At 31.1% G+C, this 185,024-nt stretch carries 169 protein-coding genes, 1 rRNA gene and 1 riboswitch; of the genes, 102 read left to right on the top strand and 68 right to left on the bottom strand.

Annotated elements, in window-relative coordinates:
* From BMY33_RS24035 to BMY33_RS20970, 3 genes are all read left to right on the top strand, one after another.
* A partial coding sequence (locus BMY33_RS24035; protein WP_139195714.1) for a RagB/SusD family nutrient uptake outer membrane protein occupies nucleotides 1–92 on the top strand: 92 nt, incomplete at its 5' end.
* A gap of 382 nt (nucleotides 93–474) precedes the next feature.
* Nucleotides 475–1,593 (top strand): GTP cyclohydrolase, encoded by a 1,119-nt coding sequence (locus tag BMY33_RS20980; RefSeq protein WP_091412157.1) that lies wholly within the window; start codon nucleotides 475–477, stop codon nucleotides 1,591–1,593.
* Nucleotides 1,594–1,931: 338 nt separating this feature from the next.
* Nucleotides 1,932–2,123 (top strand): hypothetical protein, encoded by a 192-nt coding sequence (locus tag BMY33_RS20970; protein WP_091412153.1) that lies wholly within the window; start codon nucleotides 1,932–1,934, stop codon nucleotides 2,121–2,123.
* Nucleotides 2,124–2,187: 64 nt separating this feature from the next.
* Here the strand turns inward: BMY33_RS20970 and capB are convergent, their stop codons facing one another.
* The 3 genes from capB to BMY33_RS20955 all read right to left on the bottom strand — a co-directional run bounded on the left by capB (nucleotide 2,188) and on the right by BMY33_RS20955 (nucleotide 6,793).
* Complete coding sequence (gene capB / locus BMY33_RS20965; protein WP_091412152.1) at nucleotides 2,188–3,447, bottom strand: cysteate-C-fatty acyltransferase; 1,260 nt, start codon at nucleotides 3,445–3,447, stop codon at nucleotides 2,188–2,190.
* Nucleotides 3,448–3,599: 152 nt separating this feature from the next.
* Nucleotides 3,600–4,640, bottom strand: coding sequence for a cysteate synthase (capA, locus tag BMY33_RS20960; RefSeq protein ID WP_091412150.1), 1,041 nt, complete (start codon nucleotides 4,638–4,640; stop codon nucleotides 3,600–3,602).
* Nucleotides 4,641–4,732: 92 nt separating this feature from the next.
* Nucleotides 4,733–6,793 (bottom strand): S9 family peptidase, encoded by a 2,061-nt coding sequence (locus BMY33_RS20955; RefSeq protein ID WP_091412148.1) that lies wholly within the window; start codon nucleotides 6,791–6,793, stop codon nucleotides 4,733–4,735.
* Between the two features lie 145 nt (nucleotides 6,794–6,938).
* Between BMY33_RS20955 and BMY33_RS20950 the strand changes: the two genes are divergently transcribed.
* A complete protein-coding gene (locus BMY33_RS20950; protein WP_091412146.1) occupies nucleotides 6,939–7,262 on the top strand; it encodes a YbaB/EbfC family nucleoid-associated protein in 324 nt (107 codons plus the stop codon).
* 69 nt (nucleotides 7,263–7,331) lie between these two features.
* On the opposite strand, the gene BMY33_RS20945 is transcribed toward BMY33_RS20950, so the two are convergent.
* Nucleotides 7,332–8,435 carry an OmpA family protein gene (locus BMY33_RS20945; protein WP_091412144.1) on the bottom strand — a complete coding sequence of 368 codons (1,104 nt, stop codon included), beginning with the start codon at nucleotides 8,433–8,435 and terminating at the stop codon, nucleotides 7,332–7,334.
* A gap of 234 nt (nucleotides 8,436–8,669) precedes the next feature.
* On the opposite strand from BMY33_RS20945, the gene BMY33_RS20940 reads away from it, so the two are divergent.
* The gene (locus BMY33_RS20940) at nucleotides 8,670–8,990 is read left to right on the top strand and encodes a YegP family protein (protein ID WP_091412142.1); all 321 of its coding nucleotides are present in this window, start codon (nucleotides 8,670–8,672) and stop codon (nucleotides 8,988–8,990) included.
* Nucleotides 8,991–9,044: 54 nt separating this feature from the next.
* Here BMY33_RS20940 and BMY33_RS20935 read toward each other — a convergent pair whose 3' ends face one another.
* Nucleotides 9,045–10,058 carry a threonine aldolase family protein gene (locus BMY33_RS20935; protein WP_091412140.1) on the bottom strand — a complete coding sequence of 338 codons (1,014 nt, stop codon included), beginning with the start codon at nucleotides 10,056–10,058 and terminating at the stop codon, nucleotides 9,045–9,047.
* Nucleotides 10,059–10,110: 52 nt separating this feature from the next.
* Nucleotides 10,111–12,522 carry a zinc-dependent metalloprotease gene (locus BMY33_RS20930; protein ID WP_091412138.1) on the bottom strand — a complete coding sequence of 804 codons (2,412 nt, stop codon included), beginning with the start codon at nucleotides 12,520–12,522 and terminating at the stop codon, nucleotides 10,111–10,113.
* 107 nt (nucleotides 12,523–12,629) lie between these two features.
* Between BMY33_RS20930 and prfB the strand changes: the two genes are divergently transcribed.
* Nucleotides 12,630–13,728, top strand: a protein-coding gene (prfB, locus tag BMY33_RS20925) for a peptide chain release factor 2 (RefSeq protein WP_139195713.1) whose coding sequence is annotated in 2 segments (ribosomal slippage) — nucleotides 12,630–12,692 and nucleotides 12,694–13,728 — 1,098 coding nt in all. Because the reading frame shifts where the segments join, the coding sequence is not laid out codon by codon here.
* Between the two features lie 15 nt (nucleotides 13,729–13,743).
* Nucleotides 13,744–14,085: an arsenate reductase (glutaredoxin) gene (gene arsC / locus BMY33_RS20920; RefSeq protein WP_091412134.1), complete on the top strand. Its 342-nt coding sequence runs from the start codon at nucleotides 13,744–13,746 to the stop codon at nucleotides 14,083–14,085.
* A gap of 58 nt (nucleotides 14,086–14,143) precedes the next feature.
* Here the strand turns inward: arsC and BMY33_RS20915 are convergent, their stop codons facing one another.
* Both BMY33_RS20915 and BMY33_RS20910 read right to left on the bottom strand, forming a co-directional pair.
* Nucleotides 14,144–16,774, bottom strand: a complete 2,631-nt coding sequence (locus BMY33_RS20915) for a DUF5011 domain-containing protein (protein ID WP_091412132.1) — start codon at nucleotides 16,772–16,774, stop codon at nucleotides 14,144–14,146.
* 52 nt (nucleotides 16,775–16,826) lie between these two features.
* Nucleotides 16,827–17,384 (bottom strand): conjugal transfer protein TraO, encoded by a 558-nt coding sequence (locus BMY33_RS20910; protein ID WP_170837146.1) that lies wholly within the window; start codon nucleotides 17,382–17,384, stop codon nucleotides 16,827–16,829.
* Between the two features lie 293 nt (nucleotides 17,385–17,677).
* Between BMY33_RS20910 and BMY33_RS20905 the strand changes: the two genes are divergently transcribed.
* Nucleotides 17,678–20,122 (top strand): TonB-dependent receptor, encoded by a 2,445-nt coding sequence (locus tag BMY33_RS20905; protein WP_091412128.1) that lies wholly within the window; start codon nucleotides 17,678–17,680, stop codon nucleotides 20,120–20,122.
* Between the two features lie 104 nt (nucleotides 20,123–20,226).
* Here the strand turns inward: BMY33_RS20905 and BMY33_RS23625 are convergent, their stop codons facing one another.
* Nucleotides 20,227–20,403 carry a hypothetical protein gene (locus BMY33_RS23625; protein WP_091412127.1) on the bottom strand — a complete coding sequence of 59 codons (177 nt, stop codon included), beginning with the start codon at nucleotides 20,401–20,403 and terminating at the stop codon, nucleotides 20,227–20,229.
* 184 nt (nucleotides 20,404–20,587) lie between these two features.
* On the opposite strand from BMY33_RS23625, the gene fumC reads away from it, so the two are divergent.
* The gene (fumC, locus tag BMY33_RS20895; RefSeq protein ID WP_091412125.1) at nucleotides 20,588–21,985 is read left to right on the top strand and encodes a class II fumarate hydratase; all 1,398 of its coding nucleotides are present in this window, start codon (nucleotides 20,588–20,590) and stop codon (nucleotides 21,983–21,985) included.
* Nucleotides 21,986–22,147: 162 nt separating this feature from the next.
* A complete protein-coding gene (locus BMY33_RS20890; protein WP_091412123.1) occupies nucleotides 22,148–23,323 on the top strand; it encodes an extracellular catalytic domain type 1 short-chain-length polyhydroxyalkanoate depolymerase in 1,176 nt (391 codons plus the stop codon).
* A gap of 24 nt (nucleotides 23,324–23,347) precedes the next feature.
* On the opposite strand, the gene BMY33_RS20885 is transcribed toward BMY33_RS20890, so the two are convergent.
* On the bottom strand, nucleotides 23,348–25,009 hold the full coding sequence (locus tag BMY33_RS20885; protein WP_244543069.1) for a tetratricopeptide repeat protein: 1,662 nt from the start codon (nucleotides 25,007–25,009) through the stop codon (nucleotides 23,348–23,350).
* 577 nt (nucleotides 25,010–25,586) lie between these two features.
* Between BMY33_RS20885 and BMY33_RS20875 the strand changes: the two genes are divergently transcribed.
* The 4 genes from BMY33_RS20875 (at nucleotide 25,587) to BMY33_RS20865 (ending at nucleotide 33,691) form a co-directional block, all read left to right on the top strand.
* Complete coding sequence (locus BMY33_RS20875) at nucleotides 25,587–28,592, top strand: T9SS type A sorting domain-containing protein (protein ID WP_091412118.1); 3,006 nt, start codon at nucleotides 25,587–25,589, stop codon at nucleotides 28,590–28,592.
* 480 nt (nucleotides 28,593–29,072) lie between these two features.
* Nucleotides 29,073–29,210 carry a hypothetical protein gene (locus tag BMY33_RS23620; RefSeq protein WP_170837145.1) on the top strand — a complete coding sequence of 46 codons (138 nt, stop codon included), beginning with the start codon at nucleotides 29,073–29,075 and terminating at the stop codon, nucleotides 29,208–29,210.
* A gap of 72 nt (nucleotides 29,211–29,282) precedes the next feature.
* Nucleotides 29,283–31,724 (top strand): Ig-like domain-containing protein, encoded by a 2,442-nt coding sequence (locus BMY33_RS20870; RefSeq protein ID WP_091412116.1) that lies wholly within the window; start codon nucleotides 29,283–29,285, stop codon nucleotides 31,722–31,724.
* Nucleotides 31,725–32,464: 740 nt separating this feature from the next.
* Entirely contained in the window at nucleotides 32,465–33,691 is a 1,227-nt protein-coding gene (locus BMY33_RS20865) for a glycosyl hydrolase family 18 protein (protein WP_091412115.1), read from the top strand.
* A 61-nt stretch (nucleotides 33,692–33,752) separates the two neighbouring features.
* On the opposite strand, the gene BMY33_RS20860 is transcribed toward BMY33_RS20865, so the two are convergent.
* The gene (locus tag BMY33_RS20860; RefSeq protein ID WP_091412113.1) at nucleotides 33,753–35,036 is read right to left on the bottom strand and encodes a cystathionine gamma-synthase family protein; all 1,284 of its coding nucleotides are present in this window, start codon (nucleotides 35,034–35,036) and stop codon (nucleotides 33,753–33,755) included.
* Between the two features lie 202 nt (nucleotides 35,037–35,238).
* On the opposite strand from BMY33_RS20860, the gene BMY33_RS20855 reads away from it, so the two are divergent.
* The gene (locus tag BMY33_RS20855; RefSeq protein ID WP_091412111.1) at nucleotides 35,239–35,694 is read left to right on the top strand and encodes an Lrp/AsnC family transcriptional regulator; all 456 of its coding nucleotides are present in this window, start codon (nucleotides 35,239–35,241) and stop codon (nucleotides 35,692–35,694) included.
* A 20-nt stretch (nucleotides 35,695–35,714) separates the two neighbouring features.
* On the opposite strand, the gene BMY33_RS20850 is transcribed toward BMY33_RS20855, so the two are convergent.
* The gene (locus BMY33_RS20850; RefSeq protein WP_091412109.1) at nucleotides 35,715–37,070 is read right to left on the bottom strand and encodes an MFS transporter; all 1,356 of its coding nucleotides are present in this window, start codon (nucleotides 37,068–37,070) and stop codon (nucleotides 35,715–35,717) included.
* Nucleotides 37,071–37,268: 198 nt separating this feature from the next.
* Between BMY33_RS20850 and BMY33_RS20845 the strand changes: the two genes are divergently transcribed.
* Nucleotides 37,269–38,249 (top strand): lipid A-modifier LpxR family protein, encoded by a 981-nt coding sequence (locus tag BMY33_RS20845; protein ID WP_091412107.1) that lies wholly within the window; start codon nucleotides 37,269–37,271, stop codon nucleotides 38,247–38,249.
* Between the two features lie 18 nt (nucleotides 38,250–38,267).
* On the opposite strand, the gene holA is transcribed toward BMY33_RS20845, so the two are convergent.
* Nucleotides 38,268–39,272, bottom strand: coding sequence for a DNA polymerase III subunit delta (holA, locus tag BMY33_RS20840; protein WP_091412105.1), 1,005 nt, complete (start codon nucleotides 39,270–39,272; stop codon nucleotides 38,268–38,270).
* 26 nt (nucleotides 39,273–39,298) lie between these two features.
* Here holA and BMY33_RS20835 point away from each other — a divergent pair, with 26 nt between their 5' ends.
* The 5 genes from BMY33_RS20835 (at nucleotide 39,299) to BMY33_RS20815 (ending at nucleotide 43,011) form a co-directional block, all read left to right on the top strand.
* Complete coding sequence (locus tag BMY33_RS20835; protein ID WP_091412104.1) at nucleotides 39,299–39,742, top strand: type I restriction enzyme HsdR N-terminal domain-containing protein; 444 nt, start codon at nucleotides 39,299–39,301, stop codon at nucleotides 39,740–39,742.
* A 33-nt stretch (nucleotides 39,743–39,775) separates the two neighbouring features.
* A complete protein-coding gene (locus BMY33_RS20830) occupies nucleotides 39,776–40,768 on the top strand; it encodes a glycosyltransferase family 2 protein (protein ID WP_091412102.1) in 993 nt (330 codons plus the stop codon).
* 100 nt (nucleotides 40,769–40,868) lie between these two features.
* Nucleotides 40,869–41,735 (top strand): OmpA/MotB family protein, encoded by an 867-nt coding sequence (locus tag BMY33_RS20825; protein ID WP_091412100.1) that lies wholly within the window; start codon nucleotides 40,869–40,871, stop codon nucleotides 41,733–41,735.
* Between the two features lie 134 nt (nucleotides 41,736–41,869).
* On the top strand, nucleotides 41,870–42,637 hold the full coding sequence (locus tag BMY33_RS20820) for a DUF3108 domain-containing protein (protein ID WP_091412098.1): 768 nt from the start codon (nucleotides 41,870–41,872) through the stop codon (nucleotides 42,635–42,637).
* A 5-nt stretch (nucleotides 42,638–42,642) separates the two neighbouring features.
* Nucleotides 42,643–43,011 (top strand): hypothetical protein, encoded by a 369-nt coding sequence (locus BMY33_RS20815; RefSeq protein WP_091412097.1) that lies wholly within the window; start codon nucleotides 42,643–42,645, stop codon nucleotides 43,009–43,011.
* A gap of 36 nt (nucleotides 43,012–43,047) precedes the next feature.
* On the opposite strand, the gene BMY33_RS20810 is transcribed toward BMY33_RS20815, so the two are convergent.
* Entirely contained in the window at nucleotides 43,048–44,898 is a 1,851-nt protein-coding gene (locus tag BMY33_RS20810; RefSeq protein WP_170837144.1) for an alpha-amylase family glycosyl hydrolase, read from the bottom strand.
* 242 nt (nucleotides 44,899–45,140) lie between these two features.
* Here BMY33_RS20810 and BMY33_RS20805 point away from each other — a divergent pair, with 242 nt between their 5' ends.
* Complete coding sequence (locus BMY33_RS20805) at nucleotides 45,141–46,205, top strand: sensor histidine kinase (protein ID WP_091412094.1); 1,065 nt, start codon at nucleotides 45,141–45,143, stop codon at nucleotides 46,203–46,205.
* Nucleotides 46,198–46,926: a LytR/AlgR family response regulator transcription factor gene (locus BMY33_RS20800; RefSeq protein ID WP_091412092.1), complete on the top strand. Its 729-nt coding sequence runs from the start codon at nucleotides 46,198–46,200 to the stop codon at nucleotides 46,924–46,926. Before BMY33_RS20805 ends, BMY33_RS20800 begins: the two co-directional genes overlap by 8 nt.
* Before the next feature lie 18 nt (nucleotides 46,927–46,944).
* Here BMY33_RS20800 and BMY33_RS23940 read toward each other — a convergent pair whose 3' ends face one another.
* Both BMY33_RS23940 and BMY33_RS20795 read right to left on the bottom strand, forming a co-directional pair.
* Nucleotides 46,945–47,076: a hypothetical protein gene (locus BMY33_RS23940; protein WP_280139547.1), complete on the bottom strand. Its 132-nt coding sequence runs from the start codon at nucleotides 47,074–47,076 to the stop codon at nucleotides 46,945–46,947.
* Nucleotides 47,077–47,251: 175 nt separating this feature from the next.
* Nucleotides 47,252–47,836: a hypothetical protein gene (locus BMY33_RS20795; RefSeq protein WP_091412090.1), complete on the bottom strand. Its 585-nt coding sequence runs from the start codon at nucleotides 47,834–47,836 to the stop codon at nucleotides 47,252–47,254.
* 228 nt (nucleotides 47,837–48,064) lie between these two features.
* Here BMY33_RS20795 and BMY33_RS20790 point away from each other — a divergent pair, with 228 nt between their 5' ends.
* Nucleotides 48,065–48,940 carry an AraC family transcriptional regulator gene (locus BMY33_RS20790; RefSeq protein ID WP_091412088.1) on the top strand — a complete coding sequence of 292 codons (876 nt, stop codon included), beginning with the start codon at nucleotides 48,065–48,067 and terminating at the stop codon, nucleotides 48,938–48,940.
* Here BMY33_RS20790 and BMY33_RS20785 read toward each other — a convergent pair.
* The gene (locus tag BMY33_RS20785) at nucleotides 48,937–49,557 is read right to left on the bottom strand and encodes an L-threonylcarbamoyladenylate synthase (RefSeq protein WP_091412086.1); all 621 of its coding nucleotides are present in this window, start codon (nucleotides 49,555–49,557) and stop codon (nucleotides 48,937–48,939) included. The two genes, BMY33_RS20790 and BMY33_RS20785, sit on opposite strands and share 4 nt — an antisense overlap.
* A 204-nt stretch (nucleotides 49,558–49,761) precedes the next feature.
* Between BMY33_RS20785 and BMY33_RS20780 the strand changes: the two genes are divergently transcribed.
* The 7 genes from BMY33_RS20780 (at nucleotide 49,762) to BMY33_RS20750 (ending at nucleotide 56,651) form a co-directional block, all read left to right on the top strand.
* Nucleotides 49,762–51,120, top strand: coding sequence for a DEAD/DEAH box helicase (locus BMY33_RS20780; protein WP_091412084.1), 1,359 nt, complete (start codon nucleotides 49,762–49,764; stop codon nucleotides 51,118–51,120).
* Nucleotides 51,121–51,144: 24 nt separating this feature from the next.
* A complete protein-coding gene (locus BMY33_RS20775; RefSeq protein WP_091412082.1) occupies nucleotides 51,145–51,747 on the top strand; it encodes a hypothetical protein in 603 nt (200 codons plus the stop codon).
* An 8-nt stretch (nucleotides 51,748–51,755) separates the two neighbouring features.
* Nucleotides 51,756–52,295 (top strand): metal-dependent hydrolase, encoded by a 540-nt coding sequence (locus BMY33_RS20770; RefSeq protein ID WP_091412081.1) that lies wholly within the window; start codon nucleotides 51,756–51,758, stop codon nucleotides 52,293–52,295.
* 4 nt (nucleotides 52,296–52,299) lie between these two features.
* Nucleotides 52,300–53,049, top strand: a complete 750-nt coding sequence (bla, locus tag BMY33_RS20765; protein ID WP_091412077.1) for a subclass B1 metallo-beta-lactamase — start codon at nucleotides 52,300–52,302, stop codon at nucleotides 53,047–53,049.
* 3 nt (nucleotides 53,050–53,052) lie between these two features.
* A complete protein-coding gene (locus tag BMY33_RS20760; protein WP_091412075.1) occupies nucleotides 53,053–54,828 on the top strand; it encodes an ABC transporter ATP-binding protein in 1,776 nt (591 codons plus the stop codon).
* A 162-nt stretch (nucleotides 54,829–54,990) separates the two neighbouring features.
* Entirely contained in the window at nucleotides 54,991–55,737 is a 747-nt protein-coding gene (locus BMY33_RS20755) for a beta-galactosidase (RefSeq protein ID WP_091412073.1), read from the top strand.
* 8 nt (nucleotides 55,738–55,745) lie between these two features.
* Complete coding sequence (locus BMY33_RS20750; RefSeq protein WP_091412071.1) at nucleotides 55,746–56,651, top strand: DUF4832 domain-containing protein; 906 nt, start codon at nucleotides 55,746–55,748, stop codon at nucleotides 56,649–56,651.
* Between the two features lie 83 nt (nucleotides 56,652–56,734).
* On the opposite strand, the gene metE is transcribed toward BMY33_RS20750, so the two are convergent.
* Nucleotides 56,735–59,053 (bottom strand): 5-methyltetrahydropteroyltriglutamate--homocysteine S-methyltransferase, encoded by a 2,319-nt coding sequence (gene metE / locus BMY33_RS20745; RefSeq protein ID WP_091412069.1) that lies wholly within the window; start codon nucleotides 59,051–59,053, stop codon nucleotides 56,735–56,737.
* Between the two features lie 170 nt (nucleotides 59,054–59,223).
* Nucleotides 59,224–59,416: riboswitch (cobalamin riboswitch) on the bottom strand.
* Nucleotides 59,417–59,571: 155 nt separating this feature from the next.
* Between metE and BMY33_RS20740 the strand changes: the two genes are divergently transcribed.
* A complete protein-coding gene (locus BMY33_RS20740; protein WP_091412067.1) occupies nucleotides 59,572–59,811 on the top strand; it encodes a CDGSH iron-sulfur domain-containing protein in 240 nt (79 codons plus the stop codon).
* Nucleotides 59,812–59,868: 57 nt separating this feature from the next.
* On the opposite strand, the gene BMY33_RS20735 is transcribed toward BMY33_RS20740, so the two are convergent.
* From BMY33_RS20735 to BMY33_RS20725, 3 genes are all read right to left on the bottom strand, one after another.
* Nucleotides 59,869–61,191 carry a serine hydrolase domain-containing protein gene (locus BMY33_RS20735; protein ID WP_091412065.1) on the bottom strand — a complete coding sequence of 441 codons (1,323 nt, stop codon included), beginning with the start codon at nucleotides 61,189–61,191 and terminating at the stop codon, nucleotides 59,869–59,871.
* 132 nt (nucleotides 61,192–61,323) lie between these two features.
* Nucleotides 61,324–62,226, bottom strand: coding sequence for a TlpA family protein disulfide reductase (locus tag BMY33_RS20730; protein WP_091412064.1), 903 nt, complete (start codon nucleotides 62,224–62,226; stop codon nucleotides 61,324–61,326).
* Between the two features lie 3 nt (nucleotides 62,227–62,229).
* A complete protein-coding gene (locus BMY33_RS20725) occupies nucleotides 62,230–62,649 on the bottom strand; it encodes a MotA/TolQ/ExbB proton channel family protein (protein WP_091412062.1) in 420 nt (139 codons plus the stop codon).
* A 202-nt stretch (nucleotides 62,650–62,851) separates the two neighbouring features.
* Between BMY33_RS20725 and BMY33_RS20720 the strand changes: the two genes are divergently transcribed.
* The 3 genes from BMY33_RS20720 to BMY33_RS20710 all read left to right on the top strand — a co-directional run bounded on the left by BMY33_RS20720 (nucleotide 62,852) and on the right by BMY33_RS20710 (nucleotide 65,238).
* Entirely contained in the window at nucleotides 62,852–63,940 is a 1,089-nt protein-coding gene (locus BMY33_RS20720; protein WP_244543066.1) for a sensor histidine kinase, read from the top strand.
* On the top strand, nucleotides 63,930–64,640 hold the full coding sequence (locus BMY33_RS20715) for a LytR/AlgR family response regulator transcription factor (protein WP_091412058.1): 711 nt from the start codon (nucleotides 63,930–63,932) through the stop codon (nucleotides 64,638–64,640). Before BMY33_RS20720 ends, BMY33_RS20715 begins: the two co-directional genes overlap by 11 nt.
* A gap of 121 nt (nucleotides 64,641–64,761) precedes the next feature.
* Nucleotides 64,762–65,238: a hypothetical protein gene (locus BMY33_RS20710; RefSeq protein ID WP_091412056.1), complete on the top strand. Its 477-nt coding sequence runs from the start codon at nucleotides 64,762–64,764 to the stop codon at nucleotides 65,236–65,238.
* A 70-nt stretch (nucleotides 65,239–65,308) separates the two neighbouring features.
* Here the strand turns inward: BMY33_RS20710 and lpdA are convergent, their stop codons facing one another.
* The gene (gene lpdA, locus BMY33_RS20705; protein WP_091412054.1) at nucleotides 65,309–66,715 is read right to left on the bottom strand and encodes a dihydrolipoyl dehydrogenase; all 1,407 of its coding nucleotides are present in this window, start codon (nucleotides 66,713–66,715) and stop codon (nucleotides 65,309–65,311) included.
* A gap of 216 nt (nucleotides 66,716–66,931) precedes the next feature.
* Here lpdA and BMY33_RS20700 point away from each other — a divergent pair, with 216 nt between their 5' ends.
* Nucleotides 66,932–68,497 carry a hypothetical protein gene (locus BMY33_RS20700; RefSeq protein WP_091412052.1) on the top strand — a complete coding sequence of 522 codons (1,566 nt, stop codon included), beginning with the start codon at nucleotides 66,932–66,934 and terminating at the stop codon, nucleotides 68,495–68,497.
* Nucleotides 68,498–68,528: 31 nt separating this feature from the next.
* Here the strand turns inward: BMY33_RS20700 and BMY33_RS20695 are convergent, their stop codons facing one another.
* Nucleotides 68,529–69,446, bottom strand: coding sequence for a leucine-rich repeat domain-containing protein (locus BMY33_RS20695; RefSeq protein WP_091412050.1), 918 nt, complete (start codon nucleotides 69,444–69,446; stop codon nucleotides 68,529–68,531).
* A 127-nt stretch (nucleotides 69,447–69,573) separates the two neighbouring features.
* Between BMY33_RS20695 and BMY33_RS20690 the strand changes: the two genes are divergently transcribed.
* Genes BMY33_RS20690 through BMY33_RS20670 form a run of 5 tightly spaced genes read left to right on the top strand, consistent with a single transcriptional unit; the run spans nucleotide 69,574 to nucleotide 72,998 of the window.
* Nucleotides 69,574–70,110: a GNAT family N-acetyltransferase gene (locus BMY33_RS20690; RefSeq protein ID WP_091412049.1), complete on the top strand. Its 537-nt coding sequence runs from the start codon at nucleotides 69,574–69,576 to the stop codon at nucleotides 70,108–70,110.
* A gap of 10 nt (nucleotides 70,111–70,120) precedes the next feature.
* A complete protein-coding gene (locus tag BMY33_RS20685) occupies nucleotides 70,121–71,278 on the top strand; it encodes a serine hydrolase domain-containing protein (RefSeq protein WP_091412047.1) in 1,158 nt (385 codons plus the stop codon).
* A gap of 11 nt (nucleotides 71,279–71,289) precedes the next feature.
* Nucleotides 71,290–71,826, top strand: a complete 537-nt coding sequence (locus BMY33_RS20680; protein WP_091412045.1) for a DUF4440 domain-containing protein — start codon at nucleotides 71,290–71,292, stop codon at nucleotides 71,824–71,826.
* Between the two features lie 46 nt (nucleotides 71,827–71,872).
* A complete protein-coding gene (gene lspA, locus BMY33_RS20675; RefSeq protein WP_170837143.1) occupies nucleotides 71,873–72,391 on the top strand; it encodes a signal peptidase II in 519 nt (172 codons plus the stop codon).
* Nucleotide 72,392: 1 nt separating this feature from the next.
* Nucleotides 72,393–72,998, top strand: coding sequence for a carboxymuconolactone decarboxylase family protein (locus tag BMY33_RS20670; RefSeq protein WP_091412043.1), 606 nt, complete (start codon nucleotides 72,393–72,395; stop codon nucleotides 72,996–72,998).
* Nucleotides 72,999–73,084: 86 nt separating this feature from the next.
* On the opposite strand, the gene BMY33_RS20665 is transcribed toward BMY33_RS20670, so the two are convergent.
* The 5 genes from BMY33_RS20665 to glyA all read right to left on the bottom strand — a co-directional run bounded on the left by BMY33_RS20665 (nucleotide 73,085) and on the right by glyA (nucleotide 80,919).
* The gene (locus tag BMY33_RS20665; protein ID WP_091412041.1) at nucleotides 73,085–74,017 is read right to left on the bottom strand and encodes a hypothetical protein; all 933 of its coding nucleotides are present in this window, start codon (nucleotides 74,015–74,017) and stop codon (nucleotides 73,085–73,087) included.
* A gap of 195 nt (nucleotides 74,018–74,212) precedes the next feature.
* Nucleotides 74,213–74,869 (bottom strand): hypothetical protein, encoded by a 657-nt coding sequence (locus BMY33_RS20660; RefSeq protein WP_139195712.1) that lies wholly within the window; start codon nucleotides 74,867–74,869, stop codon nucleotides 74,213–74,215.
* A 194-nt stretch (nucleotides 74,870–75,063) separates the two neighbouring features.
* A complete protein-coding gene (locus BMY33_RS20655) occupies nucleotides 75,064–75,897 on the bottom strand; it encodes a LytR/AlgR family response regulator transcription factor (RefSeq protein WP_091412037.1) in 834 nt (277 codons plus the stop codon).
* Nucleotides 75,898–76,159: 262 nt separating this feature from the next.
* Nucleotides 76,160–79,408 (bottom strand): WD40/YVTN/BNR-like repeat-containing protein, encoded by a 3,249-nt coding sequence (locus BMY33_RS20650; protein ID WP_244543065.1) that lies wholly within the window; start codon nucleotides 79,406–79,408, stop codon nucleotides 76,160–76,162.
* Between the two features lie 236 nt (nucleotides 79,409–79,644).
* Entirely contained in the window at nucleotides 79,645–80,919 is a 1,275-nt protein-coding gene (gene glyA / locus BMY33_RS20645) for a serine hydroxymethyltransferase (protein WP_091412035.1), read from the bottom strand.
* 204 nt (nucleotides 80,920–81,123) lie between these two features.
* On the opposite strand from glyA, the gene fahA reads away from it, so the two are divergent.
* The 5 genes from fahA (at nucleotide 81,124) to BMY33_RS20620 (ending at nucleotide 85,146) form a co-directional block, all read left to right on the top strand.
* Entirely contained in the window at nucleotides 81,124–82,404 is a 1,281-nt protein-coding gene (fahA, locus tag BMY33_RS20640) for a fumarylacetoacetase (RefSeq protein WP_091412034.1), read from the top strand.
* Between the two features lie 102 nt (nucleotides 82,405–82,506).
* Nucleotides 82,507–83,694, top strand: a complete 1,188-nt coding sequence (locus tag BMY33_RS20635; protein ID WP_091412032.1) for a hypothetical protein — start codon at nucleotides 82,507–82,509, stop codon at nucleotides 83,692–83,694.
* Nucleotides 83,695–83,723: 29 nt separating this feature from the next.
* Entirely contained in the window at nucleotides 83,724–84,323 is a 600-nt protein-coding gene (locus BMY33_RS20630; RefSeq protein ID WP_091412030.1) for a Crp/Fnr family transcriptional regulator, read from the top strand.
* 80 nt (nucleotides 84,324–84,403) lie between these two features.
* The gene (locus BMY33_RS20625; RefSeq protein WP_091412028.1) at nucleotides 84,404–84,688 is read left to right on the top strand and encodes a hypothetical protein; all 285 of its coding nucleotides are present in this window, start codon (nucleotides 84,404–84,406) and stop codon (nucleotides 84,686–84,688) included.
* An 11-nt stretch (nucleotides 84,689–84,699) separates the two neighbouring features.
* The gene (locus BMY33_RS20620; RefSeq protein WP_091412026.1) at nucleotides 84,700–85,146 is read left to right on the top strand and encodes a group III truncated hemoglobin; all 447 of its coding nucleotides are present in this window, start codon (nucleotides 84,700–84,702) and stop codon (nucleotides 85,144–85,146) included.
* Here the strand turns inward: BMY33_RS20620 and ytxJ are convergent.
* A complete protein-coding gene (ytxJ, locus tag BMY33_RS20615; protein WP_091412025.1) occupies nucleotides 85,143–85,538 on the bottom strand; it encodes a bacillithiol system redox-active protein YtxJ in 396 nt (131 codons plus the stop codon). The genes BMY33_RS20620 and ytxJ overlap by 4 nt on opposite strands.
* Nucleotides 85,539–85,843: 305 nt before the next feature.
* On the opposite strand from ytxJ, the gene clpB reads away from it, so the two are divergent.
* Both clpB and BMY33_RS20605 read left to right on the top strand, forming a co-directional pair.
* The gene (clpB, locus tag BMY33_RS20610; RefSeq protein ID WP_091412023.1) at nucleotides 85,844–88,444 is read left to right on the top strand and encodes an ATP-dependent chaperone ClpB; all 2,601 of its coding nucleotides are present in this window, start codon (nucleotides 85,844–85,846) and stop codon (nucleotides 88,442–88,444) included.
* Between the two features lie 210 nt (nucleotides 88,445–88,654).
* Nucleotides 88,655–89,305, top strand: coding sequence for a hypothetical protein (locus BMY33_RS20605; RefSeq protein ID WP_091412022.1), 651 nt, complete (start codon nucleotides 88,655–88,657; stop codon nucleotides 89,303–89,305).
* 6 nt (nucleotides 89,306–89,311) lie between these two features.
* Here BMY33_RS20605 and BMY33_RS20600 read toward each other — a convergent pair whose 3' ends face one another.
* On the bottom strand, nucleotides 89,312–91,279 hold the full coding sequence (locus BMY33_RS20600) for an endonuclease (protein WP_091412181.1): 1,968 nt from the start codon (nucleotides 91,277–91,279) through the stop codon (nucleotides 89,312–89,314).
* 169 nt (nucleotides 91,280–91,448) lie between these two features.
* Between BMY33_RS20600 and BMY33_RS20595 the strand changes: the two genes are divergently transcribed.
* The 6 genes from BMY33_RS20595 (at nucleotide 91,449) to BMY33_RS20575 (ending at nucleotide 96,032) form a co-directional block, all read left to right on the top strand.
* Nucleotides 91,449–92,045 (top strand): TetR/AcrR family transcriptional regulator, encoded by a 597-nt coding sequence (locus BMY33_RS20595; protein ID WP_091412020.1) that lies wholly within the window; start codon nucleotides 91,449–91,451, stop codon nucleotides 92,043–92,045.
* 49 nt (nucleotides 92,046–92,094) lie between these two features.
* A complete protein-coding gene (locus tag BMY33_RS20590; RefSeq protein ID WP_091412019.1) occupies nucleotides 92,095–92,580 on the top strand; it encodes an acyl-CoA thioesterase in 486 nt (161 codons plus the stop codon).
* A gap of 55 nt (nucleotides 92,581–92,635) precedes the next feature.
* Complete coding sequence (locus BMY33_RS23935; protein ID WP_280139546.1) at nucleotides 92,636–92,761, top strand: hypothetical protein; 126 nt, start codon at nucleotides 92,636–92,638, stop codon at nucleotides 92,759–92,761.
* Nucleotides 92,762–93,047: 286 nt separating this feature from the next.
* The gene (locus tag BMY33_RS20585) at nucleotides 93,048–94,313 is read left to right on the top strand and encodes a cellulase family glycosylhydrolase (RefSeq protein ID WP_091412017.1); all 1,266 of its coding nucleotides are present in this window, start codon (nucleotides 93,048–93,050) and stop codon (nucleotides 94,311–94,313) included.
* Nucleotides 94,314–94,383: 70 nt separating this feature from the next.
* Nucleotides 94,384–95,511 carry an esterase-like activity of phytase family protein gene (locus tag BMY33_RS20580; protein WP_091412016.1) on the top strand — a complete coding sequence of 376 codons (1,128 nt, stop codon included), beginning with the start codon at nucleotides 94,384–94,386 and terminating at the stop codon, nucleotides 95,509–95,511.
* Between the two features lie 2 nt (nucleotides 95,512–95,513).
* A complete protein-coding gene (locus BMY33_RS20575) occupies nucleotides 95,514–96,032 on the top strand; it encodes a SixA phosphatase family protein (protein ID WP_091412014.1) in 519 nt (172 codons plus the stop codon).
* Here the strand turns inward: BMY33_RS20575 and BMY33_RS20570 are convergent.
* The gene (locus tag BMY33_RS20570) at nucleotides 96,029–96,781 is read right to left on the bottom strand and encodes a DUF6503 family protein (RefSeq protein WP_091412013.1); all 753 of its coding nucleotides are present in this window, start codon (nucleotides 96,779–96,781) and stop codon (nucleotides 96,029–96,031) included. The two genes, BMY33_RS20575 and BMY33_RS20570, sit on opposite strands and share 4 nt — an antisense overlap.
* A 230-nt stretch (nucleotides 96,782–97,011) precedes the next feature.
* On the opposite strand from BMY33_RS20570, the gene BMY33_RS20565 reads away from it, so the two are divergent.
* Together BMY33_RS20565 and smpB are read left to right on the top strand one after the other, a co-directional pair.
* On the top strand, nucleotides 97,012–97,368 hold the full coding sequence (locus tag BMY33_RS20565) for a DUF3887 domain-containing protein (RefSeq protein ID WP_091412012.1): 357 nt from the start codon (nucleotides 97,012–97,014) through the stop codon (nucleotides 97,366–97,368).
* 92 nt (nucleotides 97,369–97,460) lie between these two features.
* A complete protein-coding gene (gene smpB / locus BMY33_RS20560; RefSeq protein ID WP_091412010.1) occupies nucleotides 97,461–97,922 on the top strand; it encodes an SsrA-binding protein SmpB in 462 nt (153 codons plus the stop codon).
* A gap of 17 nt (nucleotides 97,923–97,939) precedes the next feature.
* Here smpB and BMY33_RS20555 read toward each other — a convergent pair whose 3' ends face one another.
* Nucleotides 97,940–98,527, bottom strand: coding sequence for a hypothetical protein (locus BMY33_RS20555; protein WP_091412009.1), 588 nt, complete (start codon nucleotides 98,525–98,527; stop codon nucleotides 97,940–97,942).
* 10 nt (nucleotides 98,528–98,537) lie between these two features.
* Entirely contained in the window at nucleotides 98,538–99,185 is a 648-nt protein-coding gene (locus BMY33_RS20550) for a protein-L-isoaspartate(D-aspartate) O-methyltransferase (protein ID WP_091412008.1), read from the bottom strand.
* A 144-nt stretch (nucleotides 99,186–99,329) separates the two neighbouring features.
* Between BMY33_RS20550 and BMY33_RS20545 the strand changes: the two genes are divergently transcribed.
* The 8 genes from BMY33_RS20545 (at nucleotide 99,330) to miaA (ending at nucleotide 107,181) form a co-directional block, all read left to right on the top strand.
* Nucleotides 99,330–100,295 (top strand): Gfo/Idh/MocA family oxidoreductase, encoded by a 966-nt coding sequence (locus BMY33_RS20545; protein ID WP_091412006.1) that lies wholly within the window; start codon nucleotides 99,330–99,332, stop codon nucleotides 100,293–100,295.
* Nucleotides 100,296–100,357: 62 nt separating this feature from the next.
* Complete coding sequence (locus BMY33_RS20540) at nucleotides 100,358–101,245, top strand: 3-hydroxybutyryl-CoA dehydrogenase (RefSeq protein ID WP_091412004.1); 888 nt, start codon at nucleotides 100,358–100,360, stop codon at nucleotides 101,243–101,245.
* Nucleotides 101,246–101,282: 37 nt separating this feature from the next.
* Nucleotides 101,283–101,909, top strand: coding sequence for a M23 family metallopeptidase (locus BMY33_RS20535; RefSeq protein WP_091412002.1), 627 nt, complete (start codon nucleotides 101,283–101,285; stop codon nucleotides 101,907–101,909).
* The gene (locus tag BMY33_RS20530; RefSeq protein WP_091412001.1) at nucleotides 101,909–103,147 is read left to right on the top strand and encodes a DUF1015 domain-containing protein; all 1,239 of its coding nucleotides are present in this window, start codon (nucleotides 101,909–101,911) and stop codon (nucleotides 103,145–103,147) included. Before BMY33_RS20535 ends, BMY33_RS20530 begins: the two co-directional genes overlap by 1 nt.
* A 75-nt stretch (nucleotides 103,148–103,222) precedes the next feature.
* Nucleotides 103,223–103,888: a YggS family pyridoxal phosphate-dependent enzyme gene (locus BMY33_RS20525; RefSeq protein ID WP_091411999.1), complete on the top strand. Its 666-nt coding sequence runs from the start codon at nucleotides 103,223–103,225 to the stop codon at nucleotides 103,886–103,888.
* 60 nt (nucleotides 103,889–103,948) lie between these two features.
* Nucleotides 103,949–105,337, top strand: a complete 1,389-nt coding sequence (locus BMY33_RS20520) for an exonuclease domain-containing protein (RefSeq protein WP_091412179.1) — start codon at nucleotides 103,949–103,951, stop codon at nucleotides 105,335–105,337.
* A 169-nt stretch (nucleotides 105,338–105,506) separates the two neighbouring features.
* Complete coding sequence (locus BMY33_RS20515) at nucleotides 105,507–106,271, top strand: ion transporter (protein WP_091412176.1); 765 nt, start codon at nucleotides 105,507–105,509, stop codon at nucleotides 106,269–106,271.
* Nucleotides 106,264–107,181 carry a tRNA (adenosine(37)-N6)-dimethylallyltransferase MiaA gene (gene miaA / locus BMY33_RS20510; RefSeq protein ID WP_091411997.1) on the top strand — a complete coding sequence of 306 codons (918 nt, stop codon included), beginning with the start codon at nucleotides 106,264–106,266 and terminating at the stop codon, nucleotides 107,179–107,181. Before BMY33_RS20515 ends, miaA begins: the two co-directional genes overlap by 8 nt.
* A gap of 28 nt (nucleotides 107,182–107,209) precedes the next feature.
* Here miaA and BMY33_RS20505 read toward each other — a convergent pair whose 3' ends face one another.
* The 21 genes from BMY33_RS20505 to BMY33_RS20400 all read right to left on the bottom strand — a co-directional run bounded on the left by BMY33_RS20505 (nucleotide 107,210) and on the right by BMY33_RS20400 (nucleotide 127,730).
* Nucleotides 107,210–107,923, bottom strand: a complete 714-nt coding sequence (locus BMY33_RS20505) for a response regulator transcription factor (RefSeq protein ID WP_027393600.1) — start codon at nucleotides 107,921–107,923, stop codon at nucleotides 107,210–107,212.
* A gap of 3 nt (nucleotides 107,924–107,926) precedes the next feature.
* Complete coding sequence (locus BMY33_RS20500; protein WP_091411995.1) at nucleotides 107,927–109,495, bottom strand: sensor histidine kinase; 1,569 nt, start codon at nucleotides 109,493–109,495, stop codon at nucleotides 107,927–107,929.
* 84 nt (nucleotides 109,496–109,579) lie between these two features.
* Nucleotides 109,580–110,158: a dephospho-CoA kinase gene (gene coaE / locus BMY33_RS20495; protein WP_091411994.1), complete on the bottom strand. Its 579-nt coding sequence runs from the start codon at nucleotides 110,156–110,158 to the stop codon at nucleotides 109,580–109,582.
* Between the two features lie 3 nt (nucleotides 110,159–110,161).
* On the bottom strand, nucleotides 110,162–111,124 hold the full coding sequence (locus BMY33_RS20490; protein WP_091411992.1) for a CdaR family protein: 963 nt from the start codon (nucleotides 111,122–111,124) through the stop codon (nucleotides 110,162–110,164).
* Nucleotides 111,125–111,130: 6 nt separating this feature from the next.
* The gene (locus tag BMY33_RS20485) at nucleotides 111,131–112,135 is read right to left on the bottom strand and encodes a glycosyltransferase family 2 protein (RefSeq protein WP_091411990.1); all 1,005 of its coding nucleotides are present in this window, start codon (nucleotides 112,133–112,135) and stop codon (nucleotides 111,131–111,133) included.
* Between the two features lie 137 nt (nucleotides 112,136–112,272).
* The gene (locus tag BMY33_RS20480; RefSeq protein ID WP_091411989.1) at nucleotides 112,273–113,091 is read right to left on the bottom strand and encodes an enoyl-ACP reductase FabI; all 819 of its coding nucleotides are present in this window, start codon (nucleotides 113,089–113,091) and stop codon (nucleotides 112,273–112,275) included.
* A gap of 83 nt (nucleotides 113,092–113,174) precedes the next feature.
* Entirely contained in the window at nucleotides 113,175–114,830 is a 1,656-nt protein-coding gene (gene recN, locus BMY33_RS20475) for a DNA repair protein RecN (RefSeq protein WP_091411987.1), read from the bottom strand.
* Nucleotides 114,831–114,912: 82 nt separating this feature from the next.
* Nucleotides 114,913–115,800 carry a type IX secretion system protein PorD gene (gene porD, locus BMY33_RS20470; RefSeq protein WP_091412174.1) on the bottom strand — a complete coding sequence of 296 codons (888 nt, stop codon included), beginning with the start codon at nucleotides 115,798–115,800 and terminating at the stop codon, nucleotides 114,913–114,915.
* The gene (gene coaBC, locus BMY33_RS20465; RefSeq protein WP_091411985.1) at nucleotides 115,793–117,007 is read right to left on the bottom strand and encodes a bifunctional phosphopantothenoylcysteine decarboxylase/phosphopantothenate--cysteine ligase CoaBC; all 1,215 of its coding nucleotides are present in this window, start codon (nucleotides 117,005–117,007) and stop codon (nucleotides 115,793–115,795) included. Before coaBC ends, porD begins: the two co-directional genes overlap by 8 nt.
* 2 nt (nucleotides 117,008–117,009) lie before the next feature.
* The gene (locus BMY33_RS20460) at nucleotides 117,010–117,342 is read right to left on the bottom strand and encodes a DNA-directed RNA polymerase subunit omega (protein ID WP_091411983.1); all 333 of its coding nucleotides are present in this window, start codon (nucleotides 117,340–117,342) and stop codon (nucleotides 117,010–117,012) included.
* 15 nt (nucleotides 117,343–117,357) lie between these two features.
* Nucleotides 117,358–118,149 (bottom strand): outer membrane protein assembly factor BamD, encoded by a 792-nt coding sequence (locus BMY33_RS20455; protein WP_091411982.1) that lies wholly within the window; start codon nucleotides 118,147–118,149, stop codon nucleotides 117,358–117,360.
* Nucleotides 118,150–118,284: 135 nt separating this feature from the next.
* Nucleotides 118,285–119,202, bottom strand: coding sequence for an ion channel (locus BMY33_RS20450; RefSeq protein ID WP_091411980.1), 918 nt, complete (start codon nucleotides 119,200–119,202; stop codon nucleotides 118,285–118,287).
* Between the two features lie 6 nt (nucleotides 119,203–119,208).
* Nucleotides 119,209–120,087 (bottom strand): 4-hydroxy-tetrahydrodipicolinate synthase, encoded by an 879-nt coding sequence (gene dapA / locus BMY33_RS20445; protein WP_091411978.1) that lies wholly within the window; start codon nucleotides 120,085–120,087, stop codon nucleotides 119,209–119,211.
* 1 nt (nucleotide 120,088) lies between these two features.
* Nucleotides 120,089–120,613 (bottom strand): DUF6913 domain-containing protein, encoded by a 525-nt coding sequence (locus BMY33_RS20440; protein ID WP_244543064.1) that lies wholly within the window; start codon nucleotides 120,611–120,613, stop codon nucleotides 120,089–120,091.
* Between the two features lie 933 nt (nucleotides 120,614–121,546).
* Nucleotides 121,547–122,242 (bottom strand): hypothetical protein, encoded by a 696-nt coding sequence (locus tag BMY33_RS20430; RefSeq protein ID WP_091411975.1) that lies wholly within the window; start codon nucleotides 122,240–122,242, stop codon nucleotides 121,547–121,549.
* 19 nt (nucleotides 122,243–122,261) lie between these two features.
* Nucleotides 122,262–122,957 (bottom strand): hypothetical protein, encoded by a 696-nt coding sequence (locus BMY33_RS20425; RefSeq protein ID WP_091411974.1) that lies wholly within the window; start codon nucleotides 122,955–122,957, stop codon nucleotides 122,262–122,264.
* A gap of 101 nt (nucleotides 122,958–123,058) precedes the next feature.
* Entirely contained in the window at nucleotides 123,059–123,754 is a 696-nt protein-coding gene (locus BMY33_RS20420) for a lysoplasmalogenase family protein (protein WP_091411972.1), read from the bottom strand.
* Nucleotides 123,754–125,748, bottom strand: coding sequence for an NAD-dependent DNA ligase LigA (ligA, locus tag BMY33_RS20415; RefSeq protein WP_091411971.1), 1,995 nt, complete (start codon nucleotides 125,746–125,748; stop codon nucleotides 123,754–123,756). The genes BMY33_RS20420 and ligA overlap by 1 nt, the downstream gene beginning before the upstream one ends.
* A gap of 28 nt (nucleotides 125,749–125,776) precedes the next feature.
* Nucleotides 125,777–126,367 carry an LOG family protein gene (locus BMY33_RS20410; RefSeq protein WP_091411969.1) on the bottom strand — a complete coding sequence of 197 codons (591 nt, stop codon included), beginning with the start codon at nucleotides 126,365–126,367 and terminating at the stop codon, nucleotides 125,777–125,779.
* A complete protein-coding gene (prmC, locus tag BMY33_RS20405; RefSeq protein ID WP_091412170.1) occupies nucleotides 126,364–127,242 on the bottom strand; it encodes a peptide chain release factor N(5)-glutamine methyltransferase in 879 nt (292 codons plus the stop codon). The genes BMY33_RS20410 and prmC overlap by 4 nt, the downstream gene beginning before the upstream one ends.
* 2 nt (nucleotides 127,243–127,244) lie before the next feature.
* Nucleotides 127,245–127,730, bottom strand: a complete 486-nt coding sequence (locus tag BMY33_RS20400; protein ID WP_091411968.1) for a GNAT family N-acetyltransferase — start codon at nucleotides 127,728–127,730, stop codon at nucleotides 127,245–127,247.
* A gap of 94 nt (nucleotides 127,731–127,824) precedes the next feature.
* Between BMY33_RS20400 and BMY33_RS20395 the strand changes: the two genes are divergently transcribed.
* From BMY33_RS20395 to BMY33_RS20375, 5 genes are read left to right on the top strand one after another with little or no spacing between them, the layout of a single operon-like run.
* Nucleotides 127,825–128,286 carry a hypothetical protein gene (locus tag BMY33_RS20395; RefSeq protein ID WP_139195711.1) on the top strand — a complete coding sequence of 154 codons (462 nt, stop codon included), beginning with the start codon at nucleotides 127,825–127,827 and terminating at the stop codon, nucleotides 128,284–128,286.
* Nucleotides 128,287–128,290: 4 nt separating this feature from the next.
* Entirely contained in the window at nucleotides 128,291–129,340 is a 1,050-nt protein-coding gene (gene ribD / locus BMY33_RS20390; RefSeq protein ID WP_244543063.1) for a bifunctional diaminohydroxyphosphoribosylaminopyrimidine deaminase/5-amino-6-(5-phosphoribosylamino)uracil reductase RibD, read from the top strand.
* Nucleotides 129,333–129,941 (top strand): HAD-IA family hydrolase, encoded by a 609-nt coding sequence (locus tag BMY33_RS20385; protein ID WP_091411964.1) that lies wholly within the window; start codon nucleotides 129,333–129,335, stop codon nucleotides 129,939–129,941. The genes ribD and BMY33_RS20385 overlap by 8 nt, the downstream gene beginning before the upstream one ends.
* A complete protein-coding gene (locus BMY33_RS20380) occupies nucleotides 129,938–130,807 on the top strand; it encodes a GRP family sugar transporter (protein WP_091411962.1) in 870 nt (289 codons plus the stop codon). Before BMY33_RS20385 ends, BMY33_RS20380 begins: the two co-directional genes overlap by 4 nt.
* Nucleotides 130,808–130,817: 10 nt before the next feature.
* A complete protein-coding gene (locus BMY33_RS20375; RefSeq protein ID WP_091411961.1) occupies nucleotides 130,818–131,432 on the top strand; it encodes an IMPACT family protein in 615 nt (204 codons plus the stop codon).
* On the opposite strand, the gene BMY33_RS20370 is transcribed toward BMY33_RS20375, so the two are convergent.
* The gene (locus tag BMY33_RS20370) at nucleotides 131,413–131,835 is read right to left on the bottom strand and encodes an acyl-CoA thioesterase (RefSeq protein ID WP_091411959.1); all 423 of its coding nucleotides are present in this window, start codon (nucleotides 131,833–131,835) and stop codon (nucleotides 131,413–131,415) included. The two genes, BMY33_RS20375 and BMY33_RS20370, sit on opposite strands and share 20 nt — an antisense overlap.
* Before the next feature lie 191 nt (nucleotides 131,836–132,026).
* On the opposite strand from BMY33_RS20370, the gene dnaA reads away from it, so the two are divergent.
* From dnaA to BMY33_RS20355, 3 genes are all read left to right on the top strand, one after another.
* Complete coding sequence (dnaA, locus tag BMY33_RS20365) at nucleotides 132,027–133,454, top strand: chromosomal replication initiator protein DnaA (protein WP_091411957.1); 1,428 nt, start codon at nucleotides 132,027–132,029, stop codon at nucleotides 133,452–133,454.
* Nucleotides 133,455–133,465: 11 nt separating this feature from the next.
* The gene (locus tag BMY33_RS20360) at nucleotides 133,466–133,918 is read left to right on the top strand and encodes a low molecular weight protein-tyrosine-phosphatase (RefSeq protein WP_091411955.1); all 453 of its coding nucleotides are present in this window, start codon (nucleotides 133,466–133,468) and stop codon (nucleotides 133,916–133,918) included.
* Between the two features lie 208 nt (nucleotides 133,919–134,126).
* Nucleotides 134,127–134,858 carry an SAM-dependent methyltransferase gene (locus BMY33_RS20355; RefSeq protein WP_091411954.1) on the top strand — a complete coding sequence of 244 codons (732 nt, stop codon included), beginning with the start codon at nucleotides 134,127–134,129 and terminating at the stop codon, nucleotides 134,856–134,858.
* A gap of 32 nt (nucleotides 134,859–134,890) precedes the next feature.
* On the opposite strand, the gene BMY33_RS20350 is transcribed toward BMY33_RS20355, so the two are convergent.
* The 4 genes from BMY33_RS20350 to dapF all read right to left on the bottom strand — a co-directional run bounded on the left by BMY33_RS20350 (nucleotide 134,891) and on the right by dapF (nucleotide 138,250).
* The gene (locus BMY33_RS20350; RefSeq protein WP_091412166.1) at nucleotides 134,891–135,556 is read right to left on the bottom strand and encodes a peptidoglycan-binding protein LysM; all 666 of its coding nucleotides are present in this window, start codon (nucleotides 135,554–135,556) and stop codon (nucleotides 134,891–134,893) included.
* A gap of 354 nt (nucleotides 135,557–135,910) precedes the next feature.
* Nucleotides 135,911–136,954, bottom strand: coding sequence for an endolytic transglycosylase MltG (mltG, locus tag BMY33_RS20345; protein ID WP_091412164.1), 1,044 nt, complete (start codon nucleotides 136,952–136,954; stop codon nucleotides 135,911–135,913).
* A complete protein-coding gene (locus BMY33_RS20340) occupies nucleotides 136,944–137,471 on the bottom strand; it encodes a GNAT family N-acetyltransferase (protein WP_091411952.1) in 528 nt (175 codons plus the stop codon). The genes mltG and BMY33_RS20340 overlap by 11 nt, the downstream gene beginning before the upstream one ends.
* A complete protein-coding gene (gene dapF / locus BMY33_RS20335) occupies nucleotides 137,465–138,250 on the bottom strand; it encodes a diaminopimelate epimerase (RefSeq protein WP_091411950.1) in 786 nt (261 codons plus the stop codon). Before dapF ends, BMY33_RS20340 begins: the two co-directional genes overlap by 7 nt.
* A gap of 164 nt (nucleotides 138,251–138,414) precedes the next feature.
* Here dapF and BMY33_RS20330 point away from each other — a divergent pair, with 164 nt between their 5' ends.
* From BMY33_RS20330 to BMY33_RS20260, 14 genes are all read left to right on the top strand, one after another.
* Nucleotides 138,415–139,833 carry a trypsin-like peptidase domain-containing protein gene (locus tag BMY33_RS20330; protein WP_091411948.1) on the top strand — a complete coding sequence of 473 codons (1,419 nt, stop codon included), beginning with the start codon at nucleotides 138,415–138,417 and terminating at the stop codon, nucleotides 139,831–139,833.
* 135 nt (nucleotides 139,834–139,968) lie between these two features.
* Complete coding sequence (locus tag BMY33_RS20325) at nucleotides 139,969–141,417, top strand: glyceraldehyde-3-phosphate dehydrogenase (RefSeq protein ID WP_091411947.1); 1,449 nt, start codon at nucleotides 139,969–139,971, stop codon at nucleotides 141,415–141,417.
* Between the two features lie 333 nt (nucleotides 141,418–141,750).
* Nucleotides 141,751–142,368: a hypothetical protein gene (locus tag BMY33_RS20320; protein ID WP_091411945.1), complete on the top strand. Its 618-nt coding sequence runs from the start codon at nucleotides 141,751–141,753 to the stop codon at nucleotides 142,366–142,368.
* A gap of 59 nt (nucleotides 142,369–142,427) precedes the next feature.
* A complete protein-coding gene (gene trmD, locus BMY33_RS20315) occupies nucleotides 142,428–143,105 on the top strand; it encodes a tRNA (guanosine(37)-N1)-methyltransferase TrmD (protein WP_091411944.1) in 678 nt (225 codons plus the stop codon).
* A 224-nt stretch (nucleotides 143,106–143,329) separates the two neighbouring features.
* Entirely contained in the window at nucleotides 143,330–143,680 is a 351-nt protein-coding gene (gene rplS / locus BMY33_RS20310) for a 50S ribosomal protein L19 (RefSeq protein WP_091411942.1), read from the top strand.
* Nucleotides 143,681–144,646: 966 nt separating this feature from the next.
* Nucleotides 144,647–146,872, top strand: coding sequence for an NADP-dependent isocitrate dehydrogenase (locus tag BMY33_RS20305; RefSeq protein ID WP_091411941.1), 2,226 nt, complete (start codon nucleotides 144,647–144,649; stop codon nucleotides 146,870–146,872).
* Between the two features lie 176 nt (nucleotides 146,873–147,048).
* Nucleotides 147,049–147,591 (top strand): RNA polymerase sigma factor, encoded by a 543-nt coding sequence (locus BMY33_RS20300; RefSeq protein ID WP_244543062.1) that lies wholly within the window; start codon nucleotides 147,049–147,051, stop codon nucleotides 147,589–147,591.
* Nucleotide 147,592: 1 nt separating this feature from the next.
* On the top strand, nucleotides 147,593–148,150 hold the full coding sequence (locus tag BMY33_RS20295) for a hypothetical protein (RefSeq protein WP_091411939.1): 558 nt from the start codon (nucleotides 147,593–147,595) through the stop codon (nucleotides 148,148–148,150).
* Nucleotides 148,131–149,222: a DUF4097 domain-containing protein gene (locus BMY33_RS20290; RefSeq protein ID WP_139195710.1), complete on the top strand. Its 1,092-nt coding sequence runs from the start codon at nucleotides 148,131–148,133 to the stop codon at nucleotides 149,220–149,222. Before BMY33_RS20295 ends, BMY33_RS20290 begins: the two co-directional genes overlap by 20 nt.
* A gap of 44 nt (nucleotides 149,223–149,266) precedes the next feature.
* Nucleotides 149,267–149,938, top strand: a complete 672-nt coding sequence (locus BMY33_RS20285) for a hypothetical protein (RefSeq protein WP_091411935.1) — start codon at nucleotides 149,267–149,269, stop codon at nucleotides 149,936–149,938.
* Between the two features lie 423 nt (nucleotides 149,939–150,361).
* Nucleotides 150,362–152,731 (top strand): TonB-dependent receptor, encoded by a 2,370-nt coding sequence (locus BMY33_RS20275; protein WP_244543067.1) that lies wholly within the window; start codon nucleotides 150,362–150,364, stop codon nucleotides 152,729–152,731.
* A gap of 4 nt (nucleotides 152,732–152,735) precedes the next feature.
* Nucleotides 152,736–153,557 (top strand): DUF4249 family protein, encoded by an 822-nt coding sequence (locus BMY33_RS20270; RefSeq protein ID WP_091412160.1) that lies wholly within the window; start codon nucleotides 152,736–152,738, stop codon nucleotides 153,555–153,557.
* Between the two features lie 25 nt (nucleotides 153,558–153,582).
* Nucleotides 153,583–154,395, top strand: a complete 813-nt coding sequence (gene murQ, locus BMY33_RS20265) for an N-acetylmuramic acid 6-phosphate etherase (RefSeq protein ID WP_091411931.1) — start codon at nucleotides 153,583–153,585, stop codon at nucleotides 154,393–154,395.
* Complete coding sequence (locus tag BMY33_RS20260; RefSeq protein ID WP_091411930.1) at nucleotides 154,385–154,618, top strand: DUF6095 family protein; 234 nt, start codon at nucleotides 154,385–154,387, stop codon at nucleotides 154,616–154,618. Before murQ ends, BMY33_RS20260 begins: the two co-directional genes overlap by 11 nt.
* Before the next feature lie 65 nt (nucleotides 154,619–154,683).
* Here BMY33_RS20260 and BMY33_RS20255 read toward each other — a convergent pair whose 3' ends face one another.
* Together BMY33_RS20255 and BMY33_RS20250 are read right to left on the bottom strand one after the other, a co-directional pair.
* The gene (locus BMY33_RS20255) at nucleotides 154,684–155,730 is read right to left on the bottom strand and encodes a DUF6340 family protein (RefSeq protein ID WP_139195709.1); all 1,047 of its coding nucleotides are present in this window, start codon (nucleotides 155,728–155,730) and stop codon (nucleotides 154,684–154,686) included.
* A gap of 109 nt (nucleotides 155,731–155,839) precedes the next feature.
* Nucleotides 155,840–156,259 (bottom strand): hypothetical protein, encoded by a 420-nt coding sequence (locus BMY33_RS20250; RefSeq protein ID WP_139195708.1) that lies wholly within the window; start codon nucleotides 156,257–156,259, stop codon nucleotides 155,840–155,842.
* Between the two features lie 344 nt (nucleotides 156,260–156,603).
* Here BMY33_RS20250 and BMY33_RS20245 point away from each other — a divergent pair, with 344 nt between their 5' ends.
* The 7 genes from BMY33_RS20245 to BMY33_RS23615 all read left to right on the top strand — a co-directional run bounded on the left by BMY33_RS20245 (nucleotide 156,604) and on the right by BMY33_RS23615 (nucleotide 166,144).
* Complete coding sequence (locus tag BMY33_RS20245) at nucleotides 156,604–158,466, top strand: type VI secretion system Vgr family protein (RefSeq protein ID WP_091411926.1); 1,863 nt, start codon at nucleotides 156,604–156,606, stop codon at nucleotides 158,464–158,466.
* Between the two features lie 18 nt (nucleotides 158,467–158,484).
* Nucleotides 158,485–159,342, top strand: coding sequence for a hypothetical protein (locus tag BMY33_RS20240; RefSeq protein ID WP_091411924.1), 858 nt, complete (start codon nucleotides 158,485–158,487; stop codon nucleotides 159,340–159,342).
* 9 nt (nucleotides 159,343–159,351) lie between these two features.
* A complete protein-coding gene (locus BMY33_RS20235; protein WP_091411921.1) occupies nucleotides 159,352–164,061 on the top strand; it encodes a DUF6531 domain-containing protein in 4,710 nt (1,569 codons plus the stop codon).
* A 1-nt stretch (nucleotide 164,062) separates the two neighbouring features.
* Entirely contained in the window at nucleotides 164,063–164,599 is a 537-nt protein-coding gene (locus tag BMY33_RS20230) for an SMI1/KNR4 family protein (RefSeq protein WP_091411919.1), read from the top strand.
* 52 nt (nucleotides 164,600–164,651) lie between these two features.
* Nucleotides 164,652–165,521, top strand: coding sequence for a hypothetical protein (locus BMY33_RS20225; RefSeq protein WP_091411917.1), 870 nt, complete (start codon nucleotides 164,652–164,654; stop codon nucleotides 165,519–165,521).
* A 263-nt stretch (nucleotides 165,522–165,784) separates the two neighbouring features.
* Entirely contained in the window at nucleotides 165,785–165,964 is a 180-nt protein-coding gene (locus tag BMY33_RS20220) for a hypothetical protein (protein ID WP_091411915.1), read from the top strand.
* A gap of 36 nt (nucleotides 165,965–166,000) precedes the next feature.
* Nucleotides 166,001–166,144, top strand: coding sequence for a hypothetical protein (locus BMY33_RS23615; protein WP_170837142.1), 144 nt, complete (start codon nucleotides 166,001–166,003; stop codon nucleotides 166,142–166,144).
* Between the two features lie 97 nt (nucleotides 166,145–166,241).
* Here BMY33_RS23615 and BMY33_RS20215 read toward each other — a convergent pair whose 3' ends face one another.
* The gene (locus BMY33_RS20215; RefSeq protein ID WP_091411914.1) at nucleotides 166,242–167,777 is read right to left on the bottom strand and encodes a leucine-rich repeat domain-containing protein; all 1,536 of its coding nucleotides are present in this window, start codon (nucleotides 167,775–167,777) and stop codon (nucleotides 166,242–166,244) included.
* 295 nt (nucleotides 167,778–168,072) lie between these two features.
* Here BMY33_RS20215 and BMY33_RS20210 point away from each other — a divergent pair, with 295 nt between their 5' ends.
* Nucleotides 168,073–168,645: a conjugal transfer protein TraO gene (locus BMY33_RS20210; protein ID WP_170837141.1), complete on the top strand. Its 573-nt coding sequence runs from the start codon at nucleotides 168,073–168,075 to the stop codon at nucleotides 168,643–168,645.
* Nucleotides 168,646–168,711: 66 nt separating this feature from the next.
* Complete coding sequence (locus BMY33_RS20205; protein ID WP_091411911.1) at nucleotides 168,712–169,692, top strand: hypothetical protein; 981 nt, start codon at nucleotides 168,712–168,714, stop codon at nucleotides 169,690–169,692.
* Nucleotides 169,693–169,769: 77 nt separating this feature from the next.
* Here BMY33_RS20205 and BMY33_RS20200 read toward each other — a convergent pair whose 3' ends face one another.
* A complete protein-coding gene (locus BMY33_RS20200) occupies nucleotides 169,770–170,375 on the bottom strand; it encodes a LytR/AlgR family response regulator transcription factor (protein ID WP_091411910.1) in 606 nt (201 codons plus the stop codon).
* Between the two features lie 217 nt (nucleotides 170,376–170,592).
* On the opposite strand from BMY33_RS20200, the gene BMY33_RS20195 reads away from it, so the two are divergent.
* From BMY33_RS20195 to BMY33_RS20180, 4 genes are all read left to right on the top strand, one after another.
* Nucleotides 170,593–172,257 (top strand): helix-turn-helix domain-containing protein, encoded by a 1,665-nt coding sequence (locus BMY33_RS20195; protein ID WP_091411908.1) that lies wholly within the window; start codon nucleotides 170,593–170,595, stop codon nucleotides 172,255–172,257.
* A gap of 112 nt (nucleotides 172,258–172,369) precedes the next feature.
* On the top strand, nucleotides 172,370–172,591 hold the full coding sequence (locus BMY33_RS20190; RefSeq protein WP_091411906.1) for a hypothetical protein: 222 nt from the start codon (nucleotides 172,370–172,372) through the stop codon (nucleotides 172,589–172,591).
* A gap of 32 nt (nucleotides 172,592–172,623) precedes the next feature.
* Nucleotides 172,624–172,836: a hypothetical protein gene (locus BMY33_RS20185; protein WP_091411904.1), complete on the top strand. Its 213-nt coding sequence runs from the start codon at nucleotides 172,624–172,626 to the stop codon at nucleotides 172,834–172,836.
* A 60-nt stretch (nucleotides 172,837–172,896) separates the two neighbouring features.
* A complete protein-coding gene (locus BMY33_RS20180) occupies nucleotides 172,897–173,118 on the top strand; it encodes a hypothetical protein (protein ID WP_091411903.1) in 222 nt (73 codons plus the stop codon).
* Between the two features lie 22 nt (nucleotides 173,119–173,140).
* On the opposite strand, the gene BMY33_RS20175 is transcribed toward BMY33_RS20180, so the two are convergent.
* The 4 genes from BMY33_RS20175 to BMY33_RS20160 form a co-directional block, all read right to left on the bottom strand.
* Nucleotides 173,141–173,854 (bottom strand): LytR/AlgR family response regulator transcription factor, encoded by a 714-nt coding sequence (locus BMY33_RS20175; RefSeq protein WP_091411901.1) that lies wholly within the window; start codon nucleotides 173,852–173,854, stop codon nucleotides 173,141–173,143.
* Between the two features lie 16 nt (nucleotides 173,855–173,870).
* On the bottom strand, nucleotides 173,871–176,099 hold the full coding sequence (locus BMY33_RS20170; protein ID WP_091411899.1) for an ATP-binding protein: 2,229 nt from the start codon (nucleotides 176,097–176,099) through the stop codon (nucleotides 173,871–173,873).
* Nucleotides 176,100–176,133: 34 nt separating this feature from the next.
* Nucleotides 176,134–178,341: an ATP-binding protein gene (locus BMY33_RS20165; protein ID WP_091411897.1), complete on the bottom strand. Its 2,208-nt coding sequence runs from the start codon at nucleotides 178,339–178,341 to the stop codon at nucleotides 176,134–176,136.
* Between the two features lie 321 nt (nucleotides 178,342–178,662).
* Nucleotides 178,663–179,172: a DinB family protein gene (locus BMY33_RS20160; RefSeq protein ID WP_091411895.1), complete on the bottom strand. Its 510-nt coding sequence runs from the start codon at nucleotides 179,170–179,172 to the stop codon at nucleotides 178,663–178,665.
* 289 nt (nucleotides 179,173–179,461) lie between these two features.
* On the opposite strand from BMY33_RS20160, the gene BMY33_RS20155 reads away from it, so the two are divergent.
* The 3 genes from BMY33_RS20155 (at nucleotide 179,462) to BMY33_RS20145 (ending at nucleotide 184,618) form a co-directional block, all read left to right on the top strand.
* The gene (locus BMY33_RS20155; protein ID WP_091411892.1) at nucleotides 179,462–180,280 is read left to right on the top strand and encodes a hypothetical protein; all 819 of its coding nucleotides are present in this window, start codon (nucleotides 179,462–179,464) and stop codon (nucleotides 180,278–180,280) included.
* 160 nt (nucleotides 180,281–180,440) lie between these two features.
* Nucleotides 180,441–181,658 carry a DNA polymerase IV gene (gene dinB, locus BMY33_RS20150; RefSeq protein ID WP_091412158.1) on the top strand — a complete coding sequence of 406 codons (1,218 nt, stop codon included), beginning with the start codon at nucleotides 180,441–180,443 and terminating at the stop codon, nucleotides 181,656–181,658.
* Between the two features lie 2 nt (nucleotides 181,659–181,660).
* Nucleotides 181,661–184,618, top strand: coding sequence for a DNA polymerase III subunit alpha (locus tag BMY33_RS20145; RefSeq protein WP_091411889.1), 2,958 nt, complete (start codon nucleotides 181,661–181,663; stop codon nucleotides 184,616–184,618).
* A 99-nt stretch (nucleotides 184,619–184,717) separates the two neighbouring features.
* On the opposite strand, the gene rrf is transcribed toward BMY33_RS20145, so the two are convergent.
* Nucleotides 184,718–184,825 (bottom strand): 5S ribosomal RNA (gene rrf / locus BMY33_RS20140).
* Nucleotides 184,826–185,024: the final 199 nt, after the last annotated feature.

Genomic DNA, 185,024 nt, shown 5'->3' with positions numbered 1-185,024 from the left:
CTAACTTTGATCCAACTCGTGATTATCTATTACCTATTCCAAATGAAGAAGTACTAAGAAATCCTAACTTATCTCAAAATGACGGGTATTAATTGGTTACCTCATTTTAAATATATAATCGCTATGAGAAACATAAGAAAACCGAAAGATGAGTTGAATTAGCCTTTTTAAAATCATCAACGGTTTAGTATAATTAAACTTCAATTAGCGAAGTAAATGCAACTAATTAAAAATTAATAAAAATCCTGGATACTAAAGTTGTGTGTGTGTATAAATGATAAGTAAAATTATTGTTTGTTATGTATCCTTTACTCCATTGGTCATTAGTTTGATCAGTGGAGTATTTTTTTTTACAAAAACATTACAGTCAACTATCATAATGCTCAAGTTATCGATTGATTTATTAAAATGACCCGTTTACGTTAAGATGTTTGACAAAAGGGTTATATATTTGTTACGAACTAGTGAAGATGTATGATTACGATTAAAGAAATTACCTCTAAAGCAGATTTGACTACATTTGTTAAGTTTCCTTTTAAATTATATAAAGACTCTCCCTATTACGTTCCTTCTATTATTAAAGAAGAGTTAGATGTAATGAACCCAGCTAAAAATCCTGTTTTTAAAAATGCTGTGGCTAAATATTTTTTAGCATATAAAAACGAAAAGATTGTAGGAAGAATAGCGGCAATTATTAATTGGATTGAAGTAAAAGAACAAAAAAAACCAAAAATCCGTTTCGGATGGTTTGATGTTATAGATGATATTGAAGTTACAAAAGCTCTTCTCGCAAAAGTTGTTGATTTTGGCAAACAACATTCTTTAGAATACATGGAAGGGCCTGTTGGTTTTTCTAATATGGATAAAGCTGGAATTTTAATAAAAGGGTTTGAAGAACTTAATACCATGATTACTTGGTATAATTACCCATATTATCAGCAACATATGGAGAAATTAGGGTTTGAAGATGCTGCCACTTGGGTAGAATATAAAATCAAAGTCCCTAAAGAAACCAAAGACAAAGTAATCAAGTTCGCAAAAATTATAAAAGAACGCTATCAACTTCAATTACTTAAATTCAAAAAAAGTAAAGAACTTTTGCAGTATGCTGATGACATGTTTGATTTACTTAACAAAACATATAGTAGCTTACAAACATTTGTTCCTATACAGCAATATCAAATCGAAATGTATAAGAAAAAATACTTACCGTATTTGAATCCTGAATACATTACGTGTATTGCTGATAAAAGCGGAAAATTAATTGCCTTTTCAATTGTGATGCCTTCATTTTCTAAAGCTTTGAAAAAAATGAATGGTAAAATTTATCCATTAAAATTCTTACATATTCTTAAAGCGCAACGAAGAAATGATACTGCTGCTTTTTATCTTATTGGAGTAGATCCTGAATACCAAAATAAAGGAGTTACGGCCCTTATATTTAAAGAAATGAATGAAACGTTTATACGCAACGGTATAGAAATGGTGGAAACTAATCCTGAATTAGAAGAAAACAAAGCCATACAAGCGTTATGGAATGATTATGATCATGAACAACATAAAATTCGAAGAACTTACCGAAAAAGCCTATAGATAAGATAAATCTAATATTATTTTAAATCTTTTTTAGCAAATATTTAATACAAGAAAAACTATTATTTCCCCGTTATACTGTTATTTTTAGATAAATATTTTATACTCTTAAAACAATAACATTATGATTAAAAAGATTTTAAAGATTGATCAGGTACGACACTTACAAAAACAAGAACTAAAGAAAATAAAGGGAGGGGACGGTGAAGTTGTATGTAATGGCACTTTATGCCCCAGAAGATATATTTGTTGCGGACAAGCAGGGTGCACAGATCCAAATTTTGCAGTATTAAGCTGCGCTTAACCAATAACCAAAATAACATCTTAAAACCGATATCATGTTAAAAACCATTCTAAACTTACAGGGAGTTAGCGAACTTAAAAAACAACAAAAACTATCTATTAATGGAGGCAGTAGTCCTTTTTGCAATTTTGGGCCGTTGACATTAGATTGTTCTACAAATATTGATGGACGATGTACTTGCGTAAACGGCAGGTGTGTAAAAGGTCCAGAATTTCATTGTAGATAAGCAATAAAAAATCCGCTATTTTAAGGAAAGTAGCGGATTTCTTTATTCTATTTATAAGTGTCCTTTATTCTCCCATCGCTTCAGCAAGAGCAGCAGACATCTTTTTATAAGTACCGTTTTCTAATGTTTCTCTTATTGCAGAAAAAGCATTTAATGTATCTTCAATATCCTGCATAGTATGCGATGCGGTTGGAATCAATCTTAAAAGAATCATTCCTTTAGGAATTACTGGATACACTACTATTGAACAGAAAATTCCGTGATTTTCTCTTAGATCCTTAACCAAGGCCATTGCTTCTGGAATACTTCCTTTTAAATATACCGGAGTAACACAACTTTGAGTAGTTCCTAAATCAAAACCTCTATTGCGTAAACCATTTTGTAAAGCATTTACATTTTTCCAAAGCTTAGCTTTCAATTCCGGCATCGTACGCAACATATCTAAACGTTTAAGTGCGCCTACTACTAATTGCATTTGTAATGATTTTGCAAACATCTGAGAACGCAAATTGTATTTAAGATAATCGATAATCTCTTGATCAGCGGCTATAAAAGCACCTGTACTAGCCATAGATTTAGCAAATGTAGCAAAGTATACATCGATATCATCTTGTACTCCTTGCTCCTCTCCTGTTCCAGCGCCTGTAGTTCCAAGAGTACCAAAACCGTGAGCGTCATCTACAAATAATCTAAAATTGTATTTTTCTTTAAGCGCAACAATTTCTTTCAATCTTCCTTGTTCACCTCGCATTCCAAAAACACCTTCAGAAATTAATAAAATTCCTCCTCCAGTTTTTTGAGCCATTCTCGTAGCTCTCATTAAGTTTTTTTCTATGCTTTCTATATCATTATGACGATATGTATATCGCTGTCCTTGATGCAATCTAACTCCATCAATAATACATGCATGTGCATCTACATCATATACAATAATATCATCTTTACTTACTAAAGCATCTATAGTAGATACCATTCCTTGATATCCAAAATTTAATAAATATGAAGCTTCTTTATCTACAAATTCAGCTAGTTCATTCTGCAATTGCTCATGTAAGTCGGTATGACCACTCATCATTCTTGCTCCCATAGGATATGCCGAACCATATGCAGCAGCTGCTTCTGCATCTACCTTGCGAACTTCTTCCATATTAGCAAGCCCCAAATAATCATTGATACTCCAGGTAACTACTTCTCTACCCTGAAACTTCATTCTATTTGATATTGGTCCTTCTAACTTAGGAAAAACAAAATATCCTTCCGCCTGATCTGCCCATTTCCCTAAAGGTCCTTTGTCCTCGTATATTTTATCAAATAAATCTCTCATCTACCGCTAATTTGATTTCTTTTTAAGTCTGCGAAAATACAGAAAATTGATGTGATTGCATAATTATATTCTAAATCACTAACTCAAACTATTTTTTCACAAAAAAAGCACCTGTAAAATGTCAGATGCTCATATTTTTACATTAAATAACTTTACTTAATAAACTGGACTTTCGTAGCATCTTTTTCATGTATGCTATCAAAAAATCCTTGTTCTGTCATCCACTCATCACTAAATACCTTACTCATATAACGAGAACCATGATCCGGTAAAATAATTACCACATTACTATTTTCGTCAAACTCACCATCTTCTGCTAATTGTTTAACTCCTTGGATAGCTGCTCCACTTGTATATCCAAGAAACATACCTTCTGCCTTAACTAATTCTCTTGCTGTATGTGCACTATCTTCATCACTTACTTTTTCAAATTTATCAATAACATCAAAATCTGTTGCTGTAGGTATTAAATTCTTACCCAAACCTTCAATTCGATAAGGGTAAATTTCTTCTTCATCAAATTCTCTAGTCTCGTGATATTTTTTTAAAACAGAACCGTAAGCATCAATTCCGAGTACTCGGATTTTACTATTCTTTTCTTTTAAATATTTTGCTGTTCCAGAAATTGTTCCTCCTGTACCACAACAAGCAACAAAATGGGTAACATTACCATTTGTTTGGTTCCATACTTCAGGACCAGTTGTATTATAATGTGCATCAATATTTAATTCATTAAAATATTGATTTATATAAACTGAACCTTGTGTTTCTTCATGAAGTCTTTTTGCCACCTGATAATAGGACCTAGGATCATCTGCACTCACATGCGCTGGACATACATAAACTTTTGCACCCATGTTTTTAAGCATGGCTATCTTATCCTTAGATGATTTAGAACTAACCGCTAATATACATTCGTATCCTTTAATAACACTTACCATAGCCAAACTAAAACCAGTATTACCACTGGTAGTTTCTATAATAGTACTACCAGGTTTTAGAATACCTTTTCTTTCAGCTTCTTCTATAATATAAAGTGCAATTCTATCTTTAGTGGAATGTCCAGGATTAAATGATTCTATTTTTGCATAGAAATTTCCTGGAAAGCCTTTCATAATTCTGTTTAATTTTACAAGTGGTGTATCACCTATAAGCTCCAAAACATTATTATAAGCCTGTATATCTTCTCTCATAAGGTTGTGTTTTAAACAAATCTATAGAACTGAAAAAGGGGAGTCTATAAACCGCTACAAAAAACGCTACGAAGTTACGTTAATTTTTTTAATTAATTCTTTATCCCTTCTAAATCTAACAAAAAAGCATATTCCTCTGCAACTTCCTTCAAAGCAGCAAACCTTCCTGAAGCTCCACCGTGACCAGCATCCATATTAGTATGTAATAATAATAGATTCTTATCGGTCTTTAATTCTCTTAATTTAGCAACCCACTTTGCAGGTTCCCAATACTGAACTTGAGAATCATGTAATCCAGTTGTGATTAGCATATTTGGATAGTTCTGAGCTACAACATTATCATAAGGAGAATATGATTTCATATAATCATAATATTCCTTTTCATTTGGGTTACCCCATTCGTCATACTCACCAGTCGTTAATGGAATACTATCATCTAACATTGTTGTCACTACATCGACAAACGGAACCGCCGCAACGACTCCATTATATAATTCTGGTGCTATATTTACAATAACTCCCATTAACAAACCTCCTGCAGAACCTCCCATGGCATACAAATGATTTGTACTAGTATATCCTTCGTTGACTAAAAACCTAGAACAATCTACAAAATCAGTAAATGTATTTTTCTTTTTAAAAAGTTTACCCTCTTCATACCAAGAACGTCCAAGATATTCGCCACCTCTTACATGAGAAATTGCATAAATAAATCCTCGATCTAACAAACTTAATCGAACACTAGAAAAATATGGATCAATAGTAGATCCATAAGATCCATAAGCATATTGCAATAAAGGATTGGTGCCATCCTTTTCAATTCCTTTTTTATAAACTAGAGATATTGGTATTTTAGTACCATCAACTGCAGTTGCCCATACACGTTCTGATATATAGTTACTTTTATCAAACTTACCTCCCAATACCTCTTGTTCTTTTTTGACTTCTTTTTTCTTAGTTTCCATATCGAAATCAATAACAGAATTCGGAGTTGTTAAAGAATTATAAGCATACCTAAGCGTTTTAGTGTCAAAATCTACGTTTGTACTTACATAGGAAGTATATGTTTCATTATCAAAAGGCAGATAGTAATCCTCTGTACCATCCCATTTTTTAATATTTATTTTATTTAAACCATCACTCCTTTCACTTATAACTAGATACTCTTTAAAAATATCTACATCTTCTAATAAAACATCTTTACGATGTGGAATAACATCTGTCCAATTTTCCTTTAAAGTATTTTCTTCTGAAACCTTCATTAGTTTAAAATTCTTGGCTTCATCTGCATTGGTCAATACATAAAAATCTCCACTGTAATGTGCAATACCATACTCTAAACCTCTAATTCTTGGCTGAAAAATTACAAAATCTCCAGTTGGATTATTAGCCTTTAAAATATGGTATTCAGATGTTAGTGTACTACTAGACCCAATCACTATATATTCTTTGGACTTTGTTTTATAAACAAATGTATTAAATGTGTCATCCTTTTCCTCATATACCTCTATATCCTGTGATGCATTTGTTCCAAGATTATGTCTAAAAATCTTATGCGACCTTAAAGTTGCTTCATCTTTTTTAGTATAAAACAAAGTTTTACTATCTCCTGCCCAAGTACTCCCTCCTGTAGTGGTTTCAATTACTTCTGGATATACCTCTCCAGTCACTAAATTTTTTATACGAATTGTATATTTTCTTCTACTTAAAGTATCGACACCAAAAGCAATTAATGTATTATCAGGACTTATGTTTAATCCAACCATCTTAAAATAAGCCTGTCCTTTTGCTTCCTCATTACAGTCAAATAAAATTTCTTCTTTTGCTTCTAACGTATCTTTTTTCCTAGAATAAATAGGGTAATCCTTTCCTTTTTCATATCTAGTTATGTACCAATATCCATTTAACTTATATGGTACTGAAGCATCATCCTCTTTAATACGACCTTTCATTTCTTCAAAAAGACTTTTTTGAAAGTCTTTAGTATGCCCCATCACGCTATCATTATAACTGTTTTCACGTTCTAAATAATTAATTACTTCTGGATTATCTTTATCATTAAGCCAAAAGTAATCATCGATACGAATATCTCCATGCTTTTCGAGATGTGTAGCTTTCCTATCTGCAGTTGGGTTTTGAACTTCTATCTCCAATGTTCTTAGTTTATTATAGTTAAGCAAAGTTGCAAAAATAAGAGTTCATAACGATATAATTCATAGCGTTTTCACAATAATCTCTTAGTTTATTAACAGTTAAAGCACTAATTTTGTTCTTAATAAATCATTAAAAAAAATATCAATGTTTGGAGATATGATGGGAATGATGGGTAAATTGAAAGAAACCCAGAAAAAAGTAGAAGAAACAAAAAAAAGACTGGACACTGTTTTAGTAGATGAAAATAGTGCAGATAATCTTCTTAAAGTTACAATAACAACTAATAGAGAAATTAAAAGTATTTCTATTGCTGATGAATTATTAAACGATAAGGAGCAGTTAGAAGATTATTTAATTCTAACACTAAACAAGGCTATTGCTAAAGCAACAGCAGTAAACGAAGCCGAATTAGCAGCAGTAGCTAAAGAAGGAATGCCAGATATACCTGGTTTAGATATGTTTAAATAACAAATATATTGTATACAAAAAAAGGAAGCAATTTGCTTCCTTTTTTTGTATACATTAATCAACAACTAATTAGTTATTAATTAATCTAAATTCTGTTCTACGGTTAGCAGCGTGCTGACGTTCTGTGCAAGAAACTCCATCCGCACATCTATTTTTTAGTCTGTTCTCTCCGTAACCATTAGCTACTAAACGACTTCCATTAACTCCTTTAGAAAGCAAATAAGTAACTACAGATTGTGCTCTTCTTTCAGAAAGGCTTTTATTACTAGATTTAGAACCTCTTGCATCTGTATGAGAGGCAATTTCCATTTTAGCTCCAGGGTTACTAGCTAAAACTGGCATTAATCTAGTATCGATAATACTTTTAGCTTGTGATGTAAGTGTAGAACTACCTGTATTCCAATTAATCGGTAATGCAGAATACTCAACCAAAGAACACTCTACTTCTTTCCAAGTAGTTAATCCTCCTTTTTGTGTTAATACTTCTTTACTTACTGTCTTAAAAGTAGCAGGCACTACAACCTCTTCTGAGTACGCATCTTTAACCATAACAGTTTTAGTTATCGTAGCATATTCCGCTGGAATAACTGCTTCAACTGTTCTAGCTGGTTCAGAAACTACTCTTTTTGTATATGTACTAGATTTTTCTGCTAAAGCATTACTAGTAGTAGAAGCATCACTGCTTAATGTTTTGATTGGTACTGTAGTAAATTCCGCTGGATATCCTTTATAACACCAATAACGACAGTCATCAGGATTACTTGATGCACAATCAGGCGCTGGAGAACCAAGTTCCCATTGCGCATATGCTGGCTTAATCTCTACTGTTTCTGCTCCTGTACCAAATTTAGCAGGAATTACTTTTAAAGCAGAAGCTTTTTGCTTTTTAATAAAAGTTACTGTTTCAGTTTTATACTTTGCAGGTATAACTGTTAACTTTTTAGATTCTTCTTTAACTAATACTTTTTCTGTTACTGTTTCGAAAGTAGCAGGATAAGTTTTCAATTTTCTATACTCAGGTGTAATTTGCACTTGAACAGTCTGATTTTCATAAACATCAGGTGTCGTACAACGTACGTAGCACTTCCCTGGTTCAGGATTAGCAGGCAGGTCTTGAGCCTGGGCAGAAATTCCTGCAATTGCAAGAAGTACTAATAAAAAACGATTTTTCATGTTTTGATGATTTTTGTGGTTATTATTATGTTACACTTAAAGTTACGAAATTATATATATCAAAAGGAAATGTTAAAACTAACTTTTAGAAAAACTATCGAATTTTCGACGTACTGTTTTTTTATTCGATAAAAGGCTCAAAAAAACATATTTGCATTTTATTCAATTTTTCTTTCTGCGTATTATTCTATATTTTTATCAAAATCATTCTAAAATTCTTTAAAACTCGACAATATGTTTGAACTCAAAAATAAAGAGGGATCTAGTTACCATTTTACTTTAAAAGCAAAAAATGGACAAGTAATTTTAAGTAGTGAGGTGTATAATAGTAAAGCCGCCGCTGTAAATGGAGTAGCATCTGTACAAAAAAACTCTGCTGAAGATGGTAGATATGAAAGAAAAACCGCGAAAGATGGTAGATTCTTTTTTAACCTCAAAGCTACCAATGGTCAAGTTATAGGAAGTAGTCAGATGTATTCTTCTGAGTCTGGAATGGAAAACGGCATCAATTCGGTAAAAGAAAATGCACCAAGTGCAGATACAAAAGAAGTCTAAAATTAATAAAGTATTATATTAAAAAAGCCGTTCATAATTAATGAACGGCTTTTTTTAAATAGCTTCTAACAGTTCTAGAAAATACTCATGCATTTCCTGAGTATAATCTAAATGAGTAACAAACCTTAATTTACCTTGGCCCATTCCATAAAAATGAATGTTTTTATTAGCCATTTTTGCTATAAAGCCTTCCTCATCACCATCAATAGTAAATATGATAATATTTGTATCTATTGGTTCTACATTTGTTACAAAAGACAATTTCTCTAATACCTCACCTATCTCCTTTGCTTTTTTATGATCATCCTTTAAACGATCTAAATGATTATTCACCGCATACAATCCTGCTCCTGCCATATATCCTAATTGACGCATACCACCACCCAATACTTTTCTAACTCGAATTGCTTTTTCCATAATTTCCGAATTACCAATCAATACAGAACCCATTGGAGACCCAAGCCCTTTACTTAAGCATACTGAAATAGTATCAAATACTTGTCCATAATCTTTAGGAGTTTCATTTTTAGCAACCAAAGCATTCCATAATCTTGCACCATCTAAATGGTATCCCAAGTTATGATCATCACAAACTTTCTTGATTTTTACAATCTCATCAAAATCATAACAAGCTCCACCTCCTTTGTTTGTAGTATTCTCTATACAAACTAGACTTGTTAAAGGGCTATGATAAAAATCTGGTGGATTAATTGATTCCATCACCTGATTAGAAGTTATCATTCCTCTATATCCATCAATCAGTTTACAAGAAACTCCACTATTAAAAGATACTCCGCCTCCTTCGTAATTATATACGTGTGCGTATTTATCTGCAATTAATTGTTCTCCTGGTTGTGTGTGCAATTTAATTGCCGCTTGGTTAGCCATGCTTCCACTCGGAAAAAACAACGCATTATCCTTACCAAACATAGTTGCTATTCTTTCCTCTAAAGCATTAACTGTTGGATCTTCTTTATACACATCATCTCCAACCTCGGCTGTTATCATTTCATTAAGCATTTCTCGTGTTGGTTTAGTGACGGTATCACTTCTAAGATCTATTATCATGTATTATTTTCTGTTATATAATTTATTAATATTTAAAAAAAAATGTTCTTTTTCAAAAGCTACATTGAAAACTTCCAATCGGCGAACCATCTGGAATTTTTGGGGAAGGTAACACCTTAAATTCTTCAGGTCTTGATATAAAATCATCAATTTGCTTTATATAATAATCATTATATGTTTGATTTACTCCTTTTTGTTTTTCAGTATTAAGTATAGATCTTACTTTCTTTAAAGCCCCAAAAGCCAAAGCTTTCGCCTGAGGGTATGTATTATTATTATTCGTAAGATTCATTAAATGTTTTAGTACATTACTTTTAACAATTTGCTGAATTTCATTATGGTAATCATTTTTAGATTTAGTTAGAAAAACTGTATTAACTACTCTATTCAACATTTCTTCTCCCCCAATCTGTTTCGAGTTCAAACTACTTTGCTGCACCAATCTTGAAACTCTTTCCGGATGAAGTAAAAGTGATAAACTCATATCACTTGCTGTAGAAGCTGCGCTTAATGCATCAAACCCAACTCCTGTTTTACCTCTGAAAGATTCTCTACTACGATTATAACCAAAAGCTCTGGGAGGAAATAACTTGAGTTTATCTTCTGGAATAGCTAATACCTCTGGTGATAAAGTTTTCAATATTTGCTCTAAAGCTTCTTTCTGTTCTTTTGCAGAAATTGTTTCAACAATTATTTGTTGATCTCCTTTTGTGGCATAATTATAATTAAGACCTCCTATTAATTTTACCGTCGCTTCCGTTTGATATCTATGAAAAAAATATAAAGGAACGAATACATCTTCTAAAACTGAATATGGTTGACCCGCTTTAATGTTATCTTTAGAAAAATTATCTATCGCCTTAGTTCTTATCGCTAATACATTTTTTAATTCTGTAGAAGCATTCTCTCCATTGTCCCATAAATGTGCTAAACCATGCGCTCCTCCTTGGGGTCTAGCATCACTATCGGATATAAAACGTAATCCCTTAGTATAGGCATCACTTAAAATTTTATTTAATGCTGTTTTTTCATCTAAACTTGTATCAAATTCAGAATAACTATAGGCAACTGTGACCTTATCCCAGGAACCTATTTTAGTATCATAAGCATCCGAGAAATCTATCTTTTCATCTTTCAATCTTATTAAAGGGTGTGGGTAATCCATTACAGAAGCTCTATCATTTGTACTCGCAGCAAAATTATGAGCAAATCCTATCGTATGCCCTACTTCATGTGCAGACAACTGTCTAATTCTGGCTAAAGCCATCTCTAACATTGGTTGGTAACTGTTATTTCCATTCGCATAAGGTTTATCTGATAAAGCCTGAGCAATTAGGAAATCTTGACGAATTCTCAAACTACCTAAACTCACATGACCTTTGAGTATTTCTCCCGTCCTAGGGTCTACAACACTTGCTCCATAACTCCATCCTCTAGTAGACCTATGCACCCACTGAATCACATTATACCTTAAATCCATTGGATCCGCATGTTCTGGGAGCATTTTTACCTGAAAAGCATCTTTAAACCCAATTGCTTCATACGCTTGATTCCACCATTTAGCACCATCTAATAAAGCAGATCTCACAGGTTCTGGTGTTCCAGGATCCAAGTAATATACAATAGGCTCTTTTGCTTCACTTATAGTTAGTTGCGGGTTCTTCTTTTCTAACCTATGCCTTGTAATATACCTTTTAACAATAGGCTCTTGTATAGGAGTTGCATAATCCAAATATGTAATTGATAAAGCCCCACTTCTAGGATCAAATTCTCGTTTTTTATAATTATCGTCAGGCAACTGTACAAAAGAATGGTGTTGAGTTACCGTAAGAAGTTTTGAATCGGGTGCTACCGACCAAATGTTGCCGCGCTTTGGAGAACCTTTATACGTTATTAATGCCTCAAATTCTACATTTTTTGGAAATGCCTTAGTTCTTTCTAAACTTAGAGCGCTCTTTGATTTATCTATACTATAAGAACCTTCGTTTTGGTTTTTTAATCGATTTATAACTCCATGGGTATCTTGCAACAAAAAAGGAGTTAAATTAATAATATAACTATCTCCTATTTTTTCTTTTATTGGAAAACCAAATAAAACAGATTTAGCAAATGCTTGTTCGACACTTTTTTTCTCTAATTTATTCTCAGTAATAGCTCTATATCTTTGATTTGGTTGTACCAATAACAATTTATTTCCAGCTTTCTTAAACCTGACTATAACACCATCACCAATTTGCCCTCTATCCAAGCCAATATCGTTAGAGCCTATACCAGTTGCTAATGAATGAACATATAAAAAATCGGAATCCAGTTTTTTAACCTCTAAATATATCTCATCCTTACTTTGAGTATAATAAAAATTAAAATAACCTTTATAGGATTCTAAATCTTTTTGTTTTTCTAAAAACTGTCCGGAAAGAAAGTGAGAAACGATAAAAAACAAGCAGGTGATATATATTTTCATTGAAAAATGGTTTATTAGATTTACTAAGGCACTAAAACTATAAAATAATAGCAAAATTATTTCCTACTGAACCGTTAAATCCTATTTTTGTCAAAAATAATTAAAATATGATTAATACTGAGACTTTACAGGATCTTAGGGAGCGCCTGGTTGCGTTAAGGAGGTATCTTTGACATTGATGCCAAACTAATTGAAATAGCTAACGAGGAAGAAAAAACATATGCTCCTGATTTTTGGGACAATGCACAAGAAGCTGAAAAATTAATGCGAGCGTTAAATGCCGAAAAAAAATGGGTTTCGGAATATGAAAAAAGCGTTACATTAGTAGATGATCTTGAAATTCTTTATGAATTTTATAAAGAGGGAGATGCTACTGAGGATGAAGTGAATGAACGCCAAACGCTAGCTTTAGAACTTATAGAGAGTCTAGAGTTTAAAAACATGTTAAGTGAAGAAGGAGATAGCATGAGTGCTGTTCTTCAGATCACAGCAGGTGCAGGTGGAACTGAAAGCTGTGATTGGGCAAATATGCTAATGAGAATGTATCTAATGTGGGCAGAAAAACAAGGATACAAGATTAGAGAACTCAATTATCAAGGTGGAGATGTTGCTGGAATCAAAACGGTAACATTAGAAATTGATGGTGAATATGCTTTTGGATGGTTGAAAGGTGAAAATGGTGTGCATAGATTGGTTCGTATTTCTCCTTTTGATAGTAACGCAAAAAGGCATACCTCATTTGCTTCTATATACGTATATCCTTTAGCGGACGATAGTATTGAAATTGACATCAATCCTTCAGATTATGAAATTATAACATCTAGATCAAGTGGTGCTGGAGGACAAAATGTAAACAAAGTAGAAACAAAAGTGCAACTTACACACTTTCCCACGGGAATTCAAATTTCCTGCTCGGACACTAGATCACAACAAGAAAATAGACTAAAAGCATTACAGATGCTTAAATCACAGCTTTTCGAACTTGAACTAAAGAAGCAACAAGCACAACGTGATGAAATTGAAGCTTCTAAAATGAAAATAGAATGGGGATCTCAAATTCGTAATTATGTAATGCACCCCTATAAGCTAGTGAAAGATGTTAGGACAGCTGAAGAAACAGGTAATGTTGATGCCGTTATGGATGGAAATATTGATGTTTTCTTAAAAGCATTCCTTATGATGATGGGGCAAAAAAATGAAGAATAATAACTACTGAAAAACATGACAACAATTTATCATAACCCAAGATGCAGTAAGTCTAGACAATGCCTTACTATACTTGAAGAAAGAAAAGAAGATTTAGAAATCATCAAATATTTAGAAACCCCATTAAGCGAAGAAAAACTTACAGAAATCATAAATCTTTTAGCAATAAAGCCAATTGATTTAGTAAGAAAAAATGAAACTATTTGGAAACAAGAATTTAAAAACAAAGATATTACAGATTCAGCATTGATTAAAATCATGTGTGAGTATCCTAAACTAATAGAAAGACCAATTGTAATAAAAAATAACAAAGCTATTATTGGAAGGCCCCCTGAAAAAGTAATTGATATTTTATAACAATAAAAAAAGCTGAAACGATTGTTTCAGCTTTTTTTATTGTTATGTCTTAAATATTTTACTGTGGTATCCCATCTCCAGGTCCCATATTTCCATTAAACGTTTCTCCAGATACTTGAATACTAAAACTTGTACCACTATTAATACTCGTTCCATCGGGAGTATGCGATCCTGTAAAATTAGCTATACCATCTGCTGGCATTGAAAATGTGAAGCCACTTGTTTCATCAACCCCATCTCCATCAGAATCCAAACATTGTACTCCTCCAGTAAGCCCCCAACAAGTAATTCCAATACCTAAATTAGTATTAGCTTGACTACGGGCATCTATTACAGCGTTACCACTTCCTGTTCCTCCAGAATTCATTGAAACTACCACAGTAGCATTAGCCGGCGCTGTAAGTACTCCTGTAGCTCTATTAAAATTGATATTAGATTCTACTATTATGGTTCGCACCACTTCTGTTGCGCTATTTCCTGCCGCATCTTGTACATTATACCTAATTGTATATGTCCCTGGAATATTTAAATTCACATTACTGGTTGTAGCTATTTGAGAAGTAAGGTTTCCATCAATATTATCTGATGCAGTAGCGCCAGGGTCTGTAAAACTTCCTCCTTGTGGAATTGTAATACTAGATGATCCAATTAACGTAATTACTGGAGCAACATTATCAATTACTCTCACTGTTCTTGTTATTGTTGCTGTATTTCCTGAGGAATCCTCAACAGTATAAGTTAATATATAATCTCCTGGAGTATTTACATCTACAGTACCAGAAGTATTAATTTCTGATGTCAAATTACCATCCACATTATCACTTGCATTTGCTCCCGGATCATTAAACACATTACCTACATTTACTAGAAAAGGATTAGTCCCTTCTAATGTAATAACAGGACTAGTATTATCTACTACATTGACCGTTCTGGTTACTTCTGTTGTATTACCAGAAGAATCACTTACGCTATATGTTATTATGTATTCCCCTAATGTATTCACATCAACAGTTCCTGAAGCTTGTATTTGACTAGAAATATCACCATCGATATCATCTGAAGCAGTAGCTCCAGGATCAGCAAAAACTTCTCCGAAATCTAATTGAAAAGGATTATCTCCTAATATCGTAATTACTGGTGGATTATCACTAATAACATTTACTGTTCTAGTTTCTGAAGCTCCATTACCAGCTGCATCGCTTACAGTATAAGTTAACACATAATCCCCTACAACATTTACATTAACAGAACCTGTTACTTCTATTTGCGAACTTATATTTCCATCAACATTATCTGTTGCAGTAGCACCAGGATCAGTAAAAGCACTGCCTAACTGCACTATTAAAGGATTATCACCCGTAATTATAATTACAGGAGGAATATTATCTACTACATTTACTATACGTTCAATTGATGATGTATTTCCCGAAGAATCTTCTATACTATATACTAAGGTATAAACACCAGGAACATTAGTATCGACAGTACCAGAAACTGTGATGCTAGTAGAGATATCTCCATCAATATCATCACTTGCAGTAGCACCTGGATCAGTAAAAGAATCACCGACATTAATTGTAATTTCACTATCTCCTATTAGTTCTATAACTGGAGGAGTGCCATCAGGATCCCTGAAATTTAATACCAAAGATGCTTCTCTTGATACTGTAACAGTATTTGAATTGTCTACTCTAAAATCTAAATTATGAGTACCTTCTGCAGTTCCAACGTAAGTCCCGATACTAGTACCAGCTTGGATCGGAATATTATCTCCTGCTTGATAAGTTTCTCCATTATAGACTACATTACCAGTATTAGAGGTTCTATAATTCATTACATAAGTAGACGCTCCAACAGTTTCTGTTATATCAAAATTTATAACCGCTCCGGAATTCGTTGTAAATATAGAATCACTGTCTAATGTTGCTGTAAACGTAAAATCCGGAGTATCCCCAACCTCTATTTGGAGAGTTTTGGTTTTAGAAACGCCTAAACTACTAGTAGCAATAAATTCTATTTCCACCATTCCAATTGTTACACCCTCAAATTGCCAAGTGGTATCACCTACTGGAATTTCAACCAAAGTTTCAGGGTCTAGTAATGTCCCATCAATATTTACAGTACCTGTTCCTTGAGTACTTATATCTACCGGAGCTTTAAAAATATATTGCACATCATAAGTAGCTTCACTAATTTCTGTAATACTTAAATCTAAATCAATCTCTCCATTTACATACGTTCCTATAGAAGAAGGAACTACATCAAATGTAAAATCAGTATCATTTACATTATACGTTAAAATAAATTCTTCCTCTCTATTTAATTCATCTTTGATTGTGATAGTAACCGTATTTGCACCAATTTCTGTGGCAACATATTCAATCGTATATTGAGGTCCTTCAGGTAAATCTACAAACTCATTTTCGGTAACTTCAGTATCATTTAAAAAATACGAACCAGCACCTTCAGTTACATTATATTTTATTTGATAATCTCCAGCAGCTATATCGCCCGCCCCTAGAATGGTAAAACTTGATTCTTCTTTGTTATCAACAAATGCATCAATAGTGGTTTCACTAAATTCTACTTTGAAAAAAACCACTAAATCTTCAGTAATCTCTTTTGTACAGGCAATTACTAAAAATATAAAGGTTAGACCAGCTACTATATATTGAAAAGATTTTTTCATCTATTTATATTATAATTTTAAACAACTCTATTAAAATGATTCTCGGATAAGGTTATTTTAATATTAATTTCACTCCAGCTCCGAAATAAGGAGTAAGCTCACCTATTTCACTATTAAAATGATATGTTTCCTGAATTTTTATATTTATTGCTATTGTAGGAATTAAAAATATATCGGCATCTAAACCTGCGTATGCTCCAAAGACAATAGTACTTGGCTCAAAATTTAATTGTTCTCCTGTTTCCAAGTCTTCATCACCATTATTAATAACCTCACTTCCTACTGTACCTCCTGCTCCTAAAGAAAGTGCAAAAGTTCTTTTATTATTCCTTAGAACATCGAAAAAGAAACCAGCATTAAAAGCATATAGATTTACCGGTATCTCTATTTCTTTAAAATCTAAATTTGTAAAATTGGTTTGAATTCCAAATTGTAAATAATCGAATTCATTTACCTTATAATCCAAATTTACCAAACCTCCAAAACCTCCATCAACATAACCTCCGGTTAATGACAATGCCATTTTATGACTTTGTGCAAACATTGATACTGAAGAACAAAGAATAAATGCTACTACTAACAAAGACTTATTCGCTAAAAGTTTTTTCATAAACCCCATTTTATTAATTTGTGTTACTATTTTAATTAAGCTTTTTTCCGCAAAATTCGGTTACAAAACTAAAAAACGCTAACGTATTTCACACTATATTTATTGTCTCATTCTTGTAACTAAATTCTTTCAAATCATAATAAACAATAGTAATAATCATAAATTTGTTAAAATATCCTAATAATTCTAACTCATAATGCTATGATTATAAATACAATACATTATTTAACACCCCTTTAACCGTCATACTTATAGCCTAATTATATTTTTGAGCACCCAATACAAAAAAGAGTATGAAGAAAAATATTTTAGTGTTATTAGTCGTATTTATAGGATTTTCATCTTTTGCTCAACAAAGCGACGTAAGAATAACTGGAAAAGTTATTGATAAAGAAACTAATGAACCTTTAGAATATGCTACAATTACTTTTTCTAGTATTAAAGAAAATAAAATTGTAACAGGAGGTATTACTCAAGCTAATGGAGATTTTAATATACCAGTACCGGCCGGTATATATAATATTTCTATAGAATTTATTTCTTTCAAAACGGAAAACTTATCAAAACAAAAGCTATTTAAAAACACTAATCTTGGGACTATTGGTCTAGGGCTTGATACAGAAGCATTGGATGATGTAGTCATTATTGCAGAAAAAACTACAGTAGAAATAAAATTAGATAAAAAAATATATAATGTTGGTAAAGACCTTACTGTTAGTGGCGGAACTGTAAGCGATGTATTAGATAATGTTCCTTCTGTTTCCGTAGACGTAGAAGGAAATGTTGCTCTTAGAGGGAACGACAATGTAAGAATATTGATCAATGGAAAACCTTCTGGTTTGGTTGGATTGAATAGTACCGATGCTTTACGTCAATTACCGGCAGAGTCTATTGAACGTGTAGAAGTTATTACATCTCCCTCTGCACGATATGATGCAGAAGGAACAGCAGGTATTTTAAATATTATCTTAAGACGTAGTAAATTGCAAGGATTAAATGGTGCCTTGACATTCAATACTGGATATCCGTTACAGGTCGGAGTTTCTGGAAACATAAATTATAGAACAGGTGATTTAAATTTTTTCACTACTTCTGGATATAACTATCGTGAAGTTCCTGGAAATTCATTATCAGAAACACAATTCTTCAATTTTGATACAGATACTCAAATTGATGAACCAGATACTTTTCTAAATGAAAAAAGAGATTTCGATAGAATACGAAAAGGGCTTAACACCAATGTAGGTTTAGAATGGTATATAAATGATAGTTCCTCGATTACAGGATCTTTTTTATATCGTTCTAGTGATAATGAAAGTAATACTTCGAATTTAATAACAGAGCCTGACGTTAATGGAAATATTTTAAGTAGTAATTTACGTTTTGACCCTGAAGTAGAAGATGATATTACCAAACAATATGCTATTAATTATAATAAAAACTTTGATGATAGTGGCCACAAGCTAACATTTGATTTTCAAATAGAAAACAGTGAAGAAGATGAGAGCTCTAGAATTACTCAAGAAAATGTTTCTACAATAGAATTAGTAAATACTTTAGAAAAACAAGATCGTATTCTTATACAGTCTGATTATGTATTACCTATAGGAAAGAAAAGTCAATTTGAATTAGGGTATAGAGGAAACTTCAATGAACTAGATACTGAGTTTTTGGTTCAATTTGACGATAGTGGTGTTGTGACTACTGATACAAATCTATCTAACAATTTAATTTTCAAAGAGCAAGTAAATGCAGCTTACTCTCAGTTTGGAAGTAAAGCTGGTAAATTTTCTTATTTATTAGGTCTTCGATTAGAAAGCACAAGAATAACTATCGATCAACAAACAAGTGGTGACTTTAATAAAAAAATATATACCGATATATTCCCTACTATAAATTTAGGATATAAATTATCAGAAAAACAAAGTTTAACACTTGGTTACAACCGTAGAATAAGAAGACCTCGTTCTAGATTTATCAATCCTTTCCCATCTAGATCCAGTGCTACCAATATATTTCAAGGAAATTCTGATCTAAATCCAAGTTATTCTAATGTATTTGACCTCGGGTATCTGAATAGAATGGGTAAATTAACCTTAAACTCTTCTATATATTATAATCGTTCTACACAAATATTTACATTTATAGCGGAGAACACTGGTGATACAGCAATTATAGGTGATGGAACTATAGTCCCTATCATCAGAAGAACACCAATAAACTTATCCAGTTCTGATCGTTACGGTTTTGAATTTACACTTACCTATAGTCCTACTAAAAAATGGCGTATTAATGGTAATTTTAATGCTTTCCAAAATAGTATTAAAGGAGATTTTAATGGTGAAAATTTTGATGCAGATAATTTTAGTTGGTTTGCGAGATTAAACAATAAAATTACTTTACCGGCAAAAATAGATTGGCAGACTACGGCTTTTTATGCCGGCCCAAATGAAAATGCACAAACTAAAAGTGAAGGATTATTAAGTGTAAATTTAGCCTTTAGCAAAGACCTTTTTAAGGAAAAAGCTTCTTTAACTTTTAACGTAAGTGATCTATTTAATAGTAGAAAACGTCAAAGTGTATCTACCACAGAAACATTTATTACAGATAGCGAATTTCAATGGAGAGAACGAAGCTTTACATTGTCATTTACATATAGATTTAACCAGAAAAAGAAAAGACAACGTTCTAGAAATAACTTTAATGGCGGTGGTGAAGAATTTGAAGGAAAACCATAAACATTAAAAACGATTATCAAATTATAAATATTAGATTTGAAGATATTAAAAAAGGGAAATGATTTAATCATTTCCCTTTTTTAATATATAACTAAGACTATTATTTACGCTTCTCCTCTTGCCTTGCGTTTAGCTTCTTGCTTTAACTTAAAGTTTTCAATAGTAGCACCAAAAATCCAATAAGGAACAACAAAAGTTAACAAAAATATCATTAACCAGAATCCAATAGTAAGGATTGTTAAAAATGCTAAGAAACCAAGGTATTGATCAAATTCAAACATAATAGTAATCTAATTTCAATTTTTGCCAAAGATAATAACTCTTCTTTTGATCTCATAGCATAAATATGAATAATTTTTAAAACTAAATTTTTAATTAGTTTGCCATTTAAAAAGTACATTCTTTATTCAGAAAAAGCTCTACAAATTCTTAAATTTGCCGTTCGAAAAACAAATCATCAGAGCTATGGAATATAGAATAGAAAAAGATACAATGGGCGAAGTAAAAGTGCCTGCTGATAAACTTTGGGGAGCACAGACGGAACGTTCCAGAAATAATTTTAAAATCGGGGCACCTTCATCAATGCCGTTAGAAATTGTATATGGTTTTGCATATCTAAAAAAAGCCGCTGCCTTTACTAATTGTGAACTAGGTGTTCTTCCTATTGAAAAAAGAGATCTTATTGCACAAGTATGTGATGAAATTCTAGAGGGAAAACATGATGATCAATTTCCATTAGTTATTTGGCAAACTGGTTCTGGTACGCAAAGTAATATGAATGTAAATGAAGTTATTGCAAATCGAGCTCATCAAATTACTGGAAAAACAATTGGAGAAGGTGAAAAAACTATTCAACCTAATGATGATGTAAACAAATCTCAATCTTCTAATGACACGTTTCCTACTGGTATGCATATTGCTGCCTACAAAAAAATTCTAGAAGTTACTATACCTGGTATCACTCAATTAAGAGATACACTTAAAAAGAAATCAGAAATTTATAAAAATGTTGTGAAAATTGGGCGTACTCATTTTATGGATGCTACTCCACTTACAATAGGACAAGAATTATCTGGTTATGTCTCTCAGTTAGATCACGGACTTAAAGCACTGGAAAACACATTACCACATTTAGCAGAAATCGCTTTAGGTGGAACTGCTGTTGGTACCGGTTTAAACACTCCTAAGGGTTATGCTAAAAGAGTATCTGAGTTTATTGCTCAGTTTACAGGATTACCATTCATAACTGCAGAGAATAAATTCGAAGCACTAGCCGCTCATGATGCATTTGTAGAAACACATGGGGCATTAAAACAAATAGCTGTTTCTTTAAATAAAATAGGAAATGATATTCGTATGTTAGCTTCTGGACCAAGAAGTGGAATTGGTGAACTTATCATTCCTGCTAATGAACCCGGAAGCTCTATTATGCCTGGAAAGGTAAATCCTACTCAATGTGAAGCATTAACTATGGTTTGTGCGCAGGTTATGGGTAATGATGTAGCTATCAATGTTGGTGGAATGCAAGGGCATTTTGAACTAAATGTTTTTAAACCCGTTATGGCTGCAAACTTATTACAGAGTGCCCAGTTAATAGGTGATTCTTGTGTTTCTTTTGATGTTCATTGTGCGCAAGGAATAGAACCAAATCAAGCAAGGATTACAGAGTTATTGAATAATTCATTAATGTTAGTTACTGCTCTTAACACAAAAATAGGATATTACAAAGCTGCAGAAATTGCTAATACTGCTCACCAAAATGGAACTACTTTAAAACAAGAAGCTGTTGCATTAGGTTATGTTACGGAAGAAGAGTTTGATCAATGGGTTAAACCAGAAGATATGGTTGGTGCACTGAAATAATAAATTTCACATCATAAAATAAAGCCAGATTATCAATAAAATCTGGCTTTTTTGTTTTTTCTAATTAAAAAAAAAAACATCATACTAACTATCGTAAAATATTCGTTATTCTAGAAATCAACTAACTTGTAAATCTAAGTTCACACAAAATCAAAAAATAATATGTTCTCTTTTAAAACCAAAAAAAATAATCTAATTCAAAAAAAAACTACCAATTTCCTTTTCATATTTGGTTTTTTTATTGGTGGAATTGCTCAACAAACTATAAACAGTACTTTAGAACATGACGGAATAACAAGAGAATACATTTTATATGTTCCCGCATCATATAGTAATGGATCTTCAGCTCCTTTAGTCTTTAATTTTCATGGATACACATCTAACGCTAATGATCAGATGTTTTATGGAGATTTTAGACCTATTGCAGATACAGAAGGTTTCTTAATTGTTCATCCCATGGGTACTGTCGATAACTCCGGAAATACTCATTTTAATGTAGGTTGGGGTACTAGTACTATTGATGATGTTGGTTTTACGGAAGCATTAATTGATGAAATATCTTCAAATTACACTATCGATGCTAGTAGAATTTATAGTACCGGAATGTCTAATGGAGGTTTTATGAGTTATAAATTAGCTTGCGAGCTTAGTGAGCGTATTGCAGCTATAGCTTCGGTTACGGGGACAATGAATAAAAACCAACCAAATACTTGTAATCCATCACATCAGATTCCAGTAATGGAAATCCATGGAACATCTGATACAACTGTACCTTATGAAGGAGCAAATTGGATAGAATCTACTCCGGATGTAATGAGTTTCTGGGCAAATTTTAATAATTGCGAAACTTCAGCAGAAATTACTAACCTTCCTGATAGTGCTCCTAATGATGGTTCTACTGTAGAATATCAAGTATTTAAAAATGGAGATAATGGAGCACGTGTTGAACATTATAAAATAAACAATGGCGGACACAAATGGCCCGGTTCTAATTTCAACTCATCCGGAACTAATTACGACATTGATGCTTCTGCTTTAATTTGGGATTTCTTTTCGAAATATGATATTAATGGTCAAATTACAACATTGAGCATTGATGAAGTTAATGGTGATAATAGAACATTACGTATTCATCCTAATCCCGTAGGCTCTATAATTACAGTAGATTTTAAAGTACAGGAACCTTTAGATTATTCTATTTTTACAATTGAAGGAAAATTAACTTCTAAAGGAACTATATCAATTACAAATAACACCATTGATGTTTCGCATCTTGTATCATCGACGATTTACTTTTTAAATATTGGAGATACTAGTATAAAGATTCAGAAAAAATAAATATCATTTTTTTTAATCGGCTTACTAAGTACTGGTTAACTGATCTAAATATTCTTTCAGGCTTAAAGATTCTGACACGTTCATTTTCTTCTTAATCCTGCTTCGAGAAGTCTTTACTGTATCAGCAGATACGCCAAGAATACTTGCTGTTTCTTTGGTGGTTAAATTAAGTTTTGTGAATATGCAATATTTAATCTCTGTATTTGAAAGCTGAGGATGAACACTTTTAAGACGAGTAACCATACCTGGATATCTCGATTCTATTCTATCACTAATAGCAGATAAGTTATCTCCAGACACCATTAAGTCCTTTACTTTCTTTTTTAAAATTTTTGTATTTGGGTCAAATTTATCAAACTTATCAATTTCTTTTTTGATCTCTGCAAACATCTTTTGACGGTTAGCTATTGCGACTAAAGTCATATGCAACTCATTTTCTCTTAATTCAATCTTATCTTCTAAAAGTTGTTTCTCGTTCTTTTTTGCCTCCTTCAATTCTCTATTAACTTTAATATTTTTGAGTAATAAGAAAAAACATAAAACTCCTATTAATGATATAATTGCTACTCCTATAATTATATTACTCTGCCTTTTATTTTTTGAAATTAAAAGCTTATTCTCTATATCCAGTTGTTTGTTTAACAATTCCTCTTCAATAAGTTTAAAACCGATCTCATTATTCTTAATAACAGTTTTATTATTTAATGAAGTTAAACTATCCTTAATAGCATAATATCTATCTTTGTTTTCTTTAGCTTTTTTCCACAAATTTTCTTTAGAATAAACTTCTGAAAGCTTTAGATAGCTCTCCATGCTTTTCCGGTCATCTTTTTCTCTTTCTATACTCTTTAAAAATAGTATCTCCGATTCTTTCAATCTATTCATACCTAAGTAAATCATACCTAAATAGAAATCTTTGTCCCAATTAAAATCATTATCAACTAAATAATAAACTCTTTCTGCCTCTTCACTTTTATTCATAAGTAAATAAACATCACAAAGGCTAATTAAAATATTATTCTTAATTAGATGATGCTGATACGTTTCTGAAATCACTAAACCTTTATTTAACCAGATTAAAGCTTCTTCATATTTTTTTTGTCTCTTTAAATTCAAAGCTATATTTTGATGTAATTGACAATAATGAATAGAACTTTTTTCAAAATCTGGATCCATAAGATTTTGCATATAATAATTGTTAGCTAGCTCATAATCTCCTAACAAACTATAAGTAGAGGCAATATTTATTTGTAATGCACGTAGTATGACATTATGTTTATCATTACCCTGTTTCTTATAATAATTATATGATTTAAGATAAAACTCTAATGATTTTTTATAATTTTTAATTCTACCATATATACTTCCCAATGATAAATAGGAATTGTACAGTTGTTTATCTAAGTTATTTTTTTTGCTGATTCTTATAGAATTATTGATATGGTAAAAAGCACTATCAATTTTATTCAACTTTCTATAATAAAAACTTAGTATTAGATGCATTTTACTAATTCCCCTAGGGTAATCTATTTTAGTACTAGCATCAAGAATATTGTATAACTTTTTTGGTTCATTATAATTTTTATCTAGTACAGATATCAAACTATCAATTTCATTAGTTTTAATGATATTATTTCCTGTTTGTGCAAACGAAAAAGTGGCATAAAAAAACAGAAAGAAAATCACTCTCAATCTTCCACTATCTTCTGTTTTTTTATTTAAATGATATTTCTTTTTGATAGTATGTTAGTTTTCGAATTATCTTTTTATGAAGATATTCCTTGTTCTATATTAATAAAGCAAAAAAGTCATTTTTATTTTCAAAAAAATACCAAAACAAAACCAACAATTAACAACACGCTAACAAACAGTATTTTACATGCCAAAAAACAATCTTTTGTTTACCTTTTATCAACTCCAATGAATCATTCTGATTACACAAAATCAACCTTTTAATAATTGATTTTCTTTTAAATACAAATAGTTTTACAATTCAAGTAATTATCTATTATTAAAACCAGAATTAATTTTAGTTAATTTCTTCTACATCATTTAACTATAAAATAATGCCTATGTAAAAAAATTTTAAAGCTTACAAATACAATCTTTTCTCCCTCTAGTATTAAAAAGTATTGAACAATCTGAATATAGTTAAACTTAAATAATTGCTATGTTTTTATTCATTTAATATGATTGTTCTTTTCAAAATTCATTAGTCCTTTTCTATAAGGATCTTAACATTAATACTAACGTTTACAAAATCATGAAAAAAACTAATCTCAATAGATATTTATATCTATTACTTTCCCTAATTTACTTCTCACCTTCGGGATATGCACAAATGATCAATATGTCGGATATCATTCCTGACAATACTGCAACTCATACTTCTATGAAAACTGGCAACTGGAATGACCCAGACACCTGGAATACAGGATCTATACCTGGTTTATCAGCCATTGTAGTAATCAAAAAGGAACACACCATAACATACAATGTAAATAGTAATGCCCACATATTTGCTATAAGAAATGAAGGTAAAATGATATTTAGAGCACCTTCTAATACTCCAAGAAAACTAATTGTAGATACATTTTTCTGTGGTATGATGTCTGAGTTAGATATAAAAGCTAACCTACCAAATGCCGGTACAATTGATATTCATTTCAAACCTTTTGATATAGAAAGTAAAAAACGAGGAGATATTACAGGTACACGCTGGAACAATCAAGCAAGAAGTCATTATTCGGATGGAAAACTTATGAATGATCATTTTAATAATCGACTGTTTAGTGATGGTCCTGGTGTTTTAGGAAGATACGAATGGGATCCCGAACAAGCTAGTTTAGGTTTAATGACCATGGGAAAAGTAACAATTTTAGGGCAAGAAAAAACTGGTTTTTTAAGAACTACAGAGGCAACTCTTCGAAGAAAAAACAACGTAACATTAGAGTCCATACCAGAAAACTGGGAAGTAGGCGATCAAGTTGTTTTATCTGGGACTCAATCGATTTTCAGGAACTCTACAGCTAATCCTACTAGAACCCAAGATGAGGAATTTATAATCACATCTATCGATGGTGCTAATATTACTTTTGATGACCAAACTATTTATGCACATACTGGTATTGTCGAAGAAAACCTTTTTTGTCATTTATCAAATTTAACAAGAAATATTACCTTTAAATCTATAAATTTCACAGACGGAAATAACAATAAAAATGATGATGTTACGCGTCGCGGTCACACCATGTTTATGAGAACAACGGATGTAAAAATACACAACGCATCATTTAAAGACCTAGGAAGATCAAATAAATCGAATATTCTTGATGATTTTAAATTTGACTTAAGAAGAAGAGGAACTGACGGAAATGACTATAATAAACCTATTGTTGAAATAGAAAATTTTATAGAAGAAAAAGCACTACCCCAAAACATCGAGAATCAAAGAGGAAGATATGCAATGCATTTTCATAGAATGAAAGATTCTCAAACCAGAATGGCAGAAGCACATGGATTAGCCGTTTGGGGTTCTCCGGGATGGGGTATGGTACACCACGATAGTCACGCATCATTTAAAGATAATGTGGTTTATTTTATTAATGGAGCGGGTATGGTAGCAGAAAGTGGTTCTGAAACAGGTATTTGGGAAGATAACCTCGTTACGACAGCTAGGGCCGATCATCCCAATTATTATTTTGCAGAATTACATAGAGATGAACCCAGCACTATTAATGCAGCAGTAGAAAGGATTTTAGATGATGATTTCAGAGGTGGTGAGGCTTATGCACTTGTTGGGAGAGCCGTAAGAATGATTAATAATATAGCCGCTTCCTCTAGAGAAGCATATGCATACGATGCTGCTGGTACCGTTGTAGGGTTAAGAGATAAAGTAAGAACTAATGTCTATCCAGTAGATATGTTTCCTTTGCAAGAATATGTAGATCGAGCTGCAGTTCCATTATTAGAGTTTAGGGATAATGAAGCATATGGTTGTAGTAGTGGATTTAGATCCAAATTTAGAGCTGAACAGGCATATCATCATAATTTATCAATAATAGATAATCATAGAGTCTGGAACACAAATAGAGCTTTATATATTACAACTAATTTTGGATATATGATTCGAAATGGAAAATTTTGGGGTGGTAATGCAGCTGGTCTTCTAGGCGGTTCTACAGATAATTTATGCGTAGTAAATACAACCTACTATGATTGGGGAAATGATGGTTTTACTGATGGTTCTGGAACTCAATCGACTCCAGATCATCAATTAAATTTTGTTAATGTAAAAATCCCAGGGTTTACAAGAAATAAAATATACAGGAAATTAGATAACACTAATGAAGCAATATATAGCTCAGATGTGTTCGACACCGACACGAGTATAGACTTAGAACCTAATGCACAAATGGATACTCAAATTAATGTGAATAGAGGAGATTTTGTAGCGGCAGTCAGCGGAACTATAACGGATCGCTTAGGAGCATACCCGTTTGGTCATAGCTATTTTCGTCGTTTTCCTACCATTAGAAAAAGAACATATGATTTTGAAGATCTAGAAACTTTAGAAGAGCATATCAGAAGATACGGTATAGAAGAAGATGCTAGCGGTACTTACACTACAATAACAGAATTTATATCGGATAGAGCAACCGGGGAAACTTTTGGTATCGATATTAGAATTTACATTATAGGACTTAATGCCGAAGACTATCAAACAGGTGATGAACCAGAATTAACCGTCCTGCAACCTACGGAAACAATGGCCCTATTCGCTGGAGATGATCTAATAGTTAGAGCTGATGCCAATGATCCTGATGGTATAAGGGAAGTTAGATTATATCTAAATCAAGAATTAATTAGAATAGATACTGAAGCTCCATATGGTTGGGGAGGAAACCCTCTGTTACAAAATGTTGCAGAAGGCCGTTATAGAATTAAGGTAGTTGCCATAGATAATACAGGTCAAAGAAGCAAAAAAATTATAACATTAACAGCTTTGCCATCTACCCTGCGAAATGCTGGTTTTGATAAAGAAAATACTAGTGCAATTATGGTAACTCCCAATCCTGTTAAAAAAGGATCAAATATTACTGTATATCAAAAAGGAAATCTTTATCTAAAATTATACGATATAACTGGAAAAGAGGTCATGAAATTAGATGTTAATTCTAATGAATTAAACATAAATGCATCTGAACTCTCTAGTGGACTCTATATCCTTAAATCGGATACCGCTAGCAGTAAATTTATTATTCAATAATAGTAGTATTCCATACACATGAAATTTGGTAATGCGTATAACTATACGCGATACGCATTACCAATAATTTAGTTACCAAAAAAAACTGAAACTGAAACTAAAAAAAACTTGTTAGGTTTACCTTTCATCTACATTTACAAGATATTATGCTTACATAAAATCAATTTCCACATACTTAATATTTGTATAAATACAGATAATATTGAACCAAAGAAGATCATTTATTATCAAATCCAGAATTAGTTTTAACTGAAAATTTTTTCCAGATCATATTAACCTTAAAACAAAACTTATGTAAAAAAACTTTTCAAAACAGCTTACAAATACAATCTTTCACTTCCCAAGTATTAAAATAGCTCAGAATAATCCTATTGCTAAATCTAAGCAATCACCTTTCTTTTTTAAGGTGAATGATTATTCCTTTTATAATAATTCTGTCATTCTCAATGACTCTATTATTAATACTATAACACAAACTTTATGAAAAATTTTATCTCAAGTAGATACTTATATCTATTGGTAACGCTTATGCAGGTAACACTTTCTGGATACTCTAATAGGACATTAACAGAAATAAAACGCAAGAATACTGCACTTAGCAAATTTAATATTGTATAACAAAAATCATACAAATAGAAAAAGTTTACAGCTAATAAACAAAAAAAAATCTCAAATTAATTATACAAACTAATGAACACAAAAACAAATTATAATGTAAAATCAAATTTTGCATTAATATGTCTTATAACGATCTTTTTTACAATACGAGGATGGTCTCAAAACACAATTGAAGTATCCTTAAATTATAGCAATAATACCACTTTACAAAAAAAAGTATATGGTTATAATGATGAACATATGAATAAACCTTATTATTCAACGAATAGTACTTTTAAAAAAGTGTACAATGATCTAGGTAAACCAACCGTAAGATACCCTGCTGGCACAGGATCTAATTATCTAAATCTAAAAACAGGATTCGCTAATGATTATGTTACCGGAACGATGACACCAGCAGATTTCCAAAGACATGTTACGGATAGTAATGAAGGACTACGAAGAAATGGAAAAGGTGAAAATGGACAAGATTGGCGAGAATTTGCAAAATTTATAGCTAGCGAAAAACCAGAAGTTACGTATATCATTAACCTATCTACGATGACTTTGGAAGAAAATAGAGAAGTGTTAGAGGGAATCAAAGATATGGGAGCCAAAATTAATCATTTCGAAATAGGTAATGAGGTTTTCTTTTCCGCATATAAGACTCCATTCCCTAATAGTCAGTTTTATCTTAGAAAAGCAAAAGAAGCTTCAGAGATGATTAAAACCATATTCCCTAATGCAAAAGTTGCTGTAGTACTACCTGCTAAATTCTATACGGAAGAATCGTTCTTAGATGGCCCTGCTCCTTCTGGCAATAGATTAGAGAATTGGTATCAAGATGTTATGAAAGAAGGTTGGTATGATGCTTTGGCTGTTCATTTATATGCAGAAAATGGAATGAATAGTAACATTTCTATAAATAATTTCTTCCCATACGAAAAATCATATACTTATGGCATTTCCCATAACGACAACAGATTACAAAGTACTTTCGACAGGTTAAAAAGCGATTTTCCTACAAAAAAAATATGGCTAACAGAATATCATACAGGTGGTTTTAGAGGAAATTTAAGAAAGTACAAACTTCGCCTTTCTTATTTAGGTGGATTATTTAATGCTAATTTTATGATGAAACTCTTTAGTAATCCTCAAATCGAATTAAGTAGCTGGCATTCTTTTCAGCAATGGTTAGATTTTAGATCAAGGGGCTATGAGTTAGTACCTAATGATTTTGAATACCAGGAATTAATCAACTACTCTTTCTTCAAAATGTTCAAAGACCCCGTAAAAAAATCAACTAAATTTATAAAAACCAACATCAATAATTCTAAAAAGTATGATGGTCTCGGGGAGTTCGAAGGCAAATACAACGAAGTAGACGCAGGTACTTTTTACAACCCTGAAACCAAAGAAGGATACACATTTATTTTCAATAAAAAAGGAAATAATTATAAACTAAACAAAACTTCTTTCGAAAATAATATTGATGGAGAAATTATAGAATTCAAAGAAATCACACCTGATAAAAGTCAAAATCTCATAACAGCTATTAATGATACTTCTGAAAACGCTCGATTGAAAAAAGATATTTCAAATATCAATCCACAAGGAGAAATATACAGTTTAAGACCTTATTCGATGTATGTAGTACATTATAAACGAAAAGAAACTATAACAAATACTCCTCCTTCATTAAGCTTTTTAACTCCTGTAAACAATATCACGCTCAATACAAGAAGTACAGTTAGCGTACATACAGAAGCTTCTGATGATGATGGTATTGCTAATGTTACTCTTTATGTTAACGATGTTTTCTTGAGAAAAGATGTTGCTGCTCCATACATTTGGGGAGGTCCTAATGGTAATGAAATTTTAAAAAATTTGGAAACTGGTACTTATGTTCTTAAAGCCATTGCTGAAGATAACCTAGGTGCAACTACAACTAAATCTGTTACGATATATGTAAAAGATGAGACTATAGATAACAACCTTCCTCCAGAATTAATCGTATTACACCCTACTGAAACTAGTGTTTTCTCCGAAGGAAACACAATTTCTGTAAGAGCAGAAGCAAATGATCCTGATGGCTCTATTAAAGAAGTTCGCCTATACTTAAATAATGAACTTATCCGTATAGATACAGAATCTCCATATGTATGGGGTGGCAACGCTAAACTACAAAATATAAGTGTTGGCACCTATCGATTAAGAATTGTAGCCATCGATAATGAAGGTGCCAGAACAAGAAAAGTTATTGTATTAAAAGTAAAACCATCTGAATTTAGAGGCTCTAGATTAGAAAACAATGAAGACCAAAGGATTATTGTTTCACCCAATCCTACCAACGGATCTATTATCAGTATATCGCAAAGAGGAAATCAGTACTTAACACTATATAATCTTCTAGGTAAAAAAGTAATGGACCTAAATGTAAAGTCTGCAAATTACACAATAGATATTTCAGGGCTTTCTAGTGGACTATACATCCTTAAATCAGATAAGGCTATTAGTAAATTTATTGTTCGATAATGTAAGTGATAAAAATAGTATCTTTTTAAACTTTACAAAGGGAACAATAAAAAACCGGATGTATAAACATCCGGTTTTTTGTCCCCATTATTATAACTAAGTATTAGAATTTCCCCCAAAATTCTAATATGTTGTTTCTTCCAATTTACAATTACATCCTATCTGTGTATCGCATGGCTACAAGCCTTCGGAAGTTCTTTTAAAAATTTTTTCAAAAATTTGAAATTAATACGAAATGGTTTCATAATATCTTGTGTAAAGTTGTTTTATATAATCTGAATTTTTATTTACAATAAATTTAAGTGATCTCTATTAATTATATAAAATCATGAAAGTATCCAAAATTTTATACTTTAGTTTTGTCGTCTATTATCTATGAATAGCGTGACTACTTGCTTTAGGTAATTCTTGTAAAAAATCTAAAATAAAACGAAAGTTAATGCCCAGTAAGTTCATAATGCTGTATGTGTAAAAATGATTAATATATCTTTTATTTATAATTCTGGTACAAATATACTTCAGGAATACACACAACGCAATGGGGGAAAACACCCGAAATGCATAGTGGGATACCCCCTAAAAACAATTAATCGTCTAAAAAACAGTCTTTTATATTTTTTTTGTGTGTTAGAAAAATATTCTAAATGACATATCTTTTATAAAATCTATTATGATTTCGGATAATTAAATGGAAAACATAAAGCTATCTTTACTTATTATGTAAGTAATTCTAAAATATTATGAAGAAACTCCTATTTACTTTTAGCCTACTTGTTCTTATAATCAACTGTAATACCTATAATGAACCTGAGCAAAAGAATAGAAATCTAATAGAATCTAATAATAGTAGTTACACCAGCGATCGTCAATTACAAAATCAAAAATTCGAAAATTATAACTTTAAAAGAGAATCACAATGGGATAGTTTTCATAAAAGAGTACACAAAAAAATAAAACACAAAAAAGGAAAGGTACATCCAGGTATAAAAACATTTGGTTGGCATATATACGCTAACGGTTCCTCCTATAAAAATTATAATTTTTCCATGTTATGGGGACTCTCCTATTTTTCTTATGAGATACAACCAGAAACGGGCTGCTACAAAAGTATTCATCAATGGAAAACTACACCGCTAATTGATAGTGCTAAAACAAAAGGCTGTAAAGTGTTCTTATCAGTTTCTAATTTTGGTGGTAAAAACAACAGTACATTTTTAAAAAATCTAAAAGCTCAAAAAACACTAATAGATAGTATATCAAGTTTACTCGCTTTTAGATCTGCGGATGGTATAAATATTGATTTTGAAGGAGTATCAAAAGAAGATAAAGAAAACTATACTAATTTTATTATCGAAATTTCTAAAAGCCTAAAACAAGATAATCCTAATTATATGATATCTCTATGTCTTTATGCAATTGACTGGAATGATGTTTTTGACATACAAGCTATTGATCCATATATAGATTTTTATACATTAATGGGATATGATTATTACGGTAGTTTTAGTAAAACGACAGGACCTGTAACTCCTTTTAAAACAAGTCAACTATTTGGAAATGGCTTAGAAACATCTGTTGATTATTATAACAAGAAGGGGATACTCCTTAGTAAACTAATTATTGGATTGCCTTACTACGGAGCTGAGTGGTATACTAATAGTTCTGAAATAGGTGCAATAGTTAATAAATTTAAATCCCATCCAAGATATCATACGATAAAGGATATATATATGGACTCACTAAAAATACCAGTTCAGTTTGATAAAAAAAGTTCTTCAAGTTACCTGGTTATTGAAGATAGCAGCAAAAAATACAGACAATTATTTTTCGAAGACACTACATCGCTATCGATTAAATATGATTGGATAAAAAGCAATAAAATAGGAGGAGTCGGAATTTGGGCACTAGGATATGATGATGGTTATACGGAATTATGGGATTTATTAAATGAGAAATTTTCAGAATAACAATAAAATATAAAAACCCAAATACTTTGTACCTGGGCTTTTTAACTTTGGATAACTATTTTTAAACAGTTTCTACTTCTAAAGCATTGGCTATATCAACCTTTTCTAATGCTTGTTCTAGATCCCAAATCAAGTCCTTTGCACTTTCAACTCCAATAGATAATCTCACCAATTGATCTGTAATATTCATTTGTTGTCTTTGTGCTTCATCTACTCCTGCATGCGTCATTGTTTTTGGATGTTCTGACAAGCTTTCTGTACCTCCTAAACTTACTGCGAGTTTCATAAGTTTTAAGTTGTTAAGAAACATAAATGCCTCTTTTTCTCCTCCAACAATATCAAAAGAAACCATCGCTCCCGGAGCTGAACATTGTTTCTTATATATCTCATAAGATTCTGTTCCTTCTTCAAGCAATCCTAGATAATGTACTTTCTCAATTTTAGGATGCTTCTCTAAGTAATCAGCGACCAACTGTGCATTTTGAGTTTGCTGATCCATACGTACCTTTAATGTTTCTAAACTTCTTAATAATAACCAAGCTGTATGAGGGCTTACCATATTACCCAGAAAAGTACGTAAAGTTTTAACTCGGATCATTAACTCTGCATTACCTAATACTGCACCAGCAATAAGATCACTATGTCCTCCTATATATTTAGTAGCAGAATATAAAACAAGATCAGCACCGCATTGTAATGGATGTTGCCATAAAGGTCCCATATATGTGTTATCTACAGCTACCAAAGTTTTTCGTTCTTCAGAACTATACTTTACTGCAATCTGACTAAACTTCTCGATATCTACAATATCATTAGTAGGGTTTGCAGGAGTTTCTAAATAAATCATTGCTAATTTATCTGATTTACCAGAAGCCTCTATCATCTCTTCTACCTCTTCGATAGTTTGATTAGGCATCACTCCTATCGTATCTACTCCTATTTTGTCCAAAAAATGATGAATAAAATGATCAGTTCCTCCATATACTGGATTACTATATACTAATAAGTCACCTGGTTTCAAGAATTCTAATAATACAGTACTAATTGCAGACATCCCACTCTCGAATACAGCACAATCATCAGCTTTATCCCAAAGACATAATCTGTTTTCCAAAATTTCGAGATTAGGATTATTAATCCTACTATAGATTAATCCTAATTCTTCTTTTTCTGACTTTTCCCTTAAGCCATATGCTAATTCGAAAAATGCTTTACCTTCTTCAGCTGTTTTAAAAACAAACGTAGAAGTTTGAAATATTGGACATTTTATCGCTCCTTCAGATAACTCAGGCTTATAACCATAGGTCATCATTAAACTCTCTGGATTAAAATTGTGATCTTTCATTTCTTTGGTTTACTGTATTTATTAATTATTCTAATCACTTTCTATAGAGGAAATAATTAGTATTTATAACTATATAAAATTAAGTATTAAGAAATAAAAACTGTTTTACAATCTAAAATTAGAATTAAAACATAAAATTATAATTTAAAAAGAATTTTATTCTATTTTTGATTAGACAGTATAATCAAAAAAGAAAAATATTATGGATAAAATTGATCGATCTATTCTAAATTTATTACAAAAAAATGGTAAAATAACTATCAAGGAGATTGCAGAACGATTGAATCTTACTACTACTCCTATTTTTGAAAGAGTAAAGAAATTGGAGCGTGAAGGCTATATAAAATCCTATAAAGCTATTCTAGACAGAAAAAAAGCAGGATTACAACTGATGGTATTTTGTAATGTAACCTTAAATCTTCACCAAACTGATTATTTAAAAAAGTTCGAAAAAGACATTCAACAGTTTCCAGAAGTTGTAGAATGCTATCACGTAGCCGGAATGTTTGATTATCTAATTAAAATATATGCGGAAGATATGGAGAGTTATCAGCATTTTCTTTCTAATAAATTAGCTTCATTAGAAAATATTTCTAAAGTACAAAGTTCATTCGTTATGACTGAAGTAAAAGACTTTTCATTTTTACCTATTCCTTAGTTAATAACATTACTATAAAACTAAACTATTTCTACAGTTTGGTCTGTTTTCGTTTCCGTATTCTTCATTCGGATATAATTTATGAATAAAAGAATAAGAATAACTAAAAATATTCCAGATCCAATTATAAAAATTTTCACTCCCATACTTTCAAACATAATTCCTCCAAGAACAAGTCCAAATATACTTGCTAAACTTCCCATACTATTCCCATATCCTTGAATTGTTCCTTGTATAGATCGATTTCCTGCTCTCGATAAAAGTGACAAAAAACTTGGCCACATTAATCCATTACCTAGTGATAGTATTGTATTCGCTATATAGAGTACAATAAGGTCATTAAAAGAAAGTAAGAAAAAACTTAATGACAACAATAATACACCTAATGTAATTAACATAATATTGGAAACCTTACCCGATAAAAAGGATAATAATGGTCCTTGTACAAGAATCATTATAAAACTAGAATATGCTAGAAAAATCCCCAAATCAACAGCGGTCCATTCTAACATAGTAGAAGCATATATCGGTAAACCAGCATAAAACAGGCTAAAAGCTAAAAAAGTCAAAAAATAAATTGAGAATAATAACGAAACTCCTTTTTGTTTCAATACACCTCTAAAAGTATTTATGTTTTTTGAAGCATCATTAACAACAGTCTCGTCAGAAAAGCAATCTTTATGTTCTACTTGAAAAAACCTTCTAAAAGATTTAAGATTTAAACTCCCTGTATCTACCATACAAGGGTTGCTCTCTGGTAATCTAACAACAATCACTAAAATTGCTATTAATGAAATGATTGCGGCCAGAAGAATTGGTAATATTTCTCCTAAAATTGTTGAAGCTAATATTCCTGCAACAGCAGGTCCCAAAACAAAACCTAAACTTGTAGAAGCACCCATCATCCCAAAATTCTTATCCCTATCTTCATCGGTAGAAATATCAGATAAATAAGCATTCGCCACGGAAACATTTCCTCCTGTAAAACCATCAAAAATTCTAGCTAGAAAGAGTAATATCAAAGGAAGTGTCATAATATAATTACCCGTAAATTCTGAATTAGATGACCACAACTTAGTCTCAGGTAGTATTAATGCGATTAAAAATAGACACCAAGCAATAAAAGTTCCTGTTTGACTAATAACCAAGACTTTTTTTCTTCCAATTCGATCTGAAAGTCTTCCTAAAATTGGAGCTCCAATAAATTGAAAAAACGGATACATAGCTCCCAAAATACCATAGATAAATCCATTACCTCCTAGATCAGTAACTATAAATATAAGAATTGGAATAACGATACTATACCCTAAAATTCCAATAAAATTAACCAAGAGTATTGGGAAAATCTTTTTAGAAAAGAACTTGAATATTTTCATTCTTTAAATTTAATAGATTCTATTTCTAATTTAGTTAAAATACCATTAATTCATCTTCTCAAAACTCTTTATAATGCACTAGAAAACAACACCCTAAGAAACAAAAAGTCATTTGAGATAATTTTAAAAGTTAAAAAGCACATATTCGAAAAGGTCGATTTTTTATTTTTGTAACCTAAAACATAAAAGTCGGTGTAAATGAATTCAAAAATTACTTTTACCTTATTTTTAATTTCTTTACTAGCTATTCCTAGCGTGCTATGTCAGACTCAGGAAGAAACTTTTAATTCAGAATTAAAGGTGATTACGGATAATGATATTTTTGCAGTTTTTCGTGATTCTGATCGATACTATTCTTATGGCATGGGAATAGAATATAGTTTTAAAACCTCTAAACTATTAGGACTACAAAAACTGTTTAAAAATAAAAAAGAAGTATTTTATTCACTTGGTGCAAAAATTGAAGGATACACTCCATCTTTAGTAAGAGTATTTGCTACCACTCCAGAAATAGAAGATAGAGATGACTTTGACCGTCCATTTGCCGGACTGTTATATGTATCATTAGGAACAACGTATGCATTTGAAAGATCTTTCTTAAAATCTGAAATTTTGACGGGTATCATTGGGCCATCATCACAAGCTGGGGAAATACAAACTTGGTTTCATGAAAATATAACTGGTGATCCCGTTTATGATGGTTGGCAGTTTCAATTAGAAGATCAATTCATAATTAATTTTAAAAGCTCTTTTACCTATGACTTGCATCCTAAATATAAATGGTTTAGCACTTACATAGGTGGCAACGTTCATCTAGGAAACCTGTATATTAGAGCTGCACCTAAAGCTGGTTTTAGAATTGGAAAATTTGAAAGTATTACTAAATCTAGTGGTTTTGAAAACTCACTATTATTACCAAAAAAACATTCTGAATTTTTCTTCAAATTTAACGCAGAAACACGTTTTATTACATACAATGCAACTATACAAGGTAACTTATTCGATGAAAAAGCTTATGGCATAGATGACCTAAATAATATTTCTTGGCATCTAAGTAGTGGGTTGTATTATTCGATAAATAGATTATCAATTAATTTTATTTACCTATGGTCTACAGGAGTATTAAATAGTACCGAAAATCACGGTTATGGAACGTTTAATGTAGCGTACCGTTTCTAGTTAATCACTCTGAAAAATTTAATTCATTATTTTTACGAGCAGTTCTTTTAGAATATCTCCAGGAGGAAGACCTGCAGCCCCTACTCCTTTACTTTTTACATCTGCGTCTCTCAATAAAGCAATAATTTGACTTACCTTTTTCATAGGGTAATTACGGCCTGCATCAGAATAATCACTTACAAAATATGGATTGATTCTTAAGGCGCTGGCTACATTGCGTTGAGATTTATCTGATAATCCATGATATTGCAAAACTTGAGAGAAAAAACTATAAAGCAAAGAGATTGTAACAACTAACGGGTTGTCTTTAGGATTCTGAGCAAAGTAATTGATAATTCTAAATGCTTTTACGATATCTCTTGTACCAATTGCTTTTCTTAGTTCAAAATTATTAAACTCTTTACTTATTCCAATATTCTCCTCTATTTTATCTGCCGTAATTGGTTGGCCCTTGGGTATAATCAATTTAAGTTTATTTAACTCATTATTAATCTTATTTAAATCTGTTCCCAAAAATTCTACCAGCATCTGACAAGCTTTTGGCTCAATCGTATATTTTGATCCTGCTAAAACTCTCCTTATCCAATCGGCTACTTGATTTTCATATAACTTTTTACTTTCATAGATAATACCATTCTTAGCAACTATTTTATATAGTTTCTTTCGTTTATCAATCTTTTTATATTTATAGCAAACTACTAAAACTGTTGTTGGTTGAGGGTTTTCTGCATAATCTGCTAGTTTTTCAATAGTTCTAGAGAGATCTTGCGCTTCTTTTACAATCACTACCTGACGTTCGGCCATCATTGGATACCGTTTTGCATTAGAAACTATGTCTTCAACACTTACATCACGACCATATAAAACCATCTGATTAAATCCCTTCTCCTCTTCAGCTAACACATTTTTATCAATATATTCCGAAATTCTATCAATATAATACGGTTCTTCACCCATTAAAAAATAAATAGGCTTAATATTACCATTCTTAATATCGCTTACTATTTGTTTTACTTCATCCATTCAGAAAAAATCATCAAATTTGTGCTATGCAAAACCTTAACTTCCCAGCATATCAGTTCAGGTTCAAAAATAGCGAAAATAAAGTTTCTATTTTTGACAGAATCCGCAAAAAATTCATCATTCTTACTCCTGAAGAATGGGTAAGGCAACATACAGTTCACTACTTAATAGAGGAGAAAAAATATCCCGAAAGCCTTATTAATGTAGAAAAACTCATCAAAGTAAATGATCTAAACAAACGTTATGACATTATTATTTTTAATCCAGATGGCAGTATATACCTAATCATAGAGTGCAAATCACATTCTGTAAAAATCACTCAAGAAGTATTTGATCAGATCGCTAGATATAACCTAGCTTTAAACTCGGAATACCTAATGATCACAAATGGTCTAGATCATTATTATTGTCAGATGAATTATCAAGAAAAGCAATATACTTTTCTAAAAGATATTCCCGATTATAAGTAGTTATTTATTATTATTTACTTTTTATTTGCAATAGTGAATATAGCTATCGTCATATTAAATTGGAATGGGCGTTCATTATTAGAACAATTCTTGCCTTCTGTTGTGAAGTATTCTGAACAGGCTATGGTATATGTTGCTGATAATGCCTCTACCGACGACTCTATTGATTATATCAAGACATCATTCCCTAAAGTACAAATTGTTGAAAATGAAATAAACGGAGGTTATTCTAAAGGATACAATGATGCTTTAAGTAAAATTGACGCTGATATTTATTGTTTACTAAATAGCGATGTAGAAGTAACTGAAAATTGGCTTGAGCCTATTATAAAAGCTTTTAAAAATTCAGAAAAACTTGGAGTAATTCAACCTAAGATTCTTGATTACAAAAACAAAAAGTATTTTGAATATGCTGGAGCTGCTGGAGGTTTTATTGATAAGCTAGGATATCCATATTGTCGAGGCAGAATTTTTGACACATTAGAAGAAGATAAAGGCCAGTATGATGATACTTTAGATATTTTTTGGGCAAGTGGTGCTTGTTTATTTATCAGGAAATCAGTTTTTGAAGAAGTTGACAAACTAGATGAAGATTTCTTTGCGCATCAAGAAGAAATCGATCTTTGTTGGCGTATACAAAATAGCGGTTATGATATCAAATATATAGGAACATCAAAAGTATACCACCTCGGAGGTGCTACTCTAAATGCTATGAATCCGAAAAAAACATTTCTTAATTTCAGAAATAGCTTACTTATGATAGTAAAGAACACTTCTGGAGTTTTTACTTGGTATATAATATTAATTAGATTACTATTAGATGGAATTGCTGGTATTAAATTTATATTAGAAGGAAAACCTTCTCATTGTTTAGCAATTCTTAAAGCTCATTTCAGCTTTTACAAAAATTTGCCAACTTTTGTTAAAAAACGTAAAAAATCAAGGGATACAAGGAAATATTATTCCGTTTCTTCCGTTGTATGGCAGTATTATATTTTGAACAAAAAACTATTTAACCATTTGTAGGGTTATATTCATTAAATTATTGTTAATGGCTCGATAATGCGTCACAATTTTAATAATTTTGAGTTATATAACCAGAATAAGACTAAAAACAGATTTTCTAATGAAAAAAGTAATGATTATCGGAGCTTCTATGGCTGTACTATTATCTTCTTGTGTATCACAGAAGAAATTTACAGATCTTGAAGCCAAGCAAAAAGAGACCCAAGATTTATTAAATACGGCAACAGTTAAATTAAATACTTGTTTAGAAGAAAAAGCGAGTGAAAGCTCTGAATTAAAGGTTTTAAGAGATCAAGTAAGTAATCTTAAAAATCAAAATTCTGCCCTTTTAAATAACGTCGGTAATTTAGCTACGTTATCTACTAAAGAAGCAGAAAACCTAGAGAGATCTTTGGAAAGTATTAAAGAAAAAGATCTACAAATAAAAACTATGAATGATGCACTGAACAAAAAAGATTCTGTGACATTAGCATTAGTGACTAGTTTAAAAGGAGCTTTAGGAAACCTTGCTGATGAAGATATTGAGGTTAATGTAGAGAAAGGTGTTGTTTATGTATCCATTTCTGATAAGTTATTATTTAAGAGTGGTAGTTACAATGTATCTACAAGAGCTAAAGAAGTTTTAGGTAAAGTGGCAAAAGTAGTTAACGATAAGCCGGATATCGAATTCTTAGTAGAAGGACATACAGACAATGTACCAATTAAAAATAAAGTTTTACTTGACAACTGGGATTTAAGTGTAAAAAGAGCTACTTCTGTTGTAAGAGTTTTACAAAAAGATTTTGGAGTAGATCCAAAGCGTATGACGGCTGCTGGAAGAAGTTATTATGTGCCAATAGCTGATAATAATAGTGCAGCTAATAAAGCTAAAAACAGACGTACCAGAATCGTTGTACTTCCTAAATTAGATCAATTCTACAATATGATCGAAGATGGAATGAAAAAAGCAACCGAAGGCGGTAATTAAAAAAATATAAAGTATTTTTGAAAAAGGGTTAATAGTACTATTAACCCTTTTTTTATTCTTTGTTTTAGGATATGGTATAAAAATTGGCTTTCAATGAACAAAAAACTTAGGCTTTATTAATATTTACAAAAATAATGAGAAAATTATTTATAGTTACGCTTCTTCTTTCTTTTTCATCTATAATAGCTCAGAAGACTGCAAACACTTCTATTGGCGAAAACGAAAAACTGGTATACACTGTTTCTTATAACATGTCTGGTTTGTTAACAAATCTTGCACAAGTTACAATGCAAACTACTCGTGTTAATACCGGAAAAAGCAACTATCTTAGATTAAAATGTAATGCAGCTACTTATTCTAAATGGGATTCTTTTTTTAAAATTAGAGATGTATATGAGGCATATGTAAATCCATCAAATCTTACACCTTATTTATACAAAAGAGATATTAATGAAGGTGGATATATTAAGAAAGAAAAATATGTGTATAGTTATAAAAAAAAGACGATAAAGGCTACTATGCAAAAGAAAAAAGAACCTAACACTAAGGTTCTAAAAATGAACAATAACACGTATGATGTGGTCTCTACTTTATATCATATTCGTAATATGGATATCCAAAAAGCACCAGTTGGCACGAATCAAAAAATAACCATTTTATTTGATAGAAAACCACAAACTGTATATCTAAAACTACTAGGCAAAGAAACCATTAGCACCAAAGCAATGGGGAATAAAGAATGTTATAAAATAGCAGTCAATAATAATTCTCTAAAAGGAACTAATAAAAACATTGTTTACCTTACTGCAGATGGTAATAAAGTACCTGTATTAATTAAATTTAGTATTCCTGCTGGTACTGGACAACTAAGTTTAACTCAAGCGTCTGGGCTAAAAAATTAAATTATATGAGAATTGTATTAATATCTATAGCTGCATTAGCATCACTTTTAGGAATTATAATGGCTATACTCCCTTTTGGGACTATTGGTGTGTTGCCTGGTATTGTTGCTTTATTGGCTGGCTTTGGAGCATTTTATATATCTAAGAAAAAACAAAAGCCACAAAAATTATCACTTATGTTTCTAACCATAGGAGTTTTAATAATTGTAGCCAGTGGATCTAAATCTTTATGGGTAAAAGATGAAATTGCAGTTGACACAGAATTTCAACAAAAAGAAGAACAAAGTAAAGAAGAAGCTATAGAAGAACTTAAGGAGATAGAAAGCGAACTTGAAGAGATCGAAGGAGATCTCGAAGAAATCGAATCTGAATAATCTATCTATAAAGATCTTCTACAACTAAATTCTATATTATTTAACTAAGTCTATAATCATAGCGGTATTCTTAGCTAAATTCACCTTTTTTAAGTTTTGTAATTCTTTTCCTGACACAATATCTTTTCCTTTACTATATCCTTCTAATGATTTCTTAAATCGATTTAATTCAAAATTTATATAGTCCTTATCACTATTATTAATAATGATCATTGTGTTTTCCTTATTCGTATATCTAAAATATACATATACGTTGTTGATAGGTTGATAATGTACTAGCTTTCCATTATGAATAGCTAATGCTTTTTTTCTCCAATTAAGAATTGTTTTCACATATTCAAATAGATCATTTTCTTCTTTTGTTCTTCCTTCTTTAGTAAACGCATTTCTATTATCATTTTTCCATCCACCTGGAAAATCTTGTCTTACTCTACCATCTGGTCTTCTATTCTTCATAAGAATCTCATCCCCATAATATATCTGAGGAATTCCTCTCGTAGTAAGCGTAAACACCATACTTAATTTTAGTTTATTTACATCATCATCTAATAAAGCTAATAAACGATCTACATCATGATTCCCATTAAAAACCTTATTGTTTTCTGGATTTCCATACACAAAATCCTCTGCTAGTGTTTTATATAATTCCGAGATATCTCCGTTTTTTCCAAAAGCTCTTACCATGGAATAGTACAACGCATAATCACTAATACTTTTAATATTAGAAATATATCCATCTCTACTAGCCTTACTATTATTCCAATAAGATAAATAAGAAGCTCTTTCTGCCCAAGTTTCTGCAACCACATAAAAATCTGGATATTCTGTTGTAAGTGCTTTCATCCAATTAGACATTGCATGCTTATTTGGGTATGGATACGTGTCTAAACGAATACCATCTATTTCAGAATATCCAACCCACCAAATGGAATTTTGAATCATATAAGTAGTAAGAAAATCATTTTCTAGATTTAAATCTGGCATATTAATATCAAACCATCCTTTTGTAAGCAAGTCAAAATCATGGTTGGAAACATATGGATCAGAAGCTGCAATATTTGTAAAATTACTTTTAGTATAAGTGTCCCACTGGTTTATCCAATCTTTTGACGGCAGGTCTTTCATCCACCAATGTCCAGAACCACAATGATTAAAAACTAGATCCATAATCACTTTCATTCCCGTTTTATGAGCCTTATCAACCAACATTTTGTAATCTTTATTAGTTCCAAAGCGAGTATCTGTTTTATAAAAATCAGAAATGGCATATCCGTGATATGAATATGCTCGTTGATCATTTTCCAAAAATGGATTTAACCATAAGGTAGTAATACCAAGTTCCTCGAAATAATTAAAATTATTTAGTATACCTTTTAGATCACCTCCATGCCTTCCATCTTCATTTTCTCTATTTACTTTTTCTACAGTATCTTTTGTAGAATCATTCGAAGTATCTCCATTAGCAAAACGATCTGGAGTAATTAAATAAATTACATCAGAAGATGTAATCGCCTGCCCTACATCTCTACTTTTATTTTTACTTTTTAATTGATAATTGTAGTTAAAAAACTGATCTTTATTTTTAAATTCTATGGATATGGTTCCTGGTTCTGTATTTTTAGCAATACTAAGGTCTATAAACAAGTAATTTTCATTTTCTACTTTGTTAATTTTTTTTAGTTGAACTCCAGGGTATTCTATTTTAATGGTATAGGAACTAATGTTTTTCCCATGTAATAATAACTGTAAATCTGGGTTTTCCATTCCTACCCACCAAAACGGTGGTTCCACATGAGTTAATAATTCTGATTTTTGCGCTTGTCCTAAAAAAGAAACTAAACACATAATGAATAAAAGCAAAAACACTTTTCTCGAGTACGTTATCATAAATATCATTTTTAATTATTTGACAGCTAATTACTAAGTCCAAAAAAAATTGACAACATCATTATACAGAAAACATTATTTCACATATAAACAGTTGAAAAATAAGTAGATTACTAAAATTTCGAATTTTCGAGTATTTAAAAAATAATTTATGCCGTACGTAATACATTGGAAGTAGTTCGTCCTTAACTTTGTTATTTCATTGAAATTTTTAAGACTTTTAGTTTCTATTAAATAACTTAATGACAAACACACCTTTTAAAAATATATTTTCTAATAGACTTACTAAGCACATTCTTTATTGGATAGGTTTAATTATATTTTTTGGAATTACATGGGGTACCTACGACAATGATTATGTCCGTTCATTTACCATTCAAACTTTTGGCTTACCAGCGAGAATGATCCTTGTTTACATATCCATATATGTTCTATTACCAGGGTTTCTATTAAAAAAAAGATTTATTTCTTTTATAATTTCTTATATCGTTTTATTAATAATTACAAGCGTCTGTATCCAAAGACCTATAATTTATTTTTATGTAGAGCCTATTTATTTTCCGGACTGGAAAAGCGAAGGTTATTTTACAATAACAGAATTGATGAATACAATTCTAGATGTAAATATTGCTGCTATTATACCATTAAGTTTTAGCTTTTTTAAATTCTATTATAATGCTCAACAAAGAACTTTAACTCTAGAAAAAGAAAAAATTGAAACTGAACTTATACAATTACGTAATCAAGTACATCCTCATTTTTTATTTAATACGCTTAATACTTTATACGGCTTGATCATAAAAAAATCTAATACAGCTGAAACTGCTGTATTAAAGTTATCCAAGCTAATGCGATATATGTTATATGAAGCCAACACACCCAAAGTATCTTTGAAAAAAGAAATAGAATATCTAAAAAATTATGTGGACCTAGAAAAACTAAGGTTTGATAATTCAATAGATATTAGTTTTAATTCCGAATCCGATAAAGATTATAAAATATCTCCTTTTTTATTAATTCCATTTGTAGAAAATGCATTTAAACACGGTACATCTTCTTCTAATAAATCATGGATTGTCATTAATATATTTACTAAGAAAAAAGAACTTATCCTAAGAGTAGAAAATTCTAAATTTAGCAGCACGAATACACAGCATGACTCAATTGGAGGCATCGGTTTTAATAATGTAAAAAAAAGATTGCAGTTGTTATACCCTAATAAACATTCATTAAAAATAGAAGATAACGAATTGTCTTATGAAGTTATTTTAAAATTAAATCTTGCTAAAACAAATCAGGATGAATAACAGAATAAAATGCCTTATTGTTGATGATGAACCATTAGCTAGAGAAATCATTGAAAATTATATTTCTAGAATTAATCATCTAGAACTTATTGATTCTTGTGCTAATGCATTGGAAGCTTTTAATATAATAACTAATAAAAATATAGATTTAATTTTTCTAGATATCCAAATGCCAGAATTAAATGGAATAGATTTTTTAAAAGACCTATCCCCTTCTACACAAGTCATTTTTACAACAGCATATAGCGATTATGCGGTAGATGCTTTTAATCTAGAAGCCATTGATTACTTACTTAAACCTATAGAATTTTCACGATTCCTAAAATCAATTAATAAAGTTTTAAAACTTTTAGATACAACTAATAGTATTCCACCCGTAACTACCAATACTGAAGAAATAGATTATCAAGACGTTTTTATATACCTTAAGGTTGAGAAGAAAATGCAAAAAATTTTTTTAAAAGATATTTTTTTTATCGAAAGTCTAAAGAACTACATTAAAATTAAAACCTCCGATCGAGAAATTATTGCTTACAAAGGCATTAGTAGCATAGAAAGTACACTTCCTAGCAAAAAATTTCTGAGAGTACATAGATCTTTTATCGTTGCAATTGATAATATCCAAGCTTTTTCTACTACAGAAATTGAAATCAAAGGAATCAAAATTCCCGTAGGAAGAAACTACAGAGAATCTGTTAAAGAAACTCTTGGGTACTTTTAAAAAAAAGGAAACTAAATGTTATCCATTTAAAAACTCATCCGTTTCTATCGAAAAATCTTCTATTTTAACTGAAAAATCATTAACCGCATTAGAAAAAGAAACTATAAAAATTGCTACCACGACCAAATAAACTTCTACTACTTTATTCATAATTATTCATTTTTATTGATTCATTTATATATACTAAAGGTATTCCTAAAACTGCCAGATAAAAACATCTAAATTGATTAATATCTGTTCTATTTTAACCAAAAAATATCTATAAAATAAAAAAAGCAGCGTGGTTAGTGCTGCTTTTCAAGTGGTTGAGTTAATAATAAAACAATTAAATACTAACTTTCTTTATAAATGTTCTGTCCTTTAGTGAGAAATAAAACTGATACTCTCCTTTAGGCATTTTAGAAAAATCATACGTTCTTTTTAATACATCTTCTTCATTTCCTATTACTTCTTCTAATACTCTAAAATCATTATCGTAAATAGTAAGATTAACTGGTGATTTTTCAGTATTATTAAACATTACTTTGATAAATCTGTTTTCTGCTTGTACTAATGGTTTAAATACGGTTACTGCAGAAGTATTGACTAATGAAACTCCTTGTTTATTTTTTAATAAAGGGGTCACTTTTATCTCATATTCAGCTTCTGTTTCTACAAAATATATTCCGTCTGGCACATTACCTAGGTTAAAATATTTCTGATAACTTGGAGTTGCCTCTAAAGTAACATTGAATAATACTTCACCGTGATAATCCTTAAGGAATAACTTCTCTCCTTTTACAACTTCTGTCAATGATACATTAACCATAGACGAATTAGTGATCTCAACTGAAACTCTTCCTGCCGCGTTAGCGATGCTGCTTGTAATGATTACTAATGCAATCAAACATAGGTTAATAACTCTTTTCATAACTTAAGGTTTTTGTTGTTGTTAATATTTTACACTGCAAATATAGCACAGAGATTATGTGTATAAATACATCTATATTTGCATATATATGTTCTATATTAACATGTAAAGCTACTCAGAAACCTTACGGAAGATAATTTAACATACGATTCAATCAATTTAACATTTAATTAATAGTTTAAATATCTTATATTTACAATTATATTATATAGAGAAAATTCCCTCAAAATGAAAAAAAGTATTAAACCTTCTTTAGAAAAAATTGTTCCTGAATTTGGCAGCTCATTTTTTTATGAAAATTTCTCTCAAGAAAAAATGAATAAAGCTCCTATTTGGCATTACCATCCAGAGATAGAAATTGTATACGTTAATGGAGGTACAGGAAAACGTCAAATAGGTAGTCATATGTCGTATTACAGAAATGGAGCATTAATGCTTATTGGTTCCAATTTACCCCATTGTGGTTTTACGGATAGCCTCACTTTAAATAAAAGTGAAACTATTATACAGATGTTACCTGATTTTTTAGGTAATTCTTTTTTCAATATTCCGGAAATGACTGGGGTTAATCAATTATTAGAGCAAGCAAAAAAGGGTATTGTATTTCATGGTGATACTAAACGTAGAATTGGAGCTCGTATTGAAGCGTTAGGAATGTTAGACCCATTTGATAGGTTATTAGGAATATTGAAAGTTTTTAAAGAAATGCAGCAGACAAAGGATTATTCTATCCTGAACGCAGAAGGTTTTGTGATTGAAACCTCGTTACAGGATAATAATCGGATCAATCTTATTTTTAATTTTGTTCAAGAAGAATTCACTAGACCAATTCCATTAGAAGAAATTGCCGATAAAGTAAGTATGAGTGTTCCTGGATTCTGTAGATACTTTAAAAAAAACACAGGGAAAACCTTTATTCAATTTGTAAATGAATATAGGTTAGTACATGCAGCAAAATTATTACACGAAAAACAAACCAGTATTACTGATATCTGCTATGAAAGTGGATTTAGTAATTTTTCACACTTCAATAAACTTTTTAAACAATTCTCTGGAAAAACTCCTAGTACCTATAGAAACGAATTAAAATATGTAGTTTCTTAAATAATATCAATTGCTCCTTTTCCTTCACGGACAAGAACAGGCTCCCCACTGGTAAGATCTATAACGGTAGAAGCCAAATTACCACCATATCCTCCATCTATTACAACATCCACAAGGTTATCCCATTTTTCTAGAATTAATTCTGGATCAGTAGTATACTCTATAACCTCATCTTCATCATAAATGGAAGTCGAAACTATAGGATTCCCCAAATTTTCTACTATAGCTTTACAAATATTATTATCTGGAACTCTAATCCCAACGGTTCTTTTCTTTTTAAAAACTGTAGGCAAGTTATTACTTCCGGGAAGTATATATGTATAAGGACCTGGAAGTGTTCGCTTTAACAATTTAAATGTGCTATTATCTATTTGTTTTACATAATCCGATAAATTGCTAAGATCACTACAAATAAATGAAAAGTTCGCTTTAGCCAGCTTAACTCCTTTAATTTTTGCAATACGCTCTAAAGCTCTATTATTCGTAATATCACAACCTAAACCATATACTGTATCCGTAGGATAAATTACCAATCCACCACTTCTTAGGCTATCAACAACCTTTTGCACTTCACGAGGATTAGGATTCTCGTTATATAATTTTATTAGTTCCGCCATGTTATAGAAAAGTAGCTAAAGATACGGTTTTAAAAGAAATCATTACTTCAGAATACTTGTATTTATTAACCTATCCATTAATTCTTCTTGTACGAAAATCTTTATTTTTAAGTCTAATTTTAATATTTAAAATATTATATTATTCAGGTATTCTTATTTATTGATATCAAATAAATTACTTTCGCATATAAAATTAGTATAATAGTGACTTTTAGAGATCTAAATTTAAGTACACAACTCCTCAATGCGCTTGACGACTTGGAGTTTAAAACACCCACTCCGATTCAGGAACAAGCTTTTTCTGTAGTGATGTCTGGAAAAGATGTTGTGGGAATTGCACAAACAGGAACTGGTAAAACGTATGCCTATATGTTACCAATTCTGAGAATGCTCAAATATTCGGTACAACAAAACCCCAGAGTTCTAGTATTAGTTCCAACCAGAGAATTAGTAGTACAGGTAGTTGATGAAATTGAAAAACTTTCTACATATATTAATTTACGAGTTACTGGAGTTTATGGAGGAACAAATATTAATACTCAAAAACAAGCGGTATCAGAAGGGTTAGATATAGTAGTAGCAACACCAGGTCGTTTATATGACTTAGCAGTTAGTAGAGCACTTCAACTCAAATCAATTCAAAAAATCGTGATTGATGAAGTAGATGTTATGCTAGATCTTGGTTTTAGACATCAATTAATGAATATTTTCGACATTCTACCTCAACAACGTCAAAATATCATGTTCTCTGCTACTATGACAGAGGAAGTAGATAAAATGATTTCTGAAATATTTAGAAACCCGAACAGAATATCTGTAGCTAAAAGTGGTACTCCTTTAGAAAACATCCAACAATTTGGTTATAAAGTTCCCAATTTTTACACTAAAGTAAACCTACTAGAACACTTATTAGCTGATAAAGAAACTTATCATAAAACATTGATATTTGTTGGTTACAAGAAGATAGCTGATCGTTTATTCGAAGCATTAGAGAAAAAATACAAAGAAGAAATTTGTATCATACACTCTAATAAAACTCAGAATTACCGATTGAGAAGTATTGAGCAATTTAGAAAAGGTGAAAACAGAATTCTTATTGCTACGGATGTAATGGCCAGAGGATTGGATATTGAAAACGTGAGCCAAGTAATCAACCTAGATACGCCTGAATATCCAGAAAACTATATGCATAGAATTGGTAGAACTGGTAGAGCAGAAAAAGAAGGAGTTTCCTTTGTTCTTACTACAGAAAAAGAAGAAGAGTTCTTAGATGCAATTGAAGGGTTAATGGAGATGCAAATAGCACAACTACCTCTTCCTGATTCGATAGAAATATCCGATCAACTAACTCCAGAAGAGCAACCTAAGGTTAAAGAAATATACAATCCTCACAAACGTCCTAATGATGATGAAGCTGGCGCTGCATTTCATGAAAAATCCGCAAAAAACAGTAAAGTCAATTTAGGAGGAAAGTATAAAAGAGAAATCAAAAAGAAATACAAAAAACCAAAAACTAAGGGAGATAAAACTTTTAACCTAAAACATAAAAAAAAGAAAAAATAATAAATTTTAAGATAACATAAATTTATGGAAAACTTAAAAAAAACCGCCTTTCTTAAAGGAAGCATCCAAGAATACATATACCTATCTTATCTATATTTATTAATAGTAGGCACATTAAGTTATTCTATTTACTATGCTTTTTTAGGAATAAACATCATTAAATATTCTACACTATTTGATATTTTATTAAGCCCTATAGTCATCCTAACAGAAAATATTAAGATTCCTTTATTTATGGGTAGTTATATTTTACTCATACTAATATTTATATGGTGGTCGCAAAAACGAATAAAAAAAAACCTAAAAAAGGAAGTCACTAAAGAAAAAGAGTTGAATCTAAAGAAACGATATGCTTCTTTACAATACATAAAATTTTTAATAATCATTATTGGTACTTTAGGATTTTATATAGGATATGCTCTAGGAGGGGGATATAAAATCAATAACAAAATAAAAAATGGTGATTTTAAAGTCAATAAATTAATTGAATTTACTGACGGAAATATGCAAAAAGTAAAATTGATTGAATTAAATAGTCTATATGTTTTTTATGTATTAGAAAACGAAAAAAAAGTATCTATTTCACCTATTTCTGGAAACATAAAAACAATTCATAATTTAGAATAATTAGATTAATGGCTTCAGTATTTGGACATGCATTAACAGCCTATGCTTTTGGAAAAAGTTTCAATAAAGAATTAGGAACATTTAAGCTTTGGGGATTAGGTATGCTCTGCGCTATACTCCCGGACGCTGATGTAGTTGGTTTTAAATTCGGAATAGCCTATGAAGATTTTTGGGGGCATCGAGGGTTTTCCCATTCACTTGTATTTGCATTAATCCTTGGCATTTTAATAACAGTACTATTTTATAATAAAAAACTAAACTCCAGAACTGGAATATTTCTTATACTCTATTTTACTATTTGTACTGCTTCACATGGAATTTTGGATGCTATGACCTCTGGTGGTTTAGGTATAGCTTTCTTTTCACCTTTTAATAATACAAGATACTTTTTTCCATGGAAACCGATACAAGTGTCACCCATTGGAGCTAGTAAATTCTTTAGTACTTGGGGCATTAAAGTATTGTTAAGTGAATTAGTATGGATCGGAATTCCGTCAGGTATTTATATATTAGCTATGCGTTTTTTAAAAAGAAAAAAGTCCTTTTAAATATATGACTAGACAGCATATAAAATCGATCACTTATATATTACTTGTATTTATTATGTCCTGTAAGCCTAAAGAAGAAGGGGATCTAATAAAAGTTTCTGATAACTTAAAGCTTGCTAAAATAAACGACCATAGCTATGTTCATATTTCTAAAATTTTTCTAGATAATGGCAAGCAATATGATAGCAATGGCTTTATATTCATAAATGATGACGAAGCATACGTATTTGATACTCCTGCTAATGACGTTGCTTCTAAACAATTAATAAACTGGCTACAAAAAGAAAAAAACACAACAATAAAGGGAGTTGTCTTTAATCACTTTCATAGAGATTGTAATGAAGGGATGGATATTTTTAAGAAGTATAATATCCCATCTATCGCTTCGCAAAAGACCGCCCATTTAATGCAAGAAAAAAAGTATGATCGGCCAGATGAAATTTTTGAAAACGAATTCGTGATTAATCTTGGTGACAAAAAAATTGTAAACACCTTTTTTGGTGAAGCGCATAGCAAAGATAATATCGTTTCCTATTTTCCTGAAGATCAAATTCTTTTTGGTGGATGTATGATAAAAAGCTTAAAAGCTTCGAAAGGAAACCTTCTGGATGCTAACGTTTTGGAATGGTCAAATACTGTGCGCAAAATAAAAAAAGCATACCCTGATCTAGAAGTTGTAATTCCCGGACATGGTTCTTATGGAGATCAAAGCCTATTGAACTATACTATTTCCCTTTTTAATGCCGAAAACTAACTTATGAGAGAATTCCAAAACAGTCACATTTCAAAAGACAAAAAGAAACCAAAAGTTACCATTTTACAGGCTTTTAAAACAATTATTTGGCCAAGACGTGGTTTAGTTTTTGTAGGGTTAATTTTAATTTTTTTTAATAGAGTTGCTGGTTTAATATTACCCTGGAAAAGTAAAACTTTATTAGATGATGTTGTACCAAGCAAAGATATGGGACAATTGTATGAACTATTAATCATTGTCGGATCTGCAATATTAATCCAGGCGACTACATCATTTTTATTAACTCGAGTTCTAAGTGTACAGGCTCAATTTTTAATTTCTGAACTTAGAGCACAAGTTCAGAAAAAAGTACTCTCCTTGCCTATCAGTTTTTTCGACAACACAAAATCGGGTGCTTTAGTATCCAGGATTATGAGTGATGTAGAAGGTGTTCGTAATTTAATAGGAACTGGTTTAGTTCAATTAGTTGGTGGTATATTTACAGCCATTGTATCTGTAGTATTACTTATTGATATCAACGGATGGATGACTCTGTTTGTTCTTATTCCTATAACTTTATTTGGTATTGTAGCTTTAAAAGCGTTTAAATATATCCGCCCAATTTTTAGAAAAAGAGGTGTTATTAATGCTGAAGTAAAAGGAAGATTAACGGAAACACTTGCCGGAGTACGAGTAATTAAAGGTTTTGGTGCAGAAGAACAAGAAAGTAAAGTTTTTGAAGAAGGTGTAGATCGTTTATTTCAAAATGTAAAAAAGAGTTTAACTGCTACTGCACTTATGACAAGCTCTTCCACTTTTCTATTAGCAGGTATTGCTTCTACAGGAATTATGGGTATCGGTGGTTATTATATGATGGAAGGAACCATGACCGCTGGTCAATTTCTATCTTTCACTATGTATTTAGCATTTATGATTGCTCCTATCGTGCAAATGAGTAACATAGGATCTCAACTTACGGAGGCATTAGCAGGTTTAGATAGAACGGAAGAGTTAATGAACATGGAACCTGAAGAAGATCAAAAAAATCGAACGATTAAACTCGAAAATATGAGGGGAGATATTATTTTCGATAATGTATCCTTTTCATACGAAGAAGGAAAAGAAGTATTACATAATATTAGCTTTAGAGCATCCTCAGGAACCGTTACTGCTTTAGTCGGAAGCTCCGGTTCTGGTAAATCAACAATAGCCGGTTTATCTGCTACTTTCCTTAATCCGGAATCTGGTCTTATTACAATAGATAGTCACGATATTTCAAAAGTTAACCTTAGCAGTTATCGTCGCAATTTAGGTGTTGTATTACAGGATGAATTTTTGTTTGAAGGTACCATCAAAGAGAATATTTTATTCCCTAGACCTGATGCAAACGAAGATCAATTACAACGAGCTGTAAAAGCGGCATATGTAAATGAATTTACGGATCGGTTTGATGATGGTCTGGATACCTTAATTGGAGAACGTGGAGTAAAACTATCTGGTGGACAACGCCAAAGAATAGCAATAGCACGAGCAATTCTAGCAGATCCTAAGATTATCATTTTAGATGAAGCTACCTCTAATTTAGATACAGAAAGTGAAGCACTAATTCAAAAAAGTTTAAACGAATTAATGAAAGGTCGTACGACATTCGTCATAGCTCATCGATTAAGTACTATCAAAAAAGCTGATCAAATTTTAGTTATTGAATCAGGAGGTATCGCAGAAAGAGGAACTCACGAAGAACTTATCCAGGCTGAAGGAAGGTATTTTGATTTATACACCTATCAAGCTAGAATTTAAAATATTAGCTGTATTATATCGTTAGTTATAAATAAACTAATCTGTTATAATGATTATTCTTTATCCTTTTACTAAAGGTTGATCGTTATCTCTTTGTGGATTTTATAAATAATTCTTAACAGACACAGATAATCGTAAACTCTTTAACCCTGTGAAAAGCTAATTACCCTATTACTTTTTGCTTTTCTATTTCAAATTAAAGCTTTTAGTCAAAATCAAATCAACCATACCTACCCCAAAACGGAAGGACCAGATAAAAACCCACTAAAAGGCTGGAATTCTGGATGGTGGGATAACTATGATATAGCATCTGTCGGTTTTCAATATATAAAATGGAAAGATTTTGAACCTACTAATGGGAACTTCGATTTTAATGCTGTAGAAGATGTTATAAATAGACCCGGATCAGCAGGAAAACATGTTATTTTAAGATTATATACAGATTGGTTTGGGACTGAACAAGATTCTGATGCAGGGCCTCAATGGCTTTATACTGATTTTGGTGTGTCTAGACTGCAATCTGGTAATAAATACATTACGGACTATAATAACCCTAATTACATAAATCAGGCCATTGAAGCGATAGAAGCTTTGGCTACTCGTTATAATAATGATCCTAGAGTATATAATATTCAAATAGGTATTTTAGGATATTGGGGAGAGTGGCATACCTTTAGCTATGATGATCCAAATTTTAATATTTCTGAGACAGCCAAAAATCAAATAATTACTTCTTATAAAAGTAATTTTTCTAATAAAAAAATAATGGGTCGATATCCTTGGAGAGATCCTTTATCTACTACTGGCAATATAGGGTTTCATAACGATTTTTTGTACCTAATAATGGTCATAGTGATGAGTTTGATGAAGCTATCAAACAAGGAAACAAATGGCTCGAAGGTCCTGTAGGAGGAGAAGTGCCTCCAATTGATGATGATGATAATGAAGAATTTATGACAGCGCTATATGAAACTCCAAAGGGATTAAGTATGATTGAGACAGGGCATTATTCTACCATGAAAATTAGTAGTGAAGAAAGACCTTGTACTAATAACCCTGATAGTCAAAGATGTTTAGGTTTCATGAAGTTACATCGTAAAATGGGATATAATTTTCAGATTGAATCTGCTTTATTTCCAGAAAACATAAATAATTCAGATAATTTAAGTGTGGATCTTACTATATCTAATGTAGGTGTCGCTCCAATTTATTATGATTGGGAAGTACAATTTGGGTTAATAAATCAAAATGATATACCCGTACAGATATTTGATACTACATTTGATTTAACAACCATATTAGACAACGATTCAAAAACTATTACCTTATCTGATCTTATAACTACAGACATCGGAGATTATAGACTAGGCGTGCGATTCATTCAACCTGATGCAGATGAAAGTAAGAATACTGCTTGGAAATTAGATGCGAGAAACGCTTATATCTTGCTAGCCAATGACATTCCAGTAATCGATGGAAAATGGAACTCTAATAACGCATTAGTTGGAGGATGGTCTATTCTAGGTAATATTACAGTCCAAGATGCTACATTGAGTATTAACGATTATAATGTTTTGGATAATTCAATTCAGATTTATCCAAACCCTACAAGCAAAAATTTAACAATATTAGATAAAAATGACATTGGACTAAAGGATATAAAGTTTAGTGACATGACCGGAAGAATAATTCAAGAAACAGACCTAAATAACTTAATAGACAATACAATAACATTGGATATTACTAATCTATCAGCAGGAACTTATAACGCTATAATTAATTCTGATCAAGGTAAAGTTCAAAAACGATTCATAAAACAGTAAAAATACTACTATAAGTAAATGACCTCCATTTTAGGAGGTCATTTTGGTTTACATTACTAACATAATTAAGTTGGTTAAAATAATTAAACGGTTTGTAAAGTTTCTTTCCTCAATTGTTTAGCAGCGCCTACCATAGTTTTAAGAGCTTTCTCTGTTTCTTCCCAACCACGGGTTTTTAATCCACAATCTGGATTAATCCACAATTGATCTATCGGAATATACTTTTGTGCTTTACGAATTAACTCAATGATTTCTTCGTCCTGAGGAACTCTTGGTGCATGAATGTCATAAACGCCTGGTCCAATTTCATTAGGATATTTATAATCTGCAAAAGCATTCAATAATTCCATTTGAGATCTAGAACATTCAATAGTTATTACATCTGCATCCAAATTTGCTATCTCGTCAATAATATCATTAAATTCAGAATAACACATATGAGTATGTATTTGTGTTCCATTAGATACAGCTGAAGAGGCAATTTTAAACGACTGAATTGCCCATTCAAAATAACTTTTATGATCTACTTGCTTTAAAGGAAGTCCTTCTCGCAATGCAGGTTCATCAATTTGAATAATTTTAATACCGTTATCTTCTAAATCCTGAACCTCATCTCTTATTGCTAATGCTATTTCATTACAAGTAACAGATTTAGGTTGATCATCTCTTACAAAAGACCATTGCAAAATAGTTACAGGTCCTGTAAGCATTCCTTTTACTGGTTTTGAAGTTAATGATTGTGCAAATAAAGTCCAATCTACCGTCATTGGATTCGGTCTCTTTACACTACCATAAATAATAGGAGGTTTAACACAACGAGATCCATAACTCTGGACCCAGCCAAATTTGGTAAAAGCAAAACCATTTAACTTTTCTCCAAAATATTCTACCATATCATTACGCTCAAACTCCCCATGAACTAAAACATCTAATCCTATTTCTTCTTGCCAATGAATTACTTTTATGATCTCTTCTTTTATGTATTCTTCATATTGCGTTAAAGAAATATTTCCTTTTTTATATTGGTACCTCCAACTCCTTACTTTTTTTGTTTGCGGAAAAGATCCAATAGTAGTCGTTGGAAAAACAGGTAGGTTTAAATTTTTATGTTGCACTTCTTTACGAAGGTTAAAAGAATTTTCTCTTACTATATCCTGCTTCGAAATTGCTTTGACTTTTTCATCTACCTCTGAATTATGAATTCTTTCTGAATTACTTCTATTCTCGTGAGATCTAATATTTCTTTCTAAGTTCTCGAATACTTTATCTCCTTTTTCAGAAAGAGTAAGTGCTTTTAATGTAGATAATTCTCTCAGTTTTTGCTTAGCAAAAGATAGCCAATCTTTAATCTCTGTCGACAAGTTCTGATTATCTTCTTCTAAATCCAAGTCACAAGGAGAATGAAGTAAAGAACATGAAGGCGCTATCAAAATAGTATTCTCTTTCCTCCTTGCTTTAGCTTCCTGAATATACTCTAACGATTTTTGATAATTATTCTTCCATATATTTCTTCCATCTACAATTCCTAACGAAAGATGTATTCGCTCCGGAATATTTTCTAATACCACATCAAGCTGTTCCGGGCATCTTACTAAATCAATATGAATAGCATCAATAAGCAACCCATCAGCGATTAATTCTAAATTATCTTGGATACTCTCAAAATAGGTTACTATCATTATTTTTAAATCCGGAAAAGAGCTTTTTAATTTAAGATATACTTGTTTATATACTTCTTTCTCTTTTTTGGTTAGATCAAGTGCTAAAAAAGGCTCATCGAATTGTATCCATTCTGCCCCTAAAGAAACCAATTTCTTTATTAAATCTATATACACTGGTATTAACTTATTTACTAGATCAATTGTTTGAAAACTTTCTCCTTTCGCTTTTCCTAATAACAGATAAGACACAGGACCAATTAATACTGGTTTTGTTTGTATACCAATTTCTTTTGCTTCATAAAACTCATCAATTACTTTCGTAGAAAACAAGGTAAACTCTTGATTTTTATAAAATTCTGGAACAATATAATGATAGTTAGTATCAAACCATTTTGTCATTTCCATCGCTGTAATATCATAGCTATCCTTTTGATATCCTCTAGCCATTGCAAAATACAGATCTAAATAACTAAGCTTATTAGTTAATAGGCCCTGATATCTTTTGGGGATCGCTCCAACCATCAATGACATATCTAAAACTTGATCATAAAATGAAAAATCATTAGATGGTATTAAATCTATACCGGATTCTTTTTGTAATAACCAATTCTCTTTTCGGATGTTTTTTCCTACCTGTAGTAAGTTCTTCCGGCTAGTTTTTCCAGACCAATATTGTTCTGAAACTATTTTTAACTCTCTTTTACTACCAATACGCGGATAGCCTAGATTGTGTGTAAGCATAACTTTTAAACTTTAAAAGATTAATATTAATTTTTAAAGCTCTTTTGAATAAATCAGTGTGCTAATAGAAATGAAGAAGAATTAAAATAATGCATCATTATGTTACCAAAAAAGCCAAAAACCTTCTCAGAATGCATCAAACTTAACCAAAACTTCAATTCGCGAAAGCAAAGTCAATTCAATGATAGGCAGGTCTCCTGACTTATAACATTTTTATCATCCTTCCCATTTTACAATAATAAAAACAGTGGATATAAATTGATAAAAACTATATGGTTACTTACAGTTGCGCGACAGCTCGTGATTCTCACACGATTCCCTATTAATTTACAATTAAGTAAAACCTATATTGGTTGATATAAAATTTTATGTAAAGAACTTTATTTCCCATAAAAGTAATTTAAATAATCTGATGATACTCCTAAAACAGTACTAAAAGAAGATTATTTAGATATTCTTAATTTAAAGTCAATCTTAACTTAGGAATTAATAATTTTAGTATCAAAATAATTAAGATTATGGAGAATAACATAAGAGGAGGCAATGCGCCAATAGCTTGTGAGTTAGAAGCTAATAAAAATTATGCTTGGTGTACTTGTGGTCATAGTATAAACCAACCGTTCTGCAATGGGAATCACAAAAAAGAAAAGGCAAGTAATCCATTAATTTTCAGTACAGAAGAAAGCAAAGAAGCATATTTATGCACGTGTAAGTTAACGAGTAACCCTCCATACTGCGATGGATCACATAATAAATAATAACCTCTCTATTTCTTAAACAATAACTAAAAAAACAGAGAGGGTACTTTGTATTATCTATTTTCTTTTAAAATATACTTCATTACCATTTAGTTCTAGTATCATTGTATTGTTACCTGGATCAAAATTAGCAGTGGCTCCTGCTCTATCAGATTTAAAACCATTCTTCTGATACCCAACTAATGGAAATGTAGGGCCATCTTTAGCACTGGCAATCAATGTTGTATTGTCCTTAGTAAAAGTAATCTGAAAAGGAAAGGATTCACTGACGTACACTCCTAGATAAACATCCAATTCTCCCGTAGTAAATTCTAATGGTGCTCTAAATACCGGAAGTTTATAATCCTGATCATAATAACTTTTTAATACATTAACTATACAATTATTAGGGGACATTACAACCCCATTGCCAATATACGAAACAACTATCTCTTCCTCTGGTAAATACATTGTGAGCGATTGAAATCCATCGATACCTCCATTATGTCCATAAGCTTGTTTGTTAAAAAAGGTTTCTCCTCCTAACCCAATTCCCATTCCTGTAGAAGTGTCCATCATTTTTTCCAATGAAGTTTTTGACACTAGTTTCTCGGAAAATAAACTATTATAAAAAATATTAACCTCAGTTGGAGTCGAAACTATTGCTCCAGCACCTATTGGAACACTCATATCTGTATGTTTTTCTATTTTAACCCACTTATCATCATTCATAACATATGAAATGGCCTCATTGTTATTGGTATTAATTTTTTTTCCGTAAGCCGTTCTTTTTAGATGCAAAGGTTTTATAATTTTAGATTCCAAAATTTCCGCATATGTTTTTCCTTCAATTTCTTCTGCTATATAAGAAAGCAACAAGTAATTCGTGTTAGAATACGCTGTTTTTTCATCTGGTTGAAACTTCGGCCCTTTTTTTAACAATCTATCGATCATTTGCTTTCTTGTATTGGATACAACCATCCATGTCATAAAATCTTCATCTTCCGTTAGATTAAACAAACCACTTCGATGTCGCAACATATGCTCAATTGTTATTTTATCTGAATTAGAAACTTTTGGAAAATAGTCACTTAACAAAGTTTCTAATTTTAATTTCTTCTCTTCCACCAATTGCATAATGATGGTAGCCGTAAAAGTTTTAGTGATAGAACCTATCCTATATTTTGTTTCTGAATTTGCTTTTACTTTATTTTCTAAATCAAGATAGCCTATAGAGTTTTTGTAAATTTCTTTCCCCTTTTTATAAATAGAAATACTTCCCATACCCTGATTATGAGTATCTAATAAATTAAATAAGCTATCTAATTTGGCTGTATTAAAAGTTTGCGCAGTAATCGTATAGCTTATTAAGAAAGCTATACATGTTATATTTTTTATCATAATATTTTATTTTTTTAAATTAACATAGGAATCATTATCAAACCAAAGAATAATTTATAGTGCTGATTACTCTTTGTGTTGTATTAAATTGTTTTAAAAAATTATCTAATAAGTAGGTTATAGTGGTGTTTTCTATTGTTCAATAAATAATCGTAATTTATCCGGATCTAGTAATAGTGTTGTAGAATATTCTAAGTCATTGCTTTGTTTATAAAACCCATCAGGACTTATTATAATATGAAAAGGAATTCCGGTAAAGCCCAGTTTTTCTCGTATCGTTATTTCATTACCATTGGTATGTAGTTGCATTCTGGAAGGGTTCTTATTTTCCAGGTATGATAACCACGAATTTTCATCTTCATCTATAGAAATATCGATAAACATAATAGTATCCATATCCTTGAATTTATCCTGCATTTGTTTTAACAATGGTTTTTGGATAATGCATGGTGCACACCAAGTAGCCCAAAAACTAACATATAATGTTTTACCTTCATAATTACTTAAAGAAACCAAATTCTTATCCTTATCAACAAAACTTAGGTCAGGCAACCGATTGTCTGATGGTTTACTAAAATCCCATAATACTAATGCGTTTATCAAATCACCTTCCGGAGTTTCTACAAATCCTTTTTGCTGAATTATCAGTGGTTGAGAAAACAAATAATATCCAAATGTAACTATCATTATAATAGTCGATATTGCTTTATATTTTTTTTGAATCTCTTTTCTAGAAAGGACTAATGATCCTATTACAAAAAATAGTAATATTAATACAAATGGGAAATATAAAAATCTAAATGGTTGAAAAACTATCAATGAAACACCCAAAAATGGAAGTAACTTAACAGGCGTGTTTTTATTTATAATTCCGCTTACATACATTCCGATACTACATATCAATATCGGAATCCAGTTTAGAGCAGAAAAATGATAAATAATTTGAGTCTCTAATAGTAAAAACATAGAACCAACCACCAGCGCAACAAACACAAGAATTCCTAAAAGAATTCTAAAAATGTATTTCTTGATCATGATCTATTCTACTTCGTTACCTATCCAGGTGAAGATAATTGTTGCAATTCTTGATATTACAAAAACAAGGCAACCAAACATAGTAGGTAATGCTGAAATTTTAAGACCTCCCGCTAATCGTGCTGTAGAAACTTCTCCTAAAAACTCAATCTTATCTAATGCTTCCACTAAACCAAGTAACTGACCGAGAACACCCCATACCAGTATCATTAGACCGATAGAATTAATAATTCTAATATTCTTAATTGGAAGGTTTTTTCCTTTTTTTAAAATTAAAGCATTCCTAATGATTAAGAAAAACACCAAAAAAAGCGTTGCTAAAATAGGTAACATAAAAAATAATCCTCCATCGTATAATAGATGAATTATATGAGCAATAGCTGAATGACTTTCTTCTGATTGACCAATAATTAATGATATCATAGTGTATATTTTATGAATTAAACATACTCAAAACTAGTATCTAAAGTTTTCAAAATATTTTTTTTTCGCTCATTGACAAGATTCAAGGAACTTTTAACTTAATCTATGCTGTTTATGGAAATATACTGCAGACATTGCTAAAAAGAGCTCTAATCTAGTTATTCATCCAAAAATAAGGTTTGAAAAACAAAAATTACGGATATTGTACGCTAATATGATTTCTAGAGATTTTATCCTTAAAAAAATTGTCAAACTACTATTACACGTTATCTTTTGGATTACTGTGTTATTAAGTTATAGCTATTTTTTTGGGCATAATACAGAAAATCTCAATTATGTTTTTTCCTTCTCCTTATTTCTAATGCCTGTAACCATTGGCACTACGTATACAGTTACTGAAGTTTTAATACCAAAATATTTAATCAAAGAAAAATATCTCCTATTTATACTCTATTGTATATATATGATCATCATTTCCGCTTTCTTTATAGTTATTTCATTTTTCTATGGATTAATCTTTTTATCATCTCTTAAGTATGAAGGAATGGCTCCAATGACCAGAACTCCTTTGTTCCCTTTTATTGCGGTTTATTTTGTTGTTTTTATAGCCAGTGCTCTGAGTTTAGCACAACATAATTATAAATCTACTTCAGTTAACCAAGAACTTAAAAATAGGATTTTAGAAGCTCAATTAAAGCTTAAAGAGCAGGAATTGAATTATCTAAAGATGCAAATACATCCACATTTCTTATTTAATACATTAAATACTTTATATGGTTTTGCTTTAAAGAAATCCGAGGATACTCCTGAAATGATATTGAAACTATCAAATCTATTGGATTATCTGCTCTATCAATCGGATAAACCATTAGTATCCTTACAAGAAGAAATAAATCATATTGAAGATTATGTGGCTTTAGAAAAAATGCGATTTAGTGATGTGTTGGATATTTCTTTAGATTTTGAAAATATAAAGATCACTACAGAAGTAGCACCAATGTTACTAATTCCTTTTGTAGAAAATAGTTTTAAACACGGGCAAATTATCAATCAAAAACTATCCATACATATGTCTCTAAAATGTATCGATAATGAAATTCATTTTTCTATAAAAAATTCTGCCCATACTTTTACAGAAAAAGATAAAAACGGAATTGGATTAAGTAATATTATAAAACGATTATCATTAGTATATAAAGATAATCATGAACTTACAATTTCGAAAGATCAGAACTGGTATACGGTTCAATTGATACTAAAAAACCTAAAAACACCTACTAATGAATTCTAAAATATCCTGTATCATAGTAGATGATGAACCTACTGCTAGAAGTATTATTTCTGATCATTTAGCCAAAATTGATCGTATCGAAGTTGTGGCCATATGTAATAATGCTTTAGAAGCTTTTAACCATATTAACTCGAAACAAGTAGATCTTATATTTCTAGACATTAATATGCCTGAAATATCTGGCATTTCATTTGCCAAATCTATCAATAAAGAGATTAAAATCATTTTTACTACTGCATATAGAGAATATGCTATTGATGGTTTTGATTTACACGCTGTGGATTACTTATTAAAACCTATTTCATTTGAAAGATTATTGAATGCAGTAAATAACTACTTTGAAATACACCAGAAAATTTTACCAGTTACAACTCAAGAAGACATATCCAACGATTTTATTTTTGTAAGATCAGATAGAAGAATGAAAAAAGTAGATTTTTCGGAAATAATTTATGTAGAAAGTTATAATGATTATCTAAAAATTCATTGCGATAATGCAACGATTGTTACCAGAGAAACTATTAGTAATATAGAAGCTAAACTACCTGTAAAACAATTTATGAGAACTCACAGGTCATTTATTATTTCAATTAAAAAAATAGATTCTTTCTCTAATGAAGAGTTAGTTCTTAATAATAAATCAATTCCTATTAGTAGAAATTATAAAGCTGAAGTTCTAGATAGACTAGAGAATATTTAATCATCTAATACTTATTTTAAGAAGAGATCATAGGGAATAATATAGTAATATGGATTGTTTAGTTTTTTTTGTAACATCAGAAAAAGAGCCGAGTCTTTAGGGAAATTTCAAACTTATTTACATGAAAAATCTAATTTTACTTTTATTTACTGTTGTTCTCTTTTGTTCATCTTGTAATAATGATGATGATAACCAAACTACTATTAAAGAATTTACTATTGAAGAATCTAATAACTCTGGAATTAGTGGTTCTATTTTTTTTACAAAATCTGCAGCTTCACTCTCAGATGATATCTTTATAATTAGTGTGCAGCTTACTGGTGCAGAATTAGAAGCTTCTTACACAGCCAATATCTATAATAATTCATTATCAAATGGCGGTGATATTGCGTTCCCACTTGATAATTTTTATAATTTGGGCAACTCCAATTTAATGGTAAGTTCAACTACTCACCACTCATCAAATCAAATAATTATTGAAGATGAAGTTTTAAATTATCAAGAATTAATTGGTTTTGATGGCCATATTAAAATTTTTAATGAAGATGATCCATCTATTGTAGTTGCTGAAGGTAATATAGGTAGTAATGCGCCATAAAATCATATTGTAAAAACTAAAAAAGCGAGCCTATAGGCTCGCTTTTTTAGTTTTTACAAATTCCGTATAGTTATACGTGCAATGGTCTATTGTCTGTTGCAGCTAATGCTGCTTCTTTGATCGCTTCTGTAAATGTTGGATGTGCATGTGACATTCTACTGATATCTTCTGCAGAAGCTCTGAACTCCATAGCAGTTACTGCTTCAGCAATTAAATCTGCACAACGAGCACCAACCATATGAACTCCTAAAACCTCATCTGTAGTTTCGTCCGCAAGAATTTTAACAAATCCATCTAAATCGGCACTTGCTCTTGATCTACCTAATGCTCTAAAAGGAAATTGTCCTGATTTGTACTTAACTCCAGCTTCTTTTAATTCTTCTTCCGTTTTACCAACTGCAGCAACTTCTGGCCAAGTATATACTACACCAGGAATCAAATTATAATCGATATGCGGTTTCTGTCCAGCTAATGTTTCTGCAACAAAAACTCCTTCTTCTTCAGCTTTATGAGCTAGCATAGCTCCTTTCACTACATCTCCAATCGCATATATATTACTAACAGAAGTTTGTAAATGATCATTTACTTCTACCTGTCCTCTATCTGTAAGTTTTACTCCCGCTGCTTCTGTATTTAATCCATCCGTATAAGGATGTCTACCTACAGAAACTAAACAGTAGTCTCCTTTAAACTCTACCGGGTTTCCTTTTTTGTCATCCGCAGTAATAGTTACTTGTTTTGCAGTTGCTTTTACACCAGTAACTTTATGAGAAGTGTAAAACTTCACTCCTTGTTTTTTCATTACTTTCTGTAACTCTCTGGATAAAGCCTTATCCATTCCTGGTATAATTCTATCCATATATTCTACCACAGAAACCTCAGCTCCTAAACGACGATAAACCTGTCCTAACTCTAGGCCGATCACCCCACCACCAATAATTACTAGATGTTTTGGCACTTCTTTAAGCTTTAATGCTTGCGTAGAAGTAATAACACGTTTCTTATCTATGGTTATAAATGGTAAAGAAGATGGTTTAGAACCGGTAGCTATTATAATATTTTTAGCTTCAATTGTTTCTACAGAATTATCGGACTTAGTGATATTCACATGTGTCGAATCCTTAAAAGAACCAATACCTTCATATCGTTCTATTTTATTCTTTTTCATTAAGAAATCAACTCCTCCAGTTGTTTGATCCACAACGGCTTGCTTACGAGCGATCATTTTTTCTAAATTGATCTTTACATCTCCTGGTATTTCAATTCCATGATCCGCAAAATGCTTTACTGCATGCTCATAGTGATGAGAAGAATCTAGTAATGCTTTACTAGGGATGCATCCCACATTAAGACAAGTTCCACCAAGTGTTGAATATTTTTCGATTATCGCAGTTTTCATACCTAGTTGTGCGCAACGGATAGCTGCAACATACCCACCAGGTCCAGAGCCAATTACGGCTACATCATATGTACTCATAAGAGATTTTTATGTTGGCATATTAAATTCTAATAACAAATGTACAAATGTTTTGCTTCTTACAGAAGGGAAGATCTTGTCAAATTTTTATTAAAAAAGCAATATTAGTAGTGATTAAAAAGTTATACATTTAGTCCATTGATAAACTTATAGGAAATTAGCACTTTTTTTAAACAGGTTTATCAATTATATTTTAATAAAAACAGTTACTAAATAATGCGTTATTTATCCTCTCTTTTTCTTCTTGCCATTATTATCTTATGGAGTTCTTGTCGTAAGGATTTTGAATCCGGACCGAGTACTGGAAATTTACAATTCTCTACAGATACATTATATCTAGACACCATATTTACCAACATAGGATCTAGTACTTACAGCTTCAAAGTATATAATAGAACAAATGACGATTTTACAATACCAAGTATTGCTCTAGAACGAGGAGAAACCTCCAGTTATAGATTAAATGTAGATGGAATTCCTGGCAAATCTTTTGAAGACATTCAAGTTTTAGCTAAGGACAGTATTTTTGTTTTTGTAGAAACAACCACCGATATCACACAACAAACAGGTGATTTAGAATTTATATATACTGATCGTATTCTTTTTGATCCTAGTGGAAGTCAACAAGATGTGGATCTAGTGACTTTAGTAAAAGATGCGGTGTTTTTATTTCCTTCTAGGGATGAAAATGGAATTGTGGAGACATTGCTTTTGGGAGAAGATGATAATATGGAAGAAATAAGGATAGAAGGCTTTTTCCTAGAGGATGATCAATTAAATTTCACTAATGAAAAGCCTTATGTAATCTATGGTTTTGCAGCTATACCGCCGGATCGGACTTTAACTATAGACGCAGGAGCAAGAATACATTTTCATGATCAATCTGGTATCATAGCTGCCAATAATTCTACATTACTCGTAAATGGAGATGTAAGTAATGATCCAGATTTATTAGAGAACGAAGTGATTTTCGAAAGTGATCGATTAGAACCTGGCTTTAGTGATATTCCTGGTCAATGGGCATTTATATGGCTTACAGCAGGAAGTACGGGGCATGTAATTAATCATGCTACAATAAAAAATGGTTCTGCTGGTATTATTATGGACTCTAATGATGGAGGAATAGATCCTACATTAACGATTACTAATTCCCAGATTTATAACAATTCTGCCTATGGAATATTAGCACGAACGGCTAATATTTTTGGAGAAAATCTTGTCATCAACAACTCGGGAATTAATTCATTGTATGCGTCTTTTGGTGGAACTTACAATTTTAACCATTGTACATTTACCAACTATTGGAATACCAGTTTTAGAGATACTCCAGCTATAGCATTCGATAATGTATTCGTAGTAACCGATGAGAATGGTGCTATTACCGAAATTCTTACTGAAGATCTTTTGGAGGCGAACTTTACTAATTGTATTATTTATGGAAATGAAAATCTAGAACTTGGAATTACCAGAGCGGAAGGGACTGTCTTTAATTACAAATTCACGAATTCTCTTATTCGTTTTGAAGATTTTAACGGGCAGTTTTTAGACAATCCATTATACGACTTTACCGATAATAGTTTATATGAAAACGTAATTTTTAACGAAAACCCTGATTTTAAAGATCCATTTGATAATCTATTAAATATTGGTGAAGACTCGGCCGCTAATGGGCAAGGCTCCACTCCTACTATGGGAACAGATATTCTAGGAATCCCAAGAAGTATGACAGCTCCAGACATTGGTGCTTACGAAAGTATTACTTTTGAGGTGGATGAGAATTAATGTTAATCTTTTTTCGAATAGTAAAGTCGTATTAAAAAATCACTTTAGTATTTGGTAACTGATTTTGAATACGTTCTTTTTCTTTTTCAGAAAAACTGTTGTTACTTAGCTCCAAAATCTTAAGTGAAGAAAAACCTTTTAAATCGTTTGGAAAAAACTTTAGATTACTATCTCTCAGTAATACAACCTTAATACTCGGACAACTTGCAATTACTGAAACTAATTTTGGAATTACAATAGTTGGATTGTTATCTAACATTAAACCTTGAAGGTTTTTTAATGAATTTAAATTTTCTGGAATTGTAACCAATTTATTATCAGACAAGGCCAAAATTTTAAGTGTCTTAATTTCAGACAAAAGATCAAATACCTGTTTTAAATCCATATTCGGATTATTCTTAAGATGTAATTCTTCGAGTTTATCGAGATTAATAAGACTATCTGGAATTGTTTTAAGCTTATTGTTACTTAAATATAAGAAATCAAGATTCTTAATTTGTATTAAAACCTTACTAGCTGAAGAAAAATCTAGATCGGGATTACCACTTAAATCAATTTCTCTAAGATTCGGGATTTTAGCTAAGAAATCTGGTAGTTTTTCTAATTTATTCCCTCTTACATTTAACACCGATAATTGATGTAATCTCTTACATTCTGATGGTATTGAAGTAAATGTATTACCTTCTAAATTGAGAAGTTTCAATTTTGATAATCTAGTAATATCACTTGGAATTTGACTAATACTACAATCTCTTAAATACAATGATTCTAAATGTAATAATTCTTCTATTTTTTCAGAAAAAATTCGAAATTCATTACATCTAAGATATAGTGAAACTACTTTCTCCGCTGAGTTTATTACTTCTTCAACTGACAACCTTTTGTTAACCTGAGAATAAATAGTTAGTTGATAAAATATTAAGCAAATGAGAAATATTAATTTTTTCATTGTGATTATTTAAAAAAAACAATAAGTAATGTAAATGTTATCTTTTGTATTTACAATCAAATATAATTGCTTTTATTTACCATTGTTGTAGATTACAAGCATATTATTGCTCTTTATTCTTAATCACATGAATTCTTACTTATTTAAATCAGAAAGACTTGGGTTCCGTAATTGGACTATTAATGATGTAGATGTTTTTTTTACTGAAATTAATGATGATGATGATGTTATGGAGTTTTTCCCTTTCAAACCATCCAGAACACAAACAGAAAATTTTATTTTACGTATGCAGCAAATGTATAATAAAACTAAATTCTGTTATTTTGCCGTAGACTTACTAGATACGAATGAATTAATTGGTTTCATAGGTCTTAGCGAACAATCATATATAAAAGAACTAGGGACTTTTGTTGATATTGGTTGGAGACTTAAAAAATCCGTTTGGAAAAAAGGATATGCTACCGAAGGTGCCAATGCCTGTTTAAAATATGGTTTTGAACATTTAGAGTTAAAAAAAATATATTCAGTAGCATCCGAAATAAATATTAATTCTATTGCTGTAATGAAGAAAATTGGTATGCAACAGATTAAAACATTTAATCATCCTAAATTAGTCAATTCTCCTAATTTAGTATCTTGTGTTTTATTTTCTATAACTGTGTAAATCATTACTCATGATTCTTAAAAACACTTCATCATTTTTCATTACTCTCTTTTTAACAACTATACTCCAATCCTATGGTCAACAATCATTAGATAGCGAAAAAAATATTAGCAACGAATTAGATGCTATTTTTTCTAAAGAATTTCCATTAGACCAACCAGGAGCTGCAATAGTTTTAACAAAAGGAAATAGAAAACTATTTGAGAAAGCATATGGTATTTCTGATATAACTACAAAGGAAAAAATTACTCCTAATACAGTTTTTAATACAGGTTCTATTTCTAAAACATTTGTAGCTAATGGAATCTTAATTCTCCAAGAAAGGGGATTATTGTCTATTGAAGATCCTATATATAAATATTTTCCTGATTTTGACACACCAGAAATTGCGAAAAAAATAACAATAAAACATTTGTTATCGCATACTTCGGGATTACCAGACCTTAGAAATGTTAGAGAAAATCAAGAGTATTATATTACTGCAAAAGACACTGCTAATTTTGAACCTATAAAACGCACAGATAACTTATTATTTGAACCAGGCGAAAAATTCATGTATTCCAATCCTTCATATAATGGACTAGCATTAATTATTGAACAGGTAACTAAGCAAAAATGGCAACAATTTATAATTGACAATATCTTTATTCCTTCAGGAATGCATACTAGTAAGATTACTGATGGAGATCATCCCAAAACAGGAGTTGCTCACGCTTATTACAAAGACCAAAAAGGAGTTTATCAAGAATCTGATTATGGAGAGGTTCCTACTTTTGCCGCATCTGGTAATGGTGGAATATGGAGTACTATTAATGAATTGGTTAGTTATGAAGAAGCACTACGGACACAAGTTTTTTTATCTGCAAAAACAGTGAAACAATCTAGAACCGTTTTTAATCCTACCAATTGGAATGATAGTAAAAATCCAAATCTTGGTTATAGTTGGTTTTTAGGCATAGATGGAATTCTAAGATCTAATAATAATCAAAAGATTGTCACTCCTGTTGTTTCACATACAGGATCTCAAGGAGGTTTTAGGGCTTTCTATATTTCTTTTCCAGAAAAAGGAATCACCTATGTAATGTTAGCTAATCGTCCTATAGATAATTTTGGTGATATTATAAAAGAAAGCTTTATGCTATTCCTTAAATATGGTTTAATTGATTAAGAAATAGAGTTATGCTTAAAACGAAATACGTAATAAGTTATTTTACCTTTCTATTCCTAACGTTTTATTCTCATGGACAAGAAGAACTATTCCATCAAAAGATTAATCAAGATATGTATGGTAATTTTTCTGAAGCCTTTAAACATTTAGATTATCCTTTATTCGCTTCTATTCATAGTAAAGAGATGATAAGGATATCAGGAAATGGAGGAGAAATTAAAAAGGGGCAAGATTACCTAAATGGTTATCAAAAACGTTGGAGCAATCCAAAAACAACCATTTCTCTTATAAGTTTTAAATTATTAGAAAGGATCACTTCAGATACTTTAGTTTCTGATCGCGGAATATATAGAGGTTCATATACAAATGACAAAAATGAAACAAAATTTTTCTATGGAAAGTTTCATGTATTACTACGACTAGAAAATAATACTTGGAAGATATTAGTTGATTATGATTCTGATGAAAAAGGTACTATAAACAAGCAATCCTACGATGCTGCTTTTTCTCTTTCAGATTATCAAAAATACTGGAAAATCAAGGATTGATGTTTTCTTGTTGATACATGTAATAATTTATATCGTTATTTATAATATGAAAAATATTACTCGAAAAATAAGAATCCTACTTATACTATCATTAGTAATGCTTAACATCGGTTGTGATCAAATTTCTAAAACCGTGGTAAGACAAACCATTGCTCCTGATCAAAAAATTGAAGTGTTTAAAGATAATTTTATTTTGACTAAAGTAGAAAACAGTGGCGCTGCCTATAGTCTTGGATCCGACTTAGCTCCTTTTTTAAAAGTCATTCTATTACAACTATTGCCAATACTTGTTTTAGTTTTTTTATTACGATTAATACTAATCAAGACTACCTATTCTAAAGAGACTATATTGGGCTTCACCTTTATTATTGGTGGTGGTATTGGTAATCTGTACGATCGCATCGTATATGGATCAGTTACTGATTTTATGATTATGGATTTAGGCATTATAAAAACTGAAATATTCAATATGGCGGATGTCTCTATTATGATTGGATCTTTCATAATTATAATTACTACGTTATTTAGTAAAAAAGAATCTTTCTTTAAAGAAGCAAACAATTAATATGAGTTGGATTAAAGAAATCTCGTTCGAAAATGCTACTGGTCAGTTAAAACGACTATATGAGCGTGTCAAAGGACCTAATAATAATATTGATAATGTATTATCAATTCATAGTCTAAGACCTCACACACTTGTTGGTCATATGGGATTATACAAAAATGTACTACACAATGCCAATAACACCTTACCTAAGTGGTATTTAGAAACATTAGGCGTTTATGTAAGTAACTTAAATCAATGCGAGTACTGTATAGAGCATCATGCTGCAGGTTTAAAACGTTTGTTAAAGGATAATGCTAAATACGATATGGTGATTGATTCTATTAAAAAGAACCAAATGGATCTTGTATTTAGTGATCAGTATCTAGAAGGAATACGATATGCTCATAAATTAACACTATCGCACAGTACTATCACACAATCTGATATTGAGAATCTTAGAAAGTATAAGCTAACAGATGGAGAGATATTAGAAATTAATCAAGTAGTAAGCTATTTTAATTATGTAAATAGAACCGTAGTAGGACTTGGAGTTAATACAAAAGGAGATATTATTGGATTATCTCCTAATAATAACGATGACCCAGAAAATTGGGGGCATTCTTAAAAAGATAGCATGTTTTGAAAGGTTCCTCCATTTAACTACAAAAAAACATTTATCGCCTATTAACTAGATTTATCTTAACCATCTATCTATTCTGTCTTTTTATCTAGTTTACTTGAGCTAGGCTCTTTACACCCGCATGGCAATTCATCACGGTAATCACAGTACAAGGTGATCTCCATTTTTTCACCTTGCCGATGTTTTTCATAAAACTCTTTTAGGTTAATAGAATACTTTTTTTCTCCATCAACTTTAAAGTATATTTCATGATGAAAAAGAATATCATTTAAAATTGTCACTTCAAAATCTAAAAAGTGTTTCTTTTGATTGGTACTATCCTCATCCTGGTAATAAGGCAAAAATAAACTTGTTAACTCAGGGATTTTTCTATTTAGAGAACCAATTCCCGAAGCACTCCTGGCGTCATCATAAAGATTCTTATCTAACCAAGGAAAATCCTTACACGCCACTGTAAATGGTATAACATCTATCTTCCAAAGGTCAAAAGAAGTATCGAAAACTACAGGAATATATGCTATTTTTACAGGTTTTAGAATATCATAATCCAGATATACCTGCTGTACGGGTTTCTCTCCTTCAAAAACAAATTGATCTGGTGTCACAATACCAATGTCGTATTCTGTGTTTTTTGTAGGTTTTCCATTTTCACCTCTATGAAAAACTGGTGGTGAAGCAATGTAATATTTAGAAACATAATAGGGTGCATTTGTTTTTTCATCTATTTGATACCCATAAGGTAAGTTCGTAAATACTTGATCTTTCTTATTCCACTCCAAACCGCTTGGAGCACCACTCCAATATTCAATATCTTCATTTGAAATAATAGTATTACATCCTAATAAGGTTACTCCTTGTTGTTTATATTTTTCTTGTGGTATTATTTCCGAAGCACCAATATTAAAATTTACATATGCTGTGGTTTTAGATGGAAGAGTGTTCTGAGCAATGATACCCGAAGAAAATAGTACTATCAATATCTTATATAGATTTTGATGATTCATAAAGTCAGTTTTATATTTTACAAATTATGGTAATCAGTAGTTATACTTTTTTTAGTGATATCCAAGGTAATAAAAGGGCTTAAGAGAAGCTATGAGTGTTTATACGTGATTTTCTAACAGGAAACTACAACATAGAGTTAAATGAAGTTATTTAGGCTATTAACATCTATTTTAGTTTACTATTTCATTATAATCTCATTGTTTAGGTAGTCTTTTTAAACCATATTTATAAACATACACTATAAACCCAATTATTATTAACATTCCCAAAGCTGATGGAATATACTGACTATGTGGTTGATATTTTTCGAATACCGTTCCGATAAACGCTGATAAAATCCCTGCAAAAGCGCTTGTCATTTTATAAATATGTTCATATACCCAAATTCGATGTTTCTTATATTTTTTCTTAGGAATTAAATACCGTAAGAAATCATAAGTAACGATAAATAATAATGCTCCTACTGTACTATAAATTATGATTGGAGACCAAATCATTCCAATTGACTTAAAATAATATAGAAAATAAGCCAAAACCAAAACACTAACTATAGCAACTATAACATCAATTATTTTAGGAGTATTTGACTTTAATAGCAATACCCTATATCCAGAAAAAGAAACATAGCCGCTTAATATCGTTACAACAAGTAAGAATGTGTTTCTCCCAAAAACGAAGACTCCAATCAAACCAGTAAAAATAACTATAGAAATAAATCCTAAAAAATACTTCCCACTTATATTGTGCCTCTTACCTCCTTTGATCGTTACTAAAGCAATAATCCCCAGTAACAACGCTATTGAGCCTGCTATGATATGAAGCAGAATGTTTGACCTGTGTAATATATCCATATCTTAAACTTATTTAATTAGACTAATTCGTCTTCAATGTTAAACTGAGTCTAAACAACTAAAATATAAATAGTTGTAAAAGTTAAATATGGTGAATGGTCGAAATTATTGGTGAGTGATATATAAAATTGGGTGGACGGTTTTAATAAAATTAATAATATCTCACCAAAGAGTTTTTTTTACTTTTAATCTTATTATTCAATTTTAATTAACTTTCGAATTGTTGTCGAATATCCTTTACTACTAATAATGGAAGTTACCTTATTCTCAAATATGATCATATACCGACCATTTAAATAAGGTTTTATTTTTCTAATATGACTTTCATTAACAATATATTTTCTATGCACTCTAGAAAAATTTTTACTTAATCTGTTTTCAAGAAAAAGTAATGAATAATCACAAAGCTTTTTTTCTCCTGTTGAGATATGCACAAAAGAGTAATTATCAGAAGCTTCAAAATAAACCACATCCTCGATTGGAAATAAAAGGATATTATCGCCTTGTTTTACGGGAATACTAGTAATACAATTATCAGAATCTAAAAATTCAGTTTCCTTCTTTTTCAAAGCATCTAAAGGTTCTTGATTTTCAACAAAATTGGAGCTTTTATTTTTTACTAAATTATTTTTAAAAAAACTAACACCCAAAACCAAAGAGATAATTCCATTATACAAATACATTTTACCCGAAGAAAAGAGTAGAAATTGTTGACTTTGGAAAACTAATGATCTGATAATATGCTCTATCTCTGTAGCTAAAACACCCACTAAAAAAAACGCTAGAAGTATAAATATGTATAATTTACTTTTTGATTTAAAATAGTACTTAAACCAAGATTTATTCAATATGATAACTACTAATGTATATCCTACTATAAAACTTGTCGCTAAAGCTTGAATACTCCATTGAATCCAATTTAAATTACCATTCATGATATAATTAGCTGTCCCAATACCCAAACCGACAAATACAATGTGTAGTAAATATTTGTTCGCTTCTTTAAACTGAAATGGTACAATAATCATTATTAGATAATCTAGTTAGTGTTTATCAAGTTCTAACAATATGCATAATAGCTTTGTAAATGTAATATTACGGATATTTAACCTATATATCTAACCTTATCCATTGGTCATTGTGTAATTATAGTTTTTTGTTAATGGGTAATTCTTCTAATCAAAAACCCCCTAAATTGAAAAAATAAAGGGGGATATTCTTATTTAAAAATTTAATTACATCAACAAAATGGAAATAAGTCCAAGTTTTTGAAATGTAAGCAACTATTACTTAATTCTTAATTAATCCTTGGCCTTCTATCCAAGGCGCACCAGCAATTTTTAACTCATTCTCAAGAGCTGGTAACGTAGAATCTATAATGGGTTGTAATTTAGTTTTCACTTTCTTTAACTGACTTTGCACTGTTTTCAAGAAAGTCTTATGCTCTTCTGTTGGACCATATGTATTACCCGAAAATCTTCCTAACGAACCGCCATTACTAGCCGTAGGATTAGATCGTTCTCCTATTTGATCCTTTATTTTATCACCGTTAAGTTCTTTATCAATGTTTAGTAAAGCTATTTTAGTTTCATTTAATCTCTTATACAAATCATCAGATGAAGTAGATGCTTTGTTGAAAGCTCTTAACATAGCAGCAACTTTTTGTTGACTTCTTGATAATGAGATATTGGTTGCTGTTAAATCCTGTTGGAATGCAAAGGTAGCCTCTCTAAATTTATCCATTTCTTCATATGGTTGTCTAGGTAATGCCCCTTCAAACAAAGGAGTTACATTAAACGATTCCGGACCTTGTAATACGGTAGTGACACCATCAATTCTCTTTAATAATGTCACGGTATAATTTCCTGGTGTAACCATAATTCCTCCTCTACGAAATCCACCACGAGTATTTCGTGGTGCTCTCAAACGTTCTCCATTTTTACGAGGATAGGTTAAATTCCAGTTAACACGGTTAAAACCTTTTTTGTTCGTACCTTTTACAGTATTTACTATCTTTCCATTTTTATCTTTGATAACCAATTGCAATAAGGGACCATCCTGTCTTTCTTCATCTTCAAGAGCTTTCCATCCAGGAAACTTAGCATTTCCTTTTTTTTCTTTTTGTTTTCTTATCTCTTTTTTAGACTTGATTTTAGCAGGCATATAATACGTAAAATTAGCCCCAAAGGGTGGGTTTTTAGCAATCCATTCTGCATCACCTTGACTACCAACTCTACTTGCTTGTCGATACCAATCTACTTTCTTAACAGGGAATAAAGTAGCTTCTGTGGTATTCATACTTTTATTAAAATTACGTAATGGCGTAATATCATCCAAAATGAATATTCCTCTACCAAATGAACCTACTACCAAGTCGTTTTCGCGTCTTTGGATAGTGATATCTCTAATTGGAATTGTAGGCATTCCCCCTTCTAATTTAGTCCAACTAACACCGCCATTAGAAGTAAAGTAAACTCCGAGCTCGGTCGCAGCGAACAATAAATCTTTCTTAACATGATCCTGAACTAATCGCCAAATCAGTAATTTATTTGGCAAGTTCCCATTAATTAATGTCCAAGTTTTTCCTTTATCACTACTTTTTATAATATAAGGTTTATAGTCACCATATTTATGATTATCCAACGCAGCATAAACTACATTAGCATCAAAAAGGTCTGCCCGTACATCATTAACAAAAGGAGTCGTAGGCAACCCTTTAATTGTATTTAGTGTAATTTTTCTCCAAGAAGCACCTCCATCTTCCGTTACCTGAATTAAACCATCATCTGTACCTGCATACAACAATCCTTCTTGTTTTGGAGATTCTGCTAATGAGGTAATTGTATTATAATTAGACATTGCATAAACATCCCAGGCATTATCCCAACTCTGTGGTTTGTCATAATAAGGAAAAGTAACACGTTCTTGATTCAGCGTTAAATCTTCGGATATAGGTTCCCATCCATCTCCTCTATTTTCTGATTTCCAGACACGTTGAGAAGCAAAATAAAGTCTTTTGGGGTTATGTGTACTCACTACGATAGGAGCATCCCAATTAAAACGTTCATATGGATCACCTTCTCTTGCTTGAGGTTGGATAAAGACAGTCTCTCTTGTCTTACTATCTATTCGCCACAAAGCACCCTGTTGGAATTCTCCATACGTTATATCTGGATTTCCAGGTTCCGTAGCAGTCTGCGCTCCATCTGCTCCTAATGTTTTCCACCAATCTGCACTTGCGATACCATTAGAAATAATAGTTCTAGATGGTCCTCCATGAGATCCGTTGTCCTGAGTACCGCCATAAACATTATAGAAAGGTAGAGCATCATCTACCGCTATTTTAAAATATTGTGTAATTGGTAAATTTCTAACATATTTCCAACTTTTGGTATGATCAAAACTTTCATATAAACCACCATCAGTTCCGATTAATAAATAATTAGGGTCAGATTTTTTAAAAACCAAAGCATGACTATCACTATGCTGATTAGATCTAGGCATATTCGTGAATGTTTTCCCGTGATCTGTTGAAATCAAAGCACTATTATTCATCATAAAAAGTGTTCCTTCCTGATGAGGAGATGCAATTAATTCTTGATAATAATGAGGTCCAGTACCTCCAGAAACAGCATCTGATTGTTTACGCCAAGTTGTACCTCCATTAGCAGACATATATACGCCTCCTTTTCTTCTATCTAATTCGATAGCTGCATAAATAACTTCAGCATTAAATGGAGACATTGCTAATCCTATTTTACCAAGATTTGATTTAGGAATACCATTCTTGAGTGGTTGCCAAGTTTCTCCTCCATCGGTACTTTTATGAAGTCCCGATCCAGGACCACCTCCTAAATAACCAGCGACTGTTCTATGTCTTTGCCAAGTTGCTGCATACAAAACATCTGGATTATTTGGATCTATAAGCATATCAGTCCCACCAACCCATTCTTGATCTCCAAGTGTACGTTTCCAAGTTTTTCCACCATCACTTGTTTTAAAAACACCTCGATCACCACCCTTACTCCAAAGTGGACCTTGGGAAGCTACCCATATAATATCAGAATTTTCAGGATGAATAATGATTTTAGAAATATGTTCAGAGTTTTCTAACCCCATGTTTTTCCAAGTTTTACCGTCATTATGACTTACATAAATACCATCACCAAAACCTACATGACGTCCACCAACATTTTCTCCAGTACCAACCCAAATCGTATTAGGATTATTAGCATCAATAGTTACACACCCTATAGAGTATACCTTTTGTTTATCAAATAAAGGAGTCCAAGTTGTTCCTGAGTTAGAAGTCTTCCAGACACCTCCTGATCCTACAGCAACATACCATATGTTTTCATTTTCTGGATGAATAGCTATATCTGCTATTCTTCCTGAAGTCATTGCTGGGCCAATATTTCTAAATGCTAATCCACTAAATGGATTTTTGGATTTCTCTTTAAGTTTTTCTTGAGAATGTACATTGAAAGTTATGCTAAATGTCACTACAAAAAGCATAATGAATTTAAAAAAAAGATTCATTTGTGTGAGTTATTTTGGTTTTATTAGTTGAATAAAATATGCTGCTGAAAAGAAGCGGATCTGAAATTACAAAATAAGTATTAAGGATCTCCTGGACACCTTAAAATTTAAGAATACTTTCACTTCCTAGGTTATATGTCTGTTCCTGCAGGAAGAAGAAACTTAAAATCACTATTATAAAAAAATGCGTGACATCCGGCCACGCATTTTATAAATATATCTCTTTAAGAATTATATTACACCACAAATAACGGTTTATCAGCCATCATAGCATTTACATCATTCGCAATATTATGCAATTCTTCTTCATTCTCTACATTGTTGATTACTCTATCAATCAATTCAACGATTGTTAGCATGTCATCTTCTTTTAATCCACGGGTTGTAACTGCGGCAACTCCAATACGGATACCAGAAGTTACAAATGGTGATTTATCATCAAATGGAACCATATTCTTGTTCACAGTAATCTCTGCAACTCCTAATGCTTCTTCTGCCTGTTTTCCTGTTACATCCTTATTTCTAAGATCAATCAACATCATGTGATTATCAGTACCTGCTGAGATTACCTCATATCCTTTTTTCACAAATGCATCTGCCATCGTAGCTGCATTTTTCTTTACCTGGATAATATAATGTAAAAACTCGTCAGTCAATGCTTCTCCAAAAGCGATAGCTTTAGCAGCAATAATATGCTCTAATGGACCTCCTTGGTTTCCGGGAAACACTGCACTATTCATTAAAGAAGACATCATTCGTTTCTTACCACTTTTTAGGGTTAATCCAAATGGGTTTTCAAAATCTTTCCCCATTAAAATCAATCCTCCTCTAGGACCTCTTAAAGTCTTATGTGTTGTAGTTGTTACAACATGACAGTGAGGAATAGGATCTGCAATAACTCCTTTTGCAATCATACCTGCTGGATGTGCAATATCTGCTAATAGAATTGCTCCTACACTATCTGCAATCTCTCTAAATCTCTTATAATCAATCTCTCTAGAATATGCTGAGGCTCCAGCGATAATTAACTGAGGCTTCTCTGCAGTAGCAATTTCCTGAATTTTATCATAGTTTAATCTTCCTGTCTCCTTCTCTACTCCGTAAAAAACAGGATTGTATAATTTACCCGAGAAGTTTACTGGAGATCCATGAGTAAGGTGCCCTCCATGAGAAAGATCAAACCCTAATATTTTATCTCCTGGTTTTAAACAAGCATGATATACAGCTGTATTTGCCTGTGATCCAGAATGTGGTTGTACGTTTGCATATTCGGCTCCGAACAATTCCTTAGCACGATCGATTGCAATTTGTTCTACTACATCTACTACGGAACATCCTCCATAATATCGTTTTCCAGGGTACCCTTCTGCATATTTGTTTGTTAATACCGAACCGGCAGCCTCCATAACTTGTTCACTTACAAAATTCTCTGAAGCAATCAATTCTAATCCATTAATCTGACGCTCTTTTTCGTCCTGTATTAAATCAAAAATTTGTTCGTCGCGTTGCATGTTTATTCTTTTATAAAATAGATGTCCAAAAATAGGAACATTCCTTAAAATAAGTTAATGGAATATTAATAAATATGAACATTTTCTTCACAATTAGAAATATCACATTTTTTAATTAACTTTCACATAAATAACATATCTAAAACATTCTAAAATTATATATTTGATCATAAGAAGTACCAACAACTTATTAAAAAAACGACAATGCCCATAACTGCAAATAACCCAAATAGAAAAACCTGGATAAAAACTCCAACGAATACGGATTTCCCTATTCAAAATATTCCTTTTGGAGTGTTTCTTACCAGAGACGATGTGATAACTATAGGAACCAGAATCGGAGATACTGCTATTGATCTTGGTGCTCTTCATCAACTTGGTTATTTTGATGAAATTCCATTAACTGATGACATATTTTTACAAGATTCCCTAAATGACTTTATCTCCGACGGAAAAAAAACTTGGAGATTAGTTCGTAATAGAATTGCTGAAATTTTTGATACTGAAAATGACACATTAAAAACCAATAAAGAACATTGTAAAATTGTACTTTTTACTTTAGATGAAATAGAAATGCAATTGCCAGTAACTGTAGGAGATTATACAGACTTCTACAGTAGTATTGAACACGCTACCAATGTAGGGACAATGTTTAGAGATCCTGATAATGCTCTACTTCCTAATTGGTTACATATACCTGTAGGATATCATGGACGTAGTAGCTCAATTATTCCATCAGGAATTCCTGTACACCGCCCTCAAGGTCAAAAATTAATCAATGGAACAGATAAGCCAATTTTCGGTCCATCAAGATTAGTAGATTTCGAATTGGAAATGGCATTTATTACTACAGATGCTAATCATCTTGGTGAACCTATTCCGATTGACGAAGCGGAGGATTATATTTTTGGTTTAGTATTATTTAATGATTGGAGTGCTAGAGATATTCAGAAATGGGAATATGTTCCTTTAGGTCCATTTCTAGCCAAAAACTTTGCATCCTCTATATCACCTTGGATTGTTACCCTAGATGCGCTAGAACCATATCGTGTTGCAGGACCAAAACCACTAAAAGAACAGCTTCCTTATTTACAATATAAAGGAGATAAAAGTTTTGACATCAATCTAGAAGTTGCAATACAACCAGAAAAAGCTAAAGAAACAATTGTTTCTAAAAGTAATTTTAAACATATGTATTGGAATATGTCTCAACAACTAGCTCATCACACTATCAATGGATGTCCAGTAAATTCTGGAGATATGATGGGAAGCGGAACTATATCTGGGCCAACTCCTGATTCTTATGGTTCTATGTTAGAATTAAGCTGGAGAGGAGAAAAACCTGTACCGCTTAAAGATGGTGGCAGCCGTAAATTTATTGAAGATAATGATACCGTTATTATGAGAGGCCATTGTGAAAAAGGTGGTGTAAGAATTGGATTTGGCGAGGTATCCACAAAATTGCTTCCTGTATTCAAAAAATAGAATAAAACTAATATTATAAAAAAACCTCAAAATTTACTTTGAGGTTTTTTTATTACCTTTTGGCATCAAAATTGAATAGGTGTCCCCCAAACGTATTACATTATGAAACGAATTCTACTTTTATTATTAGTTATTGTTTTTACATTTTCTTGCGGAGTTAAGAAAGGTGCTTTTGAAAACCTTGACTCTGGTAATTATGATCAAGCAATTAATACTTCTATAAAAAAACTGAGAGGAAATAAAAATAAAAAAGGAAGGCAAGACTACGTTATTATACTAGAAGAAGCATTCGTAAGAGCTGTTGATCGCGATATAAATGCTATTACCTTTCTTGAAAAAGAAGGTAATCCTGCTAATCTAGAAAAAATCTATAATTGTTATAATACATTAAAGAATAGACAAGAACGAATTCGTCCTTTGTTACCTCTTTATCACGTAGAACAAGCACGTAATGCAAACTTTACTTTTGACAATTACGATCAAAAAATAATAAATACTAAAGAAAAATTATCTACATATCTATATGATAGTGCAAAATCATTGTTATCTAAAGCAAGAAGAAAATCGGATTTTCGTAATGTTTACAATGATTTAGTATATCTAAATAAAATAAGTCCAAATTATAAAAACACAGACGACTTAATTGAAGAAGCACATTTTAAAGGGACTGATTTCGTTAAAGTATCTATGAAGAACAATACAAATGTTATCATACCTAGAAGATTAGAAGACGATCTACTTAATTTTAGTACCTATGGTTTAAATGATCTTTGGACCGTATACCATAATGAACCTCAGCGATCGATAAAATATGATTATTTAATGGAAGTTGCTTTTAGACAAATAAATATTTCTCCAGAGCAAATTAGAGAAAGACAATTAGAAAAAGAAAAACTAATTAAGGATGGGTGGGAATATCTTTTAGACGAAAATGATGAATTTGTGCGTGATGAAGAAGGTAATAAAATTAAAATTGACAAAATGGTAACTGTGCGATGTGAATATTATGAGTTCATACAGTTTAAAGAAGCACAAGTAGTTGGTAACGTTCAATATAAAAACCTTAATACCAAACAATTACTAGACGCATTCCCTCTTTCGAGCACATATGTTTTTGAACATGTATATGCAAACTACAATGGAGATAAAAGAGCTTTGGATGATGATTTAGTTCGCTATTTAGGATTACAAGCAGTTCAATTTCCTACTAATGAACAAATGGTTTATGATTCTGGACAAGATTTAAAAAACAAGTTAAAAGGTATTATAACAAGATATCGTTTCAATTAATTACTTGACTTATAAAAATTATATCTTTAATGATCTCTAAAGACATCTTACTAGAAGCTGAAGCAGTTCTAAAAGAATATAAGCGCGGTGAACAGCTTTTTAAAGAAGGTGATACTCCTCGTTATTATTATCAAGTATATTCTGGAGAAATTAAGATGAATAATCATAATGACGATGGTAAAGAATATATACAGGGTATTTTCGATAGTGGAAAAAGCTTTGGAGAGCCACCGCTCTTTGCCGATTTTAAATACCCCGCTAATGCCGAAGCAATTACCGATGCAAGAATATGGTTGTTACCGAAAGACAAATTTCTGAAAGTATTAGAAAAGAACCCTTTAATTCATCATAAGTTTACAAGTACATTAGCATTGCGATTATATTACAAAGCTATGATGGTTTCTGAAATTTCAACACAAGAACCTGAACATAGAATTCTCCGAATTTTAGATTACTTCAAGAAAAATAATCAAAATACTACTACGGCCTCTTCGCTTTATAAAATAGAACTCACTCGCCAACAATTAGCAGACTTAACAGGTTTAAGGGTTGAAACCGTCATTAGAGCCGTTAAAAAACTAGAACAAAAAGGAGAATTATTAATTAAAGACAGAAAAATATACCGATAACTTTTTTCTTTATGATCAAGGTCATAAACTGAACACTATTTCCTGAAATATCTTTGAACATAACTTCAAAACAAAACGTTATGTACTCCAAATTATTAAAAGATTTTAGAGAAATGTATATGGCATATATCCCATTAATGATCATTTTGTCTAGCTGTTTAGGATCGGTAGCTGCGATGTATATATTAATGCAAGAACGATCTTCAATGCAAGTAATTCAATTAACCGTTTGTGTTATTATTTGCATGACATTTAATGCCTCTATTCTAGCACAAATGAAGCCGAAATTTGTTTTTAATTTATTGATAGCGAGCCTAACAATTAATGCACTCTTAGTGCTATTAAACTTTGGATATTATTCATAATAAAAAGTGTTATGAAACCAATAAAAAAAAGAGATATAGAAACCAGAAAAGATATTTATGACCTAGTATCACAGTTCTATACTAAAATAAGAAAGGAGAACATATTAGGCCCCATTTTTAATCAAACAATAAGCAATTGGGATGAACACCTTGATAGATTAACTGACTTCTGGGAAACCAATCTATTATTTGTTGCCAAGTATAAAGGGAACCCTATCCAATTACATCAAAAAGTTGATGCAGCTTTTCATGGTAAAATAACCGAAAAACATTTTGGTATCTGGCTAAATTTATGGTTTGCAACAATTGATGAATTATATACAGGAGAAAAAGCCCAAACTGCTAAAAGAAGAGCAAGAAAGATGTCTACACACCTATTCATAAAAATGTATGAATCTAGAATATCACAAAAAACTACATGTCCTTTTCTTAACGAAAATAACAATAACGTTTTTTAAACAAACTGATGCAAAACTTGCGGAGTAATAGCGCTATGAGAGGCATGATGAACCGCTTCTTTATTTCTGATAACAATAAATTGAGGAGATTCATGATATACCTGAAACTTTGCAGATATTTCTGAAGAAATATCTCTATGATTTAATAAATCCAGATAATACAAGTCTACTTGATTTTCCAAAAGATCAAAACTACTTTCAAAATTTCTAATCACCATTCTACTAATACCACAGCGAGTAGAATGTTTAAAAATAGCCTGTGTTTTACTAACAGAAGCTTCAGCTATTTTATCTAACTGATCTATCGATTTCAATTCTTGCCAAGGTAAAGCCTGTTTTTCTTCTTTAGGCTCTTTATCTTCTGATCCAAAAATTTTTCCAAATAATCCCATATACTTAATTTCTTAAAATCATTACAAACTTAATTAAATGATTTTTAATAATTGACATTTATCATTCTTTGTCGTAATAGAATCTGTAACTTTACAATAAGTCAAAAAGTCAGTAAAAATAGCCCTGTTGCAGACATTTTGACCTGTTTTCAGAATGGGAATATTATTTGATTTATCCTCTCAAAAGATGAAAACAAACAGATATGAAATAAGCTAAACTTATTAGTTTATTATGACTAAAAGTTTAATAGTTAATCCTACCTAACCGTCGACTAAGGTAGATCTGAACACAAAAAAAATAAAAGATGAATTTTAATAATTTCACTATAAAATCACAAGAGGCTATCCAGCAAGCTCAACAACTTGCTCAAGGTTATGGCCATCAACAAATTGAGAATGAACACATTTTTAAAGGCATATTTAATGTAGATGAAAATGTACTCCCTTTTCTTTTGAAAAAATTGAATGTTAATATCAACATATTACAACAAGTATTAGATAGTACGTTAGAAAGTTTCCCTAAAGTAAGTGGCGGAGATATTCAATTATCACGTGAGGCTGGAAAATCTTTAAATGAAGCTAGTATTATTGCTAAATCTATGGAAGATGAATATGTATCCATTGAACATTTAGTAATTGCAATCTTTAAATCTAAAAGTAAAATTGGTCAAATCCTAAAAGACCAAGGCGTCACCGAAAAACATCTAAAAGAAGCCATTAATGAAATCAGAAAAGGAGAACGTGTAACTTCCCAAAGTGCTGAGGAAACCTACCAATCTTTGAGTAAATATGCGAAAAATCTCAATGATTTAGCAGAGAATGGCAAACTAGATCCTGTAATAGGTAGAGATGAAGAAATCCGTAGAATTTTACAGATTCTATCAAGAAGAACAAAAAACAATCCTATGTTAGTTGGAGAACCTGGTACAGGTAAAACAGCTATTGCAGAAGGATTAGCACATCGAATTGTTGCTGGTGATATACCAGACAACTTAAAAGAAAAGCAGATATATTCATTAGATATGGGAGCTCTAATTGCCGGAGCAAAATTTAAAGGAGAGTTTGAAGAACGACTAAAAGCTGTTGTAAAAGAAGTAACCTCTAGTGATGGGAATATTGTATTATTCATTGATGAAATTCATACACTAGTCGGTGCTGGAGGTGGTCAAGGAGCCATGGATGCTGCAAATATTTTGAAACCAGCTTTAGCACGAGGAGAATTAAGAGCTATTGGAGCGACTACACTTGATGAATATCAAAAGTATTTCGAAAAAGATAAAGCCCTAGAAAGAAGATTTCAGAAAGTAATTGTTGACGAACCAGATACTGAAAGTGCGATTTCTATTCTTAGAGGAATAAAGGAAAAATATGAAGCTCATCATAAAGTAAGAATCAAAGACGAAGCTATTATTGCTGCTGTAGAACTTTCTCAAAGATACATCACCAATAGGTTTTTACCCGACAAAGCGATTGACCTTATGGATGAAGCTGCCTCTAAACTTCGAATGGAAATTAATTCTAAACCAGAAGAATTGGATGCGTTAGATCGTAAGATTATGCAATTAGAAATAGAAATAGAAGCTATCAAACGTGAAAATGATGAGTCTAAATTGAAATCACTAAATGCCGATCTTGCAAATTTCAAAGAAGAAAGAAATGAGATTTTTTCTAAATGGCAGAGCGAAAAAGAAGTTGTAGATGCTATTCAAAATACTAAAACAAATATAGAAGAATATAAATCTGAAGCAGAAAGAGCTGAAAGAAATGGAGACTATGGAAAAGTTGCAGAACTACGCTATGGAAAAATTAAAGATTCTCAGGAGAAATTAGAAATACTACAAGAACAACTTAATCAACAACAAAGTAAATCTTCATTGATAAAAGAAGAAGTTACCAATGATGATATAGCCGAAGTAGTTGCTAAATGGACGGGGATTCCGGTAACAAGAATGTTACAAAGTGATCGCGAAAAACTTTTAGTTTTAGAAAAAGAATTGCAAAATAGAGTAGTCGGACAAACTGAAGCCATACAAGCTGTAAGTGATGCCGTAAGAAGAAGTCGTGCAGGGTTACAAGATCAGAAAAGACCAATTGGATCTTTCCTTTTTCTAGGAACAACAGGAGTGGGTAAAACAGAATTAGCAAAAGCTTTGGCTGATTACCTCTTTAATGATGAAAGTGCAATGACCAGAATTGATATGAGTGAATACCAAGAACGTCACGCAGTAAGTAGATTAGTAGGAGCTCCTCCTGGATATGTTGGATATGACGAAGGTGGACAATTAACAGAAGCAGTTAGAAGAAAACCATATTCTGTAATATTGTTAGATGAAATTGAAAAAGCACATCCTGACACCTTCAATATATTATTACAAGTATTGGATGAAGGTCGTTTAACAGACAATAAAGGGAGAACGGCTGATTTTAGAAATACTATTATTATTATGACTAGTAACATGGGAAGTCATATTATTCAGCAAAAGTTTGAAGCAGTGAAAGATGTAGATACTGCTATGGAAAGTGCTAAAATTGAAGTTCTAGGGTTATTAAAACAATCAGTTCGTCCTGAGTTTTTAAATAGAATAGATGATATCATAATGTTTACTCCATTAAGTGAAACACATATCAAAGAAATTGTAAAATTGCAATTAAGAAATGTATCTCAGATGTTAAAGGAACAAAACATAACTCTTGATGCTACAGATGAAGCTATTAATTTTTTATCGAAAAAAGGATTCCAGCCGGAGTTTGGTGCCAGACCGGTAAAACGTACTATACAAAAAGAAGTGTTGAATTCGTTATCTAAAGAAATCCTCGCAGGGAAAATATCCACAGAAAGTATTATATTACTAGACGAGTTTGACAACAATTTAGTGTTTAGAAATCAAACCGACCTAGTCCTATAACGCTACTAGTGTTAATTAAATCTTAAAAAAAAGAGCTTGTTTTTTGTTAAAAACAAGCTCTTTTTCTATTCATTAAGAAAAAAATAACATAGCATAACCTATCATTAAATCAATAATTTATGGTTTTACCGTAGTTATCAACAAGCATATTCTTACATGGTTGATAAGTATTTCTTACAAAAGATAAACTTTTGAGTAAATTGCTTCTTAATGAAACCAACTTTAGTATTATACTTTTGCATACTTTCTTTCACCTTCACTTTTGGTCAAAATCAAAAGGGGAATCTTGCTGATATTAAGAGTAAGTATTCTCTTATAAGAGAACTTGTAGACAGTAATACGCTTAGGCAATATCATACAGATTATACTTGTGAAGAATCTTTAGAAAAGGGTATGATCACTTTCTATTATAATAGTCGCGAATTAAAGCATATTATTCATCAATACACACAAGGGCATGTCTCTTATAAAGATGAATATTACATTTGGGACGATCAACTATTTTTTGAATTCTCAACTCATAAAGTAAAATACAAAGACTACGAAAAGAACAGAAAAAAGAGAATTGAAAAAATAGATGTTGTATTAACCTTAGAAGAACGATTTTATTTTGATAATTTTGAGCCTATCAAATGTCAATTCAAGGATTTCGAAACCAGAAGTAATCGAACTAAAAACCCTCGAACCAACTATGTACGAAATCAAACTACAGATTGTGATCAATCCGGTAGAATAATAGAAAAATATTACATTCTTTTAGAATATCAAGATTTAGATATAGTAGATGCCTGCGAACTGCCAAGAAGCATTGCAAAAATAGTATCTGATGATATTATTTATAGCAGTTTAGGTAAAAACTAACAAGAATTATCTTAAAATAATTCTTTTGATTACAGAAGTATCATCATAATAAAATCTTACCAAGTAAACCCCTGCGGATAGATTTAGATTAACTTTTGTTATTTCTTCAAAAGGCTGTTCAACCAAAACATTACCTAAGGTATCTAACACTTCTAAATCTCCGCGTTTTCCTTTTGCAGATATCATAATATAACTATTAGCAGGATTAGGATATAATGAGAATCTATTTATTTCATTATCATCTATAGACAAAGTATTGGACCATACTTGTCCTGCATTATTACCCCATATATATTCTGCTAGATCTGGTTGATCTATAAAAGGATTACGATTGAATTGCCAATTATAAATAACATTATTACGATTCATTTCAAAATCATCCGGAGGATCGTTTCTATGCCAATCTAATAACGTAGCCAAATCTCCAAGTTCAGATATTGTACTATCCGTATCGTCCGGAAAACCATTAACAACTTGTAGTGCTTTATACCTAGTTACAAGGAAAAAAATACCTCGAGCTACATCACCTTTCCAACTACCTAGATTGCCTGTTGGGCCATTGTATTCTCCATAATGCTGATTTCCTCTAGAGCTATTCTCATTAGAATCTGTAGCTCTTAAACCATGTGCATCAGAATTAGCATGACGTAATGAATCTGCATTTGTTGTGACAAAACCAGAAATACCATCAGCTATATCATCAAAATCTCTGAAATCTTGAAACTCACCTCTAGATCTAGGATACGTATGTTCCCGGTTCCAAGTTTCATTTATATCAGTTAATCCTGCAAAATCTAATTTAGGGCGTTGTTGTTCTGTATATAATAGCCAAACTTGATTACTGTTTTCTGGACTTTGATCTGCACTACCTAGAATCTCTACAATATCTGCATACGAATGTGTTCTTACTGTAGTTGGATCAGCTACAATATCCTGAATAGCTTGAACCAAAGCCGCATCTGCTAAACCTTCTAAAGAATTATAATAATCTACTGGTGCCGTACTGGCTACATTACCAAAAGTTGGATTTAAAGGTGTTCCCCAAGAAGCTACAGTGAAATCGTTATCTATAACTCGTAGTTCTTTATTATCATTAAGACGAATAAAACCTGATGGAATCGTACCAAAAGTAATTTTCAAAACTTCATCTCCTTCATCATCCACATCATCAATCAGTTGAATTGTATTAGTCACCGTATTCGTTCCCGCGGTAATAGTTACCGAAGTGTTTCCTGAATAATCTGCCATTGTAAAGCTTTCATTCGCTAGTGTAACATCAAAGGTAAGGTCACTCGTTACATTTGTTTCTGTCGTAAATACGATATCTACATTGTCTCCTTCATTATATTGATCAAAAGAAGTAGTTATCAAAATACCATTAAATTGAGTACCACTTCCATCATTAAGTGCTCCTGGAGTAGGAGTTTTTACCTCGTATGTGCCATCATCCTTACGTTGGATGGATTCTGTAGTTTTATTATTATTCTCATCCTCATTGATTTGTTCCATAACCCCCAATAAAGTCATAAGGCCTGTATCATCAGCATCATCCGTGTCATGAATTAGTGCATCTAACAAATTAGTAGTCGTTGCAATAGTTCCTTCGGGAAAATCTGTATCATTTCCTATATAAATAGCTACTGCATCTGCCCCATTCTGTATAATATTCTCTGATAACAAAACATCAGGTACTGGAGAAACTTCAGGGCCACCAATTAAAAAAACCCCGTTAGCATCTGTGGTATATCCATCAAGATCCAATGTAAAATAACTTGCATCTCCTCCACTTGTCGAACCATTGAATAAAACAACAACAAACCCATTTAAAGAAAAATTTGGAGCATCGGATTTCAATTCTATAAATTCTTGAGTATCTGTACTAGGTGTATCAGCATCTAATTCATTAATTACAAGCTGACCAAAAGAAAATTGTACAAAAAGTAATATAAAAACAAAAATGTAGAGATTTTTCATAACCATAAAAATTAGCATTACAATATAGGTATAATACTTAGCCCACTAGGTTATCTTTATATTAAAAAGTTAGATCTTATGAAAAAAATTAAAATATAATGTTAAAAACAAATTTTAAAATATACCATTTGGTATATTTTATATATATTTGATGCATAACTTTTTATAAATGCTTACTAAAGCCGAAAAAACAACTGAATTTATCGTTCAAACCGTTGCTCCTATTTTTAATAAGAATGGATATGCAGCAACAAGTCTGAGCGACATTACTAAGGCAACTGGTTTAACTAAAGGCGCAATTTATGGAAACTTTAAAAACAAGGAAGAATTAGCTATTGCAGCATTTACTATGACTGTAAAAAGTATGTTAAGGCGTATAACAGACCATCAAACACTTAGTAATTCTTCAATTGAAAAATTATTTCTTATTACGGATTTTTATCGAAACTATTATAATTACAGTCAAGAACTAGGAGGATGCCCAATTCTTAATATGGGAGTTGATGCTAAACACCAAAACAGTCCCCTTTTTAAATATGTTCAATACACCATTGATAAAATTCAAAATAATGTTGCTCTACTTATTAATGAAGGAAAACAATCTAAAGAAATAAAACAAGATATTGATTCTGTGCTATATGCCAAAAGGCTATATACTATGATTATTGGTGCAATATTTATGACACATACTATGGAGGATAACAGTTATTTATTACAAACAATGGATCAGATAGACACTATGATTCAAAATGAATTAAAACTATAAACTTTTTTTTAAACAAAAATATACCAATTGGTATAAAATAAAAAATATTATGACAATATTACCAAAAACACTAGAAAGTAAAGCAAAAATAAGGTTTCAGCATTGCGATCCATTCAATCACCTTAATAATGCAGAATACATTAATTACATGATTAACGCAAGAGAAGACCAAATAATTAACCATTACGATTTAGATCTATTCAAAATGGCTCAAACACAAGGTGTAAGCTGGGTTGTAGGTAGTAATCAAATTGCATATTTGCGACCTGCACTCTTAATGGAAGACGTCATTATTGATTCTCAACTTATATCATTTTCAGAAAATGAACTACACGTAGAAATACGAATGTGGAATCACAATAAAAAAGAGTTAAAAGCTGTTATGTGGAGCTCTTTTGTTCATTTCAATTTATTAAAACAAAAAAGATGGAATCATACTCCTGAACTAATGGAATTGTTTAATTCTGTATTAAATCCAATAGAGGCTAACACTTTTAATCAAAGAATTTCCGAACTAAAACCACAAAAAGTGTAACATATAGTTTCTAATGGAGTCTTATAAATACATCAATCAACAAAATCTAACCATTATGAAGACTTCTGATGATCTTGGCTCCTCTCAAAAGAAGAGGAGTTCATATTTTTTTATTGCCTTTTTTGTAATCGCAGTATTATCCATGGCAATAGTTGCCTGGAAATTAGGAGTATTTGAATAATTTTATTTTTCACTCCTTACAAAATATTAATTATATAATTTGTAGATTATATAATTAAAAAGGGCTTTGTTTTCTATAACAGAGCTCTTTTTAATATCTACAATGTTGTATTTTGGCATAGCAGAAAATTCTCTCCCATCCGATTCAGTTTTATTTTTTCAACCTAATTAATTATTATTTTATCGAAAAGCTACACTTTTCAATACTAAACGGTTATTTCCTTCGTTCCCGTAAAATCTGATTAACTAGTGTTTTTCAGGTTTATTAATCTCCCAAATCAAAAATTATGAAACTCAAATTTACACGTAAAAAACAATTTTCATTATCAATATCAATACTTTCCTTTTTTCTAATTTTCAATTCTTTTAGCTACGCTCAAACGGTTGTAGAAAGATATGGAAGATTACAAGTAAATGGAAGCCACGTTACTGCAGAAAATGGTGATAAGATAAGTCTAGCAGGAATGAGTCTATTTTGGAGTAATGCAGGAGATGGTGGTGACTTTTATAATAGTCAAACTATAAATCATTTAGCTGATGATTGGAAAAATCCAATCATTAGAGCCGCCCTTGGTGTTAAAGAAGATTGGGATGGTGGAACTGGTTATATAGATAATACCGCGGTGCAAAAAGCTAAAATTAGAACTGTTATAGACGCAGCCATAGCGAAAGGTGTTTATGTTATCATCGATTGGCACACCCATGCAGCAGAAGTATATAAAGATGAGGCTGTAGCTTTCTTTACCGAAATGGCAGAGTTATATGGGAATAATGATCACGTTATCTATGAAATTTATAATGAACCTATAAATCAATCTTGGAGTGATGTTAAGAGTTATGCTGCTGATGTAATAGCAGGTATTCGTTCTAAAGATCCAGACAACTTAATCATTGTGGGAAGCCCTACTTGGTCGCAAGATGTTGACCAAGCAGCTGCAAACCCAATTACTGGGGACCCTAATTTAGCGTATACCTTACATTTTTATGCTAATACACATAAACAATTTTTAAGAGATCGCGCGTTAGCAGCTATGAATAGTGGAATTGCTCTATTTGTAACTGAATGGGGCACAACGGATGCCAGCGGAAACGGAGGATACAATCCACAAGAATCACAAGTTTGGTTAGACTTTATGATTGATAATCATATCAGTTATGTAAATTGGACAGTTTCTCATAAACCAGAAGATTCTTGCGTTGTGAGCCCTGGCATGGGAGTACAAGGATTGACAAATGGTAATCTAACTACATCTGGTATTTTTATCAGAAATCATTTACTATCGCGAGCAGCAACATTAAGTATTGATGATTTTACTATTAATAATGAAAAATTATCATTGAATCAAAACCCTGTTAAAGATATTCTATCAATTAATTCTAACATTATCATTGATGACCTTACAGTTTTTGATATGAACGGAAGATCTGTTTTTCATAAAGATGTAAATAAGAACAATCCAGAAGTCAATATAAACAATTTAAATTCTGGTAATTACATTTTAAAAGTAAGTTCTAATAATACCACTACAACTACTAAATTTGTAAAACATTAGGTTCATAAAAATATTATAAAATTTTACCAGTAAAGCCTCTAAGAACTATATTAGAGGCTTTATTATTTATATGAAGTATATTATTTTACGTTCCATTTTTGCAATATTAATCATTGAGACTTTAGTTTCTTGCGCAAGTATTTCTAATAACACTATTAGTAGCTCATTTAAAATAAAGTATCTAGATGAATATGTAATTTACAATGATTCTATTTTCGAAGAGAGTAAGATTGGAGGTCTTTCCGGTATTGAATATCAAGAAGAACAAAACATGTATTATTTGGTCTGTGATGATGCAAAAAACCCTAGGTTTTATAAGGCAAAAATTTCTTTTGAAAAAAATAAATTTAATAAAATAGTAATAGATCAACTAATTAAAATTAAAGATCCAAACAGCCAATTCTTACATAGCAATATTGCAGATTTAGAAGATATTAGAATGTATAATGAAAATGAATTCATATTTAGTAGTGAAGGCTCCATAAAAAACAATTATGATCCAGCAATTTTTATTACTGATGCAATGGGAAATTATAAGAATAAACTTCTACTTCCCTCCTATTTCCTAACCAATACAGATTCAAAAAACAAACCGCGACATAATGGTGTTTTTGAAGGATTAGTAAATGATATCGACAACAAAGGATATTGGGCTGCTATGGAGTTACCTTTAAAACTTGATGGAGAAGAACCCTCCTTTGATAGACCTGGAGCTCCAGTTAGAATTACTCATTTTAATACAAAAATAAAAACAGCTGATTTTCAATTTACCTATCCACTTGATAAACTCGCTAAAGACCCTAAAGGAAAATTCGGCGTAAATGGAATCACAGGGATATTACAGCTTAACAAATCACAATTTCTTGTCATAGAAAGAGGATATTCTGCTGGTTATAGAACACAAGGAAATACAGTAAGAATTTATTTAGCTGATATAAAAGAAGCAACTAACACTCTAAAATTTGAATTTCTACAAAATAAGAAGTATCAATTAGCTACTAAAAAATTACTTTTTGATTTCGAAACAGTTCGAGACCAATTGACGGATCAAATTGTTGATAATATAGAAGGTATTACTTTTGGCCCTATATTAGCTAATGGAAATCAATCGTTATTATTAATTTCTGATAATAATTTTAATCCAATTTCTGAACAAATCAATCAATTGATACTACTAGAACTACTTAAAACAAAATAGTTATGAAGACTACATATATTTCTGCCATTATATTATTCGTTATTGTTTCTTTTTCCAGTTTTGCTCAGGAAACTAAAGATAATAAAGATACAACGACATATATCTTAGTTAGACATTCTGAAAAAGATACTAGTGACCCAAGTAATAGAAACCCTAATCTAACAGAAGAAGGTAAGACACGTTCAGAAAATCTAGTACGCATATTAAAAAACATTAACATAGATCTTGTATATAGTACTGATTACTTGAGAACGAAACAAACAGCTTCTCCAATAGCAAAAGATAGAAATATCAAAGTATCTATTTATGATCCAAGAAAATTATATGATAATCAATTTCAAAAAGAAACCGTTGGAAAAACTTCAGTAATTGTGGGACATAGTAATACTACTCCAACATTCGTCAATAAAATTATGGGAATGGAGAAGCACAAAGCTATTGATGAAAAAGATTATACTAAGCTTTTTATTATTAAAGTTACCGGAGATGTTATAACGGACACTGTTCTTAATATTGATTAACAACAATTATGCTCTTCATAAACATAAATATCATCAAGTTCTATTTTAGACAATAATTTTAATTGATCATTTACAAACATTGAATCTAAATTAGATAAAGGAGTAGACAAGTTACTTGCTTTGTAATTATTATAATCAACGAACCTGATTCCGTTTACCACTCTTGCGTTGTATGCTTCTCTAAAACGAATTCCTCCTCCATCGACAGCATATTTATAAGCTAGATAATCAATAGTAAAATTTTCTTTATGAATCCAGTACATAAATTGGTCTTCATAATCAGTACCTCCTCCTTCTTGATCAAACGTAACTTTGATCTCATAATAAGACGAACCATTAATCTTAGATTCCCCAACTAATTCTTTATTAACAGCAGGTGCATTCAATCCATAAGGCAAATTAGCAAAATAATGAACTGAATTTACTCCATCACTTATTTTAGTTACCATTGAATCTACAACTTTAACTCTGCAACTTTCAATAGATCTCGAAAGACCTTGATTATTCAGTATATCGTGAGTCATACCATTATCTCCAAAAACTACTCTCTCTAATTGATATTTTCCATTACTTCGTACACTTCTATACTCCTTTCCTCTAAAAGAAAAACGAATACTACTATTGTCAAATTTTGTTCCTCCTGCATTCTCTATGGTTTTATCCACGATCTGTTGTACATTATCTTGTACAGCAACGGTAGCAGAGGATACTAAAAACAATAATCCAACTAAAAATAAAAACTTTTTCATAAATTATTTATTAACTTAAGGTCTAAAATAGCTGTTACACTATCAATAATTCTAATTATTTTGTTAAACTAAAACACTGTATTATTATCAAGTGTAATAATGTTTATTTCTTTCACCTTTAGCCGAGTCTGATAAGTAAAACTTTCATAAAGTTATCTAATTTTAAGTTTATTTTTTTTTGAATTTTCCAAAAGATAATTATTTTGCAATCCCTAAATTCTATAAATATTATGAAATATACATTACTCCTTTTGGTTTGTATCACTACACAATCAATATTAGCGCAGGATGCCGCTGCTTACGAAACAACAACAAAAGCTTTTCAAGAAAACTTTAATGCACAGGATATCGATGCTGTTTTTGATTTGTATGCTCCTGAAATGCAGGAAGAAATGACAAAAGAGGGAGTTACTCGTTTTATTAAAGGATGTCATTCTCAATTCGGAAACTTAAACAACCTCACTTTTATCGAATCTGCAGAAGGGATTAATAGTTATACTGCCGCTTTTGACAATATCAGTCTAGTAATGGAACTAAAACTAAACCCTGATGGTAAAATTGCTACTATACAATTTCAGGAACCTTAAAAAATTTTACTACAATATAAATGACAAAGCTTTCTTTAGGGAAAGCTTTTTGTATTTTTGTACTCCTCGTCTATTTTTGATGAGCACAAATTATGAATAAAAACAAAATCAACATACTTAATAGGAAAGCCAAATTCGAATACGAATTTTTGGATAAATATACCGCTGGAATTAAACTTGTAGGAACAGAAATAAAGGCAATTAGAGAAGGAAAGGCTGGTATTGCAGAAAGTTTCTGTGAGTTTCATAACAATGGGGAACTATTTGTTATTAATATGAACATTGAAGAGTATTCTCACGCTACCTATTTTAACCACAACCCTAAAAGTGAACGAAAGTTATTACTAAACAAACAAGAATTAAAAAAATTAGAGAAAGAAGTTAAAAATTCTGGTCTTACGATTATCCCTACTCGATTGTTTGTAAATGATAAAGGTTTAGCTAAATTAGATATTGCCCTTGCTAGAGGTAAAAAACTTTATGACAAGCGTGAAACCATAAAAGATCGAGACAATAAGCGTGCTCTAGATCGAATTAAAAAGGACTATAAGTAATACTCCCGTAATAGAGATTATTCTCCTATCATTTTATCATATTCTATCTGTTCTTTTTTCTGTAATTCTAGATTTTCTGGATCTTGATCTAATTGTTTAACCGCTTCAATATAATCAGGATGGTTTTTATACTTTAATGTCAAAAAGGCATAAGAAGGTAGCAATAGAAATACATACCCTAAAATAGCATAAAAAACTACCCTTATAAGTAATCTTTTGTAAAAAGTTCTATTCTCCTTTATGATCTTCACGAATCCAATGATAAAAACAATATTCAGAAAGTTGACTCCAATAATTAATAGTTGATTTCCAAACGGCCAACGGAATACCCGAAACAACATTCCTAACAATACAATTGATATCGAAAATCCCGCAGCTATTGCACCAATAATTCTTTTTGTAGAAACATTTTTATAAGATTCTTTTTTGAAAATTTCTCGAAAAGAAACATTATTAAAAAGAGCAAAACCAAAATAAAAGTATAAACAAGAAAGTCCAAATAGTGATAAAATGATCAATTCATTTCCGAAAGGCCAATCAAGGAGGTAAATAAATATTCCAATTACAGTAACAATTGGAAAGATACAAAGTTCTAATTTCCTCATTACAATAAATCTAATTCTTATCCTCTAATAAAGGTACAAAGCGAAACTCTCCAAATTCATGTTTTTCAAACTTGGTTTCACTTTTGCGAATAAATAAAGTCATTACTTGAGGATCATTTCCTACCGGAATTACTAACCTGCCTCCTATTTCCAATTGTGCCAGCAAAGGTTTTGGTACATAAGGAGCACCTGCAGTAACTATAATACCTTTATAAGGAGCAAATTCTTCTAAACCTTTATATCCATCTCCAAAAGATAGATGTTTAGGTCGATATCCTAATTTAGGTAAGAACAATTTTGTCTTTTTAAACAATTCTTGTTGTCTTTCTATACTATATACCTTACAGCCCAGTTCACACAAAACGGCAGTCTGATAACCAGATCCTGTACCTATTTCTAATACTTTATCACCACGTTCAACCTCCAATAATTCTGACTGAAAAGCAACAGTATAAGGCTGAGAAATAGTTTGATCAGCGCCTATTGGAAATGCTTTATCTTGATACGCATGATCACCAAAACCCGAATCCATAAATAAATGTCTAGGTATCTTACGTATAGCAGTAAGAACATATTCATCTTTAATTCCTTTGTCGATTAGCACATCGACTAACTGTTTTCTTTTTCCAGCGTGTTTTAATGTATCTCTAGATTTCATTAGGGTAGATTAACAGGCTAAAATTACATAAAGATTTTAAAGAATAACGAACAATTTGAGCATTAAAATGATTATTTTATATTTTAGACAGAATTAAGATTTATAAATTATAAATAATACTATTTTTGTGTAAAATCTTGAATTATGCTCAAAGCCGGAGTACTTGGCGCAGGACACCTTGGAAAAATTCATCTACGTCTCCTGAAACAATCTAAAAATTACGAACTGGTTGGTTTTTATGACGCCAGTGAGAAACAAGCAAAAGCCATTGCAGAAGAATTTGGTTATCAATTATTCAGCTCTGTAGAAGAATTGATCGCAGCTGTTGATGTCGTAGATATCGTAACACCAACTTTCGCTCATTTTGAAGTTGCAAAACAAGCTATCGAAGCAGGAAAACATGTTTTTATAGAAAAACCAATTACCAATACAGTTGAAGAGGCGGAAAAGTTAATAGAACTAGCCAAGACTCACAATATAAAAGGTCAAGTTGGTCATGTGGAACGTTTTAACCCAGCATACACTTCTGTTTCGAAAAAAATCGATAATCCAATGTTCATCGAAGCACACAGATTAGCTGAGTTTAATCCTAGAGGAACTGATGTTCCAGTTGTTCTGGATTTAATGATTCATGACATAGATGCTATATTAAGTGTGGTACATTCTGATGTAAAACATATAAGTGCTAGTGGAGTATCCGTAATTAGTGAGACTCCTGATATCGCAAATGCCCGTATTGAATTTGAAAATGGATGTGTTGCCAATCTTACGGCTAGTCGTATTTCCTTAAAAAATATGAGAAAAGCAAGATTTTTTCAAAAAGATGCCTATATATCTATAGATTTCTTTGAGAAGAAATGTGAAGTCGTTAAAATGAAAGATGCTCCAGAAAAACCTGGTGATTTCGATATGATTCTACAAAATGCAGAAGGTGTAAAAAAACAAATCTATTTTGATAACCCAGAAGTTCCCTCCAATAATGCAATATTGGACGAATTAGACACTTTTGCAGAAGCTATTAATAATAACACTACTCCTATTGTATCCTTGACGCAAGGTAAAAAAGCATTAGAAGTAGCTTTACAGATTATCGGGTGTTTTAAACACTAACAACAAGAAAGCATAAACAAACATAAATACACCATAGAGGTGAATCACAATAACTATAATTCATGAAAAACGTAGCAGTAATTGGTGCCGGAACGATGGGGAATGGAATTGCCCATACTTTTGCACAAAAAGGTTTTAAAGTTCAACTAATTGATATTTCTCAACAGTCTTTAGATAAGGGATTAGCAACTATCACTAAGAATCTTGATAGAATGATTGCTAAAGAGAAAATTTCTGAAGCCGACAAAGAGACTACTCTTAGTAATATATCTACATATACTAACATTAAAGAAGGTGTAGAATATGCAGGTCTGGTTGTTGAAGCTGCTACTGAAAATATTGATTTAAAATTAAAAATTTTCAGAGAACTTAGTGAAGCTTGTTCAGAAGATACTATTCTAGCTACAAATACTTCTTCTATATCAATTACTCAAATTGCGGCAGTTACAAAGAAACCAGATATGGTTATCGGAATGCATTTTATGAATCCAGTACCTATCATGAAATTGGTGGAGATTATTAGAGGATACAATACATCAGATGAAGTTACTAATACTATTATGGAAATGTCTAAGACATTGGGTAAAGTTCCAGTAGAGGTTAACGATTATCCAGGTTTTGTAGCTAACAGAATACTAATGCCTATGATTAATGAATCCATCGAAACTTTATATAACGGTGTTGCTGGAGTTTCTGAGATAGATACCGTTATGAAATTAGGAATGGCGCATCCAATGGGACCTTTACAATTGGCAGATTTTATTGGATTAGATGTATGTCTTTCTATTCTTAATGTAATGTATGATGGTTTCAAAAACCCCAAATACGCTCCTTGTCCATTGTTAGTAAATATGGTAATGGCTGGAAAGCTTGGAGTAAAAAGCGGTGAAGGTTTTTATGATTACTCAGAAAGTCGAAAAGCAGAAAATGTAGCTAAACAGTTTGTATAGTCAATAATTAATTGGAAGTAAAAGATATGATTGTATTATGAAGATATATCTGCCAATTACTTTAACGCTATTACTGTTTTTATCATGTAAAAAAGAATTTATTGTAGTTTCTAATGATGTTTCAGATGTAAATGATTTAAAAACTAAAATTCAAGTTCAAAATAAATATACCAAGTACGACTCGCTTTTCAAAAAGCACAAAGAATTCATTGCTAAAGATTTTGATTTCCCTGTAGGAAAACCTAATACAAAGGGATATTACAATGCTCAGAAGTTTACGGAAAATAATCATTTAGGAGATGATTGGAATGGCGTTGGTGGTGGTAATTCTGATCTTGGAGATGCTATATTCTCTATAGCAAATGGATATGTTTCGTTTGCAGATGATATTGGTGGTGGTTGGGGAAATGTGATACGCATTATTCATCAATACAAAGGCAATTATTATGAATCCGTATATGCGCATTGTCAGACCATAAAAGTAAAAGAAGGTCATTTTATTAAAAAAGGAGAATTAATTGCTACTATCGGAAATGCCGATGGTATTTATTATGCACATTTGCATCTAGAGATAAGAGATGATATCTTTATGGACATTGGTGGCGGATATTCTGAAGATGTAAAAGGATATATAGATCCTACAAAATTTATAAAAGAAAACTAATGGCTAAAATACATCCATTTAAAGCAGTTCGTCCTACAAGAGATAAAGTAAGCTTGATTGCATCACGATCTTACCAAAGTTATACTCCAGAGGAAAGAGATTCTAGAATGGATTATAACCCATATTCTTTTTTGCACATTGTGAATCCTGGTTATAAATATCATAAAGAAATCTCAGGAGATGAACGATACAAACTAGTGCGCAATAGATATTTGGAATTTAAAGAAGATGAGATTTTCAAGCAAGATGAAACCCCTTGTTTCTATGTCTATAAAATCGTGAATCGAGAACAAGAATCTTTCTGTGGTATAATTGCTGCAGCAAGTGCCGAAGATTATGAAAATGATATCATCAAAAAGCATGAGGATACACTGACTGATCGAGAAAGTACTTTTAAACAATATTTAAAAACCGTAGGGTTTAATGCAGAACCAGTACTTCTAACCTATCCCGATAATGATTCAATCGCTAGGATAATTAAAAAAGTAAGTACTGAAAGAGCTGAATATGAATTTACAACTACCTACCGAGACACACATTATCTATGGAAAGTAGATAGCAAAGATTATATCGAACAAATACAATCTGCTTTCCAGACCATGGAAACGATTTATATTGCTGACGGCCACCATCGATCGGCCTCTTCTTTTCTATTGGCAAAAGATTTAGCCTCAAATAACAATACACATTCTGGTAAGGAATCTTATAACTTCTTTATGAGTTATCTAATTCCCGAATCTGATCTAAGAATTTATGAATTCAATAGATTAATTAAAGACTTAAATGGATTATCCAAGGAAGAATTTTTAATTCGCTTGGACGAATGGTTCAGAATAGAAAATCGAGGAATCGAGGTCTACAAGCCTTCTAAGCCTCATCATTTTAGTATGTATCTGGATGGTGAATTTTATTCACTTTATCTCAGAAAAACTATTTATAAATTTACAGATGCATTAGAAGAACTAGATGCTCAGATTTTATTTAAAACAGTATTAGATCCAATCTTAGGTATTAAAAACCTTAGAACAGATACTCGAATAGAGTATTCTCACGGGAAAAATGGTATTGTTTACGTAAAAAGTAAAATTGATCAGGAAGAATTTGAAGTAGGATTTGGATTATTTCCTGCTACTGTAGATCAAATGAAAAAAATAGCAGATCAAGGATTAAAAATGCCTCCAAAAAGTACCTACATAGAACCTAAACTAAGAAGTGGTATTACTATTTACGAATTCTAAAATTCGTCCAAAAGGTATAATTACTTACATATGATTAGCGATTTAATTTTGTAATTTTAGGTATCTTTGGTCCTTATGAATTCTATTGAGGAAAACCTAAAAGAAATACAAAATACAATTCCTGAAAAGGTAACACTTGTTGCCGTATCTAAAACCAAACCTGTATCTGACTTAATGGAAGCTTACCAAGCAGGACAACGAGTTTTTGGAGAAAATAAAATTCAGGAAATGACCCAAAAATGGGAAGAGTTGCCTAAAGATATTATTTGGCACATGATTGGTCATGTTCAGACTAATAAGGTAAAATATATGGCACCTTATGTCGACACTATTCATGCTGTAGACAGCCTAAAACTTCTAAAAGAAATTAATAAACAAGCTGCTAAAAATGACAGAATAATTAATTGCTTTTTGCAAATCAAAATAGCCAAAGAGGATAGTAAATTTGGACTTAGTGAAACAGATGCGATAGCATTATTAAACTCTGAAGAAATAAAGTCATTAGCTAATGTGAAAATAAAAGGCTTAATGGGAATGGCAACTTTTACTGATAACACAGAACAAATCATAAAAGAATTCAAAAAAATACAATCTCTTTATAACCAGCTTACAGTAGATAATCCAGAGTTTAAAATATTATCAATTGGGATGAGTGGTGATTATAAACTAGCTATTGATTGCGGCAGCACTATGGTTCGTATTGGAAGTTCTATTTTTGGAGCCAGAAATTATAGTCATTAAAAAATAGTACTTTAGATTAAAATAAATCAATTTATTAAGACTACCCCACAGAAACCTATGATGTATGCAATTTTAGATATAGAGACTACCGGAGGAAAGTATAATGAAGAAGGAATTACGGAAATTGCAATCTACAAGTTTGACGGACATAAAGTTGTTGATCAATTTATCAGTTTGATCAATCCAGAAAGACCTATCCAGCCCTTTGTTGTTAACCTCACAGGAATAAACAATAAAATGCTTAGAAGCGCTCCTAAATTTTATGAGGTCGCTAAAAGAATTGTTGAAATAACTACAGATTGTATTATTGTCGCTCATAATGCGTCTTTTGATTATAGAATTCTTAAAACAGAGTTTAAAAGACTTAGTTTTGATTTTGAACGTCAATCACTCTGTACAGTAGAATTATCTCAAAAACTCATTCCGGATCAAAAATCATACAGTTTAGGAAAACTAGTTCGTAGTCTTGGTATTGCAATTTCTGATAGACATAGAGCTAATGGTGATGCACAGGCTACGGTAAAACTTTTTAAACTATTATTATCAAAAGACGTAGAAAAAAACATTCTTAAAGAAACAGTTAAATTAGAAACCAAAAAAAAGGTCGACGATAAACTGCTTAAACTTATAGAAAGTGTCCCCTCTTCAACGGGAGTTTATTACATGCATCGTGAAGATGGAACTATTATATACATAGGGAAAAGTAAAAATATTAAAAAACGAGTTACACAACATTTTACGAACGATAATAGAAAGTCTAAAAATATCCAAGATGAAGTAAGTAATGTAACTTACGAGATTACCGGAAGTGAATTACTTGCCCTTTTAAAGGAAAATGAAGAAATCAAACTTAATAGACCGAAGTATAATCGAGCTTTAAAAAGAAGTAAATTTGATCACGCATTATATCAATTCACTGATAAAAACGGGTATAAAAATTTAGTAGTAAAAAAAGTAGATAAAAATAAGAAAAGTATTACCACATTTACCAATAGGCAGCAAGCCAAGTCATTCATGCATCGTTGGACCGAAGAATTCAAACTATGTCTTAGATTAATGGATCTAGATAATAGTAAGGGAAATTGTTTTAATTATGGTATTGAGAAATGTAATGGTGCTTGTATCTTAGAAGAATCAACCGAAGATTATAATATCAAAGTCGAAGAACTTATAACTGTCAATTCTTTTGAAGATAAGAGCATGATGATAATTGATCGTGGTCGAGATATTGATGAGCAAAGCGTAATACTAATCGAAGAAGGTAAATTTATTGGCATCGGCTATTTCAATCTAAACCATCAGATAAATAATATTGATATCTTAAGATCTATTATAACTCCTATGCACCATAATCGAGATGCTCAACATATTATCCAAAGTTATGTAAGACAACATAAAAGGTTAAAAACTGTATTATTAGATAAAAATAAAATAAATTCTACTGAGTAACATTTCTTCATTAAAATCTAATAGCATTAAAATCAGCACGATATTAACAATAAAAAAACTAGATATTTTTTTAGTACTTTAGTTAAAACAATCAATTTTGAATCAGAAATTACAAACCAGAAACTGGAAACAAAAATTACACGAAGTCATCTATGAGGCTGATACCCCTATGGGTAGAATATTTGATGTAGTTCTTTTAATACTTATTCTTCTGAGTATCATTTTCGTGATGATGGAAAGTGTCAAAGGATTGTCTGAAAAGACCTATGACTTTTTGTATTACTCAGAATGGATCATTACGATATTTTTTACATTTGAATATATAGCAAGAATTATTTCTATAAAAAAACCTGCTAAATATATCTTTAGTTTTTATGGTATTATTGATTTTTTATCAACCATCCCTTTATACTTGTCTTTCTTTTTTATTGGCTCTAGTGCTTTACTTACGGTACGTGCTCTAAGGTTATTGCGAATATTTAGAATATTAAAAATCTCAAGATATATTGGAGAATCTAATAAGTTGGCAAAAGCAATTAAAGATAGTAGGGCCAAAATCTTAGTGTTTTTATTTGCTGTTGTTGTTGTCTGTATCATTACAGGAACTTTGATGTATATTATTGAGGGTGAAGAAAGTGGATTTAAGAGTATTCCAATAAGCGTCTACTGGTGTATTGTAACATTAACAACAGTTGGCTATGGTGATATTGCACCTGTCACACCTGTTGGTCAACTTCTTGCGGCACTTATTATGATTATGGGGTATGGAATTATTGCGGTTCCTACTGGTATTGTTAGTGCCGAATATTCAGCGAGTCAAAAAGCAGCTATAGTTAATATAAATTCACAATCCTGCTCTAATTGTAATGCCAGCAAGCATCAAGATGGGGCTAAATTCTGTCATAACTGCGGACATACCTTATTCAATGACTAAAACCTTAATTGTAGTTGTTGGCCCAACAGCCATAGGAAAAACAAGTTTAAGTATTAAACTAGCTCAAAATCTTAATTGTGAAATCGTTTCTGCGGATAGCAGACAGTTTTATAAAGAAATGCATATCGGGACAGCAGTTCCTAATATTGATGAGCTACAACAAGCAAAACATCATTTCATACAACACAAAAGTATACACGAAAAGTATTCTGTAGGAGATTTTGAAAAAGATGCTTTAGATAAACTAACGGAGCTTTTTAACAAAAATGAATATGCTATTTTGGTAGGTGGATCTGGACTATATGTAGATGCCGTAACGAAGGGCTTAGATAGTTTTCCCGAAGTTACTAATGATGTTAGAGAAACATTGAAAAAAGAATACAATGATGAAGGAATCGAAAGTTTACAACAAAAGCTAAAACTATTAGATCCTTCCTATTATGAAAAAGTAGATGTTAACAATACGCATCGAGTAATGAGAGCATTAGAGATTTGTATTAGTAGTGGAAAGCCTTATTCTTCATTTATTACTAAAACTGCTAAAAAAAGACCTTTCAATATTATTAAAATTGGTATTACCGCTGAAAGACAAACCATATATAATAGAATAAACCAAAGAGTTGATATAATGGTTGACGAAGGACTACTTGAAGAAGTAAAAAGTCTATATCCTTATACATCTTTAAATGCATTAAACACTGTAGGGTATAAAGAAATATTTGAATATATGAATGGTAATTCTGAATTGGATTTTGCTATATCCGAAATCAAAAAAAACACCAGACGTTTTGCTAAAAGACAGTTAACTTGGTTCAGAAAAGATCAGGAAATAAAATGGTTTGATTATCTATATAATTTTGATGATATATTATCATATATAAAAAAAATCGCCACAGAGCAGGGCTTGTAGCGATTTTATAATATAATATTACCGTTATCTAAGATTCATCACTACGTACAACAAGTCTGAATCCTTCTCCGTGGATATTTAAAATTTCCACATTTTCATCTTTCTTTAAATACTTTCTAAGTTTAGCGATATATACATCCATACTTCGAGATGTAAAATAATTATCATCTCTCCATATCTTAGTAAGCGCTAGTTCCCTTGGCATCAAATCATTAAGATGCAATGCTAACAAACGTAGTAATTCATTCTCTTTAGGAGATAATTTTATAGGATCCTCTTCTCTAAAAGTTAAAAACCTTAGTTTTGAATTTAAATGGAATCCTCCTATTTTAAATTCAAATTGCTTACTATCTGCAACAGACTCTGTACTTTTGCGTTGCATGATCGCTTGTATTTTCATCAATAAGACCTCGCTATCAAACGGCTTATTTAAATAATCATCAGCTCCAACTTTGTATCCCTTTAATACATCTTCTTTCATAGCTTTTGCTGTTAAGAAAATGATAGGAACTTCTTCATTCTTATCTCTAATCTCTTTTGCTAATGTAAAACCATCCTTATAAGGCATCATTACATCAAGGATACACATATCGTAATCATCCTTTTTAAACTTTTCGAAGCCTTCCATACCATTTTTAGCATGTACGACATCATAATCATTCATTACAAGGTAATCCTTTAGTACTGTTCCAAAATTAGGATCATCTTCTACAAGCAAAATCTTTTTGTTTTCTGTTTCCATATTTTAAGATATTAACGGTAATTTAGTTATAAATGTGGAGCCTTTTCCCCGTTCGCTCTCCACCCATATTTGACCATGATGGTCATCTATAATTCGTTTTACATAGGTTAATCCAAGTCCGTGACCTTTTACATTATGAAGGTCACCTGTATGTTCTCTAAAGAATTTCTCAAAGATTTTTTTCTGAGCCACTTTACTCATTCCAACTCCTTGATCTCGTATTTTAAGAACAATACTGTTTTTTACATTCTCTGTATAGATATCAATCTTCGGTGCTCCTTCGGAATACTTAATTGCATTATCTAAAACATTCACCACTACATTGGTCATATGACTATCATTCGCCAAAATAGAAGATTTTAATGCTCCTAAATGTGTCTTTATATAACCTTCTCTATTCTCAACTATTAAAGATACATGTGTAATTGCATCTTCGATAATATCATGTAATTCAAGTGGTTCTTTCTTTATATTTAATTCGTTCTTTTCTAATTGTGATATTCGTAAAACATTCTCTACCTGCGTCAACATTCTCTTATTTTCCTCACGAATCATTTTCATATATCTCTTACGCTTATCTTCATCATCTGCAATTTTCGGATTTTTAATTGCATCTAATGCTAGATTAATTGTTGCTATAGGCGTTTTAAGCTCATGAGTCATATTATTTATAAAATCAGTCTTTATCTGCGATATTTGTCTTTGCTGTAAAAGTTGAGATAACGCACTTGAATATGCTACTACAATTACTAACGTAAAAATAATTGACAAAATCGCCATTCCTTTTATAGTCGATAATATATATCTATTCTTACCTGTAAAATTCACATATAATTGATACAGACTTGAACCATCTTCATTATTTACAAATAGAGGTACCGCAAAGGTATTTCCATCACTTTCATTTGCACTAAAATCATCAGAACGTACTTTTGTAGCTAATGCATTACTGTATATAGCATACTCAAAATCCACCTTCATGTCGCGCTCAGCTAATTCTTTTTTAAGCAATCTTTTAACCTCTTCCTTCTTCACCCTTCGATGAATCGGAATAAAGTTCGCCAGTTGATCTATCACTATTTCATAATCCCTTCTCTGCAGATCAGTGAGCGTACTCAATCTATCTAACTTTGACTTAGACCTATGTCTTGTCTGATATTTTTCTTTCTCATCATCTATCAATTCAGCATTCCTATTCAATATATCCTTCAGCCTTACTGTATCTATATTAAAGTCGATAAAAGAAGAAAATAGTTTAGAATCTTCTTCTAAAACACCATCACCAAAAGCAAACGATCCTTTATCAAAACCTATGTTTAAGAGCTGTTGTATCGTTTTGTTATCCGGCTGTTTTATACTATCTAAAATCTCCTGTAAAGGATAATACATTTCCTCAAACTCCCTATACTCAATCTTATTAGAAACAGAGATCAATATTTGCTTAGCATTAAAAGAAAATTGTTCTCTATTATTCTCTACTGTATTCTGTATCCAATATCCCTGAACAAAAATAATCCCAATTAAAGACAAACTCATCAATAGGATCAGCAATGCGAATAACCTTTTATTCATAGGTCAAAAGTAAGACTTTAACATTTAGCTACTTTAGGGTTTAACCAAATGTTAACAAAATGAAAGATTAGGAAAATAACACAATTAAAGGATAACTTTATTATGGATTTTTTTAACTTGAAGCCAAGTTTCTTCTAATTTCGTATTAATTATCACGAAATTTGCCAATGGAATCTTTTTTGAATCTTTCCACTGGTTTTTAAGACGTGCAAGAACTTGCGATTTTGTAGTATTATCGCGTTTTAAAACCCTTTTAATTCTTGTTTCTTCAGGAGCTGTTACTAAGATTGTAAAATCGCATTGTTGGTATCCGCCATTTTCAAACAATATTGCTGCTTCTTTTATAACATACTCTGATTTCTGTTTATTTTTCCACTTCACAAAATGATCAGCTACAGCCGGGTGCACAATACTATTAAGCTTTTCTAAAAGTTCTTTATTATTAAACACTTTATCAGCAATAAATGGTCGATTTAGTTCTTCCTCAATATAGGACTCAACTCCTAGTAGCTCTATTATTTGGTTCTTAACACTAAGATCATCGTGCATCAATTTTTTAGCTTCATCATCAGCAATATAAATTGGGACTCCGAGGTCAGCAAACATCTTTGCCACTGTTGATTTCCCACTTCCTATACCCCCTGTTAGCCCTATTACTAGCATAATCTAATTTAAAATCACAAATTGAACTTGTTTATCTTGTAATCGAACATCGTGAATAGATATAGGCATATCAACCAATTCTAATATTAAAAACGGACTATCTGAAGAAACCTTATTATAGTCAGCTATTACTTTAAAATCTCTTAAACTAATCTCATTATATTTATCCAAACCAACTCGATATACAACTTTTACTTCTTTAGGGAATATTTTAACTTCTTTACCATCAGGAATATTCATTAATGTAATTGGTATTTCTTGACTTCCTTCTGTAAATTTACTAACTGCAATGTTTGCTTCTATCTCCATCGGAACCACTCCTATTGTAGGAGGTAAACTATCAATCTTAATAGATAACGTTGTATTATAATTCTTATTTAAACCTTCTAACTTTAGGTTTTCTGTTACTACATAATTAATAGTATCTATTATTCTTTTTGGACCACTAATAGTAATTGAATCCGGAGAAATAACAACACCCTTATCACTTCCATAACCTGGAGCGTATAATAACTTTTTAGATATCCTTATTGGAATTTTCTTTTCCAAATTAACATCTAGTTTAACTTTTAGTGTATCCTTCTGTGCAGAAAGTATCCTGCCTTTAAAATTTAATTTATTTTTTAAAGATTGATTTGCTTTATCCACATAGAAATAATAATAATCACTCGTTTCCGTTTCTGTTGCGTTTGCAATATCTAATTCTAGTGTAGGCTTGCTCCAAGTATGATTTATTAATCTAAAGCCATTACCATTAAGCGTTAACTTTAATGTTTGATCGCTTTCTTCATTTAAAATTCTATCCTGTGGAATATTTACATATTGAATATCTACTTCTACCTCCTGTGTATAATTCTTAGAAAATTGTATAAAAAGCCACAAAACAGAAGTGAATCCCAAAAAAAACAGGAATGTTTTGACATTGTTCCTTTTTAAAGAAAATCTATTTAATTTAGTTTTAGGCATAAGATATTACTTTGAAAAAAATAGCTTCTTAAATTTCTGTTCAGGAACTTTTTTCAATATATGAATATAATAATAAGATTTTAGGAATCCTTTTCCATAACCATAAAATTGAATCCATACTGCTACAACTGACTGAATACCAATAGAAAAATTTTTGTAATTTATCGTAGCATTCACGAAAATAATTACAAAATATAAGATCCAAAATGCAATAAAGTACCAGTACCCTACCAAAGTCATAATAAGTGAAAACACAGAATAGACAACAAATAATGTAGGAAACCAATATGTTATTTTAGAAGTTTCGGGATGCCATAGATTTAAAATTGGCCTTACTAATCCAAATTTATTAACCTGAATATAAAATTTATTCCATGAAATCCTTCTCTTATGAAACACTTTTGCATCAGGTATAAGAGCGGTCTCATATCCCAGTTTCCAAAGCCTGATCGTAAGATCTGGATCTTCTCCCGGATGAATATTACCAAAACCCTGTGAAGTTTCAAAAGCTTCTTTAGATATCCCCATATTAAAGCTTCTAGGTTGAAACTTTCCTAGCGTATTCTTTTTACCTCTAATACCCCCAGTAGTTAGATAAGAAGTCATGCTAAAACTTATTGCTTTCTGTAAATTCGAAAAGTTTTTATGAGCGTCGTCAGGACCTCCAAAACAATGTACGTAATTCTGAGATAAAAAATCATCTACTTTACTCAAATAGTTCTTTGGCAAAATCACATCACTATCCAATATAAGAAAATAATTCCCTTTAGCTTTACGCATCCCAAAGTTACGGGAATCACCAGGACCTGTATTTGTTTTTTGATAGTAACTAATTTGTAATTGATTACTGTAGGATTTAATTACTTCTTCAGAAGTTTCCGAAGAACCATCTTCTATAATCACCACTTCATATGCATGATCATAGTCTAATGCAATCATACTACTAAGTAACTCATCTATTTCATTAGGTCTATTATATACTGGTATAATAAAAGAAAAGGAAATATTCATTAGGCAAAGGTAAGTAAACAAAACATCCTATTATATATAGAAATTAGGATTTTAGGTTCTAAAAAAACAAACTGAAATTAAAAAAAGCTTGATTCATTAAGAATTAAGCTTTTTGTTATATCTAGGTTAAATAACCTCTATTCTTCATCTACAAATTTCTCCATCACCATCTGACTTACTCCCATATTAGAAAACCCTCCATCGTGATATAAATTCTGTAATGTTACCTTCTTCGTTAAATCAGAAAACAACGTAATTGTATAGTCAGCACATTCATCTGCTGAAGCATTACCTAGTGGTGACATTTTATCTGCATATTCTATAAAGCCATCGAATCCCTTTACTCCTTTTCCTGCTGTAGTTGGAGTCGGTGATTGTGAAATTGTGTTCACTCTAACTTTTTTATCTCTACCAAAGAAATAACCGAAACTTCGTGCAATAGATTCTAAATACGCTTTATTATCAGCCATATCATTATAATCGGGAAAAACTCGCTGAGCAGCTATATAAGTAAGTGCTACAATACTACCCCACTCATTCATTGCTTCCTTTTTATACAATGTTTGCATTGTTTTATGAAATGACAATGCAGATACATCCCATCCTTTTTCACTCCAGTCATAATTTAGATCTGTGTAATGACGACCTTTTCTAACATTAACTGACATTCCGATAGAGTGTAAAACAAAATCCAATTTACCTCCTAAAATCTCTGTGGACTTCTCTACAAGATTTTCTAAATCTTCTAATGAAGTAGCATCTGCTGGTATAATTTGAGAGTTTGTTTTCTCTGCTAGCTCCTTAATAGCTCCCATACGCATAGCGACTGGAGCATTTGTAAGTACAAAGGTCCCGCCTTCTTCAAAAACACGTTCTGCTGTTTTCCAAGCGATTGAATTTTCATCAAGTGCTCCAAAAATTATCCCTCTTTTACCTTTTAATAAATTGTAAGACATTTAATACTAAATTATAAAATGATTTATGAATGGTAAAGATAACAAAACGACCTAAATCTAAACTATGCTAAGTAAACTTTAGTTTAATTATGCAACAATGATTTTGCATGAGTTAAAGCTGAATCAGAAATATCTTTACCGCCTATCATTTCCGCAATTTCACGAATTCTATCTTCTTCATTTAATAATCTAAGTCTAGTAACTGTTGTGTCATTTACGTCCTCTTTATAGACTTTATATTGACTCTGTCCATTTGCCGCTATTTGAGGTAAATGAGTAATACTAAAAACCTGAAGATTTTTACTCATAGTCATCATCAAATCAGCCATTTTATGAGCAATTTCTCCAGAAACACCGGTATCTATTTCATCAAAAATTATTGTTGGTAATTGTGTATATCTAGAAAGTATTCCTTTTATAGCTATCATAATTCTTGACAATTCTCCTCCTGAAGCTACTTTCTTTAGTTCTCCATAAACACCACCTTTATTGGCAGAAAACAGGAACTCCAGAACTTCCTTACCATTAGAAAGATATTTTTCTTGTAAAGTTAAAGCTGTTTTAAAAGTAGCATTAGGCATACCCAAAGCATTTAAAATACCTTCTAATTCTGATATTAATTTCGGTAGCGCTTTTACTCTCTTATTATGAATCTTAATAGCAACTGCATCTAACTGTGCTTTTGTCTTTGCAATATCTTTTCTTACATGTTCTATAGTATCGGAAAGTGATTCTGTTTTTGCTACTTTTTCCTGTAAATCTTCTCTTATTTTAATTAATTCTTCTATTGAAGAAACAGCATGTTTTGTTTGTAGATTATGTATTATCTGCAATCGTTGACCAATTTCTTCTAATTTAGTAGGATCCGCATCTAGACTCTCTAATTCATTCTGTAAAGAATCATTTATATCCTCTAATTCAATGGAAATACTTTGAATTCTATCCGACAACTCTTTTAAACTACTAGAAAACGGTGCCACTTTAGAAAGACTAGTTTTTATCGTATTTAAAAGATCTGAAACTCCAACTTCTTCTGAAGAAACCAATGAAATGGAAGAGGATAAGCGCTCTTGTATTTCTTCAATATTATTTAAGGTTTCATAACTTTCTTCTAACTCAGACAACTCACCTGGTTTAAGCTTTGCCTCTTCTAACTCATTTAATAAAAAAGTATTATAATCATGTTCTCTAGTTAATTCATGTTGGCTATCGACTAATTCTTTTTCTTCTTTTTCCTTAATTTTCAATAACGACAATCCACGTTTATAAGACTCTATTTCTCTACTAGAATCTGATAATGCATCTAGTACATTAAACTGAAAATCATTAGTAGTTACTTCCAATGTTTGATGTTGACTATGAATATCAATTAACCGAACTCCTAGCTTATTTAAAGAATTTAACGTAACAGGCGTATCATTAATAAAAGCTCTTGATTTACCAGACGGAAGAATCTCTCTTCTTATAATAGTTTCCGATTCATAATCTAAATCTTCTTCTTCGAAAAACGTCCTAAGGTTATATTTCTCTATATCAAAAACACCTTCTATACTACATTTTAGGGAGTTATCTTTAATACTAGTTAGATCCGCTCTTTTTCCTAACAAAAGTCCTAAGGCACCTAAAAGTAATGACTTACCTGCTCCAGTTTCTCCTGTAATCGTAATCAAACCGGAATCAAAAGAAACCTGTAGCTGTTCAATTAAAGCGAAGTTTTTTATCGAAAGACTTCTTAACAAAGGATAATAATATTTTATTGTTTATTAAAAGGAAGTAAAGATACTATAGTTTTAAAAAGATTTCAATTTCAAAAAGAAAAACTTAAAGTTTTATCTCTGCCCAATTATTTGCATATGTTGGAGCTATTCTACTAAGTATTGACATAGTCTCAGCAATATTAAGAGAAGGTCCTCCAGAAAGGATTTTTGCTACTTCATCTGCTTTTGCATCAAAGAACACTCTCATTATATAAGAATTAGGTCTAGTTCGATGTAACCCTTCCAGTGTTTTCATTGATTCTAAAACGGATTCTTTACCTTTCTTAAGATCATTGCTCATAATATCAAGTCCATCTCTATGATAGGAATATAATGCTGATCTGTATCCGTCAAAAGTACCTGACAACAAATCATCATTTAATCTAAATCTTGTTTGTGGACCATCTTGCCCATTCCAACCAATTGTATTACTTCCTTGAGCATTTCCTACGATATTTTTAGCTTCCTGATAATACTCTGTTCCGGAATTTAACTCAAAAGAATCTGCATCGACTCCTAATATAGTATATAAGTAAAAAGAAACTACAGAAATAAGATTCGATTCAAAATTATTAGGATTATAATTTAAAGGTTGAAATTCCAAGTATTGAAAATTAAATTGCTTATCATTAATATTCAATATAGTAGTTTTGTAATTAGAACCATATACTGGTCTTGAAGCCTGAACTTGAACTGTAGCATTAAAACTATCATTATTATTTCCATTAATAGTTATAAAAAAACTACAATCAATTCGTTCCTCAGTTCGATAATCTAATTCAGTCCATTTTGTATTATTAATAAACTCTGTAACAGATCTTTCTAACGTCTTATAAACCTGTAAATTCGGGTTACCAGTTTGCTCAGCATTAACAACTACTGTAGCATTAAACTCTTGAGCATTAAGAACAATACCGAATAACAGTATAACAAATAGAAAAATTTTATGCATTACGTTGTTCATTGATTTCATTAAAAATATCCTGTGCAACCTCAGCTTTGGTTTTTAATTCAAACGCTTTAATTTCTAATTTATGATTAATCAGTGTTACTTTATTAGTTTGCCCCTTAAAACCAGCTCCTTTATCATTAAGAGAATTAAGCACAATTAAATCTAAATTCTTCTTTTCTAACTTACCTTTTGCATTTTGTTCTTCGTTCTCTGTTTCTAAAGCAAACCCTACTAAAAACTGTTCTTTCTTAACAGAACCCATCCATTTAAGGATATCTGTTGTACGTTCTAATTCAATAGAAAAACTACTATCAGATTTTTTAATTTTCTGATCAGACACATTCTTAGGCCTATAATCAGCAACCGCAGCAGAAGCAATGGCTATATTACAGTTATCAAATTCTTTAGTGACTGCTTCGTACATAGAGGCAGCACTTACAACTGGTATTACGTTAATAAAATCATGAGAAACTTTAAGTGAAGAAGGGCCCAGAATTAGTGAAACTTCAGCTCCAAGATTAGCCGCTGTAGTTGCCAGTTCTATTCCCATTCTTCCGCTCGAATGATTTCCAATAAAACGAACAGGATCAATCGCCTCATACGTTGGACCTGCCGTTATTAAAACTTTTTGTCCTTTTAAAGGTAGTTTTCCTAAAATATCATCCTCTATAAACCTAACTATAGTAGAAGGTTCCGCCATTCTACCTTGCCCCACTAATCCACTTGCTAACTCTCCTGACTCGGCAGGAATCATTATATTACCAAAAGACTGAAGCTTTTTGAATGTTTCGTGTGTAGAAGGATGATTGTACATATCTAAATCCATTGCTGGAGCAAAATACACAGGGCATTTTGCTGATAGATATGTTGCCAAAAGCAGGTTATTACTACCTCCATTTGACATCTTAGATAAAGTATTTGCTGTTGCTGGTGCTATAAGCATGATATCCGCCCACAACCCTAATTCTACGTGGTTATTCCATTCCGCATTCTCGTCTTCATCATCATAAAAAGATGAATGTACTGGATTTTTTGATAATGTAGAAAGTGTCAGTGGCGTTACGAAATCTTTTGCTGCAGGAGTCATTACAACCTTTACTTGTGCGCCTGATTTAATAAAAAGACGCACCAATGAAGCTGTTTTATAAGCAGCAATACCAGCGGTAACACCTATAAGAATTTTTTTACCGCCTAATATTGATGACATACTTATATAGATTCAGAATCTGTCTTTGTATTTCTGAAGTATATTTTACCGTCTAACCATTCTTGCGCTGCAAGAGAGTGAGGTTTTGGTAATCTTTCATAAAATTTAGAAACTTCTATCTGCTCTTTGTTTTCGAAGATTTCTTCTAAACTATCATTATAAGTAGCAAATTCATCTAATTTTTCTAAAAGCTCCTTCTTTATATCGGTATTAATTTGATTGGCTCTTTTAGATATTACAGAAATCGCCTCATAAATATTACCTGTAGGTTGATCTACTAAATTTTTATCAATTGTAGTAGTATTTACAGGTGCATTACTTTTTTTCAAATCCATCTTCTCCTAAATTTTCTATTTATATTGTTCTAATCTTGTCTTTATATCTTCTGATATTTCTTCTGCATCAGCAGTAAATTCTCCTTCTTTATAATATTTATTATAATTATTATAAAAAGCATTAGCTGTTTCTAGTCTTTCCTTTACTAAAACATCATAACTACCTATTGCTAATAAATATTGAGATTCTAGCTTGTAATATAGTGCTTTTTCTCTAAAAGTAGAGCCAGGGTAATCTATTAAATAATTATCAAAGGCTTTTATCGCTACCTTATAATTTTCTCTATGATGATAGCGTTTTGCTATTTCAAAAGCTTTTTTCTCTTTTTTGTTTCTTAGTTCTGCTACTAATTTATTTGCTTCCTCAAGGTTTTCACTCTCCGGAAAAGTATTAATATACGCTTGTAGTTTCTCTAAAGCTTCATCAGTTTCGGTTTGATCCAAACTATATCTTGGCGATAAGGAATAATAACTTTTAGCTCCTTTATACGCAGCTTCTTCTCTTTTATCACTGTTAGGATAAGATTTAGCAAATCTTTCGAATTGATAACCTGCTAGATAATAATCCTCCAAATTATAATAAGTATCAGAATAATAATACATTACTCTTTCTGCTTGAGGCTTCCCTCTAAACTGAGGTACAATCTGTTCAAAAAGACGCAATGCTTTTTTATATTTCCCTTCTTTATATAACTTTTCCGCTAATTTATACTTAGGTCCAACTTCTTCTGCTTTGAGTACTTTTTGATACTCACTACAGGAACCAAAAGCTATCACTAAAATCAGCAAAAACAAAAATCTCTTCATATCTTAAAAAACATCTGGCAAAAATAGATATTTCTGCCGTATTACAAAAACTTTAATTCATCTATTAAATAACTAAAAAAAGTAGGAGTTGTTGCAAAAGAAAAAAGAAAAAAATACAACTATTTAATTCTTTTATTATAAGGATTTTGTTTTACCAATTTTATCATGATCCAAAATAGTAAATCCATCTTCATCATAATGAAATGCTGAAATAAAAGCTTCATCAATTTTTAGATTATGCAACATATAAGAATGAACCTGATGAACTTCTTGCGCAAAAGATTCATCATAATAAGTTACTAATATTAAAATCTCTCCATGTAGCTGAGGTAAATCTTTTTTCTTAAATTCTGACAAAGGGCTTGATTCATTAATTGGATGAACTACAGTCCAAGTTGTTGGTAAATACGTAATTTCATTCCTTTCCAATTTTAAATTGTAAAAATTGTTCACATATTTTTTATCCTTGGTTTTTTGAGATAATGCTAAAGTGACTTCAACTTTTGGACGAATCATAACGTTGGTACTTCTACTCATCAATCTAAACATGATACAATCCACATCGTTATGCTCTCTCAAAACCATTATATTACTAAATCTAATACTGGATTTAGGTTTAGAAAACCTTCCATACAGCAATCCTGTAATAAAGGAGAAACTTAACAACCCTATTAAAGCTTCAATAGAAGAAATAACCCCAAAAACAATTCCTTTCGGTGCCATTGCACCATATCCCACTGTAGTAACTGTTTGAGCAGAAAAAAAGAATGCTTTCATAAAATCTCCAACAATACTGCCGGTTGGAACTGTTATTGCAGAGATTCCGACTGTCACATAGATAATTGCAAACAAGGAATTTATAAAAACATAGCCTAAAAACACCCAACAAAAGAACTTAAACCAAGATATACTTATCAAATAGTTGTAACTCCTAGAAATTGATGTACGCCTATTAACGTGCTTAATATTAAAAGAACCATCTTTATTAATAAATCGTTTCGCTCTTTTATTAGACGAAAGACCAATACCAGGGTCTTTTATTTTCTTAGCCATAAAAGCTTACTCGTTATTCTTTATATAATCTTTTATTTTATTCGCTAAACTAGTAGAAACTGAAATTAAAGGCAAGCGTAAATGATCACCACAAACACCTTTGTTTTTTAAAATATTCTTGATTCCAGCAGGGTTTCCTTCCTCAAAAGCATAGTCTAAAATCGGTAATAACTTATATAAAATCTCGAATGCTTGTTTTGTTTCTCCAGAAAGTCCAAAACGAATCATTTTAGAAAACTCTTCAGGAAATCCTTGACCTATGACACTGATAACACCATCTCCTCCAGCAACTACTGCAGGCAAAGCTAAAGCATCATCTCCCGAAATAACAAGAAAATCCTTTGGGCGATCTTTTAGAATTTTTAATACTTGCGTAAAATCTCCTGTCGCTTCTTTGATTCCCACTATCTTATCTAACTGCGCTAATTTCAAAGTAGTTTCTGCCGTCATATTGGTCCCTGTTCTAGAAGGAACATTATACAATAAAACCGGTAACGGTGATTGATCATTAATAATCTTGAAATGCTGATAAATACCTTCTTGACTAGGTCTATTATACATCGGAACAACTGATAATATTGCATCAAAAGCAGACAACTCTGTGTTTTCAATTTCCTGAAGTATCGCAGCAGTATTATTTCCTCCTATACCGATCACTAAAGGCAATCTCTTATCATTAACTGCAACAATATGCTCAACTAAACTCTTTTTTTCTTCTTTAGATAATGTAACCGATTCTGCAGTAGTACCTAAAACAACCAAGTACTCTACTCCACCGTTAACACAAAATTCAACTAAAGACTCAACTCCATCAAAATCAATTGAACCATCATTTTTAAAAGGCGTAGCTAATGCGACACCAGTTCCTTTCAGAAAAGCACTCATATTATATAATCTGTAAAATTTTTAAATATTTTTTTAGTTCGGAAATAAAAAGATTTGTGTTTTGATCAGAAGAACCAATAACCAAATCATTGATACGGTTATCTATTTCTGCAAAACCAACTTTAAATTTAGCCTTAGAAGCCGCTGCTATATAATCAAGTTCTTGTTTGCTTTCCGAATAAAAATTAATCAAAACATCATAATCCTCATTTATAAAATCTTTTAAAGAATTACTTTTAATAGCACCACCAACACCAAAACTCTTATCATTATAATATGCAGCATCTTTATCATCAGAAATTTCTTTCTGATCTTCTTTATACCCCATTACTTTTAACCTATCAGACTTAACCCCTAGTTCATTAGCTAATTTAACTAATGACAAAACATTAACAGATTGAGAAGCATCAATTAGAACTGCTAAACTTTTGATACTAGAAACCTCTTTTGCTCGAGATTTTCTAGTCTTGATATGAGATTCAATGCTTTTTTTTAGTGCATTTCGCTTAAGACCCTTTAAAATCATTTATAAAAAAGATTAAGTGACAAATGTAGCCATTTTACATCTTAAAATCATGTAGAAGAGCATAAGAAAAATAGAAAAAAACCAAATAATTTAACTTTTAGTTATATAATTAACAATAGTTCTAGATCTGTTTTATTATTAGATTGCATCACATCCTTAGACATCCTTTAAATAATTAATCTTCCTATCATCCTCATCTATCAACCTTGCATCAATTAAAAATTTCAAGAAAAAATACAACCCAGCAATCTCAGCTAAGTTTGCAAGTATCGTAAATTCTCTAGCATAATAGTAAAAATGACTTATTAACAACAAAGCATTTACAAACAAACAACAACTAGCAGACACAAAAAGTTTAAAATTACCTTTATACTTATCTATTATATAGATAAAAAAACAAGTGCCAACAAAAAAAAGAAGCACCAAAAGAATCATGAAAAAAGTAAAAATTGAATCTACAAGAACAGGAATTACTAACTGAGACACTGAAAAAATAAGATATGATATCAAAACAAAGCTTATAATGATAGGAAAAGAAACAAATTCCTTGAATTTAATATCTTTTAAAGAAATATAATTTCTCAATAAAAATACATTTATTAAATAAAATGATACAATAAGAAGCCCCACTATGTCAAAATATTTATCAAAATCAATATAAACCAATGTATCATTAACAGCAATAACTATCATGCTTATAATGAAAAAAAAATTCACAGACTTACTATTGATTACATATATAAATATGAGAGAAATTGGAACTAATGGCTTTACATATATCAGGTGAATTCTGTCGAAAAACAAAGCTACAATAATAACGACTATATAAGAAAAATAGAATAATGCGTATGATAACTTAACAAATCTCAATGTCTTCAAAAGTTTTTAGTCAATCTTAATATGCATTTAAAATACTAATTATCAACGATTAAATTAAAAAAACTCTACATCATCTGGCTTTAAGTCTTCTTGTTCTACAAAAAACTTCACCAAAAAGTAATGTCCGAATAATTGCAAAACATTTGTGATAACAACAAATATATCCAGATACACGTACATCTTATTAAGTATCGTTAGAATATTCACAATTAGAAAACAAGATGCCGCTATCATTAGAGACGAACTAACAACTGTTTTACTGTTTAGATATATATAGTAACAAAAACCTATAAAAAATATAAATAAGATAATTAGAATATTAAGATACAATTGATCTTCGCCTACATTAAGCGAAATCATATCCGCTACAGAATAAACGACATATGTAATCAACCCCATAGTAATAGCCAATTGGGCCGTAAAAATTCTTTTAAATTGTATTTTGACTTTTTTTAAACTTTTCCACAGAAGCATCATATTAAGACAATAATAAAATGACATAAGAATATTAATTATCCTAAAATATTTTTTAAAGTCTATTACAGATAAAACCTCTGCCGCTAAAACCAAAAGCAAAGCTACTATTACCAGGTAATTTACCCTTTTTACTTTGACGAAGTAAAAAAAAGAAATCGAAAAAATCACTAGAGTCTTAGAATAAACCAACAAAGGTTCATTAAAGATAGATGTAAGCAATAATATAGCTCCAGAAATATATAATAACTTATATGCTAATTTTGTTTTATCCAATTACAATGTTGTTTACTTACTAAAAACCTTCAAATTCTTCGGATTTTAAATATTCGTATTTAGTAATCATATAATTCACTAAAAAAATAAGCGCCAAAGGTTCACAAATCAACCGAATAGCTTTTAACTCCATAGATTGAAGATAAAACTCATCAATCAACAAAATAAAATCACTAAATGAAAAATTTAACATTGCCAGAAAAAACCACAATGATTTTTCTGACCTTATGTTTATATAGTGCATTGCTCCTACGATGAGTAAAACATATAATAATAATAAATGAACAAAACCTATTACATTTAAATCTTGCATTGGTTCTCGAATAACAGAATATGTAATAAAAAAAATAACTGTATATAATGAACTTCCTAAGACTAAAGTAAAGACATCTCTACGATTGTATCTAAAAGACTTATGATTATTATACAGAAAATAAAACAACATTAGATATCCAACTATACTGATAAGCATTCGATGTTTTATTGATATTATTCCACTTATTGATTGCGTTAACTCTGAAGCAAAAAACAAAAACAGCACAAGAATATTTATTGGTTTTATTTTTTTACTTTCCAATATATACTTAGAAGCAATTGCTATAAATAATAATGGAACACTAATCTTATACAACGAAGAGACCTGAAACACAAATCCCAAAACCTGTAACAAAACCAAAAAAGAAATTATAAATTTTAGTAATTTTCCCTCATTCATTCGATTTAAACGGTATAAACTAGGGATAATTCCCTTTTACACACTATATTAAACAATTTTTCCTTTTGTTAATATACTAAATTTCAATCAAATGATTAAAACTACACGAATTGCTGTGTTTTAATTTTCAAAGAGTTGGCACTAGAAATTTTAAACTTCACTAAGAAAAACACAGCTAACAGTTGATATATAGAATTAATAATCTTAAGCTCTAAAGAAGGAACATAAAACTTATCTAATGCGAAACAGGTATCACTGATTATAAAATTTAGAACAGCAATAGCAAACCAGAGAGATTTAGGTGATCTTATATTTACATACTGAAATACTGCACCAATTAACAAAAAATACAGAATGATTATATAAACGATTCCAAAAGGCCTTATATCCCCCATTGCCTCATTAGTAACAGCATAAATTTCGTAAACAATAATAGTCCAAACTATAAAAAAAACACCCAGATAAATTAAATCTATTTTACCATAATCTAAAGGTTTATGGTTTTTAAACAAGAAGTAAAAAAGAATAAAATAACACAAGGTGTAACTTAACAAAACATACCGAAAACCGTTCTCTATACCAGTCAATAAAAATATGTCTCCCATAAAACATAGAAACAGCACTATTACAAACAAGGTATCTACCTTTTTCACATTAAACCAATACAACATAAAAAACAAAGGCACTGTCATTGGTTTAGAATACAATTCAATAGCAGGGTTTTGTAGTATTGTACTCAAAACACACAAACCACCAGTAATCAGTAACAATATTTTTATGAGGGTTCTTATTTTCATTATTCGATTAAGTTTAGAAAATCATCTTCACTTATGATGACAATTTCTAGCTTATTTGCTTTTTCTAGTTTACTTGGCCCCATATTCGCTCCAGCCACTACATATGAAGTCTTTGAAGAGATCGAACTAGAAACCTTACCACCATTATCCTCTATTAACTTTTTAAGTTCATTACGAGATACTTTTTCAAATACACCAGAAACCACAAAAGTTTGACCTTTTAAAGTTTCAGTTTGATTTGCCAGTTTATCCGCAGAAATTTGCAATTGAACACCATACCCCAAAAGCCTTTCTATTAAAACTCTATTGGCATCTGCACTAAAAAACTCTTGTACACTTTGCGCAATTTTAATTCCTATTTCATCTACATTTACTAATTCCTCTTCTGTCGCAGCCATAATAGCATCTATCGACTTATAATGTTTAGCCAATTTTTTTGCTACAGTCTCCCCAACATATCTAATCCCTAAACCAAACAGAACTCTTTCAAAAGGAATTTCTTTAGATTTCAAAATCCCTTCGATTAAATTATCTGCGCTTTTCTCCGCCATTCTTTCTAAAGGGATGACTTGTTCTTTTTTTAACTCATATAAATCAGCATAGTTAGTAATCAAACCTTCTTTTACTAAAAGAGCTACTGTTTCACCTCCCAATCCCTCTATATCAAGAGCTTTACGAGAAATGTAATGTTGTATTCTACCTATAATCTGAGGTGGACAACCATAAACATTGGGACAATAGTGTTGCGCTTCACCTTCTTTTCTTATTAATTCTGTATCACATTCTGGACAAGATGATATATACTGAGTAGCAACTGAATTGTCATCTCTTTTAGTAAAATCAACACTAACTATTTTTGGAATGATCTCACCTCCTTTTTCTACAAACACAGTGTCATTTTCTCTTATATCCAATTTCTGAATTTGATCTGCATTATGCAATGAAGCTCTTTTTACAGTAGTTCCCGCTAATTGAACAGGTGATAAATTAGCTACAGGTGTAATTGCTCCGGTTCTACCAACTTGATACGTTATCTCGTTAAGCTTAGTTATAGCCTGTTCTGCTTTAAATTTATACGCCATAGCCCATCTCGGTGCTTTGGATGTAAACCCTAATTCTTCTTGTTGCTGGAGGTTATTCACTTTAATTACAACACCATCGGTCTCGTAAGGCAAATCTCTTCTTTTTTCATCCCAGAGATTTATAAATTCCAAAACTCCATCTATAGAATTAACTAAACGAGATTCTTGAGGCACCTTAAACCCCCATTGTCTAGCTTTATCTAAGCTTTCATACTGTGAAGAAATACCTAATCGATCTCCTGAAAGATTATATAACAAACAATCTAATGGACGCTTAGCTGTTTCACTACTGTCTTGAAGTTTTAAACTACCAGAAGCAGTATTTCTAGGATTAGCATAAGGCTCTTCTCCTGCAGAAATACGTTCTTGATTCATTTTTGCAAAACCCTCATAAGGCAATACGATCTCTCCTCTTATATCAAACTTAGCAGGATAATCACCTTTCAATTTTAATGGCACTGACTTAATAGTCTTAACATTAGTAGTAACATCATCTCCCTGAATTCCATCACCCCTAGTTACAGCTCTAATTAATTCTCCATTTTCATAGGTTAAACTAATGGAAGCCCCATCATATTTTAGTTCGCAGGTGTAATTTACATCACCATCTACCAACTTCTTAATTCTAGTCTCCCAATCCAATAAATCTTCCTTAGAATAAGAATTATCCAATGAATACATTCGTTGGTCATGAACTACTGTACTAAAATTCTTGGTAACCTCTCCCCCAACTCTTAATGTTGGAGAATTAGGATCATAAAATTCAGGATGTTTTTCTTCCATCTCCTGAAGCTCTTTTAGCTTCATATCAAATTCATAATCACTTATAGTCGCCGCGTCAAGCACGTAATAACTATAGTTATGCTGTCTTAGTTCTTCTCTTATTTTATTGATTTGCTGCTCTGTATTCATTATGCTGCTATCAGTATTTTACTTTATTTTATGTTCTATCCGGTTTTAACCATTTTGGTACCTGAACAGGTTCAAATTCTTTCATTTTTTGTAATAAGCGATCAATATCATCTTCTACAATCAATAACTCATAATTATCCTGTTTCAGAAAACCACTTCGAACCATATTCTCTAACATTTGTAATAAATGATCATAAAAACCATTAATATTCAAAAGACCTATTGGTTTTTGATGCAAACCTAGCTGAGACCAAGTAATAATTTCAAATAATTCTTCTAATGTTCCAAAACCTCCAGGTAATGTAATAAATCCATCACTAAGTTTATGCATTTTCATTTTACGCTCATGCATATTATCAGTAGTTATCAATTCAGTCAACCCAAGATGAACAACTTCTTTTAACTTAAGAAAGTCTGGAATAACACCAACTACTTTACCTTTATTAGCAATTGCCCCTTCAGCTACTTTGCCCATAATACCAATTTTGGCAGCACCATACACTAGTGCAATATTCTGTTGAGCTAGTTTTTGTCCTAATTGTAACGCTTGCTGCACAACTTGAGTATCATTCCCTTCACTACTTCCACAGAAGACACAAATAGAAGTTAAATTATTCATAGATCGTTTTTATTTTTTCTGATTAAACCCGCCTGTATCATTCGTTCATTTCCGTATAAATCTTTACGGAGATCAACAAACTCATATCCCTCTTTTTTAAGCATAACCTGGGTTTCTGTTCCAAGATATTGATTAATCTCAAAATATAACAAACCACCTGAAATCAGACTGTTTTTTGCTAGTTCAGCGATTTTTTTATAAAAAATTAAGGGGTTTTGATCTGATACAAAAAGGGCTAAATGAGGTTCATTTTCCAACACATTAGGTTGTATTTCTTTTTTTTCGAGTTCTCGAACATACGGAGGATTTGAAACTATAACATCAAAATTATTCCCCAAACCATCCAACTGCAGTACATCTGCGTTTATAAAATTCACTTTAACATTATTATCCACTGCATTTGACTTAGCAATCTCTAATGCTTCTTCTGAAACATCAATAGCATATACATCAGAATTTGGTATGTTTTTAGCCAAAGAAATTGCTATACAACCGCTACCAGTGCCTATATCTAGAATTTTTAATTTTCGAGTTCCATTTATATTGTTCTGTTCCTTTACAATCCAATCTACCAATTCTTCCGTTTCTGGTCGAGGGATTAAAACATTCTTATTAACTCTAAATACCAATCCATAAAACTCTGTATCTCCTAAAATATACTGAATTGGATCTTGATTCTGCAGTCTCTTTTTTGCTATAGCGAAACAAGACATCGTTTTCTCATCCACAACATTGTCTAAAGCTAAAGCAATATCCACACGTCTCATACCTAAATAACTATCCAAAAGCATATAAAAAAAAGAATGTACTTCTTCTACTTCATATAATTCCGATAAAGAGCTTATAAAATCCTCCCTAAGATCTTTGATTTTCAAACCTATAAATCTTTTATCATCCAAGCCTGACAACTATAATGTCCGGTATCCCCCATTGGTTTATCTAAAGCTTTAAAACCTACTCTACCGTATAATTTTCTTGCTTCTTTCATGTAAGGCATTGTTTCTAAATAACATTTTGTGAATCCTTGTTCCTTTGCAAAATTAAGACAAGTACTCATCATTTGAGAACCTAAGCCTTTTCCTCTTGCCTCTGGAAGAAAATACATTTTTTGAAGCTCACATATTTCGGAGTCTTCCTTTTCTAATTGAGCTATTCCAGCTCCACCAATAATCTTACCATCTTCCTCTACAACAAAATATCTTTTTCGCGGAACATCATAGGTCTCATACATTATATCTAATGCCTCATCCTCATAAGCTGTTCCCACCTTAGGAACTCCCATTTCGATCAAAACATCTCTAATCACCTGAGCCAAAGCCTTATTGTCTTCTGGAGCAACTGAACGAATTTTTATCGTACTCATTATAATAATTAAATACTACTTTTGTTAATCTAAAAACTAATGACTATCATCTTTTTATTTAGATGAAATATACAAGAAATCTATACAGTAATCAATGAAGAAGCTTTTATTATTATCAACAATATTTTTAACTATTTTCGGCTGTTCTGTATCTAAAAAACCCGAGTTTAAATATGTTACGAATATCGATGTTAAAAATGTCAGTATGCGCAATATAACGATACAAGCAGATGCTGTTTTTAACAACCCTAATAACTTAAACGGGAAACTTTCTGTAGATGACATTAACGTTTTTGTTGATAACATAGATGTTGGCACTATATCTTCTAAAGAATTTGACGTCCCTTCTAGAAAAGAATTCACCATTCCTTTAGAAGGAACATTTTCTCTTTCTAAGATCTATAAAGAAAACAAAAACAATCTTCTAAATAGTGTACTAAAAATGGTTCAAACAGATTCGCTTCTTATTCGTTATGAAGGAAACATCCGATATCATTATGGCAATTTTTCTTATCCATACAAGATTGATAAAGAACAAGAAGTAAGTTTAAAATAATCATGTGAGTACATTACACGAAAAATACATAAAACGCTGCATTCAAATTGGAAAAAATGCATTAGGCAATGCGAGACCAAATCCTATGGTTGGATGTGTTATTGTCCATAATAATATGATTATTGGGGAAGGCTACACTAGTCCGTATGGCGGTAATCACGCTGAAGTGAATGCAATACGATCAGTGAAAGACATTTCATTACTAAAAAAATCTTCTCTTTATGTAACCTTAGAACCTTGTTCTCATTTCGGAAAAACACCTCCTTGTAGTGATCTTATTATACGACATAAAATACCAAACGTAATTATAGGGACAATAGATACTCACAGTAAAGTTTCTGGAAAAGGTATCGAAAAACTAAAAAATGCTGGATGCAATGTAACTCTTGGCATTTTGAAAGATGAATGCAGAAAGCATCATAAACGTTTTTTTACATTTCACAATAAAAGACGGCCCTATATCATTCTGAAATGGGCGCAAACAGCAGATGGGTTTATTGCTCCAGAAAAAACAACTGAAAGAACACCTGTTTGGATCACAAATTCTTATTCCAGACAACTTGTTCATAAATGGAGAGCAGAAGAACAAGCAATCTTGGTGGGAAATAAAACAGTAATTAAAGACAATCCAAAGCTTACTATTAGAGATTGGTCTGGTGCCAATCCGATTAGAATTTTAATTGATCTTTATGATAAAATCCCAAAAGATTCTTCAATTTTAGATAAAACCGTAAAAACAATAGTAATCACAGCCAATGATTATAAAGAAAAAAATATACAGGAGTTTTTAAAATATGAAATGATTAATCCTGAAAACAGTGTTCCTAAACAAATTTGCAACATCCTTCATAATCATGAAATTCAATCTGTAATAATTGAAGGAGGTAGTTATACTATTCAATCATTCATAGCAGAAAAATTATGGGATGAAGCAAGAGTATTTACAGGAATTAATAATTTTAAAAAAGGAATAAAAGCTCCTATACTTGAATCTAAATCAGTTTCTGAGAAAAAAATTATCGACGACACCTTAAAAATATACCATAATGATTAAAACTATTATTTTTGATTTTGGTGATGTCTTTATAAATCTAGATAAACATGCAACAGAAAAAGAACTTTTAAAACTTGGTTTACCTTCCATAACAGAAGATCTGGAATATATAAATGAATCCTATGAGACTGGAAAAATCACAACAATAGATTTTATTAATTATTACCAAAAATTACTTCCTGATGTTTCCGAGAAAAAAATAATCGATGCTTGGAATTCTATTTTAAAAGATTTTCCAAAACATCGATTAAAGTTTATTCAAAAACTATCAGAGAATAAAACATATCTATTGATTCTACTTAGCAATACAAATGAACTGCACATAGACTGGATCAAAGAAAATGTTCCATTTTATAATAATTTCAAATCTTGTTTTAACTTTTTTTACCTTTCTCACGAAATCAATTTAAGAAAACCTAATCATGATATCTTTCGCTTCGTTTTAGACAATCACCAATTAAACCCTGTAGAAACTCTTTTTATTGACGATACCTTTGTTAATACAAACACTGCGCAAGAATTAGGTATTAATATCTGGAACAATGATCCAAAGAAGGAAGATATCACCAATCTATTTACCATAAAATCTAATTTGTTTTGATATATCTTTTACTTAGTATACTGGCCTCTAGTTGGATTTTGATAACCTTTAAACTATTTTCTAAATATAATGTAGACACATTACAGGCCATCATCATAAATTATATTGTTGCCTCATTATCCGGGTTAATTGCATATTCTAAACCAATAAACATAGTAACTATAGCAAAATATGATTGGTTTTACGGAACCATTGCCTTAGGGTTAATTTTTATATTAATTTTTAATTTAATGGCGATTACTACACAAAAAAACGGAATATCTGTAGCAGCTGTAGCAACTAAAATGAGCGTTGCTATTCCTGTTATATTTGGAATAATGATCTATAAAGAAAGTACTGGAATCATAAAGATTATAGGAATTACACTAGCTTTAGTTGCCGTTTATATGACCTCTGTAAAAACAACTGAAGGGATCTCTATTAAAAAAGAAAATTTAATTTACCCGTTTTTAGTCTTTATAGGAAGTGGAATCATAGACACCAGTCTAAAGTTTATGGAAAAAAATTATGTATCAGAAATAGATACAGCTATTTTTTCTTCTTCTATTTTTGGCTTTGCAGCTGTTATAGGTATTCTTATATTAATCTACAAAGCGATTACCACTAAATTAAAAATATCGATTAAAAATATTATAGCAGGAATTTGTTTAGGTATACCTAATTACTTTTCAATATATTTTTTAATTCAAGCATTACGAAACCCAAGTATGGATAGCTCCACTACTTTTATAATTAACAATGTTGCCATTTTACTAGTATCTACGTTTGCAGGAATTTTCTTTTTCAAAGAAAAATTAATTCCAAAAAACTGGATAGGGATTATACTTGCAGTAATAAGTATTTTATTAGTTACTTTTTCCATTTAACAACAAAGAATTGAACACCACAGATACCTATAAAACAATTGATCATCCAGGAGAAGAAGTCTTATTCAAAGACAAAAATAGTAAGTTCTTTGGATACTCCTTTCCTGTTATTTCTGAAGAGGATGTAAAACCAATTATAGAATCATTAAAAAAACAACATCATGCTGCCAGACATTGGTGTTATGCTTGGCAGATTGGAACAGAAAAAATTAAATACAGAAGCAACGATGACGGAGAACCTTCTAATTCTGCAGGTCAACCAATTTATGGACAAATCCAATCTTTTCAAGTTACCAATATCCTAATAATAGTAGTTCGATATTTCGGTGGTGTCAAATTAGGTGTAGGAGGATTAATTAATGCCTACAGAACTGCCGCGCAATTATCACTTGAATCTTCTAAAATTATAGAAAAAACAATCGATGTTAAGTTTTGCATCACTTTTGAGTATAAAAACATGAACAAAGTGATGCGAATTATAAAAGAACGTCAACTTAGAATTACAGATCAAAAACTAGAATTAGACTGCAAAATATTTATTTCGGTAAGAAAAACAATCGCTAATGAAATAAATGATCTTTTCTCTGCGTTGTACGAAGTAGAAATCAAACAAGTAAGCGATTAAACTCTTTTTCTATAATATCTAACAAATATGATGGGCATAAAATTGGTTTTCGCGTTTTGGCATCTACAAAAACCAATGTTGAGGAAGCAATTGTTAATAATTCCTTATCTTGATTGTAAATTTTGTAGTCAAAAACGATACGAGCTGTAGGAATTTTCTTTAAAAAAGTTTTAACAGTTAATTCATCGTCAAAGAATGCAGATTTCTTAAATTTAAAATCTAATGTAAAAACAGGGAGCATAATACCGCTTTCTTCCATCGATTTATATGAAACACCTAGTCGAGACAACCAATCAATACGGGCTAACTCTAAATATTGTGCGTAATTGCCGTGATGTACCACACCCATTTGATCGGTTTCTGAATATCTAACTTTTAGCAAAGTTTCTGAACTGATTGACATTTATTTTATTAAAAAAATATGATTAATACAAAATTACAATTATCTAAGTATGCGAAAAAAATAATTAAAATTCAACCCCAAAATCGTTTTTTTTTTACATTTTTTGTTCACATATTTGTCTTGCAAAAAAAGAAGGAACTTTTTCAACAATTTTCCGTTAATAACCTAATAAAAGTAATCTAACCACTCTAATGAATATAACTGCGCAATCAGTTTGGGATAATTGTCTGTCTTTTATAGAGGATAACATTACCCCTCAAGCTTTTAAAACCTGGTTTGAACCTATTAAAGCTGTAAAGCTTACGGATAGCGCTTTGAGTATTCAAGTACCCAGTAAATTTTTCTACGAGTGGCTAGAAGAGCACTATGTAAATCTTCTTAAAGTGTCTTTAACTAGAGAACTTGGTGAAACTGCTAAATTGGTGTACATTATTAAAATGGAAAACACATATGGTAACAAAAAGCCATTTACTGAAAAAATTCCTAGTGCTAATAGAAAATCAGTAAGCTCTCAAGAGGTTGATGTGCCAATCAAAAGCAAGAACCCAGAGTTAAAAAACCCATTTGTAATTCCTGGAATTAGAAATGTAAAAATCGAATCTCAATTAAATCCAAGTTATAATTTTGATAATTTCCTAGAAGGAGACTCTAACAGATTAGCAAGATCAGCAGGAATGGCTGTTGCTAATAAACCAGGAGGTACTTCTTTTAATCCTTTATTAATCTTTGGAGGAGTAGGACTAGGTAAAACACATCTAGCACACGCTATTGGAGTTAATATAAAAGATAATTATCCTGAAAAAACAGTTTTATATATTTCTGCTGAGAAATTTACTCAGCAATATATTGAGTCTGTAAAAAAGAATAACAGAAACGACTTTATTCATTTTTATCAAATCATTGACGTATTGATAGTAGATGATATTCAGTTATTATCAGGAAAAGCTGGAACACAAGATGTATTCTTTCATATATTCAACCATTTACACCAAAATGGAAAACAAGTAATCCTTACCAGTGATAAAGCTCCTGTGGACATGCAGGATATTGAACAACGCTTACTTTCACGTTTTAAATGGGGATTATCAGCAGAATTACATCAACCAGATTTCGAAACAAGAATTTCTATTATTAAAAATAAACTATATCGTGATGGAGTAGAAATGCCGGAAGATATTGTAGAGTTTTTAGCAAACAATATCAAAACTAATATTCGTGAATTAGAAGGCGCAATCATTTCACTAATTGCTCATTCTTCCTTCAACAAAAAGGACATCACAATTGATCTTGCAAAAGCGATAGTAGATAATTACGTAAAAAATACCAAGCGTGAAGTATCAATTGACTATATCCAAAAAGTAGTAAGTGATTATTTCCAAATGGATGTAGAAACACTACAATCAAAAACTCGTAAGCGCCATATAGTACAAGCTAGACAATTAGCTATGTTCTTTGCTAAGAAATTAACAAAAGCCTCTTTAGCAAGTATAGGGACACAAATAGGAAAAAGAGACCATGCTACTGTACTTCACGCCTGTAAGACAGTTGACAACCTATCTTCTACAGATAAGCAATTTAGAAAATACGTAGAGGATCTAGGCAAGAAGCTTACGCTTTAAATTCCAATTACATGAAGGTTAAAATTCTAATGGTATGTCTTGGGAACATATGCAGATCCCCATTAGCAGAAGGTATTCTAGCTTCTAAATTAGATCCTGATAAATTTCAAGTAGCATCTAGCGGCACTAGTAATTACCATATTGGAGAGAAACCTGACAGAAGATCTATTGAGACTGCAAAAAAACACGGAATAGACATCACGAATCAAAGAGCTGCTCAATTTAAAGCAAGTGATTTTGACATATATGATTTCATCTATCCTATGGACACTTCTAACTACCAAAACATTATAAAGCTTTCTCGAAACGAAGGAGACCGTAAAAAAGTAAAACTAATTTTAAATGAATTACAACCAAATCAAAATTTAGATGTTCCTGACCCATATTATGGAGGAGATCAAGGTTTTGAAAATGTTTATCAGATGCTAGATAAAGCTTGTAATCACATTGTAACAAAGCTATAAAAAGAGGTCTAGTCTAGAAAACAAAGTTTTTGTATATTTAGAATCAGTTAACCTAATTTAAATATATTACTCTTTGAGAAAAAAAATAACTTTTCATAAACACCCCTACAAAAGCGTATCCAAATTCATCACGCGGATCATTAGTCTTAAGATTAATGTATACATCAATTCAAATTCAATTAATCAACAACTAGTTACTAAATAAACTATGGAATCAAAACCCCTAGATCCTAAAGGAAAATTATACCTTATCCCTACTAGATTAGGAGACGATGTACCATTAGAAGTACTTCCTATATCTATAAAAAAGGTATTAGAACAAGTAAACCACTATATTGTTGAAAATGAAAAACCTGCTAGACGTTTTATAAAAAAAGTAAGCCCTAGTAAATCACAACGCTCTTTAATTATTCATTCGGTAAACAAATACACTGATGCTTCCGAAATCCCTAATTATTTAGCTCCTTGTCTAAATGGCGAATCTATTGGATTGTTATCCGATGCAGGATGCCCTGGTATTGCTGATCCAGGAGCAGAAGTGGTAAGACTAGCGCACGAAAAAGGAATTCAAGTTACTCCTTTGGTTGGCCCATCATCTATTTTTCTTGCGATGATGAGTAGCGGAATGAATGGGCAAAATTTCAGTTTTAACGGATATCTTCCAATTGATAAAAACGAAAGAAAATCTACCATTAAATTTCTAGAAAAAAATTCTTTAGAGAAAAATCAAGCACAAATATTCATAGAAACCCCATATAGAAACGACAAAATGCTAGCAGATCTCCTAGCAATTCTAAATCAAAACACTAGATTATGTATTGCAAGTGATATCACCCTAACTACAGAGTATATAAAAACAAAAACTGTAGGAGAATGGAAAAATGAGCAAGTCGAATTACACAAAAAGCCTACGATATTTATTATCCAAAGAGACCTCTAAACAAATCGGAGACGACACTATAAAAGAAAGTTTTAAGCTTTTGCTTTTCTCTCAGGAACAACGAAAGAAGTATCAAACCCTGAAAAACGCTTCATATAATAACGAATAGTAGTACCAAATGCATCTGCGAAACCATCCACTCCTCCACTACGAAGGTATTTTTTTACCGCACCCGGTCCTGAAAGATGGGCTGCAGCAAGTACACCAGACTCTGTAATAACAATACCATTCATTCGCTTACCAACAAACCACTTAAGGTCTCTACGTAAAATCCATTTATTTCTAGAAAGATTTGCATAAAATGCTCTCTCCTGTAATTCTGGACTAGCAAGAAAAGTATTTTTATTTTTTATTCCAATTAACTGAAGAGTACCTATACCAAACTGATACTTTCCCATGTATCCAAATTGGTTCACAACACCGTAATCACCACGAGACTCTTTAAAAGCAACCGCTTCTTTAAAACCAACATACGACTTACCTAACTCTGGATAAACAAAATTACTTATAAGATCATCCTCTATCTCGTTATAGTTAAGATCATCTTCTATCTCGTTAAAGTTAGGAGCGATGTAATAAAGATCTAATCCAGCAGTACTGTACGAACTTAAATCTATTTTATTTTTTGGTGTAAAACTTACTAAAACGATTCCCCCGATTGTAAGAATTAAAAAAAGTCCAATTATCCTTTTTATCATATAAAAAATTTCTAAGCAGACATCAAAAAGATGTTCCCCTCTACTTAAATTTTTGCGGTGCAAATATACGATTTTATTTGAAATAAACCACTGCCACATGTTAAATTTATTATAATACTGAAAAACAGGTGTTTACATATAAAAAAGAGTTAAAAAAAGCACTAAAAAGTCCAAAAAACTCTTAAATATTGCACTTAAACGTCAAAGTAAGAGTTTTGATCGATTAAAACTACACAACAAGTTTGTTAGGTAATTAACAGGATTCAAAAAGAAAATGTTGATAAGTTAACACCAGAAAGCGTTTTTAACTACGTTCCGGAATGATTTTTTCCTACAAAAAGTACCTTAGAAATTCTATCTATTTACTCCTTGTTTATTAATCCAATTGATGTATTGCTTTTTATTTCTATTGTGTTGAGCCATCGTTTTAGCAAACTTATGATATCCAAAGTTTTCTACATTAGCCACAAAGAAGTAGTACTCATGATTTTCATAATTAAGAACTGCATCAATAGAAGAAATATCTGGCATAGTAATAGGACCTGGAGGTAAGGTGCTATACTTATAAGTATTATAAGGACTGTCTAACTCTAAATCTTTATAAAGCACTCTTTTAATAACCATATCCCAATCATCTCTATGTTTCTTTAAAGCGAATATAACCGTAGGGTCTGCATCCAGTTTCCATCCATTCTTATGCCTATTCATATATACTCCCGCAACTCTTGGTCGCTCATCAACCTTAGCTGTTTCCTTTTGAACAATAGAAGCGATGGTAGTAACCTCATTAAAAGTCAAACCAATTTTCTTTGCTTTACTCTTTCTATTATCATTCCAAAATCGGTTATACTCTTTCAACATTCGACTCCTAAACTGCTCAGCAGATGTATTCCAAAAAAACTCATACTTATTCGGAACATACATTGCTAGTGCATTATCAATTGTAAAGCCTTGTTCAACTATAAAATCTGCATCTTTAAAAGCTTTTAATAAAGACAAACTATCAGCCTCTATCTGTTGCGCAACTCTACCCGCTAGGTTTTCCAATCTTTCTTGATTATTAAAACTTAATTGAATAGGTCTATTTTTACTTCGTAGTAAATCTACAAGTTCATTATTGTTTAATCCCTTTTTAAGAATATACCTTCCTGCTTTCACTTTATTAGTATACCCTTTTTTGGCAGCTATTTTATCAAAACTGGAAGGATCTTTTAATAAAGGATGTATAATCTTTCTAAATTCTGGATACGTTGTTCCTGAAGATATAAACAGTGTAGTTGTTTCTGAATCAAAATTAGTGTTTGGAGAAAAAACTGCCTGATACACGTAATATGCAAACAATCCACCACCTATCAAACCAATTAAGGCTATTATTAATAATATTCTTTTAATGTACATATATATGCTGATATAATAATTCATCCTTGTACTTGCCAGCAACAAGGTTCCATTCTTTTTTTATTCCAATGTTTACAAACCCTTCTTTCTCGAACAACTGAATACTTGCTAAATTATCCTCGGCAATATTAGCATATAATTGGTGTAACCTTAGATGTGTTTTACCATAGTTCTTTATAAGTTTCAAGGCTTCTTTTCCATACCCTTTACCACGATACTCTTCTTCTGCAATAAGAATACCTACTCCTGCCCTATTATGCGTAGGACTAAAATCGAATAAGTCAATCAACCCTAATGTTGCATCATCATACGAACAGATAACGAGACGCAACTGTTTCGCATCATAAATATCTTGATGAGCATTCTCTAAGTATTGTTTGATCAAAAATCTAGAATAAGGAGTTTGCGTTGTACTCATCTCCCATATTCGCTCATCATTTTCAATTAGATAAACAAAATCCAAATCTTCGGGTTCCAATGCTCTGAGATAAATATGTTCACCCTTTAGCGTTAACATGTAATCTCTCCTTTAAAAACCTGTTCTGCTGGACCTATAAGAAATATATCCTCATAACCACTTTCGGTTTCTTTAAAAGTCACTTTTAACGATCCTCCAGGAGTCTTAACACTAACTTCTTCTTTATCTGTCATCTTTGTCTTATGCATAGACAATGCTACAGCAGTCACTCCAGTACCACATGATAAGGTCTCATCTTCCACCCCTCTTTCATATGTACGAACGGAAAACAAACCATCTGATTCTTTCTCTACAAAATTAACATTACTTCCTTTATCAAAATAAGGAGCTCCATTTCTAATTTCACGACCAACATTAGTTACATCGAAAGAAACCAAATTATTCACCATAGTTACATGATGCGGAGAACCGGTATCCAGAAACAAATGGGAATCGTACTGCTCAATCTTCGAAACATTCTGCATTTGTAAATGAACTAAACCATTTTTAATTTCAGCCTTATGTTTTCCGTCGATAGCTGTAAAAACAGCCGTATTATCAATTACCCCAAGAAACGCAGCAAAAGCTACAAGACATCTTCCTCCATTACCACACATAGTACTCTCATTACCATCTGCATTAAAATACACCATAGTAAAATCATCATCTTCATTTTGCGGAAGCTCCAACAACATCAAACCATCAGCTCCTATCCCAAATTTTCTGTCACAAAGTCTTGCGAATAATTTGGTATTATTTTTGGACAAAGTTGATTTTCTATTATCAATGATTACGAAATCATTACCAGTACCTTGATATTTATAAAAAGTAAGGTTCATTATTTATTCAATTATAAAGAGCAAAGGTACAAAGAAAGTAAACATATAATCGTTGTTAATGGTGCGTTAAATATCTAAAAAAAATATACTATAGTTGTAATTTTAATAGTTATTAAGAGTCTATATTATAGTACTAGTCAAATTAAACGAAAAAAGAAAAGAAGATGAAAAGATTTTTTAGCTTATTGGTTGTAGCTATTTTAGCAGGAGTAATGACATTAGGAGCATATAAAATGTTTCTCGAACCTGAAGCGGTTGTTGTTACCAAAAATGAGACCACACAAAAAACAAATTTAATCCCAACAGCGTATACTGCAACTAACATAAATACAGCAGGTACCAATGTTGATTTTACTGTAGCTGCAGAAAAAACAGTAAATGCCGTTGTTCATGTTAAACAATATGGAATTTCCAAGACACCAAGGAATCTGATGGAATACTTTAGAAATGGAGGAACTACTGAAAGAAAGATTCAAGGTGCTGGATCTGGAGTTATTATTACAGAAGATGGATACATAGTTACAAATAATCACGTGATAGATGGAGCTACTGACTTAGAAGTTACATTAAATAATAACAAATCGTATAAGGCCGAAATTATAGGTACTGCACCTCAATCAGATATTGCTTTAATTAAAATCGATTCTGATGAAAAACTATCTTACATACCGTTTGGAAATTCAAACTCAGCAAAAATTGGTGAGTGGGTTTTAGCAGTTGGTAATCCTTTTAATCTTACATCTACGGTTACTGCCGGAATAATCAGTGCTAAATCAAGAGATTTAAATGAATACGATGGTAATTTTCAATCATTTATACAAACAGACGCAGCTATCAATCCTGGAAATAGCGGTGGAGCATTAGTGAATATCCGTGGAGAATTAATAGGAATAAATACCGCAATTACATCACAAACAGGAAGTTATGTTGGGTATGCTTTTGCTGTACCTTCTAACAATGCTCGAAAAATTGTTGAAGACATACTAGAGTTCGGAGATGTACAAAGAGGAATATTAGGCATAAATGGTGATAACCTGACCAAACAAGTAATGGAGAAATATGATATCGATGAAACTCAAGGTGTTGTGATTACTAATGTTGGAGAAGATAGTGGAGCTAAAAAAGCTGGATTAAAAGAGGGTGATGTTATTAAAGAAATAGATGGATTGAGAATAAAGAAATTTGCAGACCTAACAGGTTATGTAAATAGCAAAAGCCCTAATGACATTATTAATGTAAAAATAATAAGAGAAGATAGAGAACTTAATTTACCTGTTACGCTATCTAAATATGTTATCCAAAGATATAATATTGAAGATGTGGGTGTAGAAGTGGCTAATCCAAATCCTGAGTATTTGAAAAAATTTAACTTAGATCATGGAGTAATAATCAGCAAAGCACTAAGCCCAAAAATGCAACGATACAACTTAGAAGGTTTAATCATAAGTGAAATCGATAGCAAAAAGGTAAAAAATGTATTACAAGTAAAACAAATTATAGAAAGTAAATATCCTGAAGACGATATCACTATTAGTTTAATTGATCGTGATGGTGAAAAAAGAGAATTTGTTTTCCAAAACTAAGTCAGAGACTAGATAAAATGAATGATCCCATTACTCTTTGTGAGTAATGGGATTTTTTTATTCAAAAAGCTTTACGAAAACGTTTGAAATTCATACTTTTGCGCGAAATTTCAAGATTGTAAAACACAACACATTATGAGTTCTAACGAAGTTTATGAGAAAGAACTTGCCTTTCAGGCAGACAGACGCCGTGCAACGGTAGCATTTATTAAAACTGTGAGCGACCTTTGGTACGATAATTCAATTGAATTAGTGCTATTTCGCAACCAATTAATTGATAAAAATGTAAGCGAGATTCTTAATTTACATGAATACGCTGGTGAGTTTGTTCAAAAACCAATTTCGATTTTTGATTCTGTAGAAATCGCGCAAGCTATTAAATTAATGGACTTGCCTCCTGCAAAGTTAGATATTGGTAAACTTACTTATGAGTATCACCTTGCTGGTAATGAGTATGATTCTGCAACTAGTTTTGTAATGAACAAACTAAAGGATGCTAAAAAATTCAAAAATATATCTCCAAAAGATGTAGTGCTTTATGGTTTTGGACGAATTGGGCGTTTAGTTGCTAGAGAACTTATGACTATTACTGGAAAAGGAAGTCAATTAAGATTAAGAGCTATTGTAACTAGAGGATCTATTACAGAAGAAGTTTTAGAAAAAAGAGCTTCTTTATTAAGAAATGATTCGGTTCACGGAGAATTTGCTGGATTGGTAGAAACAGATATAGCAAACAGTTCTCTAATCATAAATGGTACTACAGTAAAAATTATTAGTGCTAATAATCCAGAAGACATTGACTACACTTCTTATGGAATAGACAATGCCTTATTAATTGACAATACAGGAGTATTTAGAGATAAGGAAGCTTTAAGCAGACACTTAATCGCAAAAGGAATTGATAAAGTATTACTTACTGCCCCAGGTAAAGGAGTTCCAAATATTGTTCACGGAGTAAATCACAAAGAACACAATCCAGACAAAGTAAATATATTCTCTGCCGCTTCTTGTACTACCAATGCAATTACACCAATTTTACAAGCAGTAGACGAAAGTTTTGGAGTAATCAATGGACATTTAGAAACCATCCATGCATATACTAATGACCAAAATTTGGTAGATAATATGCATAAAAAATATAGAAGAGGACGCGCGGCAGCATTAAACATGGTTATTACGGAAACTGGAGCTGGAAAAGCAGTTTCTAAAGCATTGCCAAGTTTTGAAGGTAAATTAACTTCTAATGCTATTCGAGTACCAGTACCTAATGGATCCCTAGCAATTCTTAATCTTAATTTAGAAAAAAACACTTCTAAAGAAAGTATGAATGCTATTATCAAAAAATATGCTTTAGAAGGCAACCTTGTTGAGCAAATTAAATACTCTTTAGACAATGAATTGGTTTCAAGTGATATTGTTGGGTCATCAGCACCTTCAATATACGACAGCAACGCAACGATTGTAGATGCTAAAGGTAACAATGCAGTTCTTTATGTTTGGTATGACAACGAATATGGTTATAGCCATCAAGTAATCAGATTATCAAAATACATAGCAAAAGTAAGACGTTTTACATATTACTAGTAACTCCTCTTATTATATAAATATTAAAGTCGTTATTTTAAATAGCGACTTTTTTATTGCAGTAAACTCAATGAAGATGATTGGTCAAAAAAAACAAAAGTTTTCGTAAATTTCAAAACAATAAGAATTACCAGTAATTATACACCCTTTTAAATCTTTTAAATTATCTACAATATCGTATATTTATTACCGTTACAATTAATTAAAGATTAACGTAAAAAAAGAATGAAATCTTGAGCACTATAACGTCAACTTTATTAAGCAAGTAAAATGAAGTTCAACTAATATAATCAAGGTTTTAATCAACCATTAAAAAATAATTAAAACTCACACATGAAATTACCAAAGTACCTATTAGTTTTCATAGCTCTATTCCCCATCTTTGAAACCATTCAGGCACAAGAAGACAACCTTACTGCAGAACAAGCATTACAGAATGAAAACATTAAGACTCAATTTGATGTAGTAATTAAAAAATCTGGAAGATATCAAGAATATAAAGTTGTAAAACGTGTTTGGTTAGATAAACTAAAAGGAAATACAATTGATTCTATTAAAACATTAGAGTCTAAATTAAACAGTTCTAATCAAAAAATCACCGAACAACTAGCTTCTATTTCTAACCTCGAAGCTTCTCTTGCAAAGACAAATGAAAACCTTACATCGGTCACCGAAGAAAAAGACAGTATGACTTTTTTAGGCATCCCATTCACAAAAGGTAGTTACAAAACTATGATGTGGGCTATTGTTGGAGGGCTTATAGCTCTTCTTGCTTTCTTTGTTTTTAGATTTAAAAATAGTAATTCTGTTACTGTACAAGCTAAAAAAGCTTTAGCAGAAACAGAAGCTGAGTTTGAAGAGCATAGACGTAGAGCTTTAGAAAGAGAACAAAAGGTTATGCGCAAACTTCAAGACGAAATTAACAAACAACGTAAAACCGGAGCTAAGTAGTCGAAATCTCTGGATTTTACCATATTTGTTTTGCATCTTTGCAATCCTAACAACGACAAATGCGAATAGATATAATAACGGTTGTACCTGATCTTCTTAAAAGTCCTTTTGAAGCTTCAATTATGAAACGATCAATAGAAAAGGGATTAGTAGATGTACAACTACATAACCTTAGAGATTATACGACTGACAACTATAAACAAGTTGATGATTATCAATTTGGTGGTGGTGCCGGAATGGTAATGATGGTAGAACCTATTGACAAATGTATTTCTAAACTAAAAGCTGAAAGAACATATGACGAAGTCATTTATATGACTCCAGATGGAGATACACTAAACCAAGGAATAGCCAATCAATTATCTCTAAAAGGAAACATAATTATCCTATGCGGTCATTATAAAGGTGTAGACCAGAGAGTTAGAGAACATTTTATCACGAAAGAAATATCCATTGGTGACTATGTATTATCTGGAGGAGAATTAGGAGCTTTAATTTTATGTGATTCAATCATCAGGCTAATACCAGGAGTTTTAGGTAACGAAACTTCTGCTTTAACAGATTCATTTCAGGATGACCTATTAGCGCCTCCTATATACACAAGACCTGCAGATTATAAAGGATGGAAAGTTCCAGAAGTACTTACATCAGGAAATTTTCCTAAAATTGAAGCTTGGAGAGAAGAACAAGCATATCAAAGAACTAAAGAAAGAAGACCAGATTTATTAGATGATTAAACGCCGTTTATTAAACTCTAGTTTACCAATAAGATATACGAACCAAACACAAATCTTATCTTATTGATAAATAAGCATATAAACTGCAATCATCTTTACCAACAATAATACTAAAAATACTTGCAAATAATTAAATATTAGTTATTTTTGCACCCTGATTGAAATAACCTCTGGCGAAAATCGTGAATGTTGCTTTGACACAAAACAAGTAAACTACTTCAAAAATGGAAGATTTAGTAAAATTCGTACAAGACGAGTTTGTTACAAGAAAAGAATTACCTGAATTCGCAGCAGGTGATACAATTACAGTATATTACGAAATTAAAGAAGGAAACAAAACACGTACTCAGTTTTTTAGAGGTGTTGTAATCCAAAGAAGAGGTTCTGGTTCAAGTGAAACTTTTACTATCAGAAAAATGTCTGGTACAGTAGGTGTAGAACGTATTTTCCCAGTTAATTTACCTGCACTACAGAAAATTGAAATTAACAAAAGAGGTAAAGTACGTAGAGCACGTATCTTTTACTTTAGAGAACTTACAGGTAAGAAAGCTCGTATTAAAGAAAAAAGAAGCTAATTCTTATAGCACATATAATAAAAAAGGTTGTCATATGGCAACCTTTTTTTTATGAACAAAAGTTAACAACACAGGTTCATAACCAGTTGATAACTAAAACCATACATGAAATCGATCTCTCAGTTCTTTTTTCTTATCTTTAGGATATAGAAAGAATATAGAGCAAAAAGATGACACAAGGATTCCTATATGTATTTTTTCTAAACTCGTTCTTTGAACATTTTACATAAACCATCTTAAGATTGGGATAAATATAAAACGAAAGTTATTTTTTTGAGTACATCGTTGAAATCACTTTAAGGATTCTCTTTAAAATCATTTCAGAATGAAATTTAAAAGAAAAAATTAAGTTTTGACACCTTTTTAATTTTAAGTGGCATTAGACTATTCGGATGAGAAACTAAAAAATTACATAAGTAATTTAGATACAACAGCGTTCGCAATAGTCACCAGAGTAGTATTTTAATTTATTATTGTATTTTCTTTCATAAATTAAAACTGCTCAAAATAGAAATAACAGTTTTGGTATAAGTTAACGAAAGTTATTATTTAATAGCGGGTAAAACAGCTGACAAGATTATTGTTTCTAAACAAAAGCCATGTCAAGATATTCGTATTATGATATGGCTTTTTATTTTTCAAATTATTCTCAAATTGGATTACTTTTTTTACGACTACTGTTTTTTACGCCCTTTCTTTTTCAAAGATTTCTAATTCACTCTCTTTAACTCAAAACTAACAATCTACCGGTTGCATTTGCTACCCTATATTTGTATCTTCGCGCTCGGAAAATCTTACAGCGAATAATATTTTTATAACACCTAGTGTTCCTCAAATATTTTAAGAAAGGTAAATATTATTTGTCCAAGAAAAATTAAACGACTAATTGTTTCCTTAATAGATAGTATAATACATAAGGTATTAAACCTAAAGGCTAAATAAATACCTTATTTAAAATCAAAAAATATGGGAATTGAATCCTCAAAAATTGTTTACACTAAAACTGATGAAGCACCTGCGTTAGCTACCTATTCTTTTTTGCCTATTGTAAAAAAGTTTACAAAAGCTGCAAATATAGAAGTTGAAACTAAGGACATATCCCTTGCGGCAAGAATTCTATCCGTTTTTCCGGAAAACCTTTCGGATAAGCAAAAACAGGTAAATGCATTAGCGGAACTCGGTGAATTAGCTTTAAAGCCAGAAGCAAACATTATTAAGCTTCCTAATATTAGTGCATCAGTTCCTCAATTAAAAGCTGCTATAGCAGAGCTACAATTGCAAGGTTTCAATATTCCTAATTATCCTGAAGAGCCAGAAAATGATGCCGAGAAGGAAATAAAAAGTAAGTACGATAAAATTAAAGGAAGTGCTGTAAATCCAGTATTAAGAGAAGGTAATTCTGATCGTAGAGCTCCTAAACCTGTAAAACAATATGCACGAAAGAATCCACATTCTATGGGAGCATGGAATGGTGATTCTAAAACACATGTATCAACCATGTCTAGTGGTGATTTTCGTTCTAATGAAAAATCAATTACAATTTCTGAAGCTGGAGATGTAAAAATTGAATTTGTTGATGATAATGGTACTACAACGGTATTAAAAGAAAAGACGGCACTACTTACAGGGGAAATAATTGATGCTACTGTAATGAGTAAAAAAGCATTGATTTCTTTTCTAGAAGAACAAATTGCAGACGCTAAAGATAAGAATGTTTTGTTTTCATTACACATGAAAGCAACGATGATGAAGGTATCGGATCCTATTATTTTTGGTCATGCTGTAGAAGTATTCTTTAAAGATGTCTTCGAAAAGCATAGTGAAACTCTTGAAGGAATAGGTGTTGAAGTAAACAATGGTTTTGGAGATCTTGTTAACAAACTAAAGAAAATACCAGATGCAACTAAAAAAGCTGAAATAGAAGCTGATATCAAAGCTTGTTATGAGAATGGTCCTCAATTAGCGATGGTAAACTCTGATCAAGGGATTACCAATCTTCATGTACCAAGTGATGTTATTATTGATGCCTCTATGCCCGCTATGATTCGTAATTCAGGTCAAATGTGGGATGCAAAAGGTAATACTCAAGACACGAAAGCTGTGATTCCTGATAGTAGCTATGCAGGAATATATCAAGAAACAATCGATTTCTGTAAAAAACATGGCGCTTTTGATCCAACGACTATGGGAACAGTTCCTAATGTTGGTTTAATGGCTAAAAAAGCTGAAGAGTATGGTTCTCACGATAAAACTTTCGAAATTAAAGGTACCGGTACTGTTCGTGTAATAGACGCAACCGGAACTGTTTTAATAGAACACACTGTAGAGCAAGGAGATATCTGGAGAATGTGTCAAACTAAAGATGCTCCTGTAAAAGATTGGGTTAAATTAGCTGTAAGCAGAGCTCGTGCAACAAATACTCCTGCAATATTCTGGTTGGATAAGACGAGAGCTCACGATGCTAGCTTGATAAAAAAAGTAAATACTTACTTACCAGAACATAATACCGAAGGATTAGATATAAGAATTATGTCTCCGGTAGAAGCTACAAAGTTCTCGTTAGAAAGAATAAAAGAAGGTAAAGACACTATTTCAGTAACAGGAAATGTATTACGTGATTATAACACGGACCTCTTCCCTATTTTAGAATTAGGAACTAGCGCAAAAATGCTTTCTATTGTTCCATTAATGAATGGTGGTGGATTATTTGAAACCGGTGCGGGTGGTTCTGCTCCAAAACACGTACAACAGTTTAATAAAGAAGGTCACTTACGTTGGGATTCTCTTGGTGAGTTTTTAGCGCTAGCTGTTTCTTTAGAGCATTTAGGAGAAGTTAACAATAATCCAAAATCTCTTATAATTGCAGAAGCCTTAGACAAAGCGACAGAAGAATTTTTAGAGAATAAAAAATCTCCATCAAGAAAAGTGAATGAACTTGATAACAGAGGGAGTCACTTCTATCTTGCTTTGTATTGGGCGCAAGCACTTGCTGAGCAAACAAAAGATAAAGATTTACAAGAAGAATTCTCTTCTATCGCAAAAGAATTAGGAGAAAATGAAACAACAATAATCACAGAATTAAATGATGCTCAAGGGAGCGCAGTAGATATGGGTGGTTATTATTGGCCTGATGTTACTAAAGTTGCTAATGCAATGAGACCTAGTGAAACACTAAATAAAATCATAGGATAATAATAATTTATTATTATCATTTAAAAAAACCTGTAAAACATATTGTTTTACAGGTTTTTTTATGGTTTTACATAAAAAAAGTAAATCATATGCAACCCTTTACTTTTTGTGTTGTCAATAGTAATAACTAGAAAAGAAAAGTAACTTTAAAGAAACTTACAATCAACCATAATTAATTGAAAACTAATATTCTTTATACACATAAAGATCTAATAGAAAAAAGTAAATCTGGTGATCGCAATTCTCAGTATAAGCTATATGAGTTATACGTAGATGCTATGTATAATGTAAGCATGAGAATATTAGGTATTAGAGAAGATGCTGAAGATATTATTCAAGATAGTTTTGTTGATGCCTTTAAAAACCTAACCTCTTTCAGATATGAAAGTACGTTCGGTTCCTGGTTAAAAAGGATAGTGATTAATAAAAGTATTAATCACTTAAAAGTAAAAAAAATACCAATTACACCATTAGACCAACATGAATATCATATTAGTGAAGAAATTATAGAATCTATTAACACCAGTGATATAGACAAAATAAAAAAAGGAATTACAAAATTACCAAGTGGATATAAGCAGATTATTAATCTGTACTTAATAGAAGGGTATGATCACATTGAGATTTCAGAGATACTAGAGATTTCTAGTTCTACATCTAAATCACAATATCATAGAGCAAAGAAAAAACTGATTGAGATTGTAAACACATTAGAATAAGATGGATGATTTTGAAAAAAACATAAAAGAAAACAAGCTTCTATTTGATGAATATAAAGCTGACAAAGCAAAGCTTTGGGAGCGTATTGAATCAGAGCTCGATATTACGCCGCAAATTAAAAAGGTAAAGACTATAAAACTATGGAAGTCTCCTTATGCAAAAATAGCTGCGAGTATTCTTATAATTTTTGGAGCGTTTTCTTTAATTAATTTATTTATGGGTTCAACAAATAATTTAACTGAACAACATATAGCAATGAATCAAGAGTTACAAGATATTGACACTTATTATAAAGGACTTGTTTCATTTCAGGTAGAATTGGTAAAAAAGAACGCTAAACTCACAGAAGATGATAAAGAAGATTTCCTCTCTTTTATGGATGAACTCGATCAAGAATATCTATTGCTAAAGGAAGAAATGACTGCTAATCTAAATAATGAGTATATCCTAGAAGCCATAGTTCAGAATTATAAAAAAAGAATTGAATTAATAGAGAATCTTTTGGAACAAATTAAAGATTCGAGAAAATCCGATGAAAATGAAGGATATATTTTATAAAAAACTAATAATCTTAGTCTTGATACTTTTTACCGGACATTATACTAATGGTCAGGAAAAATTATCTAAATCAATACAAAAGATTTATGATTTTTCAAATGCCGGAGAACTACAATTAGAAAATAAATACGGGAACATTATCATCAACGGGTGGGATCAAAATAAAGCAAAAGTAACTATTGATATCACAGTCTCTAAAAAAGATAAAGATGATGCAAAAGATCTTTTAGGGCGTATACAGCCAATCTTAAATACTTCAGATGATTTCTTAAGTATATTTTTAAATATTGAAGAAAAAAGTGACAGCTTCTTTTCTAAAGTATTTAATCGCGTTAATCCATTCGATTTTGATAAAGGAAACATACAAATAGATTATCACATCTATCTTCCCGTAAATGCAGAAATTCAACTTACTAATAAATTTGGTGATATTATTATTAATGATTGGAATGGGAAATTAAAAACTAATTTACAACATGGTGATATGTGGATTAATAATGAAATTATGAACGCAAATATCGAACTGAAGTTTGGAAAACTACACACAAAATCCATTACCTATGGTAAAATTGAATTAAAAAACAGTGAATTTGACCACGAAACCTCTAAAAACCTCAGGGTAATAAGTAGTGGATCAACAATTACCATAAAACAAGTGGATAATCTAGAAATTTACTCCAGTAAAGACAAAGTTTCAATAGAGACTATCGATGAGATTAAAGGAGAACTTGAGTTTACTAATATCATCATTGAAAAATTAAAAAACACTATTAATCTCACAATGGATGTTGCTGACTTTAGAGTAGAGAAAATACTAAAGCAGAATGCAGATATTAATATCAATCAAAAATCCTCGGAAGTAAACATCAACATTTCAGAACTTAACTTTGATTTTAGTGCATCACTGGAGCAAGGGTTATTAAGAATACCTAAAACCTTTAAAAACATCAAAAACAAGGTGTTAGATAGCAAAAAAAGATTACGTGATATTCGAGCCACATATGGAATAGAAACAAACAAAGGAACGTTTCATATAACGGGTAGAAAAGGAGTAATTATACTAAAAGAATAATCAAAAATATTTTATCAATCCAATTATAAAACAAATCAATACTCATGAAAAAATCAATCAAATTCTTAATCATTTTTCTATTGATTAATATATACAATACGCATTCTCAAGAAGGAAGCGATGATAATTATATAGAGTTTAATGACCGTAAAAACATTGTTCACGGAGTTTACCTTGGTTTTAGTGCAAGTTATGGAGAAATTGATGGGGAAGATACAGGATTAATTGGTCTTAAACTGGCATATGTAGCTAATAGACAGTTCGAAGTAGGTTTTGGAATGAAAGGGTTTTACTCCCAACAAAACCTACCCGGAATATCAATTTCTAATAACGAAGATTTAATTGGAGGATATGCAGGAATGCACTTAGAACCCATATTCTTCAGTAAATCGAGAGTAAACCTATCATTTCCTTTACTAATTGGATTTGGTGGTGTAGGTTATATAGATGGTCAATTCAATGAAGATGAAGAATTCAATGAAGATGATTATGACTGGGATGCCGTTTTTGTTGCTGAACCAGGAATAAATCTACTATTTAATGTATCTAGATTTCTGCAATTAGAAGCAGGTGTGAAATATAGATTCTCAAGTAAATTTGATATCCACCCTAGTGGAATTGATCGAATAAATGGATTTTCTGCAGGAATAGGAGTAAAAGTTGGAGTTTTTAATCTGGGTAAAAACAGATATAAGAAAAAGGCTCCAAAAAACTAGAAATCAAAATAATAAAACTGAAAACATCTAACAAAAACAACCATTCAAAGTTTAAAAAAAATAGTTCAGATATAATTAGGCACAAAAATTGATACAATGATTTTATATAAGAAAGAAATGTTACCAAAGCCCCAAATGAAAACTAAAGTTATTCTAAGAACCAAAAAAATAGATACTAACTATGTATTTTCAGAAAACAACCAAGTATATCTTAAACGCAAATCAAGTATTAAACCCACAAATAGTAATACTTTATACACCGAAGAATGGTTTCCCATTAGTTTTTGCTGGAAATCTTAATTAGAAGCAACATATTGCAATATATTTATATACTCTAAATACGTAACATATTTTAGATTAGGGCGTCTATTCTATTAATGCTACTGAAAAAACTTTCTTTTGAAAAAACATCTCACTCACAATATATGGCTAGTACTACTATGTTTACTAGCTAATAGCGCCATAATAGGTCAAGAAAAATTTACGATCAATGGTACTATTTCAGAACAATCTAGTAACGAAACATTAATTGGTGTTAATGTGCTCTTTCCAGAAATGGGAAAAGGTGTAGTAACCAATGAATATGGATTTTATTCTATTACTTTACCAGAAGGCACTTATAAACTACAGATAAGTTACTTAGGTTTTAAAGACATTGTACAGGAAATTATACTTAATGAAGATAAAAAATTAAACTTTCAATTAACTGAGGCTTCAGAAATGTTAGACGAAGTTGTTATTACAGAGAATATTGAAAAAGTGGATATTAAAAATCCGCAGATGAGTCTTAATAAACTAACCGCTGGAACGATCAAACAAATTCCCGTAGTACTTGGTGAAGCAGATGTTATTAAATCTATTGTACTCTTACCGGGTGTAACTAGTGGTGGTGAAGGTGCATCAGGATTTAATGTTCGTGGCGGTGCGGCTGATCAAAACTTAATTTTATTAGATGAAGCCACTATTTTTAATTCATCACATTTATTTGGATTCTTTTCTGTTTTCAATCCGGATGCAATCAAAGATATTAAACTCTATAAGGGAGGAATTCCTGCAAAATATGGAGGACGTGTATCTTCTGTATTGGATATTTATCAAAAAGAAGGAAATAGCAAGGAATATCATATTAATGGTGGACTTGGACTCGTTTCCAGTAGGTTATTAGCAGAAGGCCCAATTGTAAAGAACAAAGGAGCTTTTCTTGTTGGAGGAAGAGCATCGTATGCTCATCTATTTTTGCCAATTGTAGATGATGGTAATGATAATGTCGCATACTTTTATGACCTCAACACTAAATTAAACTACAAAATCAATGAAAACAATAACATCTTTTTGTCAGGATATTTTGGTAGAGATGTTTTTTCTATAAGTGAAAGTTTTAGAAATACGTATGGAAACACAGTTTTAAATTTAAGATGGAATCATTTATTCTCAGATAAGTTATTCTCCAATTTATCCTTAATATACTCGGATTATTTTTACGGTTTAGAACTTGATTTTGTAGGTTTCGAATGGGATTCTGGTATTAGAAACTTTAATTTAAAGTACGACCTAAAGCATTATTTAAGTGATAATTTTCAACTTAACTATGGTATCAATAATATATACTATCGATTTAATCCTGGTGAGATAAAACCAAACAGAGAAGACTCTGGAATTATCAGAGATAAGTTAATTGATAAATACGCCAATGAATTAGGAGTATACATTGATGCAGAACACAAAATTTCCAATAAGCTATCATTACAATATGGTATACGACTTAGCAATTTTACTAGATTAGGTCAAGACGAATTAAATATTTATGAAAATGACAATCCTCTTTTATTCAATGAGGAATTACAGATTTATGAAGCTGCCAATCCAATTGGTACAGAAAGAATTAGTAGAAGTGCTCAAATCAAGAACTTCACTAATCTAGAACCAAGAGTAGCGTTAGCATATATTTTCAATGACAATACTTCTGTAAAAGCTAGTTATAATCGAATGGCTCAATACCTACATCTGTTATCTAACACTAGCTCCCCTACTCCTTTAGATGTATGGACGCCAAGTGGAAAATATGTAAAACCACAATTATTAAATCAATATGCGTTAGGGTTCTTTAAAAGTATTAAAGACGATGCATATTCGATCGAAACAGAAGTATTCTATAAAGACATTAAAAATAGAATAGATTATATTGACGGTGCTGAACTTATTGCTAACGATGCAATCGAACAAGAAATACTTAATGGAGAAGCAAGAGCATATGGTTTAGAACTTTTGATCAGAAAAAATGAAGGTAAGTTCAAAGGATGGCTAGCTTATACATTGTCTAAATCAGAACAACGCACACCTGGTAGAACTCCAACAGAGACAGGTATCAACAATGGGGAATGGTATAATACTCCTTTTGATAAAACCCACGATATTTCTTTTAATGGAAGTTATGAACTGAATAAAAAATGGAAATTTAATGCTAATTTTTTATTCCAAACTGGGCAACCTACTAATTATCCATCAGGACAATTTGAATTTCAAGGATTGGTAGTACCAATATATGATGGTTTAAGAAACGATCAACGTTTACCGTCTTATCACCGTATGGATGTTTCGGCTACATTGACTCCGCGAAAAAATAAAAACAGGAAGTGGCAAGGAGAATGGGTTTTTAGTATTTATAACCTATACAATCGTAGAAATGCCGCATCCATTGCCTTTAGCCAAAATACAGAAACACGAGTAAACGAAGCTGTAAGAACCTCTATATTTGGGATTGTTCCAGCTATCACCTATAATTTTAAATTTTAACACAATGAAAAAGCTATTATATATTATAATCGGACTTTCTATAATCACAAGTTGTGAAGATGTTATTGATGTTGATGTTCCTAATGGAGAACCAAAGTTAGTTATAGATGCTTCCTTTGAAATCTACCTAGATGAGACTCCAATAAATTCATTAGGTGGTGTAAGACTAACGTTATCAGCTCCTTTTTTTGATGATGATGTACCTAAAGTAAGTAATGCAACTGTATTTGTCACCAATCTCTCAGACAATTCTATTATTAATTTCATAGAATCATTAAACGAACCTGGATACTTTATTCCAGAAGATCCAAATATAATCCCTGAGTTTGATATTGATTATGAACTTACGGTGATTTATGATCAAGAAACCTATAAAGCTACAACTCAATTAATTCCTACTGTTGCAATTGATAATGTAGAGCAAGGCGATGGAACTTTATTTGATGGTGATGAAACTGAAGTAATTGTTTTCTTTACTGATGAAGGGACTAGGGAAGATTTCTATCTTTTTGATTTTGATTTTAACTTATACCTTCCTAGTGAAGATCGCTTCTATCAGGGAGAGTCTTTTAATTTTTCTTACTTCTATGAAGATATGGTTGGCGGGGAAGAAGTAACCATAAAAATTCTTGGAATTGACCAGCGATACTATAACTACTCTAATATATTAATTGAACAAAGTGAACAAGAAGGTGGAAACCCTTTCCAAACGCCTCCTGCGCAAATAAGAGGAAATATTATTAATACAACCAACCCGGACAATTACGCTTTGGGGTATTTTAATCTATCTGCAGCTAATCGTTTTCAGTTTACAATAGAAGAATAATCAGGAAAATCAGTATTTTTGAGGCATGAGTTTTACCAAAATAACCGAACAAGCTTCCAACTACAATCATCTAGAAAAGATGAATCTTTCTGAATTATTATCTAACATTAACAAGGAAGATAAAACAGTACCAAATGCTGTAGAAAAAGCTATCCCACAGATTGAACAATTAGTATCTCAGATTGTGGAAAAACTAAGAAACGGAGGAAGACTCTTTTATATGGGAGCTGGTACCAGTGGTCGATTGGGTGTCGTAGATGCGAGCGAGTGCCCTCCTACTTTTGGGGTCTCTTATGATCTGGTTATTGGTTTAATTGCTGGTGGAGATCCGGCTATCAGAAAAGCTGTAGAATTTGCAGAAGATAGTACGGAACAAGGATGGAAAGATCTAGAAGCACATAAAATCTCAGAAAAAGATGTTGTTATTGGTATTGCAGCATCAGGAACTACTCCTTATGTGATAGGAGCCCTAGAAAAATGTAATGCATCAAATATTATTACTGGTTGCATTACTTGTAATGAAGGAAGTCCTTTAGACAAGACAGCTCAATATCCAATTGTAGTAACTGTTGGTCCAGAATTTGTTACCGGAAGTTCCAGAATGAAAGCTGGAACTGCCCAAAAATTAGTGTTAAATATGATATCAACATCTACCATGATACAACTCGGAAAAGTGAAAGGGAATAAAATGGTAGATATGCAACTTAGTAATAATAAGCTAGTAGATCGTGGTACTCGAATGATTATGGATGAGCTAAAAATAGAAAGAACCTTGGCCGCTGAATTATTAGAAAAGTATGGAAGTGTCAGAAACGCAATAGATAATTATGGAGCCTAAAAGAACAGATAAAGAATTGTTAGGTAAAGGTATACAGCGTATGGCAATTGCGCTGATTTTTATGTTTATTAGTCCTGTAATTATACATTCTGCTTTTAAAAATCAAGATCATTCCTATTACTATCCCATATTAATTTTGGGATTAATCGGAGCTGCTTTTGCTATATTCATGGCATTTAGAGGGTTAAAAACAATAATGGATTCTATATTCGGAAAGAAATAGAATTCGGACAATACAATTTTAATTTCTTTGTAAATATTTACTAAATATCAGTGAGTATGCTATAGCTAGTAATCTCCCACAATTTTATTATCCTCAATTCTTTCTTTCAAATCATTAATATACCTTAATGCATTTTTGTTTTCATAATCTGTATAAGCTTTTGTAGCCCATTCGATAGCTTTGGTATAATCTCCTTTTATTTCATTATAAAAAGCCATATTAAAACAAGCTTGTCCTGCAATTTCTGGATCAGAGTTATTAGTTTCTTTTTCCCATAACTCAGCAGCTCCTTCCCATTGCCCTGTTTCTACTTTTCTTTTTGCAACTTCGAAATTTGGTGTTGCTTTTACATAATAATCTCTATATACATTATCCTTGTAGGGTAATAATCTCGATGCATAATCACTACCTATTTTCTGACTAATTTGCAAAACGGATTGTTTTCTATTCGTAGCAGCTTCAATTGCTTTTATTGGATTAATTCCTTTTCCTACAGATTTAGTCTTTTCATTAACAGATAATTGATCACTAATTTTTTTTCGAATAGGATCATATATCCTCCATCCGGTTTTTATCTTAGTATCTATGCTTACTTTGTGTTCTACAGCCGGAAGCTCTATTCCTAAAGGCCCCTCTATTTTCTTGTTCTCAACTGTGTATGAAGCTTTAGCATCTGTATCATATAAAGCTAAAGTAAAAACAGCATCTATATTATTAGTTTTACAAAGGTCATTAATTTGATCCCAGCTTATAGGTGAAGGAAAAATACCTCCTCCAGGGTTTTCTTTTAATGAATTAGACAATATAGTAACTTCAGTAAATCTAGGATTTTGAAGCAATGCTGTTTTTAATGCAATCATAGCTTGCCTAGCACCATCTTCATCAAGTTTAGCACCTTCTATAGATAATATTTTATCTACTTGGTCCAATCCTACATTTTCATCAGAAGGTATACTTCTATTAAGGATACCTATTTTTTTAACGGATGAATCCAATGTAACAATCGGAGGTTTTATAACTTCTGTCCTTAATGATTTTTTACTACCACAACCAACAGCAATAAGAACAACCATAGCAGAGACAAGAGTTTTATATGTGAATATGTTTTTCATTTTTATGTAAATTACTAGTTAGCTATATAACATCATTTTGAAATACAAAAATGAAAAGGATGGTTTTCCCCAAAACCACCCTTTCCCTAGAGATATTTGAATAAAAAAATTAATTAGTAGAAAATGCCCACGTATTTCCACTAATAGTTGCTCCAACAGCTAAATCTCCGTCTTCTACCGAAATACCAGTTGTAGATTGACCTGCAGAAGCAGATACAAAATTATCACTAGAACCAGCTAAGAAGACAAGTCCGCTAAGCGAGGGTACTCCATCACTAAAACTAATCGTATATGTATTACCAGATACTGCAACAGTAGCAGTACCACTCGTATTAATAGTTGGACCTGAACCATCACCAGGAGTATATACTAAATTACCTGTATAAGATGTTAGTACTTGTGTAGGAAGTGTAACAAATGCTTCGGCTGGTGTTCCATCATCATCACTACCACATGACGAAATAAATAAAACAGATAACACTAATACTACTTTACTTAAGTTTTTAAAAAAATTGTTTTGAGTTTTCATTGCTTTTAATTTTAAATAAATTATTAAACCTGAGGTAAACTTAATTTTATTCTCATCCAATAAAATTAAGCTGTGGACATTTGAAGAGATTTTGTTGACCAACAGTAAATCCTAAAGGAACATTGTTATCTCACTATAGACTTTATTCTAAGTGTTCAGTATAGTATTTAAAAACACATCATTATTTATTATCTATGAGATAATTACAAAGCATTTCTTTAAAACCACAAAATTTACTACAAACGTCCTGCTTTAGTAACCATTCATCCTCATTTCGAAATTATTTCCCTCTAATAATTATAAATTAAACTAGTAAACTGGATAATTCCGATATCAATATAATTATGGCAACTGACACACAAGTACAAATATTCATAGATGGTGATCCCATCCCTGCTTTTAAAAAACTCTCTCTTTCTCAAGAAATAGATGCACATCATAATTTCGAATTAGTTTGTAGAAAAGATGTACTAGAAGAAGTTACTGATCATATTTCTGGAGAAAGTATTAACTTTCTGGGGGCTATTTTTCTATTAAAAATACAATCCGTCAATGGGTTTTCTGAAAATGAAATACTCGAATTTAAAGGTATTGTAACATCTATTAATACAGTAAAAGGTTTTTATCATAAAACAGGAGATTTAATACACATATTAGGCAAAAGTTGTAGTATAATTGCTGATGATGGACCACATTATGCTTCGCATCAGGATATAGGAATTTCAGAGATTTTAGAAAAAACGTTTACGGGATATGACAAAGGAATTTTACAATGTAATATCTCTCCCAAAAAAGTTACTCCCATACATTATAGTGTTCAAAAAGAAGAAAGCGCTTTCCAATACGCGAGTAGACTGGCAGCACAATACGGAGAATGGTTTTATTATGATGGATCTAAATTGGTATTTGGGAAACATGAAAACAATGATCCTATAAAACTTCGGTATGGTTATGATTTATTAGAGTTATCTATGAAGTTAGAAGCTATACCTAATAACTTTAAATATTTTACCAATGATTATCTAACAGATAATTTTCACGAAGTAAAAACCAACGAGTTGAATTCTAATTCTAAAGGTTTTATTTCTACCCTCAATCAAAAGAGTAACAAGTTATTTCAGAAAGAAACACAGGTTTTTGTGAGTGCTCATGATGATCCACAAATGAAATCAAGAATAGATGATCAAATATTACATCAAAAACAAGCTAATGAAGTAAATCAAATAAAAGTCTCCGGAAAAAGTAGTAATCCCAGTATTGCCCTTGGGAGTAAAATAATAATAGACGGAGAGACCTCATCTTATGGAGGTTACAGAATTACCAAAATAACACATAATTGCAGTGAAAACGGCAGATACGAGAACACCTTTGAAGCTATTACTGCAGAAACAGATGTTTATCCAAAAGCTTCTATTAAAGCATATCCAAAAAGTAAATCGCAGACAGCGGTTGTAGTAGATAATGTAGACCCAGAAGGAATGGGGCGTGTTAAAATACAATATGCTTGGCAAAAAGAAACAGGAGAAACGTCTCCTTGGATTAGACAGGCAAGTCTAGCTGGTGGTGCAGGCCAAGGAATGTATTTTGTTCCTGAAAAAGGAGATGAAGTTATTGTGGATCATGAAGGTGACAATGCGGAATTACCTATTGTAAAAGGAAGCGTAACTAACGCATCATCTGTTCCTGAAAGTTTTAAAAGTGGAAATAATCATCTAAAAGCCATCAAAACAAGAAGTGGTAATCAAGTAACCCTTAATGACGCAGATGGTAGTGTTACCATCGCAGACCCTAGTGGTAATACAATAATAATGGGTGGTAATGGAGAAATCACTATCAATGCACCAAATAAAATCACCTTCTCCTCTACTGATATTGCTATCGAGGCGAGTAATAATTTAACGATGAATGCAGGTAGTAATGTTGCTGCTAGTGCCGGTAGTAATTTTAGTGCTAATGCAGCTAGTAATATGAGTTTGGATGCAGGCAGTAGTTTTAGTGCAAAAGGCAGTTCTAGAGCATCCTTAGAAGGAAAAACGACTTCTATTAAAGGAAAAAGAGTTTCGATTAGCGCATCCGTGATGGCCAATATACAGGCCGGGGTTGCTATATCCATTGCAGCAGTTGGTGTGGCAGTAGCCGCAATTGGTATGGCTAAATTTAAAGGTAAAACGGTCAAATTAGATGGTGGAGAAGTAGATATTAATTAATCCAGAATCAACCCTAAAATGAATCTAGTTAAAAATAAAAAGCAAAAATTTTCTTTGCCTATAAATACTAATTCCTTTAAGTACAGAATAGAAACAAAACAGACCATTAATTCTATGGGTGCTAATAAAGAGAACATAATTGCTTATGAGGTTTCTAAACGGTTTCTAAAAAGAGATGAATTCGGATATTTATTCGAGGTTTTAGTGAACACAAGGGAAAGAAAAACAACAGATTGTAATCAAGAAATGGATGATTACTTATCTAAACTTCAAGAAAAAATTATTTTATATACAAATGAAATTGGTCAAATTATTTCAATAGTAAACTTTGGTGAGATCGTTGAAATATGGGAAGATATTAAAAGGAATTTTAGAAAAACATTTAAGAAAACTAAAGATATTGATCAAATTATGGAAAAAATGTCCCTCATAATGTCTAAACAAGATAATTTCTTGACATTATATATTAAATCAGAAATTAGTTCTTTATTATTCCCTCCCATCTATATTGATGAATTAGAATTATTAACTACTGGAACACTTCAATTTAAAGTAATTCCATATTTGTTTGGTGTCTTTTCTGCCCCACTTAATATGCTTACAAAATATTTAAAAGACCAATCTAAAAATAGTGAAAGAATAATTGGCAGATCCGGGTTTATTAAAGAATCTCTTTTTGAAAGAATTGCTATACAACAAATGTATAGAGAGATTTACAGTTCCCCTTCTATGAATGCAAGTATTAATTGCGATTGTTCTGAAATGTTTTATATAAATCAGGAAAATAATATTAATAGTAGTTATCAAGTATTGAATGTCTCAATAGGTGAAGTGTATAGTTTTAATCAATTTACAAATGCAGTAATGCAAAAATAAAAAAGTATCATGGCTAGACATAAATGTATTCCAAGTACAACCAAACTTATGTGCACTGGCGCTCCTCCAGGAAGCACCTGTGCTTTAATGATTAAGGATTTAAAAGTAAAATTAAAAACACAGCCATTAGGTATTGAAACAGATATGGATTTCCTTGGTTTTGGAACCTGTAGCGTAAAAGGTCAAGCTTGTAAACCTGATGTTGAAGCTTGGGACTATTTGTCAGATTCTAAAAAAAGATCTAGTGGTAAAAGGTTATTGACAGGCGATAGTATATTAGCTTGTAAAACTGGGCCAGGAATGATTTCTATTAAAATAGCCCCCCCAAAACCTCCTATCCCTGATGAGAATAGCTTTTTCGGATCTATAGAAAATGGTTTAAACAATGTCGAATCTATGCTTACAGCACCTGCTAGCGGTCTTGCTAAGGCTGCCGGTAATTCATGGTTGGGGAAAAAAGCAATAGGGCTATTCAAAGGGGCTTCTAAAATAGCTGGAGATGCACAAGAAGCCATCATAAAAAAAGGAGCCGATTGGGGAGTAGAAAATGGCACCCGGTTTTTTGTTGATGTTGCCAATAATTTAACCTATCAAGCAACTCATTATGGATCAAAAGCCATGAATTTTGTAATTGAATCTGTGGATGAAGGAGCTAGCAATGCTTATAACACCGCACAAGAACTAGTGAACTACGGTGAACGAATAGAAACCTCAGATGATAAATTAGAAACCATATTAGATATTGCTGAAGAAGAGCGTCAGGAAGCTATACAAAGTGCGAGTGAAGGAATTGAACATTTTAGTAAGGAGGTTGATAAATTTAAAGAAGCTCCTATGGATTATATGTTACAAGGATATTGGGATGTTAGATCGGGGTTGACTGATGGTATTGAAACATTTAATGATACATCATTATCTCAAGAAGAGAGAACTACTGGTATGATCGATGGCGCTGCCCCTGCAGTTATGTATGCTGTTGAGAAAGGCACTATGGTCGCGGGCGGCATAACAAGTGCCAGAAGTGCGGTATTAAAAGCTAAAACCGTATTTAAGAAAAAAGGGGATGGAAACCTTAATGTAGACAGTAAACCAAATCAACAAACTCAGAACGGAAATTCAAATACTGATGGATCGAATTCTGAAAATAATGATAGATCAGATTCACAAGAAACAGAAGAAACCAATGTCGCTAACTCGAATAATCGATGTGAAGCGGGAGACCCAATTGATGTCGTTACAGGAACTGTGATTTACGATTATATTGATTTCAATATTCCTGGCATTATCCCTATTCAATGGAAACGAAATTGGTATTCAGATTCTACATATTTTGGACCTCTTGGACATGGTTGTCACCATAGTTATGATATACAACTAAAAAAGAAAAATGATGAATTAATGCTCACATTACCAGACGGTCGAGTTGCATTTTTCCACAATCTCACTAATGAAAAAAAACAAAATTATAATCGTTCAGAAAAACTAACTCTTACTTTATTAGCAAATCGAAAATATGAATTATTTGATCATGTAAAACAACTAATTTATACTTTAGAAAATAGATCAAACATATATCGTCCAATTAGACTTACTAATTTGAAAGGTGTCTTTATTCAATTCCAATATATAGATTCACGATTGCATAGAATTATAGATACTGCAGGAAGAGTAATCAAAATTTATTCAAATAAGCGTAATCATATTATTAAGATATCTATACATCACAAATCAAAAGAAAAAACACTTGTTAATTATGATTATAATGATTCTGGAGATATGGTCTCAATAACTGACACTCTGGGCAAACCAACACTAATAACATATAAAAACCATTTAATGATTTCTAAAACTGATCGTAATGGCCATACTTTTTATTGGGAATATGATGGAGTGACTTCGGGATCTAAATGTATACATAACTGGGGAGATGGAGGTGTTCTAGATTACTATATAGAATATAAAAAAGGATATAATATTGTTACAGATTCTCTTGGTTATTCGTCACTATATTATTATAAAGGTAATATCGCCACTAAAATTATAGACCCTTTGGGAGGAGAAGTTACAAACGAGTATGATAAAGATCAAAACCTAATCAGATTCATTGATGAAGAAAAAAATGAAACTACTTATTCTTATGATGAAAAAGGTAATATTTCTACTATAAAAAAACCAGACAGTAGTACCACCGATTACACTTTTGATGAAAAAGGACGTTTACAATTGTTCATTCAACCAGAAGGAGGAACTTTAATACAGGACTATAAGAGAGACCAATTAGATTCTATAATATCACCAGATGGTTTAATGACTACTTTTTCATATAATGAAAAAGGAATGATTTCTAAAATTTTTGATGATCAAGACAATCAAACCAAATTATTTTATGATGAAGATCATAATCTAATTAAACTAGAATTAGCTAATAAAAGCATATCCACTTGGGAATATGATGAATGGGGTAAATGTGTCACTGCAATTAATCATAAAAAACAAAAACAACATTTTTCATACGATTTATTAGGGAGGATCATCAATATAAAATTACCGGATAACAATGAAATACAATTAAAGTATGATGGGTATGATCAAATTATAAAAACTATTGACAAACATCGTACGGTTAGCTTTGAATACACACCAATAGGAAGTCTAAAAACAAGAGAAGAAAATGGTGAAAAAATGTATTTCAGATATAACAATGAGGACCAATTAATAGGTGTAATTAATCATGTAGGAGAATCCTTTAACTTTATTCGGGACGCTAAAGGAAATATCATTCAAGAAGAAAACTATGATAATAGCATCCAAAAATTTAAGAGAGATAAAGTAGGCAAAGTTATTAAAGTAGAACGTTCAGATAGTAAGTACAGTAACTTTAAATATGATTTGTGTGGTCGAATATCACGTGTAGAACATCAGGATGGCAATTGGACTACCTATTCTTATAATAAAGATGGAATGCTAATTGAAGCGGTAAACCAAAACAGTCATATAAAATTTAATAGAAATGAAGTAGGGAAAATTCTATCTGAAAATCAAGATGGTTATATTGTAACTAGTCAATATGGAGAATTGGGAATACGTACAAGTATCAAAAGTAGTTTAGGTGCTAACATTAATTTTGAGCATTCAGTTACAGGAGAAGTAACTAGAATGACTGCTCATATCAAACAGGATAATCCTTGGGAAGCTAACTTTTCATACAATAGCTTGGGTATGGAAACTGAAAGAGTGCTTCCTGGAGGAATAAGAAATAGTTCCGAATATAATGGATCAGGAAGCCTTAAACAACATAGAACCACCAGTAATGGTAGTGAGCAACGTAATCGCCTATATGCCTGGGATGTAAATTCTAAATTACAACGAATCACTAATAACCTTACAAATAAAGCTACAAATTTTAGTTATGACGCTTTTAATAGTTTAGCTTCTGCTCAATATGAAGATGGGAGTTATGATTATAAACTTCCAGATGAAGTGGGTAATTTATATCGAACAAAAAACAAAAAAGATCGTGAATATGGTAAAAACGGCAAACTCCATAGGTCTGGTTTTACCAATTACGTATATGATAATGAAGGTAACCTGATAGAAAAAAGCGGTCCTGAAGGTTCTTGGAAATATAATTGGGAAGCTGGGGGAATGTTACAAAGTCTTACCAAACCAGATAAAACTACAATAGAATTTGAATACGATGCACTAGGTCGTCGTACTGCAAAAAAAATATTATCTCCTCGAGCGGAGTCGAGAGGTGGTGTAATTGTAAGATGGATCTGGGATGGTAATGCTCCTTTACACGAATGGAAATATGATTTGCAAAATAAACCAAAGTCTATAGTTGATGTCTCCGGTAATATTACTAAAGATAAAAAAGAACCTATAGAAAATTTGATTACTTGGATATTTGATCAAAATACTCTTAGACCTGCTGCAAAAATAACATCACAAGACACCTTCTCTATAATAACGGATCATATAGGTACTCCAATAGAAATATATAATAAAGCTGGTAAAAAAACCTGGCAAGCAGAATATGATATCTATGGAAAAGTTCGTAACCTTGCTATTGGTTCTTTGGAAGATTGTCCATTTAGATATCAAGGTCAATATGAAGATATAGAAACAGGGTTATATTATAACAGGTATAGATATTATTCTCCTGTAGAAGGTATATATATATCCAAAGATCCCATTGGTCTAGCAGGTAAAAATCCTAACCAATATGCATATGTAAAGGATGTAAATAGTTGGTTAGATAAATTTGGATTAGATCCTGAATATTTCCCTCTAGATGAATTAGGAAGATCTACAGGAGGGTTTACTGAAGTGGACGCTTCGGTACTTGGAACTGGAACGGACGCAGGTTCATATGATCCTCCAGGATGGCAAGGAGGTGGACACCCCTATCACCAACAAAGAGGACATTTAATATCTAATAATCACGGAGGAAGTGGATCCCATCCTGGGAATATAGTTACTATTACAGATGGTACAAATCACTCCAAATTAGGAATGACAAAAGTAGAAAATAAAATAACGAAGCTTGCTAAAAATGGAGATACCATTCTTGTAGAGGTTACACCGAATTATACAGGAGATAATCCTGTTCCTAATTCAATCAGCATGTATGCAATAGATCAAAATGGTGATGTAGTAGCTGATACAACTATACCTAATGGATTAAGACAAAATACAAGCTGTTGTAAACCGAGATAAAATGAAATTTGATTTAAAGAAAAATAATGAAAATGTTGAAAATGGAGATTTAAAATCTTTATATTCTTACAAATTTAAAAATGGAAAGAAATTCCCAGATTCATATATAAAATTTGTTGAGGAATTTGGATATGGACTATCGAGCAATCTATTTATCATCTATATTCCTATGGATGATTTTGGTGACTCTTTTTTTGTCAGAACTGAAGAAATTCGTGAAACATATCAAGATGTTTTAGACGATGAAGATGAATTATGGTTTGATCTAGAACCAGATATATCTTATAATATGTTAAAGAATTTAGTTCCTTTTGCAATGAGCGAAAATGGGCATTACCTATTTTGGGATATTGAAAATGGTAATTTAAATGAATTTGATATATACATAACTGATTTCAGAGGTCTAGGATTTACTAAAGTTGCAAATAATTTATATGAATTCTTCAGTAAAATTACCTCAGAAACAAATTTTAAAAAAATACTCCCATTTAGCATAAATCCATACCCTCAAAGTTTTAAACCATTCAAGCTAGAATAATGGTTATATGTTTTAAAACTAAATTTTAAAATAAAAAGTATAAGAAGTAGTTATGAAAACCTATTATAATGATACTCTTAGAAAAGTAACTTTTGAAAACAAATCAATAATTGCGCATGATGTTATAGACTATTTCCACGCATTATCAGATCATTTGGAATCCTATATCGGTTTTTTGAATGTCTATGATGACGTAATTATTTTCAAATGGTTAGCAAAAAATAAATGGATTATTGATCATCCTGTTGTACCTGACACATTACATCGACAACGTTATGCAACTAAAGAAGAGTGTTCTGTTTTTATAAAAAAAGTATACAATGAAGATGATATTTTTCATTTTCAAGGGTTTGAGGATGTACCTATAGGAGAATTTACCCTAGACGAGATGATAGCCTTTAGAGAAGAGGATGACTATCTACTAAGGGAAGAAGAACCACCTACTAGAAAAATAATTATTTCAAAAAGCACAACACCAACACTTAAAAAAACCACTAAATCATCTAGAATCCTCGGAGATATTACAGTTCCAAAAGAAGAACTCAGAACCAAATCTATTACTAAGGTTTCTACTAAAAAAAAGAAAAAAACATCACCTCTAAAACAGTTTAAGGAATCTACAGAACAATTAGAGAAGGAAAATAAACAATCTAGTATAGCTAAAACTTCTACTAAACCTATTTTAAAAAAGGCAAATAAACCTACACCTATTCAAGATAAATCTGAAGACAACAGCCTTCTAAATTTAGAGAAAACTACAAAACCTAAAAAAGATATTAAAACCTCTTTGGTTATGGGGGAAAAACTTGGCAAGGATCAAAAATACCCTAACCCTCCTACTTCACCCAAAGTAAAAACAAAACCCAATACGGTTAATAAAAACAAATCAACAAATAATGACAATAGCCTATTTAGTATCTAAGCAGGTTTATGTATCCTATTCAAATTATATTTTTAAAAGCTAATAATAATTCTCTTTTTCTATTCTACAGTTACTTAAAGTTTTCAGATACACTCATTAAACAAATAACTACTGCTCCATTCTTTAAAAAAACTCCACATCAAACTGTAGTTCATCCACAAGTTCGAACTAAAAATCCTCTATTAAGATCGTATCACTTTTCTAACTAATATCTTAAATACACTTATTACATCGTGTAATAAACTAACTTAAATATTTACATCATGATAAATAACTTATCAAATTTAGGAACTTCCTTAACTAAAGAACAGCAAAAAACAATTAACGGAGGATTATTACCATGCCATAATAATAATGATTGTATAGATCTTACTGCTAGTTATAATTATCATTGTGTTTCTTTTCCTAGTTCTCCTTTTGGTAAACTATGTGTCTTAAGATAATCACTAAACACTATTAATAACTTAAATTTTTATACAATGAAAAAACACATGTTAAATTTAGAAGGAGTGAAAATCCTAAATAAAGAAGCTCAGAAAACAGTAAATGGAGGATATGATGGATGTGATTGTGGAGTTGTCACTAATATGCCTTTCTTTTGTCCACACAGAAATTGTGGCTAATAACTCTATTATCAAATAAAAATGTAAAACCTTCATCAATTTAAAAATTGATGAAGGTTTTTTATAATTGACTGATGATATCAAATTAAATAATATACTATTCTAAAACCGTTAACTCATATGCAGGCAAATATGTTTTTACATTACTAAACTCTGTGTTAAATAATCTTACACGATATGTTCTTCCTTCTGGCAAATCTTTATTTGGTACCGAAGGTGATATAAGCTCATAAGATAAATTATTAGTTCCATTAATGAATTGCTGTGTCGCAGTCTGGTTAACAAGAACCTGATCTAGTGTATCTTCTCTCGTTAAAACATCTTCAATATTCACTTCATGGATTTCAAAACCTATTTCCCCAAAATCTAAATCAAAGGGACCATCACCATCAACAAAAACAGGATCTATAACAGCATCTAAAACAACATCTATAAAAAACAGAGAACTAACGCCTACTTCTGTCGTATTAAAACCGTATTCAGAACTTACTCTTAAGTCTCCACATTCTCCTTCACTAATAATAATAGCTCCTAGATCTTCTAATTTGCATACTTCTTCAGGGATTTCATTAAGCATTAGATTTCCTGATAGATCTAATACATCTAGAATTGTTAATGCACCTAATTCTTTAGGGATATCTGTAACTACATTATTACGAAGATTAATTGTTTTTAGATTTACTAGTTCACCGATTCTAGAACTTATAGAACTAATATGATTATTCTCTAAATTTAAATCTGTTAGTTGAGATAACATACCTATTTCATCAGGAATAATACCATCTTCGCTTGTTAAAAAACCTATATTATTATTAGACAAATCTAATTTCTTAAGTATAACAGCTTCAGAAATACTATTGACAAACTTCTGTATTCCTTCACTTCCAGTTATGGTCAAAGAATCTAATCTTGTAAAAACTCCAAACCCTTCGGGTATAGTAGTCAGGTTCTTATTATTGATAAGAGTAATACTTCCCAAATTTGTTAATCTAAAAAAACCTTCAGGGATTTCGAAAAAATTATTATTCGTAAAATTTATTTCTTCTAAAAGTATAAGCTGTCCTATATCACTAGGAATAACATCCAATGGAATGTCTTCTAAAATTAAATTTTCTAACTGATTCAAAGCCCCAACTCCTTCTATTTCATTAATTTCAAAATGATCTAAATCAAGTTCTTTTAAATTTGATAAAGAAAATAGGCCTGGTAAAAAATCATCTATTTGTATCGTTAGATTGGTTCCTCCTGATAGTGACAAATTTTCTAACTTTTTTAAATCAAATAATTCATTTGGAATATTGCTTAACTCATTATTTTTAAGTTTTAAAACTATTAAATCTTCTAACAGATTAATTGTCGGAGTAAGTACCTTAATTCCTTTGTTCTCTATATCCAACCCAATTAGTTTATCATTCTCAATAACAAGTCCTTCCCAGTTATTAATATTGTCTAAACTATCACTCCAATTAAGGGTGTTATCAGGATTATCTTTTAATATTTTTAACAACACATTATTTACATCCTCGAAATCATCTTCTATTACAGTGGTAATCAGATCCGCTTCAATTTCTTTAGTACACGAAAGAATTAAACATGCACATATTGCAAAAACTCTCAAATACAAATTTTTCATAAATCAATATTTAGATTAAAGACTACGTCTATTAGTACAAATATGTTTGAAAAATTGATCATTTAATTTGCCCAGTGGTCTAATGACACGATTTTGTGGATGAACGATTCCTCTTTTTTAAAAGTTAGAAATATCGATATCTCACAGAAAAATATCATAAACACAAAACCCCGAAAACTGAACATTAATCCATAAAATCCAAACCAAAATCCTCAAAATAATATATGACATTACAATAAGTTTTTAATTCGTTTTTATAATGCTTTCTAAAACTTTGAAAAACAAAATATCACGAATGAATAATAAGAGGAGAATTAAAAAACAATTTCTATATACATTATTAACATCCCTTATGTTTTGGTCATATTCGCCTTCATTGTCAGCTCAGAGTCATAAAGTGGCATTTTCTATAAATGGAGGTATTGTTCAGAATGGCTTTGGCGGAATGATTACCGGAGATTATAAAGTTAATGACTTTGATTACCTGCAATTTAATTTACAAGGTAGTTTTGCAACTTTAGAACAAAATAATATAGATATCCCTGTAAATACATATTCATTTAATACAGGTTTCTTTTTCGATATCCTAAGAAATAATTCAAGAACCTTCGCGCTTTCTCTAGGAGCTGGAGGTACCGTAGGATATGAAATCATCAATGAAGATGATAGCTCTATAGAAAATAATCAAATACTAACTATAGAAACAAAAAATATTGTTTACGGAGCATATGCCGGTATAGATGCCGATATTTTTCTTTCGCCGGTAATCACTTTAAACATAAAATTAAATGAAATCTATCATATCAATAGCGAAATTGGTGAGTTTACACCTTATGCAGGTTTAGGAGTAAAGTTAATTCTAAAATAAGAAGTGGAATTCAACTTTTCTAAATAAAAAATCGGGCATATTTCTTACTAAATAAAACATAAAATAATGGAAAAATCATATTACGGGAAATCAATTAAAAACACACTACCTATTGTACTATTTTTTTTATTGATTAATCAATCATTTACTATGTCCGCACAGACAAAAACAAAACTACCAGAACGATTAATTACTGAATATACCGGTATTCTTTCTACTAGTGGTAAACGGACAAAAGTTAATATTCAAGGTACTTGTATTATAAAAACAAAAGGATATAGAACATACGCTTTTTATTTTAGTAATGGAGTTCCTTCTATATCAGGTATCAAGTTTATTAAAAATGATGACACCTATACATCCACAGTTATTTATAATGGTAAAAGCCTAGCTATTACAGTTGATGAAGAAGGAGATCTTGTTATAGGATCTACAGCTACTAATACAATAGCTTTTTCCGGAAGTAGTATTAACGAAGATAATGACATATATGATGATACTGATATTTTAACTGGTAATAACATTCATTTAAACACCGGAGGATCAGAAATAACGAACAGCAATGGTAACTTATCACTAAGTACTGGAAATACAGGAGTTTCAATAACAAATGGAAATGTTTCTTTAGAAACTGGAAATGTAAGCATCAATACAAGTTCTAATGGAAACAGTGATGTTACTAGTTGTATTTTAGAGCATAATCATAGTTATGGTATGCTATTAAACTGTAATTCTTCGGAAATTAGTAATCTTCCTAGAAAAACTATTGGCATCTATAAGGGAAAACTCGAAGCTTTCGCCACCCAAACACGAAAAGGAATATGTACCATCATAGAGACAGGTTGTAAAACATATCGTTTGGACTTTAGTAATGGCATACCTTCCATTCACGATATACAATTCGGAAGAAAAAACGATTTTGATGAGTATACCTCGGTTATAGTAGAAGGTGAATATTCTTCAGCAATAGAAATTGATATGACATTTAATGACCTAGAAATCGACGGAGAAATTCTACGTGTATCATTTGATGGAAAGAGAAATTAATAACGAAACTCTTGTTTGTGTATTGAAAAAAGATTCGCCGAACTAAAATCATGTGTTCGACGAATCTTTTTATAGCGTTATATTATTCTTATTCTTTTGTAGAGTTCTTCTTTATACGTTCTACCAATCGGAATATGATAATTTTGAATTTCTATTGTCTGATCTTGCTCATAAAATGAATCTATCATATTCCAGTTTATAATATAAGATCTATGAGTTTGAACAAAAAATTTGCGGTTTAATGCTTTTAGTAAACTAGTTATGGAGTGACGCACTGATAATTTTTTACCATCAGAAGTGATAATAGAACAATAATTTTTAGAATCTGTATGAGCAAAAATAATAGTATCTATTGCAACTTTAATTAGCTTATTTCCACATTTAATAAACAAGTAAGTAGATTGTTCCGTACCCTGTTCTTCTACTTTTTTGGTTTCTAAAGGCTCAGGAGACAATACTGAATTTTTATACAAAGAGTTTACCTTTTTAGTTAACCCTAAGCTAGCATGTTTTGATTTGATATAAAATCCAACAATAATACCATCTGAAGTATGTTTGATTATCTGTTTTTGTATAGTAAGTGATGCATTCAAATTACTTAGCGATGTGTTTTTTAAATCATTAAGATCAATATCTAATTCTTTTAAATAAGAATCATCTGACTCTATATTATAAGTTTTCATAGTACCTGCTTTTTTGATGTTCACTTTATCAAAGCTAATCAGGATATACTCTATAATACAAGGACTTATTATTGGTATTTATAAATTGAGAGTTGAAATTTATAAATTTCAACTCCTTATAAATTACTCTAATTGTTTCTTTAGATAGCTATTAAATCTTTACATTCGTATGATATAGTTTATCTTAAAAAATTACTGTTAAAAAAGTGCTTTACTGATGAAGATTAAAAATCTATCGATAATTTATTTAATCCTACTATTATTGGCTAGTGAATTTGTGATTGCACAGGATAATTATACCGAGCTAGTACAACTTATAAGAAAAGAAAAAGTAGATTCTTTAAAAATAAAAATTATACAAACACATCTTAACAATGCCATTAGTAAATCTGACACACTAAATATGGCCAATGCATACCTATTCTTATCTCTATACCAACCTAATAAAAAAATCAATTATATAGATAGTGTAATTAATATTACAAAAAATAAAAATTACTTCAGATTCCCATCCGTAAGCTACTTACAAAAAGGTGTTGTCAACTATGAAACAGGACAATATATAGAAGCTCTAGAATTATATATAAAAGCATCTGAAGCCGCTAAAAAAAGTGGTAATGATAGAATATACTTATTAGCAAAATTTAATATTGGGTTATTAAAAAACATGTCAGGTGATCGAGAAGAAGCACTAACTATTTTTTCTGAATACATAAATTTTATCGAACAAAACCCGGAGTACCAAGATCAATTTAATTACAATCGTGCTTTATTTGCACTTGCAGATTCTTACATTCATATTAAAGATTTAGAGCTTGCAAAAACGGCCATTGATAAAGGAATAAATGAAACCTTAAAAACAAATGACTCTACAGTCTATTCTTATATTTTAGTAACTTCGGGAATACATCAATATTTACTAAACAATTATCAGAAAGCTATTGATAGTCTGCAAAAAGGAAAAAAACTAATTGAACAATTTGATGATTTAGAAACAAGAATAGCAACCTGTGATTACTATATAGGTAGAAGCTATAAAGATATTGGAAATGAAGAAAAAAGTATTTTTTATTTTAAAAAAACCGATACCATACTAAGAAAAACAAAAGATGTAATACCAGATATTATTAGTGTTTATGATTATTTAAGGGCATTTGCAAAATCTGAAAACAATTATGAGTTACAGCTAGAATACATTAATACGCAGTTAGAACTTGATAGTATTAAACACGCAAATCAAGTAAACTTAACAAGAAATATTACCAAAAAATACGATGCCGCTGAACTAAAGTCTGAAAAAGAAAAACTTATAAAACAATTTGAAAAAGATACTTTCTTAAAAAATAATACAATTAATTTTTTAATAGTATTATCTATTATTTTAGTATTGATCGCCATTTATGGATTTAGAAAAAGTTATTTAAATAAAATACGTTTTCAGAAGTTACTAAAACAACCTAAAACAGATAAATCAGAGCTTATTAAAAATGTTAATGAAGGATTAACTAAAAGACCTGATATAGATATTCCTGCAGATGTAATAGAAACAATTCTAAAAAACCTTCACAATTTTGAAGATAAAAAACAATTTGCTAAAAAGCATTATACATTAAATTCTTTGGCAAAAGAATTACAAACGAATAGTGCATATTTATCAAAAATCATCAATGTCTATAAAAATGTAAATTTTGCAAATTACTTGAATAACTTAAGAATAGATTACGCCATTGATCAACTTAGTTCTAATAAATCATTAAGATCATATACCATACAAGCTATTGCAGAAGAAGTAGGTTTTAAAAATGCTCAATCATTTTCTTCAGCTTTTCATAAAAAAACAGGAATATATCCTTCTTATTTTATAAAGCACATAAAACCCTGATATTTAAACATAAAAACTCTTTTTATTATCTTGAAATTTATAAATTTCAAGAATCTTTACGTGTAATTTTATAACTAAAATTGTAGATTGTCTAAACACAAATTATAATAATATGAAAAGGGGAAAATTAAAGAAATTAAGTCTAGATAAAATAAAAATTGCAAAATTAAACAACGCACAGGCAATTATGGGCGGTTCAATTCATCCGACTTCAACTGACATTCCTACGATTACAGAGCTTACTGGAACTCATACCAAAATCTGCGATGATATTGGAACACATACTTCTACTAAAACGGTTCCTCTTAGTAGTGTTGCTATCTGTGTCGAGTAAAATATTCACATCAATACTACAAAATCTATACTATGAAAAATAAGACCAAATTAAGCCTAGATAAAATTAAAATCGCTAAACTAAATAACCTACGATACATTGTTGGAGGATCATTATCTTTTATAGAAGAAGGTACAGCACCTATTGAACCAACTGATTTAATAACAGCTGGAGATACAAAAATGACTTCTACAAAGACAGGCGCTGGCAGTATAAATACTACTGCAATTGAAACTAATATTTAAATAAAATATCAGTATCCATTGATTTAGATAATATAATAATACTTTAACTTTTTGGGGAAAATGAAAAATAGTCAAAGAAAAAAAATAAGTCTGGATAAAATAAAGATAGCTAGATTAGATCATCTTGATAAACTTAATGGAGGATCACAAGACACTAAAGATCAATCTACTAATGCAGAAAATTGTTTTACTAAACCAATCATTTGTAAGACTCAGGGAGATTGTAATGTTTCGACTAAAACTCTTGCTTTAACTGGTGATTTAGGTTGTCTAACAATCTAGCCTAACAGAAAAAGGAATATTCTTAGATCACCTTTAACCGCTTATATATATATTCCTTAAATGTTCTCCCTATAGGAATATGATGACCTTGTATTTCTATTGTTTGATCATACTCATGTAATGAGTCTATCTTATTCCAATTTATGATATAAGATCTATGTGTTTGTACAAATTCTAAACTTTGAAGTTTCTTACTTAGTTTTAAAATAGAGTATCGTACAGATAATTTCTTATGGTCTGTAGTAACAATAGAACAATAATTTTTAGAATCAGTATGCGCAAAAAGTATAGAGTTTAAATTTACTTTTATTAGTTTATTTCCACTCTTTACAAATATATTCTCCGGTTCACTAGTTGCATTTTTCCCTGAATTAATCTCTTGTTTCTGAGCCAATATCAATGCAGCCTGTAAATCATCTTTATTAATTGGTTTTGTTAAATAAGCAGCTGGATTTATATTTGCTGCTTTACTCATTACGTCCTTATCATTATCAGAAGTAGCAAAAAACACTGGAATTTCATAAAGCGTTTTAATTTTATTTCCCAATTCGATACCAGATTCTTTCCCTTTAAGATGAATATCTAAAATAACTGCATCTGGTTTTAATTCTCCAATTTGTTCTTGAGCTTCGAACGGATCATCTGAACTACCAATACAAAAATACCCTAACTCTTCTAGAGAGATTTTAATATCTTCTAAATGAAATATATCATCTTCTACTATATAAATATTCATGATCTGTATGCTTTATTTACGCTGATAAAGGTTTAGAAATTGCCCCTTCTTCTTTGGTCAACGATATGGTTATGGGAATGCTTAAGTCAAAACGCGTGCCAATTCTTTTTTCTGAAGAGACACTAATTGTTCCTTTATGCATTTTTATAAATCGATAAACCAGATTAAGCCCCAGTCCTGTTCCCTTTTCACCTTGTGTACCAATAGTCGATTTCTTTTCTTCTAAATTAAAAATATTCTCCAATTGTTCCGAAGACATACCTACTCCGGTATCAATCACTGAACATAAAAACTCTTCATTTTCGTTTTTAAATTCTATTCGAATATTTCCATCTTCAGTATACTTTAAAGCATTACCGATTAGGTTTCTAAAAATCACATGAAAAGCTCCTTTATCAAAATTAACAGAAAAATCTTTCTCGTATTTTAGTTCTATGTTGGTACTCTTATATAAAGCTTGTTGTTTATATGATGTTATGATTTCGGTTAACTCTTTATTTACAGATATCGTCTGAGGATTCATTTTATAGCCATTCATTTGTTCTAACGACCAATTCAATAAATTATCAAGCATATTGGATAAACTCTCCGAGTTTTGTTCTAATGCCTGCGAAAGCTCTATTGTCTTCTCATTATTACCTTTCTCTATATGATACTTTAATATTTTACCCGATCGCTGGAACGGAATTATCATTCCTCTAAGATCATGCGCTATAATAGAAAAAAGACGATTCTTAACTTGGTTTGTAGAAACCAATTCTTTTTGTTGTTTCTTCAATTTTCTAAAAGCCCAAGCTCCTACCCCTAGCAACAGTAATAAAAACCCAGCTGCTAACAAGTACAAATTTTGTTGAGCCTGTGCTTGTTTAGTTATTTGCTTTTGTTCATCTTTTTCTTTGTTCAAATTTACAATAGCAAGCTCTTTCTTTTTGGTATCATATTTTTTTTCTAGATCAGCGACTTTGGTTTTAACTTCTTCATTTTCAATAGAATCTTTTATGAAATGGAATTTTTTAAGATACATTAACGCCTTTTTAGATTCCCCTATATTCTCAAAATAATCACTTTTGTAATAATGAAGGCTCTTTTCGAATGTCAATATTTTTGATTTATCTGTTTCTATTTCTAATAAATCTATATATTTCTTTGCACTTGGAAAATTCTGTTTTTTGAGATTAATTTTCGCCATGCCGTCTATTGCCGATATTAACATCATATCATCCATTTTTTTTACAGCATTAGCATTCAGTATATTTTGATAAGCTTCTTTAAAATAAACTTCTGCTTTATCGTAATCCTCTATATTTTCAAAATAGATAGTTGCTTTAGTATGCAGCGCATCTGATACGAATCCATTATCATTTAATTTTCTTGCTATCACTAGAGTAGAATCTACTGAACTTAGAGCATCTTCTGCTAGATTCAATTTTCTTTGCGCATCCGCCATCCTAGAATAAGTAATCATTCGGACATACCGGTTATGAGTTTTATCTGATTCTTCTATTGCTTTCTTAAAATATTTTATGGCAATATCATATTGTTTCAGTCTCTTATATGAAGTTGCGAGCATACAGTAATACATATCCAAACCAGATGGTTTACTATCTTGTTCTAATACCTCAATAGCCTTTAAAAAACTATCCACTGCCTTTTCATACTTAGACAATCTTATAGAATACGTTCCTCTATTCCCATAACAAGATGGTAAATAACTGGTAAAGTTATTTTTCTCTGATATAATTACTGTACTATCGGTATGTTTTAGAGCTTTTTCATAATCTGCTTCTATATCAGCTAAATAAGCATGCGTTTGATGGTATAAAATCCAATGTTCACTCTCAGGATATTTAGTAAGAAGTTTTCTAGTTTGTTTTAATAGTAATTCTGCCTCTGTTTTATTGTTTTGTAATGCTAAATTATATGCTTTTTTTCCATATGCAGATGATAACAATTCTGAATCATCAATCCTCTTAGCCAGTTTAATACCTTTATCTAAATAATAAATAGATGAATCAATACTTCTTTGGTTCAGAAACATATAACCTCTAGATATTTGTATTTCAGCTTTACAAGTTTCATCGACTTTGTCGATCATCGCTCTACTCAATTTAAAAGCTACTTCATAACTCTGGATGGTATCCATAGCTTCATGCCATTTTTTACAGTACTCTTCTTTAGTTTGAGAATAAATAGAGGAAAATATCAAGAAAACAAACAATTGCAATAATGATTTTTGTAGAGTCATGGCTAGTTATTTTACATTAAGTATTCTCTTGTTTTTATGCCGAAAGAGCTTTGCTATCTGTTTTTTTATAGAATTTATAGTTTCTAATAGGAAGATTCAAATCAAATCGAGTGCCAATTCTTTTTTCTGAGGAAACACTAATGTTTCCTTCGTTCATTTTAATAAAGCGATAAATCAGGTTAAGTCCCAGTCCCGTTCCCTTTTCTCCTTGTGTACCAATAGTCGATTTCTTTTCTTCTAAATTAAAAATATTCTCCAATTGTTCCGAAGACATACCAACTCCGGTATCAATCACTGAACATAAAAACTCTTCATTTTCATTTTTAAATTCTATTCGAATATTTCCTTCCTCAGTATACTTTAAGGCATTCCCTATTAAATTTCTAAAGATCACATGAAAAGCTCCTTTATCAAAATTAACGGAAAAATCTTTCCCGTATTTTAGTTCTATGTTGGTATTCTTATATATAGCTTGTTGTTTATATGACGTTATGATTTCGGTTAACTCTTTTTTTATAGATATTGTTTGGGGGGTCATTTTATAACCATTCATCTGTTCTAATGACCAATTCAATAAATTATCTAGCATATTGGATAAACTCTCTGAGTTCTGTTCTAATGCCCGAGAAAGATCTATTGTCTTTTCATTATTACCTTTCTCTATATGATATTTCAATATTTTACCTGATCGCTGGAACGGAATTATCATGCCTCTAAGATCATGCGCTATAATAGAAAAAAGACGATTCTTAACTTGATTTACAGAAATCAATTCTTCTTGTTGCTTCTTTAATTTTCTAAAAGCCCAAGCTCCAATTCCTAACAACAATAATAAAAAAATAGCTACTAATAAATATAAATATTGTTGAGCTTTGGCTTGTTTGGCAATTTGTTCTTGCTCTTTTTTTTGTTGATTAAGAGTAACTATAGCTAGTTCTTTCTTTTTAGTATCATATTTTTTTTCTAGGTCTACTACTTTTGTCTGGACTTGCTGATTTGATATAGAATCTTTTATAGAATAATACTTCCTAAGATGTTTAATTGCTAAAAAAGAATTATTTGTTTGTTCATAGTACTCACTAAAAATTTTATGCATTTGCTGTTCATAGGCCATGATGCTAATTCTCTCTGTTACATCTACAAAAACTTTTATATATGGTTTTATTTTTTCAAAATCTTTTTGATTTATATATATATCCATTAGTCCTTCTATAGATTCATATAAAGTTAAGGCAACATCGTTTCTTATAGCTATATCATATGCTTCTTTAAAATACTTTTCGGCTTTTGTATACCTATCAAAGTTTTTATAAAAAAGTCTTCCCTTTTCAATTAAAACTTCAGCTATTTTAATTTCATTATTTTTTTTTTTTGATAAAGTAAATGTAGAATCGATTATACTTAATGCTTTCTCATCCTCACCCAATTCCTGATAACACCTTATTAATTTTGAATAACTAGATAAAAGAATGTTAGTATCTGACTTAGCTTTAGATATTGGAATACTTTTTCTAAAGTATTTTTCTGCGGTTTTATATTCTCCCCATTTAAGATAACTATGTCCTAAATGAAAATACATATTTTCAATATCTAAGTTGTTATTTTCTTTTTCTTTTAACTCGATTGCATATAATAAATTCTCAGCTGCTTTCTGGTAGTTTGATAAATTAAAGTAAAGCAATCCTTTTTGCATATACCTACTAGCTATGCCTTGTTTATTATTAACTCTATTTAATGTACTTATAAATGAGTCATTATATTTTAAAGCTAAATGATAATCTGATTTTTTAACCGCAATTTTAATATTACTAATATAATATGAACCCCAGATTCTACTATTCTCATTTTTGTCCAGTATCCTTTTTGCCTTCTCTAACCATTTTAATGATTCTTTTTCATCATTATATTCCTCAATCCATAAATATGCTTTTCCTGTATATCCACCAGAAAGAATTTCCTCTGCATTTTCTTTTTTTGCTAATTCTATAGATTTATCATAGCTATACAAAGCAGAATCCTTTTTTCCCAATTGCTGATACATATGTGCTGATGCCATATAAATTTCAGCTTTACAAATAGCATTTACTTTATGTATCATCAAGTTATTAAGCTTAAACAAATCTTCAGAACTTGATATAGTCTTCATCTGTTTTCGCCATGATTCACAATCATCATCTAAATTCTGAGCATAAATAACAACACTAGTGAAAAAAGCAATAAATATGTATTCTAGTTTAACCATTGGTAAATATTCTTTACACTTACATATTATTAATTACATCAAAGATAAACTCTCAAAACCTATTTCAGTAATATTATACAAGACCTCTAAAGAATACTTTTTAAAGAACATGAAGCCTTATCATCATAGTTTTTAAAAGTAATTTAATGATAAACATTAAAAAACACATCTAAATATATTCATTAAATCAGTTCATATAATACAAAATATACCGACTACCATATACATTATATAAATAAAAATATGTTGTACAAAAAACAGTGTAAATTATAAATAAGTCAAATAGAATAAATCAGACAAACTTTACTAATCCATATTAGATTAGATTCCTTCTCGCTTATTTACAGGAGTGGTAGGATTGTAACCAAAACCAGAAATTTTTAGTTCTACATTAAGTTGATTAAGAATATACCCTATTGTAGCATAATGATGAATCGCATGACTATTCGCATGTGCAAGAATACTTTCTAAAGTATAATTGACTGTAACTTTTCCTTGTCCCATATTATCAGTAACATGAATCAAATAATCAGTATTCACATCAACATAAGAAAGTAACGTTTCTTGGAGTGTATATATATGATCCTTTGTAGCTTCTATATTTGTAGACAAAATTTCATCCCTCTTGCGTGCAGTAAGATCTATATCATTAGTATCTAATCCATTAATGATGCAATCAAAAAAATCTAATGTATGCCTCATATGGGAACCAATACTTGAGTAGTATGGTCCTACAGAATTGTTACAGTAAGTTTCTAAAGTTATTTCGTCTAATAATGCGATAGCATTATTGAGATTATGATTTATTGAAGATATGATAAGTTCTTTCATAGGGAATTATGGACGTAATATACACAATAAACTTACATAATAACTTTTGCAAAACGTTAAATTTATGATTTACATAGATAAGAATACAATACGGTACAGTTAACCTCGTTATGACTGAATCAAATGATGAAAACACTTATCAAACAGTAGGATATCTATCACTTTGTTTATGGGTAACCCATAAATATTAAGATAAAGTGCGCATTTCATCGATTAATGACATTTATTTTTGGATGTTACTTATAAAATATTGTATACTTGTACTGTTCATTAAAAAGCCCCCATAAAAATGAAAAGAATAGCATCCATCTTATTTTTACTTTGTTTTATCCCCCAGGCCAATGCCCAAAACCTTTATGAAGATGCTTTAACTGCTGCTAGTTATGCATATTCGCATTCTAAAAAAGCGCACGGAGCTAATAATGTATTCCATACTCAAGAATATGCAGATAAAGCTATAGAAGCTCTCGAAAAAGTAGAAGAACTTGCTGATAAATGTGGTTGTACAGATGCTAACGAAACTGCATATGAGGCTAAGACTAATATGGTGAGTTCCTTAGATCAAGATACTTATGAGCGAAGTCGATATTATGCAAAGCAAGCTAAAGATCTTGGTCCTAAATTATTAGAACAATTAACAGATTGCCAAGCTAATAATGGGAGTAGTGAATCTTATGTTGTAGATGCTGCTAGTGATGAAGAAGAGGAAGCAATAGCGGTTGCATCTGAAGAAGTTGCACAAAAACAAAGAGAATTAGCAGAGCAAAGACGTCAATTAGAAATTGAACAACAAAAACTACAACAACAGATTGCAGAGCAACAAAAAGCTAAAGCAGAATTTGAAGCACAACGTGCTGCAGAATTAAAGGAACAAACAGTAGTAAAAGCAAAAGCAGAGCAAGCATTACAAAAATTAGAAAGTGCTTTACAAGAATTAAGTATAGCTTTTGATGATGAATCAATATTTGAATCTCAAAAGGATTATTTAAGAAGCGAAAACGATTTGCAAAATGAAACTTTGAATGACACTAAAAGTTTTTATGTGAATAGAGCTAAAGAACTTACTAAAAGTGCTATGCAACAATTCGCAGGATATACAGAAAATTAATATAATTGAATTTTATTTTGTAGCCCCAAAATAAAATTTTTTAGAAGCGACATCTTAATTTAAGGTGTCGTTTTTTTTTGATCAAATGTGAATAAAATATAAAATTTTATAATCACATTTTTGGAAATATTCCATAAATTTGGAAAAATTCCATAAACATATAAAATTGAGAACCATATTACATCTTGATCTTGATACATTTTATGTATCAGTAGAGCGTCTTATTGATAGTTCATTACAAAAAAAACCTTTATTAGTAGGTGGTGTTAGTGATCGTGGTGTTGTAGCTGCTTGTAGTTATGAAACTCGAGCATTTGGTATACATTCAGGAATGTCTATGAAAATAGCTAGAGAACTATGTCCTGAAGCTACAATTATAAAAGGTAATGCCGGTACATATAGTAAATACTCAGATTTAGTTACAGACATTATTAAAGATAAAGTTCCTGTCTTTGAAAAATCTAGTATTGATGAATTTTATGCAGATTTATCAGGAATGGACAAGTTTTTTGGTGCTTATAAGTATGCGTCAGAACTTAGGCAAACAATCATATCAGAAACCGGTCTACCAATTTCTTTAGGGTTTGCGCAAAATAAAATAGTATCTAAAGTAGCTACTAATGAAGCTAAGCCTAATAATCAATTAAAAATTGATTTTGGTACAGAAAAACCTTTTCTAGCCCCTTTATCTATCAAGAAAATCCCTATGGTTGGTGATAAAACTTTTCAAACATTAAGAAACTTAGGAATAAGACAAGTAAAAACAGTACAAGATATGCCTGTAGATGTTATGAAAAGAGTTTTAGGAGTAAATGGATTAACTATATGGAAAAGAGCCAATGGAATAGATAATACGCCGGTTATTAGTTTTTCTGAACGTAAATCTATATCAACAGAAAGAACATTTGATAGAGATACTATAGATATTCATAAACTACGTAACATTCTTGTAGCAATGACAGAAAATTTATCATATCAATTGCGTAGAGGAAATAAACTATCCGCATGCATAGCAGTAAAAATCAGGTATTCTGATTTTAATACATACTCCAAACAAATTAAGGTCCCTTACACTAGTGCTGATCACATTCTAATTCCTAAAATTTTAGAACTATTCGAAAAATTATATCAGAAAAGATTGTTAGTACGATTAATAGGTATCAGGTTTAGTCATCTAGTAACCGGGAATTATCAAATAAACCTTTTTGAAGACAATGAAAAACAACTTAATCTGTACAAGGCTTTAGATCATATTAGAAACCAATATGGAGATCGAAGCGTAATTAGAGCTGTAGCCATGGGATCTAAAACTATTGGCAGAATGCAAAATCCATTTAATGGTCAACCACCAATTGTATTAGCACATAGAAAACAATAAATATGTACCTTAATTGCCATTCATATTATAGTTTAAGATTCGGGACTTTTTCTGAAATAGCACTATTAGAACTTGCAAAAGAAAATGAAGTAGATTGTGTAGCTTTAACAGATATCAATAATACATCAGCTTGCTTAAACTTTATTAGAAAAGCAAAAGAATACAAAATTAAACCTATAGTAGGTATTGATTTTAGAAATGATTGTCAACAACTATATGTAGGTATTGCAAAAAATAATAAAGGGTATAAAGAATTGAATGATTTTTTATCCTACCACTCTCATAATAAAATTGAGTTCCCTAAAAAAGCTCCATCATTCAGTAATGTTTTTATCATATACCCTTTCAAACAAATTATAGAAACAAAAAAAAATAATTTTTTATCTAATGAATTTATAGGTATTTCTATAAAAGAACTACCCAAACTTAAATTTTCAAAATATCTACAGCTAGAAAATAAACTTGTTACGCTACAGCCCGTAACTTTTAGAACTAAAAAAGATTTTAATGCCCATCGCTTATTAAGAGCCATAGACAATAATACATTACTTAGTAGATTACCCGAACAACAACAAGCATGCTTTTCAGAAAAAATGATACCAAATGATGACATCAAAAAACAATTTATTGACTTTGATTTCATTATCAGAAATACTGAAAACATACTAAATAAATGTATAATAAGTTTTGAATTTTCTAAAAACAAACCTTCATTAAATCAAAAAACCTATACAGATAATATCCAAGAAGATAATGCACTATTAAAAAAATTATGTAAAAAAGGGCTCCCCTATCGATATAAAGAACCTACAAAAAAAGTACTCGATAGGTTAAAAAAAGAACTCGCATTGATCACTAAAATGAATTTCGTATCCTATTTTTTAATTAACTGGAGAATTATTTCATATGCCCAAGAAAAAGGATATTATTATGTCGGGCGTGGTAGTGGTGCAAATAGTATAGTAGCTTATCTATTAAAAATTACAGATGTAGATCCTATCGAATTAGACTTATATTTCGAAAGATTTATAAATTCACATCGTACTAGTCCTCCAGACTTTGATATTGATTTTTCTTGGAGAGACAGACAAGATATCACACAATTTATATTTTCAGAATTTGACAATGTTGCATTGCTTGGAGCATATGTAACTTTCCATTATAAAGGAGCTGTAAGAGAGTTAGGCAAAGTGTTTGGCTTACCTAAATTCGAAATAGATAAACTCAGTGAAGGTAACTACGATTACAATTCTTTAGACCATATCCATAAACTAGTAATTGTTTATAGTCAACTTATACAAGGAATGCCTAATTATATAAGTATTCATGCTAGTGGTATATTAATTAGTGAAAAAGCACTTCATGAGTATGCTGCTACAGATCTACCTCCCAAGGGTTTTCCTACTGTACAGTTTGATATGATTATTGCAGAAGATCTTGGGCTATATAAATTTGATATTTTGGGACAACGTGGACTAGCTAAAATTAAAGAAGCTATAAAGATTATCGAGTATAATCAACCCGAAAAGGCAAACTTTGATATCCACGATATAGATAGTTTTAAAAAAGACCCTAATATTAATGGTTTGATCAGAGAAGCAAAATGTTTAGCCTGCTTTTATGTAGAATCTCCCGCCATGCGCATGTTATTAAGTAAACTTAAAACAGATAATTATTTAGGTTTAGTCGCAGCTAGCTCTATTATAAGACCTGGAGTTGCTAAAAGTGGAATGATGCGCGAATATATCCTACGAGAACATGATGTCGAAAGACGAAAGAATTCACATCCTATTATGCTAGATTTAATGAAAGAAACTTACGGGATTATGGTATACCAAGAAGATGTAATTAAGGTTGCACATCTTTTTGCAAAACTGACTCTTGATGAAGCTGATGTATTACGCAGAGGAATGAGTGGTAAATTCAGATCTCGTAAAGAATTCAAAGAAGTACAAAAAAAATTTATTCAAAATTGCAGAAATGAAGGATATGAAGAACAATTAATTTTTGAAATATGGGATCAAGTAGCAAGTTTCGCTGGTTATGCTTTTCCAAAAGGACATTCTGCTTCTTATGCAGTAGAAAGCTATCAAAGTTTATTCCTAAAAGCATATTTTCCTCTAGAATATCTTGTAGCTACATTAAATAATGGAGGTGGGTTTTATCGCCCAGAAATATATTTACATGAAGCAAAATTACTTGGAGCAAAAATCTTGACTCCATGCATAAACACTAGTAAATACGAGCATATCCTTATAAATGACTGTATATATCTTGGATTAAATATATTGCGTAATCTAGATCATAAAACAATAGAACTTATATTATCAGACCGCAAACAATACGGAACTTTTTTATCACTTGACAATTTTATTGACAGAGTACACATAAGTATCGACCAAATAAGTATACTCATAAAAATAGATGCATTTTCATTTACACAAAAAAACAAACACGAACTATTATGGGAAGCACATTTTAAATTGAACGATACTCCTCCAAATTATCATCAACCTCTTTTATTTAAAGAAAAACGAACTGAATATCAATTACCAAAATTTAATACATCAAAATTAGAAAATGCTTTTGAACAAATTGAAGCCTTTGGATTCCCTATCTGTGGATATTACGAAATAATGACTTCTAAACCTATGAATCAAAATAGGGCTAATCAACTAAAAGAATATTTAAATAAAAAAATTGATATTTATGGGTATTTAATAGCTATGAAAAACACTAAAACTTCAAATGGTAAACGTATGGCTTTTGGAACTTTTTTGGACCAATTTGGAGATATCTTTGATACCGTACTATTTCCATCTGTACAGGAAAAATACAAACTTAGGCATAAGGGTGTTTATCGTATATATGGCAAAGTTGTAGAAGAATTTGGATTTCTAAGTATTGAAGTAATTAAAATAATTAAACAAGATTATATTCAAGATCCAAGATATTCATAATATCTATGGATAGTTGTATAGAATAATAAAACACAGTTAGGATTTCTTTAGATTTTGGATATAAAAAAACCCTTCATTATAATAATGAAGGGTTTTCAAGGAAGGCGGCGACCTACTCTCCCACGATTGTAGTACCATTGGCGCTAACGGGCTTAACTTCTCTGTTCGGAATGGTAAGAGGTGAGCCCCGATGCTATAACCACCTTAAGCTGTTTGCTGAATCTTGTTAATCACAAGAGTTCAACTAATATTGTTGACATATTGATTTAAATTATAAAATACGATCTAAAAAAGTAACTAAAAAGAAGCTATCAAAGCAATTCTCCGTCCTGCTAATTGCTTAGCAGGACGTGCGCATAAGCCTATGGGTTATTAGTACTACTCGGCTATGACATTACTGCCTTTA

This window comes from Aquimarina amphilecti, from assembly GCF_900109375.1.
Classification (GTDB): domain Bacteria; phylum Bacteroidota; class Bacteroidia; order Flavobacteriales; family Flavobacteriaceae; genus Aquimarina; species Aquimarina amphilecti.
The sequence above is the reverse complement of the archived record's forward strand: the minus strand, read 5'-3'. Positions and strand labels throughout refer to the sequence as shown.

Bases quoted from the DNA above. Each gene is read 5' to 3' on its own strand.
- BMY33_RS20725 (WP_091412062.1), bottom strand. From the start codon at position 62,649: ATGATATCATTAATTATTGGTCAATCAGAAGAAAGTCATTCAGCTATT.
- BMY33_RS23940 (WP_280139547.1), bottom strand. From the start codon at position 47,076: ATGAATAAAGTAGTAGAAGTTTATTTGGTCGTGGTAGCAATTTTTATA.
- capB (WP_091412152.1), bottom strand. From the start codon at position 3,447: ATGAGAGATTTATTTGATAAAATATACGAGGACAAAGGACCTTTAGGG.
- BMY33_RS20155 (WP_091411892.1), top strand. From the start codon at position 179,462: ATGAAAAGAATAGCATCCATCTTATTTTTACTTTGTTTTATCCCCCAG.
- BMY33_RS23625 (WP_091412127.1), bottom strand. From the start codon at position 20,403: ATGTTTGAATTTGATCAATACCTTGGTTTCTTAGCATTTTTAACAATC.
- murQ (WP_091411931.1), top strand. From the start codon at position 153,583: ATGAGTTTTACCAAAATAACCGAACAAGCTTCCAACTACAATCATCTA.
- BMY33_RS20185 (WP_091411904.1), top strand. From the start codon at position 172,624: ATGAAAAATAAGACCAAATTAAGCCTAGATAAAATTAAAATCGCTAAA.
- BMY33_RS20350 (WP_091412166.1), bottom strand. From the start codon at position 135,556: ATGATAAAAAGGATAATTGGACTTTTTTTAATTCTTACAATCGGGGGA.
- BMY33_RS20420 (WP_091411972.1), bottom strand. From the start codon at position 123,754: ATGAAAATAAGAACCCTCATAAAAATATTGTTACTGATTACTGGTGGT.
- BMY33_RS20540 (WP_091412004.1), top strand. From the start codon at position 100,358: ATGAAAAACGTAGCAGTAATTGGTGCCGGAACGATGGGGAATGGAATT.
- BMY33_RS20635 (WP_091412032.1), top strand. From the start codon at position 82,507: ATGAAACGAATTCTACTTTTATTATTAGTTATTGTTTTTACATTTTCT.
- metE (WP_091412069.1), bottom strand. From the start codon at position 59,053: ATGCTTACACACAATCTAGGCTATCCGCGTATTGGTAGTAAAAGAGAG.
- BMY33_RS20660 (WP_139195712.1), bottom strand. From the start codon at position 74,869: ATGGATATATTACACAGGTCAAACATTCTGCTTCATATCATAGCAGGC.
- BMY33_RS20685 (WP_091412047.1), top strand. From the start codon at position 70,121: ATGATTCTTAAAAACACTTCATCATTTTTCATTACTCTCTTTTTAACA.
- BMY33_RS20910 (WP_170837146.1), bottom strand. From the start codon at position 17,384: ATGAAAAAACTTTTAGCGAATAAGTCTTTGTTAGTAGTAGCATTTATT.
- BMY33_RS20190 (WP_091411906.1), top strand. From the start codon at position 172,370: ATGAAAAGGGGAAAATTAAAGAAATTAAGTCTAGATAAAATAAAAATT.
- BMY33_RS20290 (WP_139195710.1), top strand. From the start codon at position 148,131: ATGAAGGATATATTTTATAAAAAACTAATAATCTTAGTCTTGATACTT.
- BMY33_RS20650 (WP_244543065.1), bottom strand. From the start codon at position 79,408: ATGAATCTTTTTTTTAAATTCATTATGCTTTTTGTAGTGACATTTAGC.
- BMY33_RS20870 (WP_091412116.1), top strand. From the start codon at position 29,283: ATGAACACAAAAACAAATTATAATGTAAAATCAAATTTTGCATTAATA.
- arsC (WP_091412134.1), top strand. From the start codon at position 13,744: ATGACAACAATTTATCATAACCCAAGATGCAGTAAGTCTAGACAATGC.
- BMY33_RS20715 (WP_091412058.1), top strand. From the start codon at position 63,930: ATGAATTCTAAAATATCCTGTATCATAGTAGATGATGAACCTACTGCT.
- miaA (WP_091411997.1), top strand. From the start codon at position 106,264: ATGACTAAAACCTTAATTGTAGTTGTTGGCCCAACAGCCATAGGAAAA.
- BMY33_RS20970 (WP_091412153.1), top strand. From the start codon at position 1,932: ATGTTAAAAACCATTCTAAACTTACAGGGAGTTAGCGAACTTAAAAAA.
- BMY33_RS20665 (WP_091412041.1), bottom strand. From the start codon at position 74,017: ATGAATCATCAAAATCTATATAAGATATTGATAGTACTATTTTCTTCG.
- BMY33_RS20400 (WP_091411968.1), bottom strand. From the start codon at position 127,730: ATGAGTACGATAAAAATTCGTTCAGTTGCTCCAGAAGACAATAAGGCT.
- BMY33_RS20205 (WP_091411911.1), top strand. From the start codon at position 168,712: ATGGAAAAATCATATTACGGGAAATCAATTAAAAACACACTACCTATT.
- BMY33_RS20585 (WP_091412017.1), top strand. From the start codon at position 93,048: ATGAAACTCAAATTTACACGTAAAAAACAATTTTCATTATCAATATCA.
- BMY33_RS20625 (WP_091412028.1), top strand. From the start codon at position 84,404: ATGTACTCCAAATTATTAAAAGATTTTAGAGAAATGTATATGGCATAT.
- BMY33_RS23615 (WP_170837142.1), top strand. From the start codon at position 166,001: ATGAAAAAACACATGTTAAATTTAGAAGGAGTGAAAATCCTAAATAAA.
- BMY33_RS20550 (WP_091412008.1), bottom strand. From the start codon at position 99,185: ATGAAATCTAGAGATACATTAAAACACGCTGGAAAAAGAAAACAGTTA.
- BMY33_RS20535 (WP_091412002.1), top strand. From the start codon at position 101,283: ATGAAGATATATCTGCCAATTACTTTAACGCTATTACTGTTTTTATCA.
- lspA (WP_170837143.1), top strand. From the start codon at position 71,873: ATGAAAAATATTACTCGAAAAATAAGAATCCTACTTATACTATCATTA.
- BMY33_RS20790 (WP_091412088.1), top strand. From the start codon at position 48,065: ATGAAAAAAAGTATTAAACCTTCTTTAGAAAAAATTGTTCCTGAATTT.
- BMY33_RS20255 (WP_139195709.1), bottom strand. From the start codon at position 155,730: ATGAAAAACATATTCACATATAAAACTCTTGTCTCTGCTATGGTTGTT.
- BMY33_RS20175 (WP_091411901.1), bottom strand. From the start codon at position 173,854: ATGAATATTTATATAGTAGAAGATGATATATTTCATTTAGAAGATATT.
- BMY33_RS20250 (WP_139195708.1), bottom strand. From the start codon at position 156,259: ATGAAAACTCAAAACAATTTTTTTAAAAACTTAAGTAAAGTAGTATTA.
- BMY33_RS20165 (WP_091411897.1), bottom strand. From the start codon at position 178,341: ATGGTTAAACTAGAATACATATTTATTGCTTTTTTCACTAGTGTTGTT.
- BMY33_RS20795 (WP_091412090.1), bottom strand. From the start codon at position 47,836: ATGAAAAGAGTTATTAACCTATGTTTGATTGCATTAGTAATCATTACA.
- ligA (WP_091411971.1), bottom strand. From the start codon at position 125,748: ATGAATACAGAGCAGCAAATCAATAAAATAAGAGAAGAACTAAGACAG.
- BMY33_RS20670 (WP_091412043.1), top strand. From the start codon at position 72,393: ATGAGTTGGATTAAAGAAATCTCGTTCGAAAATGCTACTGGTCAGTTA.
- BMY33_RS20570 (WP_091412013.1), bottom strand. From the start codon at position 96,781: ATGAAAAAGTTTTTATTTTTAGTTGGATTATTGTTTTTAGTATCCTCT.
- BMY33_RS20325 (WP_091411947.1), top strand. From the start codon at position 139,969: ATGAGTTCTAACGAAGTTTATGAGAAAGAACTTGCCTTTCAGGCAGAC.
- BMY33_RS20355 (WP_091411954.1), top strand. From the start codon at position 134,127: ATGGAATCAAAACCCCTAGATCCTAAAGGAAAATTATACCTTATCCCT.
- BMY33_RS20825 (WP_091412100.1), top strand. From the start codon at position 40,869: ATGAAAAAAGTAATGATTATCGGAGCTTCTATGGCTGTACTATTATCT.
- rplS (WP_091411942.1), top strand. From the start codon at position 143,330: ATGGAAGATTTAGTAAAATTCGTACAAGACGAGTTTGTTACAAGAAAA.
- BMY33_RS20555 (WP_091412009.1), bottom strand. From the start codon at position 98,527: ATGAGGAAATTAGAACTTTGTATCTTTCCAATTGTTACTGTAATTGGA.
- BMY33_RS20655 (WP_091412037.1), bottom strand. From the start codon at position 75,897: ATGATTATTGTACCATTTCAGTTTAAAGAAGCGAACAAATATTTACTA.
- BMY33_RS20890 (WP_091412123.1), top strand. From the start codon at position 22,148: ATGTTCTCTTTTAAAACCAAAAAAAATAATCTAATTCAAAAAAAAACT.
- BMY33_RS20170 (WP_091411899.1), bottom strand. From the start codon at position 176,099: ATGACTCTACAAAAATCATTATTGCAATTGTTTGTTTTCTTGATATTT.
- BMY33_RS23620 (WP_170837145.1), top strand. From the start codon at position 29,073: ATGAAAAATTTTATCTCAAGTAGATACTTATATCTATTGGTAACGCTT.
- BMY33_RS20980 (WP_091412157.1), top strand. From the start codon at position 475: ATGATTACGATTAAAGAAATTACCTCTAAAGCAGATTTGACTACATTT.
- BMY33_RS20600 (WP_091412181.1), bottom strand. From the start codon at position 91,279: ATGAAAAATCTCTACATTTTTGTTTTTATATTACTTTTTGTACAATTT.
- BMY33_RS20620 (WP_091412026.1), top strand. From the start codon at position 84,700: ATGAAACCAATAAAAAAAAGAGATATAGAAACCAGAAAAGATATTTAT.
- BMY33_RS20855 (WP_091412111.1), top strand. From the start codon at position 35,239: ATGGATAAAATTGATCGATCTATTCTAAATTTATTACAAAAAAATGGT.
- BMY33_RS20810 (WP_170837144.1), bottom strand. From the start codon at position 44,898: ATGATAACGTACTCGAGAAAAGTGTTTTTGCTTTTATTCATTATGTGT.
- BMY33_RS20480 (WP_091411989.1), bottom strand. From the start codon at position 113,091: ATGTCTTACAATTTATTAAAAGGTAAAAGAGGGATAATTTTTGGAGCA.
- BMY33_RS20145 (WP_091411889.1), top strand. From the start codon at position 181,661: ATGTACCTTAATTGCCATTCATATTATAGTTTAAGATTCGGGACTTTT.
- BMY33_RS20565 (WP_091412012.1), top strand. From the start codon at position 97,012: ATGAAATATACATTACTCCTTTTGGTTTGTATCACTACACAATCAATA.
- fumC (WP_091412125.1), top strand. From the start codon at position 20,588: ATGGAATATAGAATAGAAAAAGATACAATGGGCGAAGTAAAAGTGCCT.
- BMY33_RS20410 (WP_091411969.1), bottom strand. From the start codon at position 126,367: ATGAATAATTTAACTTCTATTTGTGTCTTCTGTGGAAGTAGTGAAGGG.
- BMY33_RS20835 (WP_091412104.1), top strand. From the start codon at position 39,299: ATGCAAAACCTTAACTTCCCAGCATATCAGTTCAGGTTCAAAAATAGC.
- BMY33_RS20595 (WP_091412020.1), top strand. From the start codon at position 91,449: ATGCTTACTAAAGCCGAAAAAACAACTGAATTTATCGTTCAAACCGTT.
- porD (WP_091412174.1), bottom strand. From the start codon at position 115,800: ATGCATAAAATTTTTCTATTTGTTATACTGTTATTCGGTATTGTTCTT.
- BMY33_RS20690 (WP_091412049.1), top strand. From the start codon at position 69,574: ATGAATTCTTACTTATTTAAATCAGAAAGACTTGGGTTCCGTAATTGG.
- BMY33_RS20340 (WP_091411952.1), bottom strand. From the start codon at position 137,471: ATGTTAACGCTAAAGGGTGAACATATTTATCTCAGAGCATTGGAACCC.
- BMY33_RS20860 (WP_091412113.1), bottom strand. From the start codon at position 35,036: ATGAAAGATCACAATTTTAATCCAGAGAGTTTAATGATGACCTATGGT.
- BMY33_RS20915 (WP_091412132.1), bottom strand. From the start codon at position 16,774: ATGAAAAAATCTTTTCAATATATAGTAGCTGGTCTAACCTTTATATTT.
- BMY33_RS20680 (WP_091412045.1), top strand. From the start codon at position 71,290: ATGCTTAAAACGAAATACGTAATAAGTTATTTTACCTTTCTATTCCTA.
- BMY33_RS20195 (WP_091411908.1), top strand. From the start codon at position 170,593: ATGAAGATTAAAAATCTATCGATAATTTATTTAATCCTACTATTATTG.
- capA (WP_091412150.1), bottom strand. From the start codon at position 4,640: ATGAGAGAAGATATACAGGCTTATAATAATGTTTTGGAGCTTATAGGT.
- BMY33_RS20525 (WP_091411999.1), top strand. From the start codon at position 103,223: ATGAATTCTATTGAGGAAAACCTAAAAGAAATACAAAATACAATTCCT.
- BMY33_RS20530 (WP_091412001.1), top strand. From the start codon at position 101,909: ATGGCTAAAATACATCCATTTAAAGCAGTTCGTCCTACAAGAGATAAA.
- BMY33_RS20370 (WP_091411959.1), bottom strand. From the start codon at position 131,835: ATGTCAATCAGTTCAGAAACTTTGCTAAAAGTTAGATATTCAGAAACC.
- BMY33_RS20515 (WP_091412176.1), top strand. From the start codon at position 105,507: ATGGGTAGAATATTTGATGTAGTTCTTTTAATACTTATTCTTCTGAGT.
- BMY33_RS20945 (WP_091412144.1), bottom strand. From the start codon at position 8,435: ATGAAAAATCGTTTTTTATTAGTACTTCTTGCAATTGCAGGAATTTCT.
- BMY33_RS20730 (WP_091412064.1), bottom strand. From the start codon at position 62,226: ATGATCAAGAAATACATTTTTAGAATTCTTTTAGGAATTCTTGTGTTT.
- BMY33_RS20760 (WP_091412075.1), top strand. From the start codon at position 53,053: ATGAGAGAATTCCAAAACAGTCACATTTCAAAAGACAAAAAGAAACCA.
- BMY33_RS20545 (WP_091412006.1), top strand. From the start codon at position 99,330: ATGCTCAAAGCCGGAGTACTTGGCGCAGGACACCTTGGAAAAATTCAT.
- BMY33_RS20395 (WP_139195711.1), top strand. From the start codon at position 127,825: ATGAAGAAGCTTTTATTATTATCAACAATATTTTTAACTATTTTCGGC.
- BMY33_RS20200 (WP_091411910.1), bottom strand. From the start codon at position 170,375: ATGAAAACTTATAATATAGAGTCAGATGATTCTTATTTAAAAGAATTA.
- BMY33_RS20385 (WP_091411964.1), top strand. From the start codon at position 129,333: ATGATTAAAACTATTATTTTTGATTTTGGTGATGTCTTTATAAATCTA.
- BMY33_RS20845 (WP_091412107.1), top strand. From the start codon at position 37,269: ATGAATTCAAAAATTACTTTTACCTTATTTTTAATTTCTTTACTAGCT.
- BMY33_RS20285 (WP_091411935.1), top strand. From the start codon at position 149,267: ATGAAAAAATCAATCAAATTCTTAATCATTTTTCTATTGATTAATATA.
- BMY33_RS20230 (WP_091411919.1), top strand. From the start codon at position 164,063: ATGAAATTTGATTTAAAGAAAAATAATGAAAATGTTGAAAATGGAGAT.
- BMY33_RS20490 (WP_091411992.1), bottom strand. From the start codon at position 111,124: ATGCCTAAAACTAAATTAAATAGATTTTCTTTAAAAAGGAACAATGTC.
- BMY33_RS20305 (WP_091411941.1), top strand. From the start codon at position 144,647: ATGGGAATTGAATCCTCAAAAATTGTTTACACTAAAACTGATGAAGCA.
- BMY33_RS20180 (WP_091411903.1), top strand. From the start codon at position 172,897: ATGAAAAATAGTCAAAGAAAAAAAATAAGTCTGGATAAAATAAAGATA.
- BMY33_RS20295 (WP_091411939.1), top strand. From the start codon at position 147,593: ATGGATGATTTTGAAAAAAACATAAAAGAAAACAAGCTTCTATTTGAT.
- BMY33_RS20805 (WP_091412094.1), top strand. From the start codon at position 45,141: ATGACAAACACACCTTTTAAAAATATATTTTCTAATAGACTTACTAAG.
- BMY33_RS20935 (WP_091412140.1), bottom strand. From the start codon at position 10,058: ATGATAATAGATCTTAGAAGTGATACCGTCACTAAACCAACACGAGAA.
- BMY33_RS20330 (WP_091411948.1), top strand. From the start codon at position 138,415: ATGAAAAGATTTTTTAGCTTATTGGTTGTAGCTATTTTAGCAGGAGTA.
- BMY33_RS20215 (WP_091411914.1), bottom strand. From the start codon at position 167,777: ATGAAAAATTTGTATTTGAGAGTTTTTGCAATATGTGCATGTTTAATT.
- BMY33_RS20735 (WP_091412065.1), bottom strand. From the start codon at position 61,191: ATGATAAAAAATATAACATGTATAGCTTTCTTAATAAGCTATACGATT.
- BMY33_RS20820 (WP_091412098.1), top strand. From the start codon at position 41,870: ATGAGAAAATTATTTATAGTTACGCTTCTTCTTTCTTTTTCATCTATA.
- BMY33_RS20905 (WP_091412128.1), top strand. From the start codon at position 17,678: ATGAAGAAAAATATTTTAGTGTTATTAGTCGTATTTATAGGATTTTCA.
- coaBC (WP_091411985.1), bottom strand. From the start codon at position 117,007: ATGTCATCAATATTAGGCGGTAAAAAAATTCTTATAGGTGTTACCGCT.
- BMY33_RS20440 (WP_244543064.1), bottom strand. From the start codon at position 120,613: ATGATTTTAAAGGGTCTTAAGCGAAATGCACTAAAAAAAAGCATTGAA.
- BMY33_RS20240 (WP_091411924.1), top strand. From the start codon at position 158,485: ATGAATCTAGTTAAAAATAAAAAGCAAAAATTTTCTTTGCCTATAAAT.
- dapF (WP_091411950.1), bottom strand. From the start codon at position 138,250: ATGAACCTTACTTTTTATAAATATCAAGGTACTGGTAATGATTTCGTA.
- BMY33_RS20710 (WP_091412056.1), top strand. From the start codon at position 64,762: ATGAAAAATCTAATTTTACTTTTATTTACTGTTGTTCTCTTTTGTTCA.
- BMY33_RS20320 (WP_091411945.1), top strand. From the start codon at position 141,751: ATGAAATTACCAAAGTACCTATTAGTTTTCATAGCTCTATTCCCCATC.
- BMY33_RS20520 (WP_091412179.1), top strand. From the start codon at position 103,949: ATGTATGCAATTTTAGATATAGAGACTACCGGAGGAAAGTATAATGAA.
- BMY33_RS20740 (WP_091412067.1), top strand. From the start codon at position 59,572: ATGGAGAATAACATAAGAGGAGGCAATGCGCCAATAGCTTGTGAGTTA.
- BMY33_RS20160 (WP_091411895.1), bottom strand. From the start codon at position 179,172: ATGAAAGAACTTATCATATCTTCAATAAATCATAATCTCAATAATGCT.
- coaE (WP_091411994.1), bottom strand. From the start codon at position 110,158: ATGCTAGTAATAGGGCTAACAGGGGGTATAGGAAGTGGGAAATCAACA.
- BMY33_RS20950 (WP_091412146.1), top strand. From the start codon at position 6,939: ATGTTTGGAGATATGATGGGAATGATGGGTAAATTGAAAGAAACCCAG.
- mltG (WP_091412164.1), bottom strand. From the start codon at position 136,954: ATGTACATTAAAAGAATATTATTAATAATAGCCTTAATTGGTTTGATA.
- BMY33_RS20875 (WP_091412118.1), top strand. From the start codon at position 25,587: ATGAAAAAAACTAATCTCAATAGATATTTATATCTATTACTTTCCCTA.
- BMY33_RS20450 (WP_091411980.1), bottom strand. From the start codon at position 119,202: ATGGCTAAGAAAATAAAAGACCCTGGTATTGGTCTTTCGTCTAATAAA.
- BMY33_RS20500 (WP_091411995.1), bottom strand. From the start codon at position 109,495: ATGAATAAAAGGTTATTCGCATTGCTGATCCTATTGATGAGTTTGTCT.
- BMY33_RS20235 (WP_091411921.1), top strand. From the start codon at position 159,352: ATGGCTAGACATAAATGTATTCCAAGTACAACCAAACTTATGTGCACT.
- BMY33_RS20260 (WP_091411930.1), top strand. From the start codon at position 154,385: ATGGAGCCTAAAAGAACAGATAAAGAATTGTTAGGTAAAGGTATACAG.
- BMY33_RS20485 (WP_091411990.1), bottom strand. From the start codon at position 112,135: ATGAATATTTCCTTTTCTTTTATTATACCAGTATATAATAGACCTAAT.
- BMY33_RS20270 (WP_091412160.1), top strand. From the start codon at position 152,736: ATGAAAAAGCTATTATATATTATAATCGGACTTTCTATAATCACAAGT.
- holA (WP_091412105.1), bottom strand. From the start codon at position 39,272: ATGGATGAAGTAAAACAAATAGTAAGCGATATTAAGAATGGTAATATT.
- glyA (WP_091412035.1), bottom strand. From the start codon at position 80,919: ATGCAACGCGACGAACAAATTTTTGATTTAATACAGGACGAAAAAGAG.
- BMY33_RS20605 (WP_091412022.1), top strand. From the start codon at position 88,655: ATGAAACCAACTTTAGTATTATACTTTTGCATACTTTCTTTCACCTTC.
- BMY33_RS20505 (WP_027393600.1), bottom strand. From the start codon at position 107,923: ATGGAAACAGAAAACAAAAAGATTTTGCTTGTAGAAGATGATCCTAAT.
- BMY33_RS20815 (WP_091412097.1), top strand. From the start codon at position 42,643: ATGAGAATTGTATTAATATCTATAGCTGCATTAGCATCACTTTTAGGA.
- BMY33_RS20225 (WP_091411917.1), top strand. From the start codon at position 164,652: ATGAAAACCTATTATAATGATACTCTTAGAAAAGTAACTTTTGAAAAC.
- trmD (WP_091411944.1), top strand. From the start codon at position 142,428: ATGCGAATAGATATAATAACGGTTGTACCTGATCTTCTTAAAAGTCCT.
- dnaA (WP_091411957.1), top strand. From the start codon at position 132,027: ATGAATATAACTGCGCAATCAGTTTGGGATAATTGTCTGTCTTTTATA.
- BMY33_RS20850 (WP_091412109.1), bottom strand. From the start codon at position 37,070: ATGAAAATATTCAAGTTCTTTTCTAAAAAGATTTTCCCAATACTCTTG.
- BMY33_RS23935 (WP_280139546.1), top strand. From the start codon at position 92,636: ATGAAGACTTCTGATGATCTTGGCTCCTCTCAAAAGAAGAGGAGTTCA.
- dapA (WP_091411978.1), bottom strand. From the start codon at position 120,087: ATGAGTGCTTTTCTGAAAGGAACTGGTGTCGCATTAGCTACGCCTTTT.
- fahA (WP_091412034.1), top strand. From the start codon at position 81,124: ATGCCCATAACTGCAAATAACCCAAATAGAAAAACCTGGATAAAAACT.
- clpB (WP_091412023.1), top strand. From the start codon at position 85,844: ATGAATTTTAATAATTTCACTATAAAATCACAAGAGGCTATCCAGCAA.
- BMY33_RS20460 (WP_091411983.1), bottom strand. From the start codon at position 117,342: ATGGATTTGAAAAAAAGTAATGCACCTGTAAATACTACTACAATTGAT.
- BMY33_RS20700 (WP_091412052.1), top strand. From the start codon at position 66,932: ATGCGTTATTTATCCTCTCTTTTTCTTCTTGCCATTATTATCTTATGG.
- smpB (WP_091412010.1), top strand. From the start codon at position 97,461: ATGAATAAAAACAAAATCAACATACTTAATAGGAAAGCCAAATTCGAA.
- BMY33_RS20425 (WP_091411974.1), bottom strand. From the start codon at position 122,957: ATGAATGAGGGAAAATTACTAAAATTTATAATTTCTTTTTTGGTTTTG.
- BMY33_RS20455 (WP_091411982.1), bottom strand. From the start codon at position 118,149: ATGAAGAGATTTTTGTTTTTGCTGATTTTAGTGATAGCTTTTGGTTCC.
- BMY33_RS20800 (WP_091412092.1), top strand. From the start codon at position 46,198: ATGAATAACAGAATAAAATGCCTTATTGTTGATGATGAACCATTAGCT.
- BMY33_RS20695 (WP_091412050.1), bottom strand. From the start codon at position 69,446: ATGAAAAAATTAATATTTCTCATTTGCTTAATATTTTATCAACTAACT.
- BMY33_RS20360 (WP_091411955.1), top strand. From the start codon at position 133,466: ATGAAGGTTAAAATTCTAATGGTATGTCTTGGGAACATATGCAGATCC.
- ytxJ (WP_091412025.1), bottom strand. From the start codon at position 85,538: ATGGGATTATTTGGAAAAATTTTTGGATCAGAAGATAAAGAGCCTAAA.
- BMY33_RS20630 (WP_091412030.1), top strand. From the start codon at position 83,724: ATGATCTCTAAAGACATCTTACTAGAAGCTGAAGCAGTTCTAAAAGAA.
- BMY33_RS20775 (WP_091412082.1), top strand. From the start codon at position 51,145: ATGGAAAACTTAAAAAAAACCGCCTTTCTTAAAGGAAGCATCCAAGAA.
- BMY33_RS20865 (WP_091412115.1), top strand. From the start codon at position 32,465: ATGAAGAAACTCCTATTTACTTTTAGCCTACTTGTTCTTATAATCAAC.
- BMY33_RS20590 (WP_091412019.1), top strand. From the start codon at position 92,095: ATGACAATATTACCAAAAACACTAGAAAGTAAAGCAAAAATAAGGTTT.
- BMY33_RS20220 (WP_091411915.1), top strand. From the start codon at position 165,785: ATGATAAATAACTTATCAAATTTAGGAACTTCCTTAACTAAAGAACAG.
- BMY33_RS20575 (WP_091412014.1), top strand. From the start codon at position 95,514: ATGAAGACTACATATATTTCTGCCATTATATTATTCGTTATTGTTTCT.
- BMY33_RS20770 (WP_091412081.1), top strand. From the start codon at position 51,756: ATGGCTTCAGTATTTGGACATGCATTAACAGCCTATGCTTTTGGAAAA.
- lpdA (WP_091412054.1), bottom strand. From the start codon at position 66,715: ATGAGTACATATGATGTAGCCGTAATTGGCTCTGGACCTGGTGGGTAT.
- BMY33_RS20580 (WP_091412016.1), top strand. From the start codon at position 94,384: ATGAAGTATATTATTTTACGTTCCATTTTTGCAATATTAATCATTGAG.
- BMY33_RS20785 (WP_091412086.1), bottom strand. From the start codon at position 49,557: ATGGCGGAACTAATAAAATTATATAACGAGAATCCTAATCCTCGTGAA.
- BMY33_RS20245 (WP_091411926.1), top strand. From the start codon at position 156,604: ATGGCAACTGACACACAAGTACAAATATTCATAGATGGTGATCCCATC.
- bla (WP_091412077.1), top strand. From the start codon at position 52,300: ATGACTAGACAGCATATAAAATCGATCACTTATATATTACTTGTATTT.
- BMY33_RS20210 (WP_170837141.1), top strand. From the start codon at position 168,073: ATGAATAATAAGAGGAGAATTAAAAAACAATTTCTATATACATTATTA.
- BMY33_RS20930 (WP_091412138.1), bottom strand. From the start codon at position 12,522: ATGAAAATATATATCACCTGCTTGTTTTTTATCGTTTCTCACTTTCTT.
- BMY33_RS20940 (WP_091412142.1), top strand. From the start codon at position 8,670: ATGTTTGAACTCAAAAATAAAGAGGGATCTAGTTACCATTTTACTTTA.